The sequence below is a fragment of the Thiocystis violacea genome, from assembly GCF_016583565.1.
Taxonomy (GTDB): domain Bacteria; phylum Pseudomonadota; class Gammaproteobacteria; order Chromatiales; family Chromatiaceae; genus Thiorhodococcus; species Thiorhodococcus violaceus_A.
The window spans coordinates 1-202,369 of record NZ_NRRF01000001.1 but is presented as its reverse complement, the minus strand read 5'-3'; the positions used below and the strand labels follow the sequence as shown (position 1 = coordinate 202,369).

Here is a 202,369-nt window from a genome sequence, read left to right as displayed (position 1 = left end):
ATGGCGGAGCGCAGAACGCCGTGGCGCTGCAACTGTGGAGCACCTGGATCCTCTATGCCGTCCTCGTCGATTTGACCGATGCCGTGGCCGAGGCGCTGCAACGTCCCTTCGCCGAGCTGTCGATGGAGATGGTCTACCGCAGCTTGTATTTCGTGGTCGCAGAGATGCAGCGCGATCCCACGACCGACCCGATCCAGTATCTGGCCGAGGAAGCCCGCAGCCTGGGGATCATCAAAAGACCGCGCAAGCCAGCGTGCCAGAAAACTCCAACCCCATTGCTTTGCACTTGACACGAAAGACAATCCCTTAACTTGTGACTGATGCCCTGAGTGGAGTTTGACCATGTTTCGATCCGTGCCCGGCTAAGTTGGGCGAAACCGCACGGAAGGGGGCATCTCTTTCCCAGGCGTCATGCCCCCTGGAAGGGAGCTTTGAATCACAAAATCATGCGCCGCTTGAGGCGCCAGCATCGGGAGCCGCTGTGGATCAGAGCACGGACCAGAACACCCCAGTCGCCAATCGCGGCCTGGTCATCGCGGTGCGCGGCAGCGTGGTGGATCTGCGCTTCGAGACGCAGCTGCCCGCGATCTATCGGCTGCTGCGCGCGGGGTCGGAAGGCCAGATCCGCATCGAGGTACTGGCGCAGTTGGATGACCATCATGTGCGCGGCATCGCCCTGACACCCACCCAGGGGCTCGCGCGCGGCATGTGGGTGGAGGACAGCGGCGGGCCGCTGATGGCACCGGTGGGCAAAGGCATCCTCGGGCGCATGTTCGACGTGTTCGGCAACGCCATCGACCGCCAGCCGCCACCCACCGAGATCCAATGGCGTTCGGTGCATCACGCCCCGCCACCCCTGGCGCGGCGTTCGACCCAGTCCGAGGTCTTCGAGACCGGGATCAAGGTCATCGATGTGCTGGTCCCGCTGGAGCGCGGCGGCAAGGCGGGGCTGTTCGGCGGGGCGGGCGTGGGCAAGACCGTGCTGCTCACCGAGATGATCCACAACATGATCGGGCATCACGCCGGCGTCAGTCTCTTCTGCGGCATCGGCGAGCGCTGTCGCGAAGGCGAGGAGCTCTATCGCGAGATGCGGGACGCCGGCGTCCTGCCGAACATGGTGATGGTCTTCGGGCAGATGAACGAGCCGCCGGGCAGCCGCTTTCGCGTCGGCCACGCGGCGCTGACGATGGCCGAGTATTTTCGTGACGACGAGCAGCGCGATGTCCTGCTGCTGATGGACAATATCTTCCGCTTCATCCAGGCCGGCATGGAGGTCTCCGGCCTCATGGGTCAGATGCCCTCGCGCCTGGGCTATCAGCCTACCATGGGGACGGAGCTATCGGGGCTGGAGGAGCGCATCGCCAACACCGATGCCGGTGCCATTACGTCGATCCAGGCGGTCTATGTGCCAGCGGACGATTTCACCGACCCGGCTGCGGTCCATACCTTCTCACATCTCTCCGCCTCCATCGTGCTCTCGCGCAAACGCGCGGGCGAAGGGCTGTATCCGGCCATCGACCCGCTGCAATCCAGCTCTCGGATGGCGACGCCGGGCATCGTTGGCGAACGGCATTACGCCCTGGCGCAGGAGATTCGGCGCACCCTCGCCCAATACGCGGAGCTGAAAGACATCATCGCCATGCTGGGCCTGGAGCAACTGTCGCCGGAGGATCGCAAGCTGGTCGCCCGTGCTCGGCGGCTGGAGCGCTTTCTGACTCAGCCTTTTTTCACGACTGAACGCTTTACTGGCCTGACCGGCAAGCTTGTGAGCCTGGCCGATGCGCTGGATGGTTGCGAGCGCATTTTGGGGGATGAGTTTGGGGATGTGCCTGAGAGGGCGCTGTATATGATTGGGGGGGTGGATGAGGCGAAGGTTAAGGACGACAAGGACATCAGGGACGAGGAGAAGACGTCATGAATTTGAAAGTTTTGTTGCCGTTTCGCGTCTTTGCGGAGGTCACCGGGGTGACACGCATTGTCGCGGAGACGCCGGACGGCGCCTTTGGGTTGTTGCCGCGTCGCTTGGACTGTGTCGCGGCGCTCGCGCCGGGGATTCTGATCTACGAAACCGCCGCCGAGGGCGAGGTCTACCTGGCCGTGGATGAGGGGGTGCTGGTCAAGACCGGCGCTGAGGTGCTGGTGTCGGTGCGCCGGGCGATTCGCGGCAATGACCTCGGCCAATTGCGCGCGACGGTGGAGCAGGAGTTTCTGATCCTGGACGCGCGCGAACAGGAGATGCGCGCGGTAATGGCGAAACTGGAATCCGGATTTCTGCACCGTTTCGTGAGCTTGCACCATGACTGAGTCTCCAGACAACAAGCCCTCGGACAGGGCTCCGACCCTTGCCGGACAGATCGGCGACAAGGCCGCGCGTAAGCTCAAGGCGCGGCGCAATCCCACGCCGGGGGTCTGGTTCGGCCTCGGCATGATGGGACTGATCGGCTGGTCCGTGGTGGTGCCGACGCTGCTCGGCGCGGCGCTGGGGCTGTGGCTCGACGAACAGCATCCGGGCACCCACTCATGGACGCTGGCGCTGCTGGTGGGCGGGCTCACGCTTGGCTGTTTCAATGCCTGGCATTGGGTCGCCAAGGAAGAGCGGGCGATGCGCGAAGAAGACCAGGAGGATCGTGATGACTGACAGTCTGACACTGGTGCTGGCCGGGGTCGCGGGAATGGGACTCGGGGCCATGTTCTTCGGCGGACTCTGGTGGACGCTGCGCAAAAGCCTGGCGTCCCCCAGGCCGGCGCTGTGGCTGTTGGGCAGCCTGCTAACGCGGATGAGCCTGCTTTTGGTCGGCTTGTACCTGGTCTCCGGCGGTCATTGGGAGCGCCTGCTGGCTGGTCTGCTCGGCGTTATCTGCGCGCGTTTTGTCGTGCTGCGACTCAGCAGCCCGCCAAGCATCACGAAGGAGGTCGATCATGCGCCTGAGTCCAGATGAGATCATCTTCTGGCAGTACGGCTTTCTCAAGCTCAACGCGACCATCGTCTTCACCTGGGCGCTGATGCTCGTGCTGGTGGTCGGCTCGCTCCTGGTCACGCGCAAACTGTCCCGGGATCTCAGCCGGTCGCGCTGGCAGAACCTACTGGAGGTCCTCGTTACCGGCATCGAGAAACAGATTCTGGAGGTCGGACTGCGCGACGCGCGGACCTATCTCGGCTTTCTCGGCACCCTGTTTCTGTTTGTTGCAGCGGCCAGCCTGGCTACCATCATCCCCGGCTATGAGCCGCCGACGGGCTCGCTCTCGACCACGACGGCGCTGGCGCTCTGCGTGCTGGTGGCCGTGCCCTTTTTCGGCATCGCGGACCAGGGCCTCGGCGGCTATCTCAAGTCCTACATGGAACCGACCTTCATGATGCTGCCGTTCAACATCATCAGCGAGGTCTCACGCACCCTGGCCCTAGCGGTGCGTCTGTTCGGCAACATGATGAGCGGGGCGATGATCATCGCCATCCTGCTCACCATCACACCCTTCCTCTTTCCCATTCTCATGACGGCGCTCGGCCTGCTCACCGGGATGGTGCAGGCGTACATCTTTAGCATCCTGGCTGCGGTCTATATCGCGGCGGCGACGCAGACACGCAGACCAAAGCCGGCGCCCAAGCCGTGAGACACCCACAGACTCAGCGGAGGACACACCATGGATAGCCTGACCCTGATCGCGGTGGCATCGATCGTCACTGCCGGCCTCACCACGAGTTTCGGCGTCGTGGGACCATCGCTTGGCGAGGGGCGCGCCGTCGCCACTGCACTCACCGCACTGGCGCAGCAGCCCGACGCCTCGGCCACTATCACCCGGACCCTGTTCGTCGGTCTGGCGATGATCGAGTCCACGGCCATCTACTGCTTCGTGGTCTCGATGATCCTCATCTTTGCCAATCCCTTCTGGAACCTCGCCATCGCCCAGGTCGCCGGGAAGTAGGCCATGCTCATCGACTGGTTCACCGTCGGCGCGCAGGTGATCAACTTTCTGGTCCTGGTGTGGTTGCTGAAGCGCTTTCTCTATCGCCCGATCCTCGACGCCATCGACGCGCGCGAGCAGCGCATCGCCGCGGAGTTGGCGGACGCCGACGCGAAACGCGCCGAGGCCCGGCAGGAGCGCAAGATCTTCTACCAGAAGAACCAGGCGTTCGACGCGCAGCGTGCGGCGCTCTTGGCCCAGGCGACGGACGCGGCGAAGTCTGAACGCCAGCGTCTGCTCGACGAGGCCCGGCAGGCCGCCGACGCCTTGCGTGCCAAGCGGCAGGAGGCGTTGCGACAGGAAGCCGATCAGCTCAAGCAGGCCCTACGGCAGCGAACTCAGCAGGAGGTCTTCGCGATTGCGCGCAAGACCCTGACGGATCTCGCAGGGGTGAGTCTGGAAGAGCGTCTGGTCGCGGTGTTTATCGAGCGCCTGGGGGCGATGGATGGCGAGGCGCATGCCCTGTTTGCCGAGGCGCTGAAGACGAACTCTGACCTGGTGCGTGTGCGCAGCGCATTTGATCTGCCGGATGACCAGCGCGCGGTGATCCAGGCGGCCCTCAACAGCGCTTTTGAAACCGAGGTTCCAGTTCGGTTTGAGACCGCGCCGGATCTGGCAGGTGGGGTCGAGCTGAGTGTGAATGGGCAGAAGATCGCCTGGAGCATTAAGGAGTATCTGGGGTCACTGGAGCAGGGTGTGGCTGAGTTGCTGTGTGGCTCTTGATGACTTCAAGGACTCCTGGGACTACAAAGACTTTAAGGACAACAAAGACCCCAAGGACTTCAAGGACCGATTGGCTCAGTTGTCGTTGTAGTCCTTGATGTCTCTGGAGTCCTTCACGCTTAAACCAAGGAGCAACCCCATGCCCACCGGCTTCATCTCAACCCACGGCGGCTACAAGAACCTGCTCTCCTATCAAAAGGCCGAAATCGTCTACGACGCCACAGTCCATTTCTGTCAACGATTCGTCGAAAAGCGCGACCGCACCTACGACCAGATGGTGCAGGCCGCCCGGTCCGGCAAGCAGAACATCATCGAGGGCAGCATGGCATCCGGCACCTCGAAGGAGATGGAGATCAAGCTGACCAATGTCGCCCGCGCCAGCCTGGAGGAACTGCTGGCCGACTATCGCGACTTCCTGCGCGTGCGTGGGATTGCGGAGTGGCCCAAGGAGCATCCCTACGCGCTTCGGCTACGTGAGCTGAACCGGATTCATGGCGCCACCTATGAGACTTTTCGTAAGGGCGTCGAGCACCCCGACCCGGCCATCTGCGCCAACGTCATCATCGGATTGATTCGGGTGACTAGCCTGCTCTTGAGTCGGCAGATTCAGGCGCTTGAGAAGGCGTTTGTTGAGGAAGGCGGAATGCGTGAGCGCATGACCAGGGCGCGACTTGATGAGCGTGATCGACAGCGTGGGAGAGGGCGGTGAGTTCTAAGGACTGCAAAAACTTCAAAGACAACAAAGACAACAAAGACCCCAAGGACATCAAGGGCCGATTGGCTCAGTTGTCGTTGCAGTCCTTCAAGCTCTTAAAGACTACAAAGACCTCAAGGACAACAAAGACAATCGAGGCTAGCGGTCCTTGCAGTCTTTGTTGTCCTTGAAGTCCTTAAAGTCCCCAAGAGCCAACCATGCCAGCAACCCTCCAACCCCTCTTCGACCAAACCTTTGCCGCCATCAGCCAGGCAAGAGACAACTTCGCGCCTCAGCTCAAGCCACGCGAAATCGGCACCATCAAAATGGTCTCCACCGGCATCGCCAAGGTCTCCGGCCTAACCAGCGTCGGCTTCGAGGAACTGCTGGCCTTTCCCGGCGAGGTCTTCGGCATCGCCTTCAACCTGGACCCGGATGAGATCGGCGTCGTCCTGCTCGGCGACTACTGGCAACTGCACGCCGGCGATATGGTCGAGCGCACCGGTCGGGTCATGGACGTGGCGGTCGGCGAGGGTCTGCTGGGGCGCGTCATCGACCCGCTCGGGCGACCGCTCGATGGCCTGGGGCCGCTGACCACCAGCAAGCGCCTGCCGATCGAGCGCCCCGCCACAGCCATCATGGACCGCGCGCCCGTCACCATTCCGCTGCAGACCGGGCTCAAGGTCATCGACGCCCTCATCCCCATCGGGCGCGGCCAGCGCGAGCTGATCCTCGGTGATCGCCAGACCGGCAAGACCGCCATCGCGATCGACACCATCCTCAACCAGCGCGGCCAGGATGTGCTGTGCGTCTATTGCGCCATCGGTCAGCGGGCGTCCGCCACCGCGAAGACGCTGGCCACCTTGCGGGAACAGGGTGCGCTGGAGTACACCCTGGTGGTGCTCACCGAGGGCAACGACGCGCCGGGACTCACCTACATCGCCCCCTATGCCGCGACCAGCATCGCCGAGCACTTCATGGAGCAAGGCCGCGACGTGCTGATCGTCTATGACGACCTCACCCACCACGCGCGCGCCTATCGCGAACTCTCTTTGCTGCTGCGCCGCCCACCCGGTCGCGAGGCCTTTCCCGGCGATATCTTCTACATCCACTCGCGCCTGCTGGAGCGCGCCACGCGCCTGCGCGAAGACCTTGGCGGGGGCTCGCTCACCGCGCTGCCCATCATCGAGACCGAGGCGCAGAACATCTCCGCCTACATTCCAACCAACCTCATCTCCATCACCGACGGGCAGATCTATCTCTCACCGTCGCTCTTTGAATTGGGTGTGCTGCCCGCGGTCGATGTCGGCCAATCCGTCTCGCGCGTCGGCGGCAAGGCGCAGCGGGCCGCTTACCGCGCCGTGGCGGGGGATCTGAAGCTCGCCTACGCCCAGTTCGAGGAGTTGGAAACCTTTGCCCGCTTCGGTGCCCGCGTGGATGAAGACACCCGCCAACGTATCGCGCATGGGCGGCGCATCCGCGCCTGTCTCAAGCAACCGGAATTCGCCCCGGTGTCCATGCCCGCGCAGATCGCCATCCTGCTGGCCCTGACCGCCGGGCTCTTCGACGCGGTGCCGCTGGAGCGAATGGCCGACGCCGAGCGAGCGGTGCAGGAGGCGGCGGCGAAGATCCCGGAGGATGTCAGCGAGCGGCTGGTGAGCGCCGATTCATTGAGCGACGCGGATCGTCAAACCATCGTCGACATCGGGCGTGGAGCGCTCGTGGGGTTCCAGCCCCAGCCTGACTCCGATCCCAAACCGGGCGATTAGCGCGGATGGCGCGCCGCGGCGTGCGAGTCATTACCTTTGGCTTAAACTTCAGGTAAGAACGAATCGTCAGGTCACGCCTACAACGCTGGGAGGTACGAATGTCGATCAAGTCCTACGAGGGCGACATCATCGCCTGGGCGGACGAGCAGGCGCGGTTGCTACGTGCCGGGGCGTTTTCCCAACTGGACATCGAGCACATCGCGGAGGAAATCGAGGACGTGGGCAAGAGCGAAAAACGCGAGCTGGCCAGCCGTATGGCCATCCTCCTGACCCACCTGCTGAAATGGCAGCATCAACCGGAACGGAAGGGCAAGAGCTGGCAACGAACGATCAAGGAACAGCGCAACGCGCTGACGATCTGCATCAAGAAAACGCCCAGTCTGAAAGCCGTATTGGGCGAGGCGGACTGGTGGTCTGGCGTCTGGTCGGATGCCGTCGCCAAGGCTTCCGAGGAAACCGGCATCGACGATTTTCCAGAATCCTGCCCCTGGACAGTCCAGGAGATTCTTGACGCCGCATGGCTGCCTTCATCGGCTGCGGTCTGATCGTTCGGATCGCAGCAGGTCAACGGAATCGAAGCGCGGAGAATCATCACGAACGGGGCGCCGAGCATGATCATGAAACTCCGCCATGGCTGGCAATCGATGCGCTCGAGCTTCTGGTTCGCCCCCGCCCTGATGGTGCTGGATGCGGTGGTGCTGGCTATCCTCCTGATTGCCCTAGACCCTGCTGCGGATGGAGCATGGCGTCGGGGATTTCGTCGTTGCGGGCACGCCCTTGGTCACGCTGCTCGATCCGGGTGACCTGGATGCGGCGACAGCCGCCAGCGCACGGTGGAGCAGGATGCCGCCTTCGGCATCCGCCAGATCGTCGATGTCGCCATGAAGTCCCTGTCGTCCGGCATCAACGACCGCGACCGCCTCGCGAACCGGTTGACGCGGGTGCGCGAAGCCCTGGTCGCGGCGCCACCGTCGTTCGTCCGGATAGATCAGAACTGAAACAAGCTGAGGAGAACAGCATGCAGATCCAAATCAATACCGATCGTCATATCGAAGGGCACGAGCGCCTGACCACTTGGGCCAGTGGCGTCGTGGAGCAGGCGCTGAGTCGTGTCAGCGATCGCATCACGCGCGTGGTGGTCCATCTCAGCGATGAGAACGCCGACAAGAGCGGCCGGCACGACCAGCAATGCACGATGGAAGCCCGGCTCGAAGGCCGCCAGCCAGTTGCCGTGACGCACCAGGCGGCCAGCATGGATCAGGCCGTCAAGGGTGCCACGGAGAAGCTGACCGGCGCGATCGAGAGCATCATCGGGCGGCAGCGCGATCAGCGCCGTCGCCAGGCCGAACCGCTTCCGCAGGAGACGACACCGCCAGAGGACGCGACACCGCCAGAGTAAGCGACAACACCGGACGCGCAATGAGCGACACCACCGCCAGCCTGCGCCACAAGATCCAGAGCGCCGGCGACCTCCAATCGGTCGTCCGCACCATGAAGTCGCTGGCCGCATCGAGCATCAATCAATACGAGCAATCGGTGCGTGCCCTCGGCGACTATGCGCGCACGGTGGAGCTGGGGTTGAGCGTCTGCTTGCGGGGTATCGGCAACGCTGACGTCCTGGCTGGCGACGCCAAAGACACGGATACGGGCGTGATTGGCGCGGTCGTCTTCGGCTCCGATCAGGGACTGGTGGGCCAGTTCAATGATCTGGTCGCCGATCATGCGGTGAAGACGTTGGCGGGGCTGACGGATCCGCCGGGGGATGAATCGCGGCGCCAGCTCCGGGTCTGGGCGGTCGGCGAGCGTGTTCAGGCGCGCTTGGCGGACGCCGGCCTGGCGCTGGCCGGCAGCTTCGCCGTGCCGAGTTCCGTCGCGGCGATCACCGCGCTGGTCGCGGAGATCCTGGTGGCGACCGAGACGCACCAGCGTCAGGGCGAGTTCGGCGCGCTCCACCTCTTCTACAACAGACCCAGCTCCGCAGCCGTCTACACGCCCGTCGATCAGCGGCTACTGCCGTTGGACGCGCCGTGGCGGCGCTTGCTGGCCGAGGCCCCCTGGCCGACCAACAACCTACCCGAGGTCCTCGGGGGCGACACCGGCGCCGATACAGGAACCCTGCGGGCGCTCATCCGCGAGCATCTGTTCGTCTCGCTGTTTCGCGCCTGCGCCGAGTCCCTGGCCAGCGAGAACGCCAGTCGACTCGCCGCGATGCAGCGCGCCGACAAGAACATCGAAGACTTGCTGGAGAGGCTGAACGGGAACTTCCACCGGCTGCGCCAGAGCGGCATCGACGAGGAGCTGTTCGATGTTATCGCCGGCTTCGAGGCACTTACCGGACCGCGACGGTCAGCGGATAGGCGATGACCGAGGCATCGGGCCAGGTGCGCGGCGGCCCCGGCGCCTGCATGGCAGGTTCTCAGGCAGGCTCGAGCGCGGCGGCGCGGGCGTAGCGGTTGTAGACGCTCAGCAATGGCTCGACGGGGTAGAGGAGTGGGATCAGCTCTTTGTCGTATCGGGTGATGACGCTCACCCAGTCCGGTGCGGCGCCGTAGAGGACGTGGTGGTGCGGGTTGCCGCCGGCGTCCATCCAGCAGCTTTCGTGATCCGAAAGGGGCGTGTGGCCGACGATGAGGGGAGTGTCGCGCTTGACGCCGAGCCGTTTGCGCATGCGGGCGATGTCGCCGGGGCCGTAGCCGTTGGGGCTGTTGGAGCGCCGCAGGCGGACGTGGGTCAGCTGGTGGGCGAGTTTGGGATGACGGGAGATGTCGCTGAGTGCCTCCCAGGAGAGCTTGCCGGTCGGTGGGCCGGCGTGGCATGCCAGGTAGCCGGCGGATGCGGCAACGTAGGGGAGGTGGTCGTAGAGCTGCTGCATGGCGTCGCGGTAGCTGCGTCCGCGCCGCTCCCGCAGGGCCTGCTCCCAGAGCAGTCCCTGGGGAATGCCGGCCTTGCTGATGTCTTCCGAGAAGCTGTCGTGATTGCCGCGCAGGTAGAAGACGCGCTCGGGGAATCTGAGCTTGAGACGGAAGATGAGGTCCATCATGAGCATGGACGTGTCCATCTGATCTTCCTCGCCCGGGGCATCCGGCTGGGCGGCGTCGCCGAGGAGGACGAGCATCCCGCTGCCGTCCATGAGCGCCTCCAGGAAGCCGTTCTGGGTGAGGACGACCAGGAGGTTGTCGATGCGGGCGTGGAGATCCCCGACGAAGATGGGGCAGGGCCGCTCGGGCAGGGCCAGCAGACCGCTCGGGCGGCCATGGCCGTTCGCGACGCGATAGGGCTCGCGCCGCATGACCTCGATGACCCGCGAGATGAGCGCCAGCGCCTCGGCGCGGTCGATCGGCTCGATCGGGCCGCCGAGCACCTCGTGCAGCCGCTTGAGCTTGGTGTGCCGCCAGCGCGCCATGCGCCCGACCACATCCTCTGCCGTGAGCGGTGCGACGCAGGCGCTGGCGTGCTCGGATTTGCGCTTCAGGGCGAGACCCTTGTGGGAGAGCTTGAGGCGCAGGTGCTGCTCGTCGACCACCTTGGGGTAGCGCAGCAGCAGGCGCTGCTGGGGGTCGCGCCGGCCCAGGGTGATGGAGTCGCCTTGATGAAGGCGCAGGAAGCCGCTGATGTCGGAGAAATAGCGGGTCGGGTCGACGAGCAGGTAGTCGCCCTGGTGCTGCAAATGGCCGTCGGCGTCGAAGCGCAACTCTGGATAGAGATGGAGCCGGTAGCCGTCCTCGCCGCCGAGCAGCAGCTGCAAGGGCAGGGCGGGCGGCGGGATGCGCACCTTCTCGCCGCCTAGGCGCAGGGCGCCGCGCAGGTCGACGTCTTCACAGTTGTCCATGCCCTGGACTGCGTCGCTGAAGCGCTTGAGGAAGCTCTTACGGGAGATGCGTTTCGGTTGCGCCATGGTCTTCGATCCGTTGTGGCGGATCCTCTAGCCGTTCGCGAATGTGAACGATCATACCCTGCCGGTGGAAGTGCAGGGCGACACGGGTATAGAGCGCGATCTGTGCGGCGATCTGGTCGGGATCGATGCGCTCATCGATGGGGTGCGTGCCACGTCTGGCGCGATCCTGGCGATAGCGCACGATGGCGTCCGGCGGCGGCAGGAGGAACTCGAAGGCAAAGCGATTGTGCCAGTCCGCGGACAGCAGGTGACGTTTGACCGGTGGGATGCGGATGCGTGCGGGATCGAGCTCGAGCGAACGCCAGGCTTCGGCCCACTCGTCTCCGAAGAGCGAGAGACCCGCCTTGCGTCCCACGAAGGGAAGTCCGAAATGGACCTCGCGCGGGCGCAAGGCGAGGGATCTCGCCGACCACCAGCCATCCATGGACAGATCGATATAGCCTTCCTCCGGCCAGCCGCCCAGGCGGCGGACCAGGGTGGACTTGCCGGAGCCGGGCGGGCCGGTGACGAGGATTTGGTTGTAGCGGACGTCCTGGGCGACGAGCACGCCGCGCTTGCGCACCAGGGCCTCGACCGGGGCGAGTTGCAGGCTTGAGTCGCCCGCCTTGGGATTGTCCATGGCTCGCCCTGTCGCGCCCCTTCTCAGGAAAAAATGGCCTTGAACAGATAGAAGAAGAGCGCTGCCAAGACGGCCCCCGCAGGCAGGGTGATGACCCAGGACACCACGATGTTGCCGATGACGCGCAGGTCCAGGGCGGCGATGCCGCGCGAGAGTCCCACGCCCATCACGGCGCCGACGGCGATGTGGGTGGTCGAGACCGGCAGCCCTGTCTTAGAGGCCAGCACCACGACGGCGGCCGCCGCCAGTGTCGCCGAGAAGCCGCGCGTGGGCGTCAGCTCCGTGATCTTGGTGCCGATGGTCTGCATGACGCGGTAGCCCATGGTCGCCAGGCCGATGACGATGCCGACGCCGCCCAGCGTGAGGATCCACAGCGGGAGCTGCGCTTTTTGAGCGACCATGCCGCCGGACTGAACCACCGAGACCACGGCGGCGAGCGGCCCGATGCCGTTGGCGACGTCGTTGGAACCATGGGCGAAGGCCATCGCGCAGGCGGTGAAGATCATCATGGGCGTGAAGGTCTTCTCGACGCTTGCATAATGGAAGACGCGATCCGCCCGCTCGTCCATCTGCACGCGATCGATCAGGAACTTGCCGATCAGCGCCGTGACGATGCCGATCAGGGTCGCCAGGCCGAAGCTCTCCAGGCTGGTGAGATGGAAATCGAGGTGCTTGAGGCCTTTGAAGAGGGTCACCAGACTGACGATCCAGCCGACCAGGAAGACGTAGATCGGTCCCCAGCGCTTGGCCTGCCGAAAGGGGTTCTCGGCGTCGAGGATGAGACGGCGAATGCTGAGCATGATCAAGAGGGCCGCGACGCCGCCGAGGACCGGCGAGACGACCCAGCTTGCGACGATCTGACCGATTGTGCCCCAGTGGACGGAGTCGATACCGATGCCGGCGATGGCGAAGCCGACGATGGCGCCAACGATGGAGTGGGTCGTGGAGACCGGCCAGCCGCGCGCCGAGGCGAGCATCAGCCAGATGCCGGCCGCCAGCAGGGCCGCCAGCATGCCGTAGACCATGAGCTCCGGCTGGTCGACCATGGCCGCGGAGTCGATGATGCCGCTGCGAATGGTCGAGGTGACATTACCGCCGGCGATGAAGGCCCCGGCGAATTCGCAGATGGCGGCGATGAGGATGGCTTGTTTGACCGTGATGGCACCCGAGCCGACGGAGGTGCCCATGGCGTTGGCGACGTCGTTGGCACCGATGCCCCAGGTCATGAAGAAGCCGAACAGGATCGCGAGGATCAGGAAAACGGATCCCCATTCGTTGATGATTTCCAAGGTGACTCCAAAGATGGGTGGTTCTGGGGAGGGCAGTTGTTCGTGATGGTGACCGGGCGCCTCAGCGCGCGATGAGCAGCAGCAGGTGGTCGCCCACCTTTTCGGCTCTGTCGGCGAGCTTCCCGAGCCAGCGCACGATCTGGTAGAGCAGCATGACGCTGACCGGATCGAGCTGGTTCTCCAGCCCGAACAGGGTGCGGGCGAGCGCCATGCCGAGCGTATCGGTCTCCTGTCCCAGCCGCTCCAGCGCTGGGATCATGCCTTCGACGCGGGCGGCCTCGCGGCCGCGGAATCCGGTTTCCACCAGCTCGTCGAGCTCGTCGATGATGGTCGTCGCCTGGCGGCAGGCCGCGGTGCAGTGCTCGGCCATGGCCTTGAGATCTGGCTGCATCGCTGCTGGGATCTGGATGCGGCGCTGGACCAGGAGTCCGGCGATGTCTTGCGCCGCGCTCGCGACGCGGTCCTGGCGCTTGAGCAGATCGAGCAGATCACGGCGGTCGACCGGCATGAAGAGGCTGCGCGGCAGGTGCAGGCGGATCTGGCCCTTGATGTCGTCCGCGCGTTCTTCCTGCGCGAAGATGGCGGCCTGGAGCTGCTCCAGCCGCGCTGTGTCGCCAGCGATGGCGGCCTCGATCAGGGCCGGGATCTGCGCGACGCAGTCCTGCACCAGGTGCATGTGCTCCTGCATCGGCTTGAATGGCGAGCGGCCGAAGAGGGCGGCGATGGGGTTGGTGGATTTCATTCGGCAATGGCCTCTTTGACGGAACGGATCGGCGTGGCGCAACCTTGTCATGGTCTTGGCTGGGCGGGCGCGGATGCCGCCAGCGGCCGCGTCGAGCGTCTCTTCGCGTCGGCTCCGCGGGCCGGGATCGGCTGCGTGATAGTGTGTCAAAAAACGGTCATGGAAGCGTCATCTTTTCGGGGGTATCGCAATGAGACATTGGGCGAGTCGGTTGCGCATCGGTGAGAAGATCGCACTGGGGTTCGGGGTGGTCGTGGTCATCTTTCTCGGCGTGATTTGGCACGATCATCGGGGCCTGCAGCGCGTCCTGGCGGACTACCGGGCGCTCATGGAGGTCGATGGCGCACGTCAGTCCCATGCCTTTGCCATCGAGAGCCGCCTCAACGCCATGCGCGGCGCCGAGGAGCGTTTTCTGAGCACCCGTGAGCCGGCCCTGGCGCAGGCGGCACTGCGCCAGGGCGAGGCGCTGCTGGCGGCGCTCGACGGGCTGGCGCGGATCGACGCGGCGTCGGCGGCGAGCGCCGCCGAGCTGGAAGGGCTGGCACGGGCGTTTCTGGAGCGCTTCGGTGAGATCGAGCAGGCCTGGCGGACCCGTGGCCTGACGGAGAACCAGGGACTCCAGGGTGCCTTTCGCGACGCCGCCCATGAGGTGGAGGCGCGTGTCGTCCAGCAGATCCCCGCTCTGCAGACCCAGGTGCTGCAGCTGCGCCGGCGGGAGAAGGATTATCTGCTGCGCGGCGACGCCGAATACGTCTCCATGGTGGAGGCCATCGCGCTGGTCCTACGCGGCGAGATCTCCGCGAGTGCCCTGGGTGCGGATGAGCAGCGCGCCCTAGTGCGGCTCGTCGCGGACTATGAGCGCGACTTTCATGCCCTGGTCGAGCAGGATCGACGGATTGCCGCGCTCACGGCGGCCATGGATGAGGCCGCCGAGCGCATCACGCCGCTGGTTGAAGGCCATCTCGAGCAGGCGAGCCGTCGGCTGGCCGAGATGCGCGAGCGCATTGCCGAGTCCTCGCGCGCCCAGGCGCGGCGCAACCTCCTCATCGCCGCGCTGGCGACCTCCTTGGGCGCGCTCTTCGCGACGCTGCTCACGGTGCGCATCGTGCGTCCGGTCCGGGAGATGGCCGGTCTTCTGGATCAGCTCACCCACGAGAGCCCGCGCGAGCGCATCCCGACGGTCGCGGATCCGCGCGACGAGGTGATGGCGATGGCCATCTCGCTGAACACCCTCGCGGACCACAAGGCGACCTTTGACCACTGGTGGCGCAACGCCATGCGCGAGGCGCTTGCGCTGCGCGATCATCACGCGTCGAACGATGCGCTGGAGCGCGAGGAGGCCGTTATCGAGTTGAGAGCGGCCGTTGCGGCTCAGCTCGCGCAGCTGCACGCGCTGCGCGGTCAAATCGAGGCGCACAGCGCGGTCGTCCAGCGAATCGCCACGCGGATCGAGCACCCGCATCCCAGCGTGACGCGAGAGGATGGCACTGCATTGCGGCACGCCGCCGAGCGGATCCGCGACCTCTTGACCGTGCTGGATGCCTGTTGAGGCCAGCGTCCGCAGGTCGTTGCGCGGGCAGGGGCATTTCCGAAATCCGCCTTAGACGACGAATTGCTTCGGCTCGGTCAGAAGATGGGCCGGCCACTCCGCGGCCCTGTGCGCGTAGGTGCTCGCCCAATCCTCGAGCTGCTCGCGTGGGAGCGGCGCACTGATGAAGAAGCCTTGGAGCAGGTCGCAGTCTTGCGTATCGAGCGCCGCCCATTGGTCTCGCGTCTCGACACCCTGTGCGGCTGTTTCGATGCCCAGTTGTCGCGCCAGGGCGATCAGCGCCGAGGTGATGAGGGCGCTGTCGTCGTTGGTTGCGATGTCTTGGATCAGGCTGCGGTCGATCTTCAGCGCGTCCACGCAGAGTCTGTGCAGGGAGGCGAGCGAGGAGTAACCGGTGCCGAAGTTGTCGATGGTGAGTCGCACGCCGAGCTGTTGCAGACGGGTGGCGGCCGCGTGGCTGCGTTCGCCATCGAGCAGGCTGTTTTCGGTGATCTCGATCTCCAGTGCGTCGGGGGGCAGACCCGTCTGCGCGAGTGCGCCCTGGATGCTCGCGGCCAGGTCGGCCTGAGCCAGTTGCTGGCTGGAGAGATTGATGGCCAGGCGCAGACCGGGCAAGCGTCCGCCACGCCACTCGGCCAGGGTGCGGCAGCCTTGGCTCAGGATCCAGTGTGTCATCTGTGTGATGAGGCCGGTGTCTTCGAGGAGCGGGATGAGCTCGCCGGGTTGGATGAGTTCGTGCGGATTGCGCCACCTCAGCAGGGCCTCGACCCCGATCAGTCGGCCGGACTTGCAATGGATCTGCGGTTGGTAGTGCAGCTCGAACTCCTCTGCCTCGATGGCCTGGCTCAGGCGCTGCTCTAGGCTGATGCGGTCAGGCGCGTTCAGGTCCATGTCGGGCGTAAAGAGGCAGTAGGCGTTCTTGCCGCGGCGCTTGGCCTCATACATGGCACTGTCGGCATTGTGGAGCAGTGCGTCCGCGCTCGTGCCGTCCTGGGGGTAGAGGGTGATGCCGATGCTGGCCGATAGGTGCAGGCGGTGATCCTGGATGCGGTAGGGGGTGACCAGGGTGGCGAGGAGCTTGTCCGCGAGACCCTCGACGTCCAGGGGGCCATGAATGCCCTCGGCGACCACGGTGAACTCATCGCCACCCAGTCGGGCCACGGTGTCACTGGCGCGGACGGTCTCGCGCAGGCGGTCCGCGACGCGCTTGAGCACTTCGTCACCAAGCGAGTGCCCGAGGGAGTCGTTGATGGCCTTGAAGCCGTCCAGGTCGAGAAACAGCAGTCCGACGTGGTGACCACTGCGGTCCGCGGCATGCAAGGCATGGCGGAGGCGGTCTTGGAAGAGATGGCGGTTCGGCAGTCCGGTCAGGCTGTCATAGTTGGCGAGATGGCGCATGCGGCGCTGGCTGACCTTGAGCTCCTTGGCCATGGTGTTGAGGGCCTGGGCCAGGTGACCGAGTTCATCGTCGCTGCGTACCCGCAGGCTGATGTCGAGGTTGCCGCTGGCGCAGGATTCCGCCGCGGCGACCATGTCCGAAATGGGCTCGCTCACCGCGCGCGAGAGTCGCCAGACGAGGATGGCGGCGATGAACGCCATGAGCAGAAAGGTGAAGGCGGCGCCCAGCAGCATGGCGAGACCCGTGCTCTCCCATTGTGCGGTGACCTGTTCGTCCAGCATCCTCAGCGAGGCTTGGAGTGCCGCGTTCGAGAGGGTGACGACCGCATAGCCGGCAATGCGGTCGTCGACCCCGATGGTGAAGATCAGCGCGTTCATCTCTGGACCGCTTTCCAGGATGGGCTGCTGTGGCAGGGGCTCCTGCGGGAGGTTGAGCGGCTGCCCATAGCGTCGATTCGCGGGACTGCCGTCGGTGAGGATGCGCTTTTGCTGGTCGGCGATGATGAAGGATTGAATGGGCAGCCATTCCTTGACCTGATCGATCTCCTTGTTGAGTGCCGAGATGTCGACCTGGAACAGGGAGGGTAAGAGATGCTCGCTCAGGTAGCCGGCGCTGTTGAGCAGGACGTTCTTCGCGTTGAGCGTCTGGGTCTCTTCGAAGGTGCTCTGCAGGCGCGGGCGCAGCTCCCTGACCATGCTGTAGCCGAGCCAAGCCGTCAGGCCCAGCATGAAGATCATGAGCCCGGCGATCAGCAGGGTGAAATTGAAGGCCAGACGGGCCCGGATGGTGCGCAACATCGGCTAGTCGTCGAGGCGGGAGATCATGGCGCGCCATGCCTTGAGCTGGGCCTGATCCGCCGCCGTCAGGACCTCGATCCGGGAGATCTCATAGGCGTCTTGAAGCGCCGCCTTCCCGCGCGGATCCTCGTGCATCTTGACCAAGGCCGCTTGTACGTGCTCACGCGTGCTCGGGTTCAGGCGTGAGTGGAACGAGCAGAGATATCTGAGCACTGGGGGCGTGGTGTGGAAGACCCGCAGATCCTTGCGAACCGACTGGGGTGTGCGCTCCCAGTCGCCGTCGTTGAAGGCACCGGCATCCGTGATGCCGCGTTGCACCCAATAGGCCTGGTTGAGTTCGGAGCCGGCGAAGCGATAGGCGACCGCGTCCGCCGCGACCGCTGTCTCTGCCGGCCGGAGTCGCATGCCGAGGTGCTCAATGCTCAACTTGGGTATGAAGAAGGCCGAGGTCGAGCGCGGCGACTCGAAGGCAATGGAGCGCCCCGTCAGGTCTTCAAGGCGACGAATGGGGCTGTCCGTGCGGGCGAAGAAGTGCGTTCTGTAGGCACGCTGACCCTTGCGCCAGGCCAGCAGCGCTGGTTCGATGGCACCTGTTTTGTGCTCCAGCGTCAAGGTGGTGCTCAGGCTCTCCATGAGGGCGTCGACCCGTCCCTGCTCGATCCAGTGCTGCATTTCATCCAGGTCCGTCGCGACAGCGACTTCAGCGACGTCAATGTGGCTATCCTTCAGCCAATCCTGTAAATACTGCCGCATACTCCGATACCGTCTGAGCATGAGGCCGGGAGCCTGAGGCTGCTCACTGATGACGCCGAGACGAAAGACCTCGGCCGCTTCCGCGCCCCGCGTGGGCGCCGAGCAGAGGAGGGCGACAGCGAGGATAGCAGGCAGAGTCTGTCTGAGTCGGAGTGCCGGCATCCAGTGGCTCGTGCGTCTTTGGGGATTGCCCAGGGGCATGAAAGCGTCGCGCGTTAGTGTATCCCAGGAGCCGGATGCCGTGTGGGACGCAGCCTTGCATCCGACCGCCTGGCCTACTCGACGGCACCACCAGGCGATGAGCGGCGACCCTTGCGGGGGCGATGTCCGCGCGCATGGGCGCTTGCCGCTCGCCCGGTCAGTGAGGCTATGATCTGTGATCCAGGTTTCGATGCGGGTCGGCATGAAGCTGGCGGCCGCCCGTTGGTTCTCGGTCAGCGACCGGTGCCCGCGCCGAACGGTCGGGCTCGAAGGGTTGGGAAGCCGTCTGTGCTTGCTCTGTTCAACGCAGAACAGACTCATGTTCAACACAGACTCATGTTCAACACAGACTCAGGAGTTTCGAATGCGCGCTATTGCATGTGCGGTCACAGCGTTGACGTTGATGGTCGGATCCTCGGTGTCCATGGCGGCGCCGGAGTGGTACGTCGGTTATTCATTCATCTATGGCGAGACCGGGAGCTATTGCTCCTTCATGCGGTTTCGTGCCGACTCATACAGCGTCGAGCAGGCCGATGTCCTCTACAACCATTTAGCGGACCAGCTCGTCGAGCACGCGAATCCCGGCTCGACCTTTGCTCATACCCTGCCGTCCGCCGCCTTGGCCAAGGGGGAATCGGGTGAGCAGAAGGCCGGCGAGTTCCTGTCCAAGGGCGTCGGCGCCTGCACGGTCGCGGACAAACTGGTCGATGGCATGCTGTTCATCAGCAGCTTCGCGTGCGACTACCAGAATCAGCCGCAGATGTGCACCAGGCTCTATGCGGATACCGGAAGCAAGGACTCGACCGCCTTTGGTATCAGTCGGGGGCCGACGGGCATCGGCGGGATGTTCGTGAGACGCCCTGTGTGGGATGCCTCCACCGGTTTGATCTACGGCGGACGGACGTCGCCGACCTTCGCCGTCGACTCGGTGCTCAACTACGCGGCCTCTGGGCTGGAGATCTTTCGGGAGTGACTGGCGTGTTGACCCGCGGTGTCGCGGATGTGCGCGATGAGGCGCGCCGGCGAATGCGGTGCGTCAATGCGCACCGCGCAGAGCTGGCGTCTCTCCCAGGGTAGGACCCGCCGCGACCTCAGGGCAGGGCTCGAATGGCGTCGAGCTTTTCCTGATAGCGTTCGCGCAGCTGCTCGGGAAGCCCCGCATCCTTCGCCCCCTGACAGCCCCCGATATCGCGTAGGCGCACGAGGAAGTCGGCTTCGAGTCGCTGTTGCGCGCGTCGGTAGCTGTGCTCGGGAAAGAGGTCGTCCAGCACCGAGAGGACGGTCGTGCGCAGCTTCCCGACCATGGCCTTGTTCAGATTGTCCGTGCCGCGGCCGGAAACATCGCCTCGGCAGCGCGTGTTGTAGAGGTCCATGTCTGCGGCCGCTTCGACCGCGTCGACCAAGAGCTGCTTGGTCTCCGTGTCGAGCGTGACCGCCCGCGCGGATCCCCAGGATAGGCCCGCGAGCAGCAGGAGGGCGGCCAGTGCGCGGCAGAGTGCCTCTGAGCGGCCGGGCGAGGTAGGTCGGCAAAGCGGGTTGGATTTGGCTCTTGGCATGACGACTCTTGGATTCAAGAACGACCGTAGACAGGAATTGCCGCGCCGGTGATGCCGCGCGCCGCGCCTGAGGCCAGGAAGACGATGACGTCCGCCAGTGCCTCTAGCGCAACCCAGGCCGAATGGTCCTGGTCGGGCATGCCGCTGCGGTTCTGTGGTGTGTCGAGGGTACCGGGCAGGACGCAGTTCACCGTGATCCCCCGATCCTTGAGCTCTTCCGAAAGACTCTCCGTCAAGGTGATGATGGCCGACTTGGAGACGCAATAAGGCGCCATCCGAGCCGCGCCATGCGTCGCCGCGCGTGCTGATACGTTGATGATGCGCCCCTGGCCGCAGTCGATGAGGGCAGGCACCGCGGCGCGGGTGCAGTTCAGGGCCGTGCGCAGGTTGAGAGCCAGCATGGAATCCCAATCCTCGTCCGAGGTCTGGTGGACCTCGGCACCCATGCTGAAGCCGCCGGCGATGTTTGCCAAGACATGGATGTGGCCGAAGGTGCTGCGAATCTGCTCGATGACGTCCTTGACCTGCGTCGAATCGAGCAGATCGGCGGCAAAGGGGCTCGCGGCGGTCCCCGCCGGAAGGGCCTGCTGCGCAGTGGCGAGAGAGGCCGCGTCGCGGTCGACGAGCGCGAGTGTCGCGCCTTGCCGCGCACAGGCCAGGGCGGTCGCGCGGCCAAGGTTTCCGGCGGCGCCTGTGATGATGACGGTCTTGCCCGCAAGGTCATGCATGCGATCGGCTCCCGAGTGTTTCTGGGTGGATGATGGGTGCTACCCCCATGACGTGCTCTCTGACAGTAGGGGTTTTCGAGGCGATGGACAAACCCCAATCGCCGAAACAGCCGAAGCCGCCTCGACCATGCGTGGCGGCCAGCTTGCCTGTATGATCTGCCGCGTGAGAACAGATTTGTTGATGCCGTGCCGCCCTTGTCCACTCGTCTTACCAGCTTGCGTGGCTCGGTTCGATGCAACGCCGTGCCTGAAAGGTTGGGGAAATGCCGTCGACCGATTGCGGATGCCGTGTTCTTCAAGACCGCTGAGGTGTGTTCCGTGACGGGTCTCTCGGCCAGATGATCGAAGTGCTCTTCCTTCTCCTGCCCGTCGCGGCGGCGTCGGGCTGGTGGCTCGCGCGCCGCGAGATGCGCTCCAGAATCGACGGTGTGACGCCAACGCACCCGGATTTCCTGCGCGGGCTGAATTATCTCCTCGAGGAGCAGCCGGACAAGGCGATCGACACCTTCCTCAAGCTCGCGGAGGTGGACGGCGAGACGGCTGAAACGCATCTGGCGCTCGGCAGTCTGTTCCGTCGCCGCGGCGAGGTCGATCGTGCCATCCGCATCCACCAGAACCTCGTCGAGCGGCGCAACCTCAGTCCGGACCTGCGCGGTTTCGCCCTCTTCGAGCTAGGGCAGGACTTCATGCGCGCCGGCCTGCTCGATCGCGCCGAGGGGCTCTTCAGCGAGCTGGTCGAGCTGGGCCTGCACCGCCAGCGTGCCCTGCAAGCGCTGCGCGACATCTACCAGCAAGAGCGTGACTGGACCAAGTGTCTTGAGGTCGCCGAGCAGCTCAAGCCCTTCGCCGAGCATTCCATGACGGTCGAGATCGCGCAGTACCACTGCGAGCTGGCGGAAGACGCCCGGCGCAAGGGCGACAGCGCGGCGGCGCACCTCCAACTGCGTCTGGCTCAAGAGGCGGACGCGCGCTGCGTGCGCGCCGTCATGCTCGAGGGCTATATGGCGCTCGAGGCGCGTGATCCGCAGCGTGCGATCAGGCTCTTTCGGCGCGTCGCCGATCGCGGCGCGGCTCACATCCCGGAGATCCTGCCGGCCTTGATCGAGTCCATGCGTCAGTTAGGCGACAGCGATATTCTCGGGCAGTTGGAAACGCTTGCATGCCATCATCCGAGCCCGCCGCTGGTCCTCAATTTGAGCGAGCTCGTCGCGCGCAGTCGCGGCGTCGAGGCCGCCTTGGACCTCCTCGCCGACTATCTTGAGCGTTACGCGGATCTGGCGGCCTTGGAGCGTTTGCTCGACCTGCAGGCCCGGCAGCTGGCGGACGGGGCCTCCGTGCAGCGCCGCCTGCGCGTGGCCCACGCGGTTGCCCATCAGCTCTTGATGCGTCAGCCGGTGTATCAATGCGAAAAATGCGGCTTTCAGGCCCGGACCCTGCACTGGCATTGCCCGAGCTGCAAATGCTGGGGGACCGTCGCCCCCGTGCTGCCCGAGCCCATCCCGGTCGAGCCGGAGCCGTTCAAACCCGAGCCTTTCTGAGTTCCGTCGCGACCCCATTTCAAGGAGCCGATTCGAGCCTGTGTCTGATTCCAAACGCATCATCGTCGCGCTCGACTATGCCGCCGAGGCACCTGCCTTGGCGCTCGTCGAGCAGCTGGATCCGAGTCGCTGCCGTTTGAAGGTGGGTAAGGAGCTCTTCACCAGGCTTGGCCCCAGTTTCGTGCGGGCGCTGCAAACACGCGGCTTCGACGTCTTCCTGGACCTCAAATTTCACGACATCCCGAATACGGTTGCGGCGGCCTGCGCGGCGGCGGCGGACCTCGGGGTCTGGATGGTGAACGTGCATGCCTCCGGGGGCGCGCGGATGATGGCGGCGGCGCGCGAGCGTCTGAGCCGGATGGAGGCTCCGCCGCTGCTGATTGGCGTGACCGTCCTGACCAGCCTGGATGAGGCCGATCTCGCCGCGGTCGGCTGTCCAGGGAAGCCGCTCGATCGTGTGCTCGCCTTGGCGCGGTTGGGCGGTGAGGCCGGGCTCGATGGTGTCGTCTGCTCGCCGTTGGAGTCCACCGCGGTTCGCGCCGCGTTGGGGCCGGATTTCCGATTGGTGACGCCGGGCGTGCGTCCAGCCGGGGCCGCTGTCGGCGATCAGAAGCGCGTGATGACACCCGCCGAGGCGGTGGCGGCGGGATCTGACTTTCTTGTGATCGGTCGTCCGATCACCGAGGCTGCCGACCCCTGGGCGGCGATGCTCGACATCGATCGCTCCCTGGTCGGCCTTTGAGCTGAATCCTGTTGATCTAAATCTTGTTTTCGGTATTGGAGAGGATAACCATGGCGAAGATCCGTAAAGCGGTATTTCCTGTTGCTGGTCTCGGAACGCGTTTCTTGCCGGCGACCAAGGCGAGCCCCAAGGAGATGCTGCCGATTGTCGACAAACCCCTGATCCAGTATGCCGCGGAAGAGGCGGAGGCTGGCGGCGTCGATCAGTTGGTCTTCATCACGGGCCGCAGCAAACGCTCCATCGAGGACCACTTCGACGTGGCCTACGAGCTGGAGCATGAGTTGGAGGATGCCGGAAAGCACAAGCTCCTGGACATCGTTCGGAATGTCCTGCCGAGCAATGCAAGTTGCATCTATGTCCGCCAATCGGAGGCGCTGGGTCTCGGGCATGCGGTGCTCTGCGCCAAGCCGGTCGTGGGAGACGAGCCTTTCGCGATCCTGCTCGCCGATGACCTCATCCGCACCAGCGGCAAGGGCGTCGTCGAGCAGATGTCCGATGTCTACGAGCGCTATGGCTGCAGTGTCCTGAGCGTCCAGGAGGTGCCCCGCGAGGAGACCAACAAGTACGGTATCGTCCAGGTCGAGAAGGGACCGGACGGCGAGATGCGCGTGGTCTCCATCGTGGAGAAGCCGGCGCCGGCCGACGCACCCTCCAATCTTGCGGTGGTCGGGCGCTATGTGCTGACGCCTAGGATCTTCGAGAAGCTGGAGCAAACGCCGAAGGGCGCGGGCGGTGAGATTCAGTTGACCGATGCCATCTCCGCCTTGCTGGAGGACGAGCCTGTGATCGCCTATCCCTTCGAAGGCAAGCGCTACGATTGCGGCAGCAAGTTGGGTTATCTGGAGGCGACCGTGGAGTTTGGTCTCGCCCATCCGGAGCTGGGCGAGTCCTTCTCGGCCTATCTGCGGAATTTTCAGGCCCTGAACGCCTGAACGCCCGAAGGGCGCAGGCTGAATCCTCCAATCTGACGGCTGCTGTTCGACCAACTCGCCCGCCCGAATGGGCGGGTCCGCCAAGCGGCGGGCATGCGTTCGAGTTCGCAACGCGGACGGTGCCCATGCGCTCTCGAAAACGCCTGGATCAGGCGCGTGACACACGCGCCGCATCCGCCAATCGTCGCTCAGCGATCGACAGGCGCGAGACGCTGAGGGCCGATGCTCATGCGTCGCGGGATCCGCTCGATCCGCCATTCCTCGATTGCCCGTTTCCAGAATGCCGCCGGCGAGCCGGCGCCAGTCACCGGAGGCTGCCCGAGGCATGCCCAGGCCCTGTGCATGGCCGGCAGCGGGTCGCTTGCATCGACTGGCGCGGAGGCCAGCGATTTGCTCAACTTGCGCCCCCGGTCATCCAACACCAGGGGGATGTGCGCGTAGCTGGGCTCGGGGAGCCCCAGGGCGCGCTGAAGGAGGATCTGACGCGGCGTGGAGCCGAGTAGATCGGCGCCACGCACGACGTGCGTGATCTCCTGCCAGGCGTCATCCACCACGACCGCGAGCTGGTAGGCATGGATCCCGTCCGCGCGGCGCAGCACGAAGTCGCCCGTGCTGTCTTCGACCGATTGGGTCTGTTCGCCCTGGATGCGGTCGGTGAAGTGCATGGGCTGTGCCCGCGTTCTGACGCGAATGCTGCGTGCCCGCATGCCCGGCGCGAGGCCCTGGCTGCAGGTCCCCGGGTAGATGGGGCCTTCGGCGCCCATGCGACCCAGTCTGACGATCTCGGCACGGCTGCAGCCGCAGGGATAGGTGAGCCCCTGAGCGTCGAGCGCCTGCAGGGCCGCTGCATAGGCCGGGGCGCGCTCCCGCTGATAGATGACCGGCTCGTCCCACTCGAGTCCGAAGGCGCGCAGGGTGTCGAGAATGCGCTCGGCGGCCCCGGCGACCTCGCGCGGACGATCGAGGTCCTCCATGCGGACGAGCCAGGCGCCGCCGCAGGCGCGCGCGTCGGCAAAGCTCGCCATGGCGGCGAGCAGGGAGCCGAAGTGCAAAGGGCCTGTGGGGGAGGGCGCGAAACGCCCCCGGTAGACGCGGGCGACGGCTGGCGATCGCCCGCCCATCTGGGGTGAGGCAGCTATTGGCGGGTTTAGCCGCGCTGCTTTTCGCGGATCTCGTCCAGCGTCTTGCAGTCGATGCAGAGCGTGGCCGTCGGACGGGCCTCGAGGCGGCGGATGCCGATCTCGACGCCGCAGGCCTCGCAGTAGCCGTAGTCGTGCTCGTCGAGGCGCGTCAGGGCCTCGTCGATCTTTTTGATGAGCTTGCGTTCGCGGTCGCGGGTACGCAGCTCAAGGCTGAATTCAGACTCCTGGGTCGCGCGATCGTTGGGGTCTGGGAAGTTGGTCGCCTCGTCCTGCATGTGATGGACGGTCCGATCCACCTCTTCCATCAGGGATTTCTTCCAGGCAAGCAGGATCTCTCGGAAGTGCTCCTCCTGCTCCGGATTCATGTATTCCTCGTTGCTCCCCACGTCGTAGGGCTCGAACGTGAACGACTCGGCTTCGTGTGCTCTTGCTTCGGCCATTGTTGTCTCCCGAAGGCTCTAATCGTTGGATGCCTGCAGCTCGAATCCGATGTTATCGGTGATCCGTACCGCGAAAACGTGCTTAAGTACCAGATCACAGACCGGGGGGCAACTGTGTAGCACGAAGCAGGGAGGCACGTGCCCCAAGACTCGGTTAACCTTTGCGCCCCTGTTTTCCTGCCGCGCGGGCTGTAACCTGGAGTTCTCTTATGCTCGGATTCAAGGCTTTGATCTTCGATGTGGATGGCACTGTCGCGGACACCGAGCGCGACGGGCATCGGCCGGCCTTCAATGCGGCCTTCGCCGAGGCCGGGCTGGACTGGCATTGGGATCCGCCGCTCTATGGCGAGCTACTGGCCGTCACCGGGGGCAAGGAGCGCATTCGCTTCTTCATGGAGCGGGAAGGCATCCAGCTCGACCTCGAGCAGGACGCCGATGCCTTCATCGCCGATCTGCATCGCCGCAAGACGCGACATTACCTGGCCATGCTGAGCGAGGGGGCGATCCCACTGCGCCCCGGCGTGCTGCGTCTGTGGCGCGAGGCGCGCGAGGCGGGGATCCGGCTCGCCATCGCGACCACCACGACGCCTGAGAACGTCGCCGAGCTGCTGGCGCATGTCGGGGAGCGGGGCCTTGCCGGCTGGTTCGATGTCATCGCCGCCGGCGATGTCGTGCCGGCGAAGAAGCCGGCTCCGGACATCTTCCAGCTGGCCCTGGATCGGCTGGGCCTGGCGCCGAGCGACTGCATCGCCTTCGAGGATTCGGACAACGGCGCCCGCGCGGCCCTGGATGCCGGTCTGAGGGCGCTGGTGATCACCACCAACGCCTATACGGTCGGGCAGGACTTCGGTGATGCACCCTTGATTCTCGATCAGCTCGGCGAGCCTGGTGCCTCGCCGCGGGTCCTGGTCGGAGATCTCGGCGAGAGCGACTGCGTGGACCTGAATGCACTCGATCGGCTGCACCGTCAGGTCAATCGGGGCGCCGAGGCGCTGTGATGAAGGAGAACGAGGTCTCCGCGCTGACGGGCCGCGCGCGGCGCGTTCAGCCCTTTCATGTGATGCGTCTGCTCGGCCGGGCGCACGCACTGGAGGCCGAGGGGCGATCCATCCTGCACCTGGAGATCGGAGAGCCGGACTTCTCCACGCCCGCGCCGATCGTCGAGGCCGGGCGGGCAGCGCTTGCATCCGGGCGGACGCACTACACGGCAGCGGCTGGGTTGCCCGAGCTGCGAGGCGCCATCGCAGACTACTATGGTCATCGCTACGGTCTCGATGTGGCGCCACGGCGGATCCTGGTGACACCAGGCGCCTCGGGCGCCCTGCAGCTCGTGTTCTCCGCACTGCTCGAGCCCGGTGATTCGGTGCTGCTGGGAGATCCCTCGTATCCATGCTACCGGCAGGTCCTCGGGCTCATGGGCTGCAACTGCGTTGCGGTGCCCTTGAGCGCCGAGACGCACTACCGCCTGACGGTGGAAGCGGCGCGCGCGGCCTGGGTGCCGGGGATTCGAGCGGTCGTCGTCGCCTCACCGGCGAATCCCACGGGGTCTGTCCTGAGTCGATCGGAGATCTCGGCGTTGCACGCCTTCTGTCGCTCGCGGGGCGCCGCGCTCATCGTCGATGAGATCTATCAGGGCCTGACCTATGGCATCCCGGATGAAACGGCCTTGTCTGTCGGCTGCCAGGACCTCTATGTCATCAACAGCTTTTCGAAGTATTTCGGGATGACCGGTTGGCGGCTCGGTTGGCTGGTGGGGCCAGAGGATGCGGTGGAGGTCATGGAGCGTCTCGCGCAGAACCTCTTCATCGCCGCGAATACACCGGCGCAGCATGCTGCCTTGGCCGCTTTTGGAGACGACGCCAAGCGCATTCTCGAGGCGCGCCGGGAGTCCTTTCAGCAGCGACGTGACCGCCTCTTTCCCGCCTTGCGCGAGCTTGGCTTCGCGATCCCCCATCGACCGAACGGCGCCTTCTATCTCTACGCGGACCTGCCCGCGCACTGCGGCATGGACTCGATGGCGTTCGCAACGGGCCTGCTCGAAGAGGTCGGCGTCGCCATCACGCCAGGGCACGACTTCGGCGATCATGGCGCGGCGCGTCACGTCCGCTTTGCCTATACCCGTGACCTCGCTCAGCTGGACGAGGCGGTGAGCCGCCTCGGCGCATACCTGGCAGGTGTCGGATGATGCGCCAAAGGGCCGGTTGAGAGGCGACGATGCACGGCGGATCGAGCCCTATTCGAACCCGCCGGGCGAAAGGTTCACGAAGCCTGTATTTATTTTATAAATGACTGATCGTTTGTCATCAGGGTTGAGGTAATGGTATCAATGTGGGCTTCAGCTCAATGCGAGCTTCAGCCCGGCGTGTCGCGTGATCTTGAGCGGCGGCGCCTTCCACTTCGGCTCAGAAAACGCCCGTGTCTACCTTCAAACCCCTCGATGCGGCTCAGCGTCAAGCGAGCGACGCACTTTTTTCACTCCATCAGGAGCTCGCTCAAACCCGGTTCGAGGCGCCGTCGCGCGGCCTCTGGGGCCAGCTCCGAAGCAAGCTCTCCGGGCCAGTTCGGCCGGTGCCTGGTGTCTATCTCTGGGGCGACGTCGGGCGCGGTAAGACCTATCTGATGGATTGGTTCGTCAAGGACCTGGAGCTCCCGGGCAAGCGACGGGTGCACTTCCATCACTTCATGCGCGACATCCACGAGGTCATGGCGCGTCTGCCCAAGCAGCCGGATCCATTGGAGGTCGTGGCAGACCGGCTGCGCGCGGAGGTCCGCGTCCTCTGCCTGGATGAATTTCTGGTCACGGACATCACGGATGCCATGCTGCTGTACGGCCTGCTCCGGGCGCTCTTCTCGCGTGGCATGACCCTGGTGACCACCGCCAATACGCCGCCCGACGCGCTCTACCGCAACGGGCTGCAACGGCAGTCGTTTCTGCCCGCCATCGACTTGCTGAAGCAGCATACGCGGGTCATGGAGCTGGACGGAGGGATCGACTATCGGTTGCGCGCCCTGACGCGGGAGGGCGTCTTCTTTCAGGCGGCTCAGAACGGCGAGCGTCAGCTTGCGGACTACTTCGAGCGGCTCACCGGCGGTCACCAATCGTCCGCGTGTGATATCCGGGTGAACGGTCGCGTCTTTCCGGTCCGTGGGCTGGGGATGGATGTGATCTGGCTCGACTTCGCGACCCTCTGCGCAACCGCCCGGTCGGCATCCGACTATATCGAGATCGCCAGGGAGTACCACACGGTGCTGCTCTCCGGGGTGCCGCCGCTTGGGCCTCGGCAGGAGGCCGCCGCGCGCCGATTCCTGCACCTGGTGGACGAGCTGTACGACCAGCGCGTCAAGCTGGTGCTCTCGGCCGAGACGCCGGTCGAGGATCTCTACCTGGGCGGCCTGCGGGATTTCGCGCATGAGCGCCTGCTGAGCCGGCTGATGGAGATGCAATCGGCCGACTACCTCGCCGCTCCAGTCCCCGACGCCTGACAACGGGGCGCTTGTAAAGCCGCCACTGGCCCTCAAGAAAGAGCGTTCGGGTTGCGCGTGGGTGAGGGGCGCACAGGCATCGAGGTGCTTGGCGCGCACCTCGTCCATGGGTTGGCCGCCCGGTTGAACCACCTTTGGAGGAGTCGCCATGTCCGCCGTTCATCTGACAGCGCCGAGTATCGACCCCGAGGAAGTGGCCTACTTCGAGCGTCTCGCCCACCGCTGGTGGGACACCGAGGGACCCTTCTGGCCGCTGCATCGCCTGAACGCCTTTCGGGTGGACTACATCCGTGAACGCCTGGCGTCCGTTCTGGGGCGCGATCCGGCGCTGGAGCGGCCGTTCGAAGGCGTGAGCGTGCTGGATATCGGCTGTGGCGGAGGCATTCTCAGCGAGTCCATGGCTCGCCTCGGGGCGGCGGTCACCGGCATCGAGATCACCGAGAAGAACGTTAAGGTCGCCCAGCTGCACGCCCAATGGAGCGGGCTGGACATCACCTATCGATTGGCGAGCGTGGATCAACTCGTGCGGGAAGGCGCCTCGTTCGACGTCGTCCTCAACATGGAGGTCATCGAGCACGTCGAGCATCTTGCCGATTTCCTGGCGGATTGCCGACGCCTGGTGCGCCCCGGCGGGCTGATGTTCGTCGCCAGCATCAACCGTACGCCCGCCGCCTGGCTCATTGCGATTGTTGGTGCCGAATACCTGTTGCGCTGGTTACCGCGCGGCACGCACCACTATCGCAAGCTGGTGTCGCCGAGGCAGGCGCGCGAACTGCTCGGTCGCGACTTTCGTCTGCTGCATGAGACGGGCGTTCGCGTGAATCCGCTGAACCGGGCCTTTCACTTCACGCGCTGGCAGGGCGTGAACTACATGCTGCTGTTGCAGCGCAATGAACCCTGACCGATCAGGTCATCACGCCGCATAGGGGGTCATCACGCCGCATAGGGTCATTGCGCCGTATAGAGTGATCGTACTGAGTTGATTCTGTGCCTTCCCGGACATAATCTGACGAGATGACAGGTTCGTAATAACGATAGGCGCTTGACTCGAAGGCGCCGATCGGAGCGACGGGTCATTCGACCGACGCTGTGATCTGGATCACGGCTGCGGGGCTCAAGTCGCCGCTCAGGCGGGCGATATAGGAAGGGCAGGCTTGATTTCGGAGTCAGTCACAATGGAAAAGAGACAAAACGAGTTGGAATCCTGGGTGGCGTCCATGGTGCGAGGCGACCTTGGATATACCTACATCAGATTGTATGCGGACGCCCCGAGCTGGGTGCGGGATTTGGCCGTCAATCGTTTCGGAAAGGGGACGGTGTTCCTGCCGGCAGAGCAGACGCGCCCTCGCGCGGCGTGAGTCGCCGTCGCGGTCAGCTCGCGGTGTGCTCGATCGCGATGCGATTCGGCTCGATGCCGATCCCCAGCAGGGCCGCGCGCAGCGGCTCCACGTCATTCTCCGGCCCCGCGATGTAGAACCGCATCGGCTGGGCCTCGGAGAAATCCGCACGCATCACATCCAAGACATCCGCGGTCTCGTTGCTCAATAAAGGCGTGAAGCTGAAGTTGTCCAGCGCATCCTTGAGCGCGCGGCACCAGCGGCCTTGATGGTGTCCCTCCGGATAAGAGGTCGTCCAGTAGAGTTGAAACGACTCGATCAGATCGATCGAGATCGCGTGCTCGATCAGGCTCTTGATGGGCGCGATCCCGTCTCCGAAGGCCACGAAGACCGCCGGCTCGGGCGAGTCCTCGCGCAGCACGAAGTCACCTCGCGGACCCTCCACGCCGACCATTTGACCCTGGCGCAGATGCTGGAAGACGGCCTGGGAGAAGGCGTCGTCCCCGCGTCTGACCAGGAACCAGAGATGTCGTCCGTTGCAAGGGCAGCTTGCGATCGGCAGCTCTTGCGCGGTGCCGTCCTCCAAGGTCAGGCGTGCCCGTTGACCAGCCATGAAGCGCAGTGTCTGGGTCCGTGGTGTCTGGACGTTCAGCATCACCAGATCCGGTGACAGGCGCTCCATCTTGCGCAGGCTCGCGCGGATCTCCTGGCGGGGCAGGTCCTCGACGGACAGCGCCTCGGCGGCCTCGAGCACCAGGTCGGTGACGGCGGTGTGCGAGCAGGTCAGGATGTAGCCCATGGCCTTCTCACGCTCGCTGATCACATAGTCGTGATCACGCATCTTCCAGGTCTCTCCGCTCATCAGTCGCGCCTTGCAGTTGCCGCAGTTGCCGCTGGAGCAGCCGTAGCTCAGCTTGAGACCGGCGCGCACGGAGGCGTCCAGAATGGTTTCGTTGCCCTCGACGAAGAAGTCGTGTCCGCTGGGAATGAGTTTGACGTTGGCGGCCATGATGCGAAGAAAGGTGTCTCTGGCGTAGAGCTGGGAGTGGGCGCTGGTGGCCGCTTCGGCCGCGAGTCGATCCCGCGCGTCGCGCAGCCAGGCGCTGGCTTCGCGCGCCAGGCCAGACACCTCACTTTCGCGCGCGCCCGCCATGGTGTCGATGCGCTCGCCGATCTGGTCGAGCAGTCGCTTGAGGGACTCGATGTCAGACATCTGGCTGGCCACGGTCTGGCTCAGACCGTGCAGTCGCGACAGCAGCACCTGCGGATCGGGCAATGCGGTCTCCCCGGTCGGCAGTTTGGGTTGCGCATCCGCCTTGATGCGCTCGACGCGCTCCAGCGCGTCATCGTCGCGCAGGCTGATGCTCGGATAGAGCCGGAGCAGATCATTGACGGCTACCGAGCCTTCGAATGTCGCGACATCGCCACGGCGAATCCGCGTCTGAAGCTCGGCACGGGTGATGCCGGCCAGGCGTGCGGCACGCGAGAGGCTCAGGTAGCGCATGGTCAGAGGTCTCCGGTCGCGCCAGCGGTCATGATCTCCATCATGGTATCGCGTACCTTGATGGCAAGCGTCTTGAGTTTGGGGGGCAGGTTGGCCATCTGAATGACCTTGTCGAGATCCAGGGTGATCAACCAGGGTTTGCCGTCCTGATCCTCGATCAAGGTGATTCGGCAGGGGAGATAGGCCGAGAAATCGATGTTTTCCTGGATCATCTGGGCGGCGATGCGCGCATCGCAGAATTGGAAGATCTCGATGCGCTTGGTCTCCACGCCCATGGCCTCCAGCTCTTTGTAGAGCGGCAGGCGCGCGACCATCTTGAAGTTGAGTGCATTGGCGCGGAGCATCATGGAGTCCGCGGCATCGTCCATGTCGACGCCTTCGGCCAGCGGCATCTTGACGACGGTATCGGCGATGCTCATGCCCTCGGCCTTGACCAGCGTGGTCAGGATCAGCAGGGGTACGAGCGTGAGCAACGGCAGCCAGATTCTCGTTTTCATCGTCATGGTTCTCATCCTCTGTCCTCAGTCGAATCGGTGGTTTCTAGTCGAATCGATAATGCTTTTCGACGGCTTCGGTGACCTCCCAGGTACAGGACAGTCCGGCCGGGAAGCGAATGAGGTCGCCCCGGCGAAAGGACTGTGGTTCGCCGCCCTCCGGCGTGACGGTGAACCGGCCACGCAAAACGTAGCAGGTTTCCGCTTGGTCGTATCGCCACGGGAAGGTCGATGGCTCTTTCTTCCAGATCGCCCAGTCCTCGACGCCCAGGACGTCCAACTTGGCGGGCGATGGTTTGTGCTCGCAACGGATCTCCAGATCACTCATCTGCGGTAGGCTCCAGCAAGGTTAGGCTCTAGCACTGTTCCAGTGTCCGCTATTCTGCGGGTGTCGGCCGGTCATTTCCATGCGCGGCATTGTTTGATGACGCCGCTTGGGTGACACTCGGCGCCATGATCGAGCAAGCGCTAGAGGTCAGGCTGGGGTCGCTGGCGACGCGCGTCGGGGAGCGTCTGCAGGCGTTCGGATTCATGCTGGCGACGGCCGAATCCTGCACCGGGGGCTGGGTGGCCAAGGTCGTCACAGACATCGCGGGCAGCAGCGCCTGGTTCGATCGCGGCTTCGTCACCTATAGCAACGCAGCGAAGCAGGACATGCTAGGCGTCCGCGCCGAAACGCTGGACACCCATGGCGCCGTCAGCGCGGCCGTGGTGCGCGAGATGGTGCTCGGCGCGCTGCAGCGCAGCCGCTCGCAGCTGGCCGTGGCGATCAGCGGCATCGCGGGTCCAGGGGGCGGCAGCGCGGACAAACCGGTCGGTACCGTCTGGATGGCCTGGGGGCGGATTGGACAGGAGCCCGTGGTGCGTTGTCTGCCGATCGCCGGCGATCGCGAGCAGGTGCGCGCGCGCGCCGTGCAAGCGGCACTGGAGGGTGTCCTGGAGCTGCTGCAGTCGCATGGCTGAGCGTTGGTTCCTCGCGCTCTGGCCTGATGCGGAGACGCAGGACGCACTCCTCGCCCAGGCCGCGCCTTGGTTGCCCGCCGGCGTGCGTCCCAGCCATGCGCGGGACCTGCATCTGACGCTGATCTTCCTCGGCGCGCTGGATCCGCCGCGACTCGCCTGCGTCGAGGCCGCGGCCGGTCGCGTGCGGTGCGAGCACTTCAGGCTCGAGATCGATCGCATTGGGCATTTCGGGCGATCTCGGGTGATGTGGTGCGCCCCCTCGCGCTCGCCCGCGGCCTTGCTGGGTCTCGTATCCGGCTTGCAGTGCGCGCTCGCGGCCTGTGGGCTGGAGCCGGAAACGCGACCATACCGGCCACACCTCACCCTCGCCAGGAAGGCGTCGCAGCCTGTCTCAGGAGCCCTCCGGGAGCCAGTGGATTGGGTGGCGCGTGAGTTGGTGCTGGCGCATGGCGTGCCCGGTGCCCGACCGCGCTACCGCCTTCATCGGCGCTGGCCGCTGATCGGCGCAGACCCGCCCGCGCCGGTCTGAGCGTCGCGGCGGCCGTCGTCTGGGTATGACTTGAATCAAGAAGCTATGTCATAATTGCCGGCTTAGCATCAGGGCCATTTCGATTGAGATTGCCGTCCCCGGTCCGAGCGCTTGGGCCGCGGGCGTTCGGCGAAGACCTGGTGAGGACGGCTGGAATCACGACGCGAACCTGGAGGCCGGATGGACGAGAACCGCAAGAAGGCACTGAACGCCGCGCTCAGCCAAATCGAGAAGCAGTTCGGCAAGGGCTCTGTCATGCGCATGGGCGACGCCGGCGCGGTGCGCAATATCGAGGCGATCTCGACGGGTTCCCTGGGGCTCGACCTTGCGCTCGGCATCGGCGGCGTGCCGCGTGGTCGCGTCATCGAGATCTACGGGCCTGAGTCGTCGGGCAAGACAACCCTGACGCTGCACATCGTGGCCGAGGCGCAGAAGCTTGGCGGCACGGCGGCCTTCGTGGACGCCGAACACGCCCTTGACCCCGGCTATGCCGAGAAGCTCGGCGTCGATATGAACGACCTCCTGGTGTCGCAGCCGGACACGGGCGAGCAGGCGTTGGAGATCACCGACATGCTGGTGCGCTCCGGCGCGGTGGACGTGGTGGTGGTCGATTCGGTCGCGGCCCTCACGCCCAAGGCCGAGATCGAGGGAGAGATGGGTGATTCCCACATGGGCTTGCAGGCTCGGCTCATGTCGCAGGCGCTGCGCAAGCTCACGGGCAACATCAAGCGCTCGAACTGTTGCGTCATCTTCATCAATCAGATCCGCATGAAGATCGGCGTCATGTTCGGCTCGCCCGAAACCACCACCGGTGGCAACGCGCTCAAGTTCTATGCCTCCGTGCGACTGGATATCCGCCGCACGGGCAGCATCAAGAAGGGCGAGGAGGTCATCGGCAGCGAGACCAAGGTCAAGGTCGTCAAGAACAAGGTTGCGCCGCCCTTCAGGCAGACCGAGTTCGACATCCTCTACGGACATGGGATCTCCCGCGAGGGCGAGATCATCGACCTGGGCGTGGCCAATGGCGTCGTCGAGAAATCCGGCGCCTGGTACAGCTATGAAGGGAATCGGCTCGGGCAGGGCAAGGACAACGTGCGCGGCTTCCTCTGCGAAAATCCGGAGATCGCGCAGTCCATCGAAGCCCAGATCCGCGATAAGCTGCTGCCCAAGGCGGTGGCCGAGTCGGCTCCTGAGCCGGCCGAGGCCCCGACGGAGGATTGACCCTGAGCGCCCGTCTCATCGAGCCTGTCGATGCCGATCCGGCTTGCGCGATCGAGCGTCTCGCACTCAGGTTGCTCGCCACGCGCGAGCACTCGCGCCTGGAACTGATGCGCAAGATCCAGGCGCGCGGTTTCTCTGACGGCGATGCGGGTCTTGTGCTCGATCGGCTTGAGCGCGACGGCGCGCTCGATGAGCGGCGCCTGGCCGAGCAGTACGTGAGCGAGCGCGCACACAAGGGCTTCGGTCCCCTGCGAATCCGCGCCGAACTGCGCGAGAAGGGACTTGCCGACGACCTCATCGGACGCTATCTACACCCCTTTGACGAGGCCTGGTCCGAGTACCTGGCCAGGGCACACGAGCGTCGCTTTCACGCCGGTCAGCCAATCGACCGGTCAGACTACGCCAAGCAAGCCCGTTTCCTCGAGCAGCGCGGTTTTCCCGTGGATGCCATTCGGCGCTTCCTTAAGATTCAATGACTGACCGGACCCCGTCGGCGAGCGGTCCATTCGAGAATTCCCAATGACCACCAGTGCAGAGCTTCGAGCGAGCTTCCTCGAGTATTTCGAGCAACGCGATCATGAGCGGGTTGCCTCCAGCCCCCTGGTCCCGGCGAACGACCCAACCCTGTTGTTCACCAACGCAGGCATGGTCCAGTTCAAGGAGGTCTTCCTCGGGCGGGAGCGGCGCGGCTACAGCCGCGCGGTCAGCTCGCAGCGCTGCGTGCGCGCCGGCGGCAAGCACAACGACCTCGAGAACGTCGGCTACACGGCGCGCCATCACACCTTCTTCGAGATGCTGGGCAACTTCAGCTTCGGCGACTACTTCAAGCGCGAGGCGATCCAATTTGCCTGGGACTACCTGACGCATGTCCTGGCCTTGCCGCCGGAGCGCCTCTGGGTAACGGTCTTCACCGAAGACCAGGAGGCGGCCGACATCTGGCTGAACGAGCTGAAGGTCGACCCACAACGCTTCTCCCGCTGCGGTGCCAAGGACAATTTCTGGTCCATGGGTGAGACCGGCCCCTGTGGCCCCTGCTCCGAGATCTTCTACGACCATGGCCCGGAGATCCCGGGCGGGCCGCCAGGGTCGCCGGACGAGGACGGCGATCGCTATGTCGAGATCTGGAACCTGGTCTTCATGCAATACAACCGGGACGGGGAGGGGACACTGACACCCCTTCCGCGTCCATCGGTCGACACCGGCATGGGGCTGGAGCGCCTCGCGGCGGTCATGCAGGGGGTGCACAGCAATTACGATATCGACCTCTTCCGCAACCTGATCACGGCGGCGGCCCGGCTGGTGGGCTGCGACGATCTGGCCAACAAGTCGTTGCGGGTCATCGCCGACCACATCCGCGCGGCGGCTTTTCTGATCGTCGATGGGGTGACACCCGGTAACGAGGGCCGCGGCTATGTGCTGCGCCGCATCATGCGTCGGGCCATCCGGCATGGCTATCAACTGGGCTGCGCCGAACCCTTCTTCCATCGCCTGATCGCGCCGCTGATCGTGGAAATGGGCGCGGCCTATCCTGAGCTCGAGGCCGCGCAGGCGCACGTTGAACGAATCATCAAGCTCGAGGAAGAGCGCTTTGCCGAGACGCTCGAGCACGGGATGCGCATCCTCGACGAGGCCATCGCCAACCTCTCCGACGACAGGATTCCGGGCGAAACGGTGTTCAAGCTCTACGACACCTACGGCTTCCCGACCGATCTCACGGCCGATATCGCGCGCGAGCGCGGTCTCTCATTGGATACGGCCGGTTTCGAAGCCGCCATGGCCGAGCAGAAGGAGCGCGCGCGGGCGGCCAGCCAGTTCGGGGCGACCCAGACACTGGAGATCCAGATCCAGGGCGAGACGGATTTTTGCGGCTACGACCGGCTCGAGGAAGAGGCGACGGTCGTCGCCCTCTACAGGGATGGCGATTCCTGCGATGTGCTCGAGGCCGGCGAGGAAGGACTGGTCGTTCTCGATATCAGCCCGCTCTATGGCGAGTCCGGTGGCCAGGTCGGCGACCGTGGTTGGCTGACGACGGAGACGGCTCGCTTCGAGGTGCGGGACACCCAGAAGAAGGGCGATGGCGTCCTCGTCCACGTCGGGCGGCTGAGCGATGGCCAGCTCGCTGTCGGCGACCACGTCACTGCGCGGGTGGATGCGGAGCGCCGCCGCGCGACAGCCCTCAATCACTCGGCGACCCACCTGCTGCATGCCGCCCTGCGCGAAGTCTTGGGCGATCACGTCCAGCAAAAGGGCTCCCTGGTGGGGCCTGAGCGGCTGCGCTTCGACTTCTCCCATTTCGAGCCTGTCGCGCGCGAGCACGTGTTGACCATCGAGCGGCTCGTTAACCGCGAGGTGCGCGCGAATCACCTGGTCGAGACGCGCATCATGAGCCTGGACGACGCCAAGGACTCGGGTGCAATGGCGCTGTTCGGCGAGAAGTATGCCGATCAAGTCCGCGTGCTGCGCATGGGCGACTTCTCGACCGAACTCTGTGGCGGCACCCACGTCAAGGCGGTCGGCGACATCGGTCTGGTCAAGATCATCTCCGAGACCGGCATCGCCGCGGGCGTGCGGCGCATCGAGGCCGTCACGGGCGCCGCGGCACTGGATTGGGTCGAGGCGGACGAGGATCGGCTGCTGCGTCTCGCCGGTCTGCTCAAGGGCGGTCGCGAGGAGGTCGACGAGCGCGTCATCCAGCTGATGGACAAGGCCCGCAGGCTGGAGAAGGAGCTGGAGCAGATCAAGTCGAAGCTGGCGAATTCGGCCGGTCAGGATCTGGCTTCCCAGGCGGTCTTGATCGACGGCGTCAAGGTGCTCTCGGCGCGTCTCGACGGCGCGGATCCAAAGAGTCTCAGGACGACCATGGATCAGCTCAAGGACAAACTCGGCAGCGCCGTGGTGGTCCTTGCGACCGAGTCGGACGGCAAGGTCAGTTTGGTGGCTGGCGTCACCAAGGATCTCACGGATCGCCTCAAGGCCGGCGACCTGATCCGCGAGGTTGCGGAGAAAGTCGGCGGCAAGGGCGGCGGCCGACCCGATATGGCGCAAGCCGGAGGCAGCGACCCCGCCGGACTCCCCGCGGCCCTGGATCTGGTCGCCGGCTGGGTCGCCGGCCGTCTAGGCGCCTGAAGCCATCGGTGCTCCGACAGCACCCTGACACCTTAACCGACCCGGCAATCGTGAACGAACAGCTATACAGGAATCATCGATGGCGCTGATCGTGCAGAAGTACGGTGGGACCTCCGTTGGGACCATCGAGCGCATCATGGCGGTCGCGGAGCGCGTGAAGCGCTGGCGCGACCAAGGCGATCACGTCGTCGTCGTCGTGTCCGCGATGTCCGGCGAGACCGATCGCCTCATCGGGCTGGCGAGGCAACTCCAGGAGCGTCCCGAGCCGCGCGAGCTCGATGTACTCTTGTCGACCGGCGAGCAGGTCACCATTGCCTTGCTCAGCATGGCGCTGCAGGCCCATGGCTGTCCCGCCCGCTCCTATACCGGGGCGCAGGTGCACATCCTGACGGACAGCGCCCACAACAAGGCGCGCATCCGCGACATCGATGCGGCACGTGTGCGGGCCGACCTGGACGCCGGGCGGGTGGTTGTCGTCGCCGGTTTCCAAGGCATCGACGAGCACGGCGACATCACGACCCTCGGGCGCGGCGGCTCGGATACCTCGGCGGTCGCGATTGCCGCGGCGCTCAAGGCCGACGAGTGCCAGATCTACACCGATGTGGATGGCGTCTACACGACGGATCCGCGCGTCGAGCCCAAGGCGCGCAAGCTCGACCGCATCACCTTCGAGGAGATGCTCGAAATGGCGAGTCTGGGCTCGAAGGTGCTCCAGATCCGCTCGGTCGAGTTCGCCGGAAAGTACAGAGTCCCGCTGCGCGTGCTCTCGAGCTTCGAGGAAGGCGAGGGCACCCTGATCACCTTTGAGGAAAATGCCGTGGAAGACGCCCAGATCTCAGGAATCGCCTTCAGTCGCGACGAGGCCAAACTGACGGTGCTCGGGGTTCCCGACCAGCCTGGCGTCGCCTATCAGATCCTGGGACCGATCGCCGATGCCAACATCGAGGTCGACATGATCATACAGAATGTCGCGGCCCAGGAGGCAGCGACAGACTTCACCTTCACCGTCCATCGGAATGACTATGCGCGGGCCTTGGAGATCCTGAAGGCGACCGCCGATAATTTGGGGGCGCGTCAGGTGTTGGGTGATCCGCAGATCGCCAAGATCTCGCTCGTCGGCGTCGGCATGCGCAGTCATGCGGGCATCGCCAGCCGCATGTTCTCGAGCCTGGCGGAGGAGGGGATCAACATCCGCATGATCTCGACGTCGGAGATCAAGATCTCCGTCGTCGTCGACGAGAAGTACCTGGAGTTGGGTGTGCGCGCGTTGCACGACGCATTCGGTCTCGACCAAGAGCCCGTCGTCTAGCGACTGCTGCCGAACTGCAAAAACGCCTGCGATAGGGTCGTCTGATTGCGGATCTGGCCCGGTCGCGTGCTTGGTGATCTGATCTCGGTGCCGCTTTCACGCGTCGGTGTGTCGTAAGAAATCGGTCGGGCAACCCTGATCGCCTGTCACCTGGCCGTTAGTCGGGATCATATGTGTTTTTCGGTTGTTTTTGGTCTCAACGGCCAGATGTCATTGAGGCGGGTTATTTTGTTATGTAAGCGCCCGAGCAACTGGTAGAATCCTAGGTGTGAGGCAGTTGCCCTCGCCCTTGGTGTGGGGGGTGGTTCCACCCTTCCGCGCACGGCGTTTCAGAGGCATCGAGTTGCCGGGCCGGGTGGATCATCTATTCGGATTGAGGATTATAGGGAGAACAAGGCAATGTTGATTTTGACTCGCCGGGTTGGCGAAACTTTAATGATTGGCGACGAAGTGACCGTAACCGTGCTCGGCGTCAAGGGAAATCAAGTTCGCATCGGCGTGAATGCACCGCGTGACGTGGCTGTCCATCGCGAAGAGATCTACGAGCGGATCAAGCGCGAGCAAGCCGAGGCAGGCCAGAGCGCGAACCTGACGGGTCATCCTGATCAGCTCGATTGACTAGAAAGACCTTGCCGGGTGTGTTAAAGTACCCGGCCTTACGTTGAAGACTGTTGTCCTCTTTCTGACGCATCCGAATCAGGTCTGGAAGCGACAGCGACCAACCTGTCGTAAGAAAGTCTCTAAAGAACTTAGAGCGCAATTTTCGGAGAGATGGCCGAGTGGCTGAAGGCGCTCCCCTGCTAAGGGAGTATAGGTTAATCCCCTATCGAGGGTTCGAATCCCTCTCTCTCCGCCAACTCAATGACGTAGCTAGTTTTCCTTCGGTGTCAACTGATTGGTAGACCCGCTAAATCTTATCCCCCGCACGCTTTACCCGCATGTCAGATCGGCCCGCAGGATCTGCCTTGAGACCCTACCCATATCGGCGACTATAGCCTTCTCGGTCTTACCCTGGGCAAGTCTAGCCTGAATCTCTTCAACTTAGCGATTATCAAGCTTCCGCGCTTTTCCGATTAGGGCTAAATCGTTCTCGCTTAATTGGCAAAGAGAATCATGATGTTAGCCTTCTCCCCACTAGCTTCCCAATAACTCACGGCACAGCCTCAGCGGCCAAGATCCGTTCGCGCACGTCGTCGATGGGCAAGTCCAGCGTCTTGCTGAGCTTGCTCGAGCCCGTCCGCTTGTCCGGCGATTCGCCGCTGTCCTGATCCGGCGTGTCAGGATCGCTGTGATCGGCCATCCCGCCGAGTCGATCGAGTGGAGCGCGGCTTGCTCCGGCGGGCGCGGAGTAGCCCGGCGGCAGTCTCCGAATCGCGGCATTCAATAAGAAAAGACGATCGATTGATATATATCAATCGGCTATGACAATGATTTTCATCGTAACAAACGACTTCAGGCGTTTATCAGTAATCGCTAATCTAACGTCAACCTCGGGAGAGGGATCAACACGTAAGACACTGATCAAGAATGGAGATTAAAGAATGACCAACGAAACGTCCGCCCCCGCCATGCCACGCTTGAACGAGCCCGCACCGGCCTTCGACGCACCCACCACCCACGGTCGTAAGAACCTGGAGGATTATCGCGGAAAATGGCTGGTGCTCTTCTCGCATCCGGCCGACTTCACCCCAGTCTGCACGACGGAGTTCATGGGCTTCGCCCGCCGCCACGCCGACTTCAAGGCGATCGGCTGCGACCTGCTCGGGCTCTCGATCGATAGCCACTACAGTCATGTCGCCTGGGTGCGCAACATCAAGGAGAAGTTCGACGTCGAGATCGGTTTTCCGATCATTGCCGATCTCTCGATGCAGGTCGCCAAGGCCTACGGCATGATTCAGCCGGGCGCGAGCGATACCTCCGCGGTGCGAGCGACCTTCGTGATCGACCCCGAGGGCGTGCTGCGCGCCATGCTCTACTACCCAATGAGCAATGGCCGCTCCATCGACGAGATCCTGCGCTTGGTGAAGGCGATGCAGACCTCGGATGCCAATAAGGTCGCCACCCCCGAGAATTGGCAGCCGGGCGACAAGGTCATCGTCCCGCCGCCTGGCAGCGTTGAGGAAGCCAACGCGCGGGTGGCAAGCGGGGAGTACGAGTGCGTCGACTGGTACTTCTGCAAGAAATCGCTCTGAGCCTGCGCCCGCGGCTTGAGTGAAGGGCAGGTCCCCAGTCGACCCGATCGCTGGGGCCTGCGGCTCAACGCTGAGGTGTCGCGAACTCTTGACGGCCGCCTTGGCGGCAACGGCGAGGATTGGTGGCCGCCAGAGGTAAAACGGGGGGCGAGGTAGGTAGGGGAGCCTTCGATGGGGTGTCGTAGGTGACACCGCTGGGTGCTACAGGAGTGATAAAGCCGCTGCTTTGTTCTGCTGCCGCGTCGCTGGGTTGTCGAGCGAACCTTTGCTTGGCTCAACCTGTCACGACGTCTCAGCAAGGACTACGAGTGCCTGATGTCGAGCAGCGAAACCTGGATTTATCTGGCGATGATCAAGCTGATGGCCAACCGACTGGCCTGAGACAGAGGTTTCCAAACAGCTTCTAAGAGCCCATCTCATCGCGCTGGGTCGTCGCTCCTGGTTCGGGGGCGGGAGCGTGCGCTCGCACCTGGTTTCGCCCGGCCTCCTTGGCCGCATACATCGCGGCGTCGGCCGCCGATACCAGGGTGTCGACGGAATCCGCGCCGCTGGGGTAGGTCGCAACGCCGATGCTGGCGGTGATACGAATGGCTTGGCCATCGTCGATTGAAAATGGCGTGGCCGCGATGGCGATGCGCAGCCGCTCGGCGACCAGGCGGGGCTTCTCACAGTTGGGCAAGATGACCGTGATTTCCTCGCCGCCATAGCGACAGACGCAATCGACGTCTCTGACCGCGTCCTGGAGGCGTTTGCTCAACCCCCTCAGGATGGCGTCTCCGGCCTGGTGGCCATGAGTATCGTTGATCCGTTTGAAATGATCGATGTCCAGCAGCACCACGGCAACCTCCCCTCCATAGCGGCGGATGCGGGCGATCTCCTTTTTGACGAACAGATAGAAGGTGCGATGGTTGTAGAGTCCGGTCAGACCATCGCGCGTCGCGAGTTGTCGCAGCGCACGCTCGTCGGTTTCGAGTCGCCGGCCGATGCGTCCAATGTGCCAGTTGAAGAAGAGGAACAGCAGGCAGCCGATCCCGAGCGCGATTCCGGTTCCCTGATAGACCGTTCGCGCGGCCGCCCTGGTCTCCTTGGTGACGTCCATGAACAGCACTAAGTGCGCGACGTGTCGATTGCCCACGTCTCGCAGCGGCAGGAACGCAAGGCGGTATGCCTGGCCCCCAAGGTTGCCGCTGATGATGGCATTCAGTTCCTCGAGCGAATGTCCGGAGAGATAGGCGCCGATCGCGTCGGGGATCTCGTCGGGCGTTTGACGGCCCACGACCACGGATGGGAAACGCTCCCAATCGGGGACTCGGCCCAAGGTGCGCATTCCTTCCTCCCACCGTGCCCGATCGAGGACGTCCTTGTGTATCAGCACGATGACGTAAACGCCGAACACGTCGCGAAGCGCCTGCAGAACGCGGTCGATCTCCATGCCGAGCTCGACATAACCGATCAGCTTTCCCGACGTCCGATCGTGCCAGGGTGCGACCAGGCGTAACGTAAAGGTTCCCAATGGACCGATCTCGACACCGAATGCGCTTGCCTGGTCGCGCTCTGCCGCGAGGGTGGTGATGCGATCGATCCGATCGCCGGCGCGATCCGGGGCATGCACGCGCAACAGATTCACCCGGTCGGGTCGGGTGAAATAGAGATGCGTGATCGAGAAATCCCGTTTGAGCCGCTCGAACGGCGGCGCGCCCAGGGCCAACAAGCGATCCCGATCGCCCGCGGCCAGCGCGGCCCGCAACGGGACGTTGTCCTCCAGTACGTCCATCACCGCTTGCAGTGCGTGCGCGTCGTACAGGATGCTCTGGTTGTAAAAATCCTCGGCCGATGCGCGCAGGCGAATCACCCCGTCCTGAACGCTGGCCTGCTCATGACTGGAGAGCGTCAGCGTGAGTGTGGCGACAATGCCGAGGATCGCGACCGCCAGCGGGATCAGAAACAGCAGTCGAAGCCGAGCGCTCTGATGGGCGTTCTGGAACAACCGATGGAGACTCCGTTGTGGAGGGCGGCTTGGACTCGGTGCCTGTGAAGCTGGATGCATGGTCGCGTACTGCCGCTCCCGTGGTTCGAATCAGTGGATGTCGCTGCGCTGGTGGTGGCGGGCGCGAACGCGCAGACGTTGGCGGCAGCCATCGCCGAGGCGTTACCGTGAAACAGCAAACCTCCGTTAGAGGCTATCCGCGGGCGGGACCGCAATCAAGGGCGAGCGCGGGGCGGTTTGGAGGTGGCGCGCAGGTTGTTGGAGGCGCATGCGGGCGTCCGTAAAGGCGAAACGACGGCGAGCGGTCACGCCGATGGCAGATGCTGCACCCATGGTTGTCCGACACCGACTCAGAAGCGGTGAGGGTGGCCTCTCGAACGGACAGCATCGTCAACGCAAACCGATCCCGTTCTCTCAGTCACATCACGCGCGACGGCAAGCAGGATCTGCGCGACACTGCGCCGGTGGCGTTGGCGCCTGGGTCCAGCCGTCGCCGGCTCGGCTGATGCCCGCCCCGCGAGCGCAACACCAAGCTCCGCCCGGCGGCGTCGCCCCCGAAACGCTGGCGCGCAGACGCTGTTCAACCGATGCACCCTTCGAGGGGCCTGAATGTGGAGCCTGAATGATGACGCTCAATCGCAAGATCACCCTGCTCCTGATCACGGTCGCCTGCGGCATCCTGGCCATCTTCATGTTGATCAGCGTCTATGCCTTTCGCCACCTGTCGATCGCCTCCTCGACCGCCCATGTGCAGACGGTGGCCGAGATCGTGCGGGTGCTGCTGACCGAATCCATGATCAACGGCGTGATCGCCAAGCGTGAGCAGTCTCTCGAGCGTCTGCGCGATATCCGCGACCTGCGCACCGTGCGCGTGGTGCGCTCCAAGCGGGTGAATGAGCAGTTCGGGGACGGCTTGGCGCGTGAGATGGTCCCTGACGAGATCGAAGCAAGTGTCCTTGCCGATGGGCGGCCGCGCTTCGAGCTGATGGACGAGGAGGGTCAACCCGTGTTCCGCGGCACCATTCCCTACGTGGCCAGCTCACGGGGGACGCCCAACTGCCTGCAGTGTCATCAGGTCGCCGAAGGGACGGTCCTCGGGGCGGTCACCATCGAACTCTCGCTGACCGAATTGCGGCGCCAGGCCGTCTATGGCGCGCTCGCGGTACTCGTCGCGGTCTCGCTGATCTCGCTGTTCGCCATCCTCGGGGCGCGTCGCCTCATGCTGCCGGTCGGCGATACCGCGACCGCGATCGGGACCCTGGTGCAGGCGGCCCTGCGGGGCGACTTCAAGGGGCGCGTTCAGCAGCGCACCAAGGATGACATCGGCGATATCGCCGCGCATGCCAACCAGCTCCTGTCCTTCTTGGATGAGGGTCTGTCGCAGATCAGCGCGCGCGTGACTCAGCTCACTGGGCGTCCGCCGAAGCATGACGAGAACCAACTGCTGGCGACGATCGACATGATCGACGGCTTGGCGGACGCCACCCGCTTCAAGGCCACCATCGAGGAAGACGAGACCAAGACAGAGATCTACGAGCGCTTCGGTCTGCTCCTTGGCAGGCGGTTCGGGGTCGAGGCGCACTCGATCTATGAAGCCCATGGCCCCAAGCAGTTGACGACGATCTCCGTGGACGGCGAGATCGGCGGGGCCTGTCGTTGGTGCGATCCGCAGATCCTGGTCAGGAGCGAGATGTGCCGCGCGAAGCGTTCCGGGCATCCAGTCGACGCCTTCACCCAGCCGGGTCTCTGCTTCGCCTTTCGGGCCGAGGGGGGCGATGCCGAGGCCGACCCGTGGCGCCACTATTGTCTGCCACTGATCCAGTCGGGCGGTGTCGGTTGCATCGTTCAGTTGGTGGCCAGGGAGTCGGAAGCGGCAGCCCGCCTGGAGCAGATCCCCTACATCCAGGTCTACCTGCGGGAGATGGCCCCGGTCCTGGAGGCCAAGCGGCTAACCGAGACCCTGCGCGACTCCTCGCTGCGCGACGCCATGACCGACCTCAACAACCGCCGCTTTCTCGAGCAGTACGTCGATACCCTGATCGCCTCCGCGCGCAGACGCAACAGCCCCCTGGCGCTGCTCATGATCGATCTGGACTATTTCAAGATGGTCAACGACAGCTACGGACATGACGTTGGCGACAGCGTGCTCAAGGGCTTGGCCGATGTGCTCAAACAGTCCGTCCGGACCTCGGACATCCTGGTGCGTTTCGGCGGCGAGGAGTTCCTGATCGTCCTGCAGGAAGCCGATGGGGACAACGCCGTCATGGTGGCGGAAAAGATCCGCGCGCGGGTTGCCGACTTCAAGTTCCACATCGCCGGGGGCATGCTGCAGAAGACGGTCTCCATCGGCGTGGCCGTGTTCCCGGACGATAGCGAGACCTTTTGGCAGACCCTCAAGTACGCGGATGTGGCGCTCTATCGCGCCAAGGATGATGGGCGAAACCGCGTCGTGCGCTTCACCCCGGAGATGTGGGGCGATGACACAGTCGCCTATTGACCCGAGTGGTTTCCGAGCGCGGAGCACTTGAAGCGACAACTGTGACGCCCGTCAATCTTTTGAGAACGAGCGGTTGGTCCGCCTTGATTTAGCGTTTCGTTTACCGTTAAACGAAGTCCGAAGCGCATTTTCAAGAACGCGACACCTCTGATCCCCAACGCAATCGCCACGCACACAATCCGTGCCTAAGGAATGGGATAGGGCGCTATCCAGCAGGCACTCAATGTGGTCGACGGGCGGGCAAGTCCAGACTGGGCTTCGACCTTGCCGATCTCTGGTGTCGCCTGACTCCGTCCGTCAGACAACAAAAGGGGACAATAATGACGATCGCTCGCAAGCGGCTGGACTCCAGGCTCGGTTTCGTGGGTTGGCTGGGGGTCGCCGGGATGATGCTCGGGCAGGCACCTGCCAGCGGGCAGGACGTTCTCGAGCTGAAGAAGGTCGAGGTCACCGGCAGCCACATCAAGCGGACCGATCTTGAAGGGATATCGCCCGTGGTGATCATCGACCGGCGCGCGATCGACCATTCCGGCGCGAACACGGTCAAGGAGCTGTTCCGCAAGGTGATCTACAACACCGCCGGCATCACGGACGAGACCTATACCCAGGGGTTCGCGCCGGCTTCGGCGGGGATCGATCTGCGCGGTCTGGGTGTCAGCCGCACGCTGGTCCTGGTCAATGGCCGGCGTCTGCCGATCTTTCCCTTCGGTCAGGATGGGACCTCCAGTTTCGTCGATATCAATCTCATTCCGCTGGGCGCGGTGGAGCGCGTCGAGATCCTCAAGGACGGCGCCTCCGCCATCTATGGCTCGGACGCGGTCGCCGGCGTGGTCAACATCATCCTGCGCAAGGACTACGAGGGCGCCGAGATCAGTCTCGACTATGGTCAGACGGACAAGGGCGATGGCGCGGAGAGCCATCTGGTCTTCAACGGCGGTCTGTCGGCGCCGGAGTCTTATCCCACCTCCAACCTCACCTTCACCCTCGATTATCTGAGCCGCGACGAGGTCTGGGCGCGCGACCGCGCGATCTCGGAATCCGCCGATGGCCCCATCGACGACCGCAGCGGCAGCGGGAGTCCGGGGACCATCCTGCGCGCCAGCGGCCCGGAGCCCGATCCGCGCTGCCCGGCCAACCGCCAGGATGGGTCCACCTGCGCCTTCGACTACGCGCCCTATAGCACCCTGATCCCAGAGGTCGAGCGCCTCGGCATGGCCTTGAGCGGCGATGTCGAGATCGGCGGCGGGGTGAGCGCCTTCGTGACCGGGCTCTACACCCATTCCTCATCCGAGCGAGACCTGGCCGCGACGCCGGGCGGGGTCACCGTGGGCGCCGACAACCCGAACAACATCTTCCCCGGAGAAGAGGTGGACGTGCGCTACCGCTTCGTGGAGCTCGGCTCGCGTCGGGACCAGTTCAAGACGGACTTCTACAATGCCGTGGGCGGCCTGCGCGGCATGGTCAAGGACTGGGAGTGGGAGCTGGCGGCCGGCACCGGGAAGGTCGACACCACCATCGAGGGCGTCAACGGCTACACCACCGGTGACGCCATCCAGGCGGCCGTCGACAGCGGCGCGCTCAACGTCTTCGGCGACAGCCCGGACTTCAACGCCAATACGGTCGAGTACCGCACCAAGCGGCGCGGTGAGTCGCGCATCGACCTGGTCGATCTCAAGGCGAGCGGCGACGTCGTGGAACTCTCGGCCGGCGCACTGTCCGCCGCCCTGGGCATCGAGTATCGCTCCGAGCAGTTCTCGGACCAGTGGGATGGCGTGAGCGAGAGCGGGGCCGTCCTGGGCATGGGCGGGACCTCGGGGGAGGGCGACCGCGACGTCTTCGCCAGCTTCATCGAGCTCTCGATCCCGCTCGTGACGGACCTGGAACTGCAGCTCGCGGGCCGCTATGACGACTACAGCGACTTCGGCGACACGCTCAACCCCAAGGCCGGGCTGCGCTGGAAGGCCGCGCCCAATCTCTTGCTGCGCGCCAGTGCGGGGACGGGCTTCAAGGCACCTTCGCTGCAGGAGCTCTACAGCGCCGAGGGCGTGAATGGCGGCTATGAGAGCGTCTACGACCCCATGACCGGGGAGGTGACCGAGGTCGTAAGTCTGGTGGGCGGCAATTCGGACCTGGAGGCGGAGGAGTCGGAAAACCTCAACCTGGGCATGGTGTGGGACGTCACCAAGGATTGGGATCTCAGTCTCGATCTCTGGCGGCTGAATAACCAGAACGCCGTCACCAGCAGCCCGCAGTTCTATGTGGATAACGAGGCCGCCTTTGCGGACAACGTGACCCGCGACGACAGCGGCGCCATTGTCATGATCTCCAGTCCCTTCCAGAACGTGGCGGCCCAGAAGGTCTGGGGGCTGGACCTCGACACCAATGTCCGCTGGCGGGCCGAGTCCATCGGGGACTTCCGGTGGCGCCTTGCGACAACCTACCTCGGCAGCTTCAAGGAGGAGCCGGTGAGTGGCGCCGGATTCGACGAACTGGCGGGCAAGGACGGCCGTCCGCGCTGGCGCGGTCTTACGAGCCTCTGGTGGCAGCGCGGTGACATCGAGACTGGTCTCACCCTGAACTACACCGGAGATTATCTGCGCCGCTCCGCGGACGACCGGGTCAGCGACTGGACCACGCTGGACGCCCAGGTCAACTGGACACCGCCAAAGCTCAAGGGCAGCACCCTCAGCCTGGGCATCGATAACCTCTTCGATGCCGAGCCGCCCGAAGACGTCTATCTGGAGGGCTGGCCCTTCTACAACCGTTCACTGCACGACGCGCGCGGCCGGTTCATCTATGCACGCTACAAGTACACGTTCTGATCTCAGCGCGGCCCTGGGGGTGGCTCTGACCGCCCCCGAGGCGGGTCGCCTCAAGCCCTTTGTCACGCCAACCTGTGACCTTGCCACCTCCAATCAGCCGAGCCGGTCATGACTAGGTGCCTATCGACCAAGCCGAAGCGGATTTTCCTGGTCCTGCTCACCCTGTCACTCAGCGTCGCCTCCGCGTTCGGCGGCGATCAGACGGTCCCGGTCCTGGAGGCGCAGACCGCCATCCTCGACCAGGCCGCCGCGGCCCAGGTGCGCATCGACGACCTCGATGGGCAGACCCGCGCGCTGTTGGAGGAATTCAGGCAGGGCAGCCGCGAGCTGGAGGGCCTGCAGGCCTACAACGACCATCTCGAGCGGATGGTCGCGGCACAGCAGGCATCCATCGCCTCGCTGGAAGGGCAGGTTGACGGGGTCGAGGTCACGCAACGCGAGATCGTCCCCTTGATGGCGCGCATGGTGGCTGCACTGGATCAGTTCGTGGAGTTGGATCTGCCCTTTCAGCTCGATGAGCGCCGTGCCCGGGTCGCCGCGCTCGCGGCGGCGCTCGACAGCCCGGACAGCTCGCCGGGCGAGACCTACCGCCGCATCCTGGAGACCTACCGCGCCGAGATCGACGCCGGGCGCGGTATCGAGGCCTATCGGGGCGTGCTGAGCGCCGAGGGGCGCGAGCGGACGGTCGATTTTCTGCGGGTCGGCCGGGTCACGCTCATCTACAGGACGCTGGATGGGCGTGAATCCGGCGTCTGGGACCGCGCCGCCAAGCGTTGGATCGGCTTGCCAGACACCGACCGGAGCGATCTGAGCAAGGCCTTCCGCGTCGCCGAAAAGCAGTCCGCGCCGGCGCTGCTGACGCTGCCTGGTCCGGCCCCGGAGGTCTTGCCATGAGAGGCATTCGGATCCTGCCCCTGCTGCTCTGCCTCTCTGGCCCCTTTGCCAGCGCGGCGCCGGAGGTCCCGACCACGCCGGACGCGCTCTTGCGGCGGCTCACCCAGGAGCGGGCCGAGGCGGCGGTGGCCAACGCGGCACGCGAGCGGCGCTTCGTCGAGGAGAAGGCGCAGCAGGCGGCGCGACTGGATGAGATTCGCAAGCGCCTCGCGACCGAGCGGAAGCGCGGCCAGGACCTGCAAGCGGCCGTGGCGAGCAACCAGGCGCGGATCGGCGAGCTGGAGTCCCAACGCGATGCGCGTGCCGGCGGGCTGACCGAGCTGTTCGGCGTCGCGCGGCAGGCGGCGGGGGATGGCGCCGCGCTGCTCCGCGACTCCCTGGTCTCCAGCCAGCTCCCCGGTCGAGTCGAGCCGCTCGCGGCGCTCGCCCGGTCCGAGCGGGTGCCGAACATCGCGGAGCTGGAAGGGCTCTGGCTCGCCCTGCACCGGGAGATGACCGAGTCGGGCAAGGTCGTGACCTATGGCGCGACGGTGACCGGCGCGGACGGCGGCGAGCATGCGGCGCGCGTGACTCGCATCGGTGGCTTCGATGCGGTCTCCGGGGGGCGCTTCCTGCGCTATCTGCCGGAGACCGGGACGCTCGCCGAGCTGCCCCGGCAGCCGGCCGCGCACTTCGGCAGACGCGCCGCCGAGCTGGAGGCCGCGACCAGCGGGATGGCGCCCCTGGTCGTCGATCCAACCGGGGGCGCGGTGCTGTCGCTGCTGACCCAGGTTCCGGATTTGCTTGAGCGGGTCCAGCAGGGCCGGCTCGTGGGCTACATCATCATCGGCCTGGCCCTGGTCGGGGCCTTGCTGGCACTGGAGCGGTTCGTCCTGCTCGCGGTGCTGGGCCGGCGCATGCGACGTGAACTGCGGCAAGACCCCGCCGCGCAGGGAGAGGCAAAGCCGATCAAGGACAACCCACTGGGCCGCGTCCTGGCGGTCTATCGAGATCATCCGGGTGTCGACACCGAGACCCTGGAGCTGATGATCGACGAGCGCATCCTCAAGGACACGCCACGCCTGCAGCGCGGGCTACCCACGCTCAAGCTCCTGGCCATGATCGCGCCCCTGCTGGGGCTGCTCGGGACCGTGACCGGTCTGATCGAGACCTTTCAGGCCATCACACTCTATGGCGCCGGGGATCCCCGCCTCATGGCCGGCGGCATCTCGCAGGCACTGGTCACGACCGTTCTGGGCCTGATCGTCGCCATCCCACTCATCCTCATCCACAGCGGGCTCCTGGGTCAGAGCCGGCGGCTGGTCGCCATCCTGGAGGAGCAGAGCGCGGGCCTGGTGGCGCGCCATGCCGAGCGTCGAGGCGGTCATGCATCCGCTGGCTGAGCTGAGCGATCGACTCGATCCCATCCGCGCCCTGCTGGAGGCGGGCGGCCCCGTCCTCTGGGCCATCTTTGCGCTCTGCCTGCTGCTCTGGACGCTGATCGCCGAGCGCTATCTCTATCGATTCCGCGTCTATCCACGGCGTCTCGCGGCGGTCGAGGCCGACTGGCGAGGACGCCCGGACCGTGCCTCCTGGAACGCCCGCCAGATCCGCCGCGCCATCGTCTCGGAGCTGGCGCTGGAGCGCTCCCGCACCCTGACGCTGATCCGGGCGCTCATCGCCGTCTGCCCGCTCCTGGGTCTCCTGGGCACGGTCACTGGCATGATCCAGGTCTTCGATGTCATGGCCTTCGCCGGCAGCGGCAACGCCAGGGCCATGGCCGACGGGGTCTCGCTCGCCACCATCCCGACCATGGCCGGCATGGTGGTCGCCCTCTCCGGGCTCTATTTCAGCACCAGTCTGCAGCGCTGGGCGGTCTTCGAGACCGAGCGCACGGCGGACCGCTTGCGCATCAAGGGGTGATGAGTCCATGCGTCGACGCAAGCACCATTTCCGCGAGGAAGACACCGGCCTGGATATGACGCCGATGCTCGACATCGTCTTCATCATGCTGATCTTCTTCATTGTCACCAGCTCGTTCGTCAAGGAGTCGGGCGTGGACGTCAGCCGTCCGGCGGCCATGACCGCCGCACGCAAGGAGCACGGCAACCTCATGGTCGCCATCACCCGCGACAACGCCATCTGGATCGATCGCCACCAGGTCGAGATCGGCGCGGTCAGGGCCAGTCTGGAGCGGCTCCATGCCGAGAATCCGGAGGGCGGCGTGGTGATCCAGGCGGACAAGGCGTCCGCCTCCGGGCTGCTGGTGCAGGTCATCGATCAGGCGCGGCGTGCCGGCATCGAGGAGGTCTCGATCGCGGCCGAGCTGATTCACCAGTAGCCATGCGCCTGCTCGCCTCCGTCCTTGTCGCGGGTCTCGTCACCCTGGCGCTCTTCTATCTGATGCAGCGCATGATCGCGGGAGAGACGCGGCCGCCCGAGACGGTCGTCACCCTGGCTGCGGTGAGGTTGGTCGAGGTCGAGCCGGCGGCGGTGCCTGCCGACGCGGAGCCCTCCGATGCGGCAGGCTCGCAGCCTGCGCCCGAGGGCGCGACCCCGCCACCGGCGCCGCCGCCAGCGCCTCCCCTCGCCCTTGCCGATCCCCCGCCGCCGGTGAGCGACTTACCACTGGAGGCCAGCCTGCCCGAGCTGGCGCCGATCGAGCCTGGTGGCAAACCCTACCTCGGCGAGCCGGTGAAGCCGGTCGCGAAACGGGCGCCAACGCCCGACCGCAAGACGGCGGCGGCCGCTGAGCGGAAACAACGCCCGACCAAGGCGCGAGCTGCGAAGGAGCGCGCCCCGCCCGTCGCGAAGAAGCGCGCCGCTGCCGCGCCCAAGGCGCCGGCCAGGTCGTCGCGCAGCACGGCAGCCGCCAAGTCCGATCGCGCTCGGTCGGCCGCCGCCGACGCTGGCAAGGGTGCCGAAAGCGGCTCGGGTGCGGGCAAGCGCGGGTCTGGAAGCTCCCGCTCCAGCGCCGGCTCCGGATCCGGCCGCGCGGGCGCATCGGCTCAGGCTGGTCGCGGCGGCGGGACACGCGAGGCCGTCGCCATCAGCAAGCCCAGACCGGACTACCCGCGGGAGGCGGCAAGGGCGGGGCAGGAGGGCTGGGTCAAACTGGAGTTCACCATCACGACGCAGGGCCGGGTCGAGAGCCCGCGGGTCCTGTCCTCGCGTCCGCGCAAGGTGTTCGACCGCGCCGCGCTCAAGGCGATCCGCCAGTGGCGCTTCACGCCCAAGACGGTCGACGGGCGACCCGTGTCCAGACGGGCCACCCAAGTGATCGAGTTCTCCCTGGCGAACCGATGAAGCTGTCATCCGCGATCAGCCACCACTGGCCTTGCCAGCCCGCGCTCGGCATGGGCCGCTCATCCGCTCGCACCCCGCAGAAACGGCGCTCGGCCGGTGCCTTCGCGCCTCGAATCGCGCTGTCGGGCATCCTTCTGGCGCTTGCGCTCGCGGCATTGCCGCCGGCACTGAACGCCGCTAGCCCAGGACTCAGCGCCGCGACCCATGCGCGGCTGGCGGAGGTCCAGACCCTCATGGCGTCGAGGGACTATCCGCGCGCCTCGCGGCAGCTCGATGCGCTCGCCGCCGAGGTGCGCGGGGATGCCTATGCCCAGGCGATGGTCCTTCAGACCTACGCCTATCTCTATCGGGCCCAGGGCGAGCCCGCCAAGGCCATGGATGCGCTCACCCGATGTCTGGCCTTGGACGTCCTGCCGCGCGCGGTCTCCCAGGACCTGCGCTATCTCCTGGCCCAGTTGCAGCTGAACGCGGATGACAGCCAGGGGGCGGCGGACAGCCTGGACCTCTGGCTGCGCGTCGAGAAGTCGCCCAAGGCGGAGGCCTTCGCGCTGGCCGGCATGGCGAATGCCCGGCTTGGCCGGTATCGGAGGGCGGCCGACTTGTTGGAGCAGGCCCTCTCGCGCCAGCGGACGCCCCCGGAGGACTGGCAGCGGCAGCTGCTCGCGGTCTACCTGACCGAGGGCCGCTACGCGCCTGCCGCGCAGGTCCTGACGCGGTTGATCGCGGCCAATCCCAACAGCAAGGCCGACCTCCTCCAGCTCGCGGCAATCGACACCAAGCTCGGCGACCAACGGGGCGCCCTGGCCGCCTTGGAGCTGGCACGGCGGCAGGGTCTATTGGACCAGCCGGCCGAGCTGAGCGATCTGGCGGGCCGCTATCTGCGCCTGGGCATGCCGCTGCGGGCCGCGCAGCTGCTGGAGACCGCCATCGCGGACGGCGACCTGCCGTCGACCCGCGAGCACTGGGAGCGCCTGAGCGATGCCTGGCTGCGTGCCAAGGAGCTGCGGCGGGCGAGGGCGGCGCTGGGGCATGCGCTGGAATCGGATGCGGATCCCGCGCTGCAATTGCGGCGCGCGCGTCTGGCCGTCGAGGCGGAAGACTGGCCGGAAGTGCTCGCCGCGGTTGGTGCCGCGCTCCAGTCGCCTGGATTCGACCAGCCGGGCAGGGCGCATCTGCTCGCCGGTATGGCCCATGACGGCAGGCGCGAGCCGGATGCGGCGCGCGCTGACTTCGAGCGAGCCGCAGGCTTCCCCGACACGCGGGAGGACGCACGCGGCTGGCTTGCCCACCTCGATGCCGTGGCGGAGGCGGCCGACTCGGCGGCAAAGGATCGCTAGGCCGGCGAGATGCCTGCGGTTGCAGCCGGGGGCGGCGATATCTTCACAATCGCGTTCGCCTCAGCACCCAAGAAGGTGCCCCCTGGTCTGGTCTATCCTTGCGCTTGAGCGTGCAGAAGTGCCTGTCCGTGCGGGTGGGTCGTCACGAGCGCGAAAGACTCAAGGCGATTTCCGGAAATGATCTTACCCGAATAGATCCGGATCGGTAGGATGGGCAACGTCCGCGCTCTGGGCTCAAGCCCAGCCTCGACGCCAGACGGACGTGCCCATCTTGCAAGCCGCCGAGCTGGGATGATGGGCACGCCCCGCGACCCTCGGCACTCCGAAAGCAGCGCATCGCCAGGGCTTTGCCCATCCTACGGGATCGAAACCGCAGGTATGTTGTTTCCCGGAAATCGCCCAAACCCTTGGGCCGGCCTTGGCCGCTTTAGGAGGGATCCCCTTTGCCTGAAACACATCTGGTCTTCGTCGAAACCCAGGGTCGGGTGCTTGAGAGGATGATTCCGGAGATCCTCGCGGCGCACCCGGATTGGCATCTGGTGCGTGTCGCGGAGGCCAGCGCGGCATTTCAGCTCCTCGCGCAATATTCGGTTGGGGTCCTGGTTGCGAGCTTCGGCACGGACCGCGCGGGCTGTGAGCAGTTCTTCAAGGAAGCCAAGGCGCGGGACAGGGCCGTGATGCGGATGGGACTGATCTCGCCATGCGTGGACAAGTCGAGCCTGAAACCGCTCGACGAGGCCCATCAATGCTATGCCATCGACGTCTCGGCGGCTCAGCTTGGCGACGCCATCGAGCGTGCCTTGTCCCTGCGCGAGCGCGCACAGCGCAATCCGCGATTGAGAGACCTGCTTGCGGAGCTCAATCGACTCCCCACGCCGCCCGCGGTCTATTTCGACATTCGCGACGCGCTGCATCGTCCCCAGGGAAGCCTCAAGAGCATTGTCCCTCTCCTCTCCAAGGATCCGGCGCTCACGGCCAAGGTGTTGAAGGTGGCGAACTCGGGCTATTACGCGCTGCCGCGCACCATCGCCGACCTGCAAACCGCCATCACCTTGTTGGGTCAGGACACGTTGCTGGCGATCGTGCTGGCGGCGCATTTGTTCGATCGGCTCCCCTTGCCGGGCTTGAATCTCGACAAGCTCTGGATCCATGCGGTGGCGATCGCGGTCCTTTCCAAGCGACTCGCCGAGCAGGAGGGGCTGGCGCCATCCGTTGCCAGTGCCTGCGGTGTTGCCGGGCTGCTCCATGATGTCGGCCAGCTGATCCTGCTCGTCAACATGCCGACGGAGTATTATGGCGCGATCCGCGAAGCGGCCGGAGATGAAGAGCGCTTGCTGCTCATCGAGCGGGAGCGTTTCGGGGTCGGTCACCCCGAACTCGGAGGCTACCTGCTGGCCCTTTGGGGACTGCCCGATGCCGTCGTCCAAGCGGTGGCCGAGCACCATGAGTGTGATGACGAGCGCATCAGGCTGCGGCCATTTTCGGAGCGGGTGGTGGGTGTCGCGGAATGGCTGCTGCAACGCTACAGGACCCAGACGGACGCCGCGCGGTCACTCGGTTGCCCAAATTGTTTGACCGATCAGGAGGCCAGCCGGATGGGTGACTGGTGGTCGTCGCTCGACGCGCTCGTCGAGCAGCGGGTCATCGGCTGATCGAAGAGGAGCCCCTTGATGTACATGACGGCGGTCCTGCGGCGCCATCTGGAGTCGATCCGTCGGCTGGCTGGCGCAGCCACCGCGAGCCTCTTCCTACCGCCGGATCCGCGTCTTGGCACCAGAGCCCTGCTGCTGCACGTGGGAGACGCCGATCCGGTGCCCGAGCTTGCAGACGATGGCTCGGCGCAGCAGCTGCCCGCAATGGTTCCAGCCGAGGACGCGCGCGGCAATCAAGGGGCGCCATTGGCCGTTGTGGCGAGCGTCTCGGGTCAGGGTTACCTCGTGCAGCTGTGTCACGCTGGAGACCAGGTGCCCTTCGCGGCGGAGCCGGAGCCGAGGACGGTGCCTGCCGAGCGTCGTGGGCGTCCCCAATCGCATGGCTTGACGCCGCCGCGAGCCTGTCTCTGGATTGGACTCAGCTTCGAGGACATGGCCCTGGCCGCGGCCTCTCTGATGGCTGTCAGCGCTTCCCGCGCGGGTGGTGATCGCTCGCCGCATTGTCTTGCAGCCAGCATGGCGTTGAGCGGGCCACTGATTCAATCCCTTTACAGCGTTTCCTGTCTCTTGCGTGACGCCGTGACGGATCTTCCGGGGCGCATGCAGTTTCAGACGACGCTCTCGAGCGGGCTCAAGGTCTGTCTGCAAAACGGGCAGTCACTCGGGTTGTTGTTGGTCAATCCAGACGACTTCGGACTGGTGAACCAACGTCTCGGACGTGAGCGCGGTGACGCCGTCCTCGGCGAGGTTGCGGCGCGGATGCGGCTGAATCTGCGACGCTCCGATCACCTCTTTCGCTACGGTGGCGCGGTTTTCGCCGTCCTGCTACAGGACAGCGAGGCCGATGGCGTGAAAGAGGTCGCCAGCAAGTTGCGCGCCGTCATGGGGCAAGACCCCTATCTGCAGGGCTCGGTTCGGCTCAGTTTCAGCATCGGGATCTCCACCTACCGGCCGAGTGGAGCGGACGCGAGCATCGAGCCGGGCTTGCTGCTGCGCTGGGCGGATGCGGCGCTCAATCAGGCCAAGCTGTCCGGCGGCGGTCGTGCCATTCTCTGGGATTCCGCAGGCGCCGCGAAGACCGTGGGAAACCTGGATCGCTTGTCCGGCATCTTCACGGCGGACACGGAAAAGGACTATCGGAACATGCTGCTGCTGTGGGACACCGTCACCTTCGTGTCCGCCAGCAATGAGCCGAAGACCATCGCTAGCGCCTTCGTCAAGCGGCTCGGGGACATCTTCAAGCCGGGGCGGATCATCCTCTTCGGCGAAACGGCGGAGGGGGCGCCCGTTCCATTGGCCAGCCTCTCGCATGATCCGGATGGGTCGCTGGCGGACCATACGCTGCCAAGCGGCGACCGCTCGGATGCCCAGCGCGAGCTGATCGCGAGCGTGCGCGCCAATCGCAGCATCGACCGCATGCGCTACACCGCCGTGGTCGGCCCGGCCAAGCGCGAGCGGTCCTTCATCGCTTACGCAACGCCGATGCTGGTGCGAGACACCTACGTGGGCTGTCTCTATCTGGAAGGGCCGGAGGACGAGATCAACCTCGACTCCTCGGATCTGCTGTTCCTCAATGCCCTGACCAACCAGGTCGCCGTTGCCCTGGACCAGGCGCGACTCGAGCGTGAGCGGGCGAGCGAAAGGGACCAGGAGCGCGTGCGGCTCAAGGACGAGGTGCGCGGCCTGCGTCAGGTCCTGCAGTCGTCCAAGTTGCTCTATCGCTCCGAGCAGATGCAGCATCTGCTCGAGACCTTGGGAAAGGTCGGCCCAACGGACGTGACCGTCCTGATCTCCGGCGAGAGTGGAACCGGCAAGGAGATGCTCGCGAAGTACGTGCACGAGACGAGTCCACGCCGTGACAAGGCATTCATCACCGTCGACTGCGGCGCGATTGCGCCGAGCCTGATCGAGACCGAGCTGTTTGGCCGCATCAAAGGCGCCTTCACGGGCGCGGACAGCGCGGCGCGCGGGCGCATTCTGGAGGCCGGTGGCGGCACCCTCTTTCTCGACGAAGTGGGTGAGCTGCCGCTGGAGGTGCAAAGCAAGCTGCTGCGCTTCGTGCAAGAGAAAGAGATCACCGCCGTCGGCGCCACGCGCTGGCAAAAGGTCGACGTGCGCATCGTCGCGGCCACCAATCGCGACCTGGCGAACGAGGTGGCGCAGGGCCGATTTCGCCAGGATCTCTTCTATCGGCTCCAGGTGTTCGTGGTGCGTTCGCTGCCGCTGCGCCAGCGCCCGGACGACATCCTTCCCTTGGCGCGCGGCTTCTTGGAACGCTTCTCGCTGCAGTACGGCAAAGGCCCGCGTCGCCTGACCCCGGCCGCCGAGGAGGCCATGCTCGCCTACCCGTGGCCGGGCAATGTGCGCGAGCTGCAGAACAAGATCCTCCAGGCCATCGTCGTCTCCAACGGTGAGGAGATCGACGCCTCGCTGCTAGGTCTGACCGCCTCGCCATTCCAGATGCCGCGGGAGTCACCCCTGATCTCGGCAGATCCGGCAAGGGCCGGCCCGGCCGCCGAGACTGGCGTTGATTGGCCTGGAGGCGCCGCGGCGGGTGGGGTGGGAGCCACGGATGTGGATCCCTGGGAGGCTTTTCGCCGGGAATCGAGCGCGCAGGTGTCGCGGGCGCTGTCCCGCTCGCCGCGCAAGCCCGATCCGCTTGGCCGCTGGATCAATGAGGATCTGGTCATGCTGGCCAGCGAGACTGCGGACTCTGTCGCCAGGCAGGCCGCATTCAGGCTGGGCATGGCGGAGTCGAGCTTCCGGCGGCAGTTGCAAAAGGTGGAGACCGAGGCCAGGCTGGGCCGCCTCGCGCGCCCGGCGAGCTGGGATTCGATGGGGCCAATCCTGATGCGTCTGCTCGAGGATCGCGGTCCGACCCAAGACGAAAACCTCGTGATCCGGGCACGGCAGGCATTGCTGGCGGAGGTCGTGGTACAGGTGGGAGCCAAGGACGGCCCGGCAGCCGCACTCATGGGCGTGACCCCGGTGACCTACCGGCGGTGGAAGGACGATCTTCAGACCTAGGAGCCTGTCTGACTTAGGCAACCCTTGGGAAATAACCTACCAGCGATTTCCAGAGACGGTTTCCCTGTAGGGTGGACAAGCGCAGCGCAGTCCACCAACGACAGCGCGGGATTCGGTGGACTTCGCTCTCGCTCGTCCACCCTACCGGTCCAACTGATGATCAAGGCCACGTCCTGATTTGAGCCTGGTGACGAAGCTCCAGCTTCGTCACCCGCGAGACGAAGCTCCGCTTCGCGAGTTCGAGGATCAGCGCCTGGATCGACCGAATCAAGGGCCGGAAGCCGCCGACGTCGTGAAGCAGAGCTTCATCGCTGAAGTCACGAAGCTGGAGCTTCGTGACCAGAAAACCCTGACACGTCTGCTCGAGGATTACGGTGCGGCCCAGGACGAAAACCTCGTGATCCGGGCACGGCAGGCATTGCTGGCGGAGGTCGTGGTACAGGTGGGAGCCAAGGACGGCCCGGCAGCCGCACTCATGGGCGTGACGCCGGCCACCTACCGGCGCTGGAAGGACGATCTGCAAGGATAGCGCCGGCCACCGGTCCAGCGGTCGCCAGCTTGCATCGATGGCGGCGCGCGGTCCTATTCCTGGGGAACCCAAGCGTTGATGGCCGCTGCCTCGTTCAAGGTCTTGGTCCAGAGATAGCCGTTGTTCAAGAGATTGACCTTCGACCAGAGATAGCCATCGCTTTCAAGGTCGGTCTTGGACCAGAGATAACCCTTGGACCAGAGGTACCCCTTGGACCAGAGATAGCCCTTCGACCAGAGGTAGCCCTTGGACCAGAGGTAGCCCTTCGACCAGAGGTAGCCGTCCATCCCTATGATGTAATAGTCGCCGTTCTCATCCTGATTGGCGCGACCGAGGAAATGGTTGTCGCCCGACAGATCGGTGGCGATGTCGAGATCCTGGTTGGCGCAGTCCCAGGTCTGGTCGTACACGGCGGCGTAGGCGTCCACCAGCCCAGCGCCTTGCTGGAAGATCGAATAGGCGAGGTTGCCGCTGGCGTCGACCCGCGGACGCGCGGAGGCCATCAGCCGGCACTTGACGTCGTCGGGAGTCAGCGTCGGGTCGGCCTGGACGATGAGCGCCGCCACGCCGGAGACCACGGCCGCGGACTGCGAGGTGCCGGACATGGTGAAGTACTCGTCGGCGTCATGGAACTCGGGGTGCCGCTTGCCGAGCCGCTTGTCCTTGCTCATGAGTCCGCGGATGTGTCCGCCTGGGGCCAGGATCTCCGGCTTGACGAAGCCCTCCACGGTCGGACCGGCCGAGGAGAAGCTGGCCAGGGTGTCGTCGCTGGCGTCAGCCGGCGTGACGCTGTCGGTCATGGCCCCGACCGTGATGACATAGGGGACATTGCCGGGCACGCCGACGGTCATGGGGTCGGGTCCCTCGTTGCCGGCGGAGGCCACCACCACGATGCCGGCTTGCCAGGCGGCCATGACGGCCTGGTTGAGCGGGTCGTCCCAATAGAAGGACTGGGGCTCGGCGCTGAAGGAGAGGTTCAGGACGCGGATGTTGTAGGCGTCCTTGTGGGCGACCACCCAGTCGAGCGCACGGATGGCGTTCGCATAGCTGCCCTGGCCATCGTCGTCGAAGGCGCGCACCCCGATCAGGTTGGCATTGGGGGCGATGCCGTTGAACTCGCCGGACTTGCGGCGGCTGCTGACGACGATGCTACTCACATGGGTGCCGTGACCGTTGCCGTCGCTCTCCTTCTTGTAGTCGAGCGTCTTGTTCTCGATGGCGTCGTACTGGGCGAGGATGCGCTCGTTGCCGTAGGGGTCCTCACTCAGGTAGACGGACTTGTCGCCCCAGATGCCGGTGTCGATCACCGCCACGCCGACGCCTTTGCCGTCGATGCCCTGCCAGTGCAGATCCTCGGCATCGACCAGTGTGGCGATGTAGCTGCGCTTGGCGTGCTTGTCGCTGTCGCCGGCGAAGAGCACCTCCGGCGGGGGCGGGAAGTCGATCGAGCAGCCATCATTGAAGAAGAGGCGCAGCTCGTAGCCCTGCTGATCCGTGACCGGGTGCTCCTCGAACTTGATCTCGATCTTCTCCTTGCCACCGGCCTTGAGCTTCGCCTTGTCGGCGGCGATCTGCCACTGCGGACGCGCGAAGGTGGCGGAGACCCCAGGCATGGCTCCTTTGAATAGTTTCTCGTGGAATTTCAGCTCCTCGATGTCACCGTTCGCCTTCGGCCAGATGGCCACGACGCTGTTCAGATAGCGATCGACGGCACCGTTGTTGTAGACCTCCCACTCGATCTTGTCGCCGCCGATCTTCATCAGCGGCTCCGCATTCAGATAGCGACAGTCCGGCTCGGCGCTCGCGGAGGAGGTGCTGAGATCACTGTCGGCGTAGATCCGGCGAATGCCATCGCGCTCTTTGATCGCCTCCAGTTGGGTAGGGCTCAGGCGCGCACCCACGGCCTTGATGATGCCGAGCTCATGGGTGACCTCACCGCCGACGGATTGCACGGCGGCCGTCAGGGCGGCGAGATCACTCCCCTGAATGATGACTGCGCGCTGCTCGCTTGGCTGTTCCGACTGGATGAGCGCCGCGGCGCCGAGAAACGCCAACGCGAGCCCGCTGACAAGGGCCGTTTGCTTGAGTTTGGGGGTCATCATTGCTTCGTCACTCTCGTTTCGTTCCATCAATGATCTGATCCGTGAAGGAGATCTGATCCGTGAAGGAGCCGCCTGGATCGCACCAAGGCATGGCTCCTGCGGTGAGGTCTGGTCGACTATTCCTGCGGCACCCAGGCGTTGATGGCGACGGACTCGGTTGCCGCATCGGCCCAGAGGAAGCCGTCCGCCCAGAGGAATCCATCGGCCCAAAGGAAGCCGTCCGCCCAGAGGAAGCCATCGGCCCAGAGGAAACCATCGGCCCAGAGGAAGCCGTCCGCCCAGAGGAACCCGTCCGCCCACAGGAAGCCTCCGCTATAGAGCATGCCGTTCGGCTCCCGCGGATCCTGGATGTAGAGGTGTCCCTCGTCGTCTACCCGCACCGGGCCGGCGTAATGCGCGCTGCCGGCACGGTCGGCGGCGATGTCGAGGCCGCGGTTGGCGCAGCCGCTGGCGGTGCTGTGTGCGGCCGCGTAGGCGTTCACCAGACCAGCGCCCTGCTGCAGGATCCCGTAGCCGGGCGTGCCGTCACCGGCGATGGCGGCGTGGGCCGAACTCATCAGTCGGCACTTGAGGTCGTCCGGGGTCAGGCTCGGGTCGGCCTGCAACATGAGGGCCGCGACACCGGAGACGATCGCGGCCGACTGAGAGGTTCCGGACATCACAAAGAGATTGTGTTGGTTTGCCAGTCGGGCGTCATTGTGCTGCTGCGCCAATTTGTACCAATGCGGCATGGTGGCGAGGACATGGCCCCCTGGGGCAACCAACTCCGGCTTCACGAAACCCTCATGGGTTGGCCCGGCCGCTGAGAAGGTGGTCAACCGGTCATCGCTGGGATCATCTGGCGTTTGACTGTCAGTCATGGCGCCCACTGTGATGATATAGGGCAGGTTCCCCGGCACGCCGACGGTCATGGGGTCAGGGCCGGTATTGCCAGCGGAGGCGACGACCACGATGCCTGCCTCCCAGGCGGCCATGACAGCCTGATTCAAGGGGTCTTCCCAGTAGTGGGAGCGCGCCGGTGCGCTGAACGAAAGGTTGAGGACGTCGATGCCATACTGCTCCTTGTGGGAGACGATCCAGTCAAGCCCGCGGATCACGTTGGAGTAGGTGCCCTGGCCCTTGGCGTCGAAGGCCCGCACTGCCACCAGATTGACATTCGGAGCCACGCCGTGGACCTTGCCGGTGTAGGACGAGTGCTGGGTGCTCGCGATGACGCTGGTCACGTGCGTTCCATGCCCGTTCTCCTCGTAGGTGATCTCCGGCCACCAACCGGGTGGCAGGGTGGCGTCGAAGGTCGCCGTCAGACGGTCGCGGCCATTGAGATCTTTTCCGACGACCCCTGGCCAGTCATAGCGCCAGATACCGGTATCGAGCACGGCCACCGTCACCCCGCGGCCGTCGATCCCTTCCGCGTGCAGTTGCTCGGCACCGATCCGGTCCGTGTAGTGGGTATCCGGTATCAGACCGTTGTTGACGTCGTACTCGTAGAACTCGAGCGTGCTCGTCTGCACCGGTTGGTCCGCATAGAGGCGCAGGGTGGCGTCGCTGTGCTGTAGGGCGGCATGCTGCGACGCCGTCAGTTGCGCGGTCACGGCATGGATGATCCCGAGCTCATGGGTGATGGTGCCCCCGGTGGCGAGGACCGCCGCCCGCACCGCCTGCAGGTCCTGACCCTGGACGATGAACGACTGGGCGTCGCCGCCTCTGGGCAGGAAGGTCAGGGCGGTCGCGCTGAGCAGACCGAAGCCGGCGAGCAGCCCCAGTCGTTTAGATCTTTGCGTCTGTAATGGCATGTGCTGGTTCCTGATTGAAGTCGATGACTGTGAGTGAAGTCGTTGAATGTGAGCGGTGACATCCGAGCCATTCCGGCCAGGTCGATGGAGCGTGCGTTCAGTGCGGGGCAGGGGTGCCTGCCCCGTATCCTTCACGCCTTTCGCTGCTCAATCGGAGCCTGACTGGGAAGCCGCATTGTCGTGTCAGGCACTGATGGGATGCCTCAAACGCATCGAATCGGTGCCTGCGTGAGCTAACGGCCGCAAGGCCGTGTACTCCAGCCCATAGCCGCGTTATTCCTGATTGACCCAGACATTGACGCCCGCCGTTTCGGTCAGGCTCTTACTCCACAAATAGCCGTCGTTCCAGAGATTGCCCTTGCTCCAGAGATAGCCGTCCAGCACCCAAGATCGCCAGCCCAACGGCGGTTGCCAACGTTGTTTGTTCGAAGCGCTTGTTGGTCATATCTGCGGTGTCCTTTGGTGCTTGGGAGTCGTGAATGTCAGTCGCCCCGCCGCGAGGGCTTGCTGTCGCTGGTTGGTCACACGCAAGTCGCATACCGCAAACGGGCCGGAGCCTGCCGATCGCGCCGAGCAACCTTGGATCGGGTGCGATTGACGTCGATCGCTTGACGCGGATCACACTTCGGCTTGGCTAGATGGTCGCTGGGTTCACCTCAACGGTCCGTTTTAAGGCCGAGTGCGGTGCGTGAGTGTGCTGAAAAAATGGTGGTTCGCAGAAATTATGGTGGATATTCTGAAAATTTCGGCGTATCCCCAAAAAACGGTGTGATCCGCGAGATCTTGGCCACTGGCCTCGGTATTGGCGATTTCCTGGGCTGAGGGGGCAGGGGCTTCATCGAGAGGGGTCGAGCGACGGGTCTGGCCCGACGCTTGCGCCGCTGGGCATCGATCGCCGAGCGGACTGTGCCGCCATTCAATGGCGCCCAGAAGAACGCCTGTTAGCGTGTTTATGCGGATGGCGCGCGTTAGCAGGTGCTGAAATACTAAGCACTTTATGTGCGCAGCAGGAGGCGCCTGGAACCGGGTGTCACCGCAATGGATGTCGAGCGTTGGGCCGAGAACGAGGCCCACGAAAGGACGTAGGTTGGGTCTCCCACCGTTGGTCCAACCGACAGAAGCTGGCCGGCGTGGGGTGCTACCCTAAATTGATGTTCAGTCTGTAGGGTGGGCAGGCGCAGCGCAGTCCACCAACAAGGGCGCGAGATTCGGTGGACTTCGCGCTCGCTCGTTCACCCTACCGGTCCAACTGACGACCAGGGCCGCCCAACCGACACAGCTGGCCGGTGCGATCAGCTCCGTCCTGAGCCGCCATTGTCCCGCTCCAATGGTGGGGCACATCCGCTTGGGTCTCTGTGTATCTGCTGGCGTAAAGCTTGCGCCAGTTCATACAGCGAGTGCCGCCGTTTTTTGTAGACTCATCGTATGAACGGGGCGGTCGTCAAGACCATTTTCAAGCCGGACCGATGGCCTGCCCTGCAAAGCATCCAATATGGCATTCGCAACACCTTCATGCGCATCTGGCCGAATCAGCCGAGATCCTCAGTGACTCCCTCGCAAGGGGCAGGGTCCAGCTGCGTGCCAATGGATCGCCTCGGCACCCACAAGCAGGCCGATTCAAAAGCGCCGCATGCGGCCAGCCAAAGGCCAGGAACAACCCAAGGCTGGCGGCTCGCGGCACTCCTGGCCTTGGTGCTGGTTGCGCTTGGTGCCGCGGCCGATCCTTACGCGGGTGCCCAAAGGCACCACATGCAGTTCAATCGGTTGAGCGTTTTCGACGGACTCTCCCACGGCAACGTCAACGCCATTGTCCAGGATGGGCGTGGTTTCCTCTGGGTGGGCACCCAAGAGGGACTCAATCGTTACGATGGTCACAGCATGGTGACCTTCAGTCACGATCCGGATGCACCTGGCTCGCTGCCCAACGACTGGGTTTGGGATCTGCTGGTCGACCACGCAGGCAATCTCTGGGTGGGGACGGATGGCGGCGGTCTCAGCCGCTTCGATCCGGGCACGGAGCGCTTCGTCACCTTTCGCAGTGATCCGGACGACCCCTCCACGCTCAGCAGTGATCGCGTGCGTGTCATGTTGGAGGATGCTGACGGCGGCCTCTGGATCGGCACCGATGGCGGCGGTCTCAACCACATGGATACGGCGACCGGGACCTTCGTCCACTACCGCTACGAACCCGGGGCTCCGGGCAGTCTGACCAACGACAAGATCATGGATCTGCTGGCGGACCGCAGCGGCAGGCTTTGGGTCGCAACGGATGGCGGCGGTCTGCTGCGCTTCGACCCGCGCGATCATGACTTCACCGCCTACCGATCGGACCCGACGCAACCGGACAGCCTGGCTGACGATCGGGTGCGCACCCTCTACCAGGACGAGGCCGAACGGCTCTGGGTGGGCACCTTCGGCGCGGGCCTGAGCCGGCTCGAGCCGGACGGCGCGGGCTTTCGTCACTTCAGACATGACGCCGGGCGGCCTGACTCTATGGGCGCGGGCAGCGTGAACGACATCGCGCGCGACAGCGACGGCAACCTTTGGATCGCGACTGACGACGGCGGCCTTTGCCGGTGGCTCGGAGAGCCCGATCGATTCAGTTGCCATGTGCACGACGAAGCGGATCCCCTGAGTCTCCCGAACGGAACCGTCAATCGGATCTTTCAGGACGAAGGCGGCGTGCTGTGGATCGCAACCGCTGCCGGGGCTGCGTCTTGGAACTACGCCAGCGATGCCTTTCGGGTCTATGGCGTGTCGAATTCGCCTGGTTCGGGGCTGAGCAACGCGGTCGTCACCTCGGTGGCGGCCTTGGAGGACGGCGTGTTCTGGGTCGGGACCTATGGCGGTGGCCTCAATCGCCTGGATACGGCCTCGGGTCGGGTCGTCGTCTACCGGAATGACCCGAGTGAGCCGAATAGCCTGAGCAGCGACCTCGTCATGGCGGTGCACGCCGGGGCGGATGGGGCTGTTTGGGTCGGGACGCGCGACGCCGGTCTGGATCGACGCGATTCGCTCAGTGGCCGTTTTCGGCATTATCGGCAGGACCCGAAGGATCCCGACAGCCTCAGCGGGGACGGCGTCACCCGGATCATCAGCGACCCCGACGGCACCCTGTGGGTCGGCACCTATGGTGACGGGCTCAACCATCTCGACCCCGCCAGCGGTCGTTCCACGCGCTACCGTCATGATCCGCGCGCCCCGGCCAGCATCGGCAGTGATCGGGTGCTGGCGCTGCTGCGTGACCGAAACAACCGCTTGTGGGTGGGCACCGAGGATGCCGGCCTCGGTCTGCTGGACGTGCAGACCGGAACCTTCCAACGCTATCGCCATGACATCGAGCGCCGCGACAGCCTGGCCAGCGATACCGCCTGGGATCTCCTGGAGGGGGCCGACGGCTCGCTCTGGATCGCCACCATGGGCGGTGGGCTGAGCCGCTGGATGCCGGCCGACCGTCGGGCGGGGCGAGCGATCTTTCGCAACTACGGGAAGGCGGAAGGACTGGTCAGCAATACCGTGCTGGGCCTGCTGGAGGACGGCGATGGCATGCTCTGGCTGAGCAGCAATCGCGGTCTCTCGCAGCTGGATCCGAGCACGGGGAGCATTCGCCATTTCGACGACCGCAATGGTCTCGAATCCAATGAGCACATGCAGGGCGCGCGGGCCAGAAGTCCCGACGGCAAGCTCGCGTTCGGGAGCACGCAGGGTCTGGTAGTCCTCGATCCGCTCAAGGTTCGGACCAATCAGCACAAGCCGCCGGTCGCGATCGAGGTCAAGTCGAGCCTGGAGACCCTGGCCTTCGCCTCGAGTCGCGATGCCTCGGTGCCCTCCGTCGAGCTGACCTATCGGGATCATGCCATCAGCTTCGAGATGGCCGCGCTGGACTTCGCCTCGCCGGACAAGAATCAGTTCAGGTACAGGCTGGAGGGCTTCGACAGCGATTGGGTGAATGCTGGGAATTATCCGCGTGCCGCTTATACCAATCTCAACGCTGGCCGCTATCGCTTCGTTGCCCAGGCCGCCAACAACGACGGCGTTTGGAGCGAGCGGAGCGCGGTGGTCGATCTGCGCGTCAAGCCGGCGCCATGGCTGAGTTTCTGGGCGCTAGGTATCTATGCGTCCCTTGCTGCTGGGGTGCTCACCTTTTATCTGCTTGGGCAGCGGCGCAGGCGATTGGCGGAGGCCAAGACACGCCGGATGCTGGAACGGATGGTCGAGGAGCGCACGGTCGAGCTGTCCCTGCGCAACCAGACGCTTGAAGAGCTCAATGCACGACTGGAATCGCTGAGCGCGGAAGACGTGCTCACCAAGCTCAAGAACAGACGCTATTTCTATCAATACATCGAGCCGGAAATCGCCGCGGTGCAGCGCCAGTTGGCCGCATTGCCTGCCGGGACCGAGCAGACCCTGGTTCCGCCCAGTCTGTTTTTCATGATGATCGATCTGGATGGCTTCAAGGCGATCAACGATCGCTTCGGACACGACGCAGGCGACCGCGCCCTGGTGCAGGTCAGCGACATCCTGCGCGCCAACTGCAGGGCTGCCGACACCATCATTCGTTGGGGTGGAGATGAATTCCTCATCCTCGGTCAGGCGGCCAGCTGCTATATGGTCGAAACCCTGGCCGAGCGGGTCCGCTGGGCGCTTGCCGAGCATCAGTACCTGTTGGGCGGTGGTGCGAGGGGGCGTCTGTCGGCCTCGATCGGTGTCGCGCTCTACCCCTTCCTGCCCGAGCAGCCGGAGTTGGTCGACTGGGAGTCGGTCGCGGCGATCGCCGATCAGGCTGCGTACATCGCCAAGGCCAACCAGCGCAACGCCTGGGTGGCGGTCTACAGTCGTGGTGGAGCGCTTGGCGGGGACACCCTGGCGCGTGTCCGCTATGAGATGCGCAGTCTCATCGATGAGGGGTTGATCGAGCTGCGCACCTCCATCACGACCGAGCTGACGCATTTCTCGCAAGCGGCGAAACAGGTGGCGGCATGACCGCGCGCCCCGCGCTTGGCGTGCACTGGCCGAGACTGGCGATGCTGCTGGTGCTCCTGGTGTCCGCCGGTCTGCCTGGGAACGCGCGGGCGAACGGGGATCCGATTCCCTTCGGCCGTCTCTCGGTCAGTGAGGGTTTGTCTCAAGCCATCGTCAACGCCATTGCTCAGGATGACGCCGGTTTCCTTTGGGTTGGGACCCAGGAGGGTCTGAACCGCTACGACGGCAGCCGCTTCATCGCACTGCTGAAGGATCCTCAGGACCCCGAGTCCTTGTCGCACAACTGGATCTACGCCCTGATCCTGGATCGGGAGGGTTTTCTGTGGGTCGGAACCTACGGCGGCGGTCTCGACCGCCTCGATCCGAAGACGCTGAAGCTGCGCCACTATCGCCATGATGCCGCTGCTCCGCTGTCGCTGGGGAGCGACCGCATCCGCGCCCTCTATGAGGATGCGGCCGGCCGACTCTGGATCGGGACCGACGATCAGGGCCTCGACCTCTTGGAGCCCAACGCCGAGACCTTCGTGCATTTCCCCTACATGGACCTTGGCCCCGATAGCCTCGGGCACGCCAGCGTGCGCAGCATCCAGGGCGACCGCAATGGCTTCGTTTGGATCGGCACGGACGGTGGCGGCCTCGCTCGACTGGATCCCGCAACCCGCCAGTTCACGCACTATCGTCACAGTGCAGCGGATCCGCACAGCCTCGGCAGCAACCGGGTCAGTAAGGTCTATGTCGATCGCACGGGTCAGCTCTGGGTCGGCACCTATGACAGCGGACTGGCGCGCTTCGACGCCGCGGCCGCGACCTTCGTCCCGGTTCCGCTCGACTCGGCGGATGCCGGGGAGGCGTCCGCCGACAGCATGGTGCGCGACATCTTCGAGGACAGCACCGGCGGCTTCTGGGTGGCGACGGACGCCGGTCTCTATCACCGCGGCCCTGGAGAGGACGGCTTCGCGCAGCACCGTCATGATCCGCAAGATCCGCTCGGCCTGAGCGAAGACCGCGTGACCGCCATCTTCCAGGACCAGGGCGGCGTCCTCTGGGTTGGCACCTATGCCGGACTCAATCACTGGAACCTGCTGGCTGGACGCTTTCTGCGCGAGACCTCTGCTCCCGATCATCCGCAAGGGCTTGGGGGGAGCGTCGTCACCTCCTTCGCCGAGGACGCCCGGACGCTTTGGGTCGGCCTCTACGGCGCCGGACTGGACGCGCTCGACCGCGCCAGCGGAACCTTTCGCCATTTTCGGGCGGATCCGCGGGATCCGGGCGCCCTCGGTGACGATCGGGTCATGTCACTGTACATGGATCAGGACGCCGTGCTCTGGGTCGGCACCATGGCGGGCGGCCTCAACCGCTGGGATGCCGCGGAGGGCCGCTTCACGCGGTATCGCTACGACCCCATGGATCCGCGCAGCCTGAGCGCCGACGGCGTGACCTTCATCAGCGATGACGGCCTCGGCGGCCTGCTGGTCGGCACCTTTCGCGCTGGGCTCAATCGCCTGGACCGCGCCACCGGGCGTTTCACGCACTTCCGCGCCGATCCCACCAATCCACAAACCCTGAGTAGTGATCAGTTGGTCGCGATCGAGCCGGAGAAGGACCATGGTCTGATCTGGATCGGCGCGCACGGGGGCGGACTCAATGGCTTCAATCCGCGCTCCGGCACCTTCCAGCAAGTTCGGCATGACCCCGCGGATGCCCTGAGTCTGAGCGACGATAGCGTGCTGTCGCTGCATCTCGATGACGGCGGCGATCTCTGGATCGGCACCGAGGGTGGTCTCAACCGCTGGCGGGGCGCCGACCGGCGTCTGGGGCGTGCGCGCTTTGAACATCTGACCCGCAAGCAGGGTTTGCCGAGCGATGTCATCCAGGGGATCGAGAGCGACGCCTCCGGCGGCATTTGGATCAGCACCAACCGTGGGCTGTCACGGATCGACCGCGTGACCGGGAAGGTGAAGAACTATGACGTCGGCGATGGCTTGCAGAGCGAGGATTTCAATCAAGGGGCGCATTTCCGCGGGGCCGATGGGCGCTTGTTCTTTGGGGGTGCGCGCGGCTTCAACGCCTTCGATCCGCGTGAGATGCGCGAGAACACGCACGCGCCGCCGGTCGCGCTGACCGCCTTCCTCATCAACGATCGGCCCGTCGAGCTCGACCGCCCGCTCGCCGATCTCCGCAACATCGAGGTCCGTCATGCCGACCGCACGCTTGCCTTCGAGATTGCGGTGCTTGACTTCGCGGATCCGCAACGCAACCGCTTCATGTACAAGATGGAGGGCTTCGACGCGGACTGGCTCCAGGGGCGCAACCGCTCGCTGGTGACCTACACCAATCTGCCGGCGGGACGCTATACCCTGCGCGTCAAGGCGGCCAACAACGACGGTGTCTGGAACGAGGAGGGGCTGTCGATCGGTGTGCGCGTATTCCCGGCGCCCTGGCTGACCTGGTGGGCCTTTGCGCTCTATGCCGCCCTGATTGCGGGGCTTCTCAGGGTCTATGTGGCGCTACACACGCGACGTATCAGGCGTCTGATGGAGCTGCAACGCGCTGAAGAGGCCACGGCGGCCAAGAGTCGCTTGCTGGCCACCTTGAGTCATGAGATTCGCACCCCGATGAACGGCGTGCTCGGCACCATCCAGTTGCTGCTGGAGACACGCCTCGACAGTGGCCAGCAACGGCTGACAGACGCCATCCAGCGCTCGGCCGAGACGCTGCTCGCCGTGGTCAACGATGTGCTGGACTACGCCAAGATCGACGCCGGAAAGGTGTGCCTGGAATACCAGGATCTCGATCTGCGCGAGGAGATCGAGGACGTTCTGGACCTGCTGGCACCACTGGCGCATACCAAGGGGCTGGATCTCGCATTGAGCGTGCAGCCGGGACTGACGACCGCCGCTCAAGGCGACCCACTGCGGATTCGTCAAGTCATCACCAATCTGGTCGGCAACGCCATCAAGTTCACCGACCTGGGACAAGTCATCGTCCATGTGAGGCGCGCGTCGATGGCGACCGCTCCAGGCTATCGCATCGAGGTGGCCGACACCGGCCTGGGAGTGACCGAGGCGCAGCGTCAAGCGATTTTCGAGTCCTTTACTCAGGCGGATAGCTCCACCACGCGCCGCTTCGGTGGAACCGGGCTGGGCCTCACCATCGCCAAGCGGCTGGTTGAGGCCATGGGCGGTGAGATTGGTGTCGAGAGTCAGCCGGGCCAGGGCTCGGTGTTCCATCTCACGCTGCCCTTGCCCGCCTGTTCGGCGGCTGCCGAGCCGATGGCGCAGCCGGCATCCGGGCGCCGTATTCTCATCGTCGACAAGAATGCGGAGGTGGCGGCGATCCTCCAGGCTGAGTGCGCCGCCTTTGGCATGGAGGCGCATGTCGATCCCGGCAGGGCCTCGCTGGTGGATCGCCTCAGCGACGCCGTCAAGGCGCGACGGCCCTATGACCTGGTGTTGCTGGATCAGGAGATGCCGGGCATTGGCAGCGCGATGCTCGTGCGCCTGATCCGTGCCAGTCCGGACATGTCGAGCCTGCGCATCCTGATGATGATGCGCCAGGGTGGCAATCGCCGGAAAACCGTCACCCAGCTCAACGAGGTGGACGCCGTGCTGGCCAAGCCCGTGCGCCGCGCGGTGCTGCTCAACGCCATCCATGTGGCACTGGGTCTGCGCGTGTCCGATATCCCCGCGCTCGATGGGTCGGCGGATATGCCGCCGGCGCGGATTCTCTTGGCCGACGACAATCGCACCAATCAAGAGGTCGCCAGCATGATGCTCAACCGCTTGGGCTATCCGGTCGACCTGGCCGTGAACGGGCTCGAGGCCTTGGATGCCATGCAAGGCACGGCCTATGACCTGGTCCTCATGGATTGTCTGATGCCCGGAATGGATGGCCTGGAGGCGACACGGCGACTGCGCGAGCTGGAGCGGGGCAGTGGCAGGCATACCAGGATCATCGCCCTGACTGCGGATGGTATCGAGGCCAATCGAGAAAGCTGTCTTGCCGCCGGCATGGACGACTTCTTGGTCAAGCCATTGGGGATCGGCACGCTCAGGAGGACGCTGAGCCACTGGCTTGGTCAAGGCCGCGACGTCGAGCCGGAGCGGCTGCCTGAGCCGGCGCCGGGGCGTCCACAGCGCTTTGGTCGCACCAGTGACGGCGTCTTGGATCACGAGGTGCTTGAATCGATCCATGCCCTGCAGCAGCCCGGTCAGCCGGACCTGGTGAAGGAGGTGGTGAACATCTACCTCGAGGAGACACCGCGGCTGCTGCAGAGTCTGCGCGAGGCGGTGCAGCACCTCGATCACGAGGGGATGCGGCGTGCCGCGCATTCGCTCAAATCGAGCAGTGCTCACGTTGGAGCGCGCGCGCTTGCCGCCCTGGCGTGGGATCTGGAGCTGCGCGCACGCAATCGCTCCGCAGATGGTGCCGCCAGGCAGGTGGCGCTGATGGAGCGCAATTATTTGGACGCGAAGCAGGCGCTCGAACAGATCGCGCGCAACATCGCCGCCTGAATGCCCAACACCATGCCTGAATCCCTCGAAACCAAGGCGGCAAAGCACATCCTGATCGTGGACGATGATGCCATGGTGCGTCTTCTGGCGCGCGCCGCCCTAGCGGATCTCGACGTGCGCATCGATGAGGCGAGCGACGGTGCCGAAGCGGTCGCGCTGTTTCAGGACGCCCAATTCGACCTGATCCTGCTGGACGTCGAGATGCCGATCTTGGACGGTTTGACGGCCTGCGAACGGATTCGCTCCCTGCCCGGGGGGGCGGATGTCCCCATTCTCATCGCCACCGGCCTGGATGATGCCGGCGCCATCGTCGATGCCTACGAGCGCGGTGCCACGGACTTCATCATCAAGCCGATCAGCTGGTCGATCTTCGCTCAGCGCGTTCGCTACCTGATGCGCGCCAATGAGAGCTTCAAGGCACTGCGGGAGAGCGAGGGTCGGCTCCACGATGCGCATCGGCTCGCGCACCTCGGCGATTGGGTCTGGAACCTCAGGACGGGGCAGGCCGATTGGTCTGAGGAGATCCTGCGGATTTTCGGTTGGGAGGCGTCGGCGGAGTCTGTCTCCTACGCGGACTTCCTCGAAGCCGTCCACCCGGAGGATCGCTCTGCCGTGACCCACGCCGTTGGCGAGGCGTTGGAGCGGCAAGACGGCTTCGGCCTGGCGCACCGCCTGAATCGGGCAGACGGGGCTGAGCGCGTGCTCTTCTCCCAGGGTCGGGTGCAGGTCGATGATCGTGGGGAGCCGATGCAATTGCGGTTCGTCATGCAAGACATCACCGAGCGCCGCGAGGCGGAAGAGCGCATTCATCGCCTCTCCGCCTACGACGCCTTGACGGGCCTGTTCAACCGGGATGAGTTCATCCAATACGCACAGCGCGCCCTATCGGCGGCCTCTGAGGTGGGCGGTTTGTTGGCGCTCATCGTTCTGGATGTCGATCGCTTCAAGCGGATCAACGACACCCTGGGGCACACGGCCGGGGATGAAGTCCTGAGGACGGTTGCGGCAAGAATCGTTCAGACGACGCGATCCTTCGGGCCGCTCATCCAGCCAGACGTGCAGCATGAGACCCTTGTCGCGCTGGCCAGGTCGGGGGGTGATGAGTTCATGATCGCGCTGACGGGCTTCCGGGATATCGCGGGCGTGCCGCTCTTTGTTCAGCACGTCATGGAGGCTCTCGCCGCGCCGATTCAGGCGATGACCGAGGAAGTCTTCTTCAGTTGCAGCGTGGGGATCGCGCTCGGTCCCGAGGATGGCACTGACGTCAATGAGCTGCTGATGAAGGCCGATACGGCCTTGATGCACGCGCGCGCGGAAGGTGGCAACTGCTTTCGCTTCTATGCGACGGAGATGAATCGGCGCGCCGCTGAGCGGATTGGTCTCGAGGCCCGGCTGAATCGCGCGCTGGAGAACGATGAACTGGAGCTGCATTATCAGCCCCAGATCGATCTGGCGACTGGCGAGGTCGTCGCCTTCGAGGCCTTGCTGCGTTGGTTTCCCGCGGATCGACCGCCGGTCCCGCCGGGCGAGTTCATTCCGATCGCCGAGGAGAGCGGGCTCATCGTCAAATTGGGTGATTGGGTGATCCGCGCGGCCTGCTTGCAACTGCGCGCCTGGCGCGAGGCCGGATACGCACCGGTGCGGGTGGCGGTCAATCTTGCGAGCCGCCAGTTCCTGGAGCCCGGACTGGTCGAAACCGTCACTCAGCTCTTGGCGGAGACAGGCACCGCATCCGAATGCCTCGAGCTGGAGCTGACCGAGCGTATCCTGATGGCCGATGCCGTCGAGGTCAGGGCCAAGCTTCATGCGCTGAAAGAGATCGGCGTCAAGCTCTCGGTGGATGATTTCGGAACTGGATACTCCTCGCTCGCCTACCTCAAGCGTTTTCCTCTGGACACCCTCAAGATCGATCGCAGCTTCATCATTGAGCTGGGCGAGGACCCGACCGACGCGGCGATCGTCAGCGCCATCGTTGCACTGTCGCGCGGATTGAATCTCTCGACGATTGCCGAAGGGGTGGAGACGCAGGCGCAACGGAACCTCTTGGTCGATTTGGGATGCGCTCAGGCCCAAGGCTATCTCTTCAGCCGTCCTCTGCCTGCCAGTGAGGTCGTCAGCTTTCTGATTCGCGGTGTCCGCGCGCGTTCAAGCGCACCTTGAACATTAGAGAATTCTAACGTGAATTGACATTGTGCTATCCTGCGCAAGGTTTTGCAGCGAGGAACAATCATGGCTGAACCAGATAAACAAAAATCCGATGCCAAGTCGGAAAAAGATAAAACACCGAAACAACAACGCTCCTGGCTTTGGCTCCTTACCCTAATCCTGGCCATCGCCTTTATCGCCTCAGGTCTCGTCGGGCATGAGCCCTGGAAACTGCACGATGTGCAGACCCTCGAGACGGTGCAGGCCATGTCCGAAAGCGGTGATCTTGTCGTGCCGATGCGCGGCGGTGAGCCGAACCTGAAGTCGCCTTCGCTCTATTACATGACGGCCGCGGAGCTGTCCCAGCGCTTGGGTGACTATCTGCCGCCGCGCGATGCCGCTCGGCTCGCGACCGGCGTCTTTCTGACGCTCACCCTGAGCTTTGCCTGGCTTCTTGGGCGACTGACCTGGAAACCCGCCGAGACCAAGGGTGTCGGGCCGACCGGGGCGATGACGGTTTTGCTTCTGATCGGCACCCTCGGCATCGTTTGGTTTGGGCACGATGTCGTCGCCGACAGCGCGCTGATGGCTGGTACGACGATGGGGCTCTACGGCCTCTTGCTCGTGCCGCGGCGCGTCTTCTGGGGGGGGCTCTGGCTCGGCACTGGCGCTGGCATCGCATTCCTGTCCAAGGGGCTCATCGGCCCCGCGATACTTGGTGTCACGGCCTTGCTGATGCCTTTCTTGGCTACCGTTGGCGGATTCGAGCGTCAAGTCCGGGGCATGCTCCTCGGCGTGTTGTTCGCCGCGCCCTGGCTCTTGATCTGGCCTTGGCTGCTGCATGAGCGTGACCCGCAGCTCTTCGATCTCTGGCTGTGGGGAAACAACATCCACCTCTACCTGGATCATGCGGGGGTTGGGACTCCAGAGCACAATCTGCAGTGGCTGTGGACCTTCCTGATCATGGCATTTCCTGCTTGGCTGCTCGCCGGGCTGGCCCTGATCCTTCGCCCGGGTGCGCTATTCGGTTTGCCTGGCGTGCGCCTGGCGCTGCTGTTCTCGGTCGTCGGTTGGGCCATCTTGCTCACCGCGGAGGCCGCGCGGCCAATCCATGCGATGCTGCTACTGGTGCCGCTGGCTGTGATTGGGGTCGGCGGGCTGACCCGTATGCCGGGCCTCCTGGTGATGCCGCTCAAGTGGTTCTCGGCCCTGCTGTTCGGGCTCTTGGCGGTGGCGGGTTGGGGGCTCTGGATCTACCTCAAATACCAAGGCCAGCTTCCGGAGGTCGAGCAGCTGGCGGCGGTCTTGCCGGCGGATCATGCCTTCCGGTTCCAAGAGTGGACCTACTTGGCTGCCGCGTTTCTGACCGTGCTCTGGCTGTGGATTCTGATGCGCTATCGTGCGCCCAGCGCCTCGGCGCTGCTCGCCTGGCCGGCCGGTATCGTCATGGTCTGGTCGCTCCTGATGCTGCATCAGCCCTGGGTGGATCAGTTGGTCAAAGAGCGCGGGATGGTGACCGGGCTCGCGATGGAGCTGCCGCTCGTGATCACACAGGCGCCGCAATCGGCTGAGTCTGGGGCGACCGAAGCACCGGTCGAGCCCACGGCCACTCCAGCGGCATCTCCTGCGCCGGAGACCAGCGAGCCGCCGCCGGCTGCTTCGGGCGAGGCAGCCCCAGTAACCGGCGGTTAGAGCCTAGAGGGCCGACGCTTCAGGCGCGGCGCCGGGTAAGCCGGCGGCGCACCTCTCGAGTTGGCTGTGTGGTGTTAAGCCCAGGTCGAGTCTCGTCGTCACGCGTGCGTGATTGCGAGGCTCGGTCTGGGCTTTCTGCTTTTTAGTGGCATCGCCGCGCCGCGGGGATTGCTGTCGCAGCCATGAGGATGCGGCCGGGGACCGGAATGGACGCGCCCTTCAGTGCAGCGGCCACTGGGACGGCATAGCCGTAAGCCTGCAGCTAGGGTGTCATGCGTGTCGCTGTTGTTGCGAATCAGTTCAAGGCCGCGATCTCCGCGCTGGGTCTGATGAGCGGCGGCGGATCAGAGCCGATGAATCAGGTCCGCCAGCACATCCTCGATCCGCTGGAAGTCCTGCGCGCTGCCCGCCTTGGCATCGCCCGCGCTCATCTTTTCGCGCTTTGGTATCCATTTGGCGGGCGTGGGAGGAGTTGCGACGATGCGAGAACTGACCCTCCGCTCCCCTGACCCTCCGCTCCCTGACCCTCCGCTCCCTCCGCCGCCAGCTGGTCGGGTGACGCGGCTGGCGGCGGATTGGCGGGCTACTGCGCTTGGGTGGGTGCCTGCTGCGCGGGCGGTGCAGGCGGGGGTGGCGTCTCGGTGGCGGGCGCTTGGACCTGCGCGGGCGCCTCTGGCGATTCAGACGGTGCTGATTCGGCGTCGCTCGTCGATGCCTCGGGCTCGCTGGTCTCGGTCGGCTCTGGCGTATCCGCGGGCTGAGGCGCCGGCGGTTCGCTGGCGGCTTCGGCCTTCGGCGCCTCCGGCTGGACGATGAGCTTGGAGCGGTCCAGGTCGAGCAGTCCCTCCAGATCGAACGTCGAGAGTTTGAAGTAATAGGGCCGCGCGGCATCCTTGAGGACGTAATCTTCACCGTCTTCCGCCTTGGAGATGCGATAGGCGCGCGTGCCGCCGTCATCGAGCTGGATACTCAACTCCAGGACGGGCTCCTGCTGGTGATAGGCCGGGTCGTCCTCGGTCCCGAGCACGCCGCGATACCCCAGGTTGGCGACCTTGGCGACCAGCGCCTTCGCCGCGCCCTCGTCGAGCGGCTCCGTGCTCTCGGCGAGGCTCCAGCCCTGTTCGTTCTTGGTCAGGGTCCAATCCTTGCCGGAGACGCTGCTGATCTTCTCCTGATCGAGCTTCAGCAGCCCGGTCTGCGCCCAGTCGTCGCGCCGGTTGGACACGTCGGACAGTGCCAGCGGCAGGTCGTAGACCTCGGAGTCGTCCGCGGTGCGGCCGAAGATGCGCCGAAAACCGGGCGTCTCGCCGAGGACCAGGGTGGTGGATTGGCCGTCCGCGCCTTCCAGGGTCAGCCGACGGACGTAGCCGTCATCCGCGACCTTGAAGCGCTTGCGTGCATCCTCGCTGGTGCCGATCGGCAGCGGGCGCTTGAGCGCGGTGACCTGCTCCAGGAGTTGGTCGACCTTGGTGGCCGTGACCGGCAGGTCCGCCAGGTTGGCGATCACCCATTCGCCCCCTGCCTTGCGGCTGAGCTGGACCTTGCCTTCGTCGTCCGGGCCTTCGATGGTGATCCGGGTCACCTCCTTCGGCGTGAGTGCGATCAATGGTGCCTGCGGGGTAAAGGCCGCCGCTCCGGGATCGCTCAGGCTGAACCCGAGCGCGATCAGCAGCTGGAGCGCCAGCATCAGCAGCAGGCCGAGAATCCCCGGCGAGCGCAGATCCCGCCCCCAGCCCAGATCGGCCTTAGTGGATGGTGCCATGGTGGTGCTCATGACCCTGTGCCTCCGTTACCCAGGATTTCGGCGTAGACCCGTTCGCGGCGCGCGCGGGAGCGGCGATACAGCAGGTAGACCAGCGCCAGGCCGGCCAGCGCCAGCACATAGTTGAGCGATTCCCAGAACAGCCGGCTCTGCTGGCCGAGCGGCTCCAGCATGCGGCCGAACTGGCCACGCCCGCGCAGCGACAGCAGGCCACGGTCTTCGAGCGACCACTCGAGCGCGTTCTGCGCCAGCTCGACGGGCTTGAGATAGCGGCTCTGGGTGGCCTCGTTGGCCAGGCTGATCGCCGTGTCCGTCAGGAAGCTGGACGAGCCGATCAGGATGAGCCGGGCCGACTCGGGCGAGGATTCCACGACGCCGGAAATGACCGGCGGCTTCTTGTCCTGCGCCTCGTTCCCGGCAGCCTCCGGGTCTTCGTCGGCGTCGGCATCCGCGGGCTCGGCGTCCGCCTTATCCTCAGTCAGCAGCGGCGAGGGCTTGCCGGCGAAGGGCGACTGGAAGCGGCCCTCGATGGCGACCGCCAGGAGCTTGCGGCCCTTGTCGTCGCCGACCGGGAAGCCGAGGTCGCCATGGGCCTCGAAGCTCGGCTGCATGTTCTCGGAGTCGCTGGTCCAGGCATCGGCCGAGCTTTGGATCAGCCGGGTGACCTTGCGGCCCGCGTTCTTCTCCGCATCGACGCTGATCGGCGAGGACCAGTTCATGGTGATCTGGCCCAGATTCGACGTGATGCCGTTGTCCTCCGCGAGCCCGTCGCTGCGCACGTCCGGGAAGTAAGGGTAGTCCAGGGTCTGGATCTCGCGGACGCTGAAGCCGCCGACATCACGCTGCACCGGGATGGGGAAGGGCGTGTTCAGCGGGTCCAGGACCAGCGAGGGCTCGAGCCTGATGCCTTGATTGCCCAGCCAGTCCTCCAGGCCCGTCGGGGCCTTGTGCGCCGAGATGCCGCCGCCGCTGAGATCCACATTGAAGCTGGACGCCGCCAGGACGACGGTGCCGCCCTGCATCAGGAACTGGTCGATGGCGAACTGCTGTTTTTCGTCCAGCGCCTCGGGGCCGACGACCATCAAGAGGTCCGCATCCTCCGGGACCTGGCCCGAGCTGAGATCGGTATCACGTACCGCGAAGCTGTCCTGCAGGCTCTGCTCGAGCAGGCTGTAATCGCCGCCTTGCGGGCCGCCGCCCATGAAGGGATTGGCGGGCGCGGCCGGTGGCGTATAGAGCGCCACCGTGCGCATGACGCCGGGGGCGAAGCGCTTGATCCCGGCCTCGATGGCGCGGCTGAGACCGGCGCGGTCGAGGGATTCGGGCAAGGGAATCGGGACTTTCTGATCGCCGCCCTCGAGGACCATGTAGAAGTAGAAGGGCGTGGGATCGAGCAGACTCACGACCAGGGGCTCGAAGCCGAAGTCCTCCTGGATGCGCTTGGCCAGGGCGCCATCGCCCGCGGCCGGATCCTGGATGTCGAAGCTGAATTTGCCTTGCGACTGGGTCTGTAGCTCGCCGAGCACGGACTCCAGGTCCTGGCGCAGGGCGGGCAGAGGCTCCGGGAGCGTGTCGGCCGGGGAGATGAAGCCCGCAAGGTGCAGCGGTTTGCCGATCTTGGTGAAGACGTCGCCGCCGCCCTGGTAACCGTAGAGCACCTTCTTGATGGTGCGCGTGAGGTCGTACTCCGGGTTGCGCAGACGCACATCCAGGTCGGTCTCGCCGCGGACCTTGAGGTCGATGAGATCCTGGAAGCTCAGGGTCTCGAACTGGTCGCCGTACTTCACCAGGATGTCGAAGTAGGAATTGACCACGGCCGCCTGGTACTTGGAGGCGGTCTGGAAGGCGACCGGGCGGATGCCGTACTGCTCGCCGGCCTCGCGCTCCAGCTCGGGCGACTGCTGCGGGTCGATGATCTCGACGCGGACCTTGCCCTTGCCGGCGATCTCGTATTCCTCCAGCAGGTCGCGCAGCTGCGGGACCAGGGGGGCGAGCAGCGGGTGCGTCTCGGCGCTGAAGTAGCCGCGGATGAGCAGCGGCTCCTGGAGCTGGCCGAGGTAGGTGCGGGTGGCGTCGGAGATGGTGTAGAGGCGGCCTTGGGTCAGGTCCGTCCTGACGCTGTTGATGCCCTGCATCCAGAGGTTGGCCGCGACCAGGTTGGCCACCGTCAGTCCGGTGATCAGGGTCCAGCGGTGGTGGTGGCGCGGGTTGGCCTTGTGCTCGGCCCAGCGCAGGCGCTCCAGGCTGTAGACCGTCAGGGCCAGGAAGGCGCCGACGATGCTCAGGTAGTAGTAGAGGTCGCGCAGGTCGATGACGCCGCGGGTGATGGACTCGAAGCGCGAGCCGGTGCCGATGAGACGCAGGATCTCGCCGCCGCCGTGGCCGACCAGGCTGGTGAGCGCGGGCGAGCCGATCAGGTAGAAGAGGGCGCAGACCAGGGTGCTACCGATGAGCGCGACGATCGGGTTGTCCGTCCGCGAGGAGATGAAGAGCCCGATCGACAGATAGGCCGCCGCCAGCAGCAGGGTCGCCAGATAGGCGCCGATGACCGGACCCCAATCGAGCGGGCCGAGCAGCGAGACGGTGATTGGCATCGGCAGCGTCAGGGCAAGCGCAACCGTCACCAGACCGAGCGCCGCGAGGAACTTGCCGAGCACCAGCTTGGATGTCGCGACCGGCAGCGTCAGCAGTGTCTCTAGCGTACCTGCGCGTCGCTCCTCGCTCCACAGCCGCATGCTGAGCGCGGCGCAGAGGAAGATCAGCAGGATGGGCATCCACTCGAAGAGCGGACGGGCGTCCGCGATGTTGCGCGAGAAGAAGGCGTCCACCCAGAAGAAGACGAAGAGGCAGACCGCCAGGAAGGTGCCGATGAAGATGTAGGCCACCGGGGAGCCGAAGAAGGCCGCCAGCTCGCGGCGAGCCACGCGCGTGATCTCACCCATGTGCCACCTCCGCTCGGTCGTGGTTCAAGCCTTCCAGGTTCACGGCGCCGAACAACGCCTCCAGATCCTGTCGCTCCGGCTCCAGGCCAAAGAGCGGCCAGCCTTGCTGAGTGACGGCCTGCGCGACGACCGGAGAGGCGGCGCGCAGGTCGGTGGTCTCCAGGGCGAAGCGACGCAGTCCGGCGTCCTCGTCGAGGACGCTGACGCTGTTGATTCCGGCCAGGTTGGCGAGGATGGGCCGCACCTCGCGCGGGTCGCGGTCCAGGCTGACCAGCAGGCGCGGCTGGCGCCCGATGGTATCGAGCTGGCTGTCGAGGGCCAGGCGTCCGCCGCGCATGATGAGCACGCGCCCGCAGACGGCCTCGACCTCCTGCAGGATGTGGGTCGAGATGATGAGGGTCGCCTCCACGGCCAGTTCGTGCACCAGGCTGCGCATGTGCTGGATCTGCGCCGGGTCCAGACCGTTGGTGGGCTCGTCGAGGATGAGGATCTTGGGCTCGTGCAGGATCGCCTGCGCGACGCCGACGCGCTGGCGGTAGCCGCGCGAGAGCGTGCCGATGAGCGCGGTCGCCTTGGCCTCCAGCTCCGTGCGCTCGACGGCGCGGCGGATGGCGCTGGTGCGTTGCCGAGGCGGCAGGCCATGGAGGGATGCCTGATAGTCCAGGAAATCCAGGACCGTCATCTCGGGATAGATGGGGCAGTTCTCGGCCAGATAGCCGATGCGTCGCTGGGCCTCTCGGCGCTGCTCGGCGATGTCCAGTCCGTCGATCCGGATCTCGCCGCCGCTGGGCTCGAGATAACCGGTCAGCATCTTCATGATGGTCGTCTTGCCCGCGCCGTTGTGGCCGAGCAAGCCGACGATTTCACCATGTCCGATGCTGAACGAGACGTCCTGGACCGCCTTGAGCTCGCCATAGCTCCGACTGAGCTCGCGAACCTCGATCATTGAGCTTCTCCTGTACTCGATTGCTCGTTAGCTGTGTCTTGTTTCTCGCGGCACCCGCGCGGCTTGTCGTGGCATCGCTGCGCCGTGCCACGCGCGCCTCTGGTGCTCCGCGCCATGCCGCTGGGCCCGCGGGCCGTGCTGGCCTCGCGGGCGAATGAAGGGTGAACGCAACGTACCGGCGCGGATTTCAACCAAGCCGTTCAGGTTGTGCAAGAGGTCGGTTGGGGATGGGGCGGAGCGGCTCGGGCGCCTGCGTCAAAAAGTCCTTTTCAATCAGAATCTAAGGCGACTCATCTCGCGAGAGTGCGCAGGGTTAAACTTTGGTAAGGCCATCCGCAAGCCGGGTAGGGTGGACAAGCGCAGCGCAGTCCACCAACAGCGGCGCGGGATTCGGCGGACGTCGCTCTCGCTCGTCCGCCCCACGGGTTCGGGTATCCGACGGGCGTCAGTCGATCTCGACCAGGATCCGCCCATGCGTCTGTCCGGCGAGCATGCGCTCGAAGACATCCGCGAGCCCTTCGAGCCCGACCGTCTCGGTCAGCATGTCCTCCAGCCGCTCCGGCTGCCAGTCGCCGGCCAGATGGCCCCAGAGTTCGGTGCGGATGGGCGTGGGAACATCCACGGAGTTGCAGCCGAGCAGGCTTACCCCGCGCAGGATGAAGGGCATGACGGTCGTATTCAGCTCATGCCCGCCCGCCAGGCCGATGGCGGCGATGTTGCCGTTCGGTACGACGGTGCGCGTGATCTGCGCCAGCATCTCGCCGCCGACGTTGTCGACCGCGCCGCCCCATTCGGCCTTTTCGAGCGGGCGCTTGGCCTCCGCCAGCGCATCCCGGCCGACGATGCGCGCCGCGCCCATCGCGGTGAGCCAGTCGTGTAGCGCCGGCTTGCCGGAGACGGCGACGACCTCGTAGCCAAGCCGGGCGAAGATGGCTACGGCCATGGAGCCCACGCCGCCGCTGGCGCCATTGACCAGGATCGGCCCTAGCTCCGGACGCTGGCCGTTGACCAGCATCCGATGCACCGCGAGCGCCGCCGTGAAGCCGGCGGTGCCCAGGATCATCGCCGACCGGGCATCCAGACCCTCCGGCATGGCGACCAGCCAGTCACCCGGGGCGCAAAGATACTGCGCATAGGCGCCGTCGTGATCGAAGCTCAGGCCCCAGCCGGTCGCGATGACCGCGTCTCCGGCCTTGAAGCCCGGATGGCTGGATGCCTCGACCCGCCCCGCGGCGTCGATGCCGCCGACTAGGGGAAAGGTTCGCAGGATCTTGCCCTTGCCGGTGCCCGCGAGGGCGTCCTTGTAGTTGACGGCGGAGTGTGTGACGCGCACCAGCACCTCGCCGTCGCCAGGCGTTGGCTTCGGCAACTGCTCGATCCCGGCATGGTGCCCCTGGTCGTCTTTGTGGATGCGGAAGGCGGAGTAGGTGTTCTTCGACATTTCAGAGCCCTATGGGGATTGCTGTAATAGTTCGAGCATCGCGAGATTTCCGTGCCCGAGGCGGCCAATGTTGACAGACACAACGCACCGTCGGACGCGCCAACTGCCAACTGCCAACTGCCTAAGGCACGACCTCGACCGGGATGAGCCCGATCTTGCTGCGCCATTTCGCGGGTCCGGTCTGGTGGACCGACTCGCCGCGGCTGTCGACCGCGACCGTGACCGGCATGTCCTCGACCTCGAATTCGCGCACGGCCTCCATCCCGAGGTCCTCGAAGGCGACCAGTCTGGAGCCCTTGATGGCCTTGGCAACCAGGTAAGCCGCGCCGCCAACGGCCATGAGGTAGACGGCGCCGTGGCGCTTGATCGCCTCGATCGCGGTCGGTCCGCGCTCGGCCTTGCCAACCATGCCGATGAGCCCGGTCTGGCTCAGCATCTGCTCGGTGAACTTGTCCATGCGTGTCGAGGTGGTGGGGCCGGCGGGGCCAACGACCTCGTCACGCACCGGATCGACCGGGCCGACGTAGTAGATGAATCGGTTGGTGAGGTCGACGCCGTCCGGCAGCGGTTCGCCCCGATTCAATAGATCGACGATCCGCTGGTGCGCGGCGTCGCGCCCGGTCAGCAGTTTGCCGGAGAGTAGCAGTCGATCGCCGGGCTGCCAGGTCGCGATCTCATCGCGCGTGACGCTATCCAGATTCACCCGCTTGGCGCTGCTGTCCGCCTCCCAGACGACGGCCGGCCAATCGTCCAGGCTGGGCGGGTCTAGCGCGACGGGGCCAGAGCCGTCGAGCGTGAATTCCAGGTGCCGGGTCGCGGCGCAGTTCGGAATCATGGCCACTGGCAGGGACGCCGCGTGGGTCGGGTAGCTGTGGATCTTGACGTCCAGCACCGTGGTCAGGCCGCCCAGCCCCTGGGCGCCGATTCCCAGCGCGTTGACCTTCTCGTACAGCTCCAGTCGCAGCGCCTCGATCGGGTCGGATGGTCCGCGCGCCTTGAGGTCATGGATGTCGATGGGCTCCATCAGCGCCTCTTTCGCCATCAGCATGGACTTCTCGGCCGAGCCGCCGATGCCGATGCCGAGCATGCCGGGCGGGCACCAGCCGGCCCCCATGGTCGGTACTGTTCGGAGCACCCAGTCCACCAGGCTGTCGGTGGGATTGAGGATGGCGAATTTGGACTTGTTCTCGGATCCGCCGCCCTTGGCCGCGAGCTTGACCTCGACCCTGTCGCCTGGCACCAGCTCGGTGTGGACGATGGCGGGGGTGTTGTCGCCCGTGTTCTTCCGCGCGCCGATCGGCGGCGAGACCATCGAGGCCCGCAGCACGTTGTCCGGATGGGTGTAGGCGCGCCGCACGCCTTCATCGACCATCGCCTGCACGCTCATCCGGGTCTCCCAGCGCACCTCCATGCCGATCTTCAGGAACACCACGACCATGCCGGTGTCCTGGCAAATCGGTCGATGCCCCTCGGCGCACAGGCGCGAGTTGTAGAGGATCTGCGCCATGGCATCGCGCGCGGCGGGCGATTCCTCGGCCTCATAGGCGGCGGCCAGGGATTGGATGTAGTCGCGCGGGTGATAGTAGGAGATGAACTGGAGGGCGTCGGCGATGCTCTGGATGAAGTCGGTCTCGCGAATGGTCGTCATAGATTCGGCTGAGTCTGTCTCTGCGGTCCAGCCAGTATAGCGATGTCGCAACGCGGAATTCGACGGTCCGGGCCGGCCCATGCGTTGGTCCGAGGCATCAGTTCCGCTGCAACTCATCCGGGGGCCGCGTCGATAGGGATGCTCGTGAATGCCAGTCGTTGGATCTCTTCTGACATCGCGATGATCGCCAAACCTCTGATCAGAAATGGTATTATCTTCTGAAACGGCGTGTCCGCGCCGTTTTTCGAAGGGAGCATCTAAAAACCGCTTGCGATCTCTGCAGCTCGACTGTAATATGCCGGGCTCCTGACGACAGGCGCGTAGCTCAGTTGGTTAGAGCACCACCTTGACATGGTGGGGGTCGTTGGTTCGAGTCCAATCGCGCCTACCAATTCCGAGCTGCCAGCCTTCAGCAATCAGCTTTCAGCAATCATCAGGCTGAGAGTCGAATGCTGAAAGCTGGCAGCTTTTTTATTGATACCGCTTCGCGCTGCGGCTTCCGGCACTCGGGGCTGCGTTGACCCGATCACGTGATCCCTCGTATCGATCACCACTGACACAAGGACCTCGACATGCCTCTGATCACGCTTCCCGACGGCTCGCAACGCCCGTTCGATCAACCCATCTCGGTTCATGAAGTCGCCGCGTCGATCGGGCCTGGCCTGGCGAAGGCGGCGCTCGCCGGTCGCGTGGATGGCCGCCTGGTCGATACCAGCTATGTCATGGACGCGGATGCGGAGCTGGCGATCATCACCAGCAGGGATGAAGCGGTCGCGCTCGAGCTGATGCGGCACGACGCCGCGCATGTCATGGCCCAGGCCGTCCAGGAGCTCTATCCAGGCACGCAGGTGACCATCGGTCCGGCCATCGAGAACGGCTTCTACTACGACTTCGCGCGTGACGAGCCCTTCACCCCGGCCGACCTCGAACGGATCGAGGCGCGCATGCACGAGATCGTCAAGCGCGACCTGCCGATCGTGCGCGAGGTGCTCGACCGCGAAGCGGCGAAGCAGATGTTCGGCGAGCTGGGTGAGCACTACAAGGTGGAGATCATCAATGACATCATCCCCGAAGGGGAAGAGGTCTCCATCTATCGCCAGGGCGACTGGTTCGATGTCTGTCGTGGTCCGCACCTGCCAAGCACCGGCAAGCTCGGCAATGGCTTCAAGCTGACCAAGCTTGCGGGCGCCTACTGGCGCGGCGACTCCAGCAACGCCATGCTCCAGCGCGTTTATGGCACGGCCTGGCGCGACAAAAAGGAGCTGAAGGCGTACCTGCATCGGCTCGAGGAGGCGGAGAAGCGCGATCACCGCCGCCTCGGCAAGCAGCTCGATCTCTTCCACTTCCAGGATGAGGCGCCGGGCATGGCCTTCTGGCATGCCAAGGGTCGGGTCATCTATCGCCTGGCCGAAGCCTACATGCGCGAGAAGCTGCAGGAATACGGCTACGAGGAGGTCGAGACGCCCCAGGTGCTGGATCGATCCTTGTGGGAGCGCTCGGGTCACTGGGAGAAGTTCGCGGACGACATGTTCACGACCCACCTGGACGATCGCGACTACGCCATCAAGCCGATGAACTGCCCAGGTCACATCCAGCTCTACAATCAAGGGCTGAAAAGCTATCGCGACCTGCCGCTGCGCATCGCGGAGTTCGGCGTCGTCCACCGCAATGAGCCATCGGGTACCTTGCACGGCCTCATGCGCGCACGCCGCTTCACGCAGGATGATGCCCATGTCTTCTGCACCGAGGCGCAGTTGCAGCCAGAGGTTGCGACCCTGATCGACATGGTCTTCGAGACCTATCGGGACTTCGGCTTCACCGAGATTGATTTGGCGCTGTCGCTGCGTCCGGAGAAGCGCGTTGGCTCCGATGAGCTGTGGGATAAGGGCGAGGCGGCGCTGGCGCAGTCTCTGACCGACAAGGGTCTGGAGTACAAGGTCAAGCCGGGCGAGGGCGCCTTCTATGGCCCCAAGATCGAGTTCACGCTGCACGATAGCATCGGGCGCGCCTGGCAGTGCGGCACCATTCAAGTGGATTTCTCCATGCCTGGGCGGCTCGGCGCGCATTACATCGCCGAGGACAACAGCAAGCAGACGCCGGTGATGATTCATCGGGCCATTCTCGGCTCGGTCGAGCGTTTCATCGGCATTCTGATCGAGCACTACGCGGGTTTGCTGCCGGTTTGGCTGTCGCCGGTTCAGGTGGTCGTGCTCAATATCACGGATCGTCAGGCGGACTTCGTTCGAGAGGTCACTAAGACGTTGCGCGACAAGGGCTTCCGGGCCGAGATGGACTTGAGAAACGAGAAGATCGGCTTTAAAATCCGCGAGCACACCTTGCAGAGGGTGCCCTACTTGCTCGTGATTGGTGACCGTGAAGTCGAAACGCGATCCATTGCTGCTCGCGACCGCCATGGCCAGGATCTCGGCACATTCGAGCTCGGTGCCTTCATCGACCGGCTGACCGAAGAGGTCACGAACCGAATCCACTAACGTACGGTTAGGCGAGTTGGCTCGTACCCGCGCCGACTCTGCCGATATTTTTTGTGTTTTTGGAGGAGCCTGCTATCGCCGCACCAAAGAGAAACCGCGTCAACAGAGAGATCAATGTGCCGGAAGTCCGGCTCATCGGCGCGGACGGAAATCAAGTTGGGGTCGTCAATACGCGCGAAGCGATAGAGATGGCCGATGAGGCTGCATTAGACCTCGTCGAGATCGTCCCTACGTCGGACCCACCGGTTTGTCGGTTGATGGATTATGGTCGGTTTCTCTTCGACCAGAAGAAGAAGAAGAACGAGGCCAAGAAGAAGCAGAAGCAGGTTCAGCTCAAGGAAGTGAAGTTTCGCCCAGGGACGGATGAAGGAGACTATCAGGTCAAACTACGCAACCTGACCCGTTTCCTACATGAAGGGGATAAGGCCAAAGTCACCATGCGTTTTCGCGGCCGTGAGCATGCTCACCGCGAACTTGGTCTCGAGTTGTTGAGACGTGTGGAAAATGATTTGTCCGAATTCAGCATCGTGGAGCAGCAGCCGCTGATGGAAGGGCGGCAGATGGTCATGGTGCTCGGCCCCAAAAAGAAATAGCGACAATCGAACGCCGGCCTCGGGGCGATTCCCACTGAGAGAGGTCAGGCAGACACCGGGCGCCGCTGGCGCCCGCTGTCTTCCTGGCGCAAGCGGGAGGCCGGCCGAAGTCGCTCGACATCAGATCAGCAAATAGCGGAGTAATTGAGTCCAATGCCTAAGCTGAAATCCAATCGCGGAGCCGCGAAACGCTTCAAGCGTACCGCCTCCGGTGTCAAGTGCAACGCGTCGCATCGACGTCACATCCTGACCAAGAAGAGCACCAAGCGGAAGCGCCAGCTGCGCTCCTCCAAGCTCATTCACAAGTCGGACGTGCGCTCTGCGCTTCGCATGATCCCTTATTGCTAGTTGCCCTTGAGCCAAACCGGAGACTTATAGATGCCTAGAGTGAAACGTGGCGTAACCGCCCACGCCCGCCACAAGAAGGTCTTGGATGAAGCCAAGGGCTATTATGGCGCCAGGAGCAAGGTTTATCGCGTCGCCAAGCAGGCCGTCATCAAGGCTGGCCAGTACGCCTATCGCGACCGCCGCCAGAAGAAACGGCAGTTCCGCGCGCTGTGGATTGCGCGTATCAACGCGGCGGCCCGCGAGAACGGTCTCTCCTACAGCCGTCTCATCGCTGGCCTGAAGAAGGCGGGTGTCGAGGTCGATCGCAAGATGCTGGCCGATATCGCCTTCCACGACAGCGTGGCCTTCGCGGCGATCGCGACGCAGGCGAAGTCAGCCCTGGCCTGATCCACCGCCGTCCCGTCCGCGTCCGCTGTCGACCGAGAGGGAAAGGCCATGGTCTTTCCCTCTCTTCGTTTGGGCCGGGCGCTTGGAGTTCCATTCCAGCCGGAAGACTCATCGCATGGCCGAACACAACGAGCTTGGGCTCGACTCCTTGCAAGAGGCCGCCATCGCGGCCATCGCCGGTGCCGCCGATCTGGCGGGACTCGACCAGGTGCGGGTGCGCTATCTGGGCAAGAGCGGCGAACTGACCGCGCTGCTCAAGCAGCTCGGGACGCTGCCCGCCGCCGAGCGTCCCGCCGCCGGGCAGGCGATCAACCAGGCCAAGGTGGCCGTGCAGCAGGCGATCGACGCGCGTAAGGCGACCCTGGAAGAGGCCGTTTTGGCGGCGCGCCTCTCGGCCGAGCGGATCGATGTGACGCTGCCAGGGCGTGGACAGCGCCCCGGGGGCCTGCATCCGATTACCCGCGCCCTTCGCCGCATCGAGCGCCTCTTCGCCAATGCCGGCTTCGCCGTGGTCGAGGGGCCCGAGGTCGAGGACGCCTACCACAACTTCGAGGCGCTCAACATCCCCGAGCACCATCCCGCGCGGGCGATGCACGACACCTTCTATTTCGATACGGATCGGCTGCTGCGTACCCATACCTCGCCGGTGCAGATCCGCGTGATGGAAGAGCAGTCCCCGCCGCTCAAGATCATCGCGCCCGGCCGGGTCTATCGCTGCGACTCGGATCTGACGCACACCCCGATGTTCCATCAGGTCGAGGGCCTGCTCGTCGACGAGCAAGTCAGCTTCGCCGATCTCAAGGGAGTGCTCTACGACTTCCTGACCAACTTCTTCGAGCGTGACCTCAAGCTGCGCTTCCGCCCGTCGTACTTCCCCTTCACCGAACCCTCGGCGGAGGTCGACATCCAGTGCGTCATGTGCGACGGCAACGGCTGCCGCGTCTGCAAACAGACCGGTTGGCTGGAGGTGCTGGGCTGCGGCATGGTCTACCCGGAGGTCTTTCGCCATGTCGGCATCGACCCGGAACGCTATCTCGGCTACGCCTTCGGGATGGGCGTCGAGCGCTTGGCCATGCTGCGCTACGGCATCGACGACATTCGCCTCAATTTCGACAATGATCTGAGGTATCTGCGGCAGTTCGCCTGAGCGTCGCCCTGATCCGCCGAGCGGGATCGTCGCGCTATCGAGGCGTAAAGGATGCACGGCAGGCCGTCTTGCGCGGGCGCGATCCGCCGAACGTCGTCGCTGCCGCTTGCCGCCACGTCAAGCGCTTGACGGCATCGACGCCTGTTGGGCAGCCAGGTTCAAGAACAGCACGCGTGGACCACTGGCTTCGGCGTGATCGAGCCGCAGGTGGGCTGCTCGCGCGGGTGAGCAATCGAGCGGACGGTCGATCCGCTCAATCTGACGACAGAGATTTTCACAGCGGCTTTAGCCCCTCTCGAGGTGTCGAGGCCAAGACATAGGAAAGCGGGACATGCGATTCAGTGAGGCTTGGCTGCGTGAGTGGGTGAACCCGCCGGTCGATACCCGGCAATTGGCCGATCAGCTCAGCATGGCGGGTCTTGAAGTGGATGCGGTCGAGCCCGCGGCTCCCGCCTTCACGGGCGTGACCATCGGTCTGGTGCAGCGCATCCTGCCCCATCCGGACGCGGCAAAGCTGCGCATCTGCAGCGTTGATGTCGGGCAAGGTGACCCGCTCCAGATCATCTGCGGCGCGGCCAACGTGGCGGAAGGCATGCGGGTGCCGGTCGCGACCCTCGGCGCCGTGCTGCCGGGCGACTTCAAGATCAAGCGGGCCAAGCTGCGCGGAGTTGAGTCGTTCGGCATGATCTGCTCGGCGAGCGAGCTGGGTTTGGCGGAGTCCTCCGAGGGAATCCTGCCGTTGCCGGCGGACGCGCCGATTGGCGAAGACATTCGGCAGTGGCTGCGTCTCGACGATCATTGCATCGAGGTGGATCTCACGCCCGATCGTAGCGACTGCCTGGGCCTCGCCGGGCTGGCGCGCGAGGTGGCGGTCATCAACCGCGTCGCGCTGACGGCTCCCGTGATCGAGCCGGTTTTGCCGACGTCTGATGCGCGCTTCGAGGTCACACTCCTGGCCCCGGATGCATGTCCGCGCTATCTCTGCCGCGTTGTCCGCAACATCGATGCGGGCGCCGCGACGCCGATCTGGATGCAGGAGCGGCTGCGCCGCAGCGGCCTGCGCTCGATCAGCCCGGTCGTGGACGTGACCAACTATGTGCTCCTTGAGCTTGGTCAGCCGATGCACGGCTTCGACCTCGCCAAGCTCGCGGGCGAGATTCGCGTCCGCATGGCGGAGGAGGGCGAGCGGCTCGCACTCCTCAACGGCGAGGAAGCGACGCTGCGCGCCGACACGCTGGTCATCGCGGACGCCACGAAAGCTGTCGCGCTGGCGGGCATCATGGGCGGCGCGGCGACAGCCGTGGGCGAGGAGACGCGCGACATCCTCTTCGAGAGCGCCTTCTTCGCCCCGGTCGCCGTGAGCGGTCAGGCGCGCAGTTACGGACTGCACACCGACTCCTCGCACCGTTTCGAGCGCGGCGTGGATCCGCAGCTCCAAGCAATGGCGATGGAGCGAGCGACGCGCCTGCTGCTGGATATCGCGGGCGGTGAGCCGGGGCCGGTGGTCGAGGTCAGCTCGCAGGCACATCTACCGGTGCGCGAGTCGCTGCATTTGCGCGAGCGGCGTGTGGCAGAGATTCTCGGCCTCACCCTGCCCGCGGAGACGATTGCCGATATCCTCCAACGGCTCGGGATGGCCGTGGAGCGTCTCGACGACGGCTGGCGCGTGACCCCTCCGAGTGCGCGCTTCGATCTGGTGCGCGAGGTCGATCTCATCGCCGACATCGGGCGCATCCACGGCTACGACGCTATTCCTATCACCCACGCCAATGCGGCTTCCGCAACCAAGGCGGCTGCGGAGACGGCCTTCGATCTGGACCGTGCCCGGCTTGCACTCGTCGATCGCGGCTTCAATGAGGTCATCACCTATAGCTTCGTGAGCCCTGAGATGCAGGCCCTGGTCGAGCCGGACGCGCAGACGCTCAGGCTGACCAACCCCTTGAGCTCCGAGCTCTCGACCATGCGGACGAGTCTCTGGCCCGGATTGTTGCAGGCGGCCAGCTACAACCAGTCACGTCAGGAGGAGCGCATCCGCGTCTTCGAGTCGGGCTTGCGCTTCAGGATCACCGAGGATGGGCTGCAGCAGACTCCAGGGATAGGTGGCCTGGTCTTGGGGTCGCGACTGCCGGAGCAGTGGGGCGCGCAGGCGGCGGCGGTGAACTTCTACGACCTCAAGGCCGATGTCGAGGCGTTGCTCGCACTCACTGGCAACGCGGACGGATTCAGCTTCGTTCCCGCGACGCATGCGGCATTGCACCCCGGCCAGACTGCCAGCATCGAGCTGGCGGGCCAGCGCGTCGGCATCATGGGGATGTTGCACCCATCGATCGGCAAGAAGCTCGATCTCGACGGGGACATCTTCCTCTTCGAACTGGACATTGCGCCCATCGCGACGGGTGTCTTGCCGCGCTTCGAGAAGATCTCGCGCTTCCCCAGCATCCGACGCGACATTGCACTGGTGGTGGATGAGTCGGTGAGCTACGAGGCCATCTCGCGCTGCGTGCGTTCCGCGGTGCCGGAGATGCTGAAGAGCATCGTTCTCTTCGATGTCTACCGAGGCGAGAACATCGAGATTGGACGAAAAAGTTTGGCTTTAGGATTGATTTTACAGTCTTCTTCTCAGACACTTGAAGACAACATGATTGAAACCATGGTGGGGCGTGTCCTGGAAAGCCTTGCCACTGAACTTGGCGCGAGATTGAGGGATTGAAGGTATGGCGTTGACCAAAGCCGAAATGGCTGAGCATCTGTTCGATCAGCTTGGGCTGAACAAGCGCGAAGCGAAAGATATCGTTGAGATGTTCTTCGAAGAGATCCGCACGGCCTTGGAGCGCGGTGAGCAGGTCAAGCTGTCTGGCTTTGGAAACTTCGATCTACGCGAAAAGAAGGAGCGTCCAGGCCGTAATCCCAAGACGGGCGAAGAGATCCCCATCACCGCCCGCCGCGTCGTCACCTTCCGTCCTGGCCAGAAGCTCAAATCACGGGTAGAGGCCTATGCTGGAACCCACCGATAGCGTTGAGGGTGTCGGAGACGGCGAACTCCCGCCGATCCCCGGCAAACGCTATTTCACCATCGGTGAGGTGAGCGAGCTGTGCGGCGTCAAGCCGCACGTGCTGAGATATTGGGAGCAGGAATTCCCACAGCTCAACCCGGTGAAGCGCCGCGGCAACCGCCGCTACTACCAGCGCCACGACGTCCTCATGGTGCGTCAAATTCGCAGTCTGCTCTACGACCAGGGGTTCACCATCGGTGGTGCCCGCCAGCAGCTCAGTGGCGAGGGCGCAAAGCACGACTTGAATCAGACTCATCAGATTCTCCGTCAAATGCGTCTAGAGCTTGAAGAAATTCTTCAGGTTCTCCGGCGTTGACCTCGTCACTTATCACTGATGTTACGCCGCCGCCTTCAGGCGCCTGAGTTCGCCGAAGACATGCTGAAGCGCCTCGACATAGAGCTTCGCGCGTGGCGCGAAGTGGTTGAGCTTGTGGACCCGCTTGAGGCATTCGAGCTTGAAGACAGCGCAGATCGATAGGAACACATGAAGCGCCGCCGAGGGATAGAACCGGTCTGCCGACAGCAGCACGCGTGCTCCGCACGGCAGCCAGGCCAGAATCTGCTCCAAGACCGCCCGTTGGCCCGCAAACCCGATATTGGCGGCCCCTTCCTCGGCCCGCCACGCCAGTGGTAACGCGCGATCGCCAACCCGCAACGCCACCATCAGCAGCGCCATTCGATCCCCCCAAATCGGTCTGATCCAGACTCAACAAGACGGTCTGGCCTTGGTCTGAGTGATGGTTTCTGCCGGGTGACGCTGCGCTCACTCGACCGACCTGCCGGGTTCGAAGCGCGGGAACGAGCACCCGGAGGGGAGCCCGGCTTGCGGGCTCAATCGATCAAGCACATGATCAAGACCGACTTCACCCAGTCGGTCGAGGATGCCGTGGACCAGTACCGCTTCGACCGCGAGCCTAAGAGTCTGTTCAGAAAGTTTATCTAATGAAATTAGATTGTTGCAGTTTGACCTACCCATGAAATTTAGTTAAAAGCCGATTTTCGTCCCGTTTTGTGCTCCCATGTTTGAAAAAACATATGCAATTCAACATGGACTTTATGAACAGACTCTAAGCCCAAGGGGCAGGGCACGGCAGAGCCGCTGCTGTCCTTTCCCAGCGGGGCCTTGGTCCACTTCGCCGTCAGCAACTCCCATGTGCGCATGACGACCCGGTTGCAGGGCGCAACGACACGCTTTCTGCCCTTCGACCAGGACGATCACGGAGCCGCCGGCAACCCGGTCAATCCGAACGGGCACCGCACCGCCTACCTTTGGGAGATTTCGGGAGAGATCGGGAAGGCGTGGATCTCTCCAAGGTCACGCTGACCCACCATGCCCTGCGCAACCAGGGCAAGCGCAACCTCAAGTTGAGCGACGGCGAGACGCTCCAGCCCATGACCGAGACGGGCGGCGGTGATGTCCACGAGAAGGAGCGCGCGCTGCTCGGCGCCATCATCGCGGCGGTCAACGACCTCTTCGAGGGCGAGCTGACCGCGGAGGATAAGCTCGTCTACGTCAACGAGGTGCTCAAGACCAAGCTCCTGGAGTCCGGGATCCTGGTCCAGCAGGCCGCGAGCAATACCAAGGAGCAGTTCGCAAGCTCACCCGATCTGGATCAGGAAGTGCTCAACGCCATCATGGACGCGCTCGCCGCGCACTCGACCATGAGCAAGCAGGCGCTGGACTCAGAACGGGTAAGGCAGGGGCTCAAGGAGATTCTGCTGGGGCCAGGACAGCTCTACGAGCTGCTGAAGGCACAGGTCGAGGGCAGCTCGGCGACCGCGTGATTCGCCCACTCTGCGGCATTCGAATCGATCGGGTCTGCGATGAGATGGTTCGAGCCATTAACGGGCGATCGCGGGACCGCGCGTGTTCTTCAGGTTGACGCCGTGCAATCTGGCCTTTCTCAACCCGGACTCCGGTCCGTTGGAGGGGGAGTTCCATGTTGTGCGACCATGATCGTAAAGCCTTCTCGGACCTGCTCGATGAGGTCGGCGAGACCTACGGGCAGAGCGTGCCGGTGCGGCTCAAGCAGACCTGGTGGCGCCTGCTCGCCGAGCGCCTGGATCTTGCGACCCTGCGCCAGGTCCTGGATGGCCACCTGCTGGACGCCGAGCGCGGTCGTGACTTCCCGCGCCCGAGCGACGTCATTGCGATGCTGGAGCGTGCTGGCGATCGACACCTTCGACGAGGCCGCCAGTGTCTGCGTCACCGAGGAGATCCTGCTCACCGCGTCGGCGCGCGCATGGCCTTAAAAGGCGCCTATGAGCGCCTGGTGGCCGAGCGGCGCCGGCAGGGGCAGCCGCCCCAGTGGCGGCTCTCGCTCGGTTGGGATCCCCGGCAGCGGACCGAGGTCGCCCAGCGTGCGGTGGCCGCCGGACGACGCGAGCACCCCGAAACGGCTGACCGGGACCGTTGTGGCCCTGCCGCAGATCGCGCAATGCAAGCGGACCGCTGCCAGGGAGGTCGAGCACCTTCGCGCCAGCCGAGGCGCTCCATGAGCCTCTGCCTGACGGCTCCAGGGAGCGATGCTTGGCTCCAAGGCAGATCGCGTCCAACGACCACTACCGATGAGGACACGGCCATGCCCCCTGAGCCAACCATGCGCGTCATGACCCGCCCGGAATTGGACACCCTGGTGGACTGGACTGCCGCCGAGGGCTGGAATCCCGGTCTCAACGATGTCCAGATATTCTGGGACACCGACCCCGAGGGCTTCATTGCCGCTGAGCACGACGGCGCGCTGATCGGCGGCGGCTCCATCGTCGCCGATGCAGGACGCTTCGGCTTCATGGGCTTCTTCATCGTCCGCGCGGACCACCGCAGCCAGGGGCTGGGTCGTCAGCTCCGGCAGACCCGTCGTGACCGACTCATCGCGCGGCTTCAGGCACCGGCCGTCATCCGCCCCTGCCAGCAAGGGTTCAAGATCGGTCCGCTGTTCGCCGATAACGCCGAGGCCCTGTGCCGCGGCCTCGCCGAGCACACCCTGCTCAACGGCGATGACGGCTCAGAGGATGACCTGCCCGAACTCCCCGGCCTGCAGCGTCGTCTTGGACAGCGCCACGACAGCACCGAGAGTCTCTGCGACGATGGTGTCCGCGTCGACTTCTGGCGCTTGCTGCGCCTGTTCGAGTAGCGCCGTCTCCCGCTCACCGCCGTCCAGCGGTTCGGCCCGCACGGTGTCCTTTGATCACGCACTCTGGTCAGAGGGCGCCAGATGGACATCCTGATGCGGCGGCTGTCGCGTCGTGCTGCCCTGGGGATGGCAAACACCCCCAGCGCGGCAGTTCAACCCGCGACGCCTTGCGGCGTGGGTCTGACGCGCGCGGCGTCATAGCCCTGTGCCGCGGCGATCGCCATCGCCCGCTCGTATTCGGCAGGGTCCAGGCGCGGCGTGCGTGCGATCAGCCACAGACGCCGTCGGCTCGGCGTGCCCGTCAGCGCCCATCGATACTCAGGGTCGAGCCCGATAACCCAAAGATCCCCCCGAATGAGATTGAAAAACGTCAGCACCAGCTTCGAGCCGCCCGCGTTCGCGGGTCGGACCATCCCGTTCACCTCGGTGCGCCGCATGCCCGCGTTGGCATTGTAGGAGACCGTTTGAACGCCGAGGCGGCCGTCGGGCCGCTTGGCATAGGTGGCGGTGACGTCCACGGCGCGCTGCCAGAACCCGTCCGCCTCGAGGTTTGGCAGCCTCGCGACTTCGAACCAGGTTCCCAAGAGCCGATCGAGGTCGAGCTGCGCCACGGTCGCGGGCGGATGCCGGGAGGCTGCAGAGCCGCCCGGGAGTGCGTTGCGCAAGGCCAAAACGATGTCTTTGATCATAAGTTTGCAGGTGGGCGCGCATGGCGCGGAAGCAAGCACCTGCGGTGGGACACTCTCGATGGAGCACGCGCCAGACGCGCGACCGAATCCACCCCTAGGCTCCCGCCGCAGCCGAGCGCCACCCGGATGGTGTGTCGTGGCAAGAGCCCCTGACCGCTCTCCAGTTGAATCGGCTGACCCGGGCGATCTACCCTTGTGAACACCCCAGAGCGCGCGTTGCGCCGAGGGCGGTCGCAGAGTCAGGATGGCGGGCACCGTCCTGAGGTGGCCGTCGAGGTGGTGACTGGAGCCTCACTCCCAGAACTCGAAACAGGAGTAAACAGACGAGCGCTCTGCTCATGCGCGCTTCAAGAGGTCGACTGCAAACTTCCCTGATCGGATCACAAGAGGTACGCCGCTTCCCGGCTGAACGGTCGCACCCGCGTAGTACAGATTCTTGATGTCTTTGTCCTTGTTATATTCTCTGAATCCCACGAAGGGATTATGCAGGCCTGAAAGCCCGAAGACAGAGCCACCCGTATTGTTGAAACGCGACTCGAAATCGTCGGGTGCAATGATCTTCTTCGCCGCTGGACGGATCGTCTCGCCTGTCATTCGCTCGATCTGCTTCAGTGCATTTTCGAAGACGCGTTCCTTGTCGGACCAATCATGCGCCTGTGTGCTGGGAAGCACTCCGACGATCAATAGGTTCTCGCATCCGTTCGGCGCACAGTCACTGTCCGTCTTTGAGGCGCTACACAGGTAGAGCGGATACTCATCCGGGACCTTTCCCTCATCGATCGAGCGGTGTGCCGCCGGATACTCCTTGGGTATGAGAAACGTATGATGTGTGAACGGGAGTCTTCTGTCGACGGCGACAGCGGCGGCGAAGTACGCATGTGCCGCTTTCTTGTGGGACGTCCTTCCGAGGAGAGATTGGATATGTTGGAAGTCGGCCGTGCAGATGAAGGCATCCGCGGTGTGACCATCGCCGACACTCACCACTCGATGCTCTTCGGTCTTGATGCGTTCGACCTCCGAGTCAAACACAAACTCCACCCCCATCTCCAAGGCGCCCCGATACAACCGATCAGCAATGGCGTAGATGCCGCCCTTGGGGTAGTGGATACCGTCCTGCAGCATGAGAAAGGGGACGAAAACGGCGATTGCAGGAGACTTTTGGATCAGGTGCTCGGTATAGGATGGATAGGTTGACAGCAGGGCGCGAAGGACGTCACTTTTGAAGTGCTTACTCGCATATTCCGAGGCGCTTAGACGCGGATCGATGATGCTTGCGACTCTCAGAAGACGTGGATTCATGAGGCCAAGCAGACCTTTGACGGGCCTTTGGAACAACGATGCCCGGATGTCCGCGATGACCGTCTCCATTTTTCGCGCGATCGTCGAGAAATTGTCCGCATCGTCCGGGGCGAGGCGTTGCACCATCTCCAGGGCGGAGTGCGTCTCGATGGTCCAGCTTTGATGCTCGAGCCAGACCGAGAAGAGTGGTGAGACCGCTTGGAATTCGAGCGGCTCCTGCCCAGCGAGCCGGAGGACCTCATCGATGATCCAGGTCTCGATGATCATGGACGGTCCCATGTCAAATGAAAAACCCTCGTGTTCCCATTGCCACAGCTTTCCACCGGGCAATGAATTTTTTTCGATGACTTGGACCTCGTATCCCTCAGCGCGCGCATAGATGGCGGCGCTGAGGCCGGCTAAGCCAGCGCCGACGATGATGACTTTCATGCGTTCTCCTCCAGATGTGTCGTGCCTGAACGGTAGCGATGTTCGCGTCGTGGCGAAGGCTTATTGGCCCGCGCGACCAGATAGGACTGACATGGTGGCGCTCGACGCGCTCGATAGCGAGCGAGCGCAAGGGGATCGAAAACGGGCGGATGCTGTACGACGTCGTCGATGTCCACCGGCCTTCCTCGGCGCCATCGTCGTGGAACTCTCGCGTCTGCCGTTCATGCTGAGCCGGATTAACCTGGTCGACCCGGACGCGCTTCGGCGGCCTGTCCGGTCACCACACCCGCTTCACGAGGGCAACGCCATGCATCAGCCGAACCCCATCAACATCCGCATCGATGCCACGCGCTTCGCTGGCATACTGGGTCTTGACGCTTTGTGCGAATCGACAATGCCGTAGCTTGGACTCGGCGAACGATCACTTTTTTCGCGATGGACCCGGATCAGATCATCCAAGGCGGCCTCCCACACCCCGCGCTTGTTCCAGCGACTGAAGTGGTCGTAAACCGTCTTCCAATTGGGAAAATCGTTCGGCAACAAGCGCCACTGACACCCCGATTTCACGACGTACAAAATGGCGTCGACAATCAATTTGCGCGGATGATCGGGGGCTCGACCGCGCCGATCGCGCGGCAGGAAAAAGTGTTGGATCAGGTCCCATTCGGTCTCCGTCAAATCACTCGGATATCCCATGGCTTGGCTATGCCCCCCAAGAAATCCGCCATCATACACGAATTATTTACGGACGGCTTCCAACAGCATCCGCTAACATATTGATGCGATTGCCCTTGGGGTGTCGTGACTGCGCCTTGCGGCTCGCGGATCAGCGCCGAAAGGATCTTTGTGTCGAGGAGATAGCGCCGTTCAGACATGAGCGTACAGGATGGCTAGAGCGCAATGTCGTCGAGCGGCGGGAGCCCTTCGTCGATGTCCGGCAGGGTCTCATCAAGGGGCTTCCAGCCGATAAGCAGCGTCGCGAGATCGGCTCGGCGTGTGATGGCCTCAATGATCAGCCGCTCGCCGTCAAGGCGAATCACCGCATCGTCGGTATCCAGCTCCAAGTCGCGCGGAATCCGCAGCGCTTGATTGCGACCAGTGCGAAAGGGACGAGCATGACGTTCCGATTGCATGTGGACTACACGGTTTTCCTGCCTCTTCGTCCGGCGGGCAACGCTGAGGCCGCCGAGACGACGGTAATAGCCGCCAGTCCGGACAGGCGAAATGCTAGACTCACGCGGGGCGACGCTCAGGGAGGGGGCGAGCCAGGCCGGATCACGAATCGCTGACCCCCTCGCTATCGATTGGAAGGAGCGCGCCGCCTTCGCCAGCCGTCTCCGGTCGGCAGCACGGCGAAGGCCACTGCATGTGATTCAAGCCAACACGAACGGAGCACACATCATGACAGAGATCGTTTCCAGCCCGGATGCGCTGTCCGCGCGCGCCCAAGGCACGGGCAGCGCCGCATCCAAGCTCTTCAAGATCGTTATCACGCTGTCCTACATTGGTCTCTACGGGGTCGCCATCTTTCTCATCTCTCTGACGGACCATGATCCCGCCTCGGCTCAGGATAGCTGGTATCTCTTCATTCCCATCATCGGCCTGGTTTCCGCCATCGGCGGTTGGCGGCTGCACGCGGGATCCACCGCAGGCTCGCGGCTCTATTACGTGATCCAGCTGCTCCTGCATTGGGGCAGCCTCATGCTCGTGATCAGTCTCTTGTTCATGGCCGATGTCCAGCATTTCTTGAGAGCCGAGGATGACGGCTTCGTGATCATCTATCTCGCCGGTTTGACCAGCATGCTCGCCGGCATCTACTTGGATTGGAAGATGGCGGTCTTCGGCCTCTTCCTCCTCCTCAGCGGCGTTGGCATTGCCTTCCTCGACGACAATGCCTTGCTGATCGCCTTGTCCACGGGCGCGGTGATGGCGGTGATCATCACCATTTTGATCGTGCTCAAGATGAGGGGGCACGCAAAGCCGCCTTCCGCGGCTGGCGTCAGCTGAGATCCGCGTCCATTGTGGCGCGGCGCAGACGCGGGCTCGCGCTTGAGCGTGCCAGGTCGAGTCTCCTCCCGAGGCCGCCTGGGTCGGCGCGTTCCAGGTGACCAGCATGGGATGATGATGCGATGAGCGAATTCGAGTCCGCCCTGACCGTGGCCGCACCCTGGCTGCATGAGTACGGCTATCCCGTGCTCGCCCTGGCCATTGCCATTGAGGGGATCGGCATCCCGGCTCCGGGCGGCATGCTCATGGCCGCCGCCGCGCTGCTCGCTGGCAAGGGGGAGATGAGCCTGACGGCGGTGTTGATCACCGCTTGGTCGGCCGCGGTGGTCGGGGACAATCTGGGCTACTGGATTGGCCGGCGCGGCGGACGGCGCCTCCTGCTCCGTGCGGGGATCAACCGTCGCCGATTGCGGCGCTTCGACGGCTTCTTTCGACGCTTCGGGGCCTGGCTCATCCTCTTCGGCCGTTTCTTCGATGGCACCCGGCAACTGGATGGTCTGGTGGCCGGTGGCCTGCGTCTGCCTTGGCTGCGTTTCTTCATCGCCGACCTCATCGGCTCAGGGCTCTGGGTCGCGACCTGGGTCGTCGGACTCTATGCCTTCGACCACCACCCCATCCCGCTGCATCGGCTGCTCCTGCATCTCAATCCCTGGGTGGCGGGGGCTGCGCTCACCAGTCTGGCCATCGCCCTGGTGCTGCTCTTTCGACGCGCTGGACCGGTCAAGAAGGCGTCTGGCTCCAGCACCTGATCGCCGAGCTGGAGCATGGCGCTCTCGATTGGCTCTAGCCTAGACAGGGTATTTACTCCAGCCTGCGTGAATGCTGGCGCGCGCGCGGCTGCTGGAATCACTCTCACACCTGTTGCGGGATTGATGACCGAGGTCATCTGGTTGCGTCATGGTGGGGTTGTGCAAAGCTATCCGAAGTATCTAGTATGCTTATGCTCTACGTGAGCACTCGATAATGCACTAAAAGGCCAAGGAGTCTTCTCTTTGGGGCAGCGAGTCCCCCGAGATCGCGAAAACCTCGCCTGATTCCGCGGACGGCAGGATGCGCCGCTCGCGCGGGAATCGCTGCGATTGCGGCCTGTCGTTGAGCGTCGCAGGAGGAATCCGCTGAAGCGAGCCGGTGCGGACGCTTCAGGGTACCCAAGAGACGCTGATCGAGCTCCGTTTCGGCGTTCAATCAAGGCAGGCAGCGCAGGCGAGGTATCTGGAGTCGTGTCTTCACGAGCCCTCGGGGAGTTCGATATTGCCGGGTCGCACATGGCCGGGGCGGGAATCGCCATTCGGGGTCGTTCCCTTAGCCGTACGGTAATCCATAACGGAGGTCAGCTCTCATGATTGCCAATCCCTTCGCCGAGCTTTCGGCGCTCATCCCACCTGCTGTGATGCAGGCGTACGTCGTTGTGATGGTCCTTTTGGTCATCGGCGGCACCCTGCTCGACGTCATGCACAAGAAGAGTGCAAAGTATTTCTTCGAGAAAGGACAATCGCTCAAGAAGCTCGCCAAGCGCGACGTCAATAGCGGACAGAAGGTCGGCATCGCCGTCAGCACGGTGGCAAACGAGGTCTTGGCCTCGGGCGAGTTCGAGAACCCCAATCGGCGTATCTCCCACCTGTTCATCTCATACGGCTTCGTCATCTTCGTGGTGACAACCGCGCTTATGATCTTCGGTCTGCCGGCCGCGGAGGGGGAGACATCAACCCTCGCGCCCCTGCTCTGGCATCTCGGTGCGCTGATGATCTGCATCGGCGGTTACTGGTTCTGGTTCAATATCCGCGTCGACGTGCGCTCCGAAGGCCACCAGTGGTATGACGTGCACCTTTCCGATCTGTTCATCGTTTCGCTGTTGGTGATGGCGACGTTCGCTCTGGCTTGGTCCTTGCTGGGCTCGGCGATTGCGCTGGTCATCTTCATCGCGGCGGCCACCACGCTGTTCAGCTCCGTCTTCTGGTCGAAATTCGCCCACATGTTCTACAAGCCCGCGGCCGCGTTCCAGAAGAAGGTTGCCAAGGCGGACGGCTCGATGGACAAACTGCCCGAGCTACCCGAGCTGACCGATCCTGCCGTCAAGCAACGCTATCCGGATATCCCTGAGTACATGGGCGACACCCCGCCGAACATGGGGCTTGGTATCAAGCGCGAAACTCCGACCCACTACTGAGCCTGATTCGATTGATCTTGATGCGATGAATCGAGTCACGAAGAGGAATAGAAGATGCCAACTTTCGTCTATATGACCCGCTGTGATGGTTGCGGCCAATGCGTTGATATCTGCCCTTCGGACATCATGCACATTGATACGACTGTCCGGCGCGCTTACAACATCGAGCCCAACATGTGCTGGGAGTGCTACTCCTGCGTCAAGGCGTGCCCGCATAACGCGATCGACGTGCGTGGCTACGCGGACTTCGCCCCACTGGGCCACTCGGTGCGCGTGCGCCGCGATGAGGAAAAGGGTGTCATTGCCTGGCGGATCATCTTCCGCAATGGCGAGAAAGACATGACTCTGCTGGCGCCGATCACCACGAAGCCTTGGGGCCAGCACATTCCCAAGCTCGCCGACGCGGCTGCTCCCAACCAGGAGATGCGCGAGAGCCAGCTGTTGTTCAATGAGCCCAAGTACATCCGTCTCGATGATGGTGACCTGCACACGCTCAAGTCCAATGGCCTGAAGATGAAAGAGGGGGTGTACTACTGATGGCTTACAAGACAATCATCGAAGACGGTATCGACATCCTCGTCGCTGGAGCTGGCTTGGGCGGCACGGGCGCCGCCTTCGAGGCCCGCTATTGGGGCAAGGACAAGAAGATCGTCATCGCCGAAAAGGCGAACATCGACCGCTCCGGCGCCGTGGCACAGGGTCTTTACGCCATCAACTGCTACATGGGCACCCGTTTCGGCGAGAACAATCCGGAAGACCACGTCCGTTACGCGCGAATCGACTTGATGGGCATGGTTCGCGAAGACCTGCTATTCGATATGGCGCGTCACGTCGACTCGGCCGTACACCAGTTCGAGGAATGGGGTCTGCCGCTGATGCGCAACCCGAAGACGGGTGCCTATCAGCGTGAAGGACGCTGGCAGATCATGATTCACGGGGAGTCCTACAAGCCAATCGTCGCGGAAGCTGCGAAGAAGTCGGCTGACAAGGTCTTCAATCGGATCTGCGTCACCCATCTGCTCATGGATGAAAGCAAGCCAAATCGTGTCGCCGGCGCGGTCGGCTTCAATGTGCGTACGGGCAACTATCACGTCTTCAAGTCCAAAACGGTCATCGTTGCCGCGGGCGGCGCCTCGAACATCTACAAGCCGCGCTCGGTTGGTGAAGGTGCTGGTCGTGTCTGGTATGCCCCCTGGTCTTCGGGCTCGGCCTACGGCTTGCTGATTGGCGCTGGCGCCAAGATGACCCAGATGGAGAACAGAATCGTCCTGGCGCGTTTCAAAGACGGCTACGGTCCGGTTGGCGCCTACTTCCTGCACCTCAAGACCTATACGCAAAATGGTGTCGGCGAGGAGTATGAATCCAAGTGGTGGCCTCAGCTGCAGGAAATGGTCGGCAAGGAATATCTGGATCCGGAAGCCTCGCACAGAACGCATCGACCCATACCGACCTGTCTGCGCAACCATGCGTTTATCAGTGAGGTCAATGCCGGTCGCGGTCCGATCCACATGGTCACCATGGAGGCCTTCCAGGATCCGCATCTTGAAGAGATTGGTTGGCACAACTTCCTGGGTATGACCGTTGGACAGGCCGTCCTCTGGGCAGCAACCGACGTCGACCCGAAGAACGAGAACCCGGAGCTGACCACGTCCGAGCCCTACGTCATGGGCTCTCACGCGACCGGTTGCGGCGCCTGGTGCTCGGGTCCGGAGGATATCTCACCGCCAGATTATTTCTGGGGCTACAACCGCATGACCACGGTCGAAGGTTTGTTCGGTGCTGGTGACGCCGTTGGCGGCACGCCGCACGCCTTCTCGTCCGGCTCCTTCACCGAAGGCCGTCTTGCGGCAAAGGCTGCCTGCAAGTACATCGACGACGGCAAGGCCGAGGGTATCCGTGTCTCCGACGAGCAGATCAATCGTCGCAAGGAAGAGATCTACAAGCCGATGGAGCACTACAAAGTCTATCGGAATGAGATCACGGCCGGTTCGGTGAACCCGAACTACATCAACCCGCGCCAGGGCCTGGATCGCCTGCAGAAGCTGATGGACGAGTACGCGGGTGGTGTCACAGTCAGCTATATGACCAACGAAAAGCTGCTGAACATCGGTCTTAAGAAGATGAAACTCCTGGAGGAGGATCTCGAGAAGGTTGCCGCGGAAAACATCCACGAGCTGCTGCGGGCATGGGAGCTGAAGCATCGTCAGCTCACCTCCGAGGCCGTCATGCAGCACACCCTGTTCCGCAAGGAAACCCGCTGGCCGGGCTACTATTACCGGGGCGACGTCATGAAGGTGGATGACGAGAACTGGCATGTGCTGACAGTCTCTCGCCGTGACCCCGAGACGGGTGAATACACCATGGAAAAGGCACCTTTGTACCACCTCGTAGAGGAGTAGGATCAAGCGCGTCTTAGGCGATTGCAGGAAAAGACCCTGCCCGAGGGCGCCGGGTTTTCGTCGGCCTTCAGTGAGCACTCACCAGAGCATCGCCGGGCGATGTGACGGTGAGTGTGACAGCCAAGGCAGGTGGGAATCCCGGTCGACGGGCATGGTCTTTGACAGAGATCGCCTTCAGGCATGGGCCCTCGGTGTATCCGGGGCCTTGCCTTTTCCGAGGCGGAGCCTCTGCGCTCGAGGTTGGTGGTTAGCGTGGCTCGATGGACGGCTACGAAGACGAAGACGAAGACGAAGGGAGATCGACAGTCCTTGTTGGTCTTTTTTTATGCGTGTTAACTTGACGGCTTGCACACCTGCCTTGACGTCACGGTGGCGTGAAGGCGATTGATGGCGATGTAACATGAACATTATCGATAAGACTGACGAAGAGATACTCGAGATCGCGCACCCGATGTGGGATGACCTGATCAAGTATTCCAATAAGGGTCAGTATGGCAAGTTCATCAAGAAGTTCTCTTACGACTTGCTGCTTGGCTTGAACGAGGTCGAAGTGGGTAAGCAGTTCGCGCACAGCGAGCTGGCACGGAACCTGGTCGAGGAACGCGACTTTCTAGGAATCATCAGGCGCGGCCAACATGTGACGGTTCTCTACCGCGTGCGGAGTACCACGCGGGAAGGCGAGTGGCTGGGACGAATGGTCCTTGGCTACGAGAGGGGGGACGTGCGGATCTTCGCTGCCTCGATTTTCTAATCCATGAAGCCGATTATGAAAGAAACCATCGAAGACAACAGAATTGGCGACAACAAGTTCGTCGAGCTGACCTATCGGGTCGTGGATCAGAAGACGGGTGACGTCTTGACAACCGTGGAGTTTCCTCTGGGTTATGTTCACGGAAGCAATGAGGTACTGGCGCCGCAGGTCATGGCGGAGCTGGAGGGGAAGTTGGCGGGAGAGCGGATATCGGTTTCGATCGACTGCACGGACCTCTATGGCTCCAGAGACGAGTCCTTGGTCATCACCGACTTGATCGAAAACGTCCCCGATGAATACCGGGAAGTCGGTATGCGGATTCTCATGGAGAATGACAAGGGTCAGGCCAAGAGCTTTCTCGTCACCCGAATGGACGATAAGACGCTGACAATTGACGGAAACCATCCACTTTGCGGCAGGATGGTCGTATTCGAACTCGAGGTTCTGAGCGTGCGCGACGCGACCGATGCGGAGATCAGCGCGGGCGGGGCCCTGGAGAAAGGTCCAGACATCGGTGGGATTCCAACCAGACCGATCTAAGGCGATTTCCGTATCCTGCTCATCTCTGCGCGGGCGCGCGCAGTCAATCCTTGACGCCACTACCCCTAAATTACGCGCAGTAGAGCTATTTCATCGCGCGCCCCGCAGTCTGGGCCGATTGGGGCTGTCGGTCAGGTGTGAAACAGCTTCTTCATGGCGCCATAGACGTGCTCGTATGTCGATGAGTTTTCACCGCAGTGAATGAGCTCATCACCATCGCCGCGAAAGGTTAAGTACGGATGTACGTCCAAGCCATCCACTTCGATCCCCGCGAGATCGTCAATGAGGCCGGCGATGCTGAGCGCAATGCTCGCGGTCAGATCTTCTAGCTTTTCCTGCTCTACGTTGGCTTCTTGAAGCTTGATTTTGATCCGTTCAACAATTTCAGCGGTGAATATCGCTTGCTGCTCATCGAACTCTGAGCTCGCCAATGTCAGTTTCATTCTTGATATCCTGTTGATCCGTTGATCCGCAGCGTCGGGCGAGTTTTCGCGGCTCAGGATGGGGGAAACATCAAATACTGCGTCGAGTTCGAGGTGTCCGTCGCGTGGCCATTGACCAGCCGATGGCGCAATGCTTGGTGAAAGTCGTCTGGTCGAGGGGCGGAGCCGTGACGAAATTTCAGGCTATGTGAGTGTTGGAGAAGTCATTGCCTTGCGTGAGGCGAGTAGGGGACAATTTCGACGCCGTGATAGGCCGAGCTTCCGCATCTGCGCGGACTTGGTATCGGCGCCCGCGCGAGCCTGTCGAGTTCACGCGGTCGCGCGCAGTTAGGGGCGCTTCGGGGTCTGGTACTTGGCCTCTTTCTGGAATTCTTCCCAAATGACGTCGTATCCAACGAACCCCTTTTCATTCGCCTGCTTCTGACGGGTCACGATAAATCGGCTGTGGCCGTCTGGAACCTTTGGGCGGGTGCTTGCTTGCTCGCTCATAAGTGACCTCTATACTCGGTTGGTCAATGGACTTCTGCGCTGGATAGCAGGATGAAGCTATCGCGGGAGAGGGATGCTGTCAACCCTTTTCCAGGGGCGACAACCTTCGGTGTAACAAGGCGCATTTTAACCGAACGACGGTCAATGAAGTGCTTGCTGCTATTAGCGCACATCATCAGCCCATTGCGATCATTGTCATTGCCACCTGGCAGGTGTCCGCAAGAATCTGCTCATCGCCTACGCAGCCTGTCGTCCTGGTTCCGATCTGGCGCGGGCCGCCGCGTCTGAGGCTTCTGAAGCCTGTTAAGGGAAGATCCGGATCAAGCCGGTAAAGGATGAGGTCTCCTCGTCGAGTCCGCCAGCCCGATCGGCCAGCCCTTGAGGGTCTATCGGCGCTTGGGACCTTCGCTCAGCTGTTTTTGCCCCCAGTTCCTGGAGTCTTGCACCGGAGACTTCTCGGATGACATTTGCCTTCGACAATAGCTACGCCCGTCTGCCTGATCGCTTCTATGCCCGCTTGCCGCCCGAGCCGGTCGAAGAGCCTGGCCTGGTCAAGCTCAATCGCCTGCTTGCCGAGCAGCTCGGGATCGATGCCGATGCGCTCGACTCCGCGGAAGGGATTGCCGTCTTGGCGGGCAATCGGGTTCCGAAAGGCGCGGATCCCTTGGCGATGGCCTATGCGGGGCATCAGTTCGGCAATTTCGTACCCCAGCTTGGAGATGGCCGGGCCATTCTGCTGGGGGAGATCCTGACGCCAGCCGGTGAACGCTTCGATCTCCAGCTGAAGGGCTCGGGGCGCACGCCCTTCTCCAGAGCCGGTGACGGACGCGCATGGCTCGGGCCGGTGCTGCGCGAGTACATCATCAGCGAGGCCATGCACGCCTTCGCCATTCCGACCACGCGTGCGCTAGCCGCTGTGACGACCGGCGAGCAGGTCTACCGCGACGCGGCCATGCCTGGCGCCGTCTTGACGCGGGTCGCGCGCAGCCATGTGCGCATCGGGACCTTCGAGTATTTTCTAGCGCGGAAGGACAGCGATGCCCTCAAGCGCCTCGCCGACTATGTGATCGATCGGCACTATCCCGAGGCGACGCGGGACGAGCGGCCTTATCGCGCCCTGCTGGAGTCGGTCGTGCAGCGTCAGGCTCGGCTGGTTGCGCAGTGGTTGGGGGTAGGCTTCATCCATGGCGTCATGAATACGGACAATATGTCCATTGCCGGCGAGACGATCGACTACGGCCCCTGCGCCTTCATGGATCACTACCACCCGAGCACCGTCTACAGCTCCATCGATCACCGCGGGCGCTATGCCTACGGCAATCAGCCGAGGATCGCGCAGTGGAATCTCGCCCGGCTGGCGCAGGCACTGCTGCCGATTCTGGATGTGGAGCAAGACAGGGCGCTTGAGATGGCTCAGTCGGCGATCGATGCCTTCCCGCAGCGTTTCGAGACCGCCTATCTGGATGTCTTCCGCGCCAAGCTCGGTTTCAGGGAGCCCCATCCCGAGGACGCTGAGCTGGTGACCGCCTTGCTGGAGGCGATGGCCGAGGCCAATGCCGACTTCACCAACAGCTTCCGCACTCTCTGCGACGCGGTTGAGGGCGATGAGACAGGGCTGCGGGCAGAGCTGGGCGCTTGCGCTGGCCTGGACGATTGGCTGGCGCGTTGGCATCTGCGTCTGGCGCGGGAGCCGATGGCTGCCGATGACCGCGCCGGGCGGATGCGTCGGGCCAATCCGGCCGTCATTCCCAGAAACCATCGCGTGGAGGCTGCGCTGGACGCTGCCGTCGAGGGCGATCTCGCGCCGCTGGACGCCTTGTTGGAGGTGCTGAGGACACCTTGGCAGGACGACCCGACGACCAGCGCGTTTCAGCGACCCCCGGAGCCACGCGAGGTGGTGCGGCAGACCTTCTGCGGCACCTGATCGAGCGAAAAGGGGGCGTCAGAGGCTGGTGAGATACTGGTGCACTGCGCATACTGATCGCTGACGCAAGGCCATTGCCATGAGCCCGGCTTACCCATTCCTCCCCGACGACAGGCACGGATGTATCACGACTCCCTGACCGAATGCCTCGAATGCGGGCTCCTGCAGCGCAACCCGGTGCTTCCGCCTGGCGGCGCGGCGGAGTGCGTCCGGTGCGGCGGCGTGATGCACCGCGACCGTCCGGACAGCCTCCACCGGACCCTGGCGTTCACGCTCGCCGGGATCGTGCTCTTCATCGTCGCCAACAGCTTCCCCTTCCTGTCCTTCGAAATGCAGGGGCAGTTGACCCAGACGACCCTGCTCACCGGGGTCATCGATCTCTACACCTCGGGCAGCTGGTTCATCGCGGGCGTGGTGTTCTTCACCAGCGTGCTGGCGCCGGGCTTGCAGTTGGCCTTGCTGCTGGTCGTGCTCACGCCCTTGGCGCTGGGGCAGATGCCTGCCTGGTTGCCGTCGGTCTTTCGTCTGGTTCGCACGCTGACGCCCTGGGGCATGATGGACGTCTTCATGCTCGGCATCCTCGTCTCCGTGGTGAAGCTCTCGGAGATGGCGACCATCGTCCCCGGAACCTCGCTGTTCGCCTTCGGCGTGCTCATCCTGGTGCTGGCCGCCGCGCAGGCGGCGCTGGACCCCGATCTGGTCTGGTCGCGGGTTCCGCCGCTGACCGATCTCTCCCGACCCATTCGGCCTGGAGACGATCATCTCACCTGCGATGTCTGCGAGCTGGTGATGCATCGCGGCGCGGCGATACGCGACGGGCGGCAGCTGCGTTGCCCGCGGTGCACGGATGTGCTGCACCGTCGCAAGCCCAAGAGTCTCCAGCGGACCTGGGCCTTGCTGCTGGCAGCCATCGTCTTCTACGTTCCGGCGAATCTGCTGCCGATCATGACCGTCACGTCGCTGGGTCGGAGCCAATCGGATACCATCTACACGGGTGTCGTCTTCCTGCTGGACAATGGCATGTGGCCGCTGGCCGTCGTCGTCTTCGTCGCCAGCATCTTCGTGCCCATGCTGAAGTTGATGATCCTGTTCACGCTGCTGCTGTCGGTCCAGTTTCGCTGTACCTGGAGCCCGCGGGACCGCACGCGCCTCTACCGGGTGACCGAGGCGATCGGGCGCTGGTCGATGGTGGACGTCTATGTGGTCACCATCCTGGTTGCCCTGGTGCGGTTGGGTAACCTCGCGACCGTGCAGGCGGAGGCGGGTGCGATTTTCTTTTGTGCGGTCGTGATCATCACCATGCTCGCGGCCATGTCATTCGATCCCAGACTCATCTGGGATGTCTTGGAGCCGGAGCATGTCAGAGCCCCACGTGGGTCAGGGAACCTCGCCTCAGAACCCAGCGGACGATCCGTCTGAGCCCGTCCCGCAGGCGATCGTCCGCAAGCGCAGCAGTCTTTCCCTGGTCTGGCTGATTCCGCTGGTCGCGGTTGCCATCGGCGTCTGGCTCGCGGTCAAGACGCTGTCGGAGAAGGGGCCCACGGTCACCGTCGAGTTCAAGACCGCGTCCGGTCTCTCGGCGGGGCAGACCAAGGTCAAGTTCAAGGACGTGGACGTCGGGCAGGTGACCTCGATCGACGTGAGCGGAGACCTCAAGAGCGTCATCGTGACCGCCGAACTCAAGCACGCCTTTGCGGCCTTTCTCACGGAGAACACCAAGTTCTGGGTCGAGCGCCCGCGGGTGACCGCCAGCGGCGTCTCGGGGCTGGATACACTGCTCTCGGGCGCCTACATCGCCCTGGATCCCGGCACCGAGGGACGCGCGATGCGCGACTTCAAAGGGCTGGAAGAGCCGCCGGCCATCACCACCTCGGAGGACGGCAAGCAGTTCGTGCTGCGCGCACCCTCGCTGGGGTCGCTCAACATCGGCTCGCCCGTGTATTACCGCCAGATTCAGGTCGGGCAGGTGGTGGGCTATTCGCTCGACAAGGACGGTCAGGCCGTCAGTATCGAGATCTTCGTCTCCTCGCCCCACGATGCCCTGATAACCACGAACACCCGGTTCTGGAATGCCAGCGGGATCGACGTCTCCATCTCCGGCAGCGGGGTGAAGGTCGACACCGAGTCGCTCCTGTCCGTGCTGATCGGCGGCGTGTCCTTCGATGCGCTGGATACCTTGGATCTTGAAAAGGACAGCGACAAGGTGCCGGATACCTTTCCGCTCTATCCCTCCCGGGATGCCGCCTACGCCAAGACCTACGCGCGCAAGGAGCGCTATCTGCTCTTCTTCGACGGTTCCGTGCGCGGCTTGAGCGTTGGGTCTCCTGTCGTCCTGAAGGGGATCGATATCGGTCGGGTGCTGGACGTACAGCTGCAGTTCGATCGGAACAAACTCAGGTTTCGCATCCCCGTGCTGGTCGAGGTCGAGCCGGATCGTATCTCCATCGAGGGCGGTCAGCGCGCCCCCGAGGACGATGGTCTCATCGATCGATTGGTGGCGAACGGGCTGCGGGGCCAGGTCAAATTCGACAGCCTGCTGACGGGTGATCTCTATGTGGATCTGGATGTCTACCCGGACGCCGAGCCGCAAGTGGTTGCCGAATACAGCGGCTATGAGGTCATCCCGACCATGCAGACGCCACTCGAGGCGCTGACCACCAAGGTGACCAATGTGCTCGACAAGATCGACGCCATCCCGCTCGACCAGATCGGCAAGGATCTGAGCGAGACCGCCGCGGGCGTCAACCAGCTGGTCAACTCCAAAGAGCTCAAGGGGGCGATCGCGGAGCTGGAAGGGGCACTGGCCGAGGTTCGCCAGATGGCGGCAAAGCTCAACGCGGAGGTCGCTCCCGAGTTGGTGGCGGCGCTGCAGGAGAGCGCCGCGACCCTCAAGAGCGCCAGCGCAATGATCTCCAACAGCTCGCCCGTCTACATCGAGATGCAGCGAATGTTTCAGGATGTGTCCTCGGCTGCGCGCTCGGTGCGCGTCATGGCCGACTATCTCGAGCGCCATCCCGAGGCGCTCCTGCAAGGCAAGGGGAGGGGACGATGAACCTGGCTGTACCGAACTGGTTTCTCTTGGGTAGCTGCGCGCTCATGCTCCTGGGCTGTGCGAGCACACCACCCTCGACCTTCTACACCCTGTCGCCATTGCCGCCCACGGCTCAGACGCCGCCTTCGGCATCGGCCGGGCTGGGCATCGGGCTCGGCCCGGTGACCTTTCCGGTCTTCCTCGACCGGCCTCAGATCGTCTCGCGTGAGAGCGACAACCGCCTGGCCGTGGACGAATTCCACCGCTGGGGCGGCACCGTGCAGGACGACTTCCTCCGGGTCTGGAGCGAGAACCTGGCGGTTCTCTTGGGGACCAGCCGGATCATCGTCTTCCCCAGCGAGATCCGCTACCCGCTGGATTTCCGCGTGGCGGCCGATGTGCTCGCCTTCGAGGGAACGGCCGATGGCCAGGCGCTGCTCAAGGTTCGCTGGACGGTGCTGGACGCCGGCATCGATCAGGTGCTGAGGGTGCAGGAGCGCTCCTACCGCCAACCCATGGCACCGCCTGGTGATGAGAGCGCCATGATCGCCGCTCTAAGCGCCAGCCTGGGCGATTTCAGTCGAGACGTCGCGCAGACCCTGCAGGCGCTGCCGAGGCCGCCGCAATCGCCAAATCCCACCCAAGCCGAGCCCTGAGCAGGATCCTCTCAAGGGATCTCGCGTCGCGCCCAAGGGCGAGCGCAGGTCGAGCCGTCAGGCGCGATAACCGATGCGGCAGCCACCCCAATGGCGTCCGTTCACAAACACGGGCGCGGAGATGTCGTGCATGATCTCCCCCGTGTCGCGCCGGTAGGTCTGGATGAGGAAGCTCAGCCTGTGGGCGCCGCAGCGCTTGCCGACGGGGTCGTCGAAGACGCGCTTGGTCCGATTGTGGGCCAGGTCATGCGCCGGGTCGCCCGTCAGGGGTTGGCAGAAACAGGCGTTGTGCGTGGGCACATAGCCGTTGCGGTCGCAGCCGATCACGTAGACCGCCTCGTCATGGCGACTCAGGATCGGCTCCTGGACCGGCGGGAAGAGGCGATCGGTGAGTTGGTCGAAGCGGCTGCTGAACTTCTGCGGAGCGGTGCCCGGGATGGGCGTGTAGGTCAGGTCGAAGAGGGCGTCTTCCTCGATCTCGTGAGCGGCGATGGCCTGCTCCAGGACTCGTCCCAGCGCGCCGGCCGTCGTGGGCGCCACCTCGGTCATGCGCTGGTGGGCCGCGACCGCCCGCTGTCCGGAAGACCCGAGCTGAAAGACGTTGCTGATCTCGTGGAGATTGGCGGACAGGCTCTCCAGCGCTTGTGCTTCGCGGAGGGTCTCGGCGGCGCCGTTGGCGTTGCGATCGACCATGGTCATGATGTCGTGAACGTGCGTGACCACGCGCTCGGCCTCCAGGCTTTGCTGCGTCATGGCGGCGGCGATGCCGTCGATCAGGGTCAGTGTCTGCTCGGCACCCTGCTTGATGTGCTCCAGCGCCCCCGCGGTTTGGCGGGCCAGCGCAGCGCCCGCTCCGGCCTGCTCGCTACCGACGTTGATGGAGGCGATGGCGCTGCGGGTCTCGCCCTGGATGGCGGAGATCATGCCGCCGATCTCGCTGGTAGCCGAGGCGGTGCGCTTGGCGAGGTTTCTCACCTCGTCGGCGACGACGGCGAAGCCGCGTCCCTGCTCGCCGGCGCGCGCGGCCTCGATGGCGGCGTTGAGCGCCAGCAGATTGGTCTGCTCGGCGATCTCCTGGATGACCTGGACGATGCCGCCGATCGCCTGCGAGCGCTGACCGAGCGCTGCGATGACCTGCGCGGACGCTTGGACGGAGACCGCGATGCGGTCGATTTCCTCGGAGGCGTTGGCAACGGCCTTGCTGCCGTCCTGGGAGAGGTCTCTGGCGCTTTGGGCGTTCGCGGCCGTATTGGCGGCATGACTCGCAACCTCATCGACGCCGTAGCGCATCTGCTCGATGGTGTCCACGAGGCGGCTCGACGCCTGGCGCTGAGCCTGCGAGCCTTCGGCGACGTCGCGGGCGTGAGCGGCCAGGCTGTCGGCTGCCGTGGCCAGGCGCTCGGCATCGAAGATGATCTTCCCGATGATGCCCTGGAAATTCTCTATCAAGGCGTTGAACTGCGCCGCGCAATCGCCGATCGGACCCGCCGAGCCCGTGGCGCGGCGTGACAGATCGCCGTCTCTGCGCATGTCTCGAATCGTCGCCGTCAGATCGGCGAGCGGTGCGACGATCAGCCTTCTCGATGATAGCCAGCTCATCACCCCGACGAGGGTGCCGAGGGCGAGGTCGCCGAGGGCGGCGGGCAGGGTATCTTGCACGGTCAGGTGGGCGATCGTGCTTGCTCCGAGCGCTGTCGAAATGCCGAGCACGAGATGGATCATAGATAGGCGCATGCTCTCTCCTTAATCGTAAGTCAGGCGCGCGGTCCGCTCGTCGAGAAATCGCCTGGCGCCTGGTCCTTGGGTCCAAGGCGCGATTATGCGATCAATCACCGCGCTGATCGCCGAAAGATGCGGAAGTTGTGACCGGCTGCCGAGAAGCGAGGCGGGCCGGTGACGGCCTGCCGCGCGACGGGGTCGCTGATGGACGCGCATGCGCTTGATCAGAGCTTCAGGCTTGATCAGAGCTTTAAGATGGTGCGCGCAGGGTCGTTCGATGCCTTCTTGTGGTGCAGGCAGAGAGATCCCGTGGTGGAAGGGGATGCTGTGCCATCTGCCGGAGGGTCTTGATCCGTCTGCTTCATCAGCCTTCGATGGTGTCCGCCCAGGCCGTCGCCTCTACGGCGGACGCGACGGGTCGCGCTTTTTTCGAGCTTCAAACTCAGTGTCTTGGCATATTCCCTCGCGGGACGGGGCGCCATGGGCATGGCATGCGCGCGCACGGTGGGTGTTTGCTGGTCACTGTTGGCCCGATCCGTGCTTTCGGGGTCGCACCAATTTTGGTCAAGCGAGAATCAGAAGTATGGAATCAATGCAGGCAGGTAATGACGTCTTATTCATCCTGATTGGCGCCGTTATGGTGCTGGCGATGCATGCCGGGTTTGCGTTCCTGGAGGTCGGCACCGTCAGGGCGAAGAACCAGGTCAATGCCTTGGCGAAAATCATGAGCGATTTTGCGATCTCGACCATCGCCTACTTCTTCATCGGCTACAGCCTGGCCTATGGCATCGATTTCTTCTCCGGTGCGCAAGACCTGCAGGACAAGAACGGCTATGAGCTGGTCAAGTTCTTCTTTCTGCTGACATTCGCGGCGGCCATCCCGGCCATCATCTCGGGCGGTATCGCCGAGCGGGCGCGCTTCTATCCGCAACTGCTCGCCTCCTTCCTGATCGTCGGCCTGGTTTATCCCTTCTTCGAGGGGATGACCTGGAACGGCAATCTGGGCATGCAGTCCTTCATCGAGGGCGCGTTCGGGCTGCCCTTCCATGATTTCGCGGGTTCAGTGGTCGTGCATGCCGTCGGCGGCTGGATTGCGCTCGCGGCCGTGCTGCTGCTCGGTTCGCGCTCCGGGCGCTACCGCAAGGATGGTGGCATCACCGCCCATCCGCCGTCCTCCATTCCCTTTCTCTCGCTCGGCGCCTGGACCCTGACCGTCGGTTGGTTTGGGTTCAATGTGATGTCGGCGCAGACCGTCGAGGCGGTGAGCGGCCTGGTGGCGATCAATTCGCTGATGGCGATGGTGGGGGGCATCCTGGCGGCGCTGTTGGCCGGGAAGAACGACCCCGGCTTCCTGCACAACGGACCCCTTGCCGGTCTGGTCGCCGTTTGTGCAGGCTCCGACCTGATGCACCCGATCGGTGCGCTCATCACGGGCGGCGTGGCTGGCGCCCTCTTCGTCTACGCCTTCACGCTGACGCAGAACAAGTGGCGCATCGACGATGTGCTGGGGGTGTGGCCGCTACACGGTCTCTGCGGGTTGTGGGGTGGCATCGCGGCCGGGATCTTCGGGCTGGAGGCGCTCGGGGGCATGGGTGGGGTGAGCTTCATGTCACAGCTCGTCGGCAGTCTGATCGGCGTCCTCGTCGCCCTGACTGGCGGCTTCGCGGTCTACGGAGTGATCAAGCTGGCGATCGGACTACGCCTCAGCGAGGAGCAGGAATACCTGGGCGCCGACCTCAGTATCCACAAGATCACGGCGCAGCCCGACTATAACCGGGGCGAGGTCTGATCAGACGCAGCCTGTCGGCTTCGGCAGGCCGCCCCACTTGCAGATGAGCTTCATGGGGCCTTTCTTGAAGATATCGTAGAGCTCCTTGGTGGAGACCTTCTGCTTCTTGGCAAAGATGCGGATCGGAGGCACGACGCCATCTTCCTCGTACATGGCGCGTGCCTCCTTAATGAAGTGCATGACCTGCTCGGTCATCTCGAAGTCGTCGGATTTGGCCAGCTCGACAGCGACTTCCTCGCTCCAATCGTCCCGGTCCTGCAGGAAACCTTCATTGTCCAGCGCAACGGAAACGGCTGCGTTCATCGCGTCTACCTCCGAAAAGTACGTATGTGTCGAATGTTCATGGCAGCAGGAAGAGTGGAGGCGGCCAATCACTTATCAAGTTGATGGGTTATGCCCTCGGGACACCCGGGAATCGCCTCCCGCAAGCGAAGGCGCGGTTCCGCGGGCGTTTCGTTGTGCGTGGCTTCGTTGCGCGTGATGCGCGCGCCAGATCAGCGCCGGTTCGACTCGATGGCCTCCAAGATCCCATCCCAGAAACGGATACGGGCGCAGACGGCCTCCTCGGCCGCCGTTTCCGCCTCTTCGATCCGTTGCGGGTCGTCGCCGCACAGGGTTTCGAGCAGCCGTATCGACAGGGGGCCGTGGAAATCCCCATCGAGCTGGACGTGGCGGTCGAGATAGGCATGGAAGCTTGGCGCTTGCTCCGCTCCGATCTCCATCCGGTTCAGGAATTGGCGGAACATGGTGGGGATGAGGTTCTCGCGGCCCAGTGCCAGCGCGGCGGCGACCACATGCGGTTTATCTTCGCGGATGAAGCAGAAGGTCGTCTCGGTGAAGTAGCGGGCGGGCAGGGGGACCATGTCCGAGTAGAGTGCTTTGTCCACGCCCTGCTCGGCGACCAGGTCGAGAAAGCGCGCGGGGAGCTCGCCGTCCGCGCCGACCTCGGTCATGGCCCGGCGATAGAGCTCGAAGTGGCTCGCGTAGAGGGTCTCGCCGTCAGCGCCGGAAATGGCGTCCGATTCCTCTTCCAGGACCAGCTGATTGATGAAGTATCTGAGGCTCGGGTCGGCGCCGGGTGTCCAAGGAACCTCCACCGGGGCGATCACCCGCTGCAGATCCTTCACCAGCGACATGAAATCCCAGACGGAGAAGAGATGGTGGTGCATGAAGATCCGCAGGTCTTCGACACGCCGGATGGCCCCGTAGATGGCGTGTCCATCGAGCTGCGCACGCAGCGGCCGCAGGTGCTCCAGGTTCAGTGATGCCATGGTGTTTGTCCTCGTCGTTCAGTATTTCAGTCGATGCTAAAGGAATGATACCCAAGGTGCGATCTGGCGGGATCCATTTCTATCCCGCCAGCGCGGGCGCGCGCCCGGCAGTGCGTCGGTTCATTTGAGCGAGAAGCGCACGGGGACGCGCAAGGCCCAGGTCCGTCGTCCGAGCGACTTGGGGATCGGCTTGAAGCGACCGAGCCGATACATGGCTTGAAGGGCCGCCTGGTCCAGGTCCTGGTTTCCCGAGCTCTTGGCGATGCGGATTTGACTCAGGCGCCCGTCCCCCTGAATGACGAAGGACACGAAGGCGGTTCCGGTCTCCCCGTTGCGCCGCGCACTTGCGGGATAGCGCTGTTGACGGCTGATGGCGCGCCGCAGGGCGGAGAGATAGCCACGCTCATCGGCTGCCTTGGTGGCGTCCGACGCGCCGCTCGAGCGGCGGCCCTGGCCTGCGTCGCGGGTGCTCGCTTGCCCTTGCGCCGCGCTGCCGCGCCTGGACGGGGTTTGGGTGCGCGGCACTGCCTTGGGGGATGAGGTCGACGGCTTGGCTGGACGCGCTGTCACCCTGGGTGGCGTTCGCGCCGGCTTGGATGTCCGCTTCTTGCGCGTCGCTGCCTTGCGCTTTGGCTTTGGTTTCGCCTCAGCGCGTCGCTTCGGCTTCGCCTGGACGACAGGCCGTGCCGCGGCGGCCGGCACAGCCTTCAAGGGGGGCGTGGTCGCCTGGGCGGGCGGTTGCGGTGGCGCAGGCTCTGGTGCTTCAGGCGTTTCTGGCGCTTTGGGCGCTTCCTCGGGTTGTGTCGCCGCGGGCTCGTCCGCGTCAGTGTCGATCTCGGTCTCGCTCTGTGCCGGCGCATCGGGCGCCTTGACGTCCGTCGCACCGCCGGCGTCGAGGAACATGGCGAGGTCGAGATCCAACCGCTGCTCCGCGCGCTCGGGGGACGTCTCAGGCAGGAGTGGCGACCTGAGCTGGAGCAGAACGCCCGCGAGCACGCCATGCAGCAGGGCGGAGATCAGCACGCCGCCCCAGACGCAGCGCCGGCAGAGGCGGATGCGACTCACGGTCTGCGCGTCAGGATGCTCAGCCGCTCGAGATCACGGGCCTTGAGCTGGTCGATCACGGCCACGAAGCGCTCGAAGCGGGCCGCGGCATCCACACGCAGGACGATCGGCGTCTCGCGGGCCAGGCCGTCCAGGCGCGGGCCCAATGCGTCGAGGGTCAGGGGCACCGCGTCGAGAAAGAGATCGCCCTTGGCATCGATCCCGATTTCCAGGCTCGGCAAGGGTTCGGGTTGGTTCTGGCCCTTGGACTCCGGCAGACGGATCTCCAAGCGTCCCTCGCTGATGAAGGTGGCGGTTGTCAGCACGATGGCCAGAAGCACCAGCATGATGTCGATGAAGGGGATGACGTTGATCTGATCCATGCGTTTCATGGCCGATGTCCCTTGCGCCAGCGTCCCTTGAGCACCTCGGTGCGTCTGAGAAGTGCGTTGTAGAAGACCAGCGAGGGAATGGCGACGACCAGGCCGAGCGCCGTGGCCTTGAGCGCGAGCGCCAGGCCGATCATCATGGTGGTCGTCTCCAGCGTGCCGGCTCGGCCGATGTCATAGAAGGCGATGAGGATGCCTAGCACGGTGCCGAGCAGTCCGACATAGGGCGCGTTGGCGCCGATGGTCGCGATGGCCGTGAGATGCCGGGTCAAGGCCAGATCCAGGTCCTCGACGTCGTCGAAGGTGCCGAGATCGACCCTGGCGTAATAGAGATAGCGCTCGATGACGAAAGCGATCATCACGAAGCTCATGAATCCAAGCAGACCCATGACACCCAGGTCGAGATTAGCCTTCAAAAACTCCACTCAGGTCTCTCCTCAGCTCTGCATTGGGCGCGCCGCGGGACGATGAGTCCAGTCTATCCGCTGGCGTTCCTCGTCGGGCTCTTGAGCGCACTGCACTGTATCGGCATGTGCGGGGGGATCGCGGGGGCCATCGGCTACTCGCTGCCCCGGAAGGTGCGCGATCGACCCTCACGCTATGTCATCTACCAGCTTCTGTTCAACCTTGGGCGCATCGGCAGTTACGCCGCGGCCGGGGCGCTCTTCGGTTGGCTGGGGGCCGGGCTCATGCGGCATGCGGCGCTCGGCTGGCTGGAGCACCTCATGCGCCTCCTGGCGGCCACTGTGCTGGTCGGCATCGGGCTCTACATCGGCGGCTGGCTGCCGGGCTTTGCCGTGATCGAGCGCATCGGGATCCCGCTCTGGCGCTGGCTTGAGCCCGTGCGTCAGCATCTGCTGCCGGTTGACAGTCCGGGGGCCGCGCTGCTGATCGGCGTCGTCTGGGGTTGGATTCCATGCGGTTTGGTCTACAGCATGTTGATCGGGGCGCCTGTGCAGGGCGGGGCGCTCGGGGGCGCGCTCTACATGGCCTTGTTCGGTCTTGGGAGTCTACCGGCGATGCTCGCCACAGGCTTGCTCGCTGGACGACTGAACGCCTTGGGTCGCGACCGGCGACTGCAATCCGTCGCGGGGATCACCCTGATCGGCCTAGCCCTGTTTACGCTCTATTACCAGGGTTACAATGGGCTCCTCGTGCCTCCTTCTGACTGAGGGGTCGCGAGCCCAATGCCGCGAACGCGCATCCGTGAACCCTGATCAGGCGTGCGTGCCATTGCCGGCGCTCCACGCCATGCATGTGCCCCACATGATGCATCATTTCACAGCATGGGTCCTTTCGAGCCTGAGTCAGGAAGGAAGATCGTGAAGACTGAGCTGATCGGAAAATCGCCCGCTTTCGTGCGTCTCATGAATGCGACCCGCATGGTCGCCGCAACGGATGTCAGCGTGCTCATTCTGGGTGAGCCTGGCAGCGGCAAGTCCAGTCTGGCGGGCGAGATCCATGCGGCCAGTCCGCGCCGTGCCGATCCCTTCCTCTCCTTTGCCTGCACCGGGGCGTGCGCCGAGGATCTCACCGCCTTCCTGGCCGGCATCACGGCGAGCCGCGCCACCCTCTACCTGCGGGAAGTGGCAGAGCTGTGCGCGGAGGGCCAAGCGCGCCTGGTGAACCTCCTTACGCGTCAGGATTCCGGGCCTCGATGTCAGCCGCTGCGGATCATCGCCGGCACGAGCCAGGATCTGGACGCGGCGGCTCAGCAGGGCCGCTTCAGGCGCGACCTCTATCAGCGCCTCTGTGTGGTGCCGCTGGAGGTGCCGCCCCTGCGCGAGCGGGTGCTGGACATCACCCTGCTCAGCGAGCACTTCATCGCCGTGGCGGCTTCGCGTCACCAGCAGGCCGCGCCCTGGTTGCAGGCCGGGGCGGAGCGTCTGCTGCGCCGCTACCCGTGGCCGGGAAATCTGAGGGAGCTTGCCAATCTCTGCGAGCGGCTCGTCATCCTGCTGCCTGGGGCCGAGGTCGGACCAGAGAGCCTGCCGCGCGAGGTGCGTCGCGGTGATGCGCTGATCGAGACGGCAACGGGGTTCGAGCTTCCGCCTCAGGGCATCGATCTCAATCGCCTGGAGGCGGAGCTGATTCGGCAGGCGCTCTCGCTGGCGGCGGGAAACAAGAGCCGCGCCGCACGTCTCCTGGGCTTGACCCGCGACACACTGCTGTATCGGCTACAGAAGCATGTGATTGCGGGTTGAGTGGGGCGGCGCGGCTCGATGCTCATGCGCTCATGACCTGGCCCGCGGCATCCGACCTGTCTCGGCGGCGTCATGCGCCAGATCCCCATAGCGCGTCACACACCCATGGAGCTGACTCTTCGGCGTCTTCTGAATCCGGCCGAGCAGATCATGAGAGACGGCGTTGAGACGGAAACGCTGGATCAGCTCGCGCTCCAGATAGAGCATCAGATGGGCGGCCATCTCGGCATCCGCCAGGGCGCGGTGAGCACGCGCGGCGGTCGGTAACCCGGCGGATTCGACCAAGGCGCCGAGCTTGTAGCTCGGCGCCTGAGGCAAGACCCGCCGGGCAAGCAAGAGGGTGCAGATGAAGGCTTGGCCCCGTTTGCGCCCGATCCTGCCCAGCTCCGCATCCCAGAACTTGCTGTCGAACGCCGCATTGTGGGCGACCAGGGGGCTGTTACCGACGAATGCGGCAACCTCGGTCATGACCTGTTCGGCGGGAGGGGCCCGGCGCACCATGGCCGTCGTGATGCCCGTCAATTGCTCGATAAAGGGTGGGACTCGCTGTCCCGCGTTCATCAGACTCTCGTAGCGGTCGACGATCTGGCCGTCGCGGACCAAAACGGCCGCGATCTCGGTCGCGCGATCGCCCTCAGCCGGCGAGAGGCCGGTCGTCTCGAAATCGATGACCGCGATAGTGTCCACGTCTTTGCTCGCCTCTGATGGGTGAATGTGCGCGACCTATGGTGTCGCGCAAGCCCTCATGATAGCTGTCGAGGCTCCTGTCCCGATATCTTCGGCGCTTTCAGAACGATATCTCCCTGTTTCACGCCCAGGTCGCCCGCGATGACGCCGCACTTGGCTTGCAGGAGAAAGAAGATCGGCGCTGTCGCTTCACTGAGGGTTTCGTAGTTGGCCTGGCCCTTTGCGATGATCAGCGGCGCTCGGGCAAAACGTTCCAGGAAGGGCTCGGAGCAGCGCGTCAGCAAGGTCCCGGGCGCCGCCGAGCCGTTGTCGATGATCTCGCTGACCTCACCCAGCCCAGCGGCAAGGGCGTCCTCATGGGTGGCGTCGTTGATGATCGGCGCTGCCTTGACGACGTAGGTGACGGGGTGGGGCAGATGCTCGATCAAGACACGGTCGAAGACCGTCTCGCCCGCATTGTCGGCGAGGTAGAGGACGGAGTCGGTCTCGGCCAGTGCCTGGCGCAGCGCGTTCAGCCCGTCGATGGCGAACGGCTGCGCGAGCACCCGCTCCAGTGTCGCCTCCAGGTCGAAGGACTCGGCCACGCCATGATCGATGATGTTGCCGGCAATGGCGATGCGCACCGCCGTGTTCAGGGGATCGGTTGCCGTCATGACCCGTTCGCGCAGCTGCGCAAGCAAGGCGAGCGCCTGCTCGGTGGCGGCCTGCTTGGCAGCCCGGTATGGATCGGGATTGCGTGTCTCGGTGTGGACCAGCGCATGGATGGCCTCGGCCATCTCCGGTGGCGTGGCGTCCGCCGGAAAGGAGTGGAGCTGATCCATGATCCGCAGCACGATGCGACGTTGCTGCTCCGGTGAGGCGCCGGCGCGTCGAGCGGCGCTCAACGCCTGGCGTAGGAAACAGGGGTAACAGTCCAGGTAGGTCTTCATCGGTGGGCTCGGTCAGGCGCGCTGCACTCTGCAAGCGCTCGTTCTGGGAGATGGCCGGCAAGGCTGTCTCGATCTGGTGAGCAAGCCGCCTTGCCGGGGTGCGACCGCGCTGGCCAGCTGTGTAGGTTGGGCCGACGCGAGGCGGCCCAACATGCGCCGTTTCGTTGGGCCTCGTCCCTCGGCCCAACCTACGTTCGACATCAGTCTGTCCGAGGATCGCAACGGCGGGTCGCGCTCCTATGGGGTCGGGCGAGGCGTCTCGATCGAGCGCGCCAGGCGCAGCCCGAATCCATAATGGCGCACCGAGGGGGCATAACGGAAGCGAAACGCCGAGCGGGCTGCATTCGGATAGAGGTACCAGGCCCCGCCGCGCAGCAGCCGTAGCGCCGTGCCGTCCTCCAGGTTCTGGCAGTCATGCGTCCACGCGCTCCCGTCGCTGGGTGCGCCGACATAGTCAGCGTGGTAGCAGTCGCTGACCCATTCCAGGACGTTACCCTGAACGTCATAGAGGCCCCAGGGATTGGCCGGCTTCTGCGCGACTGGATGCGGATGCTCATGCGCCGAGTCCAGATACCACATGTGGCGGCCCAACTCCTGCTCATCATCGCCGAACCAGAAGTCACCCTGCGTCCCGGCGCGGGCGGCATACTCCCACTCAGCCTCGCTCGGCAGGCGATAGCCGCCTCGCGGCGCCGCGCGCTGGTTGAGGGCGCGCAGGAAGGTTTGCGCGTCCTCCCAGGACACCTGCTCGACCGGGTTGTCGGGGTGCTGGAAATGGGCGGGATTGTCGCCCATGACCTCGGCCCACTGCCGCTGCGTGACCTCCGTTGCCGAGAGATAGAAGGGCGCCGCAAAGGTGACGCGATGCGCGGGACGCTCCGTGGCGTCACACCGCTGCCTGGCGGTGTCGCAGCCCATCTGGAAGCTGCCGGCCGGGATCAAGCGGAAGGTCATGCCGAGCGCATCGGTGTAGGTTTCCGCGGGGGCGGCCTGTCCGGCGACGGCGAGCAGCAGCCCGGCGACTAGCAGCCCGAGTCGGAGGTAGCGGTTCATCATGTGTCTGACCGAGATTCTTTCTGACGTGGAACTTGGTTCGTTCGGAAGTGCTGGTGGGCTTGAGCCTCGTCCGCCCGCGGCCTGTCCTGCATCAGGCGTCGGGCAAGACCCTCAGCCGGCTCCAGGACAGACGTCAGGCCGCTGTTAGCGCCAGAAGTATCCCTTCTTTTCCGACGCTTTCACGCTGATATTTCGCAATCGGCATGACGCTTCCCATCTTTTCCGACGCTCCAACTGGGGCTCAGGTGACGGGAGTGTCCAGGATGGGCGCGAGTGTCGCCGCCAGGCGGGCGAAGTCCTGCGCACCTCGGCATTTGGGCGCATAGCTGCGGATAGGCTTGCCGACGCCGAAGGCCTCTGCCAAGCGGATGTCGTTGCGGATGCCGGCCAGCACCCGGGACGCGCCGAACTGACGCGCGACCTCCTCGCTCACCAAGCGGTGCTGGCGGATGTGATCGGTCGCCATGGTCGGCAGAAGGCCGAGGATCTTCAGCTGCGGGTTGCTTGATGACATGACCTTGAACAGCACCCGCATCAGTTGTCGCATGCCTTCGAGGGAGAGCTGGTGTGGCACATAGGGCACCAGCACCCAGTGCGCCGCGGTGAGTGCATTGAGCAGCAGATGGTCCAGGGAGGGCGGGGTATCCAGCAGCACCAGGTCATAGGCGCTGGTGATCTTCTCCCGGGCTAGTGCCTGGGCGAGCCGCCGCTCGTCACGCGCGCCGCTGCCGTGCTCGAAGCGCTGATCGGCCGGGGCGAGGGCGAGATTCGCGCACCCGGTCTGACAGATGGCGGCTGTCAGGCTCGCCTCCGGGTCGAGAAAGAGGTCATGCGCGGTGGGCGCATCTTGGCCGATCTTGACCCCGAGTCCCGCGGCGCAATGGCCCTGGGAATCGAGATCGACGAGCAAGACCCGCGCTCCGAGCGCGGCCAGCTCGGCGGCGAGATTGACCGCAACGGTGGTCTTCCCGGTGCCACCCTTGCGATTGGAGATGGCGATGATCCGGGGCATGGCTAGAAGAGTTCGATCTTCGGGCGATCGTCGCTCGCCGCCTCACCGCCGGTCACCGATGCATGAGCGTCGCGCTGACTGGACATCACATAGCGATCGAGATGTCCCGCGAGGCGGTCCTTGAGGCTGGGCTGGACGCGGCCGTCCCACTGGTCATCGCCGACATGGCCCATGAGTGACTGGAGATGCTCGTCGAGCTCGCCGAGGGCGATTCCGATCTGCTCCAGGCGTTGGCGGACCACATCCTGGAACTGGATGTAGCCCAGCGCCTCGGACAGGCGCGTGACGATCTCCCCGTTGCCGGCCTCCACGCCCTGGATCACCTCCAGGAGCATGCCGCTGCCCTCGGCGAAGCGTTTCTCCATGGCGCTGATATCGGCAATGATGCGATGGAGATGGTCGTTGTATTCCTTGTTGTCGCGTGCCTTGCGCGCGACCGCGAGCTCCGTTTCCATGCCGCGGGTCGCCGCGCTGATCTTGTGGGCGATATCCGCGGCGGCATTGGCCGTTTGGGTCGAGAGTGCCCGCACCTCGCCGGCCACCACGGCAAAGCCCCGTCCCGCCTCTCCCGCGCGGGCCGCCTCGATCGCGGCGTTGAGCGCCAAGAGGTTGATCTGCTTTGCGATGTCGGAAATCACCCCGACCAGGGGCGAGAGGGTGTCCACCTGGCTCGCAAGCCCTTCGATACGCTTGAGATTGCCGTCGAGCTCGGCGAGCTGCTCGTCCAGATGTCCGGTCAGAACGGCGATCACCTCATTGTTGCTGACCGCCTGCAGGCGCATGACGTCGGCGAGATCCATGCCGTTCTTCATCGAATGGCCGATCCGCTCCATCTGCTGCCTGGACATGCCATGGACTTGATCGATCTGTTCGATGACCGCCATGACGCCCTGCTCGGTCTCCTGCACGGCGCCCTCCATCTGTTTCCTCATGATGTCGAGGTAGGGTGCGACGTGCGCGATCTCCTCCTCCACCACCTGCTGCTGCGCCGTGAGGACGGCGAGCCGAGAGCGGCCCTCTCGCAACATGAGATCGAGATCATCCACCTCCCGGCGCAGAAAGATCCAGGCCAGCAGCGCGGTCAGACCCAGGACGGAGAGCGTGGACAGGAGGGTCGTGAGGGCGATCTCGACGGCGTAGCCAAGGTTCAGCGGGACCAGGAAGGTCTCGTGCAGCCAGGGCGAGATGGACCAGGCGATGCCGACATTGATCGCAAGCGCCGCCGCGGCGGCGACCATGAGCCGATAGCCCATGCCGGAGGGAGGAAAGCGCGTGGGCGCTGATCCGGTCTTGGTCACGGCCTAGGCCCCCGGCAGCACTTGTTTGATGACCTTCACGAGGTCCGGCCCAGCGACGGGCTTCACCAGCCAGCCGGTGGCCCCCAGCCGCTTGCCCTCGTCGCGTTTTTCCGCCTGGCTTTCGGTGGTCAGCGTCAGGATCGGCGTGAACCGCAAACCCGGCAGCGTGCGCACGTTCTTGATCAGCTCCAGGCCACCCATGTTGGGCATGTTGATATCGGTGATGATGAGATCGGGCTTCACCCCACCCTTGAGCTTGGTCAGGGCCTGTGCGCCATCGCCGGCGGTCTCGACCTTGAAGCCGTTCATCTCCAGGGTCGACTTCAGGCTCAACACCATGGTGGCGGAATCGTCCACGATCATGATGGTTTTGGACATGCGTCTATTCCTCGATCCGGATCCTAGGGGGCGGTCAAGATGGGTTCCAGCCAGGCGCGCAGCGGGGCATCCGCCGGCCAGGCCTGAACGGCAGGCTTGCTCGCCATCAGAACTTGCAGATTGGCGGGATGGAGGTGGGTGCAGGCGGACAGGTCCACCTTGGCCGTGCGCTTCTTCTGCAGCCACTCCAGCAACGCCTCGGCGTCTTCCACGCCCACGACATCATGAAACACGACCAGGTTTTTCTTGTACTCGACCGCCATCACAGAATCTCCTTGACGTTGAGCACCATGAGCACCGAGCCATCGCCCATGAGGGCCGAGCCGGCGTAGGCCGGCAGACCCGCCAAGACCCCCGTCATGGGTTTGAGGATGATGTCGAGCGTCTCACTGAAATCATCCACCAGGAGCCCCAGGGATTCATCGCCCAGTCTCACGACGAGCACCGCCAATTCATCATCGGCATTGGCCTTGGGCGGAGCCGAGAGCCCAAGCAGGTCGTTGATGGATTTCAGCGGCACGATGCGTCCGCGCAGTACGGTGGCGAGGCTGTGCTTGATGGTGCGAATGGCGGCACGAGGAACCCGCACGGTCTCGACGACGCGATCCATGGGGACACCGAAGCGCTGGCCGTCGGAGACGACGATCATGACGTTGGTCACGGCCATGGACAGGGGCAGCGACAGACGGATCTGGGTGCCACGTCCCTGCTGACTGGTCAACGCAACGCTGCCGTTGACCTTCTCGACAGCGGTGCGCACGACATCCATCCCGACGCCCCGGCCGGAGAGATCCGAGATCACCTCCGTGGTCGAAAACCCGGCGGCGAAGACGAGATTCACGGCCTCCTGATCGCTGATCTGCTCCAGCAGCGTCTCGTCGATGAGCCCCTTGGCGTAGGCCTTGCGCTTGATGATGTCGGGATCGATGCCCTTGCCGTCGTCCGAGATCTCGATCACCACGCGGTCGGACTCCTGCATGGCCCGCAGCCGCAGGGTGCCGGTCGCCGGTTTCCCGGCGGCGCGGCGCAGCTCGGGCGACTCGATGCCGTGGTCGAGGCTGTTGCGCACGATGTGCATCAGGGGATCACCCAGTGACTCGATGATGGTTTTGTCCGCCTCGGTGTCTTCACCTTCAAGGATCAGCTCGACCTCCTTGCCGAGCTTGCGCGAGATGTCGCGCACCAGACGCGGAAACCGCTGAAAGACGAAGGAGACGGGCATCATGCGGATCTGCATGATGGCGCCCTGCATCTCCTCGGCGATGCGGTTGATGACCCCGTAGTGGCCCTTGATCTCGCGCGCGAGCTCGCGGACCCCGAACACCGCCTCGGCGCGGCCGGCCAGGTAGGGCAGCGCGTTCTTGGCCACCACCATCTCGCCGATCAGATTCATCAGGCGGTCGATCTTGGCCTGATCGACCTTGAGACTCTTGGGTCCGCTGATGGCGTCCTCGGCGCGGCGGCCGAACTTGATCTCGCCCTCCGCCTCCGGCGGCTGGGGGGCGCTGTGGGCCGGGCTTGGCGGCGCCGCGGTCACGGGGGCGGCGGCCCCAGGCTCGCCGACGAGCTCGGCCGGAAAGACCGCCGCGATCCAGGTCAGGAGCGGGGCACCGCTGTTGCGCGCAAGCGCCGCTGCCGTGGCCGCCTCCAGGTCCTGCAGCTTGGCGGTTGCGCCGGTGGCCCGCAGACACCCCGACAGGGCGGCGGCGGCGGCCTTGAGACGGCCTGGCAGCCAGCGCGGCTCATCCGTCAGCGCGAGGACTTCGCCTTGCGCGGCGACCACGGCCGCCAGGGCATCGGCTGCCAGGGGTGAGAGGGCGGGAGTCGCCTCGTCGCTCGCGTCGGCAACGCCCTCAGCCTCCTGGCCGCGCTCGTTTCGGGGCGCGGGGTCCTGTCGAATCGAGGTCGAAGCGCTCGCCGTGTGCGTTTCCGCCGCCCCGGCCGTCCCCCACTGCGGCGCGGCGAGGCTGCCCAGGCAGTCCACGAGCGCGTCGAGAATCGCCTTATTCTCCGGCTCGGTCTCCAATACCAACTGCAACCAGCGCAAGGCCGAGGCGATCCACAGATCCGGGCTGGAGAGTTCCAGCAGGGTGCTCGCATTGCGGGCCAGGCCCTCAAGATCGCCAGTCTGCAGCAGCCTGCGCGCGTCCGCGGCGAAGTCGTCATAGACGGGGCCGCCGTTGGGGTCACCCTGCGGCATCACCAGCGCCAGCCGGGGGACTTCCGTGGTCTGCACCTGGTCCATCACATAGCGATACTGCTCTTCCAACGCGGCCCGTGGCGCGGCGGTCAGCAGCTGGAAATCCAGCATGCAGGAATAGGCGTCCAGCTCGGCCAGCGGTGGCCAGGGCTCGCGCGCCTCGATGCGGCTCCACAGCAGCTCCGGCGTCTGGCGCGCCAGGAAGAAGGGATCGTCGCCCTGATAGAAGCATTGCTCGTGCGGTCGGTAAGCCAGCCACGACAGGGGCTCACCGGCGCAGGCGCGGCGGTAGGCCTGCATGCGTACCGCTTCGGGGATGCTGGCGAGCGGCAGACTGGCCGTGTCCGCAACGGGAGTCGGCTCGGCCAGGCTTGCTGTCGGGGCGGGCGCGGATTCTGGCGTGGATTCGGGGGCGGGTGCCTCGGCAGGGGCGTCATCGGGCTGGAGCAAGTGCCGCAGCGCGTCGACCAGGCGCACCGAATCACCGGCGTGCGCGGCACCCAGCTGGCCATCGGACTCGAGCTCGTCGCAGAGCATCCCCACGAAATCCATGGCGTCCAGCAGGCGGTCGGCCAGGGGGCGCGAATAGGCCACGCGGCCATTGCGCACGGCGTCCATCAGATCCTCGCCGGCATGGAGCACCCGCGTCATCTCCGGGGCATCGAACAGACCGCTGTTGCCCTTGAGGGTGTGCACCAGGCGGAACAGCTCGTTCATGAGATCGGCGTCGGCCGGGGCCGCCTCCAACTGCATCAGCTTCTCGCCGATGCCTTGCAGGAAATCCCTCGCCTCCGATAGGAACTGTTCCAGCAACGGGCTCATGGATGCAACTCCCCGAGCAGCATGCGCACCTGCGCCAGCAGCCGCTCCGGCTTGACCGGTTTGATCAGATAGAGATTCGCGCCCGCGGCGTAGGCGCGTCGCTCGTCATTGGTCTGCGCCTCGGTGGAGATCATGATGGCGGGCGCCTGCGGGAGGTCTTGACCGCGCAGCTCGCGCAGAAACCCATAGCCGTCCAGCTTGGGCATGTTGATGTCGACCAGAAAGAGGTCGAACCCCGTCTGCAGCGCCTTTTCCAGCGCCTCGATGCCGTTCATCGCCTCGTCCACCATGAAATCCGCCGTCTCGAGGATCTCGCGGTGATAGAGCCGGACGGTCGCAGCGTCATCGACGATCAGGATGCGTTTCATGCGGCCTCCAGTGGCCTCTGATAGACGATGGCTTCGGGGAATTTGCGCACCTTGTAGAGGGACGAGCTGCGGCTCATGGATTCCGAATGACCCAGACAGACGAAGCCGCCTGGTCGCAGCGCGTCGTAGAAGGTCTCCGTCGCCGTCTTGCGCGAGACATCGTCGAAATAGATCAGGAGATTGCGACAGAAGATCACGTCGAAGTCGCGATAGCCCCGGGTGTCGGCGCGCTCGGACAGGTTGACCCGAGTGAACTCGACCGACTGGCGCAGATCGTCGCAGATCTGATAGCCACCGGACTGGCGCTTGAAATAGCGCTGCAGCGTGTGGCTGGGCAGATGCTGGATCGAGCGGAGCGAATAGAGGCCCTGGCGGGCCTGCGCGAGGATTCGGGTGTCGATGTCGGAGGCGATGATCTCCACGTCCCACTCATGGATTCCCGCCCAGTGTTCGAGCAGGTAGATGGCGATGGAGTAGGGCTCTTCGCCCGAGGAGGAGGGGATCGCCCAGATCCGAATCGGCCGGCGATTCTTCTTACGCTCCACGATCTCCGGCAGCAGCGAATCGACCAGACACCGGAACTGATACTCCTCGCGGAAGAAATAGGTCTCATTGACCGTCATCAGATTGGTCAATGCCTGAAGCTCCTCACCGCTGGCCTGGAAGCGCAGCATGGTGAAATAGCCGCGGAAGCTGCCCGTGCCCGTGGCCTCGACGCGCTCCACCAGACGCTTGTCGACGAAATAGCGCTTGGACGCGTCGAACTGGATCCCGGTCTTGCGGTAGAAGAACTCCCTAAACTTTTGAAAATCCTCGGCGCTGATCCTAATGGTGCCCTGTTCGGGATCAGTTTTCATGAAGTCGCCCAAGTGCCAGATCGGCGGCGAAGCGAATGTAGGGCTCATTGGCGAAGCGTGCCTTGAGGCGTTGCAGGCTCGCGCGGGCGTTGCGGGTACCCACCTCTCCGAGCAGGTCGACCGCCGCCCCGCAGACATTGACGTGCGGATCTTGATCGATCACCTCGATCAACCAGGTCTCCACCTGCGGATGGCAGAGTGATTCCAGAATATTCACCGCGAAGATGCGCAGGTCCGGATCCGGATCGGCAAGCAGCCCGTGCATCACGGGCGCGACCGCATCCGGCAGCTGCTGCATGGCCTCGATGGCCTCGTTGCGCAGTGCCGTGTCCTCGCTCCTCAAACAGTCGACGAGGCCGGCAATCGCAATCGGATCACCCAGGCTGGTCAAGGTCGTGAGGATGACCTCCCGGACCGAGACATCCACCTCCTGCTTGAGACGCTCCACCAGTGCCGCGGCGGCCTCCGGGCAATCCACAAGATCACGCGCCGCCCAGCGCCGGGCGGTCGGATCGCTCGCCGCCAAGCGCGAGATCAGACCGGCGCAGTCGCGCGGTGCTTCGCGGGCCTCCTCGGCGATGGGCTCGACGCATTGAGTCTTGATGAGGGCCATGGGATTTAGGTTTCAGTTGTCAGGTTTCAGTGCGTAGGATGGGCAAAGCCCGCGCGATGAGTTTCGTTCGGAGCGTTGGTGCTCGACGGGCGTGCCCATCATCCCAGCTCGGCGCCTTGCACGATGGGCACGTCCGCCAGGCGTCGAGGCGGCATTCACCCCCCGAGCACGGACTTTGCCCATCCTACCGGCGGAAACTCACCGTCCCGCCCAGGTGTTGACCTGGGCGGCGATCTTCTCGGCGGGCAGCACCAGGCTGGCGCCGTTGCGGGCGATCAGCTCCGCCGGCATCCCGAAGACGACGGCCGATTGCTCGGATTCGGCGATGGTGCGGCCGCCGCGCCGCTTGATCTCGGCGAAGGCGTCCGCGCCGTCATAGCCCATCCCGGTGAGCATGATGGCGACGACCCGCGCCGGGTCGCAGTGCTCCAGCACCGAGCGACCCAGCAGCTCCACCGAGGGATGCCAGAGAAACTCCTGGCTCTCCGGTTTGCTCAGTACGGTCAGGCGCCCGCCGCGCTGCCCAACCACCATGTCGGCGCCACCCTTGCCGATGTAGACGGTGCCAGGCTCCACGGGCATGGGCCGAGCGACTTCCACCACCTCAAGGGCGCAGAGCCCATTCATGCGCTCGGCGAAGGGGCGGGTGAAGGAACCGGGCATGTGCTGGGACACCAGGACCGGCCAGGGGAAATCGGCCGGCCACAGCGGCAGGATGTCCTCCAGGGTGCGTGGGCCGCCGGTCGAGACGCCAATCACCACCAGACCTTCGCTCGTCACGCTGCGACGCACGGCCAGTGGTCTTGGACTTGGCCGAGCGGCTGGACGGGCACGCTCCTCGCGCAGGCGCTGACTCAGTCCGCGGACCCCCTTGCCCTTGAGGCGCGCACCCGCCGCGGCACGGACCTTGGCCACCAGTTCGGCGCTGATGTCCTCGATCGAGAGCGAAATCGTTCCGCCGGGCTTGGCCAGGTAGTCCACCGCCCCGAGGTTGAGCGCCTCGAAGGTGGCGAGCGCCCCCTTCTCCGTGAGCGAGGACACCATCACCACAGGCACCGGGCGCTCCGCCATCAGCAGCGAGAGCGCGGTGATGCCATCCATTTCCGGCATGTTGATATCCAGCGTCACCACGTCAGGCTCGAAGGCGCGATTCTCCTCGACCGCTTCCCGGCCGTTGCGTGCCTGGCGAATCTCGAAATCGCCCTCCGCCTGAAACACATTGGCGAGCTGACGGCGCATCAAGGCCGAGTCGTCGACGATCAAGAGTTTGATCATGCGCCCTAAAACCTCCATTCCAGACCGGCGGGCGGTCTCATGCCGACAGCTCCGCCAGGTCCGCCATCTCGCGCTCCTGAATCAGTTGCGCTGGATCGATCAATTGCACCAGGCGGCGCTGCCGCTCCAGGTTCGCCATGCGCGCCAGCAGCTTGGCCTGCTCCCCGGACAGCCGGGGTGCCGGCTCGATGGCGCTCTTCGGGATCTTGAGCACCTCCGCGACCGAGTCGACGATGAAACCGGTGCGCGCACCCTCGATCAGAAAGACCATGACGCGCTGGCGGTCGGAACGCTCCACGCTGGGGAGCCCCAGACGTCGACGCAAGTCGATCACCGGCAGCACGGTGCCGCGCAGATTGATGACGCCCTCGACGAAGGCGGGCGCCTTGGGGACATGGGTCAGCTCCTCGGGGACGCGCACGATCTCCTGCACGCTCTCGATCGGCACGCCGAACTCTTCCTTGTCCAGGCGAAAGACCACGACCTGCTCGTCCTCGTCGCGCTCCTCGTCCTCCGATTCGGTCGCGAGCCGCTCTTCGTCGTTCAGGCTATCCACGGTCGTCAGGGCCTCCTTGATGGCGGAATGACGGAAGAGATGGTCGGTCGAGAGGATGGAGACCAAGCGCTTGCCCCCGTCGAGCCGGCAGATGTCGGAGATCTCGGCGAGATCGCCGTCGCGCGCCAGCAGACCCGGCATGGCCTCGACATCGGCCTTGGCGACCCGCAAGACCTCGTTGACGCTGTCCATCACCACGCCGACCGAGGTGCCACCCAGGGACACCACCACGATGCGGCTGTGCTCGTCCGTCTCGCGTGACGGCAAGGCGAACATGCGCCGCAGACTGACCAGGGGCAAGAGGCGGTTGCGCAGGCTCATCACGCCCAGGACGTGCTGCTCCGAGCGGGGCACCTGGACGATATGCTCGGGGATCTGGACGATCTCCTGCACGTTTTCGATGGCGATGGCGTATTCCTGCCCGGCAACCTCGAAGCTCACCAGTTGCAGCTCGTCGCTGCTGTCTTCATCCTCCGTCTCGGTCTGGGTGGACAGCTCCCGGACCATGCCGGCGGAGGTCTCCAGGCGGGCGATCTCCGCAAACTCCCGGCCGATCAATTGGGCGAAGTCGAGCACCATGATCATGGTGTGGCCGCCGACGTCCTTGATGAGACCGGAGAGCAGGTCGGTATCCACGGTGCTGCTGATGGATCCCACCGCCTCGATCTTGGACGGCTCGACGCCGACCACGCTGGCGACCCGGTCCACCACGAAGCCGAGCGGCTGACCGATGTCGATCACCAGGGCGCGCGAGGTGTCATCCTTGTCGCGTTCCTCCAGGCCGAAGAGGTGGCGCAGCGAGATGATCGGCAGCACCTTGCCACGCAGGTTGGCGAGCCCCTCAAGGCTCGGCGGGGCCAATGGCACGCGAACCACCTCCGGCACCCGGATGATCTCCTGGACCGGGGCCATGTCCACGGCGAAGACCTCCGCGCCGATGAGGAAGGTCACGAACTGACGCAGGTCGGAGCCGAGCCCGTCGTGCTCCTCGTCCGCCACTGGCGGTGCGGCGTCGCGTTCTTTGAGGCTGTCTGAGGTCATGATCGCATCCCCGGTCAGGCGCTTTGCAGCTCGTCGGCGAGCGAGGCGATCTCCTCGATGGCGGCCGCCAGCTCCTCGGCGCCCTGGGACTGCTGCTGGGAGGCGGAGGCCGCCTCGGTGGCTGCCTTGTCGGCCTCCTGGGCGGCGGCGGAGATCTGCTCGATCCCGGTCTTGACCTGTGAGACGGCCGCGACGATCTCATTGGCGGCATCCAGGATATCCTGGGTGCCTGTCTCAACGGTCACGATGTCCGTCTCGATGGTCGCCAGATTGCTCGTGGTGACCTTGGCCTTCTCCACCTCGCTCATGGCAGAGGCGACGATCTCCTCGAGGTCGCGCCCGACCACGCCGATCTGATCCTGGACCGCCTTCACCAGATCCTTGATGTTGTCGGCGTTCTCGGCCGAGTCGTGCGCCAGGTTGCGGATGTCGGTGGCCACCACCACGAAGCCCTTGCCGAATTCGCCCGCCCGGGCCGCCTCGATGGAGCCATTGACCGCCAGCATGTTGGTCTGGATGGAGACCGTGGTGATGGCGTCGACGATCTTGTCGATCCGCCGCGACACCAGCTCCAGATCCTTGATCTGTTTGATACTCGACCGCGAGGCGTCCGCCGCCAGAGAGATCCCCTGGACCAGGCCATCGACGGTGGTCTTGTTCTCCGCTAGGAGCGCCTTGATGGTCCGCACCTTCTCGGCGCCGGCCGTCGCGCGGGCTTGGGCCAGCTCGAGTCCGCGCTCGATCTGGCTGATGGCGGCCGCGGACTCCTCGGTGCTCGCCGATTGCACCTCGGCCCCTTTGCGGATCTGGTCGATGGCGATCATGATCTGGCTGCTGGCGCGATTGATCTCGGAGACGGCGGAGGAGAGCTGCTCGGCGGCGGAGGCGACTTCCTCGGCGCTCTTGGCGACATCGGTGGAGGTCTTGAGATCTTCCGCCAGTTCCGAGAGGGCCTGCGCGGCCTGCTCGCACTCGGCCAGCGCCTGCGCCTGCTCGGCCACCGTCTTGGCGGCCTCCTCGGCGGCCGCGGACTGTTCCTCGGCGGCGGCGGCGATATCCTCGGAGCCCTTGAGCGCCTGCGCGGCGGCGGTGCTGGACTGCTGGGCACCGGTGGCGATCTCCTGAATGCCCTTGACGATCTCGGCGGCGTCGAGGCGAATCTGCTCCAATTGAACGCTGATGGTCTCGCCCTTCTGCGCCTCCGCTTCGACGGTCTTGGCCGAGGTTCCGATCCCCTCGGCGATCACCTTGACCTCGCCCTGGATCTGACCCACCAGATCCTGGATCTGCTTGGCGCTCTTCTCCGAGGTCTCGGCCAGGGTCCGGACCTCGTCGGCCACGACCGCGAAACCCTTGCCGTGCTTGCCGGCGCGCGCCGCCTCGATGGCGGCATTCAAGGCCAGCAGATTGGTCTGGTCGGCGATGCGCGCCACCGCCTTGACGATATCGCCGATCTTGGCCGCCTGCTTCTCCAACTCGGCCACCCGCTCCACCGAGGCCGTCTGGCGCTGGGCGGCGAGACCGACGTTGGTGACCAGGCCGGCGACCTCGGCGCTGGTCTTGAGCACCAGTGTCTGCGTGGCCTCACCCTTGGACTGGCTGGCGTCCGCGCTGCGCAACTGGCGCGCGATGGCGACCTCGACCTGTTTGAAGGCCGTCAGGGACTCCTGCGCCGCGCCAGAGGCCTCCTCGGCGCCGGTGGCGATCTGATCGGCCGCGCGCTTGAGCTCCTCGGCCGCGGAGGCCGCCTCATTGATGCCTGAGGACAATTGACCCGTGGCGGCGGCGATCCGCTCGGCCGCCTGCTGCTGCTTCGCCAGGGTGCGCGCCCGCTTGCGCTGCGCCTCTGCCTCACGGGCCGCCGCCGCCGAGGTCTTGGCTTGGGTGGCGGTGCCACCATCCGAGGTCGAGCTCTTCTTCACGAGGGCCATGCGGGTTCTCCGGGCTACGAAGGGTTGGAGGCGTGAGGGGCCTGGGGCTGAGTGGGGGGCGAAGGCATGAGATGCACTGATCGCTGGTATGGTTGAGCTTAGCGCAGGCGTGGGGGGCAGTGAGGGCAATCAACGAAGTCTCGGGCCAAGAGACGGCGCGGATCGCCCGAATCCGAGACCTTGATCACAGATTGAGACAGGAGTCCGTCTGTGATCCTTGGTCAGCACGAAGACGCAGCATTGGCCGCCTGGGCTAGTGCGCGTCCAGACTGGCCATCGCGCCGGGAACCGCGGTGGTGGACTCCGGCGACTCGGCCGACGGGCGGCCTGCCTCCCGCCCTGTCAGCGGCTCAGCGACGATACGATCGCGTCCCCTGGCCTTGGCCTGGTAGAGCCGGGGGTCGGCCTCGGCGATCCGCATCTGGTCAGGATGCTCACACGGCCTCGGGAGACGGCAGCCTGCGCCGCGCGACTATCGCTTCATGAGCTCCATGAGCGCTGCGGCGATCCGCTTGGCATCGTCATCCTTGATGCGACCTTGGTCATCCGCGGGGATCAGCTTGGCCAGCGCATCCGCTTGTCGTCGGTCGAACTCCTCCACGCGTTTCCTGGCCTGATGGATCGGCGACTGCGTCTTGAGATCAGTCACGAGCGTTCTCCTGGGTGTCATCCGAGTCAAGGCACCACGCGGCCGGGCCGCAGTTCAGTTCCTCACAGTACGCCATGGCAGGTCAGGTTTCTCGCGTCCCCGCTCCAAACTGAGACCGATCTATCATCATTTCGCGCCGCCAGGCCGAGCTCATCACGCCGATCCTCAAGTCGAGGAAGCAGGCAGGCGCGAGCCAGCAGGGTTGCTCCTCTGTGCTGTTCGACGCAGGGCGCCATCACCGCTCCAGCGGGGTGCGGCCCGCTTGCGTTCTTGAGATGCCCGCATGGCTACCGCGCCCCCGGAATCTCGGCGATAGCCATGCAAACGGGGCTATGATAGCGAGAGCCAGTGCAGAGAATGAGAGAGCCTCAATCCAGATGAAACGGGTGTGTCGCGACCCTTCGGTTGCCCATGAGCCGGCCGACCAACCGCTCGCGCCTCGTGCGATCTCCGAGGATGAGCGGGGTCTCCTGTTGGCCCATGCCGGACGCCTGGCTCAGGTCGGCGGCTGGATGCTCGAGCCGAGAACCGCGCGTTTCGTCCCGACCCTGCAGTGGTGTCACCTGCATGGAGTCGAGCACGAAGACCTGACGCTGGGCAGCCTGCTGCGCATCGTCCACTCGGATGACCGAGGCGGGATGCAGGCGGCTCTCAACAAGGCATTGGAGGAGGGCGCTCCCTACTTTCACCAGCACCGGATCACCCGGCCGGACGATGGGCGGACCCGCGTCATCCAGGACTATGGCGAGATCCGTTACGACGCCGCGGGCAAACCGACATGGCTCTTGGGCGCGGCCCAGGACGTCACCGAGCGCGCGCGGATGCAGGATGCACTCCGCGAGACCGAGGAGCATCTCTACCTGGCCCTGCGGCTCTCCGGAACCGCGATCTGGGAGTGGTTTACCGACAGCGACCTGGTCGTGTGGTCGGAGGAAATGGTGTCCGTTTGGGGGCTTCGCCCAGGGAGTTCACGGGGTACGCTCGCGGAACTCAACGCGCGCGTCCACCCTGGGGATCTGCCGCGCTGGCGGGAGAGCCTGCGCGCCTGCGTCGAGGATGGCGTGGGACACGGCCTAGAGCTGCGGATCGTCTGGCCCGACGGCTCCATCCACTGGCTGGCGACCTATGGCGATGCGGTTCGCGGCGCGGATGGCCGCGCCACGCGCCTGGCTGGGGTGGCCCGCGACAATACCGAGCTGAGACAGACCGAGGACGAGCAGGCCCAGTTCTTCGGGCTCTCCCTGCACCTCTTCCTCATCGCCGGTCTCGACGGGACCATCCGGCGCGTCAATCCGGCCTGGACGGAGCTGCTGGGCTATCGGCAGGACGAACTGGTCGGGCGTCACCTGCTGGATGATGTACACCCCGACGACCTGGACGCCACCCGCGCCGAGATCCAGGCGCTGCTGCAGGGGCGTGATAGCCACTATTTCGAGAACCGCTATCGCTGCAAGGACGGCAGCCTGCGCACCCTGGCCTGGTCCGCGACGGCACCCGCGGATTCGGGCTTGATCTATGCCGCGGCGCAGGACATCACCGAGCGGCGCTTGGCCGAGCAGGCCTTGCGCGACAGCCAGAGGCGGCTGGAGGCGATGGCCTACTACGACCATCTCACCGGGCTCCCGAATCGGCGCCTGCTGCTCGATCGTCTCCAACAGGCCATCGCCATCGCGGCCCGCGAAGGCTCCCGACTCGCCATCTGCTATCTGGATCTGGACGACTTCAAACCCATCAACGACAAGTGTGGTCACGAGGCCGGGGATAACCTGCTGCGCGCCGTCGCAGATCGCCTCATCGCCAACGTTCGCCCAAAGGATACCGTCGCTCGCTGGGGCGGTGACGAGTTCGCGCTGCTGCTCACGGATGTGGAGGGGCCGAGCGCCTGTGCCCACATCCTGGGACGGGTGCTGCTCAGTCTGGGCGAGCCTCGGCTGATCGAGGGTCAGCCGCAGCCCGTGTCTGCCAGCATCGGAGTCACCCTCTATCCGGAGGATCATGGCGACGCCGATAGCCTCTTGCGTCATGCCGACCATGCCATGTACCTGGCAAAACAGTGCGGACGCAACAACTACCAGTTCTTCGATCCGGAGAAGGATCGCGAGGAGATCGCCACCCGCGAGCTGTTGCGGAGTATCGCGCTGGGGATCGACAGGAGCGAGTTGCGCCTCTTCTATCAGCCGATCGTCAACATGCGCCGCGGTGGCGTCGAGGCCCTGGAGGCGCTGGTCCGATGGCAGCATCCGCAGCGCGGCCTCTTGGCGCCGATCGAATTCCTGCCCGCCATCGAAGGCACCGACCTGATTCGCAGGCTCGACCGCTGGGTGCTGCGCGAGGCGCTGGCCCAGCAGGCGGCCTGGGTCGCGCAGGGACTGAGCTTGCGCCTGCACATCAATGTCTCGGCGCACTCGCTGCAGACGCCTGATTTCTTGCGCGAGGTTTCCGATCTTGTTGCCCGTCACCCGGAGGTCCAGCCCGCGAGCATCGAGCTGGAAATCTTGGAAACCGCCGCCTTGGATGATCTGGACTTGGTGAGCGCGGTGATCAGTGACGGTGCACGGCTCGGGATTTCCTTCGCCCTGGATGACTTTGGGACCGGCTACTCCTCGCTGATCTATTTGCGGCGACTGCCCGCCGGGACGCTCAAGATCGATCAGACCTTCGTCCGCAACATGCTCCAGGATCTGGAGGACTGCAACATCGTCGAGGGGGTCATCGGCATGGCCCGCGCCTTCGGTCGCGCCGTGATTGCGGAAGGCGTGGAGACCCTGGAGCACGGCCGTCTGCTGATGCGCCTGGGCTGCGATCGCGCCCAGGGTTACGGAATCGCGCGGCCCATGGCCGCGGCGCAGCTCCCGGACTGGGTCGCCGCGTATCGGCAGCCGAGCCTCTGGGCAGACTGTGCGGGAGACCTTTCGCCCGAATAGCGCCCCGTCGCAGGCGTTTCTCAGACCCCTGTCCGGTGGTTGCGGGACGCTTGGTGTCCCGGCAGGCGAGCGGTCGGGGAGATCGCATGCTCTGGGCGTGGGATGGCTGTGGTCCCATGAGCATCCGGGCATGGAGCGCGGTTCGGCGCGTCCGATGCGGTGATTTTCGGGCGCCATGGCCTCGTTGCGCTGTGCTCGGAGGATCCCAGCCCTGTTGAAAACGCATCCAGACCCAATCCTGGGGTTCTAACGCCCATGCCTCTTGCTGTGGCCCGCCGCGCCGCGGCTCATCAGCCCCGTTTTCAGAGTGACGACCATGCCAACCAAACCCAGCACCTGCTACGAATGCGATGCCAACTGCGCCATTGAGGTGGAGCTCGACGACGCCGGCGAGCCAATCGGCGTGCGCGGGCCGGATTGCCCGCGCTGTTACGTCCAGATCGATCGCCGCAATCACCCGGATCGTCTGCTCTATCCGCTCAAGCGCGTGGGGCCGCCGGGCAGCGGGGCGTTCGAGCGGATCTCCTGGGACGAGGCACTCGCTACCATCGCCGAACGCTTGGCGGCGGTGAGGGAAAAGGACGGCGCGCCTGCGGTCGGCTTCTTCGCCGGCTACACCAAGGAGGCCAGGCCGCAGCTGCAGCGGCTTGCGCATGCCTTTGGCTCGCCGAACTATTTGACCGAGAGCGGTTGCTGCTTCTCCGCGACCATGGTGGCGGAGAAAGTGACCTTCGGCTACAAGATCAAGACCACTTCGACCGTGGTCTCGCCCAAGACCCGCTGTCACCTCATTTGGTCGACCAACCCGCGTGGCTCCATCCCGCCCTTCGATAGCCATGGGCTGGTCACCCTCAAGCCGGGCCGCCGCATGATCGTCGTGGATCCGCGCCGCACGCCCATGGTGGATCAGGCGGACATCCATCTGCAGATCCGGCCGGGCACGGACGGGGCGCTCGCGCTGGGCTTTCACCACCTCATCTTCGCCAACGCCTGGCAGGATCAGGGCTTCCTGGACCAGTGGTGCAGTGGTGTCGATGCCTTCAGGGACTACGTCAGCGAATTCACGCCGGAGCGCGTCGCGCAGATCTGCGGCATTCGCGAGCAGGACCTGCGCGCCGCCGTCGAGCTGTTCGCGACCACGGCGCCCGCTCAGATCACGCTTTCGCCGACCGCAACCGTTCAGCACAGCAACGGTTTCCAGAACCACCGGGCACTGATTCTGCTCTCGGCCGTCACCGGCAATCTGGATCGCGAGGGCGGCAACCGCTTCTTCAACGACAAGGCGCTACCCAAGCCCATCGAACTCTTCGACTACTGCCGTAACCACCTGCCGCCACGCATTGGCGACGAGGTCTATCCCGTCTGGACCCGCTACTGGCCGGCGGGTCAGAGCATGCTGCTGCCGGACTGCATTCTGGACGGACGCCCGCAGCGCATTCGTGCCTTGCTGGCGATGGGCATCAACACCGCCATGTGGCCCAACTCCAAGCGCATGGAGCAGGCGTTGGCCTCGCTGGAGTTCTTCGTGGCGACGGACTTTTTCCACAATCCTGCAACGCTGCAGGCCGATATCGTGCTGCCCGCGGCGACCAGTTTGGAGCGGCCCGCGCTCATCGCCTATCCCGGCTGTGCCTATCAGGGCGAGCTGCGGTATCGCCGGCCCGTGGTCGCTCCCAAGGCGGAGGCGCGCCCCGATGGCGCCATCTTCCTGCAGATCGCGCAACGATTGGGCATGGGCGAGCAATTCTGGGAGGGCGATCTGGAGGCATCCTGGGCGGAGGCGGCGGAAGGGATCCCGGAGGAGATTCGCGACGAGGTGTACGCGAATCCGGATGGCGTGACCGTCTATGCCGATGCCATCGAGGATCTGGTCGAGAATGGTTTCCTCGACGCGGACCGACTCTACCGTCTGCGTGGATTCCCAACCGCGAGCGGCAAGGTCGAATTCGATTCCCACGAGCTGCGCGAGGCCGGGCACGATGGGTTGCCGGTCTATCGCGAGCCGGCTGAGAGTCCGGTCTCGACCCCCGAGGTGGCCGCCGATTTCCCTCTGGTGCTCACCAGTGGGGCGCGCACCAAGTTCGATACGCATTCCCAGCACCAGCACATGGCCCGCATGCGCCGCGCCGTGCCCGAGCCCCTGGTCGAGATCCATCCCCTGGACGCCGAGCCGCGCGGCATCGCGGACGGCGAGACCGTGCGGGTGAGTTCGCCCAGGGGCGCCGTGCGCTTCGTCGCTCGGGTGACGGAGGGCATCAAGCCCGGGGTGGTGCACTGCACGCACGGCTGGCACGGCGCCAACATCAACGAGCTGACGGATGACCGTCACCTGGATCCCATCAGCGGCTTTCCGCCGTTCAAGTCGGGGTTGTGTCAGGTCGCGCGCGTGGTTGCTTCGAGTGATCCGAGCGTTTGAGTCCTCGTCGAGCGGGGGTGGCACCGCGGGGCGGTGCCAGGCGATGGGAGATGAAACCAATGGGGGTGTGTTGATGGCATTCGTCGGTGTCCTGCCTGAGCGGCGTCATCTCTTCCAGCCTCAGCCGATGGCCGAGGTCGCAGTGAGCGATGCGGCGGCCTGGCGGCTGAATCCCAACCATCGGCAGGTCTACAACAAGCTGGATCTGGCGCTTTCGGTCGGGCTTGTAGCGGCACCCTGCGGCGTCGACCCAGGCGACCTTGGCGTCGCCGCGGATGCTCAGGTCTTCGTCAAGCCCATCTTGAATCTGGCCGGAATGTCGCTGAACGCGCGCGCCGTTCCGGCAGCCGCCGTGCCCAATGAGGCCGGCAGCTTTTGGTGTGAGCGCCTGCGGGGGTCGCATACCAGCAGCGACTGTCTGGTGCGGGAGGGGCGGGCGGTCTGGTTCGCCCACACACAGGGCTCAGAGGTCAAGGACGCGGAGCGCTCGGTCTACTGGGATGTGGGTGTCGCGCTGCCGGCGCTGGAGCCATGGCTTGCCGATTGGGTGGCCGACAACCTCGCGGGCTACACCGGGCTGTGCAATATCGAGATGATCGGCGGGCGGCCGATCGAGGTGCACCTGCGCGGCTCCAACGGTTTCTTCGATCTCTACGGCTCGGACTTCCTGCCCGCCTGGGTTGCCCTGGTCGATGGCCACGCCGTCGAGCCCCCGCCGCCGATCCCTGGCGGGCTGGTGATCTCGATCTTCGGTGGAGGCGAGCTGGATGAGACGCGGCGGGCAATCATCGAGGCGGCGGGCGTCGACGTCCATCCAGACCCGCATTCGCCCGACCGCATGGCGGTCCTGCGCTGTCACGACAAGGCGACTGGGCGCGCGCTCTGCGACGCGCTCGGTCTTGTGCCGGGCGGGTGAAATCCTCGGCCGATCAGAGCTTGGGAATTTCCAGCGGCTGACGCTTCTTCGGGTTGTGGCGGTAGTAGGCCGCGACATTGCCGATGCGGCTGATGAGGTCCGCGCCGGTGCGCTCGCGAATCAGTTCTACCGAGACGTCGCGCTCCTCTCGGTCTCCCGCATTGACGCGAACCTTGATCAGTTCGTGATGGGCGAGGGCGATCTCGATCTCCGCCAGGACGGCGTCGGTCGTCCCGTGCTGACCCAGGGTGACCACCGGTTTGAGGTGGTGCACCTGTTTCTTGAGCCAGCGTTTCTGTTTCTCGGTGATAGGCATCGGGGTTGTTCAGTTGTCAGTTGTCAGTTGTTCAGTTATCAGTTCGCGCACATGGCTCGAGCGTGCCTCTACCCCGGCAACTCGGCCAGCTCGGTCAGGCCGCCCGTGTTCTTTGCATCGATCTTGCCGTAGAGGTCATAGAGCGCGGCCTGCAGGGCCTCCTCGATCACGGGGTGGTAGAAGGGCATGCGCAGCAGCTCGCCGACCGTCAGACCCTGTTCGATGCACCAGCACAGCAGGTGCGCCAGGTTTTCGCCCTTGGGGGTGATCATCTCGCCGCCGAGCAGCTTGCCGCTCGCCTTGTCCGCATAGAGTCGAATGACGCCCTTGTTCTTGCCCATGATCAGGGCGCGCCCGACCGGCGCCAGCTTGATCTGGCCGATGGCGGAGCCCGCCTGGTCGAGGTCGTTCCAGCGTTGACCGACGGCGCAGATGTTGGGATCGCAGAAGTTGATGAAGAGCGGCGTCTTGCGGCGGAACCTGAGCCGCTCGCCGCGGGCGGCATTGTAGCCGGCGATCTTGCCCTCGTCGCCTGCCTCGTGGAGGATCGGCCGCTGCGTGGTGATATCGCCGGCAAGGAAGACCGGCAGATCGCCGACCTGCATGCTGTTGGGGTCGAACGCCGGGAGCCCGCGCCGGTCGAGCGGCACGCCCAGGCAGTCGAGACCAAGCCCCTCGACATTGGGCACGCGCCCGATGCTGCAGAGCACCCTGTCGACCAGGGCGCTGTGCGCGCCGGTCGAGACGCGCAGATGCTCGCCTTCCTCGGTGATCTCGGCCACCTGCCCGAGGTGGATGGGGAACTCCTTGCCGATGATGTCGATCGCCGCCGCATTGACCTCGGGATCCTGGATCCCCGCAATCCGGTCGAGCTGATCGAAGCCGGTGACCCGCACCCCCAGCCGCGAGAGGCTCTGACCCAGTTCCAGCCCGATGGTCCCGAGGCCGATCACGGCCATGCGCGCCGGCAGGTCGTCGAGTTCGAAGATGTCGTCGGTGGTGATGACGCGCTCGCCGAAGGACTTCCAAGGCTCGGGGACCAAGGGGCGCGAGCCGGTGGCGATGACGACCGCGCCGGCCCGGATGCGCTGGTCGCCGACCTCGATCAGCGTCGGTTCGAGCAGGCGGGCGTAGTCTTGAATGAAGAGGTCCGCGGGCATGTCGTCGGTGCTGCTGCCGAGCACCCGGTCGACGAAGGTGTCGCGCAGATCCTGGACGTGCTCCAGCGCCTCCGGGATGTCCAGCGTCAGTGCCTCGTGGCCGTCGATGCCGTACTTCCCGAGGTGCGTGCGCCGGTGATAGTCCTCGGCGACCTGGATCATCGCCTTCGAGGGCATGCAGCCGACACGCGCGCAGGTGGTGCCCGGCTCCCCGCCGTTGATGAGAACGAAGGACTTGCCGGCCTTGCGGGCCTGCGCCATGGCGTTCAGGCCGGCGGTTCCGGACCCGATGATAGCGACGTCGACGCGGCGTTCTGACACTGGAGGCTCCTCATTGGCTGGCGCCGGTGCATGGCGCTCGGGCTGGGGATTCTAACCGGACGACGCCAGCCGTGCGCGGTCTTGCCGGGTTCTGGACCATCCGGTTGGCCGGTGCCAGGCGAGTCAGTGGTTTACCCCTCGCCCATGCGCGTCTAGAATGCGGCGCTTTTTATCGACTCGACCCTGCTGGCGTCGGAGATCCATTGGACCCAACAACCAACCTTAGATATCTCATCGCCCCCGGCGGCGTCTTTGAAGGGCGTCTTCGCGTGCCTGGCGACAAGTCGATCTCTCATCGCTCCATCATGCTCTCCGCCATTGCCGATGGCGTGACACGCATCAGCGGCTTTCTCGAGGGTGCCGACGCGCTCGCGACCTTGGCTGCCTTTCGGCGGATGGGCGTCGAGATCGAGGGTCCGACGCAGGGTGAGCTCAGCGTCCACGGCGTGGGGCTGCGCGGGCTGACGCAGTCCGAAGGTCCTCTGGACATGGGCAATTCCGGCACCGCCATGCGGCTCCTAGCGGGCCTGCTCGCGGGGCAGACCTTCCCGAGCACCCTCATTGGCGACGAATCCCTCACGCGCCGGCCGATGCGCCGGGTGACGGCGCCGCTCGCGCAGATGGGGGCGCAGATCCTGACGACCGCGGACGGCACCGCACCGCTGCGGGTCGAGCCTGTCTCCGGGCTCAGGGGGATCGAATACCCTCTGCCGATGGCCAGCGCTCAGGTGAAGTCCTGCCTCATGCTGGCCGGGCTTTACGCCCAGGGCGAGACCTGCATCATCGAGACGGCGCCGACCCGCGATCATACCGAGCGCATGTTGACCGCCTTCGGCTACTCGGTGCGCCGCGCGGGTGCGCGCGTCTGTCTGACGGGCGGCGGGCGACTGTTGGGCTGCCGGCTGAACATCCCCGCGGACATCTCGTCGGCGGCCTTCTTCATGGTGGGCGCCAGCATCGCCCCGGGTTCGGATCTGCTGCTGGAGAACGTCGGGATCAACCCGACCCGCGTCGGCATCATCAACATCCTGCGCGGAATGGGCGCGAACATCGAGCTGATCGACCGCCGCACCGCTGGCGGGGAGCCGGTGGCGGACATTCGCGTCAAGGCGGCGCGGCTGCGCGGTATCCACATCCCGGTCGATCAGGTCCCGCTCGCGATCGACGAGTTCCCGGCCATCTTCATCGCCGCCGCCTGTGCCGAGGGCGAGACCATCCTCACCGGCGCGGAGGAGCTGCGCGTCAAGGAGAGCGACCGCATCCAGGTCATGGCTGACGGATTGGTGCAGCTCGGGATCCAGGCCGAGCCGCGCCCAGACGGCATTCGCATCCTCGGCGGGCAGATCGGCTCCACGGACGGCGGGTCCATCCATGCGCAAGGCGATCACCGGATCGCGATGTCGTTCGCGATGGCCGGGCTCAGGGCGGAGGGGCCGATCGAGGTGCATGACTGCGCCAACGTGGAGACCTCCTTCCCCGGATTCCCCGGGCTGGCGGCACAGGCCGGCCTGAAGATTCAGGAGCAGGCGGCGTGACCCCGGTCATTACCATCGATGGGCCTTCCGGAACCGGCAAGGGCACCATCACGGCGCTGGTGGCCGAGCGGTTGGGCTGGCACATGCTCGATAGCGGCGCCATCTATCGCGTCCTCGGTCTCGCCGCTCAGCGGCGCGGCCTGGCGCTAGACGACGAGCAGGCTCTGACGCAGTTGGCCGAGGTACTGCCGCTGAGTTTCTCCGCGGGCCAGGTGCTGCTGGATGGCGAGGACGTGAGCGAGGCCATCCGGACCGAAGAGGCCGGAGCCGCGGCGTCGCGAGCCGCCGCTCATCCGCCGGTGCGCGCCGTACTGCTCGAGTGGCAGCGCAAGATGGCGCGCCCGCCAGGATTGGTCGCCGACGGCCGCGACATGGGTACCGTGGTCTTTACTCAGGCCCCTTTGAAGATCTTTCTCGACGCAAGTCCCGAAATCCGCGCAGACCGTCGGTATAAACAGTTGAAAGAAAAGGGATTGGATGCTAACCTCCCGCGACTTATAACGGACATCCGTGAACGGGACGCGCGTGATCGCTCCCGGCCGGTCGCGCCCTTGTGTGCTGCCGAGGATGCCGTTTTGGTGGATTCCTCGCGGATGTCCATCGCTGAAGTGTTTGACCGGGTCTTGGAAGAGGTGAGGCGCGTCTTCCCGGGGCTGGTCGCCTAGGAACTGCTGGGGCCTATCCCATGGCCGCGCACACCACGGGGTGGCCGACCGGGTACGCCTGATTCATTAGGGGGTCGGTGCAGAATGCTCCGACCTTTTCTTTCATTAAAACCCCTCGCTCCGGATGGGGCGGGATAGCGCGCCGCTCTCAGGATAATTGGATCTCATGACCGAAAGCTTTGCCGAACTCTTTGAACAAAGTCTGAATACCACCCAGCTGCAGCCGGGGACCATTGTCGTCGGAACCGTGATCGAGATCACCGCCGATAACGTCGTGATCAATGCCGGACTCAAGTCCGAAGGCATCATCCCGCGCGTGCAGTTCATCAGTCCGGAAGGCGAGCTGGAAGTGGCCGTCGGCGATGAAGTGGAAGTGGCCCTGGATGCCGTCGAGGACGGCTTTGGCGTGACCCGGCTGTCCCGCGAGAAGGCAAAGCGCTTCGCCGCGTGGGATTATCTGGAGAAGGCCTTCGAGAATGCCGATACCGTCAAGGGCATGATCAATGGCAAGGTCAAGGGCGGCTTCACCGTCGATCTCGGCACCGTGCGCGCCTTCCTGCCTGGCTCCCTGGTCGATGTCCGCCCGGTGCGCGACACCACCTACCTCGAAGGCAAGGAGCAGGAATTCAAGGTCATCAAGCTCGACCGCAAGCGCAACAACGTGGTCGTCTCCCGCCGCGCCGTGGTGGAAGAAGAGTACAGCGCCGAGCGCGAGCAACTCCTCAAGAACCTGGAAGAGGGCATGGAAGTCAAGGGTGTGGTCAAGAACCTCACCGACTACGGCGCCTTCCTGGATCTGGGCGGCATCGACGGCCTGCTGCACATCACCGACATGGCCTGGCGTCGCGTCAAGCATCCCTCGGAAGTCGTCGAGATCGGCGACGAGATCAGCATCAAGGTGCTCAAGTTCGACCGCGAGCGTCAGCGCGTCTCCCTCGGCCTCAAGCAGATGGGCGAGGATCCCTGGGTCAACATCTCGCGCCGTTATCCGGAGAGCACCCGTGTCTTCGGTAAGGTCACCAACATCGCCGACTACGGCTGCTTCGTCGAGATCGAAGAGGGTGTCGAGGGTCTGGTCCACGTCTCCGAGATGGACTGGACCAACAAGAACATCCACCCGAGCAAGGTCGTCGCGCTCGGCGACGAGGTCGAGGTCATGGTGCTGGATATCGACGAGGAGCGTCGCCGCATCTCGCTCGGCATCAAGCAGTGCGCCATGAACCCCTGGGACGAATTCTCCACGACCCACAAGAAGGGCGATCACGTCTCCGGCAAGATCAAGTCGATCACCGACTTTGGTATCTTCATCGGTCTGGACGGCGGCATCGACGGTCTGGTTCACCTCTCCGACATCTCCTGGGACGAGGCCGGCGAGCAGGCGCTGCGCCGCTACAAGAAGGGCGACGAGCTGGAGACCGTGGTGCTCTCCGTCGATCCGGAGCGCGAGCGCATCTCCCTGGGTGTCAAGCAGCTCGACAAGGATCCCTTCTCCAGCTTCGTTGCCCTGCATGACAAGGGCAGCATCGTGACCGGCGTGATCGCCGAGGTGGACGCCAAGGGCGCGACGGTCACCCTGGGCGACGGCGTCGAGGGCTATCTGCGCGCCTCCGAGATCTCGCGCGACCGCATTGAAGACGCACGCTCGGTCCTCAAGGCTGGCGAGGAGATCGAGGCCAAGTTCATGGGCGTCGACCGCAAGAACCGCACGCTGTCGCTGTCCATGAAGGCCAAGGACCACGAGGAGGAGCAGTCGGCCATCAAGGGCTATTCGCGTGACGCGGCGAGCGGCACGGCGACCCTCGGCGACATTCTCAAGGAGCAGATGGAAGAGGCTCAGCGCGGGAATTGATGACCGCCTGACGTCATGAGGACGCGGGACCTGGCCAAGCGCCGGGTTCCCGCCGGTTTTTTCCAGGAGTCGATGACTATGACGAAATCGGAGCTGATCGACATTCTGGCCGCTGAGCAGGATCATCTTGCCTACAAAGATGTCGAAGAGGCTGTCAGAAAGATCCTCGAGCGCATGAGCACGGCGCTCGCGTCCGGCGAACGGATTGAGATCCGTGGATTCGGGAGCTTTTCGCTGCACTACCGTCCGCCACGCATCGGTCGGAACCCCAAGACAGGCGACTCCGTCGCGCTGGCTGGCAAGTACGTCCCGCACTTCAAGCCGGGCAAAGAACTCAGGGATCGAGTCAACGAAGCCTTCCAAGGGTCGGCCCAAACCGATCTGGCCGGCGACGACGATGACGACGAAGAGATCCACGACAACGTCCAGGTCGCTGCCGCTCGTTGAGTCGAGGCAACTCCACCAGCGCCGTCGTTCTTGGCGCGTTAGGCTCGTTTTCCGCTTCGGTATCCCTGGCTGTTTCTCCCGATCTTATCCGCCTGAGAGGCCGCGTCTTGAGCAGCGCTCAATGCCCGCGTGATCCAAAGTAGTTTGAAGCGCTGGTACTCCTAGGGGCGTGCCCATCATCCTGGCTCCGAGCCTTGGAGAATGGGCGCGTTCGTTTCTGGAATTCACCTTGTGCCCGGTGATCCGCCGCTCCTGATGGCGCACTGCTCCGAACAGTGCCGCTCAGGACGAAGCGATCCTGGTCAGTCGGCGTGATCCGCGCGATGTCCTACGGGATCGTCGCCACGCCGACTCAGCCGCTAACGCGCAAGGTCCATCTGGTCTCCGACGACCTGCGCCTCCCATACCCCGAGCGTCCTTCGGCCGCAGGATCGGGCTGGCCAGAACGGATTCGCTGCGCGCTCTGGGGCTGCAAGTATTGACCAGAATACGCAAGATCAGATATATTTCGAAATCCAATCAGGGCGCATAGCTCAGCGGGAGAGCACTGCCTTCACACGGCAGGGGTCGCAGGTTCAATCCCTGCTGCGCCCACCAATAAAATCATTCCAGACTAAAGCCGGCCTCGCGCCGGCTTTTGTTTTGGGTCCCTGTCAGACCCGAATTGCGGACCTTACATCGACCTCGAATCAGGCCGCCGCCTCAAGTCTTTCCCGGCATCAACCCGGACTCGCCCGAAAGGCTGTTCAACGGCTGGATCCGGATTGAAGGGCGCCATTCGTAGGTGCGCCCTCTGAGTGGCGGTCATGCTTACCCGACGGCTCCCTCGGATTGCGGCTTATCCCAGCCGGATCTCCTTCACTGTTGCTCCCACCCTTTCGCTGAAGACCGCGATGTCTTCCTGGATGAGCGCCCGGCACCTCTCGCCCAGATTGGTGACCGGGCCGGTCAGCTCGGCTTCGAGGTGGAGTTCTGGTTCCAATAGCCACAGACGCAGCCAGAGCTGGAGCTTGCCGGCATCGGAGGGCGGTCCCGTTTCGAGCGTCAGGGTGAGCTCGAAGGAGGCGGTCGACAGGCGAGGGCGCCCGGTCTCGATCCGCATCAGGCCGCACTCGGGATCCTTGCAGCGGCGCCTCAGCGCATAGCCCAGCTCGCGGTCGCAGAATTGGCAGATGGTCTGCTCGATCTCGGCGAGGTGGCGTTGCGCATCTCGCAGACGCATGGGTGCCTCGGTTCCGGTGCGGATCTGGGTGCGTAGAACGGCCCTCAGGCGGTCGAAGGCCTTGGGCAAGGTGCCGCTGTGGAAGCCGCGCCTGAGACAGGCGCGCATGGTTTCGCCGTGACTGCCGAGAATGGCGGGCTCCAGGGGGGCTTCGGGCAGGTCGGTGCGGCGCAGGGCGCGCAGTCCGCGGCCGAGTCCGAGTTCGGGCTGCAAGGCGCCGTGATTCGCGGCATAGACCTTCCAGTTCTCCTTGAGCTCCCAGACCAGGAAGCCACCCAGCCCAGGCAGCAGGAGCACGGTGAGCGTGACGAAGGGGAGGGCGACCCATTTGGGGGCGACCGGATCGAGCAGCTCGACCAGGAATCGCGTGATCATGGGCAAGAAGGGCAGCAGGATCTTGTGCGCGACGGTGACCACGGGAAAGTGCTTGATGGGGTTGATCTGGGGCTCGACCAGCACGGTCACATAGAACTGGATCACGGACTCTAGCAACCGCCAGACGGGCACCAGGATCGACTTGATCAGGAGCTGCGGGATGGACTCGCCCAGATGATGGCTGAGCCGCTCTTCGATGCGGTGCAGCCCTTGCTGGAAGCGCCTGGTCAGCTCTTTGAAGAACTGCATCAGCTCCTGGATGAGGCCGATCACCAGGGTCTGGTTGAGGCGGCGCAGCAGGCGCCCCGCGGCGCTGGCCAAGTCGTCCAGCAATCTGCGTCCCGCTGGCGTGTTGCGCACGAGGACGCCCAATGCCAGCGTCAAGGCGACGAGCGAGAAGCTCGGCTCGATCCACTCGCCCTCGATCAGGCTTGCAAGCCCAATGACCGGCAGCATGAGCGCCGTGCCGATGAGGAAGGGTCGGAGCAGATTGCGGTCCAGTCCGCGCACGACCTCGGTCTCGAGCAGCCGGCTGATGGGTCGCCAGCGCGCGATTCGCCGCAGTCCGTCGAAGAGCAGCAGGCGCAGGCCCCACCAGAGACCCTGCAGGAAGGCGCGCGCGCCCAAGCGCCCGGCCCGTGTGTAGGCAATGGCGTTGAAGGCCGCGGCGATGGCGACGATCAGTACGGGGTTGGCAAGATGGTGCGCGTGCTTGTGAGCGACGAAGAGGCTGATGAGAACGTCCAGGGTCTTGAGCCCGATGAAGGCGAGCAGCAAGGGCAGGATGAGGTGGCGCAGGAGCAGGCGTCCCACTGGCGTCCCGAACAAGGGGGCGCCGAGCTGCTGCAGCCCCTTGATGTAGATCTCGCCGCGCCGATAGACGCCCGGCAGGGCGCGGGCGGCACTGCGGTCGAAGCGGGCAAGGCGGTCGCCGCGGACGAGTTCTCGCACGGAGAGGTCCGGCAAGCGGATCACATTGCGTGCGACCAGGTCGCGGACGTCCGTGAACTTCAGGTGCCGCCGGCGGCGAATGACGTCGAGCAGCTCGAGCAGGAGCTTGTGGAAAGCGACCTCCTCGCGATGGGTGCTCGGCGTAAAGCCGGCCTCGCGCAGGGCGCGACTCAGATGCGGCTTGAGCTGGCGCTCCAGTTGATCCGTGATGCGCCCGGACAGCGCCCGCAGGGGCGCGATGGACTGTTCCAGCTCCGCCAACGGCCAGCCCGTGCGCTCCATTCGGCCCAGGCTGGTATCGAGCGCGCGCAGTGCCTTGAGGTTTGCCTGGAATGGCAGGATCTGGCGGATGTGCTGACGCCCGAGGGTGAAGAGCCACGCGAGGGGGCGGAGTTGGTAGTAGGTCGTTCGGCTCTCCAGAAGGACCCGTTCGAGATCCTTGAGGATGGCGCGCCTGTTGCGCATGCGCCGTGCGCCGCCGACAGTGGCGCTCAACCGCTTGACCAGTCGGGTGAGCGCCCGTCCATCGTCGCGGGCGAGCTTCCACTTGGCGGCCAGGAGGTCGCAGAGCGCATCCTCGGCGAGGATCCGGCGCTGCCGGAGGATGGCGCGGACCCGTTGCGCATCGGGGGCGCAGGGCTCGCCCATGGCGTCGAAGCGCCGCTCGGCGACGCCTAGGTGCTGGATCGCGGCGGAATAATGGTCGTGCAGCTCGGCGCGCTGCGCCTGACGGATGGCGTGTCTGAACAGGCGCAGGTAGATCTCGAGGCGCAGTCCGCGCGCGGCCTTCGGCGGGCGGCTGCGTCGGCGAAAGCGATCGGTCAGCCTGAGCAGCGAGAACCCGAGCAGCACTTCAAGGAGCGGCGCGAAGAGGCCGATCAACCAGTCGCCGGTGCGCCGCCTCCAGTCCTGTCGCGGCAGCTGGGATCCCTGCCGGAGTGCCGCCAGGCAGCGTGCCTCCGGAGCCGTGCCGGAGATCGGCTGTCGGTCGGCGAGGTCGGTCGCGAGATCGGCGAGGTCGATGGCGTCTTCAGGCGCCAGGTCTACCGGCTGTGCGACAGACGCGCCCTGATCCGCCCGGAAATCCGGATCCGAGCAGCCGTAGGGCAGCGCGGCCGGTAGGGCGGCATATTGGGCCGGATGGCCGCAGCGCCGGTCCGGACGGGTGCGCTCCAGGAGCTGGGGTAGACGGCCGCCCGACCTTGGCGGGGGGAGATCCAAGCCGCTCTCGACCAGCCAGAGATCCAGGGCCTGCCAGTCGTGGATGGCTGGGAAGAAGAAGCCGCGCACCCCGGGGCTGAAGTAACGCAGGCGTGCCACCAGGGCGACGAAACCGCGGCACAGCGTGGCGTCGTCCAGTCCGGCTGGGATGACGGCGTCGCGCGTCAGTACCTCACGCACCTCGCTCCAGGCGGTCTCGCCGATGCGTTCGCGCAGACCCGCGGCGCCGAAACGGGTGGCGTCCACGCCGCTGTGATCCACGCCGCTGTGATCCAGGCCGGTGTGGCCAAGGTTGTCGCTGCGGGCCATTTCCCAGCTGCGCGCGACCTCGCCCTCGAAGCGCCTTGCCCAATAGTCCCTCAGCAGGCGCGTCAGGCTGGCCTCGTCCGGGCGCACCTGCTCCGGCATGGGTAAGAGGATGACCTGATCGGGCAGGTTCAGCCCCTCGATCACGGCGAGCGCCTCGGGGTTTTCGGACTCCAGCCCGCGCAGGAAGGCGCAAGAGGGCATCAGATAGTAGGTGAGCGTGGGCGTCGAGCCTTCGTAGCCCAGCGTCTCGAGGTGCTCTTCGATCAGGCGCTCCATGGCGCGCGGGTGGAAGAGGAAGACGCCTTCGGCCGGTTTGAAGACACGGGAGCGAAACAGGCGCGTGGCCGATTCGCTGTTCTGCGCTAACGATGGTTCAGACACGGATGGGTCGATTCTCGGGGAGGGATCGCTCGAACCCTGGGAGGGTGCGTGGCTCAGTCCGCGGTCGATGCGGGCGTTCGATCATCAGAACATTTCAACGATGATCCGAGACAGGTTCGGGGTTATACTCGGTCGCTTCGGTGGATTTCGGGACAGATCGCACCCGCACCCCAAGACCTAAATCATAACATGATGGCGGCGGCGTCGATCTTGATGGAGTGATGACCCTCGGCTATGCACTATCGTGTCTTCTATCTCTTCGATCGATCCGGCGAGTCGATTTCCTCGGCGAGCGCCGTTGAAATGAGCGCGCGCGCGATCTGCGAGCAGCTTCTGCCTCGGCTGCAAAGCGAGGATGACTATCTGGGCATCATCGATGCCCAAGAGAACACCCTGCAGATCCTCTTCGAGCCGCAGTCCCAGCGCTATTGGGTTGAGCTACCCATCGATGCCGCCAAGGCATCCTACGGGCGCTTTCTCGGGCTCGACGAGCTGAGAGCGCTGATGATGGCGCTGCCCGCGGTCTTCGATCGCGAGGCTCTGCCCGGCCTGGAATACCGCCCCTGGTAGTTTAGGGCTTCGGCTCGCTCTTCAAGGTGCCGCGGACGAGCCGGACCCGGCCGTTCTGCGTCTTTCCGGCACGATAATACTGTCCGCCAAAGAAGCTCACCGCCCAGGCGCGATCCAGGCCGCCGGTATCCGACGAAGACGACCAGAACAGCACGCCCTTGGTATTCGGGAAGACCTGCGGGTTGATGGCCGGTGAGTAGTGACACTTCTCGATGATGGTCAGCAGCTCTTCCCCTGTCGGTAGTCGCCACTCCCCCCCGGCACCCTTGGCGAGCTTGATGGCCTTGGCCCAGGGGATGGCGTTCGGGCGACCCTGACAGCCTCTGGCATCGGCGTCCCAGGTCTGACCTTCCGCACACCGCTTCCACTCCAGTGTCGTGCGCTCGTGGCGCACGACAGCGCCGTCTTCGAGCAGGGCGAATTCGGTCGAGGGCGTCGTTTCAGTCAGTCCCTTCGCGCAGGCATCCGAGGCACTCGGAATGTCCTCGGCGAGCGCCGTCGAGCCGAATAGGGCCGCGAGCGCGAGGTGTAGGATCCAAGGGCGCATCCCTTTGCCCTTGCCGTGCGGCGTTGCGTTCATCCCAGTCTCCAAAGCTCACCCCAAACGATGGAAGGGCAGCGGCTCACAGCCCGGCAGCCGCACTGAGCGGATCAGGCCATCGCCGTCGACAGCCTTGGGTTGCGTCTGTGCGACCGGGGATCCACCATAGCCTCAGCGGATTGCCAGGGGAGGCCCATATCATGTCCTGCTGCGTCGCAAGACTGCCGGAGAATCCAGCCCATGCCAACCGCCGAGCGCGAGGCGGTGCGGCGTGGTTCCTCTCGCCCTGCTCATGGTGGCCGGGATTCGCCGGCGTGTGGACGCTGGTTCTGCTCACGGCGCTCCAGCTCGCGGGTGCCGGCGCGCAGGCCGCGGCGCCAGGGGCGGACAACGCGGGCCAGGGTGTCACGGATCCTGTCGCTCTGGGTATCCCCGAGGTCTTGCAACCCTGGATCCCCTGGGTGCTGACGCAGGGGCCGGATGGCCAGGATCGGCGCGGCTGCCCGATCGGTGACGGCGATGGGCAGCGGATCTGCGCCTGGCCCGGCGCACTGAGCCTGGATCTCTCGGCGCAGGCGGGGCGGTTCGAGCAGCAGTGGACCCTCTTTGCCGATCAGTGGATCCCCTTGCCGGGCGATGCCGACACCTGGCCCTTGGATGTGCTCGACGGCGGGAACCCCCTGGCGGTGGTTCTACGCGACGGGCGGCCCGCCGTCCGGCTGTCGGCCGGGAGTCACACGCTGACCGGAGCCTTTGGCTGGTCGCGCCGCCCCGAGTCACTCGTTCTGCCCGCCGAAACGGGCATGCTGACGCTGGTCTTGGACGGCGAGGCGCAGCCTTTGGTCCAGCGCGCGACCGACGGGCGCCTGTGGCTGCGCGAGCCCAGACCGCCCGCGGGCGAGGAGGCGGGCGATCAGCTCAGAGTCGAGGTCTACCGCCGCATCGAGGACAGCCTGCCGCTGCAGGTCACGACGCGGCTGGAGCTGGAGGTCTCGGGGCGGGCACGGGAGGTCCGTCTGGGGCCGGTTCCGCTCGCCGGTGGCGTGCCGCTAGACGTTCGCAGTCCGCTGCCGACCCGCTTGGAGATGGATGGCTTGCTCTACGTGCAGGTCAGTCCCGGACGCTGGCAGATCACGGTGACCAGCTATCAGGCGGGCGCGGTGAGTGCGCTTGCGCGAGCGCACGCGGATGCGCCCTGGCCGGCACGCGAGGTCTGGGTCTTCGTTGCCCACCCCGAGCTGCGTCAGGTCGAGATCGGCGGACTCAGTCCGCTCGATCCGAGCCAGACGCGCCTGCCCAAGGAGTGGACGCGGTTTCCGGTCTACCTGGTCGGCCCCGGCGAGCGGATGACCCTCGCCCAGCAGCGTCGTGGGGACGCCGACCCCGAGCCGGATCGGCTGGGTCTGGCACGCGAGCTTTGGCTGGATTTCGACGGTTCTGGTTATACGGTACGCGACCGGATCAGCGGCCAGCTGACGCGCCACACGCGCCTGGATGCCGGGGCGGAGCTTGCGCTCGGTCAGGTTCAGGTCGACGGCAGTCCGCAGCTCATCACCCGCCTGGAGCCGGCGACGGCAACGGGTGTGGAGGTGCGACAGGGACACCTGGACCTGGTCGCGGACGGGCGGCTCGAGGATCCACCCGAGGTCGTTCCGGCCTCCGGCTGGGCCTTTTCCTTGATGGACGCAACGAGCCGTCTCTACCTCCCGCCCGGCTGGGATCTGCTCGCCGTCTCGGGTGTGGACAACCTTCCAGACACCTGGCTCTATCGCTGGACGCTGCTCGACCTCTTCCTGGTTCTCATCCTGACGATCGGGATCGGCCGCATCTGGGGCTGGGCCTGGGGCGCACTGGGGCTTGCAGCGCTTGCGCTCACCTGGCAGTCGCCCGGCGCGCCCCAGCTGGTTTGGCTGCACCTGCTCGCGGCCGCCGCGCTCTTGCGTCTGTTGCCGCAAGCGTCATTGCAGGCGGGTGTCTCACGTCTGCGCGGCCTGGTCCTTTGGTACTGGCGGCTGAGTTTGGTGGCGCTGCTGGTGGTGGGTCTGCCCTTCCTCGTCGCCGAGGTCCGCGGCGGGCTCTACCCCCATCTGGAACGCGCAAGCTGGGGCGTCTTGGGCGCCGCCGCCGTTCGCCAACCGGCGACGGAGCTGGATGGTGCCGGGGGTCCCCCCGCGCCAAGCGTTGGGTTCGATGAGTTCCTCAGCGAACGCTCGTCGAGGATGGTCGAGGACTCGGCCGAGTCCCTGGGCTTGCTCAAGGCGTCGCCAGCGCCGCGGCCGCTGGAGCGTCTGGACCCCAATGCCCAGGTCCAGACTGGCCCTGGCATTCCCAGCTGGCAGTCCAAGGCGTATGAGCTGGTTTGGACCGGCCCCGTCGGACAGACCGAGCAGGCCCGGCTTTGGCTGCTGACCCCCACCTGGAATCTGATCCTGGCGCTCTGCGGTAGTCTCTTGATCGTGCTGCTCGGGTTGCGTCTGGCCGGTGTCGTCCGCGATCCCAAGCATTCGCAAGGCGTCCTGGTCCTGCTGCTCGCCTGCGGACTCGGTGGTCTGACGCTGCCGGCGCCGACGCGGGCCGCGGAGCTGCCCCGCGCCGAGCTGCCCAGCATGGATCTACTCGGGCAACTGCGTGAACGTCTGCTCGAGCCGCCGGACTGCCTGCCCCAGTGCCTCGAGCTGTCGAGGCTCTCCGTCCGCGCCGAGCCGGAACGGCTCACCCTGGAGCTGACCCTGGATGCCGCCGTGCCGCTGGCCGCGCCCGTCCCAGGCGGTAGTGGTGGCTGGTCGCCGACCGAGCAGCGGCTCGACGGTGACCCTCTCGATCGCATCCGCCGCGGGGCCGACGGGCGGCTCCTGGCGCCGGTGCCAGCGGGGCGCCACAGTCTGCTGCTCGCGGGTCCGCTGCCAGCGCGCAATGCGGTCGGTATTCCGCTGCCACTGGCGCCGCGTCACCTCCAGGTCGAGGCCGACGGCTGGCGGGTGGAGGGCCTGGATGCCGACGGGCGACCCGGTCGACAGATCCAGTTGGTGAGGCTGGCCGAGACGGGCGCCCAGACCGATCGCCCCTTGACGCAGGATGCGCTCCCGCCGCTGCTGCTGGTCGAGCGCCGGCTCGGGATCGGGCTCGACTGGCGTGTGGAGACGCGGGTCAGCCGCCTGTCCTCGCCAGAGTTTCCCGTGCTGCTACCGATCTCGCTGCTGCCCGGCGAGGCGGTCCAGACGCCCGGCGTCCAGGTCGAGGATGGGCGGGTCAGGCTGGCGCTGGCGCCAGGCGAACGGGAGGCGGTCTGGGTTTCCAGCCTGGAGCCGATCTCTGACCTGACCCTCAGCGCCAGCACGGATACGCGGCTCGCCGAATCCTGGCAACTGGATGTGAGCACACTCTGGCACATGGACGCCGCCGGCATCCCCCCGGTGCACCAGCGGGGCGAATCCGACCGCTGGCTGCCGAGCTGGAGGCCGTTGCCGGGGGAGACCTTGACGCTGCGCTTCACCCGGCCGGCCGGCGTGCCGGGGCCGACGCTGACCCTGGATCGGGTGGATTTCCAGGTCGCGCCTGGGCGACGCGGCAGCGATGCCGTCCTGGTCCTGCAGATCCGCAGCAGCCAGGGCGGCCGGCATCGCCTGCGCCTCCCCGCAGGCGCCGAGCTCCGGGAGCTTGCCGTGGACGGGCGGGCGCTGCCGCTGCCGTCCGACCCTGCCGCGATCGAGCTGCCCTTGACGCCGGGCGCGCAGGAGATCCGTCTCGCCTGGCAGACCTCTCAGGTACTGACGATCAGCTATCGGCCGACCGTCCCCGACCTTGGGGCCACGGCGGTGAATGTGTCGGAGCGGCTGCGGGTGCCGGACGATCGCTGGGTGCTCATGGTGGCCGGACCCGAGATCGGTCCGGCGGTGCTCTTCTGGGGCGTGCTCATCGTGATGGCGGGCCTCGCGGTGGTCCTCGGCCGCAGCCCCCTGACCCCATTGCGGATGCACGACTGGTTCTTCCTCAGCATCGGGCTCAGCCTCTCCCACGTCTGGGTGATGCTGCTGGTGGCCGCCTGGCTCTTCGCGCTCGGGGTGCGTCGGCGGCTCGACGCCAGCACGGGGCCTTGGCGTTTTAATCTGACCCAGGTCGGTCTCATCCTGCTGACCCTGCTCGCCCTCGCGGCCCTGATCGGCGCCGTGCAACAGGGGCTGCTCGGGCGTCCGGAGATGCAAATCGTCGGCAATGGATCCTATGGCGGGATGTTGAGCTGGTATCAGGATCGCGCGGGTCCGCTGCTGCCCGATGTCTGGGTGCTCTCGGTGCCCATGTGGGTCTATCGGGCGCTCATGCTGGCCTGGGCGCTCTGGCTCGCCTTCCGCTTGCTCGACTGGCTGCGCTGGGGCTGGGAGGGCTTCTCGCGCCCGCAGCTCTGGCGCGAGCGCGCCAAGACCCAGCGGGCAGCCTCGGGGAAGGAGGCACAGGAGCGCCCCTGGACACCGAGCCCCTGAGGGGCGGGGCGATCGCGTCCGTCCGCCGGCCCGGCGAGCCATGACGCAAGTCAAGGTCCGGGTCGGTCTCGCGCGCCAGAATGCCTGTCATCTCAGTTCTCAACGAGGCGCCTTCGGCCATGACCTCAGTCATTACGGATTCTTTCACCCACGACCATCACCGCTGCGACCGTCTACTCGCCGCCGCGGAGACCAGCCTGACGCTGGGGGATTGGTCGGAGATCGCGCCGGCGGCCCAGGCGCTCGTCGCGGCCATGGAGCAGCACTTCAGGCTTGAGGAAGAGACGCTCTTTCCGCAGCTTGCGCAGGTCTTCGCGGTGGCCGCCAACCCGATCGAGGTGATGACCGCCGAGCACGCCCAGATGCGTGCGCTCTTCGAGGATCTGACCGCCGCCGTCGGGACGCGCGACAAGGATGCCTGTGTCGGCATTCTCGAGACCCTGCATTTCGTCGGGCAGCAGCACAACTACAAGGAGGAGACCGTGCTCTATCCCATGGCCGACGGTGCCCTGCGTGAGCGCGGTGAGGGGATCGCCGCTTGCCTGCCGGCGCAGTGAGCCATGGAGCGATGCGTCCTGGACGTGCGCTGGCTGGAGCCGCCCGAGCCCATGGAGCGGATTCTCGACACCCTGGCGGACATGCCACCCGGAGAGCGCCTTTGGGTGCTGCACAGGCGTGAGCCCTTCCCCCTCTACGACCTGCTCCGGCGCATGGGCTACGGCTGGCAGGCGCGCGGCGGGGAAGAGCGTTTCGAGATCCTGATCTGGTCGGCCGAGTATCCGCCGCATCCGGATGAGCTGGTGTGGGGCATCCCATGCTGAACACGACCGGGCTGAGCCTGGATCAGGCGCCGCCAATCACGGTGCCCTTCGCCTTCTTCCTGGCCGCGCCCTTCTTTGCGATGCTGGTTGGTCTGCTCCTGGTTTGGCAAGGCGAGGCGGTCCTGGCCTCGCGCTGGTCCCCCGCGGCCTTGGCCGCAACGCACCTGCTGGCACTGGGTTTTCTCACCCAGATCATGTGCGGGGCGCTCTTCCAGATGCTCCCCGTCCTCGCCGGCGCCCCTGTTCCGGGCGTGGTGCCGGTTGGGCGTCTGACGCAGCTCTGTCTGGTGCCGGGCTCGCTGGCGCTGAGCTGGGGGCTCTATGCGGGCGGCCGGGTCTGGCTGATGGCCGGCGGGACGGCTCTGGCCGTGGGCGTCGCCGTCTTTGCGAGCGCAGTCGGAATCGCCTTGGCGAGAGCGCGCGGCGTGCCGCGGACCCTGATGGCGATGCGGCTCGCACTTGTGGCCCTGGTGATGACCCTGCTGCTGGGGCTCATGCTGCTGACGGCGCTCTTGGGCGCACAGATCCCGAGGTTTTCGGCCTGGGTCGATCTGCACCTCGCCTGGGGTCTGCTGGGCTGGGCGGGTCTGCTGATCATGGGGGTCGGCTATCAGGTGGTCCCGATGTTTCATGTCACACCCGGCTACCCGGCCTGGGCGACCCGCGCCGGGGCGCCCTTGGTGATCGCCGGGCTGCTTGGGGCGACGCTTGCGACTGGCATGGGTCGGGTGGACGCGGCGGCCTGGCTGTCTTTGTTCGCGGCGGTTGGGCTGGCCGTCTTCGCCATGGTCACGCTGAGCCTGCAACGCCGGCGCGAGCGCCCGCGGATCGACGTCACCTTGCTCTACTGGTGGACGGCCATGCTCGCGATCCTGGCCTCGGCCGCCGCCTGGCTCCTCGGCGGGCGAGGGGAGTTGGTCGGGGTGCTGATGCTCCTGGGTGTCGGCGTTGCGCTACCCACGGGCATGCTGCTCAAGATCATGCCCTTTCTGAGCTGGTTCCATCTCCAACACCGGCAGGTCGGCGCGCGGCGCTTCGCGGTGCGTCTGCCGCATATGCAGGTCTTCATTCCGGAGCGCGCGGCGCGCGTCCAGCTCGGTGTCTTTCTGGCGGCGCTCCTCTGCGCGAGTCTGGCGGCTGGCCTCCCGGGGCACCCTTTGGCGGGATGGCTGGGACGTACCGCTGGAGCGGCCCTGCTGGTGTCATCCGCGTTGCTCTGGTGGCTGCAGCTGGGCTGCTATCGGCGGTATCGGCGCATCAGGTGTCAGTTAGGCTGAGGGTCGACCAGCGCCGCGCCTCGGCCATTCGGGCGGCGAGGATCTCGACCAGGCCCGGATGATCGCCCACCAGCGGCGAGGTCAGGATGCGAAACCCCGGATGCGCGGCCATCACGCGCTCGCAGATGTCGGCGATGTCGCCGCCGGCGCCGGCGTGCCGGCCCGCGGAGAGGAAGAGCATCGAGAGTAGGACCGGGGTGCGGGCATCGGCCTCTGCCAGTGCAATCAAAAGATCTTCCAGCAATGGACCATTGAAGTCGTAGTCAGGCCCTGGACGGCGCTCCATGACGGCCTGCTCCAATGCAACACCACTGCCGAGGCGTTGGCCGAGCTGTTCGGCCAGCCATCGCCGCACCGCCGTGACCTGCGGGATGGGTGACCCGTGATCGACCAGGACGACGCGCTGCGCTTTCAACGCGTTGGCCAGAGCCGTCTGCTGGACCTGATCGATGAGGATGTCCGCCAGTCTTGGCTCGCCTGCCGGGAGAGGGCAGAGTTCTGGGGCGATCTGGAGCTCGAAGCGACCCAACTCGGCGGCCACCTCCGCCGCGGTCTCCGGCACGTACTGGGTCAGGGCGCGGCTTGGCCCGAAGAAGAGCGGAACGAGCACCAGATCCCGGCAACCCTGCGCGATCAGGCGCCTGAGCGCGGGGGCGAAGGTCTCCGCGCTGCGTCCCTCCAGACGGTCGCTGGGGATCTGGTCGGAGTGCAGCAAGGAGATGGGATGCAGGGTCTCGCCCAGGCGTGCGGAGACTTCCTCGGCCAGCCGCCTTAGATTCAGCGTCGATTCCGGTCGCTTGGAGCCATTGTCGACGAGCAGTAGGGTGCGCATACCGAGGAGCCTGTGCGACGTGGGTGATTTCCGGTACACAGCATCCTTGCTTGGCGCGGCGTCGATCATCCTTCGCGCCAGTCGTCTTTTGTGGGATCGACAAGCGCAGCGCCGTCCACCAACAAGGGCACGGGATTCGGTGGACTTCGCTCTCGCTCGTCCACCCTACCGGTCCAACGATGATCAAAGCCCTCGACGCCCTCCAGGATGGGCACGTCCGGCAAGCCTTGACGCACCCTTCGGGGCCGGAGCGCGGACTTTGCCCATCCTACCGATCTGAAAACTGAAAACTGTTACCGATGGACGCCGTGATCCGCCAGCCATTGGGTATCCAGCTCCCAGTCGACGCTTTTGACGTCCGGTTGGGCGAGGATCAAGCCCATCGCCCGTTTCTGGTGATTGATGAGATCTTGCTGGGCCTCGATCATTGCCGGATCGTCCTGCGTCTTGCCGGCCACCTTGGGATTGATGATCTCAAGAAAACGGATGGCTGGTATATCGAAGGAGCGGGGTGTTGAGATAACTGCGACGCCGTTCTTGAAAGAGCGCACGCGAAACTGGTAAGGATAGGACGCGAGTGTCGGGTCGGAAACCAGGACGTCGTCCAGGCCCCAGACCGCGGGCTGCCAAGCGGACTTGATGCCGAAAAAGATGGCAACGACAATGACAACGCCGAGCAGGATACTGTAATTTCGTGTAAAACGATCCATGCGTTTTCTCTCATGGTGAAGGTAGGTTAGTGAATGGGAGCTGCGTAGCCGAGACTTCCCGCTAGAATGGCTTCGAAGCGGCCTAAAACCCATGAAGATTGTCAATTTCTTGCCCGGGGGAGTGACCTCACGGCCATGCAGCACAAAGACAAGCAGTTGCTCCTCGCCGGGGTGACAGGGGCGATCGAGGAGGTGTATGGGAAAGCGGCTCCTAGCCGGCTCGAGGCGGCGCTGAGTGAGCGGCTGACACCACAGTTGGACGCCTTTATGCAGAAATCACATCCGATCGTCGGCACCACGGCGACCATCCTCATCGCGGACCTGCGCGGCTTTTCCGCGCTGATGGAATCCTTGCCGGCGATTCAGATGGCCGACCTCCTGAATCGCTTCTTCTCGCTCATGTCGCAGGTGATCGAGCGCCACGGCGGCGTGATCGACAAGTTCATGGGCGACTCGGTCATGGCACTCTTCGGCGCGCCGGTCCGCCGGTCCGCCGCCCCGACGACCTCCTGCGCGCCCTCAACTGCGCGGTCGAGATGCAGCAGACCATGGCGGACCTCAACCGCCACAGCGAGGCGCGCGGCGAGCCCAGGCTCTATGCGGGCATCGCGCTGAGCTTCGGCGAGGTCATGGCCGGCAGCTTCGGCTCCAGCCTCTACCACGAATACACCGTGATCGGCGACCCGGTGAACCTCGCCGCCCGCATCGAAGCTTACACGCTGCGCGGGCAGGTCCTGCTGAGCGAGCAGACCTTCGAGGCCGCCAAGGAGCACGTCGAGATCGGCGCCGTGAACGAGGTGCTGGTCAAGGGTAAATCCACGCCAGTCAAGCTCTACGAGCTGAAGGCCGTGACACATCCCAGGCTCCTGGCCGTGCCTTCCATCGAGATCCGCAAGTCGCCGCGTATCCTGGTCGATTTCCCCGTCGTCTTCCGGCGCGTCGAGGACAAACGCATCCAGGTCGAGCGCTTTGTCGGCAAGGTCAATGACCTCGGCTATTTCGGCATGAGCGCGGATCTGCCGATGATCCTGCCGACCTATTCCGAGATCCTCATGTCCCTGTCGCCCGAACTGGGCTCGGACAACCCGGTCGAGGTCTATGCCCGGGTGCTGCGAGCCAGGCGCAACAGGGGTGGCTATCGCACCAACCTTCAGTTCACCACCATCGACACGCCCGGCCACAAGAAGGTCAAGCAGTACGTCGACTTCGTCCTCTGGGGCAAGTAGGGCGCTCGCCTCGACGCCATGCGCGTCGAGCAACCGCACCCATCCCCGGCCTTGCAAGGGCCTTCTGGGTCATGGCTGCAGGTCGATGTCACTCAAGAACTCAAGGATTCGCGACTCGAGCCAGTACAAGGGGCGCCAGGGGCGGGCGCCCGAGACGAAGCCGACATGTCCCCCCCGTTCCGCCAGCTCCAGCGTTACGCCCGGTCCAAGCTCGTGCTCCCAGGGAAGCGTGGTCGGGAACATGAAGGGATCGTCGGCGGACTGGATGATGAGGGTCCGGGTCTCGATGTTCGGCAGATACTGACGACAGCTCGCTTGGCTGTAGTAGTCGAAGACGCCCTTGAAGCCGTTCAACGGGGCGGTGATCTGATCGTCGAAGGTGTTGAAGTCACGAATGCGCTCGATGTCCACGTCCAGAGGGAATGGCCGGTCGCGGAACTTGTGTCGCAGCGTCGCTTTCAGCCTGTCCAGCAGGTGGCGGCGGTAGATGCGCGAGACGCCGAGATCCAGGCGCAGCATGGTATCGCGCAAGACGAAAGGGACAGAGACTGCAATCGCGGCAGAGACCAGCGGCCGCTCGGTTTCACCGAGATACTTGAGGAGCAGATTGGCGCCCAGGGAGAACCCGATGGCGGCGATGGGTGCGCCCTGCGGATCCTCATGAAGCCTCGCCAAGACCTCCGCAAGGTCCGCGCTGGCGCCCGAGTGATAAGCCCGGTCGAGGCGATTGGGCTCATCGGAGCAGCCGCGCAGATGCATGAAGACCGGTTGGAAGCCCGCGTCGGCGAGTGCGGCAACCAGGCTTCCCGCGTAGTGGGATTCCAGGTTTCCCTCCAGTCCGTGGATCACCAGGACGCGCGGCCCTGTCGAGGTCGCGATCGCCAGGTCGATGAAATCGCCGTCCATGAGTTCGATCCGCCGCCGACTGTGCTCGGGTCTCGGGCGCGGGCGGGCGAGACTCGGCCACAGGGTCTGCAGGTGGGGGCCGGGTAGCCACCAGGCTGGCTTGAATTGGCTTCGAAGGATGCGGCCCATGATTGGCGTGTGCGTGTCTCGCGGTGGATTGACATTCTGCCCAGGCGCGCCTGGCGGCCAGAGTGTGGCATGGGCCTCTTATCGGGGGAAAGGGCCGAACACAGCCGACCTCGGAGCGACCGAGGACCCGTGCGGACCACGAGGTCTCTCACAGCCCGGTGCCGCAGGATCCGATGCGCCGCGCGGACCTCGACTGGCATGGACCGACCCGCCGCCCTGTCCGCGCGTTGAGACCCAGCCCCCTCGTCCACTATACTGCCGGCTTAATTAAACGCGGCCCCAGCGTCCGCTTGGATTAGGAAGTCATTACAGATGTGGAGAATCCTCCCAGCTCTGATCTCGACGGTTCTGCTCGGTCTCGCTCAGAGCGCAGCGGCAGAGGACCTGCTGCAGATCTACGACAAGGCGGTCGTGAGCGACCCGGCGCTGCGGGAGGCCGAACAGACCCTCTTTGCGACGCGCGAGGTCAAGCCTCAGGCACGCTCGCTCCTCTTGCCGAACCTCAGCGTTCAGGGTGATGTCGATTACCTGGACGTCAACACCAACGGTCGCAGCAGCAGCGGCTCCTATAGCTACCGCGACGACTACGGTACCCAGGGGCTGCAGGCCGTCGTCAATCAGAGCGTCTTCAATCGCGCCAACTGGATGACGCTGCAGAAGTCCGACAACGTCATCGCGCAGGCCGAGGCCCAGTACCGCAATGCGCAGATCGACCTCATGGTCCGCACGACCACGGCCTATTTCGACGTGCTTCGGGCGGCGGATGGCGTGACGGTGCAGGAGGCCCTGCTGCGTGCCAACGAGCGCCAGCTGGAGCAATCCAAGCAGCGGTTCGAGGTGGGGCTGGTCGCCATCACGGACGTCAATGAGAGTCAGGCGGCATACGATACCTCCCGCGCCGATCTCATCAACGGCAAGAACGCCTTGGGCAATGCCTGGGAGGCGCTGCGCACCATCGTCGGCCCCATCAGCGTGCCGCTGGCGCGGCTGGGCGACAAGCTGCCGCTTGCCCCGCCCGAGCCGAACGACATCAGCGCCTGGGCGGATGCGGCCATTCGCAGCAACTACGGCATCGTCGCGGCGAGCGAGGCCGCAACCGCGGCCAAGCGCTCGATCGACATCGAGCGTTCCGGCTATTATCCGACGGTCAACCTGCAGGCGGGCTATGACATCTCCCGCTCGGATGCGGAGATCGGGTCGGATTCGGACAGCGCCTTCGTCGGCCTCTCGGTGACGGTCCCCATCTTTCAGGGCGGCGCGGTGGCGTCGCGGACCCGCGAGGCGGGGTTCAAATTCCGTGCGGCACAGGATCAGCTCGATCAGGTCCGGCGCCAGGTCGATCAGCAGGTCCGGGACGCCTTCCGCGGCATCCTCTCAAGCATCGAGGACGTCAAGGCACGGCAGGCGTCGATCGTGTCCGCCCGCTCCGCCCTGGAGTCGACACAGGCCGGGCTGGAGGTCGGGACGCGTACCCAGGTCGACGTCCTCAACGCCCAGCGCAGCCTCTTTCAGGCCGAGTTCGACTACCTGAGCGCCCGCTACACCTACATCATCAACGGGGTCAAGCTCCATCAGGCCACCAGTACCCTGACGCGCGAGGTGCTGGCCAAGGGGAATGCCTGGCTGAATCCCGGCGACGTCTTGCCGCCTCCGGTCGACTGACCATGTCCGGAAACAGTTTTGGCAGGTCGTTCGTCCTCACCACCTTCGGCGAGAGTCACGGGCCAGCGATCGGCGGGGTCGTCGATGGCTGTCCGCCCGGCCTCGAGCTGACGGCGGCCGATCTACAGCACGATCTCGACCGGCGCAAGCCCGGACAGTCCAGGCATACCACCCAGCGTCGCGAGTCGGACAGCGTCGAGATCCTCTCTGGGGTCTTCGAGGGGCGCACGACCGGGACGCCGATCGGTCTGCTGATCCGCAACGAGGATCAGCGCTCCAAGGACTACTCCGACATCGCGCGCCGCTATCGTCCCGGTCACGCCGACTATAGCTACGATCAGAAATACGGTGGCCGCGACTACCGCGGCGGCGGCCGCTCCTCGGCGCGGGAGACCGCCGTGCGCGTCGCGGCCGGGGCGATCGCCAAGAAGTATCTGGCCGAGCGGTACGGGATTCTGGTGCGCGGGCATCTGTCGCAGCTCGGTCCGATGCGCCCGCAAGGATTCGATTGGGACCAGGTCGAGCAGAACCCCTTCTTCTGGCCCTGCGGACGGACGGTCGGCGACTTGGAGACCTACATGGATGCCCTGCGCAAGGCGGGCGACTCCATCGGCGCGGCCGTTACCGTGGTCGCCTCGGGCGTGCCGACGGGGTTGGGCGAGCCCGTCTTCGATCGACTGGACGCCGACATCGCGCACGCCATGATGAGCATCAACGCCGTCAAGGGGGTCGAGATCGGTGCGGGTTTCGGCTGTGTCGAGCAGAAGGGGACCGAGCACCGCGACGAGATGACGCCGGAGGGTTTTCTCTCCAACCATGCCGGCGGCATCCTCGGCGGCATCTCCTCAGGACAAGACATCCTGGTGCGGATCGCGCTCAAGCCCACGTCCAGCATTCGGCTGCCGGGGCGCGGCATCGACAGCTCGGGCGCGGCGACCGAGGTGGTCACCACGGGACGTCATGACCCTTGCGTCGGTATTCGCGCGACGCCGATCGCCGAGGCCATGCTGGCGCTGGTACTCATGGACCATGTCCTGCGCCAGCGCGGGCAGAATGCGGATGTCTCCGCGCCGACCCCGGCGATCGCGGCATCGGCGACGACCTGAACGCAGGCGGCCGGGCGGTGCCCGGCGCTCCGCCGCTCGCGCGCTAGGGTTCCCTCGACCGAGGATGGATCCGAGGCCGTCCTGAGCAGCGCCCTTGGCCGCCCTTCGACTCTCAACTCTGCGTGGCTCCTGACCATTGACGGGCCGCTCGACGGTGCGGACGAGGCCCGCAGCTCCCATGCCTTACTGGCGACTCTCCAGCTATTACCTCTTCTACTTCGCCTCGCTCGGTGCCTTGGTCCCCTATTGGGGCCTCTACCTGCAGGGCGAGGGGTTCGACGCGCTGGCGATCGGCCAGCTCATGGCGATTCTCTCCGCCACCAAGATCATCGCTCCCATGATCTGGGGGCACATCGTCGACCAAGGGGGTCACCGCATGCGGGTGGTGCGCCTCGGCGCCTTGCTCTCGGTCCTCGGGTTCGCGACCGTCTTTCTGGTCGATGGCTTCTGGGGGCTGGCGCTGGCCATGCTCCTCTTCAGCTTCTTCTGGAATGCCTCGCTGCCGCAGATGGAGGCGGTGACCTTCAATCATCTCGGCGCGCGACCGAGTCGCTACGCCTTGGTGCGCGTCTGGGGCTCGGTCGGCTTCATCCTGGTCGTGCTGGCCTTGGGGCTCAGCCTAGAGCACGGATCGCTGGCAATGGTGCCGCTATGGGTGCTCGTCCTCGTCTTCGCCATCTGGCTGAGCGCGCTGCTGGTTCCCGACAGCGCCCCCGCGCAGACCGAGCACGCCTCGGCCTCGCTCAAAGCGCTGCTGCGTCGGCCGAGCGTCCTCGCCTTCTTCGCCGCCTGCTTTCTCATGCAGCTCAGTCACGGGATCTACTACGCCTTCTACTCGATCCACCTGGAGTCGTCCGGCTACTCGAGTGCCGCGGTCGGCAGGCTCTGGGCGCTGGGCGTGGTCGCGGAGGTACTGGTCTTCCTCGTGATGCATCGGCTGCTGGAGCGTTTCGGTGCGCGCCGGGTCCTGCTCTGGAGCCTGGCGCTGGCGGTAGTGCGCTGGCTGGCGATCGGCGCCTTCATCGATGTGCTCGCCATCCAGTTGATCGCCCAGAGCCTGCACGCCGCCAGCTTCGGGACCTTTCATGCATCGGCCATTCATTTGGTGCATCACGTCTTTCCCGGGCGTACCCAGGGGCGCGGCCAGGCCCTCTACAACAGCCTGAGCTTCGGCGCCGGCGGCGCCGCCGGGAGTCTCATCGGCGGCATGCTCTGGGCCAGCCAGGGTGCGCTCATCACCTTCGGTATTGGCGCAGCGGCGGCGTTCGTCGGTTTGCTCGTCGCCTGGCGCTGGATGGGCGATGAGATGCGCCAGGTCTGACCCCGCAGCCCGGCCGCCGCGAGACGTCAGCGCAGGACGGTCATCTGTCGCATGCTATGATCGCGCCACGCGCGGGCTAAGGCCCCGTGATCGTGCCTGTCCGCCGAGCGTTTCGTCCAGGCAGAGCCCACCTCGATGAACCAACCCGCTGAGGCGCTGCCGCTATGTCCTCCCCGCACGGACCCTACCGAACGCTTCCCGGCCGCCGCTATCCGCCAGGTGCGACGGTCGAGGATGATGGTGTCAACTTCTCCGTGTTCAGCCGGCACGCGACGGGCGCGCAGCTGCTGTTCTATGACGGCGCCACGGCCGAGACGCCCTTTCAGGTCGTTCGACTCGACCCCCAGCACAACCGGACCTTCTTCTCCTGGCACGTTCTGGTCGTGGATCTCCCTCCGGGCACCCATTACACCTGGAAGATGGAAGGCCCGCATGATCCACACGGACAGGGCTGGCGCTTCGACCCGGACGTCGAGCTGGTCGATCCATGGGCTAGGGCGGTCAACGTCAGCAGCTGGAATCGCTGGCGACGCCAGGTCGACGGGGTCAGTCCCCACGATTCCCCAAGGGCGATCGTCCTGGCGGAGGAATACAATTGGGAGGGCGACACCCCACTGCGGTTGCCCACTGAGCAGACCGTCGTCTATGAGCTCCATGTCGGCGGCTTTACACGCCATCCCAGCTCCGGGGTCCGGCATCCCGGAACCTTTCTGGGTCTGATCGAGAAGATTCCCTATCTCAAGGATCTGGGAATTACCCATGTCGAGCTGATGCCCGTCATGGCGTTCGATGAGCAAGATGTCCCGCCGCAGGTATGGGATGCGGGTCTGGCCAATTACTGGGGCTACAGCAGCTTCGGCTTCTTCTCGCCACATCCGGGCTTCTGCGTGACACCGCGGGAGGGCACGCACCGGCGCGAGTTCCGCGACATGGTCAAGGCCCTGCACCGCGCGGGTATCGGTGTCATCATGGACGTCGTCTTCAACCACACCAGCGAGGGTGGGGCGGGCGGACCGATGATGACCTTCAAGGGCTTCGGCAACGAGACCTTCTATTGTCTGGACGGTCTCGACAAGGGCATCTATCTGGATTTCACCGGCTGTGGCAACACGGTGAACGCCAATCATCCGATGGTGACGCACTTTATCGTCGATGCGCTGGAATACTGGGTGCGGGAGATGCATGTCGACGGTTTCCGCTTCGACCTCGCCAGCGCCATGGCGCGCGACGCCGACGGTCGACCCATGGCCAATCCGCCCGTCCTCTGGGAGATCGAGCTGTCCGATACCCTGGCGGCATCGAAAATCATCGCCGAGGCGTGGGACGCCGCTGGCCTCTACCAGGTCGGAACCTTCCCGGGCTATCGCTGGATGGAGTGGAACGGGCGCTACCGCGACAGCATTCGCCGCTTCGTGCGCGGCGACGAGGGTCTGGTGCCCGAGATCGCGACCCGACTCACGGGCAGCAGCGACCTCTATCAGGCCAATCTGCGCAAACCCATCAATAGCGTCAACTTCGTGACCTGTCACGACGGTTTCACCCTCTGGGATCTCGTCTCCTACAACCGCAAGCACAATCTCGCAAACCGCGAAGGCAATCGCGACGGGACCAACGACAACCTGAGCTGGAATTGCGGTGTCGAGGGCGTCACCAAGGACGCGGCCATCTTGGCGCTGCGCCGCCGCCAGGCCAAGAACCTGCTGACCCTGCTGTTCTTGAGTCAGGGTATCCCCATGCTGCTCGCGGGCGACGAGGTGCTCCGCAGCCAGGACGGCAATAACAACGCCTGGTGTCAGGACAACGCACTGAACTGGCTCGACTGGTCGCTCATGGAGCGTGAGGCCGAGATGCTGCGGTTCGTCCGCGGTTTGATCGCGCTGCGTAAGCGCCACCCGAGTCTTCAGCGGCGGCATTTCTTCTCCGGCAAGCCGATGCAGGGCTCCGAGCTGCCCGACATCACCTGGCATGGGGAAAAGCTCGATGCGCCGGACTGGGACGACCCCGCGCTGCGTTGGCTGGCCTTCACGCTGGCGCCGACCCGTCAGGACGAGGATCTGCTCCATGTGCTGATCAACATGGGCGAGCAGGCGCGCGCCTTCGAGCTGCCGGCATTGGCGTCCGCGCACTGGTCTCTCGCCCTGGACACCGCGCGCGCCTCGACGAACGACGTCACTGCTCCGTCCGACCAGCGTCGCGTGGAATCCGGTCCGCAGCTCGTGCGATCGCGCAGCATTCAGGTTCTGGAGGGACGTTGAGCGGGTCGCCGGACCCTGGCGGGTCGCGCGCGCTGCGGAGGCGACTCCGGTGCTCGCGGACCAGGGGCCGGTCTTTGACCGCAATCCCCGCATTGTTTAATGTTGAGCAGGCGAGCGCGTCGCCTGCTGGGTCGTGGCGCGCCTTGCAGCTGGCTTCCAGCCGGAGCCAGTCGATTGCATCGACGGGTCAAGTTGCGCTGACTGGGTCGTTGTGAGGATTCATGGCAGAGACCAACATCTTTCACGTCCTCGGGTTGCACATGCACCAGCCCCCCGGGAATCTGCGCCTGCTGATCGATGCCAACCCCTGGGAAGCGGAAGAGATCATCCGCTGCTACGAGCGAACGGTCCGCTATGCCGAACGGTATCGGGATGTGGCTCGCCTCCATGTCGGCTTTTCCGGTATCTTGCTGGAGCAGTTTCTAGACCCCGAGGTGATCGACCGCTACCGCCATCTCGTCGACATCCCGCTGATGTTGGAGCGGTATCGCGAGTCCAGCAACATCGAGCTGGTGGGGATGGGCTACTACCATCCAATCTTCCCGCTCATCCCGCGCGACGATTGGCGCGAGCAGCTCGAGCGCGGACGCGCCATCATGGACCGCGTGTTCGGGCGCGTGCCGCGCGGGTTCTGGCCGCCGGAGATGGCCTTTACCATGGAGATGATCCCGGCGCTGATCCAGACGGGTTACGAGTATGTGGTCGTCGACGGGGTGCACGTGCGCCCGGAGGACGGCATCAACGATATCCTGAGGCCCTATGTCGCCTGCCATCAGGGCTTTTGCATTACCGTCGTGCCTCAGGACCGGGATCTCTCCAGCGCGCAGGAGAGTGGATTGGACCCGCTCTGGCTCGAAAAGGAGCTGCGCCTGCGGGTCGCCATGTCGCCGCGACCGACCGAGAGCCGACTCTTCACCAGTTGGTCGGATGCGGAGAACGGCGGTTGGTTCCGGCAGACCCACGAGGCGTCCGGGTTCTACGGCCACTTCCTGGCGCCCTACATGGACCGCTGCCGCGGCGGCCACTGCCCGGTGACGCCCGTGCTGTTGAGCGACTATCTGGAGCCTGCCAGGCATGCGGCGCGCGCCAGGGTGCAGACCGGTGCCTGGAACGTGGGATGCCTCAGCGGCGACGATCTGTCACGCTGGGCAGGGAGTCCCTCTCAGCGGGCCGCCGTGGCCGAGGTGTCCCGGCTGAGTCAGAGATACTGGGCGCTGTGCCGCGATTGCCAGAGTGTCTACCAGGTCGCCGGCGACGCCATGGTGCGTGCGCGCCGACTCATCCTCGAGGCGGAGACCAGCTGTTTCCTCTTTTGGGGCGATGCCTGGATTCCGCACCTCTACGCGCGCACAGGTCCGGCGGACGAGGCGCTGAGCCAGGTCGAGGAGGCATTGCGTCTGGCCGGTCACTCACCGGCCGCGGAGCACCCGCCAGCCGCGCTTGGTGAGCCCCTGGGCTCGGGCGGCTAGGGTGCTGGAGAGAGCCGGATCGGTCCGCGATCCGGGCCTTACGACGAGACTGAGACGAGGTTGGCCTTGAGGCGTCGTTCAAGCGGGAGAGTGCATCATCGATAACGACGCCGACGCCTTGTCAGAGTGCCCGGACACACCGGCCGATGACGCCTCTCAAGGCACCCAGGATCTCATTGCTGTAGACGCCTCGACCGGCCCCGCGGCCAGTGTGCCCCCCGATCTTGCGCCCCCAACGCAGCCGCTGCGTCCAAAGTTTCCGCTCGCCTTCGAGACGACCCGCCTCGTCCTCTATCCAGGATCGACAGAGGATCTGCGGGTTCGTTGGAATCTCCACGCCGACGATTTCATGAGCTATGGGGCCGGTTTTCCCGCAACGGACGGCCACCCCGAGGCCGTGCTTCGGCTGCGCAGGCTGCGCGACCAGGGCGGATCTGACACGTCGCACGAGATCCGGCTGCAGCGCGCAGGTCTCGGCGGGGGCGGTGATGCGGCCTTCAGGGTCGGCCAGGACTATGCCCAGTTCGAGGCGGAGCTCGGACTCACGAACGGGGAGGGCGGTTGGCTCTTACTGGCGCGCTCCAACCGCTTGCAGCATGCGACAGGGATCGGGCTCGACGGGCTGGACTGGGCGGTCGTGCGCGCCGCCGGGCTGTCCGCGGAGGGACTGCTCCCCGTCTCGGCAACCAGCGATGGGGCGCGACCGACAGGCGGGCAGATGTCGCCGCAGTGGCAGGCGTCTGGCCAGGCCTGGCCGTCGTGGGCCGCTTCCGCGCCGGGTTCGGCTGACTCCCTCAGCCCAGTAGCCGAGGCGCATCCCTGGGGAGAGACGCATGCGCCAGGCCGGGATCACAGCGATACCCGAGGCCAAGCTGCGGTCCGAGCAGGGGACGCGCCATGCGCACTGCCCATTGAAACGGCCGCGCAAGAGAATGCGACACCGGCCGCATTCCCCATCCCCACTCTGGTCTATGGTAGGCCCACAGCGACTGGCGCTGATCTGGTGGTTGAGGCCGAACTCCATCTTCGCGGCTGGGCGACTCCGAACAGCGAGGTCGATCTCTTCGGTCATCGCTATCGCGTTGGTCCCGGCGGGCGTTTCGAGTTCGTCCTCAAGGTGGACGATCCCGCGTTGCTGAGGAGGGCGCTGGCACAGCATCCGCCACCTGAGCTGGGCACTCAACGCGAAGACTAATTCATTGCACGGCGAGATCCCGCCGCTGCGCCGTGTCGAAGTAGAGTGAGGGGGCAGGCCGATGCATATCGCCATGGTGAGCGCCGAGTGTGCGCCCATCGCCAAGGCTGGAGGGTTGGGAGATGTCATTCAGGGTTTGTCGCACGAACTCCTCGACCGGGGAGAGACCGTCGAGATCCTGCTGCCCTACTATGACATCCTGAAGCAGTCATTCATCGGCGGCCTGACCGAGGCCGAAGCCCCTCTCAGCGTTCCCTTTTACGATCGACGTCTCGAATGCCACCTGCTTCACGCCGAGCTGAATGGGGTGCGCTGTGTGTTCTTCGATCCTCGCGGCGAGCACGGCTACTTCCGGCGCGGGCAGATCTACGGCGAGGCCGACGATGCCGAGCGGTTCGCGTTCTTCTCGAGTGCCGTCCTCGAATTCGTGCTGCGCTCCGAGCGCCGGCCGGACATCCTGCACTGCCACGACTGGCAAACCGGCCTGGTGCCGGTGCTGCTGCTCGAGCGCTACCGGGCACTCGGCCTCGACGGCATTCGCACCTGCTACACCCTGCATAATGTCGGCTATCAAGGGCGGGTGGACGTCTCCATTCTGCGTCAGGTCGGCTTGGATCCGGTGAGCCTCATGATTCCGGATCGGCTGCAGGATCCTGGAGACGCGCGCGTCGCCAACCTCATGAAAGGCGGTATCGTCGCCGCCGATTTCGTCAATACCGTCTCGCCGCGCTATGCCTGGGAGATCCAGAACACGGATCAGGGCATGGGGCTGCAGTCCGTCTTCCAGGCCCATCGACACAAATTCGGCGGCATCCTGAACGGGATCGACGCGAGCGTCTGGAGCCCCGAGACCGATGACGCGATTCCAGTACAGTTCGGACCGGCGTCGCTTCCGCTGAAGGCGGTGAACCGCCGTGAGCTGAGAAGCCGCATGGGGCTGGCAGAGACGGAGAAGCCCATCTTCGCCGTGGTCAGTCGGCTTGATCGTCAGAAGGGCGTGGCCCTCATTCAGCATGGGATCCGCTATGCCTTGGCCGAGGGCTGCCAACTGGTGCTGCTCGGCTCCTCGCTCGACCCTGAGATCTCGGCCCAGTTCGAGGCATTGAAGGCCGAGCTGGATCCGAGCCCCGATTGCCAGCTGGAGCTGACCTACGATGAGGGGCTGGCGCACCTCATCTATGCCGGCGCCGACATGATTCTGATCCCGAGCCTCTACGAGCCCTGCGGGTTGACCCAGCTGATCGCGATGAAGTACGCGACCGTACCCATCGTGCGGCGTGTCGGCGGGCTCGCCGATACCGTGTTCGACGCGCACTATTCGGACAAATCCTTCGATGTGCGCAACGGTTATGTCTTTGACGACCCGACCGAGGCCGGTTTGGAGAGCGCCATGAGCCGCGCCATTGCCCTATGGCGGCGCTTCCCAGGGTACTTCCGCCAGCTCCGCGTCAACGGCATGCGGGGCAACTATTCCTGGCGACAGCCGGCGGAACGCTATCTCGAGGTCTACCGCCACCTCTGTAAGGGCTGATCCGAGCGCGCGAAATGGCGATCGAATCAGCGTCCGCACCACTCACCACTCACCACTCAGCGCGCCGTGCGCGAACGCCGGTGAAGTCGGCCTCGCCAGGGTTGTCCCCAATCCCTGTGATCAGCGCTGTGGATAAGCTGTGCGCTTGCGGCCTAAGCGGTTGTCTGGTCGAGGGTGTGCGGGAGGTGGTCACGATCTGCCCAGTCGCACGGGTACTGCTCATGCAGCAGAAGGTTGCGGATACTGGCAAGGGCATGGTCGCCGACATCGGAAAACTCGATGCCTAGACACCACTGGTCATCCCCTGGCGAGGGCGAGATCCAGGCGACGGAACCCACGGCCTGAATCCCCTTGGGAAGCTCCGGGGACTCCATTTCGACCAGGAGCCGCGACTGCAGTGCGAATAGCCGGTCTGTGCAGACCCGCAGGCCGCCTTCGCTGATGTCTTGCCCCGTTACATCATGCATACCGAGCATGGGTGTCCTTGGCTGAAGACTCAGTGGGAGGAGCCGTGCGTGACATGTCCAAGAGATCCGTTCGTTACAGCGCCTCTCGTCTGCTTGCGTCTCAGGCAACATTGATCGATTCCCTCGCGAATGGGTGACAAGATACCGATCCAGCTGCGTGAGTATAGAGCGTTCCGATGGTTGCCTGGCAACCCCCTGGTTTCCCTGGGCACTGCCTGAGTTAGTCTGGATCCATCATGCAGTCCGGCGTGAGGCGCAATCTGAGCGTCTGGCGCGGCTGCACGTTGACGACACCGCCGCAGTCATTCAAGCCGATGGAATAATTGAGGAAGTAGTGCCCTGGGGTGAGCCGCATGCTGTAACTCTGGTTCATGCCGAGCCGGTAGAGGTCCGTTTGGTCGAGCGAGACATGCATGGTCCCGAAGATGCCAATGAGCGAGCCATCGCGATAGATGGTCAGGGTGCCCGCCTCATCAGGGCGTTGCGGGGGCGGCAAGGTGCCGACCTGACCGCCAGAGAATGCACATCCGGTCAGTGCGGCGGCGAACAGCAGCGTGGGGACAGGGTTTCGCGTGTTCATGAAGCATCTCTCGACTGTTAGCTGAATTCGTCGGCCGTTTTCCGCCCAGACTGGCGGCGCGCGACCAGATGGCGCGTGGGCGCGGCATTCTACCGGGGTGCCGATGAATGCGCTCATACCGTCATCACGGCTGGCGTTGCTCCGATATCCTGGCACAATCATGTCCGATTCCGTCACGTCCGATTCCGCTATCCGGCGTCATGGCGCCGGCTCATCGACAGGTCCTTCATGAAGATTCAACCCTCTGCTGGCGGCGAACGCCCGAAGATCATGGGCATTCTGAACCTCACGCCCGACAGCTTCTCGGACGGTGGGCGTTACCTGGATGCGGACGCGGCCCTGCGCCACGCACTGGCGATGCTCGCGCAGGGTGCCGACATCCTCGACATCGGTGGCGAGTCCACGCGCCCTGGATCGCGGTCCGTGCCCGCCGAAGAGCAGGAGCGGCGTGTGCTTGGCGTCATCGGGCGCTTGCGGGAGCGGATTGCGCCGACCACGCCGCTGAGCATCGACACCACCTCCGCGCAGGTTGCGCGGTCCGCGCTCGAGGCCGGCGCGAGTTGGATCAATGATACATCGGCCGGCTGCGACGACCCTCGGATGCTGCCGCTCGCGGCCGATCGGGACGTGCCCATCGTGCTGATGCACCGCCAAGGCCGACCCGAGACGATGCAGCTGGAGCCCAGCTACCAGGACGTCGTCGGCCAGGTCCGCGACCACTTGGCCGCGCGCGCCGATGCGGCGATGGCGGCGGGAGTGCCGGAGCACAACATCCTGCTCGATCCGGGGATCGGGTTCGGCAAACAGGCCGACCACAACCTGGCCTTGCTGGCAGGGCTCGGGACACTGGTCGCGTTGGGATTTTCCGTTCTGCTCGGGACCAGCCGCAAACGCTTCATGGGCGCCATCTGCGGCGGAGCCGACGCGGAACAGCTCATGCCAGCGACCTGTGCCACCACAGCCATCGGGGTCATGAGCGGGGTCCAGGTCTTTCGCGTGCATGACGTGGCGGGCAATCGCCAGGCGGCCGACATCGCCTGGGCCGTCCGCGGCGCCGCTTGAGTACCGCCATGGCGAGCCGACGACGGGTGCGTCCCGTGCTGAAGTGGATCGCGGGCGTGGTCAGCGGCTTCGTGATCCTCTCGATGCTGCTCGTGGTGCTCTTCCGCTGGGCAGATCCACCCGGCTCGGCGGTCATGGCCCAGCATTGGGTGACGGCCCATTTCGAGGGTGCCAAGGCCCCCTATGTCTATCACGAGTGGGTCGATTGGGACTTGATTCCCGCCGAGGTCGCCCTGGCCGTGCTCGCGTCGGAGGACCAGCGCTTTCCGACGCATCGCGGTTTCGACCTGGTCGAGTTGCGCAAGGCGGTCGAGACCTTCAAGGGCGGCGGGCGGCTGCGCGGGGCGAGCACCATCAGCCAGCAGACGGCGAAGAACCTCTTTCTCTGGTCCGGTCGCGATTTCCTGCGCAAGGGCCTCGAGGTCTGGTTTACCTTCTTGATCGAGACCTTCTGGTCAAAGCAGCGAATCCTGGAGGTCTACCTCAACATCGCGCAATTCGGCCCGGAAACCTATGGCGTCGGGGCCGCGAGCTGGCGGTATTTCTCCCGTCCCGTCGCGGCGGTGAAGGGCGATGATGCCGCGCTGCTTGCAGCCGTTCTCCCAAATCCCAACATCTACCGGCTCGACGAGCCCTCGCCCAAGGTGCAGCGGCGTGCCGCGCGCATTGCCAAGCAGATGCATCAGCTTGGCGGGACGCGCTACCTCAAACGGCTCTCTGGAACGAAAAACTGACAACGGGCGTTGCGGCTCCGGCTTGCCTGCCTATGCGGGGCATTTGCCGGATCAGGCCGCTTGAACCCTGGTGTACAATCGCCGCGGCCACCAACTGGCCTCCCGTTCTCTTTTTCGAGCCCAACGAGCGCGGATAGAATCGCTACGGGCGGAGTGGATTTTGGATAAGAAACAGACAGAAACGACAGAGGCATCTCGCCCGAAGCCGAGATCGGCCAAAGGCTCCCCCCGGTCGATCGGACCCCGCAAGAAAGCCGTCCGCACCAAGCCCGCCGTTTCCAAACGCCCGACACGCGCCCCGCGGTCCGCGCCAGGCTGGTTCCTCCACTTCCTCGGTAGCGGGTTGGGAATCCCCTTGCAGCTTCTCGCCTTGGGACTGCTCGGCGCGGCCGTCTTCGTGAATATCACCCTTCCCGAACTCCCCGACGTGCAGAGCCTGCGCAATGTCCAGTTCAAGGAGCCCTTGCGTGTCTTCAGCGCCGATGGCGGCTTCATGGCGGAGTTCGGTATCCAGAGACGTCGTCCCGTCTCGATCAAGGAGATCCCGCCGATCGTCATCCAGGCCTTTCTGGCGACCGAGGACAGCCGTTTCTACGAGCACAGCGGTGTGGATGCCGTGGGCATGGCACGCGCGCTCCTGAGCTATGTCGCGACCGGCGTGAAGTCGCAGGGCGGCAGCACCATTTCCATGCAGGTCACCCGCAACTTCTTTCTCTCCCCGGAAAAGACCTTTCAACGCAAGCTGACCGAGATCCTGCTGACCCTGCACGTCGAGCAGGCGTTGAGCAAGGAGGAGATCCTGGAGCTCTATCTGAACCAGATCTTCTTCGGCCACCGCGCCTACGGTATCTCGTCCGCCGCCGCGCTGTACTACGACAAAGATCTCAGTCAGCTCAGCGTCGCCGAGGTCGCCATGCTGGCGGGCCTCCCGAAGGCGCCATCGACCAACAATCCCATCACCAACCCGGAGCGTGCGCTCGAGCGTCGCGACTACGTCCTGGGGCGCATGCGTGACTTGGGCTACATCGACCAGATGGAGTACGAGATCTCGGTCAACACGCCGGACATGGCGAGTCTGCACCGTCGCGCGCGGGATCTCGACGCCGGCTACGTCGCCGAGATGGCGCGCGCGGAGATCATCCGCTTCTATGGCGAGGAGGCGCTGAGCCAGGGTTACAAGATCACCACGACCATCGATTCGCGGTTGCAGAGGGCCGCGCAGGATGCGGTGCGGACCTCATTGCGCCGCTACGACCGTCGCCACGGCTATCGCGGCCCGGAGGCGACCCTGGATCTCTCCGCGATGAGCGAGAAGGAGATGGACGACTACCTCGACGGCGTCACCTCCATTCCGGAGCTTGAGCCTGGGCTGGTCACGCAGGTCAGCGCGTCCGTCGTTGAGGTCTACATGGGCAAGGGCAAGCGGGTCAGCCTCAAGGGCAGTCAGATGTCCTGGGCGCGTAGCTCCCGCAACTCCGCGCGCTGGCGTGGCGAGCGCCGCACGTCCTCGAACGCGATCGCCGTCGGCGACCTCGTGCGGCTGAAGCAGGGCGAGAAGCGTGCGAGGACGCTCTCCCAAGTGCCGGCCGTGTCGGGCACCTTGGTGTCGGTCGATCCGCATGATGGCGCGGTTCGCGCCCTGGTCGGTGGCTACTCCTTCTCGGACTCCAAGTTCAACCGCGCCGTCGATATGCGCCGTCAGCCCGGCTCCAGCTTCAAGCCTTTCGTCTATGCGTCCGCACTGAACAAGGGATGGACGCCGGCAAGTCTCTTGAAGGATCAGGCGGTGAAACTCAAGGGCAATGAGCGCTGGAATCCGAAGAATTCCGACCACAAGGAGCTGGGTCCGATCCGGATGCGCAAGGCACTCGCGCTCTCGCGCAACCTGGCCAGCATCAACCTGCTGCAAAGCGTGGGCCTGGAGGACGCCCAGGCGTACATCAGCCGCTTCGGGTTCGATCTCGATGCCATGCCCTTGGGCCTCTCGATGGCGCTCGGAACCGGCGAGCTCTCGCCGGTGAAGCTGGCCGAGGGCTATGCCGTCTTCGCCAATGGCGGCTATCACGTGATTCCCTATTTCATCCAGCGCATCGAGGACGCGGACGGCAGCATCGTCTTCGAGGCCAATCCGGGCAGATCCTGCGCCGATTGCTGGTACAAGACAGGCGACAAGCCTGCGACGACCGCGGGCACCCAGCGCGGCGTGCCGGCCGAACAGGTCATCGATCCCCGCACGGCCTATCAGATCACCTCCTTGCTGCGCGAGGTGGTCGAGCACGGCACGGGCAAGCGCGCGCTCAAGCTCAAGCGCTCCGACATCGTCGGCAAGACTGGAACAACCAATGACGTGCGCGACTCTTGGTTCGCGGGCTACCAGGCCAATTTCGTGACCATCGCCTGGATGGGCTTCGACGACTTCGGCAAGCTCGGTCGCGGCGAGGAGGGCGGCAGGGCCGCCTTGGGGTTGTGGGCCGATTTCATGGCGGATGCCCTAAAGGATCAGCCGATTGCCAAGCTGGATCCGCCGACTGGGCTGGTGCAGGTGCGTGTCGACCCCGCGCGCGGCGTGGAGACCCGATCGAAGAGCGGCATTCTGGAGCTGGTCCAGGAGGAGTACCGCGAGAATCTGCTCGGCCCCGAGCCGATCAAGGTCGCGGGGCCGCCCTCCACCAGCTCGACCAAGTCGACCAGCAGAAAGCGCGCCTCCACGTCTGCCTCGCGCACCGTCAAGCGCTCCGCGCCACGCGTCATGGACGACCTCTTCTAGCGCGGCGGGCGCATGCTTGGCGCAGCAGGTGCTAGCAGGGCATGGGTGCCATGCGCGGGTGCTTCTGCAGCTGCATCAGGTCATCGCGCAGTTGCCGCAGGCGTTTCTCCAGATGCCTGCGCTGGCCGTCGTCGAAACTGGCGCCCATTCGGATGAAGAGTTCCTGGATACGTGCCTCGATCGCGTCCCCGGCGCGTTCGAGCGGCGGCGGCAAGTCACGGAAATCGACCAGCCAGGCCGTCATGAAGGCGGCGATCTCCGGCTCTTTGGCACCGCTGCGCAGGCGTGAGATCAGCGCCTGTCGTTGACGGGCTCTGTAGTCGACCACCGCCGCCTCGGCGTCCGGTATGCGCCCGGTCACATCGGCCACGATGGCCTTTTGATCGTCGCGCAGCGGACCTGTCCAGGCTTCGATGGATTCGACGTAGCGACGGGTCCGTTTCATCTTCTCCCAGGCCAGGCTGCGTTTCGCCAGATCCTCGCGGTCCTCCGTGGCTTCCTCTCGAAAGCGGCGCTCCAGCGCGCCCACTTGGCTCGCTGTCAGGTCGGCGAGCAGGGGGGCTGCCAAGGCGATCGCCAGTCGGGCGTGGCGTTTGTAGAGATCTCTGAAGGCATGGGTCAGACAGGTCATGTTGTCGCGATCGAAACCGCTCTGACTGGCCTTCAAGGTTTGGTCGAAGAAGGCGGCCAGGTGCGGGAGCTCGTCCGAGCGATGCCGTGCCAGCTCGCGCTCGAGGCGAGGCTCCCAGCGCGATACCTGGTCGGTCGCCAGGTTCAGGTAGTCTACGGCGTATTGTTTGGCGAAGAAGTCGGCCGTGTTGTAGGCGATGGTGATGCGGCTGCAGCCGATCAGGCTCGCCAGACAGAGGGCGCATGCCAGGAGGACGCGGTTCACGGGCGGTTGTCCTATCTTGTGCGAGGGCGGGCACGGGTCTCGAAGAAGGTGGTGTGCGTGCCGGTTGATCGCAACCTCGACAGGGCTGCGCGTGCGCGTGGGCCGATCTCATCGTGATGCGCGCCTGACCGACTCCCTCGGTTGGGCAGATGGCAGGAGGCCCAAGACGCGCCGTTTCGTTGCGCCTCGGACCTCGTCTCAACCGACCTCGGCATCAGTTGTGGTTACACCCGGTCGACGCACGTATTTGAATCTCGCGGGTCGGCCTGTAGACTCTAGGGTTTCCATCTCAACCATTCTTGAAGAGGTTCTCCGTGGTCGCCCCCGAGTCTGATTTCAACCGCATCAAGCGGCTGCCTCCCTATGTCTTCAACATCGTGAACGAGTTGAAGGCCGAGGCACGAGCGCGGGGCGAGGACATCATCGATTTCGGGATGGGAAATCCCGATCAGCCGACGCCGCAGCACATCGTCGACAAGCTCACAGAGGCCGCCCATCGTCGCGATACCCACCGCTATTCGGTCTCGCGCGGCATCCCCCGGCTCAGACGCGCCATCTGTCACTGGTACCGGGACCGGTTCGACGTGCATCTGGACCCAGACTCCGAGGCCATCGTGACCATTGGCTCCAAGGAGGGGCTTGCGCACCTGGCGCTCGCGACCATGGGGGCGGGAGATACGGTGCTGGTGCCGAATCCGGCCTATCCCATCCATCCCTATGGTTTCATCATCTCGGGTGCCGATGTGCGCCATGTGCGCCTGACGCCGGACGTCGACTTCTTCGAGGAGCTGAAGAAGGCCATCCAGGAGTCCTGGCCGAAGCCCAAGATGCTGGTCCTGAACTTTCCGGGGAATCCCACCACGCAGTGCGTGGAACTGGAGTTCTTCCAGAAGGTGGTGGACATCGCCAGCGAGGCCGGCATCTGGGTCGTGCATGACATCGCCTATGCCGACATCGTCTTCGACGGCTACAAGGCGCCGTCCATCCTGCAGATTCCGGGCGCCAAGGACATCGCCGTGGAGTTCTTCTCCATGTCGAAGAGCTACAACATGCCCGGCTGGCGGGTGGGATTCATGTGTGGCAACAAGACGCTCGTCTCCGCGCTGGCCCGCATCAAATCCTACCTGGACTACGGGACCTTTACGCCGATTCAAGTGGCCGCGATTGCGGCGCTGGAGGGGCCTCAGGCCTGTGTCCGCGAGATCAGCGACATGTACGAGAGCCGCCGTGACGTGCTCTGCAGCGGCCTCAATGCCGCGGGCTGGAAGATCGAGCCGCCGAAGGCGACCATGTTCGCCTGGGCGCCCATCCCGGAGCCTTACCGCGAGATGGGCTCGCTGGAGTTCTCCAAGAAGCTGCTGAGCGAGGCCAAGGTCGCGGTGTCGCCGGGGATCGGCTTCGGCGAGTACGGCGACGGCCATGTGCGCTTCGGTCTCATCGAGAACGAGCATCGCACGCGCCAGGCGATCCGCGGCATCAAGGAGATGTTCCGGCAGGACTCCCGCGCTGGCGCTTGATCCCCTTTCGCGCCCGGGTCTCGCCCGGGCGTTCCACGAGTGTTGTTGAATCGTCGGGCGCGAGCCCCGTGCGTCGTCGCGGGGTGGTGTCTGTGAACCGAGGTGAGATGCATGGAACCGGTGAAGGTCGGATTGTTAGGGCTGGGAACCGTCGGCGGCGGCACGGTGAGCGTGCTGACGCGCAACGCCGCGGAAATCGCTCGTCGCGCGGGTCGCGGTATCCAGATCGCGCGCGCGGCGGCGCGTGACTATACGCCCGAGACCATCGATGGCCTGGACCGAATCGGCCAGATCGGCGACGACGCCTTCGCCGTCGTCGAAGACCCCGAGATCCAAGTCGTCATCGAACTGATCGGCGGCTATTCACCGGCGCGCGAGCTGGTGCTCAAGGCCATCGAGAATGGCAAGCACGTCGTCACCGCCAACAAGGCATTGATCGCCAGGCATGGCAACGAGATCTTCGCCGCCGCTCAAAAGCACGGGGTCATGGTCGGCTTCGAGGCGGCCGTCGCGGGCGGCATCCCCATCATCAAGGCCCTGCGCGAAGGGCTCGCGGCCAACCACATCGAGTGGATCGCCGGCATCATCAACGGCACTGGTAACTTCATTCTCACCGAGATGCGCGACAAGGGTCGCGCCTTCACGGACGTGCTGGCCGAGGCCCAGGCGCTCGGCTACGCGGAGGCCGATCCGACCTTCGACGTCGAGGGCATCGACGCCGCGCACAAGCTCACCATCCTGGGCTCATTGGCCTTCGGCATCCCGCTGCAATTCGACCGCTGCTTCACCGAGGGGATCTCCAAGATCGACGCCCAGGACGTCGCCTATGCGGCGGAGCTCGGCTATCGCATCAAGCATTTGGGCATTGCGCGCCGCTCGCCGGGCGGAATCGAACTGCGCGTGCATCCGACGCTGGTCCCGGAGCGGCGTCTGATCGCCAACGTGGATGGCGTCATGAACGCGGTCCTCGTCAAGGGCGATGCCGTGGGTCCGACGCTCTACTATGGCGCGGGCGCGGGTTCGCTGCCGACGGCCTCCGCCGTGGTCGCCGACATCGTCGACGTGGTGCGCGCACTGACGACGGATCCCAACAACCGCGTGCCGCATCTGGCCTTTCAGCCGGACGAGCTGGCCGACACACCTCTGTTGTCCATCGAACAGGTGGAGACGGCCTATTACCTGCGTCTATCCGCCTTGGATCAGCCCGGCGTCATGGCGCGGATTGCGAGCATTCTGGGTAACCACGGCATCAGCATCGAGGCGATCAAGCAGAAGGAGCCGGGGGAGGGCGAGTCCCATGTCCCGCTCGTGATGCTGACCCACCGCGTCGTCGAGGGGCACATGAACCAGGCCATCGCCCAGATCGAGGCACTCGACTCCGTCATCGAGCCCGTGGTCAGGATCCGGATGGAGACCCTCTCCGGCTGAGACCAGAACCATCGCTCAGCGGCCCCATCCGGGTCTCGCTGATGGAGACATCCCACCTGACCGACGTGCGGCTGCCGCCGAAGAATCGCGGCGACGCTCCTGCGCGGACACCCCTGTAACGACTCGAATGCCTTGACCCTTTTCGTATTCGCATGCAGTCGGTCTCTGGCCGAGCAGAGACCCGCATGACTTTGACAACTGACAACTGATCACTGACAACCGACAACTGTACTCATGAGGATGCTGCTTTGGAGCTGATACTGCTGTTTAAGGCTCTCGTGCTCGGCGTGGTCGAGGGATTGACGGAGTTCCTGCCGGTGTCGAGCACCGGGCACCTGATCCTCGCGGGTGAGCTGCTGGACTTCAACGACGCCAAGGGCAAGGTGTTCGAGATCGTCATTCAGTCCGGCGCCATCCTGGCCGTCTGTTGGGAATATCGCGCCAAGCTCTGGGGCGTGACCACCGGACTGGGGCGGCGCGATCGCACCTCCTGGCGCTTCGTGACGAATCTGTTGATCGCCTTCCTGCCGGCCGCGGTGCTCGGACTCCTCTTCGCGAGCGCGATCAAGGCGCATCTCTTCTACCCGGTGCCGGTGGCGCTCGCGCTCATCGTCGGTGGTTTGCTCATCCTCTGGGCGGAGCGGCGCGAGCATCAGATCCGCGTGCATGACGTCGACGATATGACCTGGCGCGACGCCCTCAAGATCGGTTTCGCCCAGTCGCTGGCGCTCATCCCCGGGACCTCGCGCTCCGGGGCCACCATCATCGGCGGTCTCTTCTTCGGTCTCTCCCGGCGGGTGGCCACCGAGTTCTCCTTCTTCCTGGCCATCCCGACCCTGTTCGCGGCGACGCTCTACGATCTGCTCAAGCATCGCGACCTTCTGGCGGCCGCGGATCTGCCGATGTTCGCGGTCGGCTTCGTGGCCTCCTTCATCAGCGCCTTCATCGCCGTGCGCGGCTTGCTGCGCTTCATCAGTCGGCACGACTTCACGGTGTTCGCCTGGTATCGCATCGTCTTCGGCGGCATCGTGCTGCTCACGGCCTACACCGGCCTGATCGGCTGGACGGCGGCCTAATCGCCTTGGCGGCAGCCTGTGCCGGGTCGGCTCAGGCTCCGTCGAGGTGAAAGGCCTTCCAGCTGGCAACGGGCGGCAGCGTCGCGCGGGCGATGGCGGCGATGTAGCCCGGCTCCGGGATGCAGTGGAGCACAACCGGGCGGCGCGCGTCGGCGGGACGGGGCCGAAAGAGGCCGCGGCCATCGGCCTTGGCGTCGGCTTCGAGTGCCGTCCAGGCGCGATAGAAGCTGTCCAGCCGCTCGGGTTCCGGGGTCTCTTCCAGCGCCTGAACGACCTGCGGTTCGAACATGCGTCTGGCGACGCCGAGAAGGTCGCCGCGTGGGCGAATCCACTCGCAGTCCACGCCGAGCTCGTGCTCGGCGCCGTTGCCCGTGCTCAGACCGACCAACGCCAGGTCGCCCGTCGTCGTGAGGTTGAAGGAGAGGGTCTCTGCGGCGTCCGCCACATAGGGTTTTCCGGCCGGCCCGTGCCGGAACGCGATCTCCTCGGGCGCACAGCGCAGATAGCCGGCGAGGACGATCCGCAGCCCGGCCTGGGCGCGCACGTAGCGATCCCGGTGATGGGCATGGCGCATGCGTTGCGCGCGCGCGCGCTGGCGCGCATCCAGGTAGTCGAGGCCCAAGGCCGGCTCCAGGCCGCGTTCGTCCGCGCGGATCTTCCACAGGTGGATGTCACCCCATTGCAGGTCTTGGGTGTCGCTCGATGGTTGCCATTCCAGCCACGTCATGTCGTTCTCGCTCGCTTGTTCGTTGGAAGTCGCGCCACGCTCTATTTTGACCCCAATCGTCATCGTCCTATAATCTCGGCCCCACACCAGTGGAGGCATGTGTGCAGTCCCCGGATGATCCCCCTGTCGAGGCGTGCGTCGAGGTCTTGTGCGGCAAAGGCTGCCGTCAGGTCAGGCTGGCTATCCTGGCCCTGGAGGCCGGTGCCGACCTGCCCGAGGTTCGGGATCTGACACCGCGCCAGCGCGACCGCCTGCTCGCGGAGCTCAAGGCGATCATGGCCGTTTACGGCGACGCCTGCCGTCTCGATTGACCCCCCGGCCGACTGGATCCGCTTGACGCGGCCAGGTCGCCGCCGGATCCACCCCAGGGGCAACGCCCCGATCCCCACCATCCTTGCATCCTCTAGATTCCGAACCCTATGACCAAGATCATCGAGACCATCAGCCAAGAGCTTTCGGCCCGCCCGGCCCAGGTAGAGGCGGCCGTGCGGCTGCTGGACGAGGGGTCGACCGTGCCCTTCATCGCCCGCTATCGCAAGGAGGTCACCGGTGGTCTCGACGACACGCAGCTGCGCCACCTCGAGGAACGGCTCGGCTATCTGCGCGAGCTCGAGGAGCGCCGCGTGGTCGTGCTCAAGAGCATCGAGGAGCAGGGCAAACTGACCGACGGGCTGCTGGCCGAGATCGCCGTGGCCGAGACCAAGCAGCGGCTCGAAGACCTCTATCTGCCCTACAAGCCCAAGCGCCGCACCAAGGCGCAGATCGCGCGCGAGGCGGGTTTGGAGCCCTTGGCCGATGCCATCCTGGGCGACCCCACGCAGACGCCGGAGCTGTTGGCCGCCGCTTACGTGGACGCCGCCAAGGCGGTGCCCGACAACGCGGCGGCCCTGGAGGGCGCGCGCCAGATCCTGATGGAGCGCTTCGCCGAGGATCCGGAGCTGACCGGCCGGCTGCGCGACCATCTCTGGGAGAACGGCGTCCTGGTCTCGCGCGTCATCGAGGGCAAGGAGCAGGAGGGCAACAAGTTCTCGGACTATTTCGACTATCGCGAGGCGATCGCCAAGGTCCCCTCGCACCGTGCCCTGGCGCTGTTTCGCGGGCGCAACCAGGGTGTGATCACCCTGGAGCTGCTGGCCGGGGAGGGCGAGGATCCGGATGCCGTCTGCCGTGGGCTCATCGCGGCCCGCTTCGAGGTCCGCCAGCAGGGGCGCCCCGGCGACGACTGGCTCATGGAGACGGTGCGCAAGGCCTGGCGGGTGAAGCTCATGACGCGCCTCGATCTGGAGCTGAAGCACCGCCTCATGGAGGCCGCGGAAGAGGAGGCGATCCGCGTCTTCGGGCTCAATCTCAAGGCGCTCTTGCTCGCCGCGCCAGCCGGACGTCTGCCGACCCTGGGTCTGGATCCGGGCCTGCGCACCGGCGTGAAGGTGGCTGTGGTCGATGGAACCGGCCGTGTCGCGGCGACCGACACCATCTACCCGCACGTGCCCAAGAACCAATGGGACGGCTCCATCGCCCGGCTTGCCGCGCTGGCCAAGACGCATGGCGTCAAGCTCATCAGCATTGGCAACGGCACGGCCTCGCGCGAGACCGATCGTCTGGCGCGCGACCTCATTCAGCGCCATCCGGAGCTGGGCCTCAAGTCCATCGTGGTGAGCGAGGCAGGGGCCTCGGTCTACTCGGCCTCTGAGTTCGCCTCCAACGAGCTGCCCGACCTGGACGTCTCGCTACGCGGAGCCGTGTCCATCGCGCGGCGCCTCCAGGATCCGCTGGCCGAACTGGTCAAAATCGAGCCCAAGGCGATCGGCGTCGGTCAGTACCAGCACGACGTCAATCAGAGCCGCCTGGCGCGCACCCTGGACGCCGTGGTCGAGGACTGCGTGAACGCGGTGGGCGTGGATTTGAACACCGCCTCGGTGCCGCTCCTGGCCCAGGTGTCGGGCCTCAACCGCAGTCTGGCCGAGAACATCGTCCACTTTCGCGAGACCAACGGCGCCTTCGGCAACCGCAAGAGCCTCATGGCGGTGCCGCGCTTCGGCGACAAGGCCTTCCAGCAGAGCGCCGGTTTCCTGCGCGTCCCGGGCGGCGACGAGCCGCTGGATGCCTCCGCGGTCCACCCCGAGGCCTATCCGGTGGTGCGCCGCATCGTCGAGAAGACGGGCAAGACCATCGCGGATCTGATCGGCGAGGGCACCATTCTCCGCCGCCTCGACCCCAAGGACTTCACCGACGAGCAGTTCGGTCTGCCGACCGTCAAGGACATCCTGGCCGAGCTGGAGAAGCCTGGCCGCGATCCGCGCCCGGAATTCAAGACCGCGCAGTTCAAGGAGGGGGTCGAAACGCTCAAGGACCTGGAGCCCGGGATGATGCTGGAAGGGACGGTCACCAATGTCACCAACTTCGGCGCCTTCGTCGACATCGGCGTCCATCAGGACGGCCTGGTGCACATCTCCGTGCTGGCGGACCGCTTCGTCAAGGATCCGCATGAGTTCGTGAAATCCGGCGATCTGGTGAAGGTCAAGGTGCTGGAGGTGGATCTGGAGCGCAAACGCATCGCCTTGAGCATGCGCTTGGGCGAGCCGACACCGGTGGGAGACAAGCCCCGGACCTCGGCCGGGGCGGGTCGCGGCGCGCCGCCCTCGCGCGCACCGCGCAAGGCGCCGTCCAGAAGCGCGGCTCAGGATCGCCCGGCGACACCGCCGGCGTCCGGGATCATGGGCGGCGCCCTGGCGGATGCCTTCGCCAAGGCTCGCAAGTCTTAGTCGCACGGAAGCTGGTGACGCATGGGCGCACGCTCATGGACCTCGACCTTGGGGGCACGGGTCTACTCGGCGCCGTCACCCATTCACGGCCGGGGCTGCTTTGCCAAGGTCAGCTTCGCGCCGGGCGACTTCATCGGCACCTATGAAGGGCCGCGGGTCGAGGAAGACGGCTCCCATGTGCTCTGGGTCTATGATGCGGATCGGGATCGCCTGACCGGCCGGCAAGGCAGCAATCTCTTGCGCTGGGTGAACCACTGCGAGTGCCCGAATGCCGAGTTCGACGGCTTCGATCTCTACGCCAAGGTGGTGATCGCCATGGACGAGGAGATCACCTGCGACTATGGCGCGGCACTCTGAGTCCGCCGTGGCGCAGCTGGTGTCATGCGCCTGGCGCCCCCATATCCCTACGATCAGCATAGGAGTACGCCGATGCAAGAGCCGCCAGTCATCAAGACCGCGATCCCGAAGCACCGTTATCAGATCGGTGGCTATGCGGCGTCACTGCTCGGGGAGATCGAGAGCGGTGACGGTCATGTCTATCGCTTCATCTTGGCCTTCGTGCCGATGGGGCAGTCCGAGCCCGTGCTCTATGTATGCTCCGAGCCAAGCCCGCCGGCCGAACGCGCCAATGGGGCCTATCAGCTGCGTGTGGTCAGCGAGCTGATGTCTGACGTCATGGATACCGGCGATGCCTGGGGGGATCTGGACGGGTTTGCCGACCAGGCCCTCAAGCTTGGTACCCAAATCCTCGGGTTGCAGGCCACGCCGATTCAGACGCTGGTCTGAACGCGTCGCAGACCCTGTTTCTCCGTCCGGGCAATGCCCTGGGGCGGCGCAGGATGCGTGCACGGGCCGAGCCGTCCGTGCGGGCGAGTCATGTCACGAGGTCCTGCCTTGGACCGCCGCCAACCGCTTGTGAGGTCGCTAATGAAGATCGCCGTCCTGTCGAGAAATCCGAAGCTCTACTCCACGCAGCGCCTGGTGGAGGCGGCGCGCTCGCGCGGGCATGAGGTGAGGGTCTTCGACGTCCTGCGCTGCTACATGAACATCACCTCGATGCGCCCGCAGATCCATTACAGGGGCGAGCAGCTGGAGGGTTTCGATGCGGTCATCCCGCGCATCGGCGCATCGGTCACTTTCTACGGCACCGCCGTGCTGCGCCAGTTCGAGATGACGGGGGTGTTTCCGCTCAATGAATCGGTGGCCATCACCCGCTCACGCGACAAGCTGCGCTCCCTGCAGCTGCTGTCCCGCAAAGGCATCGGTCTGCCGGTCACGGGCTTCGCCCACAAGCCGGACGATATCCAGGATCTGATCAAGATGGTCGGCGGGGCGCCCCTGGTGATCAAACTGCTGGAAGGCACGCAGGGGATCGGCGTGGTGCTGGCCGAGACGCACAAGGCGGCCGAGAGCGTGATCGAGGCGTTCATGGGCCTGCACACCAATATCCTGGTGCAGGAGTTCATCAAGGAGGCCGGCGGTGCCGATCTGCGCTGCTTCGTGATCGGTGACAAGGTCGTCGCGGCGATGAAGCGCCAGGGGAAGGAGGGCGAGTTTCGCTCCAATCTCCACCGCGGCGGCACGGCGAGTCTCGTGCGTATCACGCCGGAAGAGCGCTCGACCGCGCTGCGTGCCGCGCAGACGATGGGGCTGAATGTCGCCGGGGTCGATCTGCTGCGCGCCAATCATGGCCCGGTGGTGATGGAGGTCAACTCATCGCCAGGGCTCGAGGGGATCGAGCGCTCGACCGGCAAGGACATCGCGGGGAGCATCATCGAGTTCATCGAGAAGAATGCGGCCTCGGGTAAGACGCGTACCCGGGGAAAAGGCTAAGACATGCGGGCACCCTTCGAAATCCAGGGCCAGCGTGTCGCGCCCGGGGCGCGTGCGCTGGTCGATGTGGCCCTGCCGAAGCTCAATTCCCACACCTTTCTGTCGATGCCGGTGCATGTGGTGCATGGCAAGAAGGATGGACCCTGTCTCTTCGTCTCGGCCGCGATCCATGGCGACGAGCTCAACGGGGTGGAGGTCATCCGCCGTCTGCTCGAGGCCAAGGCACTGCGTCGTCTGGTCGGCACCCTGATCGCCGTGCCGGTGGTCAATGTCTACGGCCTGATTCATCAATCCCGCTATCTCCCGGACCGGCGCGACCTCAATCGCAGCTTCCCTGGCTCCGCGGTGGGCTCGCTGGCGGCGCGGGTGGCGCATGTCTTCATGGAGGAGATCGTGCGGCGCGCGACCCATGGCATCGACCTGCATACCGGGGCGATCCACAGGACCAACCTGCCGCAGATCCGCGCCAACCTGGACGACCCGGAGACGGACCGGCTCGCGCGCGCCTTCGGTGTGCCGGTGCTGCTCAACTCCACCCTGCGCGACGGCTCCTTGCGCGAGGCGGCCTCGACGCTCGGTATTCGCATGCTGCTCTATGAGGCGGGCGAGGGTCTACGCTTCGACGAGCTGTGCATCCGTGCCGGGCTGACGGGCGTGCTCAACGTGATGCGCGAGCTGGGGATGCTCGGTGGTCAGCGCAGCCATGCCCGCGAGACCGCGCCCTTCGTCGCGCGCTCCAGCGCCTGGGTCCGCGCGTCCGAGAGCGGACTCTTGCGCACGCTGGTGCCGCTCGGAGCCAGGGTGCAGCGCGGTGAGATCCTGGGTTTCATCAGCGACCCGTCCACGGGTACGCAGCATCCGGTCACCGCCCTGGCGCGCGGTGTGGTGATTGGCCGCATCCAGATTCCCGCGGTGCATGAGGGCGAGGCCGTTTACCACATCGCACGGTTCCGCGATGACCACGATGATGTCGCGGACGAAGTCGAGGCCTTTCAGCTGGACTGTCTGGACGAAGCGGCCGCTCTGGATCCGCCGATCGTGTGATCGCGGCGGCCTGACGCCGCCCGCGCGGGATCCCTCCCGCGCGTCGCGCTCATTCGAGGCCGAGGATCAGCGCCCACTGCTCGGGGGTCACGGGCATGACGGAGAGGCGGTTGCCCTTGCGGACCAGCGGCATGTCCCGCAGCCCGCCGATGGCGTGCTCCTTGAGTTCCGCGAGCGCGATGGTGCGCTTGAGGTGGCGGACATAGCGGACATCGACCAGATACCAGCGGGGGTTGTCCGGGTCGCTCTTGGGGTCGAAGTATTTGGCCCGCGGATCGAAAGCGGTCGGATCCGGACGCGCCTCGCCGACGATCTCGGCGATACCGACGACGCCGGGTACCGTGCAGTTCGAGTGGTAGAAGAACACCTGATCGCCGGGGCGCATCGCGTCGCGCATCATGTTGCGCGCCTGGTAGTTGCGCACGCCATCCCAGGGCTCCGTCCGATCCGGGCGGGCCGCCAGATGATCGATCCCGAAGACGTCCGGCTCTGATTTCATCAACCAATAGCCCACTTCGATCTCCTTTCTTGATGTCGGCCTCGATGCCGCGTCGCCCTAAGCGCCCGGCAACATGTACCCCTGAGCGCGGATCGGCGGCACTTGGCGCAGAGCGCCATCGGGTCGATGAAATCTGCCCGCCTGAAAGGCGTGGGGTTGAACCTTGCGTATCGCAATCAACGCCCGATCTGACACCTGACACCCAAAAACCCACCTACGGCCCCAGCAGATGCTGGAAGTTGGCCAGCCGCTCCGCCGCGATCGCCCCGTCGATGACCGCTTGTCGAACGGCGCATTCCGGCTCACGGTCATGCCGGCAGTTCGCGAAGCGGCATTGGCCGAGGTAGGGGTGGAGTTCCCGGAAGCCCAGCTCCAGCTGTTGGCGGCCGATTTCACCCAATCGGAAGCTACGTACCCCCGGCGAATCGATGAGCGAGCCGTCGCCGGGGAGGCGATAGCAGGTCGCGGCCGATGTGGTGTGCCGACCGAGGCCGGTCGCCTTCGAGAGCCGACCGATCTGGATCTCGCGGTCCGGCAGCAAGGCCTTCACCAGCGATGACTTGCCGACGCCGGACTGGCCGACGAGGACACTGGTTTGCCCCGCCAAGGCCGCCGTGAGCGCATCGATCGAGTGCGGCTCCCGCAGACTGATCCAATAGGTGGGATAGCCGATGGCCGGGTAGTGCGCGAAGCTGTGCTGGAAGGCGGCGCGCGCCTCGCCGGCGAGCAGGTCCATCTTGTTGCCGACGATCAGCGCCTCGATCCCGATGATCTCGGCGGCGACCAGATACTGGTCCACCAGATAACCGCTCGGCTCCGGCTCGGGGGCGATGAGGATCACCAGGCGGGTGAGGTTGGCGGCCAAGGGCTTGTCGCGCCCGCCGTAGTCCGGGCGGCTGAGGACGCTCGCGCGGGGCAGGATGGCGGTGACCACGCCTTGTTCGTCGGCGATTCGCTGCCAGACGACACGATCGCCGCAGACCGGATGCCCGATGTTCTGCCGGCACAGACAATGGGTCACATGCCCCTGAGCGTCCTCCACCGCCAGGTTGGCGCCGTGGCGGACCACGACCCGACCCTCTTCCGGCTCGACCTCGGCATCGAGCTCCGCGAGAGCCTGCTCCGGGCGGGTGGCGAGGCGCTCGCGGCGGCGCTCCTGGATGCTGCGGATGCGCTCGATCTGGCGCGCGGAGAGGCGACGTTTAGGCATGCGCTCAGGGCTGGAAGTGGTAGAAGCGCTGATTCAGATAATCGGCGACGTTCTTGATGTCATCGTCGAACCAGGTGAGCTGGAGCGACAGCTCGCAGCGCTGGACCTGCCGGACGAGCCCGTCGTAGGAGGTCACCTTGCGATCCTCGCGGGTGTAGACCTCGCTGCCGTGGCACTTGGTACAGTTCTCTTGGTAGAGGGCGTCGACCTCTTCCGCCGCCGCGCTGGTGTTTGGCAAGAGGCCGAAGGCGACGACGGCGGCGGACAGGGCGATGGCGAGCGTTGACTGGGTATGCATGATCTTGACTCCAGAGCGTGGGGTGCGTCCATTGTAGGGAAAGCCAGGATACCCCGCACCACTCCAGCCTGCGATAGACTCCATCGGCGCGCATTCAGCGCCGCGGCGTCATAAGGAACACCAGAGCATGAGCAAGAGCGAGAGCAACCTGATTTGGATCGATCTCGAGATGACGGGCTTGGATCCATTTCAGGATCGGATCCTGGAGATCGCGACCATCATCACGGACACCCATCTTCGGGTCTTGGCAGAGGGTCCCGTCATTGCGATTCATCAGGAGGAGGCGATTCTCGCCGGGATGGACGCTTGGAATCGCGAGCATCATGGCCGCTCGGGCCTGATCGAGCGCTCGACAGCGAGCCTCTACGCGGAGCCCGATGCGGAGGCGGCCACCCTGGACTTCATCGTCAACTATGTGCCAGGGGGGGCGTCTCCCTTGTGCGGTAACAGTATCTGCCAGGATCGGCGTTTCCTCGCCCGCTGGATGCCGAAGCTCGAGGCCTACTGCCACTACCGCAATCTGGATGTGAGCACCCTCAAGATCCTGGCCCAGCGCTGGGCACCCAAGGTGGCCAGCAGCTTCAAGAAGGAGTCCAAGCACCAGGCGCTGGACGACATCCGCGAGTCCATCGACGAACTGCGCTACTACCGCGCCCACTTGATCCGCGTGAGCTGAGGCCGGTTGCCCAGGCGCGGACCGCTGCCCTCAGGCAGCCGGCGGTGCGCCACAGTCAGGGGCCGAGGAGCCGCTCAGTGCGCTGGCTGTCACTCGGGCGCATCCTCCGCGCCCATGCCTTCGGTGGCGGTGCTGGGCCGAGTGGTCAGCCGCCGCAATGCCCAGTGCACATGCTCGCGCACCAGCTCGCTCGGGTGCTGCAGCCGCGATCCTAGGGCGGTCATCGCCTCGTGGCTCGCGGCGCCGTTGCCCAGCGCCACCGCGAGGTTGCGCAACCAGCGCTGGTGGCCGATCCGGCGGATCGCCGAGCCCTCGGTGCGGTCGAGAAAGGCCGCCTCGTCCCAGGAGAAGAGGTCGATCAGGGTGGCCGTATCCAGCCCGTGGCGGGCCTGGAAGTCCGCCTCCACGCTCAGTCTGGCGAAGCGGTTCCACGGGCAACTGAGCTGGCAGTCGTCGCAGCCATAGATGCGGTTCCCCAGATGCGGGCGCAGCGACTCCGGGATCGGCCCCTGGTGCTCGATGGTCAGGTAGGAGATGCAGCGCCGGGCGTCCAGCTGGTAGGGCGCGACGATGGCCCCGGTGGGGCAGATGTCCAGACAGGCATGACAGCGACCGCAGTGGTCGGTGATGGGTTGATCGATGGGGAGCGAGAGATCTGTGTAGATCTCGCCGAGAAAGAACCAGGATCCGCCACGCGGATGGATGAGGTTGGTGTGCTTGCCGATCCAGCCGAGCCCCGCCTTTTCGGCCAGGGGCTTCTCCATCACGGGTGCCGAGTCGACGAAGACGCGGTGGCCGAAGGGGCCAATGTGCGCCGCGATCCGCTCGGCCAGGTGCTGTAGGCGGCGTCTCAGGACCTTATGATAGTCCCGGCCGAGCGCGTAGCGCGAAACGAAGGCCTGTGCCGGGTCGTCGAGCCTACCCCGCAGTTCGGCCAGATGCTCGGGGAGATAGTCCATCCGCGCCGAGATGACGCTCAGGGTTCCAGGGACGAGCTGCGCGGGCCGTGAGCGTTTGGTCCCATGTCGTTCCATGTAGACCATGGAACCGTGGCAGCCGGCGCCAAGCCATTCCTGGAGACGCGACTCGGCGACATCGAGCGCGGTGTCCGTTATCCCGATCTGCTGAAATCCCAGCGCCGCGCCCCAGTCCTTGATGCGCCGCACCAGGTCTTGGGTGCTCTCGGGCTGGACGCCTGTGGGTCGAGGATGCATCTTAGGTCACCTTTTCGGGACGTCTCGGCAACTATGCTCGAGTCTTTCTTTATTTGACCGGGAGTACGCTGCCATGACTCGCTCGATGCCGGATACCGATCGTCTTCCCCACGCGCTCTACCGCGCCGAGCAGGTGCGTAACCTGGATCGTACCGCGATCGAGGAGTTCGATATCCCTGGAATCGAGCTGATGAATCGCGCCGGAGCCGTCGCCTATCGCATCCTGCGCGACCGCTGGCCAGCCGCGCGCCGTGTCACCATCCTGACGGGAATCGGAAACAACGGTGGGGACGGCTATGTGATCGCGCGACTCGCGCGCGCTGGCGGGCTGTCCGTGCGTGTTCTGCAACTCGGCGACGCGGAGCGGCTGCGTGGGGACGCCGCAGTCAGCGCTATGGCCTACCGGAATGCCGGCGGGGCGATCGAGCCATTCCAGTCGTTGCCGCGAGACACCGATGTCTATGTGGATGCGCTCTTCGGCACCGGGCTGGAGCGTACCGTGGAGGGGCCATGGGCGGAGACGATCGAGGCACTCAATGCGCAGCGTGCGCCCGTGCTCGCGGTGGACATGCCCTCGGGTCTGCACGCGGATTCCGGGCGCGTGCTCGGCGTGGCCGCGAAGGCGAGTGCGACGGTCAGCTTCATCGGCCTCAAGCAGGGTCTTTTCATTGGGGCTGGACCAGAATACCGCGGCGATCTGCATTTCACTGCCCTGGAGGTACCGTCCCTGATCTATTCGCGCGAGATCCTCTCGCTGCGCCGCGTGGATTGGGTCCAGCAGCTGGAGTCTTTGAAGCCGAGGTCGCGCGTCGCCCACAAGGGCAATTGCGGCCATGTGCTCCTGATCGGCGGTGCGCCCGGGCTGTCGGGTGCCATACGGCTCGCGGGCGAGGCGGCACTGCGGGCGGGGGCGGGACTGGTCACCATCGCGACTCATCCACAGCATGCGGGCTGGCTCAACCTCACGCGGCCCGAACTCATGGTGGCTGGCATCGAGCTGGCATCGGAATTGGCTCCGTTGATCGAGCGCGCCGATGTCATCGCCATCGGCCCTGGGCTTGGGCGCGGCGACTGGGGGCGCCAACTCTGGGAGCAGGTCCGTGACCTGGGGCGTCCCTTGGTGGTGGACGCCGACGCCTTGAATCTCCTGGCCGAGCTGCCGGTCAATGGCCCCGACTGGGTGCTGACGCCGCATTCCGGCGAGGCTGCCCGACTGCTGCAGGTGGAGGTGGCGGAGGTCGAGCACGACCGGCTGCAGGCGGTCCGCGTACTGCAGGAGCGCTATGGCGGCACGGCCGTGCTCAAGGGGGCGGGCAGCCTGGTGCTTGGCGGCTCGCATCGACCGCCCGCCGTCTGTAGCGATGGCAACCCCGGCATGGCGACCGCCGGCTCGGGTGACGTGCTCACCGGCATCATCGCCGCGCTGCGCGGGCAGGGCATGGACCCGGAAGAGGCCGCGACCGCTGGCGTCTGTCTGCATGCCGCCGCGGGCGATCAGGCGGCGTGCCAGGGTGAACGCGGACTCATCGCCAGTGACATCATCGCGTCCCTGCGCCCCCTGGCCAATGGGGTCGAGGTGGCATGATGGAGATCGATCTCGATAGCCCCGAGGCGCAGCAGGCCTTTGGTGTCCAGCTCGCGAGCGCCATGCAACCGCCCTGTGTGCTCTATCTCGAAGGGGATCTTGGGACAGGCAAGACGACGCTGACACGCGGCATCCTCCGGGGGCTGGGGCACGTGGGTGCGGCGCGCAGCCCGACCTACACCTTGATTGAGCCCTACACCTTGATCGAGTCCGATGCGCTCGCGGATGTGTCCCTCTATCACCTGGATCTCTATCGGCTCGGCGATCCCGAGGAGTTGGAGTATCTGGGGCTGCGCGATCTCATGACCCAGGACGCCCTTTGGGTCGTGGAATGGCCGGAGCGCGGGGCCGGATTTCTGCCGAAGGCGGATCTCTTGATTCAGATCAACTACCACACGGCTGGAAGGCACCTGAATGTGATCGCGCGCACAGGCCGCGGCGAAGCCGTGCTCTCGTGGATTAGGGATCACCCCAGTTGACAGCGGCGTCATGCTTGGGAATGTGTTGGTAATGCGCAACAGTTCTTCGAGGTAAGTCGCAGGAAGTGAGTCTAATTGCAGGATTAATTTTGGAATCTTCCGGGGGTAGGTGCTATCTTTAAAGCGACATTCGCCAGATAGACACGCGATGGGGGCGCACTGTGAAAAGGCTTTTTGTACTCCTTCTGCTCATCATCTCCCTGCCCGCCGCCGGGTCGCAGGTGGCGGTGGAGTGCTCCGGCGTCACCACGGACTCCGAGAAGACACGTCTCGTTCTGGATACCGCATCGACCATCTCGCACCAGATTTTCACCCTGGACGGGCCGGACCGCGTCGTCATCGACATCCCGGATGCCACGCTTACGGGCGCGTTGCCGGAGGCGCGGGCGGACGACCGCACGCTCATCGGTCTGCGCAGCGGCTTGCGCGAAACGGGTGATCTGCGCATCGTCCTCGATCTCAAGCACCCGGTGCGGGTCAAGAGCTTCACCACCGCGGAGGGTGGGCGGTACGGACATCGTCTGATCATCGATCTGCTGCCGGTCGGCGCGGCCTCCACGACGCGAACCGAGCGTGCGGTCGAGGTCGACACCGAATCGGACCAAGCGCCGCTGCGCCGCTCGAGCCGCTCGCGCACCGCCATCGTCGCCATCGATGCTGGCCATGGCGGGGAGGATCCGGGGGCCTTGGGTCAGCAAGGGACGCGCGAGAAGGATGTGACCCTGGCGATCGCGCGCAAGCTGGCTCGGCTCGTCGAGAAGGAGCCGGGCATGCGGGTGGTGATGATCCGCGACGATGACAGCTTCGTCGCCTTGCGCGAGCGTATCGCGCGTGCGCGCAAGAGCGAGGCGGATCTGTTCGTGTCCATCCACGCCGACGCCTTCAACACGCCGGATGCGCACGGCTCCTCCGTCTACACGCTCTCGCAAGGCAGCGCCAGCAGCGAGGCGGCGAACTGGCTCGCCGACCGCGAGAACAGTGCCGACCTCGTCGGCGGTGTCGATCTGAGCGATGGCGATGAGTTGCTGGCAAGCGTGCTGATCGACATGTCCTACAACGCCACCATTGAGCACAGCGCCGAGGCCGCGAATTCTGTCCTCGGCCATCTCAAGAAGCTGGGTGACGTGCATAAGGGCGACGTCCAGCGTGCTGGCTTCGTGGTGCTCAAGTCCCATGATGTCCCCTCGATCCTGGTCGAGACGGCGTTCATCAGCAACATGGAGGAGGAGCGCCGGCTGAGGTCGTCGGCTCATCAGCAGCGGCTGGCGCAGGCCATCTTGGCCGGTATCAAGACCTACTTCAGGAAGTATCCGCCGCAAGGCTATCTGAGCGCCGGAACGGGGTCGGGTCTCGATGCCATCACCAGGCCCAGTCGTGCGCCGAAGGAGCGCGTGGCGGCCTCGCGCGAGCACGTCATCAGCCGGGGCGATACCCTGTCGGAGATCGCCAAACGCTACCGCGTCAGTGTCAGCTCCTTGCGCGCCGAGAATGGCCTGGGAGAGGGCGACTACATCCGCGTCGGCGAGGTGCTTTCGATTCCGGCCGGTTCCTGACCCGCTCGTCGGTTCATCCGGCGACGCTGTTCGGCACGGACGCTGTTCGGCGCGGGATCTGGGCAGGCGACTTGCCGAGACGCGGCGCTTCTGTTTCCATCGCCGGCCATGCCGACCCACATTCGTATCCTCCCCGATCATCTCGTCAACCAGATCGCCGCCGGCGAGGTCGTCGAGCGTCCCGCCTCCGTGCTCAAGGAGCTGATCGAGAACAGCCTGGACGCTGGCTGCCGGCGCATCGAGGTCGATGTCGAGCAGGGTGGCGTAAAACGTCTGCGGGTGCGCGACGACGGGTGCGGCATCCCACGCGACGAGCTACCGCTCGCGCTCGCGCGCCACGCGACCAGCAAGCTGACCGAGTTGGCGGATCTCGATGCGGTGAGCACCCTGGGATTTCGCGGCGAGGCCGTCCCGAGCATCGCCTCGGTCAGTCGCCTCACGCTGACCTCCCGCGTGCGGTTGCCAGACGCCCCCTCGGCGTCGGCGCCGCAAGGGGACTCCGGTTGGGAGGTCTCGGTCGGCATCGACGGCACGCTGGATGGGCCGCGCCCCGCGGCCCATCCGGTGGGAACCAGCGTCGATGTGCGCGACCTCTTCTATAACATCCCCGCGCGACGGAAGTTTCTGCGCACGGAGAAGACGGAGCTGGATCACATCGACCAGGTCTTCAGGCGTACCGCGCTGGCGCGCCCCGATGTCGGGATGCTGCTGCGGCACAACGGACGCGTCCTCCAGAGTCTTCCCGCGGCGGGCGGGGATGCTGGCGATGCCGAGGGCCGCTTGGATGCGCTGCTCGGTCAGGGCTTCGCCGCGCAGGCGCTCGCGCTGGACGAATCCGCCGTCGAGCTGCGCCTGCGCGGCTGGGTCTTACGCCCGGCCTTCTCGCGCAGTCAGGCCGATCAGCAATTCTTCTATGTCAACGGCCGCGTGGTGCGCGACAAACTGGTGACGCACGCGATTCGCCAGGCCTTCAGCGATGTCCTGCATCATGGTCGGCATCCGGCCTATGTGCTGTTTCTGGATCTGCCGCCGCGTCTGGTCGACGTCAACGTCCATCCCGCCAAACACGAGGTGCGCTTCCGCGAGTCACGACAGGTGCACGACTTCATCTTCCGCGCGCTGCACCGGCGTTTGTCGCAGGGCGCCTTGTCCACCGAGGTGCCCGAGCCCGACGGCGAGCCGCCAATACGTTCAGAGCGTCTCGACTTGGGCGGAGGAGGGGCGGGCGCTTCGGGT

173 protein-coding genes, 3 tRNA genes and 3 pseudogenes are annotated in these 202,369 nt (G+C 65.0%); 113 read left to right on the top strand and 66 right to left on the bottom strand.

Going from position 1 to position 202,369, the window contains the following annotated elements; translation table 11 throughout:
• The 14 genes and pseudogenes from CKO23_RS00890 to CKO23_RS00825 all read left to right on the top strand — a co-directional run.
• A pseudogene (locus CKO23_RS00890) lies at nt 1-290 on the top strand (hypothetical protein); the annotation flags it as partial.
• 191 nt (nt 291-481) lie between these two features.
• The gene (atpD, locus tag CKO23_RS00885; protein ID WP_200327850.1) at nt 482-1,918 is read left to right on the top strand and encodes a F0F1 ATP synthase subunit beta; all 1,437 of its coding nucleotides are present in this window, start codon (nt 482-484) and stop codon (nt 1,916-1,918) included.
• Complete coding sequence (locus CKO23_RS00880; RefSeq protein WP_200327849.1) at nt 1,915-2,304, top strand: F0F1 ATP synthase subunit epsilon; 390 nt, start codon at nt 1,915-1,917, stop codon at nt 2,302-2,304. The genes atpD and CKO23_RS00880 overlap by 4 nt, the downstream gene beginning before the upstream one ends.
• Nucleotides 2,297-2,638, top strand: a complete 342-nt coding sequence (locus CKO23_RS00875; protein ID WP_200327848.1) for an AtpZ/AtpI family protein — start codon at nt 2,297-2,299, stop codon at nt 2,636-2,638. The genes CKO23_RS00880 and CKO23_RS00875 overlap by 8 nt, the downstream gene beginning before the upstream one ends.
• The gene (locus CKO23_RS00870; RefSeq protein ID WP_200327847.1) at nt 2,631-2,939 is read left to right on the top strand and encodes an ATP synthase subunit I; all 309 of its coding nucleotides are present in this window, start codon (nt 2,631-2,633) and stop codon (nt 2,937-2,939) included. Before CKO23_RS00875 ends, CKO23_RS00870 begins: the two co-directional genes overlap by 8 nt.
• Nucleotides 2,920-3,609 carry a F0F1 ATP synthase subunit A gene (locus tag CKO23_RS00865; RefSeq protein ID WP_200327846.1) on the top strand — a complete coding sequence of 230 codons (690 nt, stop codon included), beginning with the start codon at nt 2,920-2,922 and terminating at the stop codon, nt 3,607-3,609. Before CKO23_RS00870 ends, CKO23_RS00865 begins: the two co-directional genes overlap by 20 nt.
• A gap of 30 nt (nt 3,610-3,639) precedes the next feature.
• Nucleotides 3,640-3,921: a F0F1 ATP synthase subunit C gene (locus CKO23_RS00860; RefSeq protein WP_200327845.1), complete on the top strand. Its 282-nt coding sequence runs from the start codon at nt 3,640-3,642 to the stop codon at nt 3,919-3,921.
• A 3-nt stretch (nt 3,922-3,924) separates the two neighbouring features.
• The gene (locus CKO23_RS00855; RefSeq protein WP_200327844.1) at nt 3,925-4,683 is read left to right on the top strand and encodes a F0F1 ATP synthase subunit delta; all 759 of its coding nucleotides are present in this window, start codon (nt 3,925-3,927) and stop codon (nt 4,681-4,683) included.
• Between the two features lie 139 nt (nt 4,684-4,822).
• On the top strand, nt 4,823-5,392 hold the full coding sequence (locus CKO23_RS00850; RefSeq protein WP_200327843.1) for a four helix bundle suffix domain-containing protein: 570 nt from the start codon (nt 4,823-4,825) through the stop codon (nt 5,390-5,392).
• Between the two features lie 203 nt (nt 5,393-5,595).
• On the top strand, nt 5,596-7,146 hold the full coding sequence (locus CKO23_RS00845) for an alternate F1F0 ATPase, F1 subunit alpha (RefSeq protein WP_200327842.1): 1,551 nt from the start codon (nt 5,596-5,598) through the stop codon (nt 7,144-7,146).
• Between the two features lie 98 nt (nt 7,147-7,244).
• The gene (locus CKO23_RS00840) at nt 7,245-7,691 is read left to right on the top strand and encodes a DUF29 domain-containing protein (RefSeq protein ID WP_200327841.1); all 447 of its coding nucleotides are present in this window, start codon (nt 7,245-7,247) and stop codon (nt 7,689-7,691) included.
• Between the two features lie 288 nt (nt 7,692-7,979).
• Nucleotides 7,980-8,144, top strand: coding sequence for a DUF2254 family protein (locus CKO23_RS25405; RefSeq protein ID WP_346014537.1), 165 nt, complete (start codon nt 7,980-7,982; stop codon nt 8,142-8,144).
• A 20-nt stretch (nt 8,145-8,164) separates the two neighbouring features.
• A complete protein-coding gene (locus tag CKO23_RS00830; RefSeq protein ID WP_200327840.1) occupies nt 8,165-8,545 on the top strand; it encodes an HPF/RaiA family ribosome-associated protein in 381 nt (126 codons plus the stop codon).
• A 20-nt stretch (nt 8,546-8,565) separates the two neighbouring features.
• Nucleotides 8,566-9,510: a F0F1 ATP synthase subunit gamma gene (locus CKO23_RS00825; RefSeq protein ID WP_200327839.1), complete on the top strand. Its 945-nt coding sequence runs from the start codon at nt 8,566-8,568 to the stop codon at nt 9,508-9,510.
• Nucleotides 9,511-9,562: 52 nt separating this feature from the next.
• Here CKO23_RS00825 and CKO23_RS00820 read toward each other — a convergent pair whose 3' ends face one another.
• The 4 genes from CKO23_RS00820 to CKO23_RS00805 form a co-directional block, all read right to left on the bottom strand.
• Nucleotides 9,563-11,041: a metallophosphoesterase gene (locus tag CKO23_RS00820; protein ID WP_200327838.1), complete on the bottom strand. Its 1,479-nt coding sequence runs from the start codon at nt 11,039-11,041 to the stop codon at nt 9,563-9,565.
• Nucleotides 11,013-11,660, bottom strand: a complete 648-nt coding sequence (locus CKO23_RS00815; protein WP_200327837.1) for an ATP-binding protein — start codon at nt 11,658-11,660, stop codon at nt 11,013-11,015. The genes CKO23_RS00820 and CKO23_RS00815 overlap by 29 nt, the downstream gene beginning before the upstream one ends.
• A gap of 23 nt (nt 11,661-11,683) precedes the next feature.
• Nucleotides 11,684-12,949, bottom strand: a complete 1,266-nt coding sequence (locus CKO23_RS00810) for an inorganic phosphate transporter (RefSeq protein ID WP_200327836.1) — start codon at nt 12,947-12,949, stop codon at nt 11,684-11,686.
• A gap of 61 nt (nt 12,950-13,010) precedes the next feature.
• Nucleotides 13,011-13,691: a TIGR00153 family protein gene (locus CKO23_RS00805; RefSeq protein WP_200327835.1), complete on the bottom strand. Its 681-nt coding sequence runs from the start codon at nt 13,689-13,691 to the stop codon at nt 13,011-13,013.
• Between the two features lie 190 nt (nt 13,692-13,881).
• Here CKO23_RS00805 and CKO23_RS00800 point away from each other — a divergent pair, with 190 nt between their 5' ends.
• Nucleotides 13,882-15,240 carry a hypothetical protein gene (locus tag CKO23_RS00800; protein ID WP_200327834.1) on the top strand — a complete coding sequence of 453 codons (1,359 nt, stop codon included), beginning with the start codon at nt 13,882-13,884 and terminating at the stop codon, nt 15,238-15,240.
• A 51-nt stretch (nt 15,241-15,291) separates the two neighbouring features.
• Here CKO23_RS00800 and CKO23_RS00795 read toward each other — a convergent pair whose 3' ends face one another.
• Both CKO23_RS00795 and CKO23_RS00790 read right to left on the bottom strand, forming a co-directional pair.
• Nucleotides 15,292-17,436, bottom strand: coding sequence for an EAL domain-containing protein (locus CKO23_RS00795; protein WP_200327833.1), 2,145 nt, complete (start codon nt 17,434-17,436; stop codon nt 15,292-15,294).
• A 3-nt stretch (nt 17,437-17,439) separates the two neighbouring features.
• On the bottom strand, nt 17,440-18,351 hold the full coding sequence (locus CKO23_RS00790) for a phosphate/phosphite/phosphonate ABC transporter substrate-binding protein (protein ID WP_200327832.1): 912 nt from the start codon (nt 18,349-18,351) through the stop codon (nt 17,440-17,442).
• A 403-nt stretch (nt 18,352-18,754) separates the two neighbouring features.
• On the opposite strand from CKO23_RS00790, the gene CKO23_RS00785 reads away from it, so the two are divergent.
• Nucleotides 18,755-19,363, top strand: a complete 609-nt coding sequence (locus CKO23_RS00785) for a hypothetical protein (protein ID WP_200327831.1) — start codon at nt 18,755-18,757, stop codon at nt 19,361-19,363.
• A gap of 118 nt (nt 19,364-19,481) precedes the next feature.
• Here the strand turns inward: CKO23_RS00785 and CKO23_RS00780 are convergent, their stop codons facing one another.
• Nucleotides 19,482-19,946 (bottom strand): hypothetical protein, encoded by a 465-nt coding sequence (locus CKO23_RS00780; RefSeq protein ID WP_242482131.1) that lies wholly within the window; start codon nt 19,944-19,946, stop codon nt 19,482-19,484.
• Nucleotides 19,947-19,960: 14 nt separating this feature from the next.
• Nucleotides 19,961-20,674 (bottom strand): SDR family NAD(P)-dependent oxidoreductase, encoded by a 714-nt coding sequence (locus tag CKO23_RS00775; RefSeq protein ID WP_200327830.1) that lies wholly within the window; start codon nt 20,672-20,674, stop codon nt 19,961-19,963.
• A gap of 338 nt (nt 20,675-21,012) precedes the next feature.
• Here CKO23_RS00775 and lapB point away from each other — a divergent pair, with 338 nt between their 5' ends.
• From lapB to galU, 3 genes are read left to right on the top strand one after another with little or no spacing between them, the layout of a single operon-like run.
• Entirely contained in the window at nt 21,013-22,212 is a 1,200-nt protein-coding gene (lapB, locus tag CKO23_RS00770; protein WP_200327829.1) for a lipopolysaccharide assembly protein LapB, read from the top strand.
• Between the two features lie 40 nt (nt 22,213-22,252).
• Complete coding sequence (gene pyrF, locus CKO23_RS00765; protein WP_200327828.1) at nt 22,253-22,954, top strand: orotidine-5'-phosphate decarboxylase; 702 nt, start codon at nt 22,253-22,255, stop codon at nt 22,952-22,954.
• A gap of 50 nt (nt 22,955-23,004) precedes the next feature.
• A complete protein-coding gene (galU, locus tag CKO23_RS00760; RefSeq protein ID WP_200327827.1) occupies nt 23,005-23,886 on the top strand; it encodes a UTP--glucose-1-phosphate uridylyltransferase GalU in 882 nt (293 codons plus the stop codon).
• A gap of 188 nt (nt 23,887-24,074) precedes the next feature.
• Here galU and gluQRS read toward each other — a convergent pair whose 3' ends face one another.
• Together gluQRS and dksA are read right to left on the bottom strand one after the other, a co-directional pair.
• On the bottom strand, nt 24,075-25,007 hold the full coding sequence (gene gluQRS / locus CKO23_RS00755) for a tRNA glutamyl-Q(34) synthetase GluQRS (protein ID WP_200327826.1): 933 nt from the start codon (nt 25,005-25,007) through the stop codon (nt 24,075-24,077).
• A gap of 26 nt (nt 25,008-25,033) precedes the next feature.
• Entirely contained in the window at nt 25,034-25,468 is a 435-nt protein-coding gene (gene dksA, locus CKO23_RS00750; protein WP_200327825.1) for an RNA polymerase-binding protein DksA, read from the bottom strand.
• 209 nt (nt 25,469-25,677) lie between these two features.
• On the opposite strand from dksA, the gene CKO23_RS00745 reads away from it, so the two are divergent.
• From CKO23_RS00745 to CKO23_RS00725, 5 genes are all read left to right on the top strand, one after another.
• Nucleotides 25,678-26,466 carry an HAD family hydrolase gene (locus tag CKO23_RS00745; RefSeq protein WP_200327824.1) on the top strand — a complete coding sequence of 263 codons (789 nt, stop codon included), beginning with the start codon at nt 25,678-25,680 and terminating at the stop codon, nt 26,464-26,466.
• Complete coding sequence (locus CKO23_RS00740; protein ID WP_200327823.1) at nt 26,466-27,653, top strand: aminotransferase class I/II-fold pyridoxal phosphate-dependent enzyme; 1,188 nt, start codon at nt 26,466-26,468, stop codon at nt 27,651-27,653. Before CKO23_RS00745 ends, CKO23_RS00740 begins: the two co-directional genes overlap by 1 nt.
• Nucleotides 27,654-27,883: 230 nt before the next feature.
• Nucleotides 27,884-28,951 carry a cell division protein ZapE gene (zapE, locus tag CKO23_RS00735; protein ID WP_200327822.1) on the top strand — a complete coding sequence of 356 codons (1,068 nt, stop codon included), beginning with the start codon at nt 27,884-27,886 and terminating at the stop codon, nt 28,949-28,951.
• A 148-nt stretch (nt 28,952-29,099) separates the two neighbouring features.
• A complete protein-coding gene (ubiG, locus tag CKO23_RS00730; protein WP_200327821.1) occupies nt 29,100-29,852 on the top strand; it encodes a bifunctional 2-polyprenyl-6-hydroxyphenol methylase/3-demethylubiquinol 3-O-methyltransferase UbiG in 753 nt (250 codons plus the stop codon).
• 274 nt (nt 29,853-30,126) lie between these two features.
• Nucleotides 30,127-30,309, top strand: a complete 183-nt coding sequence (locus tag CKO23_RS00725; RefSeq protein WP_200327820.1) for a hypothetical protein — start codon at nt 30,127-30,129, stop codon at nt 30,307-30,309.
• Between the two features lie 13 nt (nt 30,310-30,322).
• On the opposite strand, the gene CKO23_RS00720 is transcribed toward CKO23_RS00725, so the two are convergent.
• The 3 genes from CKO23_RS00720 to CKO23_RS00710 are packed head-to-tail and all read right to left on the bottom strand — an operon-like array spanning nt 30,323 to nt 32,614.
• Nucleotides 30,323-31,792 carry a 2Fe-2S iron-sulfur cluster-binding protein gene (locus CKO23_RS00720; RefSeq protein WP_200327819.1) on the bottom strand — a complete coding sequence of 490 codons (1,470 nt, stop codon included), beginning with the start codon at nt 31,790-31,792 and terminating at the stop codon, nt 30,323-30,325.
• Nucleotides 31,793-31,794: 2 nt separating this feature from the next.
• Complete coding sequence (locus CKO23_RS00715; RefSeq protein WP_200327818.1) at nt 31,795-32,289, bottom strand: DUF302 domain-containing protein; 495 nt, start codon at nt 32,287-32,289, stop codon at nt 31,795-31,797.
• Between the two features lie 43 nt (nt 32,290-32,332).
• Complete coding sequence (locus CKO23_RS00710) at nt 32,333-32,614, bottom strand: cupin domain-containing protein (protein ID WP_200327817.1); 282 nt, start codon at nt 32,612-32,614, stop codon at nt 32,333-32,335.
• A gap of 125 nt (nt 32,615-32,739) precedes the next feature.
• On the opposite strand from CKO23_RS00710, the gene pncC reads away from it, so the two are divergent.
• From pncC to CKO23_RS00670, 8 genes are all read left to right on the top strand, one after another.
• Nucleotides 32,740-33,249, top strand: coding sequence for a nicotinamide-nucleotide amidase (gene pncC, locus CKO23_RS00705; RefSeq protein WP_200327816.1), 510 nt, complete (start codon nt 32,740-32,742; stop codon nt 33,247-33,249).
• Entirely contained in the window at nt 33,242-33,778 is a 537-nt protein-coding gene (gene thpR, locus CKO23_RS00700) for an RNA 2',3'-cyclic phosphodiesterase (protein WP_200327815.1), read from the top strand. The genes pncC and thpR overlap by 8 nt, the downstream gene beginning before the upstream one ends.
• A 180-nt stretch (nt 33,779-33,958) precedes the next feature.
• The gene (gene recA, locus CKO23_RS00695) at nt 33,959-34,999 is read left to right on the top strand and encodes a recombinase RecA (protein WP_200327814.1); all 1,041 of its coding nucleotides are present in this window, start codon (nt 33,959-33,961) and stop codon (nt 34,997-34,999) included.
• The gene (locus CKO23_RS00690) at nt 34,996-35,475 is read left to right on the top strand and encodes a regulatory protein RecX (protein ID WP_346014536.1); all 480 of its coding nucleotides are present in this window, start codon (nt 34,996-34,998) and stop codon (nt 35,473-35,475) included. Before recA ends, CKO23_RS00690 begins: the two co-directional genes overlap by 4 nt.
• A gap of 43 nt (nt 35,476-35,518) precedes the next feature.
• Nucleotides 35,519-38,125: an alanine--tRNA ligase gene (gene alaS, locus CKO23_RS00685; protein WP_200327813.1), complete on the top strand. Its 2,607-nt coding sequence runs from the start codon at nt 35,519-35,521 to the stop codon at nt 38,123-38,125.
• 79 nt (nt 38,126-38,204) lie between these two features.
• A complete protein-coding gene (locus tag CKO23_RS00680) occupies nt 38,205-39,434 on the top strand; it encodes an aspartate kinase (RefSeq protein WP_200327812.1) in 1,230 nt (409 codons plus the stop codon).
• Between the two features lie 399 nt (nt 39,435-39,833).
• Entirely contained in the window at nt 39,834-40,052 is a 219-nt protein-coding gene (gene csrA / locus CKO23_RS00675; RefSeq protein ID WP_200327811.1) for a carbon storage regulator CsrA, read from the top strand.
• Between the two features lie 147 nt (nt 40,053-40,199).
• Nucleotides 40,200-40,290 (top strand) — tRNA-Ser (locus tag CKO23_RS00670).
• Nucleotides 40,291-40,584: 294 nt separating this feature from the next.
• Here the strand turns inward: CKO23_RS00670 and CKO23_RS00665 are convergent.
• Nucleotides 40,585-40,734, bottom strand: a complete 150-nt coding sequence (locus tag CKO23_RS00665) for a hypothetical protein (protein ID WP_200327810.1) — start codon at nt 40,732-40,734, stop codon at nt 40,585-40,587.
• 241 nt (nt 40,735-40,975) lie between these two features.
• On the opposite strand from CKO23_RS00665, the gene CKO23_RS00660 reads away from it, so the two are divergent.
• Entirely contained in the window at nt 40,976-41,626 is a 651-nt protein-coding gene (locus CKO23_RS00660; protein ID WP_200327809.1) for a peroxiredoxin, read from the top strand.
• Nucleotides 41,627-41,851: 225 nt separating this feature from the next.
• A pseudogene (locus CKO23_RS00655) lies at nt 41,852-42,007 on the top strand (transposase); the annotation flags it as partial.
• A gap of 22 nt (nt 42,008-42,029) precedes the next feature.
• Here CKO23_RS00655 and CKO23_RS00650 read toward each other — a convergent pair.
• A complete protein-coding gene (locus CKO23_RS00650; protein WP_200327808.1) occupies nt 42,030-43,613 on the bottom strand; it encodes a sensor domain-containing diguanylate cyclase in 1,584 nt (527 codons plus the stop codon).
• Between the two features lie 622 nt (nt 43,614-44,235).
• Between CKO23_RS00650 and CKO23_RS00645 the strand changes: the two genes are divergently transcribed.
• The 11 genes from CKO23_RS00645 to CKO23_RS00595 all read left to right on the top strand — a co-directional run bounded on the left by CKO23_RS00645 (nt 44,236) and on the right by CKO23_RS00595 (nt 59,656).
• Nucleotides 44,236-46,110: a GGDEF domain-containing protein gene (locus CKO23_RS00645; RefSeq protein WP_242482130.1), complete on the top strand. Its 1,875-nt coding sequence runs from the start codon at nt 44,236-44,238 to the stop codon at nt 46,108-46,110.
• A 320-nt stretch (nt 46,111-46,430) separates the two neighbouring features.
• A complete protein-coding gene (locus CKO23_RS00640) occupies nt 46,431-48,932 on the top strand; it encodes a TonB-dependent receptor (RefSeq protein WP_200327807.1) in 2,502 nt (833 codons plus the stop codon).
• Between the two features lie 108 nt (nt 48,933-49,040).
• Complete coding sequence (locus CKO23_RS00635) at nt 49,041-49,826, top strand: DUF3450 domain-containing protein (protein WP_200327806.1); 786 nt, start codon at nt 49,041-49,043, stop codon at nt 49,824-49,826.
• On the top strand, nt 49,823-51,208 hold the full coding sequence (locus CKO23_RS00630) for a MotA/TolQ/ExbB proton channel family protein (RefSeq protein WP_200327805.1): 1,386 nt from the start codon (nt 49,823-49,825) through the stop codon (nt 51,206-51,208). Before CKO23_RS00635 ends, CKO23_RS00630 begins: the two co-directional genes overlap by 4 nt.
• Nucleotides 51,171-51,728 (top strand): MotA/TolQ/ExbB proton channel family protein, encoded by a 558-nt coding sequence (locus CKO23_RS00625; RefSeq protein WP_242482129.1) that lies wholly within the window; start codon nt 51,171-51,173, stop codon nt 51,726-51,728. Before CKO23_RS00630 ends, CKO23_RS00625 begins: the two co-directional genes overlap by 38 nt.
• 7 nt (nt 51,729-51,735) lie before the next feature.
• A complete protein-coding gene (locus tag CKO23_RS00620) occupies nt 51,736-52,146 on the top strand; it encodes an ExbD/TolR family protein (RefSeq protein ID WP_200327804.1) in 411 nt (136 codons plus the stop codon).
• Between the two features lie 2 nt (nt 52,147-52,148).
• On the top strand, nt 52,149-53,111 hold the full coding sequence (locus CKO23_RS00615) for an energy transducer TonB (RefSeq protein ID WP_200327803.1): 963 nt from the start codon (nt 52,149-52,151) through the stop codon (nt 53,109-53,111).
• Entirely contained in the window at nt 53,108-54,448 is a 1,341-nt protein-coding gene (locus CKO23_RS00610; protein WP_200327802.1) for a tetratricopeptide repeat protein, read from the top strand. Before CKO23_RS00615 ends, CKO23_RS00610 begins: the two co-directional genes overlap by 4 nt.
• Before the next feature lie 443 nt (nt 54,449-54,891).
• Entirely contained in the window at nt 54,892-56,100 is a 1,209-nt protein-coding gene (locus tag CKO23_RS00605) for an HDOD domain-containing protein (protein WP_200327801.1), read from the top strand.
• A gap of 18 nt (nt 56,101-56,118) precedes the next feature.
• Entirely contained in the window at nt 56,119-59,127 is a 3,009-nt protein-coding gene (locus CKO23_RS00600) for a sigma 54-interacting transcriptional regulator (RefSeq protein ID WP_200327800.1), read from the top strand.
• 187 nt (nt 59,128-59,314) lie between these two features.
• Nucleotides 59,315-59,656: a hypothetical protein gene (locus CKO23_RS00595; RefSeq protein ID WP_200327799.1), complete on the top strand. Its 342-nt coding sequence runs from the start codon at nt 59,315-59,317 to the stop codon at nt 59,654-59,656.
• A gap of 53 nt (nt 59,657-59,709) precedes the next feature.
• Here CKO23_RS00595 and CKO23_RS00590 read toward each other — a convergent pair whose 3' ends face one another.
• The 3 genes from CKO23_RS00590 to CKO23_RS26290 all read right to left on the bottom strand — a co-directional run bounded on the left by CKO23_RS00590 (nt 59,710) and on the right by CKO23_RS26290 (nt 63,953).
• A complete protein-coding gene (locus CKO23_RS00590) occupies nt 59,710-61,758 on the bottom strand; it encodes a S8 family peptidase (protein ID WP_200327798.1) in 2,049 nt (682 codons plus the stop codon).
• A 116-nt stretch (nt 61,759-61,874) separates the two neighbouring features.
• Entirely contained in the window at nt 61,875-63,551 is a 1,677-nt protein-coding gene (locus tag CKO23_RS00585; protein ID WP_200327797.1) for a S8 family peptidase, read from the bottom strand.
• A 273-nt stretch (nt 63,552-63,824) separates the two neighbouring features.
• Nucleotides 63,825-63,953 carry a hypothetical protein gene (locus CKO23_RS26290; RefSeq protein ID WP_274600177.1) on the bottom strand — a complete coding sequence of 43 codons (129 nt, stop codon included), beginning with the start codon at nt 63,951-63,953 and terminating at the stop codon, nt 63,825-63,827.
• 1,182 nt (nt 63,954-65,135) lie between these two features.
• Here CKO23_RS26290 and CKO23_RS00580 point away from each other — a divergent pair.
• From CKO23_RS00580 to CKO23_RS00565, 4 genes are all read left to right on the top strand, one after another.
• Nucleotides 65,136-68,534 (top strand): ligand-binding sensor domain-containing diguanylate cyclase, encoded by a 3,399-nt coding sequence (locus CKO23_RS00580; protein ID WP_242482139.1) that lies wholly within the window; start codon nt 65,136-65,138, stop codon nt 68,532-68,534.
• The gene (locus CKO23_RS00575) at nt 68,531-73,048 is read left to right on the top strand and encodes a hybrid sensor histidine kinase/response regulator (protein WP_200327795.1); all 4,518 of its coding nucleotides are present in this window, start codon (nt 68,531-68,533) and stop codon (nt 73,046-73,048) included. Before CKO23_RS00580 ends, CKO23_RS00575 begins: the two co-directional genes overlap by 4 nt.
• 12 nt (nt 73,049-73,060) lie before the next feature.
• Nucleotides 73,061-75,208 (top strand): putative bifunctional diguanylate cyclase/phosphodiesterase, encoded by a 2,148-nt coding sequence (locus tag CKO23_RS00570; protein ID WP_200327794.1) that lies wholly within the window; start codon nt 73,061-73,063, stop codon nt 75,206-75,208.
• Between the two features lie 69 nt (nt 75,209-75,277).
• Complete coding sequence (locus CKO23_RS00565) at nt 75,278-76,885, top strand: hypothetical protein (RefSeq protein WP_200327793.1); 1,608 nt, start codon at nt 75,278-75,280, stop codon at nt 76,883-76,885.
• Nucleotides 76,886-77,468: 583 nt separating this feature from the next.
• On the opposite strand, the gene CKO23_RS00560 is transcribed toward CKO23_RS00565, so the two are convergent.
• From CKO23_RS00560 to CKO23_RS00540, 5 genes are all read right to left on the bottom strand, one after another.
• Nucleotides 77,469-78,647, bottom strand: coding sequence for a DUF4340 domain-containing protein (locus CKO23_RS00560; RefSeq protein WP_242482128.1), 1,179 nt, complete (start codon nt 78,645-78,647; stop codon nt 77,469-77,471).
• A gap of 8 nt (nt 78,648-78,655) precedes the next feature.
• Entirely contained in the window at nt 78,656-81,589 is a 2,934-nt protein-coding gene (locus CKO23_RS00555; RefSeq protein WP_200327791.1) for a Gldg family protein, read from the bottom strand.
• The gene (locus CKO23_RS00550) at nt 81,582-82,535 is read right to left on the bottom strand and encodes an ABC transporter ATP-binding protein (protein WP_200327790.1); all 954 of its coding nucleotides are present in this window, start codon (nt 82,533-82,535) and stop codon (nt 81,582-81,584) included. Before CKO23_RS00550 ends, CKO23_RS00555 begins: the two co-directional genes overlap by 8 nt.
• 445 nt (nt 82,536-82,980) lie before the next feature.
• Nucleotides 82,981-83,976, bottom strand: a complete 996-nt coding sequence (locus CKO23_RS00545; protein WP_200327789.1) for a YhdH/YhfP family quinone oxidoreductase — start codon at nt 83,974-83,976, stop codon at nt 82,981-82,983.
• Nucleotides 83,977-84,097: 121 nt separating this feature from the next.
• Nucleotides 84,098-85,624, bottom strand: coding sequence for a fumarate hydratase (locus CKO23_RS00540; protein WP_200327788.1), 1,527 nt, complete (start codon nt 85,622-85,624; stop codon nt 84,098-84,100).
• A gap of 314 nt (nt 85,625-85,938) precedes the next feature.
• Here CKO23_RS00540 and CKO23_RS00535 point away from each other — a divergent pair.
• The 9 genes from CKO23_RS00535 to CKO23_RS00495 all read left to right on the top strand — a co-directional run bounded on the left by CKO23_RS00535 (nt 85,939) and on the right by CKO23_RS00495 (nt 93,960).
• A tRNA-Val gene (locus CKO23_RS00535) sits at nt 85,939-86,015 on the top strand.
• Nucleotides 86,016-86,196: 181 nt separating this feature from the next.
• A complete protein-coding gene (thrS, locus tag CKO23_RS00530) occupies nt 86,197-88,116 on the top strand; it encodes a threonine--tRNA ligase (protein ID WP_200327787.1) in 1,920 nt (639 codons plus the stop codon).
• Nucleotides 88,117-88,175: 59 nt separating this feature from the next.
• Nucleotides 88,176-88,709: a translation initiation factor IF-3 gene (infC, locus tag CKO23_RS00525; RefSeq protein WP_200327856.1), complete on the top strand. Its 534-nt coding sequence runs from the start codon at nt 88,176-88,178 to the stop codon at nt 88,707-88,709.
• A 153-nt stretch (nt 88,710-88,862) separates the two neighbouring features.
• Complete coding sequence (gene rpmI, locus CKO23_RS00520; protein ID WP_200327786.1) at nt 88,863-89,057, top strand: 50S ribosomal protein L35; 195 nt, start codon at nt 88,863-88,865, stop codon at nt 89,055-89,057.
• Between the two features lie 30 nt (nt 89,058-89,087).
• Nucleotides 89,088-89,444, top strand: coding sequence for a 50S ribosomal protein L20 (gene rplT / locus CKO23_RS00515; protein ID WP_200327785.1), 357 nt, complete (start codon nt 89,088-89,090; stop codon nt 89,442-89,444).
• A gap of 115 nt (nt 89,445-89,559) precedes the next feature.
• Nucleotides 89,560-90,591, top strand: coding sequence for a phenylalanine--tRNA ligase subunit alpha (gene pheS, locus CKO23_RS00510; protein WP_200327784.1), 1,032 nt, complete (start codon nt 89,560-89,562; stop codon nt 90,589-90,591).
• Nucleotides 90,592-90,922: 331 nt separating this feature from the next.
• Nucleotides 90,923-93,301 (top strand): phenylalanine--tRNA ligase subunit beta, encoded by a 2,379-nt coding sequence (pheT, locus tag CKO23_RS00505; RefSeq protein WP_200327783.1) that lies wholly within the window; start codon nt 90,923-90,925, stop codon nt 93,299-93,301.
• Nucleotides 93,302-93,305: 4 nt separating this feature from the next.
• Nucleotides 93,306-93,605, top strand: a complete 300-nt coding sequence (gene ihfA / locus CKO23_RS00500) for an integration host factor subunit alpha (RefSeq protein WP_164450360.1) — start codon at nt 93,306-93,308, stop codon at nt 93,603-93,605.
• The gene (locus CKO23_RS00495) at nt 93,586-93,960 is read left to right on the top strand and encodes a MerR family transcriptional regulator (protein WP_200327782.1); all 375 of its coding nucleotides are present in this window, start codon (nt 93,586-93,588) and stop codon (nt 93,958-93,960) included. Before ihfA ends, CKO23_RS00495 begins: the two co-directional genes overlap by 20 nt.
• 21 nt (nt 93,961-93,981) lie before the next feature.
• Here CKO23_RS00495 and CKO23_RS26865 read toward each other — a convergent pair.
• A pseudogene (locus CKO23_RS26865) lies at nt 93,982-94,134 on the bottom strand (IS701 family transposase); the annotation flags it as partial.
• 809 nt (nt 94,135-94,943) lie between these two features.
• Here CKO23_RS26865 and CKO23_RS00485 point away from each other — a divergent pair.
• Nucleotides 94,944-95,429 (top strand): hypothetical protein, encoded by a 486-nt coding sequence (locus tag CKO23_RS00485; RefSeq protein WP_200327781.1) that lies wholly within the window; start codon nt 94,944-94,946, stop codon nt 95,427-95,429.
• Between the two features lie 155 nt (nt 95,430-95,584).
• A complete protein-coding gene (locus CKO23_RS25395; RefSeq protein ID WP_242482126.1) occupies nt 95,585-96,778 on the top strand; it encodes a GNAT family N-acetyltransferase in 1,194 nt (397 codons plus the stop codon).
• A gap of 152 nt (nt 96,779-96,930) precedes the next feature.
• On the opposite strand, the gene CKO23_RS00470 is transcribed toward CKO23_RS25395, so the two are convergent.
• The 4 genes from CKO23_RS00470 to CKO23_RS00455 all read right to left on the bottom strand — a co-directional run bounded on the left by CKO23_RS00470 (nt 96,931) and on the right by CKO23_RS00455 (nt 100,259).
• The gene (locus tag CKO23_RS00470) at nt 96,931-97,443 is read right to left on the bottom strand and encodes a lipocalin family protein (protein WP_200327779.1); all 513 of its coding nucleotides are present in this window, start codon (nt 97,441-97,443) and stop codon (nt 96,931-96,933) included.
• Nucleotides 97,444-97,803: 360 nt separating this feature from the next.
• Nucleotides 97,804-99,195, bottom strand: coding sequence for a phytoene desaturase family protein (locus CKO23_RS00465; protein ID WP_200327778.1), 1,392 nt, complete (start codon nt 99,193-99,195; stop codon nt 97,804-97,806).
• A 312-nt stretch (nt 99,196-99,507) separates the two neighbouring features.
• Entirely contained in the window at nt 99,508-99,873 is a 366-nt protein-coding gene (locus CKO23_RS00460; protein WP_200327777.1) for a transposase, read from the bottom strand.
• Between the two features lie 212 nt (nt 99,874-100,085).
• On the bottom strand, nt 100,086-100,259 hold the full coding sequence (locus tag CKO23_RS00455; RefSeq protein WP_346014535.1) for an AbrB/MazE/SpoVT family DNA-binding domain-containing protein: 174 nt from the start codon (nt 100,257-100,259) through the stop codon (nt 100,086-100,088).
• Between the two features lie 337 nt (nt 100,260-100,596).
• Between CKO23_RS00455 and CKO23_RS00450 the strand changes: the two genes are divergently transcribed.
• The 7 genes from CKO23_RS00450 (at nt 100,597) to CKO23_RS00420 (ending at nt 107,059) form a co-directional block, all read left to right on the top strand.
• Nucleotides 100,597-101,202: a hypothetical protein gene (locus tag CKO23_RS00450; RefSeq protein WP_200327775.1), complete on the top strand. Its 606-nt coding sequence runs from the start codon at nt 100,597-100,599 to the stop codon at nt 101,200-101,202.
• Nucleotides 101,203-101,324: 122 nt separating this feature from the next.
• Nucleotides 101,325-101,951, top strand: a complete 627-nt coding sequence (locus CKO23_RS00445) for a DedA family protein (protein ID WP_200327774.1) — start codon at nt 101,325-101,327, stop codon at nt 101,949-101,951.
• A gap of 590 nt (nt 101,952-102,541) precedes the next feature.
• Nucleotides 102,542-103,369, top strand: a complete 828-nt coding sequence (locus CKO23_RS00440) for an adenylyl-sulfate reductase (RefSeq protein WP_200327773.1) — start codon at nt 102,542-102,544, stop codon at nt 103,367-103,369.
• A gap of 54 nt (nt 103,370-103,423) precedes the next feature.
• Complete coding sequence (gene aprB / locus CKO23_RS00435) at nt 103,424-103,906, top strand: adenylyl-sulfate reductase subunit beta (protein ID WP_200327772.1); 483 nt, start codon at nt 103,424-103,426, stop codon at nt 103,904-103,906.
• On the top strand, nt 103,906-105,768 hold the full coding sequence (gene aprA / locus CKO23_RS00430; RefSeq protein WP_200327771.1) for an adenylyl-sulfate reductase subunit alpha: 1,863 nt from the start codon (nt 103,906-103,908) through the stop codon (nt 105,766-105,768). The genes aprB and aprA overlap by 1 nt, the downstream gene beginning before the upstream one ends.
• Nucleotides 105,769-106,168: 400 nt before the next feature.
• Nucleotides 106,169-106,519 (top strand): hypothetical protein, encoded by a 351-nt coding sequence (locus tag CKO23_RS00425; RefSeq protein ID WP_200327770.1) that lies wholly within the window; start codon nt 106,169-106,171, stop codon nt 106,517-106,519.
• 15 nt (nt 106,520-106,534) lie between these two features.
• Entirely contained in the window at nt 106,535-107,059 is a 525-nt protein-coding gene (locus tag CKO23_RS00420) for an FKBP-type peptidyl-prolyl cis-trans isomerase (RefSeq protein WP_200327769.1), read from the top strand.
• Between the two features lie 131 nt (nt 107,060-107,190).
• Here CKO23_RS00420 and CKO23_RS00415 read toward each other — a convergent pair whose 3' ends face one another.
• Both CKO23_RS00415 and CKO23_RS00410 read right to left on the bottom strand, forming a co-directional pair.
• Complete coding sequence (locus CKO23_RS00415; RefSeq protein ID WP_200327768.1) at nt 107,191-107,502, bottom strand: hypothetical protein; 312 nt, start codon at nt 107,500-107,502, stop codon at nt 107,191-107,193.
• 327 nt (nt 107,503-107,829) lie between these two features.
• Nucleotides 107,830-107,991 (bottom strand): hypothetical protein, encoded by a 162-nt coding sequence (locus CKO23_RS00410; RefSeq protein WP_200327767.1) that lies wholly within the window; start codon nt 107,989-107,991, stop codon nt 107,830-107,832.
• Between the two features lie 460 nt (nt 107,992-108,451).
• Between CKO23_RS00410 and CKO23_RS00405 the strand changes: the two genes are divergently transcribed.
• The 4 genes from CKO23_RS00405 (at nt 108,452) to CKO23_RS00390 (ending at nt 113,602) form a co-directional block, all read left to right on the top strand.
• Nucleotides 108,452-109,915 carry a protein adenylyltransferase SelO gene (locus CKO23_RS00405; protein ID WP_200327766.1) on the top strand — a complete coding sequence of 488 codons (1,464 nt, stop codon included), beginning with the start codon at nt 108,452-108,454 and terminating at the stop codon, nt 109,913-109,915.
• Nucleotides 109,916-110,035: 120 nt separating this feature from the next.
• A complete protein-coding gene (locus CKO23_RS00400) occupies nt 110,036-111,334 on the top strand; it encodes a paraquat-inducible protein A (protein WP_200327765.1) in 1,299 nt (432 codons plus the stop codon).
• On the top strand, nt 111,273-112,967 hold the full coding sequence (locus tag CKO23_RS00395; protein ID WP_200327764.1) for a PqiB family protein: 1,695 nt from the start codon (nt 111,273-111,275) through the stop codon (nt 112,965-112,967). Before CKO23_RS00400 ends, CKO23_RS00395 begins: the two co-directional genes overlap by 62 nt.
• Nucleotides 112,964-113,602 carry a PqiC family protein gene (locus CKO23_RS00390; RefSeq protein WP_200327763.1) on the top strand — a complete coding sequence of 213 codons (639 nt, stop codon included), beginning with the start codon at nt 112,964-112,966 and terminating at the stop codon, nt 113,600-113,602. Before CKO23_RS00395 ends, CKO23_RS00390 begins: the two co-directional genes overlap by 4 nt.
• 57 nt (nt 113,603-113,659) lie before the next feature.
• Here the strand turns inward: CKO23_RS00390 and CKO23_RS00385 are convergent, their stop codons facing one another.
• Nucleotides 113,660-115,336: a methyl-accepting chemotaxis protein gene (locus CKO23_RS00385; RefSeq protein WP_200327762.1), complete on the bottom strand. Its 1,677-nt coding sequence runs from the start codon at nt 115,334-115,336 to the stop codon at nt 113,660-113,662.
• 568 nt (nt 115,337-115,904) lie between these two features.
• On the opposite strand from CKO23_RS00385, the gene CKO23_RS00380 reads away from it, so the two are divergent.
• Nucleotides 115,905-117,110 (top strand): ammonium transporter, encoded by a 1,206-nt coding sequence (locus tag CKO23_RS00380; RefSeq protein ID WP_200327761.1) that lies wholly within the window; start codon nt 115,905-115,907, stop codon nt 117,108-117,110.
• Here the strand turns inward: CKO23_RS00380 and CKO23_RS00375 are convergent, their stop codons facing one another.
• The 5 genes from CKO23_RS00375 to exbB form a co-directional block, all read right to left on the bottom strand.
• Nucleotides 117,111-117,413, bottom strand: coding sequence for a TusE/DsrC/DsvC family sulfur relay protein (locus tag CKO23_RS00375; RefSeq protein WP_200327760.1), 303 nt, complete (start codon nt 117,411-117,413; stop codon nt 117,111-117,113). It abuts the gene before it with no gap.
• Nucleotides 117,414-117,604: 191 nt separating this feature from the next.
• On the bottom strand, nt 117,605-118,381 hold the full coding sequence (locus CKO23_RS00370) for a DUF3050 domain-containing protein (protein WP_200327759.1): 777 nt from the start codon (nt 118,379-118,381) through the stop codon (nt 117,605-117,607).
• A gap of 120 nt (nt 118,382-118,501) precedes the next feature.
• Nucleotides 118,502-119,446 (bottom strand): TonB family protein, encoded by a 945-nt coding sequence (locus tag CKO23_RS00365; protein WP_200327758.1) that lies wholly within the window; start codon nt 119,444-119,446, stop codon nt 118,502-118,504.
• Entirely contained in the window at nt 119,443-119,817 is a 375-nt protein-coding gene (locus CKO23_RS00360; protein WP_200327757.1) for a biopolymer transporter ExbD, read from the bottom strand. Before CKO23_RS00360 ends, CKO23_RS00365 begins: the two co-directional genes overlap by 4 nt.
• Nucleotides 119,814-120,239, bottom strand: a complete 426-nt coding sequence (exbB, locus tag CKO23_RS00355) for a TonB-system energizer ExbB (RefSeq protein WP_200327756.1) — start codon at nt 120,237-120,239, stop codon at nt 119,814-119,816. The genes CKO23_RS00360 and exbB overlap by 4 nt, the downstream gene beginning before the upstream one ends.
• 42 nt (nt 120,240-120,281) lie before the next feature.
• On the opposite strand from exbB, the gene CKO23_RS00350 reads away from it, so the two are divergent.
• Nucleotides 120,282-120,986 (top strand): sulfite exporter TauE/SafE family protein, encoded by a 705-nt coding sequence (locus CKO23_RS00350; protein ID WP_200327755.1) that lies wholly within the window; start codon nt 120,282-120,284, stop codon nt 120,984-120,986.
• 150 nt (nt 120,987-121,136) lie between these two features.
• On the top strand, nt 121,137-122,018 hold the full coding sequence (locus CKO23_RS00345; protein WP_346014534.1) for a sigma 54-interacting transcriptional regulator: 882 nt from the start codon (nt 121,137-121,139) through the stop codon (nt 122,016-122,018).
• 30 nt (nt 122,019-122,048) lie between these two features.
• On the opposite strand, the gene CKO23_RS00340 is transcribed toward CKO23_RS00345, so the two are convergent.
• The 15 genes from CKO23_RS00340 to CKO23_RS00270 form a co-directional block, all read right to left on the bottom strand.
• Entirely contained in the window at nt 122,049-122,705 is a 657-nt protein-coding gene (locus CKO23_RS00340; RefSeq protein ID WP_200327753.1) for an exonuclease domain-containing protein, read from the bottom strand.
• Nucleotides 122,706-122,761: 56 nt separating this feature from the next.
• Entirely contained in the window at nt 122,762-123,634 is an 873-nt protein-coding gene (locus CKO23_RS00335; protein ID WP_200327752.1) for a damage-control phosphatase ARMT1 family protein, read from the bottom strand.
• A 237-nt stretch (nt 123,635-123,871) separates the two neighbouring features.
• On the bottom strand, nt 123,872-124,687 hold the full coding sequence (locus CKO23_RS00330) for a formylglycine-generating enzyme family protein (RefSeq protein WP_242482125.1): 816 nt from the start codon (nt 124,685-124,687) through the stop codon (nt 123,872-123,874).
• Nucleotides 124,688-124,931: 244 nt separating this feature from the next.
• Nucleotides 124,932-125,702, bottom strand: coding sequence for a ParA family protein (locus CKO23_RS00325; RefSeq protein WP_200327750.1), 771 nt, complete (start codon nt 125,700-125,702; stop codon nt 124,932-124,934).
• A 2-nt stretch (nt 125,703-125,704) separates the two neighbouring features.
• The gene (locus CKO23_RS26505; protein WP_346014533.1) at nt 125,705-127,000 is read right to left on the bottom strand and encodes a methyl-accepting chemotaxis protein; all 1,296 of its coding nucleotides are present in this window, start codon (nt 126,998-127,000) and stop codon (nt 125,705-125,707) included.
• A 3-nt stretch (nt 127,001-127,003) separates the two neighbouring features.
• The gene (locus tag CKO23_RS00315) at nt 127,004-127,378 is read right to left on the bottom strand and encodes a response regulator (protein ID WP_200327749.1); all 375 of its coding nucleotides are present in this window, start codon (nt 127,376-127,378) and stop codon (nt 127,004-127,006) included.
• 23 nt (nt 127,379-127,401) lie between these two features.
• Nucleotides 127,402-127,641 carry a hypothetical protein gene (locus CKO23_RS00310; protein ID WP_200327748.1) on the bottom strand — a complete coding sequence of 80 codons (240 nt, stop codon included), beginning with the start codon at nt 127,639-127,641 and terminating at the stop codon, nt 127,402-127,404.
• On the bottom strand, nt 127,641-130,400 hold the full coding sequence (locus CKO23_RS00305) for a chemotaxis protein CheA (RefSeq protein ID WP_200327747.1): 2,760 nt from the start codon (nt 130,398-130,400) through the stop codon (nt 127,641-127,643). The genes CKO23_RS00310 and CKO23_RS00305 overlap by 1 nt, the downstream gene beginning before the upstream one ends.
• The gene (locus CKO23_RS00300; protein WP_200327746.1) at nt 130,397-130,768 is read right to left on the bottom strand and encodes a response regulator; all 372 of its coding nucleotides are present in this window, start codon (nt 130,766-130,768) and stop codon (nt 130,397-130,399) included. The genes CKO23_RS00305 and CKO23_RS00300 overlap by 4 nt, the downstream gene beginning before the upstream one ends.
• Complete coding sequence (locus CKO23_RS00295) at nt 130,765-131,625, bottom strand: CheR family methyltransferase (RefSeq protein ID WP_200327745.1); 861 nt, start codon at nt 131,623-131,625, stop codon at nt 130,765-130,767. Before CKO23_RS00295 ends, CKO23_RS00300 begins: the two co-directional genes overlap by 4 nt.
• Nucleotides 131,615-132,238, bottom strand: a complete 624-nt coding sequence (locus tag CKO23_RS00290; RefSeq protein WP_200327744.1) for a HEAT repeat domain-containing protein — start codon at nt 132,236-132,238, stop codon at nt 131,615-131,617. The genes CKO23_RS00295 and CKO23_RS00290 overlap by 11 nt, the downstream gene beginning before the upstream one ends.
• 198 nt (nt 132,239-132,436) lie before the next feature.
• Nucleotides 132,437-133,513, bottom strand: a complete 1,077-nt coding sequence (gene cheB, locus CKO23_RS00285) for a chemotaxis-specific protein-glutamate methyltransferase CheB (protein ID WP_200327743.1) — start codon at nt 133,511-133,513, stop codon at nt 132,437-132,439.
• A gap of 37 nt (nt 133,514-133,550) precedes the next feature.
• Nucleotides 133,551-135,110 (bottom strand): chemotaxis protein CheW, encoded by a 1,560-nt coding sequence (locus CKO23_RS00280; protein ID WP_200327742.1) that lies wholly within the window; start codon nt 135,108-135,110, stop codon nt 133,551-133,553.
• A 14-nt stretch (nt 135,111-135,124) separates the two neighbouring features.
• Nucleotides 135,125-137,041: a methyl-accepting chemotaxis protein gene (locus CKO23_RS00275; RefSeq protein ID WP_200327741.1), complete on the bottom strand. Its 1,917-nt coding sequence runs from the start codon at nt 137,039-137,041 to the stop codon at nt 135,125-135,127.
• 472 nt (nt 137,042-137,513) lie between these two features.
• On the bottom strand, nt 137,514-137,690 hold the full coding sequence (locus CKO23_RS00270) for a hypothetical protein (protein ID WP_200327740.1): 177 nt from the start codon (nt 137,688-137,690) through the stop codon (nt 137,514-137,516).
• A gap of 377 nt (nt 137,691-138,067) precedes the next feature.
• Here CKO23_RS00270 and CKO23_RS00265 point away from each other — a divergent pair, with 377 nt between their 5' ends.
• The 3 genes from CKO23_RS00265 (at nt 138,068) to CKO23_RS00255 (ending at nt 143,946) form a co-directional block, all read left to right on the top strand.
• The gene (locus CKO23_RS00265; protein ID WP_200327739.1) at nt 138,068-140,614 is read left to right on the top strand and encodes a bifunctional diguanylate cyclase/phosphodiesterase; all 2,547 of its coding nucleotides are present in this window, start codon (nt 138,068-138,070) and stop codon (nt 140,612-140,614) included.
• A gap of 316 nt (nt 140,615-140,930) precedes the next feature.
• Entirely contained in the window at nt 140,931-143,030 is a 2,100-nt protein-coding gene (locus CKO23_RS00260) for a molybdopterin-containing oxidoreductase family protein (RefSeq protein ID WP_200327738.1), read from the top strand.
• Between the two features lie 73 nt (nt 143,031-143,103).
• On the top strand, nt 143,104-143,946 hold the full coding sequence (locus CKO23_RS00255) for a hypothetical protein (protein ID WP_200327737.1): 843 nt from the start codon (nt 143,104-143,106) through the stop codon (nt 143,944-143,946).
• Between the two features lie 13 nt (nt 143,947-143,959).
• On the opposite strand, the gene yhbY is transcribed toward CKO23_RS00255, so the two are convergent.
• Together yhbY and CKO23_RS00245 are read right to left on the bottom strand one after the other, a co-directional pair.
• Complete coding sequence (gene yhbY, locus CKO23_RS00250) at nt 143,960-144,262, bottom strand: ribosome assembly RNA-binding protein YhbY (protein ID WP_200327736.1); 303 nt, start codon at nt 144,260-144,262, stop codon at nt 143,960-143,962.
• A gap of 68 nt (nt 144,263-144,330) precedes the next feature.
• Nucleotides 144,331-145,743: a dihydrolipoyl dehydrogenase gene (locus CKO23_RS00245; protein WP_200327735.1), complete on the bottom strand. Its 1,413-nt coding sequence runs from the start codon at nt 145,741-145,743 to the stop codon at nt 144,331-144,333.
• Between the two features lie 203 nt (nt 145,744-145,946).
• On the opposite strand from CKO23_RS00245, the gene aroA reads away from it, so the two are divergent.
• The 5 genes from aroA to CKO23_RS00220 all read left to right on the top strand — a co-directional run bounded on the left by aroA (nt 145,947) and on the right by CKO23_RS00220 (nt 150,836).
• Entirely contained in the window at nt 145,947-147,278 is a 1,332-nt protein-coding gene (gene aroA / locus CKO23_RS00240) for a 3-phosphoshikimate 1-carboxyvinyltransferase (RefSeq protein WP_200327734.1), read from the top strand.
• Nucleotides 147,275-147,943 carry a (d)CMP kinase gene (cmk, locus tag CKO23_RS00235; protein ID WP_200327733.1) on the top strand — a complete coding sequence of 223 codons (669 nt, stop codon included), beginning with the start codon at nt 147,275-147,277 and terminating at the stop codon, nt 147,941-147,943. Before aroA ends, cmk begins: the two co-directional genes overlap by 4 nt.
• Before the next feature lie 166 nt (nt 147,944-148,109).
• Entirely contained in the window at nt 148,110-149,792 is a 1,683-nt protein-coding gene (rpsA, locus tag CKO23_RS00230) for a 30S ribosomal protein S1 (protein ID WP_200327732.1), read from the top strand.
• 78 nt (nt 149,793-149,870) lie between these two features.
• Entirely contained in the window at nt 149,871-150,239 is a 369-nt protein-coding gene (gene ihfB, locus CKO23_RS00225; protein WP_200327731.1) for an integration host factor subunit beta, read from the top strand.
• Between the two features lie 522 nt (nt 150,240-150,761).
• Nucleotides 150,762-150,836, top strand: a tRNA-Val gene (locus CKO23_RS00220).
• 241 nt (nt 150,837-151,077) lie between these two features.
• Here the strand turns inward: CKO23_RS00220 and CKO23_RS00215 are convergent.
• Entirely contained in the window at nt 151,078-154,698 is a 3,621-nt protein-coding gene (locus CKO23_RS00215; protein ID WP_200327730.1) for a sulfite exporter TauE/SafE family protein, read from the bottom strand.
• A 234-nt stretch (nt 154,699-154,932) separates the two neighbouring features.
• On the opposite strand from CKO23_RS00215, the gene CKO23_RS00210 reads away from it, so the two are divergent.
• The gene (locus CKO23_RS00210; RefSeq protein WP_200327729.1) at nt 154,933-155,268 is read left to right on the top strand and encodes a hypothetical protein; all 336 of its coding nucleotides are present in this window, start codon (nt 154,933-154,935) and stop codon (nt 155,266-155,268) included.
• A 1-nt stretch (nt 155,269) separates the two neighbouring features.
• Here the strand turns inward: CKO23_RS00210 and CKO23_RS00205 are convergent, their stop codons facing one another.
• Entirely contained in the window at nt 155,270-155,848 is a 579-nt protein-coding gene (locus CKO23_RS00205; protein ID WP_242482124.1) for a DUF1566 domain-containing protein, read from the bottom strand.
• A gap of 275 nt (nt 155,849-156,123) precedes the next feature.
• Between CKO23_RS00205 and CKO23_RS00200 the strand changes: the two genes are divergently transcribed.
• From CKO23_RS00200 to CKO23_RS00185, 4 genes are all read left to right on the top strand, one after another.
• A complete protein-coding gene (locus CKO23_RS00200) occupies nt 156,124-160,287 on the top strand; it encodes a hypothetical protein (RefSeq protein WP_200327728.1) in 4,164 nt (1,387 codons plus the stop codon).
• A 119-nt stretch (nt 160,288-160,406) separates the two neighbouring features.
• The gene (locus CKO23_RS00195; RefSeq protein ID WP_200327727.1) at nt 160,407-160,844 is read left to right on the top strand and encodes a hemerythrin domain-containing protein; all 438 of its coding nucleotides are present in this window, start codon (nt 160,407-160,409) and stop codon (nt 160,842-160,844) included.
• A 3-nt stretch (nt 160,845-160,847) separates the two neighbouring features.
• Nucleotides 160,848-161,108: a DUF2249 domain-containing protein gene (locus tag CKO23_RS00190; RefSeq protein ID WP_200327726.1), complete on the top strand. Its 261-nt coding sequence runs from the start codon at nt 160,848-160,850 to the stop codon at nt 161,106-161,108.
• A complete protein-coding gene (locus CKO23_RS00185) occupies nt 161,102-162,385 on the top strand; it encodes a hypothetical protein (protein ID WP_200327725.1) in 1,284 nt (427 codons plus the stop codon). The genes CKO23_RS00190 and CKO23_RS00185 overlap by 7 nt, the downstream gene beginning before the upstream one ends.
• On the opposite strand, the gene CKO23_RS00180 is transcribed toward CKO23_RS00185, so the two are convergent.
• Entirely contained in the window at nt 162,366-163,217 is an 852-nt protein-coding gene (locus CKO23_RS00180) for a sirohydrochlorin chelatase (RefSeq protein WP_200327724.1), read from the bottom strand. The two genes, CKO23_RS00185 and CKO23_RS00180, sit on opposite strands and share 20 nt — an antisense overlap.
• A 293-nt stretch (nt 163,218-163,510) precedes the next feature.
• Nucleotides 163,511-163,927 (bottom strand): hypothetical protein, encoded by a 417-nt coding sequence (locus tag CKO23_RS00175; RefSeq protein WP_200327723.1) that lies wholly within the window; start codon nt 163,925-163,927, stop codon nt 163,511-163,513.
• Between the two features lie 135 nt (nt 163,928-164,062).
• Here CKO23_RS00175 and CKO23_RS25385 point away from each other — a divergent pair, with 135 nt between their 5' ends.
• Nucleotides 164,063-164,542 (top strand): adenylate/guanylate cyclase domain-containing protein, encoded by a 480-nt coding sequence (locus CKO23_RS25385; RefSeq protein WP_242482123.1) that lies wholly within the window; start codon nt 164,063-164,065, stop codon nt 164,540-164,542.
• Nucleotides 164,476-165,153 carry an adenylate/guanylate cyclase domain-containing protein gene (locus tag CKO23_RS25380; protein ID WP_242482122.1) on the top strand — a complete coding sequence of 226 codons (678 nt, stop codon included), beginning with the start codon at nt 164,476-164,478 and terminating at the stop codon, nt 165,151-165,153. The genes CKO23_RS25385 and CKO23_RS25380 overlap by 67 nt, the downstream gene beginning before the upstream one ends.
• A gap of 69 nt (nt 165,154-165,222) precedes the next feature.
• Here CKO23_RS25380 and CKO23_RS00165 read toward each other — a convergent pair whose 3' ends face one another.
• Entirely contained in the window at nt 165,223-166,188 is a 966-nt protein-coding gene (locus CKO23_RS00165; RefSeq protein WP_200327722.1) for a hydrolase, read from the bottom strand.
• Between the two features lie 312 nt (nt 166,189-166,500).
• Between CKO23_RS00165 and CKO23_RS00160 the strand changes: the two genes are divergently transcribed.
• The 7 genes from CKO23_RS00160 to CKO23_RS00130 all read left to right on the top strand — a co-directional run bounded on the left by CKO23_RS00160 (nt 166,501) and on the right by CKO23_RS00130 (nt 176,727).
• On the top strand, nt 166,501-167,850 hold the full coding sequence (locus CKO23_RS00160; RefSeq protein ID WP_200327721.1) for a TolC family outer membrane protein: 1,350 nt from the start codon (nt 166,501-166,503) through the stop codon (nt 167,848-167,850).
• A 2-nt stretch (nt 167,851-167,852) separates the two neighbouring features.
• Entirely contained in the window at nt 167,853-168,956 is a 1,104-nt protein-coding gene (gene aroC, locus CKO23_RS00155; RefSeq protein ID WP_200327720.1) for a chorismate synthase, read from the top strand.
• Between the two features lie 178 nt (nt 168,957-169,134).
• A complete protein-coding gene (locus tag CKO23_RS00150; RefSeq protein ID WP_200327719.1) occupies nt 169,135-170,277 on the top strand; it encodes an MFS transporter in 1,143 nt (380 codons plus the stop codon).
• Between the two features lie 164 nt (nt 170,278-170,441).
• Nucleotides 170,442-172,532: a glycogen debranching protein GlgX gene (gene glgX, locus CKO23_RS00145; protein WP_200327718.1), complete on the top strand. Its 2,091-nt coding sequence runs from the start codon at nt 170,442-170,444 to the stop codon at nt 172,530-172,532.
• A gap of 221 nt (nt 172,533-172,753) precedes the next feature.
• Nucleotides 172,754-174,001 (top strand): glycoside hydrolase family 57, encoded by a 1,248-nt coding sequence (locus CKO23_RS00140; protein ID WP_200327717.1) that lies wholly within the window; start codon nt 172,754-172,756, stop codon nt 173,999-174,001.
• Nucleotides 174,002-174,119: 118 nt separating this feature from the next.
• Complete coding sequence (locus tag CKO23_RS00135; protein ID WP_200327716.1) at nt 174,120-175,196, top strand: hypothetical protein; 1,077 nt, start codon at nt 174,120-174,122, stop codon at nt 175,194-175,196.
• 61 nt (nt 175,197-175,257) lie between these two features.
• Nucleotides 175,258-176,727: a glycogen synthase gene (locus tag CKO23_RS00130; protein ID WP_200327715.1), complete on the top strand. Its 1,470-nt coding sequence runs from the start codon at nt 175,258-175,260 to the stop codon at nt 176,725-176,727.
• A gap of 152 nt (nt 176,728-176,879) precedes the next feature.
• Here the strand turns inward: CKO23_RS00130 and CKO23_RS00125 are convergent, their stop codons facing one another.
• Nucleotides 176,880-177,305, bottom strand: coding sequence for a PilZ domain-containing protein (locus CKO23_RS00125; protein ID WP_200327714.1), 426 nt, complete (start codon nt 177,303-177,305; stop codon nt 176,880-176,882).
• A gap of 109 nt (nt 177,306-177,414) precedes the next feature.
• Nucleotides 177,415-177,774, bottom strand: a complete 360-nt coding sequence (locus CKO23_RS00120; RefSeq protein ID WP_200327713.1) for a hypothetical protein — start codon at nt 177,772-177,774, stop codon at nt 177,415-177,417.
• A 228-nt stretch (nt 177,775-178,002) separates the two neighbouring features.
• On the opposite strand from CKO23_RS00120, the gene folP reads away from it, so the two are divergent.
• The 3 genes from folP (at nt 178,003) to CKO23_RS00105 (ending at nt 182,337) form a co-directional block, all read left to right on the top strand.
• Nucleotides 178,003-178,836, top strand: a complete 834-nt coding sequence (folP, locus tag CKO23_RS00115) for a dihydropteroate synthase (RefSeq protein ID WP_200327712.1) — start codon at nt 178,003-178,005, stop codon at nt 178,834-178,836.
• 8 nt (nt 178,837-178,844) lie between these two features.
• Complete coding sequence (gene mtgA / locus CKO23_RS00110) at nt 178,845-179,570, top strand: monofunctional biosynthetic peptidoglycan transglycosylase (protein ID WP_200327711.1); 726 nt, start codon at nt 178,845-178,847, stop codon at nt 179,568-179,570.
• A gap of 355 nt (nt 179,571-179,925) precedes the next feature.
• Nucleotides 179,926-182,337: a penicillin-binding protein 1A gene (locus CKO23_RS00105; RefSeq protein WP_242482121.1), complete on the top strand. Its 2,412-nt coding sequence runs from the start codon at nt 179,926-179,928 to the stop codon at nt 182,335-182,337.
• Between the two features lie 31 nt (nt 182,338-182,368).
• On the opposite strand, the gene CKO23_RS00100 is transcribed toward CKO23_RS00105, so the two are convergent.
• Entirely contained in the window at nt 182,369-183,232 is an 864-nt protein-coding gene (locus CKO23_RS00100; RefSeq protein WP_346014532.1) for a DUF6279 family lipoprotein, read from the bottom strand.
• 314 nt (nt 183,233-183,546) lie between these two features.
• Here CKO23_RS00100 and alaC point away from each other — a divergent pair, with 314 nt between their 5' ends.
• From alaC to CKO23_RS00085, 3 genes are all read left to right on the top strand, one after another.
• Nucleotides 183,547-184,749, top strand: a complete 1,203-nt coding sequence (gene alaC / locus CKO23_RS00095) for an alanine transaminase (RefSeq protein ID WP_200327709.1) — start codon at nt 183,547-183,549, stop codon at nt 184,747-184,749.
• A 111-nt stretch (nt 184,750-184,860) separates the two neighbouring features.
• Nucleotides 184,861-186,177 (top strand): homoserine dehydrogenase, encoded by a 1,317-nt coding sequence (locus tag CKO23_RS00090; RefSeq protein ID WP_200327708.1) that lies wholly within the window; start codon nt 184,861-184,863, stop codon nt 186,175-186,177.
• 248 nt (nt 186,178-186,425) lie between these two features.
• A complete protein-coding gene (locus tag CKO23_RS00085; RefSeq protein ID WP_200327707.1) occupies nt 186,426-187,253 on the top strand; it encodes an undecaprenyl-diphosphate phosphatase in 828 nt (275 codons plus the stop codon).
• Between the two features lie 31 nt (nt 187,254-187,284).
• Here the strand turns inward: CKO23_RS00085 and CKO23_RS00080 are convergent, their stop codons facing one another.
• The gene (locus tag CKO23_RS00080) at nt 187,285-187,980 is read right to left on the bottom strand and encodes a 4'-phosphopantetheinyl transferase family protein (protein ID WP_200327706.1); all 696 of its coding nucleotides are present in this window, start codon (nt 187,978-187,980) and stop codon (nt 187,285-187,287) included.
• A 101-nt stretch (nt 187,981-188,081) separates the two neighbouring features.
• Between CKO23_RS00080 and CKO23_RS00075 the strand changes: the two genes are divergently transcribed.
• The 6 genes from CKO23_RS00075 (at nt 188,082) to CKO23_RS00050 (ending at nt 193,619) form a co-directional block, all read left to right on the top strand.
• On the top strand, nt 188,082-188,291 hold the full coding sequence (locus tag CKO23_RS00075) for a hypothetical protein (RefSeq protein WP_200327705.1): 210 nt from the start codon (nt 188,082-188,084) through the stop codon (nt 188,289-188,291).
• 108 nt (nt 188,292-188,399) lie between these two features.
• The gene (locus CKO23_RS00070; RefSeq protein WP_200327704.1) at nt 188,400-190,742 is read left to right on the top strand and encodes a Tex family protein; all 2,343 of its coding nucleotides are present in this window, start codon (nt 188,400-188,402) and stop codon (nt 190,740-190,742) included.
• A 21-nt stretch (nt 190,743-190,763) separates the two neighbouring features.
• Complete coding sequence (locus CKO23_RS00065) at nt 190,764-191,099, top strand: SET domain-containing protein (RefSeq protein WP_200327703.1); 336 nt, start codon at nt 190,764-190,766, stop codon at nt 191,097-191,099.
• A 72-nt stretch (nt 191,100-191,171) separates the two neighbouring features.
• Nucleotides 191,172-191,528 carry a hypothetical protein gene (locus CKO23_RS00060; RefSeq protein ID WP_200327702.1) on the top strand — a complete coding sequence of 119 codons (357 nt, stop codon included), beginning with the start codon at nt 191,172-191,174 and terminating at the stop codon, nt 191,526-191,528.
• Nucleotides 191,529-191,669: 141 nt separating this feature from the next.
• On the top strand, nt 191,670-192,575 hold the full coding sequence (gene rimK, locus CKO23_RS00055) for a 30S ribosomal protein S6--L-glutamate ligase (protein ID WP_200327701.1): 906 nt from the start codon (nt 191,670-191,672) through the stop codon (nt 192,573-192,575).
• 3 nt (nt 192,576-192,578) lie between these two features.
• The gene (locus CKO23_RS00050; protein WP_200327700.1) at nt 192,579-193,619 is read left to right on the top strand and encodes a succinylglutamate desuccinylase/aspartoacylase family protein; all 1,041 of its coding nucleotides are present in this window, start codon (nt 192,579-192,581) and stop codon (nt 193,617-193,619) included.
• Nucleotides 193,620-193,668: 49 nt separating this feature from the next.
• On the opposite strand, the gene CKO23_RS00045 is transcribed toward CKO23_RS00050, so the two are convergent.
• The 3 genes from CKO23_RS00045 to CKO23_RS00035 all read right to left on the bottom strand — a co-directional run bounded on the left by CKO23_RS00045 (nt 193,669) and on the right by CKO23_RS00035 (nt 195,626).
• Nucleotides 193,669-194,133: an EVE domain-containing protein gene (locus tag CKO23_RS00045; RefSeq protein ID WP_200327699.1), complete on the bottom strand. Its 465-nt coding sequence runs from the start codon at nt 194,131-194,133 to the stop codon at nt 193,669-193,671.
• Nucleotides 194,134-194,332: 199 nt separating this feature from the next.
• Nucleotides 194,333-195,328: a ribosome small subunit-dependent GTPase A gene (rsgA, locus tag CKO23_RS00040; protein WP_200327698.1), complete on the bottom strand. Its 996-nt coding sequence runs from the start codon at nt 195,326-195,328 to the stop codon at nt 194,333-194,335.
• Between the two features lie 4 nt (nt 195,329-195,332).
• The gene (locus CKO23_RS00035; protein WP_200327697.1) at nt 195,333-195,626 is read right to left on the bottom strand and encodes a c-type cytochrome; all 294 of its coding nucleotides are present in this window, start codon (nt 195,624-195,626) and stop codon (nt 195,333-195,335) included.
• 127 nt (nt 195,627-195,753) lie between these two features.
• Here CKO23_RS00035 and orn point away from each other — a divergent pair, with 127 nt between their 5' ends.
• Nucleotides 195,754-196,302 (top strand): oligoribonuclease, encoded by a 549-nt coding sequence (gene orn, locus CKO23_RS00030; RefSeq protein ID WP_200327696.1) that lies wholly within the window; start codon nt 195,754-195,756, stop codon nt 196,300-196,302.
• An 89-nt stretch (nt 196,303-196,391) separates the two neighbouring features.
• On the opposite strand, the gene queG is transcribed toward orn, so the two are convergent.
• Nucleotides 196,392-197,516 (bottom strand): tRNA epoxyqueuosine(34) reductase QueG, encoded by a 1,125-nt coding sequence (queG, locus tag CKO23_RS00025; RefSeq protein ID WP_200327695.1) that lies wholly within the window; start codon nt 197,514-197,516, stop codon nt 196,392-196,394.
• 73 nt (nt 197,517-197,589) lie between these two features.
• Between queG and CKO23_RS00020 the strand changes: the two genes are divergently transcribed.
• From CKO23_RS00020 to mutL, 4 genes are all read left to right on the top strand, one after another.
• Nucleotides 197,590-199,101 (top strand): NAD(P)H-hydrate dehydratase, encoded by a 1,512-nt coding sequence (locus tag CKO23_RS00020; protein ID WP_200327694.1) that lies wholly within the window; start codon nt 197,590-197,592, stop codon nt 199,099-199,101.
• Entirely contained in the window at nt 199,098-199,580 is a 483-nt protein-coding gene (gene tsaE, locus CKO23_RS00015; RefSeq protein ID WP_440870552.1) for a tRNA (adenosine(37)-N6)-threonylcarbamoyltransferase complex ATPase subunit type 1 TsaE, read from the top strand. Before CKO23_RS00020 ends, tsaE begins: the two co-directional genes overlap by 4 nt.
• A 161-nt stretch (nt 199,581-199,741) precedes the next feature.
• Nucleotides 199,742-201,133: an N-acetylmuramoyl-L-alanine amidase gene (locus CKO23_RS00010; protein WP_200327693.1), complete on the top strand. Its 1,392-nt coding sequence runs from the start codon at nt 199,742-199,744 to the stop codon at nt 201,131-201,133.
• 108 nt (nt 201,134-201,241) lie between these two features.
• A partial coding sequence (gene mutL, locus CKO23_RS00005) for a DNA mismatch repair endonuclease MutL (RefSeq protein WP_200327692.1) occupies nt 201,242-202,369 on the top strand: 1,128 nt, incomplete at its 3' end.

Coding starts and splice junctions, on each gene's coding strand:
- CKO23_RS00880 (WP_200327849.1), top strand. CDS start 1,915: ATGAATTTGAAAGTTTTGTTGCCGTTTCGCGTCTTTGCGGAGGTCACC.
- CKO23_RS00875 (WP_200327848.1), top strand. CDS start 2,297: ATGACTGAGTCTCCAGACAACAAGCCCTCGGACAGGGCTCCGACCCTT.
- CKO23_RS00870 (WP_200327847.1), top strand. CDS start 2,631: ATGACTGACAGTCTGACACTGGTGCTGGCCGGGGTCGCGGGAATGGGA.
- CKO23_RS00865 (WP_200327846.1), top strand. CDS start 2,920: ATGCGCCTGAGTCCAGATGAGATCATCTTCTGGCAGTACGGCTTTCTC.
- CKO23_RS00860 (WP_200327845.1), top strand. CDS start 3,640: ATGGATAGCCTGACCCTGATCGCGGTGGCATCGATCGTCACTGCCGGC.
- CKO23_RS00855 (WP_200327844.1), top strand. CDS start 3,925: ATGCTCATCGACTGGTTCACCGTCGGCGCGCAGGTGATCAACTTTCTG.
- CKO23_RS00850 (WP_200327843.1), top strand. CDS start 4,823: ATGCCCACCGGCTTCATCTCAACCCACGGCGGCTACAAGAACCTGCTC.
- CKO23_RS00845 (WP_200327842.1), top strand. CDS start 5,596: ATGCCAGCAACCCTCCAACCCCTCTTCGACCAAACCTTTGCCGCCATC.
- CKO23_RS00840 (WP_200327841.1), top strand. CDS start 7,245: ATGTCGATCAAGTCCTACGAGGGCGACATCATCGCCTGGGCGGACGAG.
- CKO23_RS00830 (WP_200327840.1), top strand. CDS start 8,165: ATGCAGATCCAAATCAATACCGATCGTCATATCGAAGGGCACGAGCGC.
- CKO23_RS00825 (WP_200327839.1), top strand. CDS start 8,566: ATGAGCGACACCACCGCCAGCCTGCGCCACAAGATCCAGAGCGCCGGC.
- CKO23_RS00820 (WP_200327838.1), bottom strand. CDS start 11,041: ATGGCGCAACCGAAACGCATCTCCCGTAAGAGCTTCCTCAAGCGCTTC.
- CKO23_RS00815 (WP_200327837.1), bottom strand. CDS start 11,660: ATGGACAATCCCAAGGCGGGCGACTCAAGCCTGCAACTCGCCCCGGTC.
- CKO23_RS00805 (WP_200327835.1), bottom strand. CDS start 13,691: ATGAAATCCACCAACCCCATCGCCGCCCTCTTCGGCCGCTCGCCATTC.
- CKO23_RS00800 (WP_200327834.1), top strand. CDS start 13,882: ATGAGACATTGGGCGAGTCGGTTGCGCATCGGTGAGAAGATCGCACTG.
- CKO23_RS00795 (WP_200327833.1), bottom strand. CDS start 17,436: ATGTTGCGCACCATCCGGGCCCGTCTGGCCTTCAATTTCACCCTGCTG.
- CKO23_RS00790 (WP_200327832.1), bottom strand. CDS start 18,351: ATGCCGGCACTCCGACTCAGACAGACTCTGCCTGCTATCCTCGCTGTC.
- CKO23_RS00785 (WP_200327831.1), top strand. CDS start 18,755: ATGCGCGCTATTGCATGTGCGGTCACAGCGTTGACGTTGATGGTCGGA.
- CKO23_RS00780 (WP_242482131.1), bottom strand. CDS start 19,946: ATGCCAAGAGCCAAATCCAACCCGCTTTGCCGACCTACCTCGCCCGGC.
- CKO23_RS00775 (WP_200327830.1), bottom strand. CDS start 20,674: ATGCATGACCTTGCGGGCAAGACCGTCATCATCACAGGCGCCGCCGGA.
- lapB (WP_200327829.1), top strand. CDS start 21,013: ATGATCGAAGTGCTCTTCCTTCTCCTGCCCGTCGCGGCGGCGTCGGGC.
- galU (WP_200327827.1), top strand. CDS start 23,005: ATGGCGAAGATCCGTAAAGCGGTATTTCCTGTTGCTGGTCTCGGAACG.
- gluQRS (WP_200327826.1), bottom strand. CDS start 25,007: ATGGGCGGGCGATCGCCAGCCGTCGCCCGCGTCTACCGGGGGCGTTTC.
- dksA (WP_200327825.1), bottom strand. CDS start 25,468: ATGGCCGAAGCAAGAGCACACGAAGCCGAGTCGTTCACGTTCGAGCCC.
- CKO23_RS00745 (WP_200327824.1), top strand. CDS start 25,678: ATGCTCGGATTCAAGGCTTTGATCTTCGATGTGGATGGCACTGTCGCG.
- CKO23_RS00740 (WP_200327823.1), top strand. CDS start 26,466: ATGAAGGAGAACGAGGTCTCCGCGCTGACGGGCCGCGCGCGGCGCGTT.
- ubiG (WP_200327821.1), top strand. CDS start 29,100: ATGTCCGCCGTTCATCTGACAGCGCCGAGTATCGACCCCGAGGAAGTG.
- CKO23_RS00725 (WP_200327820.1), top strand. CDS start 30,127: ATGGAAAAGAGACAAAACGAGTTGGAATCCTGGGTGGCGTCCATGGTG.
- CKO23_RS00720 (WP_200327819.1), bottom strand. CDS start 31,792: ATGCGCTACCTGAGCCTCTCGCGTGCCGCACGCCTGGCCGGCATCACC.
- CKO23_RS00715 (WP_200327818.1), bottom strand. CDS start 32,289: ATGAAAACGAGAATCTGGCTGCCGTTGCTCACGCTCGTACCCCTGCTG.
- CKO23_RS00710 (WP_200327817.1), bottom strand. CDS start 32,614: ATGAGTGATCTGGAGATCCGTTGCGAGCACAAACCATCGCCCGCCAAG.
- pncC (WP_200327816.1), top strand. CDS start 32,740: ATGATCGAGCAAGCGCTAGAGGTCAGGCTGGGGTCGCTGGCGACGCGC.
- thpR (WP_200327815.1), top strand. CDS start 33,242: ATGGCTGAGCGTTGGTTCCTCGCGCTCTGGCCTGATGCGGAGACGCAG.
- recA (WP_200327814.1), top strand. CDS start 33,959: ATGGACGAGAACCGCAAGAAGGCACTGAACGCCGCGCTCAGCCAAATC.
- alaS (WP_200327813.1), top strand. CDS start 35,519: ATGACCACCAGTGCAGAGCTTCGAGCGAGCTTCCTCGAGTATTTCGAG.
- CKO23_RS00680 (WP_200327812.1), top strand. CDS start 38,205: ATGGCGCTGATCGTGCAGAAGTACGGTGGGACCTCCGTTGGGACCATC.
- csrA (WP_200327811.1), top strand. CDS start 39,834: ATGTTGATTTTGACTCGCCGGGTTGGCGAAACTTTAATGATTGGCGAC.
- CKO23_RS00665 (WP_200327810.1), bottom strand. CDS start 40,734: ATGGCCGATCACAGCGATCCTGACACGCCGGATCAGGACAGCGGCGAA.
- CKO23_RS00660 (WP_200327809.1), top strand. CDS start 40,976: ATGACCAACGAAACGTCCGCCCCCGCCATGCCACGCTTGAACGAGCCC.
- CKO23_RS00645 (WP_242482130.1), top strand. CDS start 44,236: ATGATGACGCTCAATCGCAAGATCACCCTGCTCCTGATCACGGTCGCC.
- CKO23_RS00640 (WP_200327807.1), top strand. CDS start 46,431: ATGACGATCGCTCGCAAGCGGCTGGACTCCAGGCTCGGTTTCGTGGGT.
- CKO23_RS00635 (WP_200327806.1), top strand. CDS start 49,041: ATGACTAGGTGCCTATCGACCAAGCCGAAGCGGATTTTCCTGGTCCTG.
- CKO23_RS00630 (WP_200327805.1), top strand. CDS start 49,823: ATGAGAGGCATTCGGATCCTGCCCCTGCTGCTCTGCCTCTCTGGCCCC.
- CKO23_RS00625 (WP_242482129.1), top strand. CDS start 51,171: ATGCCGAGCGTCGAGGCGGTCATGCATCCGCTGGCTGAGCTGAGCGAT.
- CKO23_RS00620 (WP_200327804.1), top strand. CDS start 51,736: ATGCGTCGACGCAAGCACCATTTCCGCGAGGAAGACACCGGCCTGGAT.
- CKO23_RS00615 (WP_200327803.1), top strand. CDS start 52,149: ATGCGCCTGCTCGCCTCCGTCCTTGTCGCGGGTCTCGTCACCCTGGCG.
- CKO23_RS00610 (WP_200327802.1), top strand. CDS start 53,108: ATGAAGCTGTCATCCGCGATCAGCCACCACTGGCCTTGCCAGCCCGCG.
- CKO23_RS00600 (WP_200327800.1), top strand. CDS start 56,119: ATGTACATGACGGCGGTCCTGCGGCGCCATCTGGAGTCGATCCGTCGG.
- CKO23_RS00590 (WP_200327798.1), bottom strand. CDS start 61,758: ATGATGACCCCCAAACTCAAGCAAACGGCCCTTGTCAGCGGGCTCGCG.
- CKO23_RS00585 (WP_200327797.1), bottom strand. CDS start 63,551: ATGCCATTACAGACGCAAAGATCTAAACGACTGGGGCTGCTCGCCGGC.
- CKO23_RS00580 (WP_242482139.1), top strand. CDS start 65,136: ATGGATCGCCTCGGCACCCACAAGCAGGCCGATTCAAAAGCGCCGCAT.
- CKO23_RS00575 (WP_200327795.1), top strand. CDS start 68,531: ATGACCGCGCGCCCCGCGCTTGGCGTGCACTGGCCGAGACTGGCGATG.
- CKO23_RS00570 (WP_200327794.1), top strand. CDS start 73,061: ATGCCTGAATCCCTCGAAACCAAGGCGGCAAAGCACATCCTGATCGTG.
- CKO23_RS00565 (WP_200327793.1), top strand. CDS start 75,278: ATGGCTGAACCAGATAAACAAAAATCCGATGCCAAGTCGGAAAAAGAT.
- CKO23_RS00560 (WP_242482128.1), bottom strand. CDS start 78,647: ATGGCACCATCCACTAAGGCCGATCTGGGCTGGGGGCGGGATCTGCGC.
- CKO23_RS00555 (WP_200327791.1), bottom strand. CDS start 81,589: ATGGGTGAGATCACGCGCGTGGCTCGCCGCGAGCTGGCGGCCTTCTTC.
- CKO23_RS00550 (WP_200327790.1), bottom strand. CDS start 82,535: ATGATCGAGGTTCGCGAGCTCAGTCGGAGCTATGGCGAGCTCAAGGCG.
- CKO23_RS00545 (WP_200327789.1), bottom strand. CDS start 83,976: ATGTCGAAGAACACCTACTCCGCCTTCCGCATCCACAAAGACGACCAG.
- CKO23_RS00540 (WP_200327788.1), bottom strand. CDS start 85,624: ATGACGACCATTCGCGAGACCGACTTCATCCAGAGCATCGCCGACGCC.
- thrS (WP_200327787.1), top strand. CDS start 86,197: ATGCCTCTGATCACGCTTCCCGACGGCTCGCAACGCCCGTTCGATCAA.
- rpmI (WP_200327786.1), top strand. CDS start 88,863: ATGCCTAAGCTGAAATCCAATCGCGGAGCCGCGAAACGCTTCAAGCGT.
- rplT (WP_200327785.1), top strand. CDS start 89,088: ATGCCTAGAGTGAAACGTGGCGTAACCGCCCACGCCCGCCACAAGAAG.
- pheS (WP_200327784.1), top strand. CDS start 89,560: ATGGCCGAACACAACGAGCTTGGGCTCGACTCCTTGCAAGAGGCCGCC.
- pheT (WP_200327783.1), top strand. CDS start 90,923: ATGCGATTCAGTGAGGCTTGGCTGCGTGAGTGGGTGAACCCGCCGGTC.
- ihfA (WP_164450360.1), top strand. CDS start 93,306: ATGGCGTTGACCAAAGCCGAAATGGCTGAGCATCTGTTCGATCAGCTT.
- CKO23_RS00495 (WP_200327782.1), top strand. CDS start 93,586: ATGCTGGAACCCACCGATAGCGTTGAGGGTGTCGGAGACGGCGAACTC.
- CKO23_RS25395 (WP_242482126.1), top strand. CDS start 95,585: ATGTTGTGCGACCATGATCGTAAAGCCTTCTCGGACCTGCTCGATGAG.
- CKO23_RS00465 (WP_200327778.1), bottom strand. CDS start 99,195: ATGAAAGTCATCATCGTCGGCGCTGGCTTAGCCGGCCTCAGCGCCGCC.
- CKO23_RS00450 (WP_200327775.1), top strand. CDS start 100,597: ATGACAGAGATCGTTTCCAGCCCGGATGCGCTGTCCGCGCGCGCCCAA.
- CKO23_RS00445 (WP_200327774.1), top strand. CDS start 101,325: ATGAGCGAATTCGAGTCCGCCCTGACCGTGGCCGCACCCTGGCTGCAT.
- CKO23_RS00440 (WP_200327773.1), top strand. CDS start 102,542: ATGATTGCCAATCCCTTCGCCGAGCTTTCGGCGCTCATCCCACCTGCT.
- aprB (WP_200327772.1), top strand. CDS start 103,424: ATGCCAACTTTCGTCTATATGACCCGCTGTGATGGTTGCGGCCAATGC.
- aprA (WP_200327771.1), top strand. CDS start 103,906: ATGGCTTACAAGACAATCATCGAAGACGGTATCGACATCCTCGTCGCT.
- CKO23_RS00425 (WP_200327770.1), top strand. CDS start 106,169: ATGAACATTATCGATAAGACTGACGAAGAGATACTCGAGATCGCGCAC.
- CKO23_RS00420 (WP_200327769.1), top strand. CDS start 106,535: ATGAAAGAAACCATCGAAGACAACAGAATTGGCGACAACAAGTTCGTC.
- CKO23_RS00415 (WP_200327768.1), bottom strand. CDS start 107,502: ATGAAACTGACATTGGCGAGCTCAGAGTTCGATGAGCAGCAAGCGATA.
- CKO23_RS00410 (WP_200327767.1), bottom strand. CDS start 107,991: ATGAGCGAGCAAGCAAGCACCCGCCCAAAGGTTCCAGACGGCCACAGC.
- CKO23_RS00405 (WP_200327766.1), top strand. CDS start 108,452: ATGACATTTGCCTTCGACAATAGCTACGCCCGTCTGCCTGATCGCTTC.
- CKO23_RS00400 (WP_200327765.1), top strand. CDS start 110,036: ATGTATCACGACTCCCTGACCGAATGCCTCGAATGCGGGCTCCTGCAG.
- CKO23_RS00395 (WP_200327764.1), top strand. CDS start 111,273: ATGTCAGAGCCCCACGTGGGTCAGGGAACCTCGCCTCAGAACCCAGCG.
- CKO23_RS00390 (WP_200327763.1), top strand. CDS start 112,964: ATGAACCTGGCTGTACCGAACTGGTTTCTCTTGGGTAGCTGCGCGCTC.
- CKO23_RS00385 (WP_200327762.1), bottom strand. CDS start 115,336: ATGCGCCTATCTATGATCCATCTCGTGCTCGGCATTTCGACAGCGCTC.
- CKO23_RS00380 (WP_200327761.1), top strand. CDS start 115,905: ATGGAATCAATGCAGGCAGGTAATGACGTCTTATTCATCCTGATTGGC.
- CKO23_RS00375 (WP_200327760.1), bottom strand. CDS start 117,413: ATGAACGCAGCCGTTTCCGTTGCGCTGGACAATGAAGGTTTCCTGCAG.
- CKO23_RS00370 (WP_200327759.1), bottom strand. CDS start 118,381: ATGGCATCACTGAACCTGGAGCACCTGCGGCCGCTGCGTGCGCAGCTC.
- CKO23_RS00360 (WP_200327757.1), bottom strand. CDS start 119,817: ATGAAACGCATGGATCAGATCAACGTCATCCCCTTCATCGACATCATG.
- CKO23_RS00350 (WP_200327755.1), top strand. CDS start 120,282: ATGAGTCCAGTCTATCCGCTGGCGTTCCTCGTCGGGCTCTTGAGCGCA.
- CKO23_RS00335 (WP_200327752.1), bottom strand. CDS start 123,634: ATGAAGACCTACCTGGACTGTTACCCCTGTTTCCTACGCCAGGCGTTG.
- CKO23_RS00330 (WP_242482125.1), bottom strand. CDS start 124,687: ATGAACCGCTACCTCCGACTCGGGCTGCTAGTCGCCGGGCTGCTGCTC.
- CKO23_RS00325 (WP_200327750.1), bottom strand. CDS start 125,702: ATGCCCCGGATCATCGCCATCTCCAATCGCAAGGGTGGCACCGGGAAG.
- CKO23_RS00315 (WP_200327749.1), bottom strand. CDS start 127,378: ATGTCCAAAACCATCATGATCGTGGACGATTCCGCCACCATGGTGTTG.
- CKO23_RS00310 (WP_200327748.1), bottom strand. CDS start 127,641: ATGGCGGTCGAGTACAAGAAAAACCTGGTCGTGTTTCATGATGTCGTG.
- CKO23_RS00305 (WP_200327747.1), bottom strand. CDS start 130,400: ATGAGCCCGTTGCTGGAACAGTTCCTATCGGAGGCGAGGGATTTCCTG.
- CKO23_RS00300 (WP_200327746.1), bottom strand. CDS start 130,768: ATGAAACGCATCCTGATCGTCGATGACGCTGCGACCGTCCGGCTCTAT.
- CKO23_RS00295 (WP_200327745.1), bottom strand. CDS start 131,625: ATGAAAACTGATCCCGAACAGGGCACCATTAGGATCAGCGCCGAGGAT.
- CKO23_RS00290 (WP_200327744.1), bottom strand. CDS start 132,238: ATGGCCCTCATCAAGACTCAATGCGTCGAGCCCATCGCCGAGGAGGCC.
- cheB (WP_200327743.1), bottom strand. CDS start 133,513: ATGATCAAACTCTTGATCGTCGACGACTCGGCCTTGATGCGCCGTCAG.
- CKO23_RS00280 (WP_200327742.1), bottom strand. CDS start 135,110: ATGACCTCAGACAGCCTCAAAGAACGCGACGCCGCACCGCCAGTGGCG.
- CKO23_RS00275 (WP_200327741.1), bottom strand. CDS start 137,041: ATGGCCCTCGTGAAGAAGAGCTCGACCTCGGATGGTGGCACCGCCACC.
- CKO23_RS00265 (WP_200327739.1), top strand. CDS start 138,068: ATGAAACGGGTGTGTCGCGACCCTTCGGTTGCCCATGAGCCGGCCGAC.
- CKO23_RS00260 (WP_200327738.1), top strand. CDS start 140,931: ATGCCAACCAAACCCAGCACCTGCTACGAATGCGATGCCAACTGCGCC.
- CKO23_RS00255 (WP_200327737.1), top strand. CDS start 143,104: ATGGCATTCGTCGGTGTCCTGCCTGAGCGGCGTCATCTCTTCCAGCCT.
- yhbY (WP_200327736.1), bottom strand. CDS start 144,262: ATGCCTATCACCGAGAAACAGAAACGCTGGCTCAAGAAACAGGTGCAC.
- rpsA (WP_200327732.1), top strand. CDS start 148,110: ATGACCGAAAGCTTTGCCGAACTCTTTGAACAAAGTCTGAATACCACC.
- ihfB (WP_200327731.1), top strand. CDS start 149,871: ATGACGAAATCGGAGCTGATCGACATTCTGGCCGCTGAGCAGGATCAT.
- CKO23_RS00210 (WP_200327729.1), top strand. CDS start 154,933: ATGCACTATCGTGTCTTCTATCTCTTCGATCGATCCGGCGAGTCGATT.
- CKO23_RS00205 (WP_242482124.1), bottom strand. CDS start 155,848: ATGAACGCAACGCCGCACGGCAAGGGCAAAGGGATGCGCCCTTGGATC.
- CKO23_RS00195 (WP_200327727.1), top strand. CDS start 160,407: ATGACCTCAGTCATTACGGATTCTTTCACCCACGACCATCACCGCTGC.
- CKO23_RS00190 (WP_200327726.1), top strand. CDS start 160,848: ATGGAGCGATGCGTCCTGGACGTGCGCTGGCTGGAGCCGCCCGAGCCC.
- CKO23_RS00185 (WP_200327725.1), top strand. CDS start 161,102: ATGCTGAACACGACCGGGCTGAGCCTGGATCAGGCGCCGCCAATCACG.
- CKO23_RS00180 (WP_200327724.1), bottom strand. CDS start 163,217: ATGCGCACCCTACTGCTCGTCGACAATGGCTCCAAGCGACCGGAATCG.
- CKO23_RS00175 (WP_200327723.1), bottom strand. CDS start 163,927: ATGGATCGTTTTACACGAAATTACAGTATCCTGCTCGGCGTTGTCATT.
- CKO23_RS25385 (WP_242482123.1), top strand. CDS start 164,063: ATGCAGCACAAAGACAAGCAGTTGCTCCTCGCCGGGGTGACAGGGGCG.
- CKO23_RS25380 (WP_242482122.1), top strand. CDS start 164,476: ATGGCGGACCTCAACCGCCACAGCGAGGCGCGCGGCGAGCCCAGGCTC.
- CKO23_RS00165 (WP_200327722.1), bottom strand. CDS start 166,188: ATGGGCCGCATCCTTCGAAGCCAATTCAAGCCAGCCTGGTGGCTACCC.
- CKO23_RS00160 (WP_200327721.1), top strand. CDS start 166,501: ATGTGGAGAATCCTCCCAGCTCTGATCTCGACGGTTCTGCTCGGTCTC.
- aroC (WP_200327720.1), top strand. CDS start 167,853: ATGTCCGGAAACAGTTTTGGCAGGTCGTTCGTCCTCACCACCTTCGGC.
- CKO23_RS00150 (WP_200327719.1), top strand. CDS start 169,135: ATGCCTTACTGGCGACTCTCCAGCTATTACCTCTTCTACTTCGCCTCG.
- glgX (WP_200327718.1), top strand. CDS start 170,442: ATGTCCTCCCCGCACGGACCCTACCGAACGCTTCCCGGCCGCCGCTAT.
- CKO23_RS00140 (WP_200327717.1), top strand. CDS start 172,754: ATGGCAGAGACCAACATCTTTCACGTCCTCGGGTTGCACATGCACCAG.
- CKO23_RS00130 (WP_200327715.1), top strand. CDS start 175,258: ATGCATATCGCCATGGTGAGCGCCGAGTGTGCGCCCATCGCCAAGGCT.
- CKO23_RS00125 (WP_200327714.1), bottom strand. CDS start 177,305: ATGTTGCCTGAGACGCAAGCAGACGAGAGGCGCTGTAACGAACGGATC.
- CKO23_RS00120 (WP_200327713.1), bottom strand. CDS start 177,774: ATGAACACGCGAAACCCTGTCCCCACGCTGCTGTTCGCCGCCGCACTG.
- folP (WP_200327712.1), top strand. CDS start 178,003: ATGAAGATTCAACCCTCTGCTGGCGGCGAACGCCCGAAGATCATGGGC.
- mtgA (WP_200327711.1), top strand. CDS start 178,845: ATGGCGAGCCGACGACGGGTGCGTCCCGTGCTGAAGTGGATCGCGGGC.
- CKO23_RS00090 (WP_200327708.1), top strand. CDS start 184,861: ATGGAACCGGTGAAGGTCGGATTGTTAGGGCTGGGAACCGTCGGCGGC.
- CKO23_RS00080 (WP_200327706.1), bottom strand. CDS start 187,980: ATGACGTGGCTGGAATGGCAACCATCGAGCGACACCCAAGACCTGCAA.
- CKO23_RS00070 (WP_200327704.1), top strand. CDS start 188,400: ATGACCAAGATCATCGAGACCATCAGCCAAGAGCTTTCGGCCCGCCCG.
- CKO23_RS00065 (WP_200327703.1), top strand. CDS start 190,764: ATGGGCGCACGCTCATGGACCTCGACCTTGGGGGCACGGGTCTACTCG.
- CKO23_RS00060 (WP_200327702.1), top strand. CDS start 191,172: ATGCAAGAGCCGCCAGTCATCAAGACCGCGATCCCGAAGCACCGTTAT.
- rimK (WP_200327701.1), top strand. CDS start 191,670: ATGAAGATCGCCGTCCTGTCGAGAAATCCGAAGCTCTACTCCACGCAG.
- CKO23_RS00050 (WP_200327700.1), top strand. CDS start 192,579: ATGCGGGCACCCTTCGAAATCCAGGGCCAGCGTGTCGCGCCCGGGGCG.
- rsgA (WP_200327698.1), bottom strand. CDS start 195,328: ATGCCTAAACGTCGCCTCTCCGCGCGCCAGATCGAGCGCATCCGCAGC.
- CKO23_RS00035 (WP_200327697.1), bottom strand. CDS start 195,626: ATGCATACCCAGTCAACGCTCGCCATCGCCCTGTCCGCCGCCGTCGTC.
- orn (WP_200327696.1), top strand. CDS start 195,754: ATGAGCAAGAGCGAGAGCAACCTGATTTGGATCGATCTCGAGATGACG.
- queG (WP_200327695.1), bottom strand. CDS start 197,516: ATGCATCCTCGACCCACAGGCGTCCAGCCCGAGAGCACCCAAGACCTG.
- CKO23_RS00020 (WP_200327694.1), top strand. CDS start 197,590: ATGACTCGCTCGATGCCGGATACCGATCGTCTTCCCCACGCGCTCTAC.
- tsaE (WP_440870552.1), top strand. CDS start 199,098: ATGATGGAGATCGATCTCGATAGCCCCGAGGCGCAGCAGGCCTTTGGT.